Origin of the sequence: Peribacillus muralis, from assembly GCF_001645685.2 — a bacterium.
GTDB lineage: Bacteria > Bacillota > Bacilli > Bacillales > DSM-1321 > Peribacillus > Peribacillus muralis_A.
Map to the genome: position 1 here is coordinate 819,044 of NZ_CP017080.1, position 230,686 is coordinate 1,049,729.

The 230,686-nt window shown below is 40.4% G+C and carries 213 protein-coding genes, 1 tRNA gene, 6 pseudogenes and 2 riboswitches (1 of these 222 only partly in view); of the genes and pseudogenes, 156 read left to right on the plus strand and 64 right to left on the minus strand.

Going from position 1 to position 230,686, the window contains the following annotated elements:
• The 10 genes from ABE28_RS03950 to ABE28_RS03985 form a co-directional block, all read left to right on the plus strand.
• Positions 1-93, plus strand: the 3' end of a protein-coding gene (locus ABE28_RS03950; RefSeq protein WP_083232220.1) for a spore germination protein. 1,500 nt of this gene lie to the left of the window's left edge; the window shows 93 of its 1,593 coding nt (coding positions 1,501-1,593); the start codon falls outside the window, past its left edge; it ends in the stop codon at positions 91-93.
• On the plus strand, positions 90-1,325 hold the full coding sequence (locus ABE28_RS03955; protein ID WP_083231928.1) for a Ger(x)C family spore germination protein: 1,236 nt from the start codon (positions 90-92) through the stop codon (positions 1,323-1,325). The genes ABE28_RS03950 and ABE28_RS03955 overlap by 4 nt, the downstream gene beginning before the upstream one ends.
• The gene (locus ABE28_RS03960; RefSeq protein WP_064462024.1) at positions 1,322-1,543 is read left to right on the plus strand and encodes a hypothetical protein; all 222 of its coding nucleotides are present in this window, start codon (positions 1,322-1,324) and stop codon (positions 1,541-1,543) included. The genes ABE28_RS03955 and ABE28_RS03960 overlap by 4 nt, the downstream gene beginning before the upstream one ends.
• A gap of 45 nt (positions 1,544-1,588) precedes the next feature.
• Positions 1,589-2,695 carry a GerAB/ArcD/ProY family transporter gene (locus ABE28_RS03965; RefSeq protein WP_064462023.1) on the plus strand — a complete coding sequence of 369 codons (1,107 nt, stop codon included), beginning with the start codon at positions 1,589-1,591 and terminating at the stop codon, positions 2,693-2,695.
• 170 nt (positions 2,696-2,865) lie between these two features.
• Positions 2,866-3,021, plus strand: coding sequence for a GntT/GntP/DsdX family permease (locus ABE28_RS25590; RefSeq protein WP_257390796.1), 156 nt, complete (start codon positions 2,866-2,868; stop codon positions 3,019-3,021).
• 26 nt (positions 3,022-3,047) lie between these two features.
• Positions 3,048-3,299, plus strand: coding sequence for a GntT/GntP/DsdX family permease (locus ABE28_RS25595; RefSeq protein WP_064462022.1), 252 nt, complete (start codon positions 3,048-3,050; stop codon positions 3,297-3,299).
• A gap of 9 nt (positions 3,300-3,308) precedes the next feature.
• On the plus strand, positions 3,309-3,524 hold the full coding sequence (locus ABE28_RS25600) for a hypothetical protein (protein ID WP_064462021.1): 216 nt from the start codon (positions 3,309-3,311) through the stop codon (positions 3,522-3,524).
• Between the two features lie 339 nt (positions 3,525-3,863).
• On the plus strand, positions 3,864-4,043 hold the full coding sequence (locus ABE28_RS03980) for an IDEAL domain-containing protein (protein WP_064462020.1): 180 nt from the start codon (positions 3,864-3,866) through the stop codon (positions 4,041-4,043).
• A gap of 319 nt (positions 4,044-4,362) precedes the next feature.
• Positions 4,363-4,491, plus strand: coding sequence for a hypothetical protein (locus tag ABE28_RS25605; protein WP_257390695.1), 129 nt, complete (start codon positions 4,363-4,365; stop codon positions 4,489-4,491).
• 140 nt (positions 4,492-4,631) lie between these two features.
• Positions 4,632-4,952 carry an antibiotic biosynthesis monooxygenase gene (locus ABE28_RS03985; protein WP_064462019.1) on the plus strand — a complete coding sequence of 107 codons (321 nt, stop codon included), beginning with the start codon at positions 4,632-4,634 and terminating at the stop codon, positions 4,950-4,952.
• A 171-nt stretch (positions 4,953-5,123) separates the two neighbouring features.
• Here ABE28_RS03985 and ABE28_RS03990 read toward each other — a convergent pair whose 3' ends face one another.
• A complete protein-coding gene (locus ABE28_RS03990) occupies positions 5,124-6,527 on the minus strand; it encodes a sigma-54 interaction domain-containing protein (RefSeq protein WP_064462018.1) in 1,404 nt (467 codons plus the stop codon).
• Between the two features lie 216 nt (positions 6,528-6,743).
• On the opposite strand from ABE28_RS03990, the gene speB reads away from it, so the two are divergent.
• The 6 genes from speB to ABE28_RS04010 all read left to right on the plus strand — a co-directional run bounded on the left by speB (position 6,744) and on the right by ABE28_RS04010 (position 11,998).
• A complete protein-coding gene (gene speB, locus ABE28_RS03995) occupies positions 6,744-7,742 on the plus strand; it encodes an agmatinase (protein WP_064462017.1) in 999 nt (332 codons plus the stop codon).
• A 90-nt stretch (positions 7,743-7,832) separates the two neighbouring features.
• The gene (locus ABE28_RS04000; protein ID WP_064462016.1) at positions 7,833-9,266 is read left to right on the plus strand and encodes a sodium:solute symporter family protein; all 1,434 of its coding nucleotides are present in this window, start codon (positions 7,833-7,835) and stop codon (positions 9,264-9,266) included.
• Positions 9,267-9,302: 36 nt separating this feature from the next.
• Positions 9,303-9,422, plus strand: a complete 120-nt coding sequence (locus ABE28_RS24330) for a class II aldolase/adducin family protein (RefSeq protein ID WP_257390696.1) — start codon at positions 9,303-9,305, stop codon at positions 9,420-9,422.
• 198 nt (positions 9,423-9,620) lie between these two features.
• Entirely contained in the window at positions 9,621-9,713 is a 93-nt protein-coding gene (locus ABE28_RS25610) for a putative holin-like toxin (protein WP_220126990.1), read from the plus strand.
• Positions 9,714-9,937: 224 nt separating this feature from the next.
• Positions 9,938-10,510: a TetR/AcrR family transcriptional regulator gene (locus ABE28_RS04005; RefSeq protein ID WP_064462015.1), complete on the plus strand. Its 573-nt coding sequence runs from the start codon at positions 9,938-9,940 to the stop codon at positions 10,508-10,510.
• A gap of 57 nt (positions 10,511-10,567) precedes the next feature.
• Positions 10,568-11,998 carry an MDR family MFS transporter gene (locus ABE28_RS04010; RefSeq protein WP_064462014.1) on the plus strand — a complete coding sequence of 477 codons (1,431 nt, stop codon included), beginning with the start codon at positions 10,568-10,570 and terminating at the stop codon, positions 11,996-11,998.
• A 124-nt stretch (positions 11,999-12,122) separates the two neighbouring features.
• Here ABE28_RS04010 and ABE28_RS04015 read toward each other — a convergent pair whose 3' ends face one another.
• Positions 12,123-12,965, minus strand: a complete 843-nt coding sequence (locus ABE28_RS04015; protein ID WP_064462013.1) for an alpha/beta fold hydrolase — start codon at positions 12,963-12,965, stop codon at positions 12,123-12,125.
• Between the two features lie 248 nt (positions 12,966-13,213).
• Here ABE28_RS04015 and ABE28_RS04020 point away from each other — a divergent pair.
• The 9 genes and pseudogenes from ABE28_RS04020 to ABE28_RS04060 form a co-directional block, all read left to right on the plus strand.
• Positions 13,214-14,257, plus strand: a pseudogene (locus tag ABE28_RS04020) (alkene reductase); the annotation flags it as partial.
• A 143-nt stretch (positions 14,258-14,400) separates the two neighbouring features.
• Positions 14,401-14,922, plus strand: a complete 522-nt coding sequence (locus tag ABE28_RS04025; RefSeq protein ID WP_064462011.1) for a P-loop NTPase family protein — start codon at positions 14,401-14,403, stop codon at positions 14,920-14,922.
• A gap of 43 nt (positions 14,923-14,965) precedes the next feature.
• Positions 14,966-15,271, plus strand: a complete 306-nt coding sequence (locus tag ABE28_RS04030) for an NIPSNAP family protein (protein ID WP_064462010.1) — start codon at positions 14,966-14,968, stop codon at positions 15,269-15,271.
• A gap of 141 nt (positions 15,272-15,412) precedes the next feature.
• On the plus strand, positions 15,413-16,048 hold the full coding sequence (locus ABE28_RS04035; RefSeq protein WP_156775680.1) for a hypothetical protein: 636 nt from the start codon (positions 15,413-15,415) through the stop codon (positions 16,046-16,048).
• A 362-nt stretch (positions 16,049-16,410) separates the two neighbouring features.
• Complete coding sequence (locus ABE28_RS04040; RefSeq protein ID WP_064462008.1) at positions 16,411-16,836, plus strand: MarR family winged helix-turn-helix transcriptional regulator; 426 nt, start codon at positions 16,411-16,413, stop codon at positions 16,834-16,836.
• Positions 16,820-17,161, plus strand: coding sequence for a DUF3147 family protein (locus tag ABE28_RS04045; protein ID WP_064462083.1), 342 nt, complete (start codon positions 16,820-16,822; stop codon positions 17,159-17,161). The genes ABE28_RS04040 and ABE28_RS04045 overlap by 17 nt, the downstream gene beginning before the upstream one ends.
• A gap of 120 nt (positions 17,162-17,281) precedes the next feature.
• Positions 17,282-17,698, plus strand: a complete 417-nt coding sequence (locus ABE28_RS04050) for a BlaI/MecI/CopY family transcriptional regulator (protein ID WP_064462007.1) — start codon at positions 17,282-17,284, stop codon at positions 17,696-17,698.
• Positions 17,695-18,546: a M56 family metallopeptidase gene (locus ABE28_RS04055; protein ID WP_083231931.1), complete on the plus strand. Its 852-nt coding sequence runs from the start codon at positions 17,695-17,697 to the stop codon at positions 18,544-18,546. The genes ABE28_RS04050 and ABE28_RS04055 overlap by 4 nt, the downstream gene beginning before the upstream one ends.
• A gap of 73 nt (positions 18,547-18,619) precedes the next feature.
• Positions 18,620-19,048, plus strand: coding sequence for a DoxX family protein (locus ABE28_RS04060; RefSeq protein ID WP_064462005.1), 429 nt, complete (start codon positions 18,620-18,622; stop codon positions 19,046-19,048).
• A gap of 189 nt (positions 19,049-19,237) precedes the next feature.
• Here ABE28_RS04060 and ABE28_RS04065 read toward each other — a convergent pair whose 3' ends face one another.
• Entirely contained in the window at positions 19,238-19,462 is a 225-nt protein-coding gene (locus ABE28_RS04065; RefSeq protein WP_373921318.1) for a hypothetical protein, read from the minus strand.
• Positions 19,463-19,614: 152 nt separating this feature from the next.
• Here ABE28_RS04065 and ABE28_RS04070 point away from each other — a divergent pair, with 152 nt between their 5' ends.
• The 5 genes from ABE28_RS04070 to abc-f all read left to right on the plus strand — a co-directional run bounded on the left by ABE28_RS04070 (position 19,615) and on the right by abc-f (position 26,519).
• Complete coding sequence (locus tag ABE28_RS04070) at positions 19,615-20,142, plus strand: histidine phosphatase family protein (RefSeq protein ID WP_257390697.1); 528 nt, start codon at positions 19,615-19,617, stop codon at positions 20,140-20,142.
• Between the two features lie 722 nt (positions 20,143-20,864).
• Entirely contained in the window at positions 20,865-22,370 is a 1,506-nt protein-coding gene (locus ABE28_RS04075) for a malate:quinone oxidoreductase (protein WP_064462003.1), read from the plus strand.
• 301 nt (positions 22,371-22,671) lie between these two features.
• Positions 22,672-23,274 (plus strand): PadR family transcriptional regulator, encoded by a 603-nt coding sequence (locus ABE28_RS04080; protein WP_064462081.1) that lies wholly within the window; start codon positions 22,672-22,674, stop codon positions 23,272-23,274.
• Positions 23,275-23,277: 3 nt separating this feature from the next.
• On the plus strand, positions 23,278-24,543 hold the full coding sequence (locus ABE28_RS04085; protein WP_064462002.1) for an MFS transporter: 1,266 nt from the start codon (positions 23,278-23,280) through the stop codon (positions 24,541-24,543).
• 344 nt (positions 24,544-24,887) lie between these two features.
• A complete protein-coding gene (gene abc-f / locus ABE28_RS04090; protein ID WP_064462001.1) occupies positions 24,888-26,519 on the plus strand; it encodes a ribosomal protection-like ABC-F family protein in 1,632 nt (543 codons plus the stop codon).
• A gap of 53 nt (positions 26,520-26,572) precedes the next feature.
• Here the strand turns inward: abc-f and ABE28_RS04095 are convergent, their stop codons facing one another.
• Positions 26,573-27,487, minus strand: coding sequence for an iron-hydroxamate ABC transporter substrate-binding protein (locus ABE28_RS04095; RefSeq protein ID WP_064462000.1), 915 nt, complete (start codon positions 27,485-27,487; stop codon positions 26,573-26,575).
• 781 nt (positions 27,488-28,268) lie between these two features.
• Entirely contained in the window at positions 28,269-29,666 is a 1,398-nt protein-coding gene (locus tag ABE28_RS04105; protein ID WP_064461998.1) for a purine-cytosine permease family protein, read from the minus strand.
• A gap of 362 nt (positions 29,667-30,028) precedes the next feature.
• On the opposite strand from ABE28_RS04105, the gene ABE28_RS04110 reads away from it, so the two are divergent.
• The 11 genes from ABE28_RS04110 (at position 30,029) to ABE28_RS04160 (ending at position 39,936) form a co-directional block, all read left to right on the plus strand.
• Positions 30,029-30,748, plus strand: coding sequence for a GntR family transcriptional regulator (locus ABE28_RS04110; RefSeq protein WP_083231932.1), 720 nt, complete (start codon positions 30,029-30,031; stop codon positions 30,746-30,748).
• 18 nt (positions 30,749-30,766) lie between these two features.
• Positions 30,767-31,912, plus strand: a complete 1,146-nt coding sequence (locus tag ABE28_RS04115) for an LLM class flavin-dependent oxidoreductase (protein WP_064461997.1) — start codon at positions 30,767-30,769, stop codon at positions 31,910-31,912.
• Positions 31,913-32,491: an amino acid synthesis family protein gene (locus tag ABE28_RS04120; protein WP_064461996.1), complete on the plus strand. Its 579-nt coding sequence runs from the start codon at positions 31,913-31,915 to the stop codon at positions 32,489-32,491.
• Positions 32,491-33,303 carry an alpha/beta fold hydrolase gene (locus ABE28_RS04125; protein ID WP_064461995.1) on the plus strand — a complete coding sequence of 271 codons (813 nt, stop codon included), beginning with the start codon at positions 32,491-32,493 and terminating at the stop codon, positions 33,301-33,303. Before ABE28_RS04120 ends, ABE28_RS04125 begins: the two co-directional genes overlap by 1 nt.
• A 6-nt stretch (positions 33,304-33,309) precedes the next feature.
• Positions 33,310-34,794 carry an aldehyde dehydrogenase gene (locus ABE28_RS04130; RefSeq protein WP_257390698.1) on the plus strand — a complete coding sequence of 495 codons (1,485 nt, stop codon included), beginning with the start codon at positions 33,310-33,312 and terminating at the stop codon, positions 34,792-34,794.
• Positions 34,795-34,849: 55 nt separating this feature from the next.
• On the plus strand, positions 34,850-35,410 hold the full coding sequence (locus tag ABE28_RS04135; RefSeq protein WP_064461994.1) for an NADPH-dependent FMN reductase: 561 nt from the start codon (positions 34,850-34,852) through the stop codon (positions 35,408-35,410).
• A gap of 62 nt (positions 35,411-35,472) precedes the next feature.
• Complete coding sequence (locus ABE28_RS04140) at positions 35,473-35,778, plus strand: hypothetical protein (RefSeq protein WP_064461993.1); 306 nt, start codon at positions 35,473-35,475, stop codon at positions 35,776-35,778.
• Positions 35,779-35,815: 37 nt separating this feature from the next.
• A complete protein-coding gene (locus tag ABE28_RS04145; RefSeq protein WP_064461992.1) occupies positions 35,816-37,258 on the plus strand; it encodes an aldehyde dehydrogenase family protein in 1,443 nt (480 codons plus the stop codon).
• 13 nt (positions 37,259-37,271) lie between these two features.
• On the plus strand, positions 37,272-37,529 hold the full coding sequence (locus ABE28_RS04150) for a YciI family protein (RefSeq protein ID WP_064461991.1): 258 nt from the start codon (positions 37,272-37,274) through the stop codon (positions 37,527-37,529).
• Between the two features lie 144 nt (positions 37,530-37,673).
• Positions 37,674-38,342 (plus strand): cysteine hydrolase family protein, encoded by a 669-nt coding sequence (locus tag ABE28_RS04155; RefSeq protein ID WP_064461990.1) that lies wholly within the window; start codon positions 37,674-37,676, stop codon positions 38,340-38,342.
• A gap of 196 nt (positions 38,343-38,538) precedes the next feature.
• Complete coding sequence (locus tag ABE28_RS04160; protein WP_064461989.1) at positions 38,539-39,936, plus strand: purine-cytosine permease family protein; 1,398 nt, start codon at positions 38,539-38,541, stop codon at positions 39,934-39,936.
• Positions 39,937-40,104: 168 nt separating this feature from the next.
• On the opposite strand, the gene ABE28_RS04165 is transcribed toward ABE28_RS04160, so the two are convergent.
• Positions 40,105-40,977 (minus strand): LysR family transcriptional regulator, encoded by an 873-nt coding sequence (locus ABE28_RS04165; protein ID WP_064461988.1) that lies wholly within the window; start codon positions 40,975-40,977, stop codon positions 40,105-40,107.
• 512 nt (positions 40,978-41,489) lie between these two features.
• Between ABE28_RS04165 and ABE28_RS04170 the strand changes: the two genes are divergently transcribed.
• Positions 41,490-41,813 (plus strand): AbrB family transcriptional regulator, encoded by a 324-nt coding sequence (locus ABE28_RS04170; protein ID WP_064461987.1) that lies wholly within the window; start codon positions 41,490-41,492, stop codon positions 41,811-41,813.
• Positions 41,814-42,037: 224 nt separating this feature from the next.
• Complete coding sequence (gene yyaC / locus ABE28_RS04175; RefSeq protein ID WP_257390700.1) at positions 42,038-42,553, plus strand: spore protease YyaC; 516 nt, start codon at positions 42,038-42,040, stop codon at positions 42,551-42,553.
• Between the two features lie 70 nt (positions 42,554-42,623).
• Here yyaC and ABE28_RS04180 read toward each other — a convergent pair whose 3' ends face one another.
• Together ABE28_RS04180 and ABE28_RS04185 are read right to left on the minus strand one after the other, a co-directional pair.
• Entirely contained in the window at positions 42,624-43,934 is a 1,311-nt protein-coding gene (locus tag ABE28_RS04180; RefSeq protein WP_064461986.1) for a CitMHS family transporter, read from the minus strand.
• A 221-nt stretch (positions 43,935-44,155) separates the two neighbouring features.
• Positions 44,156-45,019: a LysR family transcriptional regulator gene (locus ABE28_RS04185; protein WP_064461985.1), complete on the minus strand. Its 864-nt coding sequence runs from the start codon at positions 45,017-45,019 to the stop codon at positions 44,156-44,158.
• Positions 45,020-45,162: 143 nt separating this feature from the next.
• On the opposite strand from ABE28_RS04185, the gene ABE28_RS04190 reads away from it, so the two are divergent.
• On the plus strand, positions 45,163-46,290 hold the full coding sequence (locus tag ABE28_RS04190) for a 2-methylaconitate cis-trans isomerase PrpF family protein (RefSeq protein ID WP_064461984.1): 1,128 nt from the start codon (positions 45,163-45,165) through the stop codon (positions 46,288-46,290).
• Between the two features lie 583 nt (positions 46,291-46,873).
• Here ABE28_RS04190 and poxB read toward each other — a convergent pair.
• Both poxB and ABE28_RS04200 read right to left on the minus strand, forming a co-directional pair.
• Positions 46,874-48,598 (minus strand): ubiquinone-dependent pyruvate dehydrogenase, encoded by a 1,725-nt coding sequence (gene poxB / locus ABE28_RS04195; protein ID WP_064461983.1) that lies wholly within the window; start codon positions 48,596-48,598, stop codon positions 46,874-46,876.
• A gap of 46 nt (positions 48,599-48,644) precedes the next feature.
• Positions 48,645-49,820 carry an L-lactate MFS transporter gene (locus ABE28_RS04200; protein WP_064461982.1) on the minus strand — a complete coding sequence of 392 codons (1,176 nt, stop codon included), beginning with the start codon at positions 49,818-49,820 and terminating at the stop codon, positions 48,645-48,647.
• A 267-nt stretch (positions 49,821-50,087) separates the two neighbouring features.
• Between ABE28_RS04200 and ABE28_RS04205 the strand changes: the two genes are divergently transcribed.
• Both ABE28_RS04205 and ABE28_RS04210 read left to right on the plus strand, forming a co-directional pair.
• Positions 50,088-50,573, plus strand: a complete 486-nt coding sequence (locus tag ABE28_RS04205; RefSeq protein ID WP_064461981.1) for a peptidoglycan-binding domain-containing protein — start codon at positions 50,088-50,090, stop codon at positions 50,571-50,573.
• A 562-nt stretch (positions 50,574-51,135) separates the two neighbouring features.
• On the plus strand, positions 51,136-51,699 hold the full coding sequence (locus tag ABE28_RS04210; protein ID WP_064461980.1) for a cysteine hydrolase family protein: 564 nt from the start codon (positions 51,136-51,138) through the stop codon (positions 51,697-51,699).
• Positions 51,700-52,002: 303 nt separating this feature from the next.
• Here ABE28_RS04210 and ABE28_RS04215 read toward each other — a convergent pair whose 3' ends face one another.
• The 7 genes from ABE28_RS04215 to ABE28_RS04245 form a co-directional block, all read right to left on the minus strand.
• Positions 52,003-52,527, minus strand: coding sequence for a hypothetical protein (locus tag ABE28_RS04215; RefSeq protein ID WP_064461979.1), 525 nt, complete (start codon positions 52,525-52,527; stop codon positions 52,003-52,005).
• 64 nt (positions 52,528-52,591) lie between these two features.
• Complete coding sequence (locus ABE28_RS04220) at positions 52,592-53,221, minus strand: hypothetical protein (protein WP_064461978.1); 630 nt, start codon at positions 53,219-53,221, stop codon at positions 52,592-52,594.
• Entirely contained in the window at positions 53,221-53,835 is a 615-nt protein-coding gene (locus tag ABE28_RS04225; protein WP_064461977.1) for a hypothetical protein, read from the minus strand. Before ABE28_RS04225 ends, ABE28_RS04220 begins: the two co-directional genes overlap by 1 nt.
• A gap of 12 nt (positions 53,836-53,847) precedes the next feature.
• The gene (locus tag ABE28_RS04230) at positions 53,848-54,576 is read right to left on the minus strand and encodes an ABC transporter ATP-binding protein (protein WP_064461976.1); all 729 of its coding nucleotides are present in this window, start codon (positions 54,574-54,576) and stop codon (positions 53,848-53,850) included.
• On the minus strand, positions 54,551-56,065 hold the full coding sequence (locus ABE28_RS04235) for an ATP-binding cassette domain-containing protein (RefSeq protein ID WP_064461975.1): 1,515 nt from the start codon (positions 56,063-56,065) through the stop codon (positions 54,551-54,553). The genes ABE28_RS04230 and ABE28_RS04235 overlap by 26 nt, the downstream gene beginning before the upstream one ends.
• Positions 56,058-57,038 carry an ABC transporter permease gene (locus ABE28_RS04240; protein ID WP_064461974.1) on the minus strand — a complete coding sequence of 327 codons (981 nt, stop codon included), beginning with the start codon at positions 57,036-57,038 and terminating at the stop codon, positions 56,058-56,060. The genes ABE28_RS04235 and ABE28_RS04240 overlap by 8 nt, the downstream gene beginning before the upstream one ends.
• Positions 57,035-58,618: an ABC transporter substrate-binding protein gene (locus ABE28_RS04245; protein ID WP_083231935.1), complete on the minus strand. Its 1,584-nt coding sequence runs from the start codon at positions 58,616-58,618 to the stop codon at positions 57,035-57,037. Before ABE28_RS04245 ends, ABE28_RS04240 begins: the two co-directional genes overlap by 4 nt.
• A 333-nt stretch (positions 58,619-58,951) precedes the next feature.
• Between ABE28_RS04245 and ABE28_RS04250 the strand changes: the two genes are divergently transcribed.
• From ABE28_RS04250 to ABE28_RS04295, 11 genes are all read left to right on the plus strand, one after another.
• Positions 58,952-59,161, plus strand: a complete 210-nt coding sequence (locus tag ABE28_RS04250; protein ID WP_063235826.1) for a hypothetical protein — start codon at positions 58,952-58,954, stop codon at positions 59,159-59,161.
• Positions 59,162-59,488: 327 nt separating this feature from the next.
• On the plus strand, positions 59,489-60,595 hold the full coding sequence (locus ABE28_RS04255) for a carbohydrate kinase (RefSeq protein WP_064461972.1): 1,107 nt from the start codon (positions 59,489-59,491) through the stop codon (positions 60,593-60,595).
• A 248-nt stretch (positions 60,596-60,843) separates the two neighbouring features.
• The gene (locus ABE28_RS25930) at positions 60,844-61,323 is read left to right on the plus strand and encodes an EamA family transporter (RefSeq protein WP_306807325.1); all 480 of its coding nucleotides are present in this window, start codon (positions 60,844-60,846) and stop codon (positions 61,321-61,323) included.
• Positions 61,324-61,342: 19 nt separating this feature from the next.
• Positions 61,343-61,726, plus strand: a complete 384-nt coding sequence (locus ABE28_RS25935) for an EamA family transporter (RefSeq protein ID WP_306807326.1) — start codon at positions 61,343-61,345, stop codon at positions 61,724-61,726.
• Between the two features lie 91 nt (positions 61,727-61,817).
• Positions 61,818-62,795 carry a carbohydrate kinase family protein gene (locus tag ABE28_RS04265; protein WP_257390703.1) on the plus strand — a complete coding sequence of 326 codons (978 nt, stop codon included), beginning with the start codon at positions 61,818-61,820 and terminating at the stop codon, positions 62,793-62,795.
• The gene (locus ABE28_RS04270) at positions 62,779-63,714 is read left to right on the plus strand and encodes a pseudouridine-5'-phosphate glycosidase (protein ID WP_064461970.1); all 936 of its coding nucleotides are present in this window, start codon (positions 62,779-62,781) and stop codon (positions 63,712-63,714) included. The genes ABE28_RS04265 and ABE28_RS04270 overlap by 17 nt, the downstream gene beginning before the upstream one ends.
• A 113-nt stretch (positions 63,715-63,827) precedes the next feature.
• A complete protein-coding gene (locus ABE28_RS04275) occupies positions 63,828-65,009 on the plus strand; it encodes a NupC/NupG family nucleoside CNT transporter (protein WP_064461969.1) in 1,182 nt (393 codons plus the stop codon).
• 22 nt (positions 65,010-65,031) lie between these two features.
• Positions 65,032-65,961 (plus strand): nucleoside hydrolase, encoded by a 930-nt coding sequence (locus ABE28_RS04280; protein WP_064461968.1) that lies wholly within the window; start codon positions 65,032-65,034, stop codon positions 65,959-65,961.
• A gap of 319 nt (positions 65,962-66,280) precedes the next feature.
• Positions 66,281-67,600: a spore germination protein gene (locus ABE28_RS04285; RefSeq protein ID WP_064461967.1), complete on the plus strand. Its 1,320-nt coding sequence runs from the start codon at positions 66,281-66,283 to the stop codon at positions 67,598-67,600.
• Positions 67,597-68,670 (plus strand): GerAB/ArcD/ProY family transporter, encoded by a 1,074-nt coding sequence (locus ABE28_RS04290; RefSeq protein WP_064461966.1) that lies wholly within the window; start codon positions 67,597-67,599, stop codon positions 68,668-68,670. The genes ABE28_RS04285 and ABE28_RS04290 overlap by 4 nt, the downstream gene beginning before the upstream one ends.
• Positions 68,657-69,709 (plus strand): Ger(x)C family spore germination protein, encoded by a 1,053-nt coding sequence (locus ABE28_RS04295; protein WP_064461965.1) that lies wholly within the window; start codon positions 68,657-68,659, stop codon positions 69,707-69,709. The genes ABE28_RS04290 and ABE28_RS04295 overlap by 14 nt, the downstream gene beginning before the upstream one ends.
• Before the next feature lie 109 nt (positions 69,710-69,818).
• Here the strand turns inward: ABE28_RS04295 and ABE28_RS04300 are convergent, their stop codons facing one another.
• The 3 genes from ABE28_RS04300 to ABE28_RS04310 all read right to left on the minus strand — a co-directional run bounded on the left by ABE28_RS04300 (position 69,819) and on the right by ABE28_RS04310 (position 72,398).
• Complete coding sequence (locus ABE28_RS04300) at positions 69,819-70,271, minus strand: helix-turn-helix domain-containing protein (protein ID WP_064461964.1); 453 nt, start codon at positions 70,269-70,271, stop codon at positions 69,819-69,821.
• A 635-nt stretch (positions 70,272-70,906) separates the two neighbouring features.
• Complete coding sequence (locus ABE28_RS04305; RefSeq protein ID WP_064461963.1) at positions 70,907-71,356, minus strand: nuclear transport factor 2 family protein; 450 nt, start codon at positions 71,354-71,356, stop codon at positions 70,907-70,909.
• Between the two features lie 76 nt (positions 71,357-71,432).
• Positions 71,433-72,398, minus strand: a complete 966-nt coding sequence (locus ABE28_RS04310; protein WP_064461962.1) for an aldo/keto reductase — start codon at positions 72,396-72,398, stop codon at positions 71,433-71,435.
• Positions 72,399-72,555: 157 nt separating this feature from the next.
• Between ABE28_RS04310 and ABE28_RS04315 the strand changes: the two genes are divergently transcribed.
• From ABE28_RS04315 to ABE28_RS04360, 10 genes and pseudogenes are all read left to right on the plus strand, one after another.
• The gene (locus tag ABE28_RS04315; RefSeq protein ID WP_167353380.1) at positions 72,556-73,233 is read left to right on the plus strand and encodes a TetR/AcrR family transcriptional regulator; all 678 of its coding nucleotides are present in this window, start codon (positions 72,556-72,558) and stop codon (positions 73,231-73,233) included.
• Between the two features lie 200 nt (positions 73,234-73,433).
• A complete protein-coding gene (uraH, locus tag ABE28_RS26180) occupies positions 73,434-73,961 on the plus strand; it encodes a hydroxyisourate hydrolase (RefSeq protein WP_083231938.1) in 528 nt (175 codons plus the stop codon).
• A gap of 187 nt (positions 73,962-74,148) precedes the next feature.
• Positions 74,149-74,862 (plus strand): response regulator transcription factor, encoded by a 714-nt coding sequence (locus ABE28_RS04325; RefSeq protein WP_064461961.1) that lies wholly within the window; start codon positions 74,149-74,151, stop codon positions 74,860-74,862.
• Complete coding sequence (locus ABE28_RS04330; protein WP_064461960.1) at positions 74,859-75,899, plus strand: sensor histidine kinase; 1,041 nt, start codon at positions 74,859-74,861, stop codon at positions 75,897-75,899. Before ABE28_RS04325 ends, ABE28_RS04330 begins: the two co-directional genes overlap by 4 nt.
• A 204-nt stretch (positions 75,900-76,103) precedes the next feature.
• Entirely contained in the window at positions 76,104-76,523 is a 420-nt protein-coding gene (locus ABE28_RS26020; RefSeq protein ID WP_064461959.1) for a UPF0715 family protein, read from the plus strand.
• A 722-nt stretch (positions 76,524-77,245) separates the two neighbouring features.
• Positions 77,246-77,632: pseudogene (locus ABE28_RS04340) on the plus strand (glutathionylspermidine synthase family protein); the annotation flags it as partial.
• A 367-nt stretch (positions 77,633-77,999) separates the two neighbouring features.
• A complete protein-coding gene (locus ABE28_RS04345) occupies positions 78,000-78,383 on the plus strand; it encodes a cupin domain-containing protein (RefSeq protein WP_064461957.1) in 384 nt (127 codons plus the stop codon).
• Between the two features lie 528 nt (positions 78,384-78,911).
• Positions 78,912-79,337: a cytidine deaminase gene (locus ABE28_RS04350; protein WP_064461956.1), complete on the plus strand. Its 426-nt coding sequence runs from the start codon at positions 78,912-78,914 to the stop codon at positions 79,335-79,337.
• A gap of 154 nt (positions 79,338-79,491) precedes the next feature.
• Positions 79,492-80,289 (plus strand): fumarylacetoacetate hydrolase family protein, encoded by a 798-nt coding sequence (locus ABE28_RS04355; protein WP_064461955.1) that lies wholly within the window; start codon positions 79,492-79,494, stop codon positions 80,287-80,289.
• A 299-nt stretch (positions 80,290-80,588) separates the two neighbouring features.
• Positions 80,589-80,771, plus strand: a complete 183-nt coding sequence (locus tag ABE28_RS04360; protein WP_064461954.1) for a DUF4083 family protein — start codon at positions 80,589-80,591, stop codon at positions 80,769-80,771.
• 185 nt (positions 80,772-80,956) lie between these two features.
• Here the strand turns inward: ABE28_RS04360 and ABE28_RS26025 are convergent, their stop codons facing one another.
• From ABE28_RS26025 to ABE28_RS26040, 4 genes are read right to left on the minus strand one after another with little or no spacing between them, the layout of a single operon-like run.
• Positions 80,957-81,184 (minus strand): transposase, encoded by a 228-nt coding sequence (locus ABE28_RS26025; protein WP_083231939.1) that lies wholly within the window; start codon positions 81,182-81,184, stop codon positions 80,957-80,959.
• On the minus strand, positions 81,111-81,491 hold the full coding sequence (locus ABE28_RS26030; RefSeq protein WP_373921332.1) for a transposase: 381 nt from the start codon (positions 81,489-81,491) through the stop codon (positions 81,111-81,113). The genes ABE28_RS26025 and ABE28_RS26030 overlap by 74 nt, the downstream gene beginning before the upstream one ends.
• Positions 81,451-81,705, minus strand: coding sequence for a transposase (locus ABE28_RS26035; RefSeq protein ID WP_083231940.1), 255 nt, complete (start codon positions 81,703-81,705; stop codon positions 81,451-81,453). The genes ABE28_RS26030 and ABE28_RS26035 overlap by 41 nt, the downstream gene beginning before the upstream one ends.
• A 9-nt stretch (positions 81,706-81,714) precedes the next feature.
• Positions 81,715-82,314: a transposase gene (locus ABE28_RS26040; protein ID WP_373921319.1), complete on the minus strand. Its 600-nt coding sequence runs from the start codon at positions 82,312-82,314 to the stop codon at positions 81,715-81,717.
• Between the two features lie 448 nt (positions 82,315-82,762).
• Here ABE28_RS26040 and ABE28_RS04370 point away from each other — a divergent pair, with 448 nt between their 5' ends.
• Genes ABE28_RS04370 through ABE28_RS04380 form a run of 3 tightly spaced genes read left to right on the plus strand, consistent with a single transcriptional unit; the run spans position 82,763 to position 86,430 of the window.
• Positions 82,763-84,238: a spore germination protein gene (locus ABE28_RS04370; RefSeq protein WP_064466880.1), complete on the plus strand. Its 1,476-nt coding sequence runs from the start codon at positions 82,763-82,765 to the stop codon at positions 84,236-84,238.
• Positions 84,239-84,259: 21 nt separating this feature from the next.
• Complete coding sequence (locus tag ABE28_RS04375) at positions 84,260-85,354, plus strand: GerAB/ArcD/ProY family transporter (protein ID WP_064466879.1); 1,095 nt, start codon at positions 84,260-84,262, stop codon at positions 85,352-85,354.
• Positions 85,351-86,430 carry a Ger(x)C family spore germination protein gene (locus ABE28_RS04380; protein ID WP_064466878.1) on the plus strand — a complete coding sequence of 360 codons (1,080 nt, stop codon included), beginning with the start codon at positions 85,351-85,353 and terminating at the stop codon, positions 86,428-86,430. Before ABE28_RS04375 ends, ABE28_RS04380 begins: the two co-directional genes overlap by 4 nt.
• A gap of 340 nt (positions 86,431-86,770) precedes the next feature.
• Here the strand turns inward: ABE28_RS04380 and ABE28_RS04385 are convergent, their stop codons facing one another.
• The 3 genes from ABE28_RS04385 to licT form a co-directional block, all read right to left on the minus strand.
• On the minus strand, positions 86,771-88,228 hold the full coding sequence (locus ABE28_RS04385) for a glycoside hydrolase family 1 protein (RefSeq protein ID WP_064466877.1): 1,458 nt from the start codon (positions 88,226-88,228) through the stop codon (positions 86,771-86,773).
• Positions 88,229-88,251: 23 nt separating this feature from the next.
• Positions 88,252-90,117 (minus strand): beta-glucoside-specific PTS transporter subunit IIABC, encoded by a 1,866-nt coding sequence (locus ABE28_RS04390; protein WP_064466944.1) that lies wholly within the window; start codon positions 90,115-90,117, stop codon positions 88,252-88,254.
• 118 nt (positions 90,118-90,235) lie between these two features.
• Positions 90,236-91,078: a BglG family transcription antiterminator LicT gene (gene licT / locus ABE28_RS04395; protein WP_064466876.1), complete on the minus strand. Its 843-nt coding sequence runs from the start codon at positions 91,076-91,078 to the stop codon at positions 90,236-90,238.
• 345 nt (positions 91,079-91,423) lie between these two features.
• Here licT and ABE28_RS04400 point away from each other — a divergent pair, with 345 nt between their 5' ends.
• Together ABE28_RS04400 and ABE28_RS04405 are read left to right on the plus strand one after the other, a co-directional pair.
• Positions 91,424-91,945 (plus strand): cupin domain-containing protein, encoded by a 522-nt coding sequence (locus ABE28_RS04400; protein ID WP_064466875.1) that lies wholly within the window; start codon positions 91,424-91,426, stop codon positions 91,943-91,945.
• A gap of 133 nt (positions 91,946-92,078) precedes the next feature.
• The gene (locus ABE28_RS04405; RefSeq protein ID WP_257390704.1) at positions 92,079-92,618 is read left to right on the plus strand and encodes a hypothetical protein; all 540 of its coding nucleotides are present in this window, start codon (positions 92,079-92,081) and stop codon (positions 92,616-92,618) included.
• 214 nt (positions 92,619-92,832) lie between these two features.
• Here ABE28_RS04405 and ABE28_RS04410 read toward each other — a convergent pair whose 3' ends face one another.
• Positions 92,833-94,662, minus strand: a complete 1,830-nt coding sequence (locus tag ABE28_RS04410; protein ID WP_064466874.1) for a sigma-54 interaction domain-containing protein — start codon at positions 94,660-94,662, stop codon at positions 92,833-92,835.
• Between the two features lie 191 nt (positions 94,663-94,853).
• Between ABE28_RS04410 and ABE28_RS04415 the strand changes: the two genes are divergently transcribed.
• From ABE28_RS04415 to ABE28_RS04480, 14 genes and pseudogenes are all read left to right on the plus strand, one after another.
• Positions 94,854-95,057 carry a hypothetical protein gene (locus ABE28_RS04415; RefSeq protein WP_064466873.1) on the plus strand — a complete coding sequence of 68 codons (204 nt, stop codon included), beginning with the start codon at positions 94,854-94,856 and terminating at the stop codon, positions 95,055-95,057.
• 58 nt (positions 95,058-95,115) lie between these two features.
• Positions 95,116-96,528 carry a purine-cytosine permease family protein gene (locus ABE28_RS04420; RefSeq protein WP_064466872.1) on the plus strand — a complete coding sequence of 471 codons (1,413 nt, stop codon included), beginning with the start codon at positions 95,116-95,118 and terminating at the stop codon, positions 96,526-96,528.
• A gap of 46 nt (positions 96,529-96,574) precedes the next feature.
• On the plus strand, positions 96,575-97,561 hold the full coding sequence (locus tag ABE28_RS04425; protein WP_064466871.1) for a heme-dependent oxidative N-demethylase family protein: 987 nt from the start codon (positions 96,575-96,577) through the stop codon (positions 97,559-97,561).
• Between the two features lie 14 nt (positions 97,562-97,575).
• Positions 97,576-98,097 (plus strand): hypothetical protein, encoded by a 522-nt coding sequence (locus ABE28_RS04430; RefSeq protein ID WP_064466870.1) that lies wholly within the window; start codon positions 97,576-97,578, stop codon positions 98,095-98,097.
• Between the two features lie 5 nt (positions 98,098-98,102).
• Positions 98,103-99,068: a PDR/VanB family oxidoreductase gene (locus tag ABE28_RS04435; RefSeq protein WP_064466869.1), complete on the plus strand. Its 966-nt coding sequence runs from the start codon at positions 98,103-98,105 to the stop codon at positions 99,066-99,068.
• Between the two features lie 40 nt (positions 99,069-99,108).
• Positions 99,109-100,602: an aldehyde dehydrogenase family protein gene (locus ABE28_RS04440; RefSeq protein WP_064466868.1), complete on the plus strand. Its 1,494-nt coding sequence runs from the start codon at positions 99,109-99,111 to the stop codon at positions 100,600-100,602.
• A 399-nt stretch (positions 100,603-101,001) separates the two neighbouring features.
• The gene (locus ABE28_RS04445) at positions 101,002-102,291 is read left to right on the plus strand and encodes a histidine--tRNA ligase (RefSeq protein ID WP_064466867.1); all 1,290 of its coding nucleotides are present in this window, start codon (positions 101,002-101,004) and stop codon (positions 102,289-102,291) included.
• A gap of 117 nt (positions 102,292-102,408) precedes the next feature.
• Positions 102,409-102,607, plus strand: a riboswitch (cobalamin riboswitch).
• Between the two features lie 284 nt (positions 102,608-102,891).
• The gene (locus ABE28_RS04450; protein ID WP_064466866.1) at positions 102,892-104,604 is read left to right on the plus strand and encodes an acyl-CoA dehydrogenase family protein; all 1,713 of its coding nucleotides are present in this window, start codon (positions 102,892-102,894) and stop codon (positions 104,602-104,604) included.
• Positions 104,605-104,619: 15 nt separating this feature from the next.
• Positions 104,620-105,507: an NAD(P)-dependent oxidoreductase gene (locus ABE28_RS04455; RefSeq protein WP_064466865.1), complete on the plus strand. Its 888-nt coding sequence runs from the start codon at positions 104,620-104,622 to the stop codon at positions 105,505-105,507.
• Positions 105,508-105,524: 17 nt separating this feature from the next.
• The gene (locus ABE28_RS04460; RefSeq protein WP_064466864.1) at positions 105,525-106,979 is read left to right on the plus strand and encodes a CoA-acylating methylmalonate-semialdehyde dehydrogenase; all 1,455 of its coding nucleotides are present in this window, start codon (positions 105,525-105,527) and stop codon (positions 106,977-106,979) included.
• A gap of 94 nt (positions 106,980-107,073) precedes the next feature.
• The gene (locus ABE28_RS04465) at positions 107,074-107,859 is read left to right on the plus strand and encodes an enoyl-CoA hydratase-related protein (protein ID WP_064466863.1); all 786 of its coding nucleotides are present in this window, start codon (positions 107,074-107,076) and stop codon (positions 107,857-107,859) included.
• Between the two features lie 15 nt (positions 107,860-107,874).
• Positions 107,875-108,939 (plus strand): enoyl-CoA hydratase/isomerase family protein, encoded by a 1,065-nt coding sequence (locus tag ABE28_RS04470; protein ID WP_064466862.1) that lies wholly within the window; start codon positions 107,875-107,877, stop codon positions 108,937-108,939.
• Between the two features lie 434 nt (positions 108,940-109,373).
• On the plus strand, positions 109,374-109,787 hold the full coding sequence (locus ABE28_RS04475) for a VOC family protein (RefSeq protein WP_064466861.1): 414 nt from the start codon (positions 109,374-109,376) through the stop codon (positions 109,785-109,787).
• Between the two features lie 139 nt (positions 109,788-109,926).
• Positions 109,927-110,883: pseudogene (locus tag ABE28_RS04480) on the plus strand (hypothetical protein).
• A 157-nt stretch (positions 110,884-111,040) separates the two neighbouring features.
• On the opposite strand, the gene ABE28_RS04485 reads toward ABE28_RS04480, so the two are convergent.
• The 4 genes from ABE28_RS04485 to ABE28_RS04500 form a co-directional block, all read right to left on the minus strand.
• Entirely contained in the window at positions 111,041-112,237 is a 1,197-nt protein-coding gene (locus tag ABE28_RS04485; protein ID WP_083231943.1) for a C40 family peptidase, read from the minus strand.
• A 118-nt stretch (positions 112,238-112,355) separates the two neighbouring features.
• Positions 112,356-113,456: a GerAB/ArcD/ProY family transporter gene (locus ABE28_RS04490; RefSeq protein WP_064466860.1), complete on the minus strand. Its 1,101-nt coding sequence runs from the start codon at positions 113,454-113,456 to the stop codon at positions 112,356-112,358.
• Between the two features lies 1 nt (position 113,457).
• Positions 113,458-114,627 carry a Ger(x)C family spore germination protein gene (locus tag ABE28_RS04495; protein ID WP_064466859.1) on the minus strand — a complete coding sequence of 390 codons (1,170 nt, stop codon included), beginning with the start codon at positions 114,625-114,627 and terminating at the stop codon, positions 113,458-113,460.
• Entirely contained in the window at positions 114,624-116,108 is a 1,485-nt protein-coding gene (locus ABE28_RS04500; RefSeq protein ID WP_064466858.1) for a spore germination protein, read from the minus strand. The genes ABE28_RS04495 and ABE28_RS04500 overlap by 4 nt, the downstream gene beginning before the upstream one ends.
• Positions 116,109-116,259: 151 nt before the next feature.
• Between ABE28_RS04500 and ABE28_RS04505 the strand changes: the two genes are divergently transcribed.
• Positions 116,260-117,000, plus strand: coding sequence for an alpha/beta fold hydrolase (locus ABE28_RS04505; protein ID WP_306807327.1), 741 nt, complete (start codon positions 116,260-116,262; stop codon positions 116,998-117,000).
• Between the two features lie 173 nt (positions 117,001-117,173).
• Here ABE28_RS04505 and ABE28_RS04510 read toward each other — a convergent pair whose 3' ends face one another.
• The 3 genes from ABE28_RS04510 to ABE28_RS04520 all read right to left on the minus strand — a co-directional run bounded on the left by ABE28_RS04510 (position 117,174) and on the right by ABE28_RS04520 (position 119,944).
• Positions 117,174-118,010 (minus strand): TIGR03943 family putative permease subunit, encoded by an 837-nt coding sequence (locus ABE28_RS04510; protein ID WP_064466856.1) that lies wholly within the window; start codon positions 118,008-118,010, stop codon positions 117,174-117,176.
• A gap of 15 nt (positions 118,011-118,025) precedes the next feature.
• Entirely contained in the window at positions 118,026-118,904 is an 879-nt protein-coding gene (locus ABE28_RS04515; protein WP_064466941.1) for a permease, read from the minus strand.
• A gap of 395 nt (positions 118,905-119,299) precedes the next feature.
• The gene (locus tag ABE28_RS04520; protein ID WP_064466940.1) at positions 119,300-119,944 is read right to left on the minus strand and encodes a TetR/AcrR family transcriptional regulator; all 645 of its coding nucleotides are present in this window, start codon (positions 119,942-119,944) and stop codon (positions 119,300-119,302) included.
• Positions 119,945-120,164: 220 nt separating this feature from the next.
• Between ABE28_RS04520 and ABE28_RS04525 the strand changes: the two genes are divergently transcribed.
• On the plus strand, positions 120,165-121,349 hold the full coding sequence (locus tag ABE28_RS04525) for a YhgE/Pip domain-containing protein (RefSeq protein WP_064466939.1): 1,185 nt from the start codon (positions 120,165-120,167) through the stop codon (positions 121,347-121,349).
• Between the two features lie 354 nt (positions 121,350-121,703).
• Here ABE28_RS04525 and ABE28_RS24360 read toward each other — a convergent pair.
• A pseudogene (locus tag ABE28_RS24360) lies at positions 121,704-121,955 on the minus strand (CotD family spore coat protein); the annotation flags it as partial.
• Between the two features lie 329 nt (positions 121,956-122,284).
• On the opposite strand from ABE28_RS24360, the gene ABE28_RS04530 reads away from it, so the two are divergent.
• The 3 genes from ABE28_RS04530 to ABE28_RS04540 all read left to right on the plus strand — a co-directional run bounded on the left by ABE28_RS04530 (position 122,285) and on the right by ABE28_RS04540 (position 124,133).
• Positions 122,285-123,313, plus strand: coding sequence for an NADP-dependent oxidoreductase (locus tag ABE28_RS04530; RefSeq protein ID WP_064466855.1), 1,029 nt, complete (start codon positions 122,285-122,287; stop codon positions 123,311-123,313).
• A gap of 147 nt (positions 123,314-123,460) precedes the next feature.
• The gene (locus tag ABE28_RS04535; protein WP_064466854.1) at positions 123,461-123,874 is read left to right on the plus strand and encodes a YbjN domain-containing protein; all 414 of its coding nucleotides are present in this window, start codon (positions 123,461-123,463) and stop codon (positions 123,872-123,874) included.
• A gap of 185 nt (positions 123,875-124,059) precedes the next feature.
• A tRNA-Gly gene (locus ABE28_RS04540) sits at positions 124,060-124,133 on the plus strand.
• Positions 124,134-124,316: 183 nt separating this feature from the next.
• Here ABE28_RS04540 and ABE28_RS04545 read toward each other — a convergent pair.
• Entirely contained in the window at positions 124,317-124,985 is a 669-nt protein-coding gene (locus ABE28_RS04545; RefSeq protein WP_064466853.1) for a B3/B4 domain-containing protein, read from the minus strand.
• Positions 124,986-125,091: 106 nt separating this feature from the next.
• On the opposite strand from ABE28_RS04545, the gene queG reads away from it, so the two are divergent.
• From queG to ABE28_RS04590, 9 genes are all read left to right on the plus strand, one after another.
• Positions 125,092-126,231 carry a tRNA epoxyqueuosine(34) reductase QueG gene (gene queG, locus ABE28_RS04550; protein ID WP_064466852.1) on the plus strand — a complete coding sequence of 380 codons (1,140 nt, stop codon included), beginning with the start codon at positions 125,092-125,094 and terminating at the stop codon, positions 126,229-126,231.
• 133 nt (positions 126,232-126,364) lie between these two features.
• Complete coding sequence (locus ABE28_RS04555; RefSeq protein ID WP_064466851.1) at positions 126,365-127,222, plus strand: amidase domain-containing protein; 858 nt, start codon at positions 126,365-126,367, stop codon at positions 127,220-127,222.
• Between the two features lie 67 nt (positions 127,223-127,289).
• On the plus strand, positions 127,290-127,778 hold the full coding sequence (gene trmL, locus ABE28_RS04560; protein ID WP_064466850.1) for a tRNA (uridine(34)/cytosine(34)/5-carboxymethylaminomethyluridine(34)-2'-O)-methyltransferase TrmL: 489 nt from the start codon (positions 127,290-127,292) through the stop codon (positions 127,776-127,778).
• Positions 127,779-127,860: 82 nt separating this feature from the next.
• A complete protein-coding gene (gene nfsA, locus ABE28_RS04565) occupies positions 127,861-128,610 on the plus strand; it encodes an oxygen-insensitive NADPH nitroreductase (protein ID WP_064466849.1) in 750 nt (249 codons plus the stop codon).
• Positions 128,611-128,914: 304 nt separating this feature from the next.
• Positions 128,915-129,763 carry an ABC transporter ATP-binding protein gene (locus ABE28_RS04570; protein WP_064466848.1) on the plus strand — a complete coding sequence of 283 codons (849 nt, stop codon included), beginning with the start codon at positions 128,915-128,917 and terminating at the stop codon, positions 129,761-129,763.
• A complete protein-coding gene (locus ABE28_RS04575) occupies positions 129,714-130,634 on the plus strand; it encodes an iron-hydroxamate ABC transporter substrate-binding protein (protein WP_064466847.1) in 921 nt (306 codons plus the stop codon). Before ABE28_RS04570 ends, ABE28_RS04575 begins: the two co-directional genes overlap by 50 nt.
• Positions 130,635-130,701: 67 nt before the next feature.
• Positions 130,702-131,712, plus strand: a complete 1,011-nt coding sequence (locus ABE28_RS04580; protein WP_064466846.1) for a FecCD family ABC transporter permease — start codon at positions 130,702-130,704, stop codon at positions 131,710-131,712.
• Positions 131,709-132,716 (plus strand): FecCD family ABC transporter permease, encoded by a 1,008-nt coding sequence (locus ABE28_RS04585; protein WP_064466845.1) that lies wholly within the window; start codon positions 131,709-131,711, stop codon positions 132,714-132,716. The genes ABE28_RS04580 and ABE28_RS04585 overlap by 4 nt, the downstream gene beginning before the upstream one ends.
• Before the next feature lie 563 nt (positions 132,717-133,279).
• Positions 133,280-135,175, plus strand: coding sequence for a PrkA family serine protein kinase (locus tag ABE28_RS04590; RefSeq protein ID WP_064466844.1), 1,896 nt, complete (start codon positions 133,280-133,282; stop codon positions 135,173-135,175).
• A gap of 110 nt (positions 135,176-135,285) precedes the next feature.
• Here the strand turns inward: ABE28_RS04590 and ABE28_RS04595 are convergent, their stop codons facing one another.
• The gene (locus ABE28_RS04595) at positions 135,286-135,495 is read right to left on the minus strand and encodes a hypothetical protein (protein ID WP_064466843.1); all 210 of its coding nucleotides are present in this window, start codon (positions 135,493-135,495) and stop codon (positions 135,286-135,288) included.
• Positions 135,496-135,613: 118 nt separating this feature from the next.
• Between ABE28_RS04595 and ABE28_RS04600 the strand changes: the two genes are divergently transcribed.
• From ABE28_RS04600 to ABE28_RS04680, 14 genes are all read left to right on the plus strand, one after another.
• Entirely contained in the window at positions 135,614-135,793 is a 180-nt protein-coding gene (locus tag ABE28_RS04600) for a hypothetical protein (protein ID WP_064466842.1), read from the plus strand.
• 449 nt (positions 135,794-136,242) lie between these two features.
• On the plus strand, positions 136,243-137,412 hold the full coding sequence (gene yhbH, locus ABE28_RS04605; RefSeq protein WP_064466841.1) for a sporulation protein YhbH: 1,170 nt from the start codon (positions 136,243-136,245) through the stop codon (positions 137,410-137,412).
• A gap of 1,221 nt (positions 137,413-138,633) precedes the next feature.
• Positions 138,634-142,815 carry a toxin Cry1Ac domain D-VI-related protein gene (locus ABE28_RS04620; protein ID WP_064466838.1) on the plus strand — a complete coding sequence of 1,394 codons (4,182 nt, stop codon included), beginning with the start codon at positions 138,634-138,636 and terminating at the stop codon, positions 142,813-142,815.
• 353 nt (positions 142,816-143,168) lie between these two features.
• Positions 143,169-143,906, plus strand: coding sequence for a WecB/TagA/CpsF family glycosyltransferase (locus ABE28_RS04625; protein WP_064466837.1), 738 nt, complete (start codon positions 143,169-143,171; stop codon positions 143,904-143,906).
• Between the two features lie 513 nt (positions 143,907-144,419).
• Positions 144,420-145,097, plus strand: coding sequence for a sugar transferase (locus ABE28_RS04630; RefSeq protein ID WP_064466836.1), 678 nt, complete (start codon positions 144,420-144,422; stop codon positions 145,095-145,097).
• Between the two features lie 40 nt (positions 145,098-145,137).
• Complete coding sequence (locus ABE28_RS04635) at positions 145,138-145,602, plus strand: DUF4352 domain-containing protein (RefSeq protein ID WP_167353381.1); 465 nt, start codon at positions 145,138-145,140, stop codon at positions 145,600-145,602.
• A 115-nt stretch (positions 145,603-145,717) separates the two neighbouring features.
• Positions 145,718-146,404 (plus strand): YveK family protein, encoded by a 687-nt coding sequence (locus ABE28_RS04640; protein ID WP_064466834.1) that lies wholly within the window; start codon positions 145,718-145,720, stop codon positions 146,402-146,404.
• Between the two features lie 24 nt (positions 146,405-146,428).
• Positions 146,429-147,115, plus strand: coding sequence for a CpsD/CapB family tyrosine-protein kinase (locus tag ABE28_RS04645; protein ID WP_064466833.1), 687 nt, complete (start codon positions 146,429-146,431; stop codon positions 147,113-147,115).
• Between the two features lie 975 nt (positions 147,116-148,090).
• Positions 148,091-149,143, plus strand: coding sequence for a glycosyltransferase family 4 protein (locus tag ABE28_RS04655; RefSeq protein WP_167353382.1), 1,053 nt, complete (start codon positions 148,091-148,093; stop codon positions 149,141-149,143).
• Positions 149,144-150,409 carry a hypothetical protein gene (locus ABE28_RS04660; RefSeq protein WP_064466830.1) on the plus strand — a complete coding sequence of 422 codons (1,266 nt, stop codon included), beginning with the start codon at positions 149,144-149,146 and terminating at the stop codon, positions 150,407-150,409.
• Positions 150,378-151,172, plus strand: coding sequence for an accessory Sec system protein Asp2 (locus ABE28_RS04665; RefSeq protein WP_064466829.1), 795 nt, complete (start codon positions 150,378-150,380; stop codon positions 151,170-151,172). Before ABE28_RS04660 ends, ABE28_RS04665 begins: the two co-directional genes overlap by 32 nt.
• A 1,165-nt stretch (positions 151,173-152,337) precedes the next feature.
• On the plus strand, positions 152,338-153,054 hold the full coding sequence (locus ABE28_RS04670) for a tyrosine-protein phosphatase (protein WP_064466828.1): 717 nt from the start codon (positions 152,338-152,340) through the stop codon (positions 153,052-153,054).
• Between the two features lie 420 nt (positions 153,055-153,474).
• Positions 153,475-153,648, plus strand: a complete 174-nt coding sequence (locus tag ABE28_RS24845) for a hypothetical protein (RefSeq protein WP_156775682.1) — start codon at positions 153,475-153,477, stop codon at positions 153,646-153,648.
• 952 nt (positions 153,649-154,600) lie between these two features.
• The gene (locus ABE28_RS04680; RefSeq protein ID WP_064466826.1) at positions 154,601-156,097 is read left to right on the plus strand and encodes a BglG family transcription antiterminator; all 1,497 of its coding nucleotides are present in this window, start codon (positions 154,601-154,603) and stop codon (positions 156,095-156,097) included.
• A gap of 531 nt (positions 156,098-156,628) precedes the next feature.
• Here ABE28_RS04680 and ABE28_RS04685 read toward each other — a convergent pair.
• The 5 genes from ABE28_RS04685 to ABE28_RS25425 form a co-directional block, all read right to left on the minus strand.
• Positions 156,629-157,855 (minus strand): CynX/NimT family MFS transporter, encoded by a 1,227-nt coding sequence (locus ABE28_RS04685; protein ID WP_064466825.1) that lies wholly within the window; start codon positions 157,853-157,855, stop codon positions 156,629-156,631.
• A 15-nt stretch (positions 157,856-157,870) separates the two neighbouring features.
• The gene (locus ABE28_RS04690; protein ID WP_064466824.1) at positions 157,871-158,548 is read right to left on the minus strand and encodes a FadR/GntR family transcriptional regulator; all 678 of its coding nucleotides are present in this window, start codon (positions 158,546-158,548) and stop codon (positions 157,871-157,873) included.
• Positions 158,549-159,314: 766 nt separating this feature from the next.
• Positions 159,315-159,539: a hypothetical protein gene (locus ABE28_RS25615; protein WP_306807336.1), complete on the minus strand. Its 225-nt coding sequence runs from the start codon at positions 159,537-159,539 to the stop codon at positions 159,315-159,317.
• 360 nt (positions 159,540-159,899) lie between these two features.
• Positions 159,900-160,070 carry a hypothetical protein gene (locus ABE28_RS24850; protein WP_156775683.1) on the minus strand — a complete coding sequence of 57 codons (171 nt, stop codon included), beginning with the start codon at positions 160,068-160,070 and terminating at the stop codon, positions 159,900-159,902.
• Positions 160,071-160,567: 497 nt separating this feature from the next.
• Positions 160,568-160,705: a hypothetical protein gene (locus ABE28_RS25425; RefSeq protein ID WP_167353383.1), complete on the minus strand. Its 138-nt coding sequence runs from the start codon at positions 160,703-160,705 to the stop codon at positions 160,568-160,570.
• Between the two features lie 157 nt (positions 160,706-160,862).
• A riboswitch (cyclic di-AMP (ydaO/yuaA leader) is annotated at positions 160,863-161,006 on the plus strand.
• A 141-nt stretch (positions 161,007-161,147) separates the two neighbouring features.
• Between ABE28_RS25425 and ABE28_RS04705 the strand changes: the two genes are divergently transcribed.
• The 4 genes from ABE28_RS04705 (at position 161,148) to ABE28_RS04720 (ending at position 166,310) form a co-directional block, all read left to right on the plus strand.
• Complete coding sequence (locus ABE28_RS04705) at positions 161,148-162,974, plus strand: APC family permease (RefSeq protein WP_064466821.1); 1,827 nt, start codon at positions 161,148-161,150, stop codon at positions 162,972-162,974.
• Positions 162,975-163,261: 287 nt separating this feature from the next.
• Positions 163,262-164,116, plus strand: coding sequence for a RhaT/GlcU family sugar-proton symporter (locus ABE28_RS04710; RefSeq protein WP_064466820.1), 855 nt, complete (start codon positions 163,262-163,264; stop codon positions 164,114-164,116).
• A 15-nt stretch (positions 164,117-164,131) separates the two neighbouring features.
• Positions 164,132-164,917 (plus strand): glucose 1-dehydrogenase, encoded by a 786-nt coding sequence (locus tag ABE28_RS04715; RefSeq protein WP_064466819.1) that lies wholly within the window; start codon positions 164,132-164,134, stop codon positions 164,915-164,917.
• 475 nt (positions 164,918-165,392) lie between these two features.
• On the plus strand, positions 165,393-166,310 hold the full coding sequence (locus ABE28_RS04720) for a hypothetical protein (RefSeq protein ID WP_064466818.1): 918 nt from the start codon (positions 165,393-165,395) through the stop codon (positions 166,308-166,310).
• A 283-nt stretch (positions 166,311-166,593) separates the two neighbouring features.
• Here ABE28_RS04720 and ABE28_RS04725 read toward each other — a convergent pair whose 3' ends face one another.
• Positions 166,594-167,139: an NADPH-dependent FMN reductase gene (locus ABE28_RS04725; protein ID WP_064466817.1), complete on the minus strand. Its 546-nt coding sequence runs from the start codon at positions 167,137-167,139 to the stop codon at positions 166,594-166,596.
• A 314-nt stretch (positions 167,140-167,453) separates the two neighbouring features.
• On the opposite strand from ABE28_RS04725, the gene lepB reads away from it, so the two are divergent.
• Positions 167,454-168,002, plus strand: a complete 549-nt coding sequence (gene lepB, locus ABE28_RS04730; protein WP_064466816.1) for a signal peptidase I — start codon at positions 167,454-167,456, stop codon at positions 168,000-168,002.
• Positions 168,003-168,100: 98 nt separating this feature from the next.
• On the opposite strand, the gene ABE28_RS04735 is transcribed toward lepB, so the two are convergent.
• Entirely contained in the window at positions 168,101-169,501 is a 1,401-nt protein-coding gene (locus ABE28_RS04735; RefSeq protein WP_064466815.1) for a sigma-54 interaction domain-containing protein, read from the minus strand.
• A gap of 259 nt (positions 169,502-169,760) precedes the next feature.
• Between ABE28_RS04735 and ABE28_RS04740 the strand changes: the two genes are divergently transcribed.
• From ABE28_RS04740 to ABE28_RS04765, 4 genes are all read left to right on the plus strand, one after another.
• Entirely contained in the window at positions 169,761-171,425 is a 1,665-nt protein-coding gene (locus ABE28_RS04740; RefSeq protein ID WP_064466814.1) for an alpha-keto acid decarboxylase family protein, read from the plus strand.
• A gap of 1,625 nt (positions 171,426-173,050) precedes the next feature.
• On the plus strand, positions 173,051-173,749 hold the full coding sequence (locus ABE28_RS04755; protein WP_064466811.1) for a polysaccharide deacetylase family protein: 699 nt from the start codon (positions 173,051-173,053) through the stop codon (positions 173,747-173,749).
• A 14-nt stretch (positions 173,750-173,763) separates the two neighbouring features.
• The gene (locus ABE28_RS04760) at positions 173,764-174,363 is read left to right on the plus strand and encodes a DedA family protein (RefSeq protein WP_064466810.1); all 600 of its coding nucleotides are present in this window, start codon (positions 173,764-173,766) and stop codon (positions 174,361-174,363) included.
• A gap of 223 nt (positions 174,364-174,586) precedes the next feature.
• The gene (locus ABE28_RS04765) at positions 174,587-175,747 is read left to right on the plus strand and encodes an MGDG synthase family glycosyltransferase (protein WP_064466809.1); all 1,161 of its coding nucleotides are present in this window, start codon (positions 174,587-174,589) and stop codon (positions 175,745-175,747) included.
• Between the two features lie 61 nt (positions 175,748-175,808).
• Here ABE28_RS04765 and ABE28_RS04770 read toward each other — a convergent pair whose 3' ends face one another.
• Positions 175,809-176,441 (minus strand): DNA-3-methyladenine glycosylase, encoded by a 633-nt coding sequence (locus ABE28_RS04770; protein ID WP_064466808.1) that lies wholly within the window; start codon positions 176,439-176,441, stop codon positions 175,809-175,811.
• Positions 176,442-176,558: 117 nt separating this feature from the next.
• On the minus strand, positions 176,559-178,124 hold the full coding sequence (locus ABE28_RS04775; protein ID WP_064466807.1) for an MDR family MFS transporter: 1,566 nt from the start codon (positions 178,122-178,124) through the stop codon (positions 176,559-176,561).
• Between the two features lie 240 nt (positions 178,125-178,364).
• Between ABE28_RS04775 and proC the strand changes: the two genes are divergently transcribed.
• Together proC and ABE28_RS04785 are read left to right on the plus strand one after the other, a co-directional pair.
• A complete protein-coding gene (gene proC / locus ABE28_RS04780; RefSeq protein ID WP_064466806.1) occupies positions 178,365-179,171 on the plus strand; it encodes a pyrroline-5-carboxylate reductase in 807 nt (268 codons plus the stop codon).
• Between the two features lie 81 nt (positions 179,172-179,252).
• Entirely contained in the window at positions 179,253-180,620 is a 1,368-nt protein-coding gene (locus tag ABE28_RS04785) for an FAD-binding oxidoreductase (protein WP_064466805.1), read from the plus strand.
• A 615-nt stretch (positions 180,621-181,235) separates the two neighbouring features.
• Here the strand turns inward: ABE28_RS04785 and ald are convergent.
• From ald to ABE28_RS04815, 6 genes are all read right to left on the minus strand, one after another.
• Entirely contained in the window at positions 181,236-182,369 is a 1,134-nt protein-coding gene (ald, locus tag ABE28_RS04790; RefSeq protein ID WP_064466804.1) for an alanine dehydrogenase, read from the minus strand.
• A gap of 197 nt (positions 182,370-182,566) precedes the next feature.
• Positions 182,567-183,388 carry an EcsC family protein gene (locus ABE28_RS04795; RefSeq protein ID WP_064466803.1) on the minus strand — a complete coding sequence of 274 codons (822 nt, stop codon included), beginning with the start codon at positions 183,386-183,388 and terminating at the stop codon, positions 182,567-182,569.
• Between the two features lie 47 nt (positions 183,389-183,435).
• Positions 183,436-184,695 (minus strand): helix-turn-helix domain-containing protein, encoded by a 1,260-nt coding sequence (locus ABE28_RS04800; protein ID WP_064466802.1) that lies wholly within the window; start codon positions 184,693-184,695, stop codon positions 183,436-183,438.
• Positions 184,696-184,850: 155 nt separating this feature from the next.
• Positions 184,851-185,849 carry an inorganic phosphate transporter gene (locus ABE28_RS04805; protein WP_064466801.1) on the minus strand — a complete coding sequence of 333 codons (999 nt, stop codon included), beginning with the start codon at positions 185,847-185,849 and terminating at the stop codon, positions 184,851-184,853.
• A 16-nt stretch (positions 185,850-185,865) separates the two neighbouring features.
• On the minus strand, positions 185,866-186,486 hold the full coding sequence (locus ABE28_RS04810; protein ID WP_064466800.1) for a DUF47 domain-containing protein: 621 nt from the start codon (positions 186,484-186,486) through the stop codon (positions 185,866-185,868).
• Between the two features lie 644 nt (positions 186,487-187,130).
• Positions 187,131-188,129, minus strand: a complete 999-nt coding sequence (locus tag ABE28_RS04815; RefSeq protein WP_064466799.1) for an inorganic phosphate transporter — start codon at positions 188,127-188,129, stop codon at positions 187,131-187,133.
• Between the two features lie 373 nt (positions 188,130-188,502).
• On the opposite strand from ABE28_RS04815, the gene ABE28_RS04820 reads away from it, so the two are divergent.
• The 3 genes from ABE28_RS04820 (at position 188,503) to ABE28_RS04830 (ending at position 191,916) form a co-directional block, all read left to right on the plus strand.
• A complete protein-coding gene (locus ABE28_RS04820) occupies positions 188,503-189,333 on the plus strand; it encodes an aldo/keto reductase (RefSeq protein ID WP_064466798.1) in 831 nt (276 codons plus the stop codon).
• A 670-nt stretch (positions 189,334-190,003) separates the two neighbouring features.
• Positions 190,004-190,258 carry a GlsB/YeaQ/YmgE family stress response membrane protein gene (locus ABE28_RS04825; protein ID WP_180319977.1) on the plus strand — a complete coding sequence of 85 codons (255 nt, stop codon included), beginning with the start codon at positions 190,004-190,006 and terminating at the stop codon, positions 190,256-190,258.
• Positions 190,259-190,572: 314 nt separating this feature from the next.
• Positions 190,573-191,916 (plus strand): FAD-binding oxidoreductase, encoded by a 1,344-nt coding sequence (locus ABE28_RS04830; protein ID WP_064466797.1) that lies wholly within the window; start codon positions 190,573-190,575, stop codon positions 191,914-191,916.
• 114 nt (positions 191,917-192,030) lie between these two features.
• Here ABE28_RS04830 and ABE28_RS04835 read toward each other — a convergent pair whose 3' ends face one another.
• Entirely contained in the window at positions 192,031-192,927 is an 897-nt protein-coding gene (locus ABE28_RS04835; RefSeq protein WP_064466938.1) for an RluA family pseudouridine synthase, read from the minus strand.
• A gap of 247 nt (positions 192,928-193,174) precedes the next feature.
• On the opposite strand from ABE28_RS04835, the gene ABE28_RS04840 reads away from it, so the two are divergent.
• Entirely contained in the window at positions 193,175-193,594 is a 420-nt protein-coding gene (locus tag ABE28_RS04840; RefSeq protein ID WP_064466796.1) for a DUF5365 family protein, read from the plus strand.
• A gap of 66 nt (positions 193,595-193,660) precedes the next feature.
• Here ABE28_RS04840 and ABE28_RS04845 read toward each other — a convergent pair whose 3' ends face one another.
• A complete protein-coding gene (locus ABE28_RS04845) occupies positions 193,661-194,131 on the minus strand; it encodes a thioredoxin family protein (RefSeq protein WP_064466795.1) in 471 nt (156 codons plus the stop codon).
• Between the two features lie 514 nt (positions 194,132-194,645).
• Here ABE28_RS04845 and ABE28_RS04850 point away from each other — a divergent pair.
• The 3 genes from ABE28_RS04850 (at position 194,646) to ABE28_RS04860 (ending at position 199,036) form a co-directional block, all read left to right on the plus strand.
• Complete coding sequence (locus ABE28_RS04850) at positions 194,646-196,193, plus strand: bifunctional GNAT family N-acetyltransferase/carbon-nitrogen hydrolase family protein (protein WP_064466794.1); 1,548 nt, start codon at positions 194,646-194,648, stop codon at positions 196,191-196,193.
• Between the two features lie 152 nt (positions 196,194-196,345).
• Positions 196,346-198,076, plus strand: coding sequence for a phospho-sugar mutase (locus ABE28_RS04855; protein ID WP_064466793.1), 1,731 nt, complete (start codon positions 196,346-196,348; stop codon positions 198,074-198,076).
• A gap of 432 nt (positions 198,077-198,508) precedes the next feature.
• The gene (locus ABE28_RS04860; RefSeq protein ID WP_064466792.1) at positions 198,509-199,036 is read left to right on the plus strand and encodes an NADPH-dependent FMN reductase; all 528 of its coding nucleotides are present in this window, start codon (positions 198,509-198,511) and stop codon (positions 199,034-199,036) included.
• 127 nt (positions 199,037-199,163) lie between these two features.
• On the opposite strand, the gene ABE28_RS04865 is transcribed toward ABE28_RS04860, so the two are convergent.
• Positions 199,164-199,406 carry a YhdB family protein gene (locus ABE28_RS04865; RefSeq protein WP_064466791.1) on the minus strand — a complete coding sequence of 81 codons (243 nt, stop codon included), beginning with the start codon at positions 199,404-199,406 and terminating at the stop codon, positions 199,164-199,166.
• Positions 199,407-199,538: 132 nt separating this feature from the next.
• Here ABE28_RS04865 and ABE28_RS04870 point away from each other — a divergent pair, with 132 nt between their 5' ends.
• The 9 genes from ABE28_RS04870 to ABE28_RS04900 all read left to right on the plus strand — a co-directional run bounded on the left by ABE28_RS04870 (position 199,539) and on the right by ABE28_RS04900 (position 206,034).
• A complete protein-coding gene (locus ABE28_RS04870; RefSeq protein WP_064466790.1) occupies positions 199,539-200,507 on the plus strand; it encodes a M14 family zinc carboxypeptidase in 969 nt (322 codons plus the stop codon).
• A gap of 50 nt (positions 200,508-200,557) precedes the next feature.
• The gene (locus tag ABE28_RS04875; RefSeq protein WP_064466789.1) at positions 200,558-200,881 is read left to right on the plus strand and encodes a DUF3889 domain-containing protein; all 324 of its coding nucleotides are present in this window, start codon (positions 200,558-200,560) and stop codon (positions 200,879-200,881) included.
• A 225-nt stretch (positions 200,882-201,106) separates the two neighbouring features.
• A complete protein-coding gene (locus tag ABE28_RS04880) occupies positions 201,107-201,988 on the plus strand; it encodes a radical SAM/SPASM domain-containing protein (RefSeq protein WP_064466788.1) in 882 nt (293 codons plus the stop codon).
• Positions 201,989-202,152: 164 nt separating this feature from the next.
• Positions 202,153-202,380, plus strand: a complete 228-nt coding sequence (locus ABE28_RS25620) for a MurR/RpiR family transcriptional regulator (protein ID WP_257390708.1) — start codon at positions 202,153-202,155, stop codon at positions 202,378-202,380.
• Between the two features lie 12 nt (positions 202,381-202,392).
• Positions 202,393-202,662, plus strand: a complete 270-nt coding sequence (locus ABE28_RS25625; RefSeq protein ID WP_257390709.1) for a phosphoheptose isomerase family protein — start codon at positions 202,393-202,395, stop codon at positions 202,660-202,662.
• An 18-nt stretch (positions 202,663-202,680) separates the two neighbouring features.
• Positions 202,681-202,995, plus strand: a complete 315-nt coding sequence (locus ABE28_RS25630; RefSeq protein WP_257390710.1) for a MurR/RpiR family transcriptional regulator — start codon at positions 202,681-202,683, stop codon at positions 202,993-202,995.
• A 29-nt stretch (positions 202,996-203,024) separates the two neighbouring features.
• Positions 203,025-204,182: a M20 peptidase aminoacylase family protein gene (locus tag ABE28_RS04890; RefSeq protein WP_180319978.1), complete on the plus strand. Its 1,158-nt coding sequence runs from the start codon at positions 203,025-203,027 to the stop codon at positions 204,180-204,182.
• On the plus strand, positions 204,172-204,435 hold the full coding sequence (locus ABE28_RS04895; protein ID WP_064466787.1) for a hypothetical protein: 264 nt from the start codon (positions 204,172-204,174) through the stop codon (positions 204,433-204,435). The genes ABE28_RS04890 and ABE28_RS04895 overlap by 11 nt, the downstream gene beginning before the upstream one ends.
• 183 nt (positions 204,436-204,618) lie before the next feature.
• Positions 204,619-206,034, plus strand: coding sequence for a SpoVR family protein (locus ABE28_RS04900; protein ID WP_064466786.1), 1,416 nt, complete (start codon positions 204,619-204,621; stop codon positions 206,032-206,034).
• A 351-nt stretch (positions 206,035-206,385) separates the two neighbouring features.
• Here the strand turns inward: ABE28_RS04900 and ABE28_RS25635 are convergent.
• Positions 206,386-206,475 (minus strand): annotated as a pseudogene (locus tag ABE28_RS25635) (cell wall hydrolase); the annotation flags it as partial.
• A gap of 161 nt (positions 206,476-206,636) precedes the next feature.
• Here ABE28_RS25635 and ABE28_RS04905 point away from each other — a divergent pair.
• Entirely contained in the window at positions 206,637-207,821 is a 1,185-nt protein-coding gene (locus ABE28_RS04905; protein ID WP_257390711.1) for an MFS transporter, read from the plus strand.
• 124 nt (positions 207,822-207,945) lie between these two features.
• On the opposite strand, the gene ABE28_RS04910 is transcribed toward ABE28_RS04905, so the two are convergent.
• A complete protein-coding gene (locus tag ABE28_RS04910) occupies positions 207,946-208,734 on the minus strand; it encodes a SurA N-terminal domain-containing protein (RefSeq protein ID WP_064466784.1) in 789 nt (262 codons plus the stop codon).
• 417 nt (positions 208,735-209,151) lie between these two features.
• On the opposite strand from ABE28_RS04910, the gene ABE28_RS04915 reads away from it, so the two are divergent.
• Positions 209,152-210,156: an HD domain-containing phosphohydrolase gene (locus ABE28_RS04915; RefSeq protein WP_257390712.1), complete on the plus strand. Its 1,005-nt coding sequence runs from the start codon at positions 209,152-209,154 to the stop codon at positions 210,154-210,156.
• A 37-nt stretch (positions 210,157-210,193) separates the two neighbouring features.
• Here ABE28_RS04915 and ABE28_RS04920 read toward each other — a convergent pair.
• The 4 genes and pseudogenes from ABE28_RS04920 to ABE28_RS04935 form a co-directional block, all read right to left on the minus strand.
• Positions 210,194-212,327: pseudogene (locus ABE28_RS04920) on the minus strand (cytoplasmic protein).
• A 446-nt stretch (positions 212,328-212,773) separates the two neighbouring features.
• On the minus strand, positions 212,774-213,331 hold the full coding sequence (locus tag ABE28_RS04925; RefSeq protein ID WP_083231949.1) for a TVP38/TMEM64 family protein: 558 nt from the start codon (positions 213,329-213,331) through the stop codon (positions 212,774-212,776).
• Positions 213,328-214,005, minus strand: coding sequence for a response regulator transcription factor (locus ABE28_RS04930; RefSeq protein WP_064466783.1), 678 nt, complete (start codon positions 214,003-214,005; stop codon positions 213,328-213,330). Before ABE28_RS04930 ends, ABE28_RS04925 begins: the two co-directional genes overlap by 4 nt.
• Positions 214,006-215,385 carry a HAMP domain-containing sensor histidine kinase gene (locus ABE28_RS04935; protein WP_257390713.1) on the minus strand — a complete coding sequence of 460 codons (1,380 nt, stop codon included), beginning with the start codon at positions 215,383-215,385 and terminating at the stop codon, positions 214,006-214,008.
• Between the two features lie 294 nt (positions 215,386-215,679).
• Here ABE28_RS04935 and ABE28_RS25640 point away from each other — a divergent pair, with 294 nt between their 5' ends.
• From ABE28_RS25640 to ABE28_RS04955, 4 genes are all read left to right on the plus strand, one after another.
• Positions 215,680-215,802, plus strand: coding sequence for a hypothetical protein (locus ABE28_RS25640; RefSeq protein WP_257390714.1), 123 nt, complete (start codon positions 215,680-215,682; stop codon positions 215,800-215,802).
• Positions 215,803-216,137: 335 nt separating this feature from the next.
• Positions 216,138-216,716 carry a hypothetical protein gene (locus tag ABE28_RS04945; protein ID WP_156775684.1) on the plus strand — a complete coding sequence of 193 codons (579 nt, stop codon included), beginning with the start codon at positions 216,138-216,140 and terminating at the stop codon, positions 216,714-216,716.
• Entirely contained in the window at positions 216,709-217,443 is a 735-nt protein-coding gene (locus ABE28_RS04950) for a hypothetical protein (protein ID WP_064466780.1), read from the plus strand. The genes ABE28_RS04945 and ABE28_RS04950 overlap by 8 nt, the downstream gene beginning before the upstream one ends.
• A 102-nt stretch (positions 217,444-217,545) precedes the next feature.
• The gene (locus ABE28_RS04955; protein ID WP_064466779.1) at positions 217,546-218,844 is read left to right on the plus strand and encodes an arsenic transporter; all 1,299 of its coding nucleotides are present in this window, start codon (positions 217,546-217,548) and stop codon (positions 218,842-218,844) included.
• Between the two features lie 309 nt (positions 218,845-219,153).
• Here the strand turns inward: ABE28_RS04955 and ABE28_RS04960 are convergent, their stop codons facing one another.
• A complete protein-coding gene (locus ABE28_RS04960) occupies positions 219,154-219,705 on the minus strand; it encodes a chromate efflux transporter ChrA (RefSeq protein WP_064466778.1) in 552 nt (183 codons plus the stop codon).
• Complete coding sequence (locus ABE28_RS04965; RefSeq protein ID WP_156775685.1) at positions 219,705-220,286, minus strand: chromate efflux transporter ChrB; 582 nt, start codon at positions 220,284-220,286, stop codon at positions 219,705-219,707. The genes ABE28_RS04960 and ABE28_RS04965 overlap by 1 nt, the downstream gene beginning before the upstream one ends.
• Positions 220,287-220,515: 229 nt before the next feature.
• Between ABE28_RS04965 and ABE28_RS04970 the strand changes: the two genes are divergently transcribed.
• The 9 genes from ABE28_RS04970 to ABE28_RS05005 all read left to right on the plus strand — a co-directional run bounded on the left by ABE28_RS04970 (position 220,516) and on the right by ABE28_RS05005 (position 230,507).
• The gene (locus ABE28_RS04970) at positions 220,516-220,989 is read left to right on the plus strand and encodes a nitrilase-related carbon-nitrogen hydrolase (protein WP_257390715.1); all 474 of its coding nucleotides are present in this window, start codon (positions 220,516-220,518) and stop codon (positions 220,987-220,989) included.
• A gap of 199 nt (positions 220,990-221,188) precedes the next feature.
• Positions 221,189-221,329, plus strand: a complete 141-nt coding sequence (locus ABE28_RS25430) for a hypothetical protein (RefSeq protein ID WP_167353384.1) — start codon at positions 221,189-221,191, stop codon at positions 221,327-221,329.
• An 838-nt stretch (positions 221,330-222,167) separates the two neighbouring features.
• Positions 222,168-223,472, plus strand: a complete 1,305-nt coding sequence (locus tag ABE28_RS04975; RefSeq protein ID WP_218971331.1) for an MFS transporter — start codon at positions 222,168-222,170, stop codon at positions 223,470-223,472.
• Between the two features lie 177 nt (positions 223,473-223,649).
• Entirely contained in the window at positions 223,650-224,567 is a 918-nt protein-coding gene (locus ABE28_RS04980) for a class II fructose-bisphosphate aldolase (protein WP_064466776.1), read from the plus strand.
• Positions 224,568-224,714: 147 nt separating this feature from the next.
• Positions 224,715-225,245 (plus strand): thiol peroxidase, encoded by a 531-nt coding sequence (tpx, locus tag ABE28_RS04985; protein ID WP_064466775.1) that lies wholly within the window; start codon positions 224,715-224,717, stop codon positions 225,243-225,245.
• 458 nt (positions 225,246-225,703) lie between these two features.
• Positions 225,704-226,372, plus strand: a complete 669-nt coding sequence (locus tag ABE28_RS04990; RefSeq protein ID WP_064466774.1) for a GntR family transcriptional regulator — start codon at positions 225,704-225,706, stop codon at positions 226,370-226,372.
• Positions 226,373-226,709: 337 nt separating this feature from the next.
• Positions 226,710-228,107, plus strand: a complete 1,398-nt coding sequence (locus ABE28_RS04995; RefSeq protein WP_064466773.1) for an NCS1 family transporter — start codon at positions 226,710-226,712, stop codon at positions 228,105-228,107.
• Between the two features lie 94 nt (positions 228,108-228,201).
• Positions 228,202-229,584 carry an allantoinase AllB gene (allB, locus tag ABE28_RS05000; protein WP_064466772.1) on the plus strand — a complete coding sequence of 461 codons (1,383 nt, stop codon included), beginning with the start codon at positions 228,202-228,204 and terminating at the stop codon, positions 229,582-229,584.
• Between the two features lie 167 nt (positions 229,585-229,751).
• Positions 229,752-230,507, plus strand: coding sequence for an IclR family transcriptional regulator (locus ABE28_RS05005; RefSeq protein WP_064466771.1), 756 nt, complete (start codon positions 229,752-229,754; stop codon positions 230,505-230,507).
• Positions 230,508-230,686: the final 179 nt, after the last annotated feature.

Here is a 230,686-nt window from a genome sequence, read left to right on the forward strand (position 1 = left end):
GATTCACGACCGCGGCTAACAGGCGAAGCAAATTCTTACCGCCAGTCACCTGAACAGGGACCAGAACCAAACAGGGGGAGTGAAGAAAAGTGAAAAAGGATAGGGGTCAAGTTAAGGTACAAGAGAAATTGAATAGACGAAAATCGATAAGTATCATTCTCCTCCTCTTGATGGCAATACCTTCCATTACCGGCTGCTGGGATCGAGTCGAAATCAATGATCTGGCGATTGTCACTGCTGCCTCGATCGATAAGAAGGATAACGGTTCCATTGAACTGTCGATCCAAGTCTTCATCCCTAAATCGATCAGTAGCGGAGGGGGGGGAGGGGGACCGGGTCAAGGAGCGGGAGGGGCAACTACCTTGGTGAAATCCGATGTAGGTTCCAATCTGTCGGAAGCCTTGTCCAAGCTTCAAGGCAAGGTCCCCCGCAAGGTATTCTGGGGCCATTGTAAAGTTTTTGTATTCGGCGAAAGGTTAGCGAAGGAAGGGATTCAAGAGCAACTGGATTTTTTATTGCGCCATCCCCAGCCGCGTGAACGAGCGAACGTGTATGTCAGCAAAGGGAAAGGGAAGGCCATCTTGGAATCTCTGCCGCCGCTGGAAGTCTATTCTGGAGAAGTGATCAAGGAATTATCGGATTTACATATGGGTTTGCATGTCACACTACATAATTTGGCTGAGATGTTAACAAGCAAATCTCAAGCGGTGGCCCTCCCGCTCATAAAAATTTTACCACCAGCGAAAGGGGAAGCGAAATTACAAGGCATTCCCTATATCTTTGGTACAGCTTTGTTCAAAAAAGATAAAATGACTGGGACGATGACCGAGAATGAAGCAAGGGGCTTATTGTGGTTAAAGGCTGAACTGGAATCGTATACCGTGACTTTAAAGCCTGAAGGCATGGAAGGGCTGATATCCATAAAGCCCATATCGTCCCATGTGCACATCATACCACAAATTGTGAATGGGAATTGGAAAGCGTTAGTGAAGATCGATACGGATGGAACGGTTATTCAAAATGGAACAAAACTAAACCTTTCCGTTCCGGAGTCACTGAAAATCGTGGAACACACTTACCAAAAAGATGTTGAAAAGCGAATCAGGCTAACCTTATTGCACCTGCAAGGTAATGGGGCTGACGTCATCGGGCTGGCGAAGGAATTTTATCGGAAATATCCAAACGAATTCAGTGAAGCAGAAAATGATTGGAAACGAATTTTCAAAGATATGGAAGTGGAAATGGATGTTACGGCCCATATCCGCAGGCAGGGCTATATTAACAAAACGGGTGGATTGCAAGAGGAAGAGGTGAAGGAAAGGTGAGATGGGCGGCTTTTTTTAGTACAGCTTTCATTGTTACAGTGATCATCTTATATGAATGGCCTAAAATAAAACGAAAACCTGCTAAAGATAAGATTGCCTTAATCTCACTGCTGCTTATCGGCTTGCTCCTATCCATGTTCAACCTTCAGGAGATGGCTGGGCCGACTTCTTGGATCGAAGCTTTGTTCAGGCCACTTGGAGAGTTTATGGAAAGATAAAGCACGGAAGATGGATTTGATTTCTTGAACGGAAAGGAGCAACCCATGGAAAAAGGTAAAATATCTTCTCTTCAAATGGCTTTCATGTTGTATCCTACCATAGTTGCAACGGCCATTCTAGGTATCCCCAGCGTAACGGCAAAATATGCGCAAACTGATTTTTGGATTTCCCCGATAATCGCCTCCTTCATTGGATATTTGACTGTATATCTTGCTGTAAAGCTTCACAAGCTTTATCCCGGTCAAACGATCATCCAATATAGCGAGCAAATCATTGGGCGGTGGATAGGAAAAATCGTCGGCTTTTTATTTCTGTCATTCTATATTCAAGTTACGGGACTTATTGTCAGGGAGTACGCAGAATTTGTCGTTGATTCCTTCCTGATCGATACACCGATCATCGTGGTCATGGCCTCGATGGTCCTGCTTTGTGGCTTTGTCGTACATGGTGGTTTAGAAGGTTTGGGGAGGGCCGCTCTATTATTCATACCTGTTTTTTTAATACCGCAAATAATCTTGTTCATTTTGGTGTTTCCAGATCTTGAATTCAAGAATATCTTCCCTGTGCTGGCCAAAGGGGTGATGCCTCCTCTTAAAGGTTCGATTGTTCCGGGCGGCTGGTACACTGAGTTTTTCCTCATCTCCTTTCTCCTGCCTTTTTTAGTGGATAAGAAAAAAGGGATGAGATATGGTATGATGACCGTTTTTGCAGTAATGGCGACATTAGTGATCGTAAACCTTGTTGTCCTCTTCGTTCTTGGACCGACCACATCGTCCAAGGTATATCCACTGATGAACGTGGCAAGATACATTAGCTTCGCTGATTTTTTCGAACATATGGAGTCGTTCATCATGGCCATTTGGGTAGTCGGTGCATTCGTGAAAATCTCCGTGTTTTTTTATGCTACTTCCCTAGGTACCGCTCAGTGGCTGAAACTTTCCGATTATCGCCCCATGGTCTGGCCATTGGGGATACTCATTGTGATTACGGGCTTCTGGTCCATATCCAACTCGATGGACTTGGAGCGTTATAATGTCAATGCATTCCCATTTTATGGAGCTATGATTCAAACGCTCATCCCGCTGCTATTATTTCTGATAGCCATGATTAGCAACAAAAATAAAAAGAGTAAGCAAAGCAACTCAAGATAACTTTCTGAATGCTTCCATGAAGGATATTATTTACCAGTGTCCTGCTGATTCCCACCGACTACTTCCACGAGTGTGAATAAAAAAGCTTGCGATCATTACGCAAGTTTTTTTATGTAAACAGACCATCGTTTTCACATCAGCGAATGCAATGCTTCTGCCCCATTCGGTTCATGCCGGTCATTTTGGTAACGGTCAAAGTGGCTGTAGAAATCTTCATGCCCGTTGTTGACTTCATAGGCATTCCAGCTATAGCATGTATGATTTCCGTCATTATTGCCATTTTTACCTTTAGGCTTAATCGGGGCAATAAAAGAATGAAATCATGAAATCCTTTTCCGACTAGGTCAGCGTAATGGCTATGATTCTATTAATCATAGCAAGGGGCGGGGCAGTCAAACAAGTTTTGATAGACAGTCACATTGATCAATATATTGCTGGCATCATGGCGGAATCAACGCTTTCACCATTGATCCCTACTTGTCTGATAGCAGCAATCCTAAGGGTGGCCATAAGGTCAGCTACAGTGGCGGGAATCACTGCGGCACCACTTGTTGCGGCCACTGGAGTAGGTCCGGAGCTTATGGTCTTGGCTGCGGGAGCATAACATTCTCCCATGTATATGATGCAGGTTTTTGGAATTCCAAGGAATACTTTAACCTATGCCGTGATGATCACGATCATTTCCTTGATGGGACTTGCCAGTGTACTCATCATCAATTTTTTTCATTTAATGAAAAAAAACCCGAACAACATGGGCGGGCTGGGGTTTCAATGCTGGCATGAAGGACATCACAAAAAAATTCAACGATATATGACAGCATATTCATGAACAAAATCGTCAGCGAGTGAATATAAGTAAAAAAATGGATGATTCAAATGTTTTAGTGAGCCACCCATCCTCATTGAAATAACTTAACTCCATTTATCTGCGTATGGATATAACTGAAGCAATGGGTAAGAAAAACGAATCAAAGGGCACTTGGACAATGGCCTGTCACAAAGTAAGGGGAATGAAATCTTTTAGTATTTTTAATGTATAGAAGAGTGGCAATGTGGGAATCATGTGGATAAGGAAATAAAAAAAGACGAAAGGGAAATATTTAAATAAATTATAATAATCTTCAAGTTATTTAGTATAATAGAAAAAAGGTTAAGGAGTTGGTTTCAAATGGAGAAGCAATTGCCTGGAACATCACTGGAGCCTGAAGAGATGGCAGAAATGGTATTAAAAAAGGCCTTAAGCGATTATAGGAAAGCACAAATCGTAAAAGCGATCGATAACTCATTGAAGGATCGGAATAAGGGTGAGTTCATCCGTTTAACTGAGCTTCTGAAGAGCATTTCATGAAATTTCGCACACTGGGAAAAAGACAAGTCATTCTTTTATGAGTGAAGCTTCCGTGCAAGGAAATCAATGGAGCTTGTTAATATAAGCAGGATGAAAGTGAAGCTTTATTTAGTCAAAACGCTAAGGAAATAGCAATCTATAGAAATATCAGACTTTTCATTGTAAGCGCTTTCTTATATATTCGTCATAATCATTCATGAAAACGGAAAAATCCTGATTGCCAGCCATGGATCATATAACGCTGATACTACCTGAGTTTACAGGTAGTAGAGGGTAAAGCGTTCATGGAAAAGGTCAAAAGCTATAAGGGGGAGAAGAAATGAAAAAGAATGGAGTGTCATTGGCTGAATTTGTTCAGGAGGATCGATTTGAACTCAACTCCTACATTACTTCTTTATTTAACAAACTGAATGACTATGTCCCAAAAAGCCTTAAGGATAAAAAATGAGTCAATGTATGAATGAATCAGAAAGTGCTTTCCGGCTTCCTGATTCATTTTTGTTATGTTTTGATTCACAATAATTGACAATGAGAATCGTTATCGACTAAAATGATTTAATATATGTTTATCGATTGGAGTTGTTCAGATTGTTCGTTCAAATGAGAAAAACAGTGGTTACAGAAGGTAATTCCGACCAAGTGGTGAAACGTTTCAGTGCGGAAGGGATCATAGAAAAGCAGGATGGATTCATTGATTTAAGCGTAATGGTGAAAAAGGTAAGACGCGGCGATGAAGAGGTAATCATCATGATCAATTGGGAATCGGAAGAGCATTGGAAGCAGTGGGAAAAAAGTGAAGTCCATATCGCGGGCCATAAGGCCAATCTCGGAAAGCCTAAGCCTGAATACATCGTCAGTTCAGAAGGGGCATTATATGAGGTGAAAGCAGTTAAAAAGGCAGTGAAATGATTTCTTGCCCTGCCCTTTTTATGTGCACGGCAGCAGCCAAAGTGCGTAATGTAATTTGTTTTATGGGAAGCGGAATGGCCGTCGTTTACATACAATAGCTTTACCTTCACTAAAATTCGGGCTCCCATTTATGGGCGCCCTTTTTTTCGTTCGGTCGGCAGTTTTTTTGCATTAAAAATATTTTTTGTATTTCTTTAATTTATAGATGACGGTTGGTTGACTGATGCCCAAGTGATCTGCCAGTTCATAAGTGGTTTTACATTGCTTAGATGCTTTAGTAAGCAGTTGGATTTCAACCTTTTCCAATGTCCGCTTTAAATCGAATTTCTCTTCCCATTTCTGCTCCATTTCCAGCAGTGAAGAATCTTCAGGCTGGTGAATCTGACCTGTGATGGATTGAGGCAAGTGTTCCGGGGATATATTGGTTTCCTCAATGGTCAGTATTAGTCGTTCGATTAGATTTTCCAATTCACGTATATTTCCGGGCCAATCATAATGCGTCAACACTTCATATGTCGATGGTTGGATTTTTTTCGATTTGTGGTATTTAGCATTGGTTTTCCGTAAGTAATGTTCTATTAAGAGAGGGATATCCTCTTTACGTTCATGTAAGGCCGGAATCTGGATGGGAATCACATTCAATCGATAAAATAAATCGAGCCTGAATCTCCCCTCACTCACCATCTTCTTTAAATCTTGATTCGTTGCGGCAACAAGGCGGAAATTAATATGGATTTCTTTTTTCCCTCCGAGACGCTTTAGCTTTTTTTCCTGTAACACTTTCAATAATTTAGCTTGCATGGCAAGTGGGAGTTCTCCGATTTCATCCAAGAAAAGAGTTCCGCTGTCGGCCTGTTCAATCAAGCCCTGGCTCCCCTGCTTGCTCGCCCCTGTAAAAGCTCCCGATTCATAGCCGAATATCTCTGATTCAAACAGACTATCAGGTATCGTGCTGCAATTCACTTCAATGAAGGGCTCTTTCTTCCGGTTGCTTTGATCATGGATTGCACGAGCGAATGTGCTTTTCCCTACCCCTGAAGGTCCCAATAAGAGGATCGTGGCATCGGTTTTCGCAACATTATGTAGCGTTTTTAAAATGTGCTTCGTTTCGTTACTCCTCGCAATCATATCCTGGTGATCCAGTTCCTTTTCCCTTAAATCCTCAACTTCCGTTTGATAGCCTTTAACTTTTCGTTGCAGGTGCTCAAATTGGTCCTGCAATTGGAGAATATCGGTTTGATCCTGACCATAACTGATTACCCTTGCGAGGATGCCTTCCTTATTGAATATAGGATAGCCTGTCGACATGACCACATGACCGGTTTTTGTTTGTTGCATGATCCGTTTCGCTTTCTTTTCTTTTAATACAAGCGCATTAATGGAAGGGGTGAGCAAGCCATCTTTTTCTAATTGATAAACGGACGTTCCAATATAAGAGTCACTTTTCATGCCGTATATCTCCCACAGCTTTGGGTTGGAATATAAAATGATTCCATCTTGATCCGTTATGAGGATATTATTATTCGAGGTTTCAATGATCTTTTGTAATTCTGCCTCCAGCATTTCGTCATTCATGATATCGACTCCTTTTAGTATCTGAATCCAGTTAATTAAAATATAAATCATAAAGTCTGAATAATCAAAAATTAAATCAAAAAATGGCGTGTTGATTAAACTATTAATCAATCAACACGAAAGAAAACGCTATGTATGCTACTGAAAAGTTGGCGTGAATCTTGCTTTAATAAAGGTGAGATGAAAAATGATAGTAAAAACTTAGGAGGATGTTACATGATGAAATATCAACCGAAGGATTCATTCCAATCACCCCGCTTTTGTGGAGTACGGACGTTCATGCGGCTCCCATTCGTTGAACGGATTGATGAACATATGGATTTTGTCATTACCGGAATTCCTTTTGATTCCGGGCAATCATTTAGGACGGGCGCGAGATTCGGACCAGGAGCGATTCGTGATTTTTCCATTTTATTGCGACCATATAATCCAGAACAAGATATTAATATTTTTGATTATATATCTGGAATTGATTATGGGGATATTACGGTTGTCCCTGGCTATATTTCTGAAACGTATACTAAAATCGAAGCCGAGCTTACGCCTGTCATCGAAAAAGGGATCATTCCGATTTCTTTGGGAGGCGACCATTCCATTACGCTAGGGGAGCTGCGTGCAATCGTAAAAAAACATGGACCTGTCGCCTTGCTGCAATTCGATGCCCACTCCGATACGTGGGATAGTTATTTCGATCAAAAGTATAATCACGGAACCGTTTTCCGCCGCGCGATAGAAGAGGGTCTGATCGATGTATCGCGATCTCTTCAAATTGGTATGAGGGGTGGTCTGTACGGACCTGAGGACTTGCAGGATGCCCGGGACTTGGGCTTGGGCGTTTATACAACGAATGAATATAAAAGGAACGGCGTTGAAAAGATGCTGGAGATCATTCATGAGCGGATAGCGGATGGACCGGTGTTTTTGTCATTTGATATTGATTTCTTAGATCCGGTATATGCACCTGGAACGGGGACGCCTGAGGTTTCAGGGGCAAGCATTGATGATGCATTAGCGTTAGTCAGGGGGTTGACGGGTATTGATTTCGTTGGCTTCGATCTTGTCGAAGTATTACCTGCGTATGATCATGGACAAGTCACCGCAGCTGCAGCGGCCAACATTGTCTATGAATTCATCACACTTATCGCACTTGCTAAAAAAAGGAAGCTGGATGAGATGAACATGGTGCAAGATTTAGAAAATCAGTATAACATCTAATGTCGAATGCGAGAAATCGGAGAAAAACGCTTTCCTTACTTTTGAAGGAAAGTGATATAAAACAAACCAACCCCTAAAGGAGATGTGTACATGCGAATTTTGGATATATCAATCATGATCCTATATTTTTCTGTTTTGATGATTGTAGGGGTAATCGGTTCGAAACGGGCAAAAACGTCGGATGAATTCATTGTAGCGGGGCGTAATCTAGGGCATTTCATGTATTTATCCTGTTTAGCGGCAGTGATATTAGGAGGAGCTTCTACTTTAGGAACGGCAAAGTTAGGTTATCAGTTTGGGATATCCGGCATTTGGCTGGTCGTGATGATCGGGCTTGGCATTATTGCCATTGGCATGTTTTTAACAAATAAGATTTTTGATTTAAAAGTGCTTACGATCAGTGAAATGCTTGAGAAGCGGTACAATTCCGAAACGCGCTTGATCAGTGCCTTGGTTTCAGTCATTTATACCTTCATGCTGACTGTAACGCAAGTGATCGGAATGGGGACAATATTGCATGTTTTGGCTGGCTGGAACTTAACGGTTTCCATGATAGTCGGGGGTGGAATCGTTTTATTTTATACAATATTAGGCGGAATGTGGTCAGTCACCATGACGGATGTCATCCAATTCGTCATCATGACAATCGGTATCTTCCTTATCATGCTCCCAATGAGCATCTTCAAGGCTGGAGGGTGGAGTACTCTTCAAGAGAATCTCCCTGCATCACATTTCGAATTAGGAAACATCGGCGGAGGCACGATCTTTCAATATTTTTTATTATTTACTTTAGGGGTAGTCGTGGGACAAGATATTTGGCAGCGCCTTTTTACGGCACGAACCAAAGCCATCTCTCGCAATGGAACGATTGGAGCGGGAATTTACAGCGTTTTTTATGCAATTGCAATCAGTATCATTGGAATGTGCGCTTTCATTATCCTTCCTGATTTAGACGATCCGCAAACTGCGTTTACAAGTATCGCGATGGAAACATTGCCTGCCGGGCTATTGGGAGTTGTCATTGCGAGTGTGGTCTCCGCCCTGATGTCGACTGCATCAGGAACATTGCTCGCTTCATCCACTTTAGTGGTCAATGACCTCATAAAAAAATATATCGGACCAGGAATGAGCGAACGGCAATTTGTAAAAACATCACGAATCACGACTTTAACGATCGGCGTTATGACCATCATCGTTTCAATTTGGATTCAGGATATTTTAGTAGCATTGGATGTGGCCTACGCCATCTTATCGGGCGCCGTGTTCTTTCCGATCATACTTGGCTTCTTTTGGAAGAGGGTCACGGCTAATGCTGCATTCTACTCCATTCTCGCCAGCATGATCGTTATTATTTTCGGATTGTTCATAAACGGTCCTTCCTCGACTGGACCGATTTTATATGGACTTGCCACAAGCTTTGTCGTCATCACTGCCCTTACTTTGCTAAGTCCCAAGAACGAAACCTTAACTGAAGGTGATGCGGCTAAAGATATAAAGGGGAAAGACGTGGATATGGCCAATTGATGGACTGCTTCAAAAAATATTGGGGAGAAAAAGTAAATGACCCTGCTGGCTGCTTCATTCCGCCTTTTTTCAAAGTTTGGTTTCGATGAAGGGATAGCAGGACACATTACGGTACGCGATCCGAAAAATACAGACCATTTTTGGGTTGCTCTTTAGCCAAGTTCGTTTCAGATCTTATATTGATGAATCATGATAGTGAAAATTAAACACAATACCTAGCTCATGTAAAACTTGGCTAGGTGTTGTGTTTTAGGCAGGTCATTTTACATTTTTTTCATGGCCATCGTTTCAGAGTTTTCTTGTATAGGACAATCTCCGTTCAGGAAAAGCTTGTTGTAAGGAGGCGATGTATGAATGGGTACTTTCGAAGTTATTTCCCTGATGCTAAGCTTTGGCATGTTTGTAATTGCTATTCTTGATTTTAAAAATCATGACAAGAATCCTTGACGATATTGTGAGATGTTCCTGTATGGCAGACGACTGTGCCAATATTTCGCAAGAAGACGGCAATTTCCTCCAATCATTTAAACCAGAAGAGGACACCAATGTGAGGTGTTCTTTTTGTTGTTGCCATACCAAACGCTTCCCGGGCCATCAGCTTTGACAAAAAGGTGATATATCCGTATATTCATATAGACCGGTTGATATAATTTTTTAGGAGTGATCCAGCTATGGCAGGCAAAAGAAACTCAAAAGACATTCTGATTGAGGTTGCTTCACGACTTTTTCGAATACGCGGATATTATGGTGTTGGGCTTAAGGACATCATAGAGGAAAGTGGGATTCCTAAAGGCTCTCTATATCATTATTTTCCGAAAGGTAAGGAACAATTGGCGATCGAAGCGGTCATTCATACGAAAGAAATCGTCATCAAGGAAATTGAACGGGGATTTGGGGAGTTTGAAGATCCGATTAAAGCGATTCAGGCTCATATCGTTCATTTATCCGAACTTTTTGGCGAAAGGGAAAGTCTATTGGGATTGCCGATCGGAACGATAGCGGCCGAAACATTTACGACAAGCGAGCCGATAAGAATAGCCTGTCAAGAGGCGATGGCGGATTGGCAAGCCATTTATGTGCAGAAATTACTCGAGGCGAATTACAGTGAGAAACGATCAAAGGAATTGAGTATCGTCATTAATGCCTTAATTGAAGGCGGCATCCTGCTATCTTTAACGGCCAAAAACGGGGAGCCGTTAAAAGCGATAGCCGAGCAAATCCCTTTATTGTTGGTAACTAATTAGATCAGGCGAAAAATATTCAGATTGGTAATACAGTAAGAAATTGGAGGAATTCATTTTATGTCTACAGATGCAACACAGCAGCAAAGTCCGTCCATAAGAACGACACCCATTTTGATTTCTTTTTTGATTGCAGGATTCATCGGGTTATTCAGTGAGACAGCTTTAAATATGGCTCTCGGGGACTTAATACAGGAGTTCACCATCAGCCCTTCCACCGTGCAATGGCTGACAACGGGTTACTTATTGACCTTGGGGATATTGGTTCCCGTTTCAGGGCTCTTGATTCAATGGTTCAGTACACGGCAGCTATTCATTGCATCCATGGTGTTTTCCATCATCGGGACGCTTATAGCAGCGATAGCGCCTGGCTTCGGCATCTTGATGCTTGCACGTGTCATTCAGGCAATCGGAACAGGGCTTTTATTGCCGCTCATGTTCAATACGATTTTGGTGATTTTCCCGATTCATAAACGGGGAGCAACGATGGGCTTGATGGGGCTAGTGATCATGTTTGCACCTGCAATCGGCCCCACGGTTTCAGGCTTGATCATCGAACATTTGAAATGGAACTATATATTCTGGGTATCTTTACCGTTTTTTGTGATTGCATTACTTTTTGGCCTCAAATATATGCAAAACGTTTCGTCCATCACCAAGCCGAAAATCGATGTTCCTTCCATTATCTTATCCACAATAGGTTTTGGGGGAATCGTTTATGGTTTTAGTATTGTAGGTGACCAAGGCTGGAGGGATGTTATCGTTCTTTCCTCGCTCATTGTAGGTCTTATAGCCTTATTCCTGTTTGCCGTAAGACAATTCAATATGGATAAACCGATGATCGACTTGCGCGTGTTTAAATATCCCATGTTCACATTAGGGTTATTGACCGTCTTCATTACGTTCATGATCATCATGTCTTCGATGATCCTTTTACCGCTTTACCTGCAAACGGGGCTGACATTAGCTGCATTTTCCGCCGGGCTTGTACTTTTACCAGGCGGTGTGCTTAATGGTATCATGTCACCGATTACAGGTCGCATTTTCGATAAGTTTGGCCCAAGGGGCTTAGTGATTCCAGGCTTCATTATCATGATAGCCATGCTATGGTTCTTGACGAACGTAACGACTGAAACGTCCATCATCATGGTGATCGCCATGCATACCTTCCTCATGATTGGTGTTTCGATGGTCATGATGCCTGCCCAGACTAACGGGCTGAATCAACTGCCGAAAAATCTTTATCCCGATGGCACAGCGCTCATGAATACATTGCAGCAAGTATCGGGTGCGATCGGTACGACGGTTGCCATTACCATCATGTCAGCCTCCCAAAAAAACTATATCGCCAATGCTAAAGATCCTTTCGACCCTTCAGCCATTAGCGGTTCTTTGACTGCGGGAGTCCAGGATGCCTTCATTTTTGGATTTGTCCTTGCCATCGCCGGTTTGATCATTTCCTTCTTTATAAAAACGGCACGCGAAAAATAACAACAAGCATGAAAAAATAAAGTCTATGACTGATGAATGATGTTTTATTAAAAAACTAGGCAAATTGAAGAAAAAGAAGATGCTGTCTGTATTTTGCAGGCGGCATCTTTTTTTTGGACTTAATTCAATTCCTTTTCATGAAGTCAGATACCATAGTCATAAAACCTTCTTTTTCTTCAAGATAAGGAAAGTGGTTACTTTCTTCAAAAATATAAAGTTTCGAATTCTTCAATCGGGCGTCAATGTCTTCAGAGAAAATGAAAGGGCATTGCGCATCATGACGTCCACAATAAACGATAGCAGGAATACTAACCCTAGCTAGTTCGTCTTGTATATCAAAACTAGGTAGATCATAAAACGAAAAGTAATTTAACCTTCTTTGAACGACTCTGCCGCTAGAAGGTTTTTGAAAATATCCGTCACGTTTTCGTTTATTGTATAGGGACATATCCGTCCACTCTCTATTGGCAGCTCTTTTTTTCTCAATTGTATGTTGTGAAGATTCCATGATATAAAATATCTCTTTCCACTTTTTATTGAGAGGGCTGCTTGGGCTGTACATACTTCCTTCATGTTCCATATATTTGTTTGTAGCGGTTGCCCCTCCGACCATTATCTTTGAGAGGGAATCAGGAAAGCATGTTGCATAGACCAAACCGAGCATGCCCCCAGTTGAATGCCCAGCAAAACCCCATTGCTCCAAACCCAATTCTTCCCTGATGGCTTCTAAGTCCCCAACTGATTCTTTCATGCTCATTTCCGCGCCTACGACTGGTTTTGAAGAGCGTCCTGCACCCTTTAAATTCACAAGGTACACTTTGAAAGCATGTACAAATGCATCGGCAAAATAGTAGCCAAGTTCATTGAATTCGCTATATAAATGAGTAATGCAAACTGCTTCACCTTCACCTTGAACAAAAACCTCGAATATACCACGTTTCGTTTCAATCATTTTACGCTTCCACATATTAATCCTCCTTATGTAGGTGATCGGTCAATAAAAAAATTGACGAATGTCCTCTTAGATATGCCGGAAAAGATAAAATCCCATTGGTCTTTTCTCCCATATTTTATCAAATGGTACTGAAAATGGAGTTAAATATTTGAATAATAACCATTTTTCGGATAATCTTACACAATGATAGGTACTTACCGTTAGTTTTTTTCCAAAAAATTAAGCGCTTAACAGGAGGAATTCAAATGAATCAATTGCTGACAAAAATTTTTGAGCCTGTAACGATTGGTGCTTGGAATTTAAGAACAAGAACAGCGATGGCCCCCATGACACGGTCGTTTGCCGACAATGAAACGGGTGTTGTGAACGACTCGATCGTCGAATATTACAGAAAGCGGGCCCAAGACGGTATCGGGCTCATCATTACAGAAGGTATAGTGATATCACCAAGAGCGAAGGGGAATCCTGGAGTTCCCGGTCTATATAGGCAAGAGCAAATCAATGGATGGAAAAAGGTGACGGAAGCCGTACACGCTGAAGGCGGAACGATCATTGCGCAAATCTGGCATGTCGGACGTGCAAGCCACCACGAAATTGCTGGGGGGCTTCCTCCGCAGGCACCATCGCCCATCGCTGCGGAAGGAAAGGTTTCACGATTCGGAAAGCCGTTCGATGTGCCTGAGGAAATGGCAGAAAAAGATATAGCACAAGTAGTGGATCAATATAAACAGGCGGCAAGAAATGCAATCGAAGCAGGCTTTGACGGCGTGGAGATTCATGGCGCACACGGATACTTGATTGACCAGTTTAATTCAGAAACGTCGAATAAAAGAACGGACCGGTATGGCGGTGATTTAAAGCAGCGCCTGACTTTCATGAAGGAAGTACTTAATGCGGTCATCGATGCAGTTGGAGCGGACCGGACCCTTATCCGTTTTTCCGCTTTTAAAATAGATCAGCCAACTTATATGTGGGAAGATCCAGAAAAAGCGATCGTAACATTCATTGAAGCATTTAAAGAAACGGGCGTCAAAATGATTCATCCGTCCACGATGGAATTCAGCAAACCGATTGCCGAAGGACAGACTTTGCATGAATTGGTTCGTAGACACTGGGATGGTGTGATAGTGGGTGTCGGCGGATTCGACCCTGAAACAGCAGAAGCAGCTTTGGAACAAGGCATCATTGATGTTGCGGCAATTGGACGTCCGCTCATCGCCAACCCTGATTACCTGACAAAAATCAAGCAAGCTGAAAAACTTGTTGAGTACGAAGCAAAGCAGCATTTAGGTCAATTGATTTAGTAGATGCGGAACATGGGCTCCACAAGTGCCAATCAGCAGTTGCGATTCTCGGCTCAAGAGAATCGCCTTTTTAAAGTGGCTGATGGGTAAGTGAGGTTACCTGCTTACCCGGATAATGATTGCTACATGCAAGGGGATAGGATATGAACCGGATCATGGTAATAGGTGTGTCCTCCGGTGTCGGAAAATCCACATTTGCCAGATTGCTTGGGGAGAGATTGGATATTGATGTCCATCACTTGGATACATTCTACTGGAGACCGGACTGGGTGGAGGCTCCTTTAGAGGATTTTTTAGCAGACCAGGAGGAAGTATTGGCCCTTGATCAGTGGATATTGGAAGGCAATTATAGTAATTCCATCGATTTACGTTTGAAGCAAGCCACCACGATTTTTTATTTAGAACTTCCCCTTCACGTATGCTTGTATCGTGTTGTAAAGCGTCGCCTTGTCTATAGGGGGAAAACAAGACCGGATATCGGTGAAGGGTGCGAAGAAAAATTGGACTGGCCATTTCTTAAATTCATCATTACAACGTACTATTCTCGTAAGGAAAACATGAAAAAAAGACTTGCAGAAATTCGAAGGAATGAGCCTGAAAAAGTCATCATCATTTTGGACAGCAGGAAAAAAATTTCAGCATATTTTCCAAATAGAAAGGGATGAGCGGACATGATGGGGAAGTAGATATCCAAAGGAGGAATGGATATTGGTTACATGCTATCTGAAATATGTTATTGACCCATATAAAGTAACTGAGTTCGAGGAATACGGTAAGATGTGGATTCGCTTGGTGAACAAATTAGGCGGTTCACATCAAGGGTATTTCCTTCCGCATGAGGGAGCCAATAATATTGCTTATGCATTATTCACCTTCCCGAGTCTAGCGGCATACGAAGAGTACCGGGTAAAAATGGGCTTGGATGAAGAATGTCAAGCGGCATATAAATATGCAGAGGAAACTAAGTGCATCATTAGCTATGAGAGAAGCTTCATGCGCCCTGTATTCGAATGAACCTAAACCTCTTTACTATTTTCGCCACATAGCTCTTCCGCTCAAAGCGGGGGAGTTATAATGATAAGGGGAAATATCGCACAGCACTCTTGCCAGTAATAAATGGGTACCATGACGCCATTGCAAAGGTGGATTAATACATTGAAATGGTTAAAACAATATGAAGAAAATGATCAATTTGAAGACATTCTTGGCGGTTCAGTGAATTTTAGGATAAAGAAATTCATTCCTGAATCAAATGTTACAAAGAAATATTCAATCCTAACCGAATTCTTTTTATTACTGGGCGGACAGCATGATGGTGGGGTTACATCGTTATATGTACATAATAAAGTGGATAAACCATTAATTGAAGAAATAATGATGCATTTTGATGATACGAAGGTAGTGTTTGAAAATGAATCACCAACAGAAATAATGTTAAGGAAGCCTAATCAAGAATCACTTTCTTTAATTAGGTCAACAAATATAAATCCAATAACAAAAGATCTATTTGGAACAAGTAACAAGGAATATGTCTGGAGACCTGTAAAATGGTATAAAGTATTACCTGAATTTATGGAAAAATACGAAGATACGGAGTTCGATAAGGTGCTGGATTGCTTAAAAAATACATCGCCTTCACCAACAACGGCACTCAGCTTATCGAGTTGGACTTTAAAAGAATCCTTAAAAGAAAATTTTGCGATTAGATATCTTGCCCATAAATGCAAAAACCTATGTTTATATATCGATGATGAAAATAATATTTCTACAATAAAATTAGAGTTTCATTAAAAAGTAAGGTTGTCTTTCCAGACTTCATTACAATAATGAGGCGTGGAGGATTCCTCCTGCAATTTTCACTTTTCGCGGCGAGAATGCCCGTGGTTTCTCAACCTGTCCCACTGCTCCCGCAAGAGTCTCGCAATCTGCTCCATTCAACCTTATATTTTTTGTTGTTAAGGCTTTTTACATCAGCTGCCGCCTGCAGGAATTTATATATATCCTGGATCTGTATATTTTTTTCTGGGAGAGTTGTTTTGACTGCTCTTTTTTCTATTGAAACTAGCGGAACAGTATACACAGGCCGTTGCTTTACGCGAATTTATATCGTAAAATAAGATACATTCGTTGATTACGATATATAGGGGGTCAGTATGAAAAAGGAAATCGTAAAGATCAATCAATTATGGACGGATATTTACTATCAGTTACGGTATACACACCAAGAAAAAATTACTCACCAAAGCATCAGGATCTTGCAGGTAATCGAAAAAGAAAATGAAGTGGGAATCAAGGAAATCGCAACAGCGATTCAAGTGTCCCACAATACAGCTTCTGAACATATTAAGCGCTTATTGGAAAAAAAATATGTATTCAAATCGCGCAGCGGCAAGGATGAGCGGAAGGTGATTTTAAGGCTCACAGAATTGGGCGGGCAGGTTTTACACCGTCATTCAAGCCTCGATGAAGAAAAGCTTGACCATCTTCTTTATGAAAACATGAGCAGTGAGGAGAGGCAACTCATCTTGAATGCCTTTGCATTAATGGGGGAGAGGGTGAATGATGTTTACACTCGTTAAAATTATCGCATCGGCGATCATCATTGGGGTCATTACCGAAATATCAAGAAGATATCCCCATTATGGAGGAATGCTTGCCGCTTTACCCATAATCAGTGTAATAAGTATCTTATGGCTTTATATACAAGGGGAGCAGCTGGAAACTCTAAGTAAATTTGCTTTAAGTGTGGTGTGGGGCATACCTGCCACAGTTGTGATGCTGGTGATCATTTGGTTGGCGCTTCAGCACTCTCTTCACTTGTTCTTTTCATTGGGGTTAGGACTGGCAGGGTGGCTGTTGTTTTTATTTGCCCAAAATTTGTTGATTAAACATGTAATCGGCTAAGAGAATATCTATCCCTGTTTCATGGATTGTGAAAGTCGATTCCGCAAATTTGAAAAAAAGCTTCTGAAATTTGATTTCATCAAATTTTTCCACTACTATTTGTAGTGGAGGAGGTGGAAGATGGATATTAAAAATTTTAAATACGATGAAGTTGGCCTGAATCGTTTTTTCGGGCCATTGGAAGCGAGTATCATGGAATGTTTGTGGGAGAAGGGTGAGCTTAGTATCAAAGCGGTTCAGCAGTACTTGGAAAAAGACAAGCCACTCAATTTTAATACGGTGATGACAGTCATGACCCGGCTGGTTGAAAAAGGTATCTTAAAAAAGAGGTCTGAAGGAAGGCTATCATTATTTATACCTGTGCAATCGAAGGAAGAGTTTTTAGAAGAACAGTCAAAGAAGCTGACTGAAAATTTACTTGATGAATTTGGGGGAGCGGTCATTAGCCATATGCTTGATGCCATGGAAGACGCTGATCCAAGTCTAATTGAAAAATTGGAACGGAAGATTCAATCTTTAAAAAAGGGTAAATTATGATGTGGAAGAAAAAGTCTTATTTCGTGGTAAGCCTGAGCCTATTAATCGCATGTGCAGTATGGAGCCAAATGGGTGCGTTTTTGGTGCATATCCTTTTTGGGGTGAATATTAAAGCAAATTTCTTTAAATTTTGCTTTAGTTTATTCAAGGAAGGTACAGTATACTATTTTGCAGTCACCACTTTGCTGAGTATCTTAATTGCCTACAGTGTTCTGAACACGATATTTAAAATTGCTGAGCAGTTTTTCCTATCGAGGAAGCTGAAACATAAGTTATTCATCGCCAAAAACGATCGTGGGACAAAAGTGTTGAATGAGAATTTCAACCACGTCAACAACATCTTGGTGGTGAACGCTGATGAACCACTTGCCTTTACGATTGGGTTCAGGAACCCTTTCATTGTTATCAGTACGGGATTGGTGGAATTATTGGACGTTGACGAGCTGGAAGCGGTGGTGGAACACGAATCCTTTCACCAGAAAAATTTTCACCCATTAGTAATCTTCACCATGCAGTTAATTTCTCAAGCATTATGGTTTATCCCACTCACAAAATGGTGTTATAAAAATTATAAAATAATGAGTGAATTATTAGCTGATGAATTTGCGATAAAGAAAACGGGGACTGAATTAGGCATTAGTGCTGCATTGTTGAAATTAATTAAATATTGCTGCGCTGATAATACTGCTCCTGTACTTGCTCACTTTTCAAATGAAGCGGTCGATTACAGGCTTCGGCAACTGGTCGATCCGCATGAAACCATTCCATTGAGAGCTGATTTCACCACGATTTTTGTATCTATATATGTTTTGCTTATACTGTTGGGAATGACGATAGTGATTGTCTGATGACTTTCACTTGATTTTTTTGGAATTTAACACTACACTTTGTAGTGTGAATGAAATAAAGGAGGAATGTCTCATGAATAAACAAGAAATCGGTACGTTTTTATTAAGGGTGATGCTAGGTGTTACGTTTTTTATGCATGGTTTGTCCAAATTCCAAGGCGGATTGGATAACATCTCCGGGTGGTTTCAAAGTATAGGCATTCCAGGATTTATGGCTTATGCAGTTGCAACAATCGAAGTGGCTGGTGGTATAGCTTTAATTGTGGGGCTTGGTACAAGAATTATCTCTGTTCTTTTTGCATGCATCCTGGCTGGTGCCATTATTTATGTGAAGCTTCCGGCAGGTTTCATGGGCAATGAGGAAGGGGCAGGATACGAAATGGACCTCATGCTGATGGTGCTTGCCCTGCACCTAGTTTTAAATGGAAGCCGATTCCTGTCATTAGACTCTAAATTACTCACCTATAAAAAAGGACAAGAATCTAAATCCATTGCTAGTTAAACATAGCAACACTATGACCTTTGTTTGAAGCCAGTCTTGCTGATCGAGCATTTAGGGAAGAGAGAGTGTATATGGAGAAGCGCGAGTTGTGTGCATACGATCTTAATCCAGAGAGGATGATGATCATATGCACACCTTTTTTTATGGGGTAAAGAAAATCTGAAAATGGATGCCTGCATATCATTGGTATCAATTCCATTGCATTTTTTTAAGATATTTCGGCGCTTTCTTGATTCCTTCCGTTCCGATGAAACTGCCAATGCTCGCGATCAATACGCTGGATGAAATGAACTTGACTGTGAAGTAAATTCCGGTCCCAACAATAAGGTCCAGTAGGAAAAACCTTTTTATTGTTGAGCCTGTTATTACATAAAAAACGATTCGATTATCCTTCCCCATATCCAGCAATGTCACATCCTACTCTTTTTCTAAAAGGTATGACAAAGGAAGGTTGTCATATTCCCCTGCATTTCTGATGTTTTAGTGAATTACAATTTTATTTTTTTGCAGGTTTTATTGATGGTAAATCGAATGATAAAAAGGGATGGATTAAAAAAATAAATGAGGTGGTCAGCTTGCAGCTATTATTAATTCGACATGGTGAGTCAGAGGATGATTTTCTTGAAGACAATTATCAAGGAACGACCGATTTACCCTTAACCTCCAATGGAATGGAACAAGTGAAAAAAATGTGCCGACGCGTTTCAGCTGAGTTCCCTCCCGAATTCATATGGTCAAGTACCTTGCTACGTGCCAGTGGGACTGCTGAAATGTTATCCGATACCATCCAATGTCCAATGTCCATTCTGGATGATTTAAAAGAAAGACAAGAGGATGAGAGTGAAGTGGATTTCATGTTGCGAGCTGAACATGTTCTTTCCTATATTAAGGCGAATAGTGCAAACTATAAAAGAATTGCTATCATTTCCCATGGAGGGTTGATTACAAAATTGATGGAAAGCTTCCTGCAAATACCGCACGAAGTGAATGATGTGTGGTTCGTTTCGAATAATACGGGTATCCACCTTCTTGAATATACGGAACATCGATATAAACTTATAAAATTCATAAACAGCACCAGTCATTTGGATTAAAGGATATGCTCTTTGATTTCATCCAATTTTTCTGAAGCTATAGCCAGTATGGAGGCTGATAACGTTGGTGATTGTTAATCAGGCTATCTCTGCAGTTCATAAGGTTATAAATTGTTAATAGCAAAGGGCCGCCAAGTGGCGGCTTTTTGAATGTACAAATCAATCTCGGTTCCGTTCATAAAAATGTTATAATAAAAAATGAATAAAAAGAAGCGAGATGTGTTTGTCTCATTTTTATACAGAAGGGCATGATAGCGCTTACAATTCAAACTTCAATTCCACAAGGAAGTTTTGCCGTAATATGGGATTAAATGTAAATATATTGGAAATAACTGAAATGTGCTTCGTAGGTTACATCATGAAAGTTTAAAATTGGTTCTTAATGGTAATATATAAATAGTGAATGAAATCTTCGTGAGGAGAATTCATTTGATTGATATCATTCACCAACTAGCGGTGCATTAGCTTTAAAGAGGGAAGCTATGTGTAAGGCCATTTTTTTCTTGCTTCAAAAATGGCTTACATTCATTACTTCATCCGAACTGAATTTGAACAATATATAATTGTAGATGTTTTATTCTATTAACAATTGTATTACACTATTATAGGGGTATAATGGAGACAGAAAAGGTGTGTGACTAAGTCACGCCTTGACTTGGTGCGACTCCTAAGCAGGAGCGCATGCATCCTTTCTGCAAATATAGGGAGTGAGGAAGGTTAAAATGAGCAACAGAGAAACTAAAACAGACGTCATCTTAATTGGCGCCGGAATCATGAGTGCCACTTTAGGGACACTTCTGAAAGAATTAGTACCGGCATGGGACATCAAAGTGTTTGAGAAGCTTGAAAGCGCAGGAGAAGAAAGCTCTAACGAGTGGAACAATGCGGGAACGGGGCATGCAGCCCTGTGTGAGCTGAACTACACAACTGAAAGACCGGACGGATCTATAGATATTAGCAAAGCCATTAAAATCAATGAACAGTTTCAGCTTTCAACCCAGTTTTGGTCTTATCTTGTCAACCGTAAGCTGATAAAAAATCCAGAAGACTTTATCATGCCATTGCCACATATGAGTATGGTGCAAGGAGATAAAGATATAACGTTCCTAAAGAAACGTTTTGAAGCTTTATCAAACAATCCATTGTTCAAAGGAATGGAATTTTCCGATGACCCAGCAAAGCTGATGGAATGGATTCCGCTTATCATGCAGGACCGTCAATCGAAAGAAGCCATAGCGGCAACAAAGATCGACACTGGAACGGATGTCAACTTTGGGGCTTTAACGAACATGTTGTTCAATCACTTAAAGGCGAAAAACGTCGATATTAAGTATAAACATAGTGTTGATAATATGAAGCGGACTGAAGATGGCTCATGGGAATTAAAAGTACGTAATGTCGATAACGGCAGCGTCGAACGCCATACGGCCAAGTTCGTCTTTATCGGAGGCGGGGGCGGCAGCCTGCATTTGCTGCAAAAATCCGGAATTCCTGAAGGGAAACACATCGGCGGATTCCCGGTAAGCGGTATTTTCATGGTGTGCAATAATCCAGAAGTTGTTGCACAGCATAATGCAAAAGTATACGGAAAAGCTAAGGTCGGTGCTCCGCCAATGTCTGTTCCGCATCTTGATACACGCTTTATCGACAATAAAAAATCATTGCTATTCGGACCATTTGCGGGCTTCTCACCGAAGTTCTTAAAAACCGGTTCAATGCTCGATTTAGTAACATCCGTCAAACCGAATAATCTCATGACCATGCTGGCGGCAGGCGCGAAAGAGATGTCGTTGACAAAATACCTGATCCAACAGGTTATGTTGTCGAAAGAACAACGCATGGAGGAGTTAAAAGAATTCATCCCGAATGCCAAAAGCGAGGATTGGGATTTAGTGGTGGCTGGCCAGCGTGTGCAGGTTATCAAAGACACTGCTGATGGCGGAAAAGGGACGCTCCAATTTGGTACGGAAGTCGTTAGTGCCGCTGATGGTTCGATCGCAGCATTATTAGGAGCTTCTCCAGGTGCTTCAACGGCTGTTCACGTCATGCTTGAAGTATTCAAAAAATGCTTCCCGCAACATATGGAAGAATGGGAACCAAAATTAAAAGAAATGATTCCTTCTTATGGAATGTCACTTATGGAAAATCCAGAGCTTCTGAATGAAGTTCATTCTTCAACAGCTGAGGCGCTTGGACTAAGCAAAAAAAAAGAGTTAGCCTATAGTTAATTATTGGAAAATAATAAAACCCATGAGATAGATGATGCGTTTCATGGTTAGATAAAAGAACCTTTAATCGATATTGGATTAAAGGTTCTTTTTTTTGCATTAACAGGCCGTCTTCAGGGCATATATACTGCAGATTGAGGTAACTAATCTTACCATGAGATAAGTCGGAAAGCCTCATCCGCTGAGTGTAGTGGTATATAAGTGAACTCGTTGAAATTTTTTAATTTTACGGTTGATTATTTCTTTAAATGAACATATCATATTGATATATCAAGGTGATATATGGAAAGGGTTGAATTATTTGTCAAATGAAAGATCAATACTTGCTGTATTAAGCTTTTGGCCGAGCACAGGATACGGAATTAAAGCAGAGTTCGAGCATAAAGCTGCCGGCTTATACTGGGGTATGAGTTATGGGAGTATTTATCCGAAGTTGAAGAAGCTGGAAGAAGAAGGGCTTGTTCAGCCCATTGAAAAAGAAGAAGGGGGACGAAAAAAGAAACTTTATGAACTTACCCCAAAAGGTTGGCAGGAATTTGAGAACTGGCTTCGGCTCCCACCTGCCTATCCCATTATAAAAGATGAATTATTAATGAAGATGTCCACTTGGCACGAGGATATGGAAAGCTCAGTATTAATCAGTCATCTCCTAAAAAGAAAAGAGACAACCGAAGATATGCTTGGATTTGTAAAAGATTGGCCCACTAATGGTATTTCTTATATCAGTGATGTTGGCATGCTGTCCATCCGCTATGCTGAATTACGGCTTGAGGCTGAGTTAAAGTGGATAGACGAATCCATACATGCATTGGAAAAGAATCAACTTCCAAAAGGCCAGGATTTAAATGGAAACACTGAAAAACTGCTAGCAAGACGAAGAGGCCAAAGGGAAAAGGAGAAATAACCTATGAAAGCTGGGGCATTTGAGCCTTTAAAATTCCGGCCATTTCGATCATTATTTGGAGCTCAGCTATTTTCAGATCTTGGTAATTGGCTTGATTTCATTGCTCTACAAGTTATTGTTGCTTATCATTGGAGGCTGGATGAAACAGCCATCGCCGCAGTGATCATTACACTGGGGCTTCCTTGGGTCATCATAGGTCCCTTTGCAAGTGTATTCGTCGATCGCCTTCCCAAAAAGCAGATGATGATCACTTGTTTGTTTTTAAGAATCGTGTTTGTCGTAGGGATGTTTCTTGCTCCTAACCTTTATATCCTTTTAATATTTGTATTTTTGAAAGGAACGGTCTCAGCCATTTACGATCCTGCAAGACAAAGTGCCATTAGGTTTACGGTCCCTGACGACTACCTTCCTGAGGCGGTCACACTTAGCCAGCTTTCCGTTAATTCGATGAAAATCATTGGTCCTGCATTAGGGGGAGCCCTCATATATTTGTTTGGAACAAGAAGTCCATTTTTATTTGAAGCTGCAGGTTTTTTCATCGCCATTTTGTTTTTATTAACTCTTCCCAACATAGGTGAAAAAGAATATATTGCTGAAAATAAAAAAACGGATGACGGACATTATTGGAAAGAACTATCGGAGGGCATTAAGCATATTTCACATACCCCATTATTAAAAAGCTCAGTCATCCTCTCCTCTGTAGCATTTTTTATCATTTTCCTGTACGACGGACTATTTGTATTCATTGCACAAAATCTTGGTTTCACGAAAGGGAATTTTGGATTGCTGATCAGTGCTGTAGGTATGGGAAGCGTGGCAGGCTCCCTGTTAATGGGGAGTTGGACTCGTTGGAAAAGAAAACCGATTCATTTGATGTCCGTTGCATTTCTTTTTAGCGGATCATTAATCATCATAATGGGCCTTGGCAGTATGGAAATTGTACAGCTTCCCGTTTTAGCCTGGGTTATGGGCGCATTTTTTCTTGGTTTCATGAGCTCAGGTGAGTCTGTTCCTTATGGGTTTATTTTGCAATCCGAGACACCTAAGCAGATTATGGGAAGAGTCTCAGCTGCGTCCGCCTCCATACAAACCTTCTCCATGCTTATTGCACCTGCTTTGGGTTCACTTCTCGCCAAGTGGCTCGGAGCTTCTTTTGTCTTGATAGGAGCAGGAGGGGCAACCTGCTTATTGGGAGCTTTTGTCCTCAGCTTTATTGTGAGAAGGATCAACGATCAAAAAGAAATTCACGAAAAACGATTCCAGGCTTAAAACGTTCCCTGATACTATGATCCGTTTTAGAGTTATATAAAAAAGGCTATGTCACGGTCAATGGTTCATTGCGGTATTTGTTCATAAGTGTTAGAATTTAATTAACTATTAATGGAAAGGGATGATGGGTGGACGATGGATAACTAATCTTATTTTTTAGATTTTGAAATTTTAAATTTCGAATGATAATAATATAGGATTAGTCTGCCCATTTTTCTATCATCTCTTGAGCTATTTAGAGCTGTAAAGCGAGATAGCTTATTTCAGTACGGTAAAATGAGACTAATCCTGCCAAAATATTGGGAGGATTTTTTTTATTCTCCCTATAAAAAGGGTGGATTTCAATGAAAGAATTACTGCGATTACAAAATATATCTTTTGAAATAAAGGAGCACAGGATTTTTGAAAAGGTGAATATTACAGTGCAGCAAGGTGATATCATCGGCATCATCGGAAAAAACGGTGCTGGAAAAACGACATTGCTGCGGTTGCTGAACAATGACTATTCACCGACTGATGGCCAAATGAAACAAATCGTGAAAGATCTTAAAGTCACCATGGTTGAACAAGAGACCGAGTCGCATTCCTTTGAAGCCGTCACTCCCAAAGAGGGGGAATTATTAGAAAAATGGCATGTTCCAAATGTTGACTTCTCAAAGTTAAGTGGCGGAGAAAAATTGAAAGCGAGACTTGCAAGAGGATTTGCACAAGATGCAGACCTATTATTATTGGATGAGCCGACAAACCATCTTGATGAGCAAAGCTTAGATCTCCTTACAAAACAGCTAAAAGCCCTAAAAGGTACGGTTATTCTTGTATCACATGACCGATATTTTCTGGATGCTGTTGCAACAAAAATCTGGTCCATCGAAAATAAAACGCTGATTGGTCACAAAGGCAATTATTCCAGTTATATGAAATTCCGTGAACAGAAAAGGCAAACACAGCAACGGGAATATGACAAACAGCAAAAAATGGTTGAACGCATTGAAGGGCAAATGAATGAGCTCACAAATTGGTCTAAAAAAGCGCACGCACAATCGACAAAAAAAGAATTCCCTAAAGAATTCTATCGTGTAAAGGCCAAGCGGATGGATGCACAAGTAAAGTCGAAACAAAAACGGCTTGAAAGAGAACTCGAAAAGATTAAAGTTGAACAGGTTGAATCAGAATATACCGTTCGCTTCTCAATGACGGCTAATAAAAAAGTAGGAAAACGCTTTTTGGAAGTGAAAAATTTAACGAAATCTTTTGACGGGCGAACTCTTTTTAAAGCCTCCAACTTTACTATTCAGCATGGAGATAAAGTTTCGATTTCAGGCGTGAATGGCAGTGGGAAAACGACTTTCTTGAAATTGATCGTTGGGGAGGAAATGGCACAAGGGGACATATGGATTTCACCAACAGCAAACATTGGTTATTTAACACAAGAGGTTTTCGACTTGCCGCTTGCTGAAACACCTGAACAATTATTTCATAAAGAAACATTTGAAGAGAGGGGGCATGTACAAAATTTAATGAAGCATTTAGGATTCATGGCATCCCAATGGACAGAGCCCATTATGAATATGAGCATGGGGGAACGTGTGAAGTGTAAGCTAATGAAATATATTCTAGAAGACAAGGATGTGCTTATTTTAGATGAACCAACGAATCATCTGGATCTAGCTTCACGTGAACAGCTTGAAGAGACTTTAGCGCAATACAATGGTACTTTACTGGTCGTATCGCATGACCGCTATTTTCTGGAAAAAATAACAACCTCAAAACTCATCATAGCGGATAATAAAATACGCAAACAATTGAATGAAGGGCAGGCACAAAAAGATAATAAGGAAGAAATATGCTTACGGCTTGAAACGGAAAGGCAGGAAGTTCTAGGGAAGCTAAGTTTCATGACCCCGAAAAATAAAGACTATGCAGAACTTGATCTCCGCTTCAAAGAGCTTACGAAACAAATAAAAGAGCTTTCGTAACGAAAATAACAATAAAGAAGGAATTCTTTTAATAAGAATTCCTTCTTTGCATATTAGCTGTTAAGAAAAGATTTTTCGAAAAACTCAAGCAGGTGGTCTAAAGTGATTGGATCACTGTAGGTGGACGCTTTACTATTGATTTCGAAGATATGACCGTTTTTAACTGCAGGTATGTTTTTCCATGTTTCTGTGCCCACAAATGAATTTTCAACATCAGGGTTTTTACTGAAGATAATATAATCACCGGTATACTCAGGAAGCACCTCGGATGAAAGGGTATAAACACCTGGTTTCAATGCTTTTTCTTTTACTTTTTCAGGCATTTTCAAATTCATGGCTTGATATATTATTTCCGTTCCACGTGCAAAATTATTTCCGAACACATAGAATTCCTTAGCATCGTTTTCAATGACAGAAACGGTTGCATCTTCACCGATTTTTGCACGTATCTTTTCTCCGGCAGAATTTGCACGTTCTTTGAAATCACTAACCCAGTCTTTGGCTTCCTTTTCTTTGTTTAAGAGTTTTCCAATCTCGACTTGCTGTGATAAATAATCCAATTTTCCCCACGTGAATACGACAGTAGGGGCAATTTCATTAAGTTTTTTAATATTTTTCATCTCGGATCCAGCAATGATCAGGTCCGGTTCAAGTTCAATGATTTTCTCCAGGTTATCCTCAGATACGACTTCCACTCCCTTTAACTTATCTTTAAAAAGGGGGTTCATATTAGTCCATTGATCAATCCCGACGATATTACCATCTAAAGCCAGAACATTAGGTCCATTGGAAAGAGCGATTATTCTTTTTGGATTTTCAGGAATCTTGACGGGACCTGTCTCTGATTGATATGTAACTGTTTTTGCCTTAGTCTTGTCTTCTTTATTTTCGTTACCTTTTTCGTTGTTCCCACAAGCACTAAGAATAAGTACGAACAAGAGTAAGAATGGTATGAAAAGCTTTTTCATATTGATTTTCTCCTTGCTGATTTTAGTATAGGTAAAAAAACATACAAATAATTGTGAATAATAATGATAGTCATTTTCAAAGACTACTTCAAATATTAATAGTAATGATAATCATTGTCAATAACTTTTGTTAGTCTGCTAAACTATTTAAAGTAAGGGCTCTCAAGCCGGTTCATCCGTACCTTCAATAAGGGGAGGTGGTCCAGGAGGGAAGCATTTTTCTCTATTATAGCGAAAGAATGTATTTTCTGTGAAAGGTGCTTTCTCTCATCTTTTACAGGGAGGGGGTGTTGGTTCAATAAAGCCAAATTGAACTAGCAAATCTAGTATTGGAAAACAGGGTGAGTAAAAAAGAGGTGGGCTGTCACCCTTCTTATCAATGAGGTTATTAGATCACCCTTTGGAAGAGGATATCCTTATATTAGGAAAATGTTAGGTGGGTTTTTGGCAAATAGTCCGTCAAGGGTAATGTGAATTTGCTCCTGGAGCATGCATTAGCAAAAAGGAAAAGTGGACAATGTGTAAAATATAGGTTCGATCATTATAGTAAACCTTTGGCTTTTAAACTCTTAGTGAAATGCCAAGATAGGAATATTAATAATAGGGTTGCGAGTGCAGTTCTTTTTAATGAAGAGAAAGTCTTTCCCAAACAAGAAATAACCTCAGAAGGGTGTGAATGATTTTATCCTGAGGCCATTTCTTCATGTTATTGATTTTTTGTTAAGAAGGGACGCGTTATCCGTTTGTTCAACCTCTGGTTGTGTTTAACATCCTGTATTTATTACTTAACATCTTTTTCTAAATGGTTTGTTGTGGAGGAATTCCTTACGATAATTGAGGAGGAATTCAATTTTTTTCTCATTGGAAAATAATATAAAGCAGCCGGAACAATTAAACCAATAACCCAAGCGATGTCTGCCCCATCAAAGAACTTGGCTACCGGCCCTACATAGAATGTTGTATTAATGAAAGGGATTTCGGCCAAGATTGATACAATGAAAGCTACACAAGCAATCCAATTTATCTTGCCATATTGCCCGTTTACATCAAAAATATCTTTTACATTATATTGGCCATGTCGGAGTAAATAATAGTCAACAAGATTGATAGATGTCCAAGGGATCAAAAAATAGCTGATGAAAAAGATGAAATTCAAGAAAAAGGCCAGGAAATTACTTTGCCCCAGTAAGCACAGAACGGTTCCGGCAACCGTTACACAAAATATCATCGCGATTCTTACTTTTGGTGTAACTTTTAATTTGATGAACGGTTCAATCGTGGTTATGGTTGCCATGAATGCTCCATATAGGTTAAAGACATTGATGGCAAGCTGTCCAAAGATGATGATGAGGAACATGATTATGGCGAAGTTCCCAAATAGACCTGCCAGATTTCCGCCAGAGTGATCAAGGAAGTTAGGGATCGCCACGGTTAAGGTTGCACCCAGTGTCATCATCCATATGGTTCCGATGACTGTGCCGGCATAGCTATACCAAAATGTATGTGACGTTGGTGTAGTGACGGGTAAGTAGCGGGAATAATCGGCAACATATGGTGCGTATGCCAGCTGCCATGTTGCTACCATGCTGACGGCCAGCAAAAAAACAGGTAAGTCCAACTGTCCCATTCCCCAACTGCCTGAAGGAACGTGCAATTGAAAAACGATGTACGTGGCTGCGATATAGATAAAGAGCGAAGCCCAGGATAATACTTTCTGCATTTTATGAATTAGGTTATAGCCATAAATGGTGGCAACAAAACAAAGAACATTTAATGCAAGTATGCTCCACGTCTGATCAATCTTTGTTAAGCTGCTTAAGGTTTGTGCTGCAAGTAAACCGCTGCTTGCGAAAAAACCTAAATAAACGAACATAACAAGGAACAACGGGAAAATCGCCCCGATTACACCAAATTGTGCTCGGCTTTGTATCATTTGCGGAATGCCGAGTTGGGGTCCTTGAGCTGAATGGGATGCCATGAAAATGGCGCCTAATAGGGTACCGATGACTATGGCTCCCAAACTCCAAAATAAGTTAAGGCCTAACGCAATCGGAAGTGCCCCGGTCACAAGAGTGGTAATATGCATGTTCGCCCCAAACCAAATGGGAAATAAATCACGGGCCTTACCGTGGCGTTCATCTGCCGGAATGTACTCAATACTGCGGGTTTCAACTTTCATCAATGTTCCCCCAATCAATTTTCGTTATTCTACCATGTACCATGCAAGCTAATTTATAAAATTCACTATAATTGTAAGCGTATACAGATGTCAATATTTTCTGAAAAAATATTTAATTCGGTCTTGCTGCATCTGCTTACTGAAGGAGAATGAAATTTTGTCGGATTTTCAAAAACATTCCCCGTCGTTCCGCGTGTTCATATTATCAGTTATTAAAAAGGCATTATTAGCTTTTTAACCATTTTGCCGGGCTATCTTTCTATATAGAGAAGTACGGCAATCGCAAAAAGAAAATGGAAATTTTTTATTTTTTTGAATTGACAGTCTATTTAACATGACCTATAATTGCACTTATCAAGAGCTTGCATGGTACATGGTACATACTTTTTCAAAAGGAGGGGCTTTTCATTACAGCCATTTTGACTTTAGGAATTACAGCTCAGGTTACGAATGCCATACGTGAATCCATTGTGAATGGAGAATATGAGCCAGGGCAAAAATTATCGGAAACCGTTTTATCAGAACATTACAAAGTTAGCAGGACTCCCATTAGGGAAGCATTCAAGCAGTTGGAAAGAGAAGGTTTAGTGGAGATCATCCCAAGAGTCGGCACATGTGTGACGAAACCGACCGAAGAGGAACTAAACGAATTATTTACTTTAAAGGAAGTCATGGAAGGGCTCGCAGCGGGCTTGCTGGCGGAAAGAGGAAATGTCGAAGCCGTTCAAGCACTGAAACAAGCGGTGTCCGACATGGAGAATGCTATACGAACGTCGGATAAAAAGCTTTATGTAGAGGCCAATGAAGTATTCCATTCCATCATTCAAGAGGGCGCCAATAACTCTAAATTGAGTTACATGCTAAACTTGCTGCTCAATCAAATCCCTTATCGGCAATACGTCTTTCTGACCATCGAAGATCCGAATAGACGTGAAAGATCATTGAAAGAGCATCAGGCAGTCTTGGCTGCTATAGAAAAAGGTGACCGGGAGGAAGCTGAGAAAGCGATGCGGGAGCACGTCAAAGCAAGTGGAATGCAACTTAAAATCGACATAGCAAAAAAACTTGGTCAGAAAAATTGAATGGAGGGGGAATGAGTTATGAAATTTGGGATTTTTGCAAACTTAGCCGGACAAGGCAGGCATGATGAATATTATAAAGTGTTGGATGAGGCCCGCGAGCAAGCGGTTTATTGTGATGAAAATGGATATGATTCGATTTGGTATACAGAGCACCACTTTGGACATGAAGGCAATGAATTAATTTCCAACCCGATCCTAATGGGTGCTGATATTGCTGCCCGGACAAAGAATATACGGATTGGACAGGCTGCGAATGTCGCTACATTCTGGCATCCATTACGTTTGGCCGAAGACATAGCGATGCTTGACCAATTAAGTAAGGGTCGTGTGGAGGTTGGCCTCGCAAGGGGATTATACGGAAGGGAAGCAGCAAATTTAAACACATTGGCAGATCCGGCAAACCAGGAACAAAACCGGGCATTGTTTGAAGAAACATTAGAGGTATTAAAGAAAGCTTGGTCAAACCGTTTCTTTTCACATCAAGGTGACATCTATCAATTTCCTCCAAAAGGACTAAAGTGGAGCCATCCAATGAGCCCGGCCACTTCGGAATTCATGGATATGGAACAAGGTGAAATCAATAAAATTTCCCTAATGCCTAGACCTTACCAGGATTCTCTTCCTTTATGGCAAGTAATTGATTCGCCACGTTCGATCGAATTGGCTGCAGAAAACGATATTAAAGGAATGTTCTGGATGCCTACGGTTAAAGAATTGAAAGGACGCTTTGAACTGTATCGTGAAAGGGCTTCCAAAGCGAAAGGCTATGAGGTGCCGCTAGGTCATGGAATTGCATTAGTACGAGATGTATATGTAGCTGAAACAATGGAACAGGCTCGTCAAGATGCGGCAGAAGCGGTATTGAACAATTATCGGTGGATTTGTCATTGGAGAGGGCTGGGCAATCTCATGGATCCGGGCGAAACAGTAAAAGAAGGGCAAGAGTTGAATTACGAATTCCTGCATCCGCGGAATTTATTGTTTGGTACACCTGATTATGTAGCGGGGAAGATTCAAGAATTGAAGGCCGAACTGAATTTGGAAACACTATTACTTTGGGTCAATCACAACGGACTGCCACATGACAAAATGATGAAAAGCTTAAGATTGTTTACGGAAGAAGTTATGCCAAGATTCACAGAAACTAAACTGGGGGTAATGTAAATGTTGAATATTCGCAAAGTGTATACAGCAGTTGAAGAAACACGTATTGAAGGCGGTAAAAAGGTAGAAAATCCAATCAAGATGATAACAACGATGGCGGTGATTAAAAACCCGTGGGCTGGGAGAGGGTATGTTGAAAATTTAAAACCGGAGATTGATGAATATGCACCGCAAATAGGCGAACTATTAGTCGCTGAACTATTTAAGCATATCGGCTCTGCAGATGAGGTAGAAGCATTCGGCAAAGCTGCGGTAGTGGGGGTCGATGGGGAAGTTGAACATGCATCTGCATTTATCCATACGTTAAAATTCGGTAACAAATTCCGCGATGCCGTAAAAGGCACGAGCATCTTAAGCTTCACTAACAAACGCGGCGGCGCAGGATCTCCAGTTCTCATCCCGATGGTGCATAAGACAGATGAGTCTGAGCGTTCTCATTTCATCACATTCGAAGCCTCCATTCCCGATGCACCGAGGGCCGATGAAATCGTTGTCGCCATTGGTGCCTCTACAGGAGGCCGACCGCACCCAAGAACAGGAAACAGGCATCAGGATATGGTTGAAATGGGGCTAGTTTAATGCCGACTGCGTGGAATGGGCAAGATTCGATCCATTATGAAGAGGAGGGAATCGGTGAAGCTCTTATCCTTATTCATGGAGTTGGTCTTGATCATACGATGTGGACAAGGCAAGTAGAGGATTTGTCCAAGCATTTCCGTGTCATCGTGTATGACATGGTAGGGCACGGAGGGTCATCGCACCCTCCAGGTCCCTATACGCTTCCCCAGTTTGTTGAACAATTAGCTGAGTTAATTAATTCTTTGAAAATTGACCGATGTCATATTGTCGGCTTTTCCATGGGTGGTATGGTCGCTTCGGCGTTTGCATTAAAATATTCAGAAAAAATTAAAACGCTTACAATCATGAATGCAGTGGCCACGCGGACGGAGGAGCAGCGAAAGGCCATTTTGAAAAGAGTTGAAGAAGTGAAAAGAACAGGGCCCATGGCAACGATCGAACCAGCCATTCAACGTTGGTTCAGTCCAAGTTTCCTGAATGGACAAAAACAATTGGTAGATCAAATCCGGAAAAGGCTCGAGACAAATGATCATGCTTCATATTCAGCTTCCTATACACTCTTTGCAACGGCGGACGAAGAACTATGGCCCCGGATTCAACAAATCAAGGTGCCCACCCAAATCATAACCGGTGAGCTTGATATAGGATCTAATCCCGAAATGGCTGAACAATTGCATGAAAAAATCGTCAATTCAGAAATGATGATTGTACCAAATATGAAGCATATGCTCCCGATTGAGGGTTCCCATATCGTGAATGAAGCCATTCGTTCCTTCATTGAAAAACAAACATTAATGAACGTAGAGGGGTGACAGGAAGTGAACGAGCTGAAGAAGTATCAGATGTATATAAACGGGGAATGGTCGGATTCATCAAGTGGTGAATATTTTGATAGCTACAACCCTGCAACTGAAGAAGCATGGTGCCAAGTTGCCAAAGGAAACGCTGAAGATGTGGATCGGGCCGTTCAAGCTGCACATAATGCGTTCTTGGGTTCAGGATGGTCTAATATGACCTTCACTGAAAGAGGACGTCTCGTTAGGCGGCTTGGTGAACTAATTGCGGAACACTCCGAAGAACTTGCCAAAGTGGAATCAATGGATAACGGGAAATTAATCCGGGAAATGCGCGGACAAGTAAGTTATTTGCCTGAATTTTTCTATTACTATGCTGGACTAGCGGATAAGATTCATGGCCGAACCTTACCAATTGACAAAAAAGATATGTTCGCTTTCACATCTAAAGAGCCATTAGGGGTAATAGCGGCCATCACCCCTTGGAACTCCCCTCTATATTTAACAACATTGAAGCTTGCTCCGGCTCTTATAGCTGGAAATACAATTGTCATAAAACCCTCGGAAATGTCTTCGGCATCTCTATTGGAACTAGTGAAACTGGTTGAAGAGGCCGGGTTTCCTCGGGGCATCGTCAATGTCGTTACCGGTTTTGGGATGCCTGTTGGAGATACATTGACTTCCCACCCTCTTGTAAGGCGTGTTGCATTTACGGGTGGTACGGAGTCAGCTCGGCATATCGTTCGAAATTCAGCACAAAACTTTGCCCAAGTAACGCTTGAACTCGGCGGAAAATCGCCTAATATCGTGTTTGAGGATGCCAATCCGGATAATGCTGCGATGGGAATCATTGCTGGAATCTTTGGTGCTTCCGGACAAAGCTGTGTCGCTGGTTCACGGGCATTTTTACATGTTGATATTTATGATGAGGTGATGCAGAGGCTTGTTGACCGTGTATCAAAAATTAAGATTGGCGATCCTTTTCTTGATGATACGGAAATGGGGCCGCTGGCTACGAGCTCTCAATTGGAGCGTGTCGAGAAATTCGTGGCCATCGGGTTAGATGAAGGTGGAAAACTCGTGTTTGGCGGGAAAAGGCCAAAGCATTTGGATAAGGGCTGGTATTTTGAACCTACGATCTTCGAACACTCAGATAATCGTTCGCAGATCACGAAAGAAGAAATATTTGGTCCCGTGTTAAGTGTCATCCCATTTAAAGATGAGCAAGAGGTCATTCAACTAGCAAATAGTACGGATTACGGACTAGCGGCAGGGATTTGGGTGAGTGATATTGGAAAAGCCCATCGAGTCGCGAAAGCTATCCGTGCTGGAATCGTATGGGTAAATACTTATCGAAGCATATCACCGATTGCTGCAATTGGAGGATCCGGCTTAAGCGGATACGGAAGAGAAGGCGGTTATGAGGCAATTCATGAGTATATGCAGGACAAGGTTGTTTGGGTCAATACATCATCCGAACCCATCCCTGATCCGTTCATTATGAGGTAAGTGAAGCCATGGTGGAAGTGAATTTCAAATCAAATCAAATGAGGAGGGAAATGACATGAAATTACTAGGTATTTCAGGGACGATTATAGGATCGAAAACAAAAGTCGTCGTGGAAAAGGTTTTAGAAGAGGTAAGGGCTAACCACCCTGATATAGAAGTTGAACTGCTTGATTTGAAAAAGTATGATGTTCAATTTTGTGATGGCCGTAATCCATCAACATATGAAGGAGATACAAAAAAAGTAATCGATATCGTGACCTCGGCGGACTTTTACATTATTGGGACCCCCATATTTCAAGGATCGATAACAGGGGCTCTGAAAAACTTGTTTGATTTAGTGCCGCCAAATGACTTCCGCAATAAAGTGATGGGTCTTGTAGCTACTGGTGGAACGTATCAGCATTATTTAGTGATGGAAAATCAGCTAAAGCCCATCGCCAGCTATTTCCGCGCATTTGTTGCACCTGGGTCTGTTTATGCTCATAACGATCATTTCAATCCGCAAAACGAGTTGATTGATGAGGAAGTATTGCAACGTATTTCCATGCTGAGTGAAGAAGTCGTTTTTATGCAAAAAGCATTGAAAAGCACTGAACAAGAGCCCCAATTAAATTAACGGGAAAGATTAGCTTTACAAAATGTAATATTTCAACATCAAGGTAGCAAGGAGGGAACAAATTGCTATTGGGTGCAGAAGAGACCGTTCATTTAACTGATCTATCCTTTATATCCGTTTGTAATGAAAAATACGGAATCAATAGAGGGGTTTATAATACCATCGATGCTTGGTTTTACAAGCAAGGATTGAATAACATTCTGGAAAGACGGAATAGTATCCTGGAATTCCTCGAATTCATTAAGGGAACTGCTGATATGAAACATAGCCAATGTAAATTCGGTCATGGCGGATTAACGGTAAAATTAGAAGAATTTTATTTTCCAGGTATGACATCGACTGTTTCAAAGATTGCCTCTAATCGTTAGATGAACCGCATACAAAGAGTGAAGGGTAGCTGTTGATATGACAATTATAGATAACGTTATAACAAAAAAATTACTCATCAATGGAAAATGGGTGAAAGCAAAAGAGCATCGTCCACTTCGCTCTCCCTATTCAGGGGAAGTAATCGCTGAAATCCCTATGGCTACAGATGAAGAAACCGGCTTGGCGATTGAAGCGGCGCAAAAGGCAACGAAGGTGATGGCAAAAATGCCGGCACATCGACGTGCGAAAATCCTGGAAACATTGGCCAGGCTTATTGAAGAGCGTGCGGATGAAGCGGCACAAATCATATCCAAAGAATCTTCCAAGCCGATAACATCCGCCAAGGGAGAGGTGGCCCGGACAATTGAAACCTATAAGTTTGCTGCAGAAGAAGCGAAACGAATTCATGGAGAAACGCTCTCATTGGATGCCGCACAGGGCGGTGAGAACCGTCTGGGCTACACCGTCCGTGAACCGATTGGCGTGGTTGGGGCTATAACGCCTTTCAATTTCCCTATGAATCTAGTCGCTCACAAAGTTGGTCCGGCGATTGCTGCAGGAAACACAATCGTCCTGAAGCCAGCAAGTCAAACGCCACTATCTTCATTGTTTCTAGCAGAATTATTGTTGGAAGCAGGGTTGCCTGAAGGAGCATTAAATGTGGTCACGGGTGGAGGAAGAGTGGTTGGAGATAAGCTGGTCACTGATTCCAGAGTGAATATGATCACGTTTACCGGAAGTCCCGGGGTTGGGATCGGCATTCGCAATAAAGCAGGATTGAAGCGCGTGACTCTTGAGCTCGGGTCCAATGCAGCCGTCATTATCGATCGTGATGTAGACATTGATAAGATTATTTCCCGTTGTGTGACAGGGGCCTTTTCAAACCAAGGGCAGGTTTGCATTTCGTTGCAAAGGATTTATGCCCATGAAGAAGTCTATGATTGCTTTGTCGATAAATTCATAGAAGCAACGAAACAATTGATCCTGGGTGATCCGCTTGATCCAGAGACTGACGTTTCCGCTTTGATTTCAGCACATGATGTGGAAAGGACCCTCAATTGGATCGAGGAGGCAAAATCATGCGGAGCCAAGATTGCAACTGGTGGAATAGCGGAGGGCAATATTCTTCATCCGACCGTCATATTAAATGCCGATACTCACTTAAAGGTTTCCTGTCAGGAAGTGTTTGCACCAATCGTTCTGATAAACAAGATCGCATCTATTGATGAAGCGATTGATTTGGTCAATGATTCCAACTACGGCCTTCAAGCAGGAATTTATACCGACAATGTGCATACAGCACTGGATGCAGCAGAAAATTTACATGTTGGTGGTGTATTGATAAACGATATTCCGACCTTCCGTGTCGATAATATGCCCTACGGTGGTGTGAAGGAAAGTGGCACAGGGCGTGAGGGATTAAAGTATGCAGTCGAAGAAATGACTGAAATGAAGCTGGTTATCTGGAATCGAAATTAGGGAGTGGGGAAGCATGGTTTATTATGCAGCGCTTTTGCATATGATTGATGCGGAGAAAAATATGGAAGTGCGCCCTCGACATATCAAATATTTAGACGAATTGGATGCTAAAGGGAAGATTTTTGCAAGAGGCCCGTTTGCGGATGGTACAGGTGGGTTAGTCGTATATATCGCAGATTCAATGGAAGAAGCCCTTACATTGGCGGAAAAGGATCCACATGTCGTTGAGAAGTCTCGTCGGTTGGAGCTTAAGGAATGGTCGTTACTATAAAAAGTCGAACAATAAATTTCTTTATACTTCATTCTTGCATGGTACATGGTAGATAAAATGATCGTGAATCATGCATGTAAGTATATATCAATGTTACTGAAACGATAGCAATTGAAAAGATAAGATACTTAGGAGTGGGCTATAGTGGAAAAGAAAAAAACGGCACTACTATTGATCGATCTCCAAAAGGAAGGCGGTACATCAAGTGTTGTTGGGATGAATGACATTATCGAAAATGCCAAACACCTTATTAGTGCTTGCCGTCATCAGGAGATACCCATCATTTACACTCGGCATATAAGCAGGGGTGATGGTATTGGACTCGCGAATAAAGAACCGGTCAATGAAGAAGGAGAACCTATCTATTATCATTCTGCTAAGGAGGCTATAGAAATTAGAGACGAGATAAAGCCTCAAAAAAATGACATCATCATTGATAAATACCGATACAGCGGCTTTCATGAATCCAGCCTCGATTTGATACTCAAAAGTCTGGACATTAAGCATTTGATAATTGGAGGGGTCCTTACGGATTGCTGTGTGTTCGCTACTATATTAGATGCCTATCATCGTAATTACCAAGTTAATCTCGCTAAAGATATGTGTGGAACGACAACTTTAGGCGCACATATGTCAGCAATATTGATGATGGCCAACTGGATATATGATCTGAAAATTTATGATTCTGATCAAATAGGAAAAATGTTGAGTGATCAAAAGCATCATGTCTGGGAGGCACAATCTCCAGATCAACTACAATTTTCCCCCGATAATCTTATCGAGATTTACGCAAAATTAAATGATTTTGTGTAAAGTGCTAAATATGATTATCTTCCCCAAAAAGGCTTCTGAAATAACGGATGGTTGAAAACCAAGCACCTTTTCATCTTTAATCGTGCTTGCCCATTTGGGGGCGGGAATCATTTCGGAGGATTAATCTAAAATAAATAAATCCGGCAACTGCTGCTTGAATGTGGATAGTTAATGTTCTAATCGAGGGGGAATCGATATGAAAGTTGAAGAGCGAAGTATTGAATATATTCCAGCGAATGAGCGACATGGGAAGGCGAAGGATTTATTTCCGATTTGGTTTGGTGCGAATATGAACATTACTACGCTTGTGTCAGGATCACTTCCTATTGTGCTGGGTCTGAACTTATTCTGGAGTGTGACTGCCATTATACTCGGTTCCCTAATAGGTGCCATATTCATGGCATCCCATTCAGTACAGGGGCCGAAGCTTGGAATCCCGCAGATGATCCAAAGCAGAGCCCAATTTGGAGTCATTGGCGCCATTATCCCTTTGTTCCTTGTCATGTTCATTTACTTGGGATTTTTCGCAAGCAATACACTTCTGGCGGCCCAAACGATAGCAAACATTTTTCCCATTAACCAATCGTGGAATATAATGATAATCGGTGCAATCTGTTTTGTCGTCGCCCTTTATGGTTATGACCTCATTCACAAGGTCCAAAAATGGTTTTCGGCTGCATCGTTGTTTCTTTTTTTAATCATGACCTTTATCGTCTTTCAATTACCGGTGCCTGCTGGACAATGGGTACCCGATGATTTTGCCTTGTCGGGTTTTTTCCTGTCTGTTAGTATTGCGGTTACTTGGCAATTATCCTATGCACCATACGTTGCCGATTATTCCCGCTATCTGCCCGTTCATACGCCACCTGCAAAAACCTTTTGGTACAGCTACACAGGTACAGTAATAGGTGCTGTGTGGATGATGGTTTTAGGTGCGGTTTTAACGGTTGCCATACCCGGTTTTCTCGACAACACCGGAGGCAATTTAGCACACTTATTCGGAAACTTTGCAATCCTCATGTTTGTATTGATCGTCTTTGGGCAACTTGCCATCAATGTCTTTAATCTATACGGTGCCTTCATGTCCTCGGTTACGACCATCGAGCCGTTTTTCAAATTCAGGGTTACACCGAAAGTTCGGATGGGGTTCCTGCTTTGCATTACGATCATAGCTACCACTTTATGCATTGTGGGACAAGGCAATTTCCTTGAGTTTTTCATGAATTTCATCTTTTTTATGAGTTATTTTTTGATCCCCTGGACGTCTATCAACCTTGTTGATTATTATATATTGCGCCAAGGAGAATATAGCGTTAAAGATATCTTTGATGTGAATGGTAAGTATGGGAAAATCAATTGGATTGCAACCATTGCATTTGTCGCATCAATTGTCGCGGAAATCCCTTTTATCAATACATCTTTTTATGTTGGACCAGCCGCAAGAGCGCTTCATGGGGCAGATTTAGCTTGGGCAATGGGGCTATTCTTACCGGCTGTTTTGTATTATTTTCCAATGAAACGAAGGATACGTAAGGACATGTTCCCTTCTGGGGTTGATTCCGTGCCAGTTGAACATGATGAATTCCTTTCTTAATCGGAAATAACAAAAGAACGCATAAGCTGATTTTCCTATGATAAGGAATGATCAGCTTTATTGTTGAGTGGAGGGGGAATGGGTATTTTTTTATATAGGCAAATAAATAGACAAGTAGCTGATCAACATTGAATATAGGCTTTATTTTGTGAACGTAACCGTATGAATTTATGAAATGCTTTGCAAGTCGATTCCATCTACGAATTCAACAAAAGCTTTTACAATATTCAACTCCAAAGATTGTTTGTGGTAAAACATCCACGTTTTACGGATGATTTTTTCCCCTTTTTTTGTTTTTATCTCAATTCTATGGATATTATCCAGGTCATTCAGAATCATGGTAGGCATGATTGCGTAACCTAACCCATTTGCAACCATCTTTTTGCATGTATCAGCTTTATCCACGTTAATGCTGACTAGTGGGGGCTGGGAGTAGTTTTCAGCCCACCAATTATCGACATCGTTCTTTAGCAAGGAATCAGTCTGATAATCTATTCTAGGCAAGGTGGGAAGGCGGCGGATATCGATCGCTTCTTTAGAAGCGATGCAAATACTTTCTTCAAAAAGCAATTTTTTTTGATCATTCCATCTGTGGTCTCCCTTTACAAAGGAGATATGAACTTCTTGATTATGCATTAAGTGGGTAATTTGGCTGCTTAATCCTGTTGTTACCTTGAATTCAATTTCTGGGTATTGGGCTTTAAAAAGCTTTAATAGCCCAGGGAGTTTATAATCCGTAAAGAAAGTTGAAACGCCTAACCTTAATATACCAGAATGCTTATCCTCCATATTCAAAACCGTTTCTTTTATCTTTTGGATATGCCATAACATCTCCTGAGCGCTTTTTACCAAATATTCTCCCTGTGGAGTAAATTGAATCCCGCGGCGGCCCCTGTTTACGATCCGAACTCCAAATTGCTTTTCCATCGCTTTCAATCGATTCGTTAAAGCAGGCTGTGAAATATATAATGCGTGAGCAGCGTTTGTTATATTTTTTTCCTTATAAAGAGTTTGGAGAACAGTCCAGTCTCTTTCATCCACAATACTTCACCTCTATTTATTAGGAATAACTTATGTTTATGGTTAAATATAATAATTCAATATTATATTTATTTCTAAAATTATACTATATTTGTAATATGAAACAGAACCAGCTGTGAAACACTTTATAATGGACGGAAGAAGGCTGTTTATAGTTTATGGTCTTAAGTAGTTTGGGAGGATTATTCCTTTCGTAGACCGGAATCTCCATCGGTTGGATGATTGGTACGTTTTTGGCGGCAGTCTTATTATCCTTGTTAAGGCCTTCATTACTGAATCATGCTGCAAATCGAAGGGGAGTCCCAAAATATTGGCTGTTAATGGGGCAGTGCATTATAGGAATTGAACTAGGTCAAAAAATACATATTTTCAGGGAGCATTGGATGACCATTATCCTCATGCTTCTACTATCTGTCTTTTTTTCTTTACTTCATGTTTTTCTTCTATGGAAATATAGTAAACGGATATGCTGACTAGTTTTTTTGGAACAGCACCAGGCGGGATTGTCCGCCATGCCTGGTATTGCGAAAGAAGTAAGGGCAAATATTGTGGTCTCTTCGTGGTCAAGCAGTCACTATCCTTTCCAAACTGCCTCATCTTTTGAAATTGGAAAGCTACTTTGGACTATGCTATTAATAGGGATAGCATGCGGCGGTCATCAATTGGCCAAATATCTAAAGATTCCAGCTCCATGGTTAATGGGAAGCATGGTCGGAGTTACCGTATTTCAATCATCCGCGTCATTTTATATGAATCATGATTTCGTTTCATGGTGGCCGGATGCAGTGATGATCGTATTACAGGTTCTTATTGCAGCTAGTATTGGAGGAAGATGATTGTGGCTTTATTAAGTACGAAAAGCCTTGTTATTTCGATGATCATGTGTGCTTTTATGGTTTAAAAAGTAACGGGCATCGCCATTACTACGACTGTTCTTGCGTGGCATTGCTGAAATGACAACCACGTCAATCTTGATGGGTGCAGATTCTACATTCATTTGATTTCTTTCATTTGAATAATTGTAGTGATAAGGCGATACCTAAAAAAGGAGCAGAAATCTGTGGAATTTCAAACTGGAAAATTAGATAGTTTGGCATTAAAAATGAAAGAGATTATCCGGAATCCAGATTATCAATACGAGAATATCATCTTTCTCTGCATAGGTTCAGACCGTTCAATTGGAGATTCTTTAGGCCCTTTAGTAGGAACGATGCTCAAAGAACATCAAGTGCCGTATCGTGTTTATGGCACCTTGGAAAAACCTGTACATGCATTTAATTTGGAGGAAACCTTAAAAGAAATCAATAAACAATATAAAAAGCCACTTATCTTTAGTGTGGATGCTTGTTTAGGTGAGCAAAACCAAGTGGGTGAAGTTCTCCTTAAAAAGGGACCGTTAGTACCTGGAAAAGCCCTAAAAAAAGTTTTGCCGGAAGTGGGGGATTTTCATATCGTTGGAATGGTCAATTATCTAGATCCGTTGCCGACAATGCAGTTTTTAAATGATACTCGTCTATACACGGTCATGAATCTTGCGAAAAGAATTGTGAAAATGATCATGCAAGCATCCGAATAGTATCCTGTAACCCATACGGGACTGTCGCATAAGGTTTAGCGGTAGTCCCGTTTTTCTTAAGGTTTGATGGTCAGGTGATAGCTCCCGTCAAAATAGCAACAATGATAAGGACTAATGAACAAATAAGGGCCCATTTAAATGCATGTCGCTGCAGTTCACCGATATCTGTTTTCACCATTCCGACTATTAGAAGTGTCGATGCTACGAGTGGACTTAAAAAATGTATCGGCTGGCCCAATACTGAAGCCCGGGCTACTTCCAACGGGTTCACTCCGTACGCAGCACCTGCTTCGGCAAGAATGGGCAAAACACCAAAGTAATAAGCATCATTGGATAAGACGAATGTGAATGGCATGCTGGTCAAGGCAACGACCAAAGGGAAGAAAGAGCCCAAAGAATCTGGAATGATGGCAACTAATGAATTTGCGATGGCATCGACCATTTTAGTGCCTGAAAAAATCCCCGTGAAAATACCAGCGGCAAATACTAAAGTTACAACCGTTATAGCGTTGCCAGCATGGGACACGATTCGTTCTCTTTGTTGCTCTAAATTCGGATAATTGATCATAGATGCAATCACAAACCCGATCAGGAACAAAACGGGTACCGGTATTAATCCCATTACTAGGACGACCATGACTGCGAGAGTTAAGAGAAGGTTGATCCATATTAATTTTGGGCGCTTTAAATCATCACGCATGACGGAAGCGACCGCTGCCTCATCAAGAGCTGCCTTCATTCCTGGAGCATGCTGGATTTGAACAATGCCAAGCTTCTTACGCTCCTGTTTTCCCAGTACATATGCAGTAAAAAGAATGGAAGCCATGCCTGCCAGCATGGTTGGGATAATCGGGATGAAGAATTCATTTGCATTTAAGCCTAAAGATGCAATTGCTCTTGTGGCAGGACCTCCCCAAGGCGTCATCCCACTCATGACACTTACGGAAAGTATGGAGATCGTAGCAAGAATGAGGGGATTCATGCCGAGCCGCAAGTAAAGCGGCAGCATGGCAGAAACCGTAATCATATGCGTCGTGGTGCCATCCCCATCCAACGCAACGGTCATGGCTATTACGGCAGTTCCGATTGCAATCTTCATTGGATCGCCCTTAACGATTTTTAACATGACATTGATAAGGGGATCGAATAGTCCTGCATCAATAAGGATTCCGAAAAACAAGATGGCGAACAATAGCAGGGCAGCTGAAGGGGCAACAACTTTTAACCCTTCGAGCGTCATATCCCCAAGTTTGGAGCCAAAACCGCCAATGAGGGCAAAAGCTATCGGGACGATCGTCAAGGCTGTAACCGGTGACAAACGCTTGGACATAATTAAATAAGTAAAGATGATAACCATTGAAACACCAAGAATAGTAAGAATGATAATCCCCTCCTATAAAGTAATCGCTTACAAAAAATCGAGTGCAATGCCAAATCAGTCCGATAATTTCCAACTACCTCTTTCTTTTTTTAGAATATTACAAATTTATAAATAAGTAAAATACATGATTTTTAATGTTTTTATAAAAAAAAACTTATAATCCAGTGAAAAATATAAAAAGCACAATGAAAATGGGCATTCATTTTCATTGTGCTTTATGATTATAGAGTTACATTTTTATTTAAAAACTCTATGAATTTTCTCACGGAAGATAGCTTTAATGATTCTTGGTTATACATTAACCATGTATTTCTTAATACAGGCTCTCCATTTTTGTATGATAAGCCGTATGTATGCAAGTTATCGGATGGCTGCATGCATATTTCCGGCAATATGGAAACGCCAAGATCGTTTTTAACCATTTCTTTGCACGTTTCCTGCCGATCTGTCTCCATGGTAACTAATGGAGGCTCCGAAAATCTGTCATGCCACCAGCCGTTAATTAAGTTTTTTAGCGAACTATCAGTTTTATAATTAATGAATGGAAGTTCCGGCAGATTATCCAGCTCCACTTGTTTTTTTGAAATTAAGCAAAGTCTTTCTTTATGCAGCAGCGTTTTGATGCCATACCATTCATAATTCCCCCGTAATATGCCCAATTGGACACTCGAAGAATCAAGAAGGTGCATAATTTCCGTACTCCATCCTGTATTGACGTTAAATTGGACATGAGGAAATTGTATTGAAAATCTCTTCAATAATTTAGGAAGCTTATATTGAGCGAAGTTGCTAGAAACCCCCAATCGCAATGTGCCTCTTACCTCATTTTGCATATTCAACATATAATCCTTGGTTTGTTGGAGCTTTTTGACCATTTCCCCTGCATAACCAGCTAAATGAATGCCTTCAGAAGTAAACTCAATTCCTCCCTTGATTTTAAAGAAAATACTCGTTCCGAACTCCTTTTCCAAGTTTTTAAGGCGGTATGTTAATGCTGGTTGAGAAATATATAAACGTTCTGCGGCACGAGTGATGCTTTTTTCTTCATATAGTACCCTTATCGCTATCCAATCTTTTTCATCCATCCTATACACCTCTTTTTTTGATTATAAGATTTTTTTTGGTTTTTTTTCAAAAAATATGTATTTTACTTATAATTAAATTTATCATACTATACTTTCAAAGGAACTGGTAGTGCTGGAAAAATTTAATGAAGGTGGTTTAAGCAATGAAAATACCAGTAGTATTGATGCGGGGCGGTACAAGTAAAGGGGTTTTTTTCAATTATGAACATATGCCTTCTGATCCTTCCCAGTGGGAAGCATTTTTACTTGATGTAATGGGTAGCCCAGATCACAGACAGATTGATGGTCTTGGTGGAGCTAATTCTTTGACTAGTAAAGCAGCGATCATCAAGAAGTCCGATTCCAAGGATTATGAGGTGGAGTACACATTCGCCCAAATAAGCATAGATAATCAAATGGTGGACTTTAAAGGGAATTGTGGAAATATCTCTTCCGGTGTAGGGCCATACGCCATCGAGCAGGGATTAGTTCCGGCGATCGAACCTGTAACAACGGTAAGGATTTTCAATAAAAATACACGGAAATTGATTACAGCAGAAGTTGAAGTTGAGAATGGACAAGTGAAAACAGAAGGAAGCTGCTCCATTCCAGGCGTTCCTGGGACAGGGTCGCCTGTATACCTTTCTTTTAATCGTGCAGAAGGAGCTGTAACCGGGAAGCTTTTCCCAACAGGAAACCCGATCGACATGATCAAAACTAAAGACCGGCTGATTCCTGTTTCAATAATTGACGTCGCCAACCCTCTTGTTTTTGTAAGGGCCCATGATATCGGCTTGATCGGAAGCGAATTGCCTGCAGACTTTTCACAGGAAAAACTAAAAGAACTGGAAGAAATTCGAGCAATCGCAGCTGAAATGTGTCAATTTTCCGATAGGAAAGCAGCAACGATCAAATCTCCTGCTGTGCCCAAAATGACCATCATTGCTCCTCCAATGAATTATGTAGATGTAACAGGAACGGAAAGGAAAGCGGAAGATATGGATTTAGTGATCAGGATGATGTCCATGCAAAAACCACATCAAGCGCTTGCTATAACAGGGGCTATCTGTACAACTGCAGGAGCGTACTTAGAGGATACGATCTTATCTGAAATGGTGAATATTAGGAACGAAATCCTTCGTCTGGCCCATCCGGCAGGAATAATGGAAACAAAGGTAGATTTCTTGGCAGGACACATACGTGCCATAAAAGTCGTACGGACAGCTAGAATCATTTTAGAGGGATACGTGTACACGAAAAGGAATTATGAACTTTTCCACCAATTGGCGTGATGGATATACCGAAAAAAACAAAAAAATGTTAGAATCGATTAACCTGCATTCCTGACTCTCATAAACTCCATTTTTTGAAAAAATATAACACCGGCTTTACTCCGCCAACTTGTAAAGACGCATCGAATCAATCGATGCGTTATACTTATGATGAATCCATGCTCCATAACAGAATTTAACCAAGCCTTGCCCCCTAGTATCATCAGTATTTTTACAATATAGCTGGAGACTGCTTCACCTTTTTACCAGTAACCAATCAAGGGGAGTAGCTCCATATTGTTGATTGCTACAGCTCTCATTCGTTCATCATAAACCACCTGCAAACCGTATTGGTACAACTACTCACGTACAGCAATCTGTTGTGAGGATAATGGTTTTAACGGCTGTCATACCTGATTTTTCTCGACGACACCGGAAGTGGACATCAACTTTTATATCAATAGAAATTTGAAAATTGGGCTATACAAAAGCTGTTGAATGATTTTTCAACATAATGAATAACAATTCTAGCTTCCTTTTTTGCCGTTCAAGCTTTCCTAAATGAAAAGGGATCCAGAGCGGATCCCTTTTCAAATCAACCTGACTATCGAAGTAGGTTTGTTTTGGCAAGCTCAATCAATTTATTACCATCACCATTCAGAACTGCCTTGACCATCCATAATGTGAAACCTTGCGCCTGGTCAAATTCGATTCTTGGTGGAAGGGATATTTCCTGACGATTCACAAGTACATCCAATAGTACAGGTCCATCGTGTTCAAAAGCCCGCTTCAGTGAATCCTGGAGGTCTGCCGGGTCCTCAACACGTATACCCATGATACCCATTGCTTCGGCAACGGCTGCCAGATTCGGGTTTTTAAGCTCTGTACCTGTTTCCAGATAGCCTGCTGCCTTCATTTCCAATTCGACAAAACTTAGCGCACTGTTATTGAATACGATGATCTTTACGGGGAGGTTATGCTGTTGTAGCGTCAGCATATCTCCCATTAACATGGAAAGTCCTCCGTCCCCGGAAAGGGCAATGACTTGCCTGCCTGAATCGAAGCATTGTGCCCCGATTGCTTGCGGTAAGGCATTTGCCATCGAACCGTGGTTAAAAGATCCCAATAATCTTCTTTTTCCATTCATTTCGAGGTATCTGGCTGCCCACAAGGTAGGTGTACCGACGTCACAGGTGAAGATGGCATCCTCGCTGGCAAGGTCACTGACCATTTTCGTTAAATATTGAGGGTGAATGGGTGTGTGGCCTGGTTTTCCTACCGCAAGTTCATCAAGTCCTTCGCGGACATTTTTATAATGATCGACAAATTTATCTAAGTGTCGCGAGCTATGTGTCTCGGTTAGGTAAGGAAGCAAGCCTTCTACCGTATTCTTGATATCACCGCATAGCCCTAACGTCAAATTTGCCCGGCGTCCAAGATGCTCAGCCCTAAGGTCAACCTGGAGGATATGAGCCTTCTTGGGAAAGAATTGTCGATAGGGAAAGTCGGTGCCGAGCATCAACAATACATTACAATCCATCATTGCGTGATAGCCGGAAGAGTACCCGATCAGGCCCGTAAGACCTACAGAGTAAGGATTATCATATTCAAGATGCTCCTTACCTCTAAGGGCGATGACCATCGGCGACTTCAACCGATCACAGAGTTCCATCAGCTGTGGGTGTGCGCCTTCACAGCCTGCACCGCATAATAATGTAATTCGCTTGCCGTGATTTAAATATTCTGCAAGTTTTTTCAATTCAGCATCGGATGGTCGGACATACGGTTCCGTTACATGAACTACTTTTTCCGGGACGGTTTCACTGTCAGGCATAGCAGCTACATCTCCCGGAAGAACCAAAACGGATACGCCCTTTCTTGAAACTGCATGCTGCATCGCAATTGTGACCATACGAGGCATATGTTCGGGCTTCGAAACCACCTCACTGAAGTGGCTGCATTCCTTGAAAATCTGTTCAGGATGCGTCTGCTGGAAATACTCGCTGCCTATTTCATTGCTTGGAATATGGGCCGCGATAGCCAAAACGGGAATCCGGCTACGATGGCAATCATACAAACCATTGATAAGATGAAGATTCCCAGGGCCGCTGCTGCCTGCGCAAACGGCGATGCTGCCACTCAAGAAGGAATCTGAACCTGCGGCAAATGCCGCTACTTCTTCATGACGGACCCCAATCCACTCAATTTTGCCGGAGCGCCTGATGGAATCGAGAACGGCATTCAAGGAATCTCCAACAATCCCATAAATCCTTTTCACACCTGCTTGTAATAATGATTCAATTAATAAGTCTGCGATTGTTTGCTTCATTCTTTTCCTCCTTAAGAGATAAAAATGTTAGTAACGGTTTCCCTTGCTAGCGTTTTGGCGGCTTCACTCTGAGAGCAATGATGAAAGACACGACGCATAATACCGCTATGATCATGAATGTCGGCCTAAATCCATTGATGATGGCAGCGATAAACGAGCCGGAAAGGGCACCAAGGCCAAAACCTTGATATACGATACTATAATTTTTGCTGTGGTTTTTTAAACCGAAAAAATCACCAACAATTGCAGGAAAGACGGTAATATTCCCTCCAAAGCAAAAGGCGATGCCCGCTACACAAGCGAAGAATAGACCGTAGCTGATATTCCCAAGGGTCAATACAAGAACTGCGGCAGCGGTGACCAGGAAACTGAAGGCAATCACCTTCATCCGGCTGATTTTATCAGAAAGGGCTCCCAATATCAGACGTCCGATCGTGTTGAAGATGGCAATCATGGCTACGGCATTCGCGGCAGTGACCGCATCCAATCCAGCCAATTGGACACCTACATCCTTCGCGATGCTAATTAAATAAAGTCCGCTCATGCAAGCGGTAAAAAACATGACAAACAATAGATATACCTCTTTAGTCCGCATCATTTCCTTGACTGTGTAATTATTCGAGTTTGAAAGTGAGGACGCATCAGTTCCAGCTGGCTCCGGCGCCTCCCGTACAAAACGCGAACCAATCAGCACCATGGCCATTACAATGATTCCCCAGTACATGAAGGTCTGTGAGACACCGACGTTATTTAATAACCATGTGTTGATATATTTAAATAACAAGCTCCCCATACCGTAAGCTGAAACGGAAATTCCTGAAATCAGTCCTTTGCGCTCAGGAAACCACTTTATAAGATTGGACAATGATGTTATGTAGGCCAAGCCGTCCGCGAATCCGACAACAACCCCTGCGGTGATGTATAAAACCAATAAGGATGAAACGAATGAACTGGCGATCAATCCAGTACCAAGCACGATTCCCGCTATAGCCACAAGGGAACGGAGCCCCCATTTTTCCTGCAATCTACCGGCAAAGAGGGTTGCCACTGCCAATGCAAAGCTTGTTATGGAGAAGGTGATGGCGACTGAACTGAGTTTCCAGCCGAACTTGTCAGCCAAGGGCTGATTGAATAAGCTCCACGTATAAATTGTGCCCAGGCCTATTTGGATGATGATCGTACCAAACACAATCAAACCTGTATTTACTCTTCGATCAGGAATATTTTTTCCTCCTTTCAGTGAAGCAATTGGAGAATAACTTCTAGAATGCTTTTATTATGACCATCATGAATGTAATACTATTCGTGGTTATCGAGGGAGCGTGAAAAGGGAAGGGCAGCATTGTCCCAACAATTTTGTGGTTATATACGAATTGTAAGGAAAGCTTGTCAAACGCTTTCAAAACAGGACAATGGTCGGAAGGGGATTATAAGGGCTGAGGGGAAGTAGTTTAGGTGGTTAAGATGCACAAAAAAAGGAGATGGTTCCATGAAGAAAATACTCACTAGTTTGGTAGTATTAACAATGGCCCTAGGGATATCTATTTCCACCGCATCCGCATCCGCCGGAGGATTCCACCATCCCGATAGCTGGGATAAAAATTCTATTTTGCGTAAGGACACTCATGGGGTGGAGGTCAGAAACATGCAGTATATCCTGAATGTCTTGGGGTTTTATACCGATTCAGCGGTCGTTGACGTGGATGGGATATTCGGACCGAAAACCGAAGCGGGTGTAAGGAAATATCAAAAACAAAACAACCTGAAAGCGGATGGTGTGGTTGGGCCCAGGACGTGGGACAGCTTTTCGCAATACATTAAGAAAAATGGCAAAAACACCTATGGAGCAGGTGGTAACATGGGACTGAGAATGAAATGGCAGTACGACGACTCATCCTATACATCCGGATCCAAAGCTTATATTTACGGTAATGGAGATACATTAAGCGACCAATACCGCTTGTATGCGAATTGATAAAATGTAAGGAAAAACGTGACCGCATAGGCACGTTTTTCCTTTTTCGTTCACGAATTGCTTGTACATGATAATCAAAAAATAACCGTATTAAATGGATATTTATGTTAAAATACATATGATTTGTAATGGGATGTACTTAAAGGAGCATAGAAGTTCAGTTTCTGAAAGTAGGGGGTGATATCATATTTAAAGAAAGCATCAGATTTCCGTTAATATATAATGTTGTATTATCCGTATGGCAATTCATTGCTTACAATGAGGTTGAATGGAAAGAAAATATATTGACCGGTTTTTTCATGTTCTTGATTATCTTGTTATTTAAATGGTCGGCAATTCCATATAAGTGGAATAAGGACAAACAATGAGTACGTATACATAATCATTTCCTGGCTCATTTTATGTGATTTTTTGTCAGATGATCACCGGTGCCCCAAGTTACGCTAAGCTGGGCATTTGTATTTCTTTCAGAACCCAAATCTTGCGCTCTGGCTTGTTCATGTGTATAAAAAGGCAAAGTTTTGTTATGATTAAAAGAATTGAAAATCGGAGGTGCTTACCGGTGGGAAAGAGTGCTTTAATGATCATTGATGTGCAAACGGCCGTCATGGAAGAAAGCTATAAACGCGATAAGGTAATTGATAATATCAACCATTTAATACATCGTGCAAGAGGGCAGCAAATACCGATCATCTATATTCAACACGAATCCGAAGAAGGGCCGATGAAAAAGGGAGAACCTGGGTGGAAGCTTCACCCAGGGCTTGAGACCCCACTTCATCAAGAGGTGACCATCTTCAAACGTGTACCGAATTCGTTTAGCCACACCGCATTAAAACAAACACTCGACAAGCAAGGCGTAACACAGCTTTATATTTGTGGCGCACAGACGGAATACTGTGTTGATTCCACATGTCGCGGAGCCTTTGATTTAGACTATGATGTCACCCTTGTCTCGGATGCCCACACAACGAATGATGCAGATCATCTGTCAGCTCCGCGCATCATCGAACATGTCCATGAGACGTTAAAGAACTTTTGGAGTCCAAATGCGAAGATCCGTTTGAAAAAATCGACAGAACTTGATTGGATGCAAAGCGAAATCAAAAGTGAACCATTGATCTGAATCAAATGCACAAATTCATGTTCGACGAAAAATAGAGGTGGGAATGTTCTTGGTCATATCAAAGGCAATAGGGCTTTTCACTTCGGAGCTAAGTCAATTTCCAGACGGAATTTGGGATTGTAGCTATGGCTCATAATCTAATGAAGGTAGCTGGATTACATCAGTTACTTTCAATGAATATTCATATAACTAGAAAAAAGGTGAAGAAAAACGAGCTGTTTTTCTTCACCTTTTTTCTAAGGACTAATGAGACCGCCCCATTTTTGATATTAAGGTAATGTGTAATTTGCTAACCTTTATAATCTATTTTAAGCGATTAATGATTAGTAAATCCTCAATAGGCATTTCGTATGCAAGATTACCAAGCTCTTGTTTTAAACGTTCATTATCTTCATACTCTTCGGGAGTGAAGTCATTTTTTCGGCCTTTTTTCAAGTAATCATAGAAAATCGGTGGCAAGAAGTCTTCTTTTAATAACACTTCTACTGATTCGCCATTTTCTTTTGTGAATACATAAGCATAACCTGTAGGACGGTAGGGGTCATATTGTGCTTTTGGATAGTTTGCATCAACAGTATATACCCCACGGGTTTTTACACGTGTTACAAATTCAAATACATCACGGAATCCTGGGCCACCATGACCGGAAAGAATCGAAATATCTTTGCGATTTGGAATTTCATCGCCATATAATGCTTCAAATGCGGCTTCAACCACACGGAAGCCTACACCCAGTGCCATATATGCTGCGTAGCCATGATATTTTTTAATGTCGTTGAAGGAAATCTCGATTAGATCATCACGATCATATATTTTTATTGTTCTCATTGATTATTGTCTCCTAATTGGGTTAATTATTTCTAATGATCAGTGAAGCAGTTTTATTAACATTCTAACAATGCTCCAGAATTTTCTTTGTAATATCCCCTTTACTAATCCATTGGAACATACCATCTAAAAATCGTTCTGTCGCTGGCATGAAATACGAACCAAAGTGATAGTCCGGGTCTAGAGTTGTAATGATCCAAGTACCTTTTGTTGATTGCTCATCAATGTATAATACGGACCCGCCATCTATTGTTGATACAAGTGTTGTTGCATGAGCTGGGGGCCAAAATACGCCGTGTTGGTGCCATGTGCAATCTTCTAGCGTTATATATTCAAAAAATGGCTGTTGGGCATTTTGAACACGTAAACCACTATCTGCATTTTCTTCAATCCACCACCAGAAATTGGTTGTGCGCTCCTCCCAATTCTGGTTCGGGAGCCATTGCCAAGGTTGTGGACCAAAGGCTATAACTGTTTTCCCTTCATCAGCAAAGTCACGAATTTTTTTCGCATTTTGAAGTAATAAGTTCGAATTTAGCTGTGATGGCACAATCAGTACGTCATACGGTGATAAATTCGTCTCGGCAAAGTCAGGGAAGTAAATTAATTTATCGATGAATTGTGCATACTTCGGCTCGTGGAATGTACGAAAGTGTGATGCATGCCCACTATAAATAACTGCAATTTTTCTCATCATACTACCTCCTGTGCAACTTCTTGCTCAAGAAGTGCCAACATTTGAATTCTGATTTTACCTGTTGTTTTCTTATCGCTGTTATAACCTAATAAACTGCGTCCGGAGTGAACGATGATCGTGCCATTCGATGTATGACGATCAATGTATGTAATGACCTTTCCATCTGTAAACGTTAAACAAACCTCTGTGTCTTTTGGAGCTCGGTAATAGCCACGTGCAAAGAATCCTGCAACGCCTTTGTTAAAAACCATATCTTCTACTTCAACACCTTCAAAAAGTGGAGCACCAGGGACTGGCTGTACGTAATAATCTTTATAATGATTAATCTTCTTTGGCATCATCAGGGAACAGCCGGGTAACCAGTCGCGGAATAAGTGTCCGCAAAAAACAACCACTTTTCCATTATTCAAGAATTCAGAAATAACCTCCTTATGATTCAATAAGTATTCTTGATCAACAAATTCTGTAATATATAAAACGTTATACGGAGATAATTCTGTCGTTTCCAGCTCATATTCATCAATTAGGGTTGTGTTCAATGAGTTATCCACGGGTTCTTTGATGCTAAATGCATGAGATGGGTTCAATTCTAAAATGTTTAGTTGACTCATTCATTCTTCCTCCTAGACTATAGATTTTTTTCTTTTTTCGAAGTACATGCAAGCTTCCAGAAGATTTTTTGTGTAAGGGTGCCGCGGATATTTCAATACCTCATCAGCCGTTCCACTTTCAACAATGCTGCCCTTATCCAATACTAAAACTCGGTCTGCTACACCTTCAATGGCTTGAATACGATGTGTAATGTATAAAACACTCATATGGTAAGAGCTTTGAAATTCTTTCAGCAATTCAATTATCGTTCTTTCTGTTTGCGGATCTAACGCAGATGTTATTTCATCAGCAATTAATAGGCGCGGGTTACATAGTAATGCGCGAATGATGGCCATACGCTGCTTTTGTCCGCCAGAGCATTGACTCGGCTTATTTTTTAGAAGCTCGACTGGCAATCCTGCATGGTCCATCATCGAAGTAATTTTCTTCAATGCTGCTTTCTTTGAATGTTTTTGTAATAAAAGCGGTTCCAACAAGCTTTGTTCCATTGACCAAAATGGATTGAAGGAGCGGTCTGGATTTTGATAAACATATTGTGTGCAGTTAATCGAGTCTTCTGCCCAGCGTATCTCGCCTTGACACGGTTCATGTAATCCAATTAATAGCTCAGCAATCGTAGACTTGCCAGAACCCGACTCACCAAGCAAACAAATAAATTCTTCTCTTCCTACACAAAAGCTCACATCATCTAACACAACATTATTTCCGAACTTTTTACTTAAATTGCGAACCTCGAGCATTGAATAATACCTCCTCTTCCACATGCCCTTCAACGATTGATAGCGTACGATCTGAAATGGCATAGGCTACGTCCATATCATGCGTTATAAATAATAAGCTAATATTATAAGCTCTCACTTTTTCCTCAAGCAAAAGAACTATTTCTTTCTTTAAAATCGGATCAAGTGCACTCGTACATTCATCAGCAATAATGAATTTCGGCTTATTGGCGAAAGCTAATGCAATTAACGACCGACTTAGCATCCCGCCCGAACATTCATGCGGATACTTTTCTAGAATATTTTTAGGCAACGATACTTCCTCCACAGCTGCAACCGACTGCTCCATCGATATCCCAATTTCCAAGAACTGATCCTTCAGTTTCAATAATGGGTTAAATGCTGAACGGGCATCTTGATAAATATAGGCACACGTTTTCCAGTAACAATCATTGGCGAATTGTGGATTTCTAACAGATTTCCCATCATATTGGATATCACCTGACCATACATCAGTTGGTAATAATCCGTACATCGCACGAGCTAAAGTAGTCTTGCCTGAACCAGAAGGACCAATCAAACTCACAATTTCCCCGCTTTTAATTTGGAAAGAAACATCCGAGACAACCTTTTTCTCCTCAAAGGCAATGTTGACATGATAGGCGGCCAAATCATCCAACCCATTCTGAATCGTATCAATTGCCACCTTTTTCAGTTTTGACGGTTTCTTCGTTTTTTCCTCAAGTAAAAACGCTAAGCTCATTGTTAAAATAGTGAGGAATAGCACTGGAGGGATAACAATCCAAGTCCAGCTTGAATTCAAGAAAGTGGATGGTTGTGAAAATGCTTCATTTAACATGCTTCCCCATGAAATGAAATTTGGGTCACCAAGCCCTAAAAATGCCAGTCCAGCTTCCGTCAATATCGCTGATTTACATGTTAATATAAATTTCGTCTTCACTATTGGCCGTAAATGCGGAAATATGTGTGCACGTAAAATATATAAGGAATGACCGCCGAACAATTGGGAGGATTTAACAAATTCCCGTTCCTTCAACGTAAGGACGGCCGAACGCACTATACGCATATACGAAGGCCATGACAGCAAGCTTAATATAATGACAAGCTGTGCCATTCCACCACCGGCGAACGACATGATGATCAAGATCAATAGCAAATTAGGCAGTACTAATAAAACGTTTGCAACGCCATTGATCACCTTATCCAATATAGGAAAATACCCTGCTAGTAAACCTAGTACTACCACTAAAATTGTCGAGCAGGCAGCAATGCATAACCCAATTAAAATACTAGTGCGTGTCCCATAGATTAATTGACTTAAGATATCCTGTCCTAATCTATTTGTTCCAAGCCAGTGATCGGCGGATGGACTTAATAGGGAAGCGGCATCATATGAAAAGGGATCATATGGAACAAAAATTGGACCAATAAAAGCTACTATAAATAATATTCCAATTACTATAATAGGTAGCTTATAGACCTTATTCATTTTTATTTCCCCCCTTAACACGTGGGTCTAGCTTCGGATAAAGGAAATCAGCTAAAGCATTGAAAAGCAGTATGATTGCTGAAAATACAAAAAACAGTCCATGCATTAGTGGATAGTCCCTTGATAACACTGCTTCTTTTAACAGCTTTCCAATACCGGGATAAGAAAACAACGTTTCTACAAAAATAGCTCCAGTAAATAGTGTACCTATACGGATCATCATTAGTGTGAAAATCGGCAGTAGAGCATTTTTTAAGATATGGCGATACACTAAGCGATTTCGTTTAATTCCTTTCATTTTTGCAAATTCAATAAATGGTGAAGAGATCACTTGAATCGTTTCATTTCTTACTAATAAGTAAGTACTTGAAATACTTACAATCGTTAATGTGATAATCGGTAGCGCAGCATGCTGAGCATAATCGGCAATGACCGTCCACCACGAATCCGAGCTTAAAAATGGTTCACTTGCACCGCTCATGGGCAGAAAACCCATATAAACAGCGAATACTAATAATAAAATCATTCCCACTAAAAATTCAGGCAATGCCCCAACTGCCATCATTGTTAGCATAAAGCGCCGATCACCACGTTTAAAATGGAACCAGCCTGACCATAAACCAAATAGTATTCCGAGGATTAATGAAAGCGTTGTTGAAATCCCTACAATCCATAAGGTGTACGGTAAATGATTTAATACTATATCAGTAACTGGCTCCTTATAAGAAAACGAATAACCGAATTCCAAATGCAGGAGCCCTCCTAGATAATCAATAAATTGTTCACCTAAAGAGGCATCGAGGTTGTAGTATTCAATCATGGAAGCCTTTTGCGCTTCGGTTAGCATCGGCCCGCTATCCTGGCCATCCAAATACTCAATTGGCCCCCCCGGCATAAGCCGAGGGAGAAAGAAATTGAGTAATAATAATATGACAAATACTGAGCCGTATAGCGTCAATATTTTTTTTATCATTTGTAATCCACAAATACTGCTTTGTTATCCGTTAAAGGAATACCATCCGAAATACCGCCATAGGTATTGAACCAACCAGAAAATACGCTTGAATCATACACGTAATAGAATGGACGGTGGTATAACACAAGTGTTGGTAATTCTTCAGCTAAAATATCCTGCATTTCATCAACTGTAGCTTTGCGCTCTGCTTCATTTCCTTGTTTCAATTGAAGACTTGCAAGCTTCTGGAACTCTTCGTTTTCGAATACGCCTTTACCGGCTAGGGAGTTACTAGCTTGCCCGCTAAACCATAAACGTAAGAAGTCTGGGTCACCGCTTAAACCGATATGCCCTGTAATTGACATGTCATAGTTCCCTTCAGCCATGGCCGTTGAGAATGTTGCTGAGTCGACTGTTTGTATATCAAGTTTAATCCCAACATTGGCAAGCATTGATTTCATTAATTCAGCTTCTTTAGAAGTTGAAGAAACAAGTACGCTTAAATCCAAATCTTCACGGATGCCTGCATCATTTTTCTCGTAACCTAGCTTATCGAGGATGGCATTTGCCTGTTCAACATTGTAATCATATTGTTTCACGTCTTTTTTATACCAAGTTGAATCTGGGGGAATGACACCTGCACTGCCAACCATTACTTCCGAGTTACCCGTTAATTTCTCAGCAATTGAAGAACGATCCAATGCATAAGCAATCGCTTGACGGAGATTTTTATCACTTAATTTTTCGTTTTTCAAGTTGAATACGACACGAACGGCGCTGCCAGTAGGTTCGCTTTTCAGAACGCCATATCCAGATTTTTCAAGCTGTTGCACTTCTGTATAGTTAAATGTCATACCGCCATCGATTTCTTTGTTTTGTAAAGATAACATACGGTTTTCAGTTGCTAAATATTGAACTTCATCCACTGTCACGTCACCTTTAAAGTAATTTTCGTTTTTGGCAAACTTATAATTACCTGTTGCTGAATCATAGCTATCAAGTGTAAATGGACCTGAGCCAATTAAAGCTTCATCCTCCTGATACTCTAATGGTTGTTCAACTTTTGACCAGATATGTTTTGGAATGATCGGTAACTTGCCAGCGATTTCAGAAATGAACGGAACATACGGCTCTGTTAGAGTAATTTTCACTTCATGGTCAGAAATTTTTTCTGCTGAAGCGACCTTTGTCATATCTGTATTCCATTGAAAAGTATTTTCTTTAAAATAGTTATAGGAGAATACTACATCATCCGCCGTTAATGATTCTCCGTCATGGAATGTTACATCTTTTTCTAATGTAAATGTATATTCCAGATTATCTTCTGACACTTCCCAAGACGGTGCTAACCAAGGAATAACACCAGTATCATCCTTCCAGGTTAACGTATCAAATAAAAATGAGTTCCGTAAAAATCCACCCGGACCATTTGTATCAAATGTAAATGGTGACGGGAATCCACTGTTTTGCCACCCGATTTTCACAATTTTCTTATCATCCAATCCAGATTTAGATGTACTTGAAGATGACTCATTTGATTTTGAGCATCCAGTTACAAATAGAAGTACGGCAACGAATAAAAATAATATTTTCTTCAAAATGTTAACTCCCCTTTTACTCTATTGAGATTGATAATTATTATCAACTAGGTACAAAACTAATTCTAATTCAAATAATTATTATTATCAAGGAAAATATATAAATATAGTAACGGGGAATCGAAAGTCAAATTCGAGATAGAGAGTCAAAGTAATTCCAATACAAAGTACACAGCATTTCGAGGGGTGTTCGATTATCGTTAAATAAGATAGCTCCAGCTATTAAAACGTCTCTCCGTTCATGTTATAATATATAACTCAGGACAATTATTTTTTATTGAACGGATGCAAAAGAAGCCTCCGCATAGCGATAAAATATGGAGGTGTAAGAGAATGAACAAACAATGGACGATTGGTAAAATTAAAGAATTTGTCGAGAACAATTCGGAAAGTAAGCTGCTTACTACGGAATATCATGGCTTTTCACAAAAGTTACTATTTAAATGTACATGTGGCAGTAACTTTGAAAAAACATTCAAGAAATTCAAGAATAATAACCAACGTAAATGCGACGTATGCCAACCGCCTAAAGCGGCAAGGTGACATCTAGCGAATAAACGGAGTGCCGGTTTCTATTAAAGGGAAATGGGCACTTTTTTTTTTGTTGTCGCTCCTTTTCTTATGGTGAGTTAGTAAAAAATCGTGAATGGCAGCGAGTCATATGCCCTTTACGAAAAAATTTGGTAAAATTGATAGAGATATAACTCGATTTCACTTTGACATCATCAATATCTTAACCATATAAGTGCTGAAAATAACCGGCTATTAAGATAGAGGATGGGGCAAGCATTATCTATGCATAAATACGCGAATAAGAGTATTGACCATACTCACTCTTACAAAGATTGTTAGAGAAGGAAGGGAAATTAGGTGAAAGATCAGTATATTTTGGAATTAATCAGAGAAAATCCTTTTATTTCACAACAAGAATTATCAGTGAAACTTGGACTATCAAGATCAGCGGTGGCAGGTTATATTTCAACTCTGACGAAAAAGGGAGAAATAATTGGGAGAGCCTACATTGTGCGGGAAGAATCACGAATTACTTGCATCGGTGGAGCCAATATAGATCGTATGTCACAAACGTTGAAGCCCATTCAGTATGGTACTTCCAACCCGGCAACGGTTAGACAGTCCTGTGGCGGTATCTCCCGCAATATTTCAGAGAACCTCGGAAGGTTAGGCTGCCAAGTATCATTGATTTCTTTGATCGGAGATGACCAAGAAGGAAAATGGCTAATGGAAGAAACAAAACGATACGGAGTGGATGTTAGCCAATGCTTAGCATTGAATATGGAAAAGACTGGTACGTATACATCCATTCTTGATGAGTCTGGTGAAATGGTTTTAGCGGTGGCTGATATGCAAATCTATGACCAGTTTAGCATTGAGTTCATCGAAGCACGTTGGTCACATCTTGCTTCTTCCAATATAATTTTTGCAGATTCCAATCTTCCGGAAGAAACCTTGACTTATCTTATTAAAAGGTGTGAAAAAGAAAAGTTGACCTTATGGATTAATCCCGTTTCAGCCCCTAAAGCATCGCGAATGCCGACTAATTTACAGGGCATAGATTTATTGATTGCCAATCGTGGTGAAATATCGATAATGTCCAATATGGAAGTCGTCACGATTGAAGATTGTAAGGAGGCTGCCGAGCAAATCATCCAAAGAGGAGTCAAACAGGTGATCATCACCTTAGACAGGCAGGGGATTTTTTGGGCAGCTAATGATGGAAGGAAAGAGCATTTGCTGCCATTACAAGACAATTTTCAATATAACAATGGAGTGGATGAAGCATTGATAGGGGGCATTTTATTCGGCATGAATCAAAACGAATCTTTTGAACGATCTTTACGATTTGGCATGGCGGCTTCCTCAATCAACTTGCAAACATCAAACACCAATGCAGATATTACAGATGAGCATCTTTACGCATTTGCTGAAAATGACTTTAAGAACTATGATACTGATTGATGGCACAGGATAACCATGACTTCAGTTGCTGGAACCTATAAAATAGAGCAATTTATGCGTACTTTTGGAAAAAAATATAAAAAAATCATGAAAAACCGGAAATTTTCTTGTTAAAGAAAACTTCCGGTTTTTTTTGAATTTAGATTATTCTGCATTTACTAAACAAATGTTTTTATGATAAACTCTTGTCTTAAAACTCGTTATTGCCTACATATTCGGCAGTGAGAATCTGAAAGGAGAAAAATCCAATGAGTAAAATGTACTATTATCCTTTGTTTGTGATTTTCGGGGCATGCAGCTACGGCGTAGTTTCAACAATCATAAAACTATCCATGCTTGATGGTTTTTCAGCCTCGGAAGCAGTTACAAGCCAATTCGTCATGGGCTTTATGCTTGCTGTTTGTATATTTGCCGTTCAAAGAAAAAAGTTGAATAGTAAGGGAATCAAAAATATCATCCCCATAGGGATCTTGACAGGAATGACCAATATTTCGTATGGTCTTTGCTTGAATTATATGCCTGCATCATTAGCTGTTGTTCTTTTATTTCAATTTACGTGGATCGGCATGCTCATTTCTTGCATTGCAAAACGGCAATTCCCTGGGCGAGCGGAATACTTCTCCATATTTTTATTATTTGTCGGAACCATTCCGGCAGCTGGCTTAATGGATGTCGACATAACGAGGGTTCCTCTTCAAGGTTTGCTATTCGCTATTTTTATTTTTTAATGGCAAAACAAATCCAGCCATGACAACATCTAATCGATTAGTCTTGGTTTCTTTCTTTGCTTTCATAACGACAGCTGTCTTTCAAACTCCACAAATAATTTGGGAGGGCACGCTATTTACTGAAGGTCTCTGGATATATGGTTTAGCGTTGGGGTTATTTGGGATGATCCTTCCGGTATATCTGTTCAGCATATCCATTCCCAAGATAGGATTAAGTAAATCGTCGATATTGAGTGCAGTTGAGTTGCCAGTCGCAATGATAATCTCGGTAATTTTGTTAAATGAAATGGTCACTTTGTTGCAAATTTTCGGAGTATTAATCATAATATTTGGTATTTTTTTATCGACTTTAAGTCGAGAAGAGATGGTTGAAAAAGAAAATAGGGAAAAAGTATTTAACTAAATTTTTAAAATTTATTGACAAGTTAAAATGTAAGCGTATACTAAACATATGTTTAAAGGATTAACAAATGTCCAGAAAGGGGGTGTTGATTTTGACTATTACTTTTAATGCGGGTAAACAAAAGTCCCCCATTATTTGTATAGGGGGAGCTAATATTGATAAGAAATTATATACAAAAAATGAAATTGTTAAAAAAACCTCCAATCCTGTCATAGGATCTTCTAGAACCGTTGGAGGTGTGGCAAGGAATATTGCCGAGAACTTAGGACGTTTAGGTGAAGAAGTTATACTGCTTTCAGCACGAGGAAATGATTCCGATTGGTTGGATATTTATCAAGCATCCTCGCCTTTTATGAATTTGGACCATGTCATTAAGATTGACGACTTATCAACGGGTTCCTACACGGCCGTTATTGACCAAAGCGGAGATTTATCTTTAGCCCTAGCCGATATGAAGGTTTTTGATTATATTTCACCTGCTTTGCTTTTAAAAAATATAAACATCCTTCTTATGGCCAAATGCATTATTGTGGACTTGAATTGTCCAAGTGAAACGATAGATTTTCTTGGAATATTTACTGCGGAACACCAAATTCCCTTAGTCATTATTCCTGTTTCATCTCAAAAAATGAGCGCCCTACCTAAAAAAATGAATGCAGTGAGTTGGCTGATTGTCAATAAAGATGAAACGGAGACTTATTTCAATGTCAAAATCAACGATAGGAAAGATTGGGAACATTCTGTAAAGATGTGGCTGGGGCTAGGAGTGAAAAATGTAATTGTGACTAACGGATCAAAAGGAATCATTACTGGTGTTGCTAATGGTGAGATACAGCATTTTCCATCTATTGAAACACCTATAGTGGCTGATGTCACAGGTGCAGGAGATTCATTTTGTTCAGGTGTCATTTATTCCTGGTTACAAAAGCGGGAATTTGAATGTGTCATCAAATCGGGCTTGGTCAATGCTCATAAAACGATCATGTCAAAATATACAGTTAGGCAAGAATTGTCACAAACACAATTTAAATTGGATATGGAGGAATTTTTAAATGAAAAAATATATTGAACTATCTTTAGAAGTGCAAGAAGCAAAAGCATCAGGCCAAGCAGTGGTTGCTTTAGAATCCACTATCATTTCTCATGGAATGCCTTATCCTCAAAATGTAAAAATGGCTCGTGAAGTTGAACAAATTGTACGTGATAACGGTGCGGTTCCAGCAACAATCGCAATCATTGATGGAAAAATCAAAATCGGATTGACAGATGAAGAGCTCGAGATTTTTGGGAAAAGCCCAAATGTTGCTAAGGTATCAAGACGTGATTTGGCACAAATCATCGCTACCAAACAACTAGGGGCAACAACTGTTGCTACGACGATGATTTGTGCGGAGTTAGCTGACATCAAAGTTTTTGTAACTGGAGGTATCGGCGGGGTTCATAAAGGAGCGGAAACGACTATGGATATATCAGCTGACCTGGAGGAATTGGCTCAAACCGATGTAGCTGTCATATGTGCAGGAGCTAAATCGATCCTGGACTTGGCCCTTACTCTTGAATACCTTGAAACAAAAGGAGTGCCAGTAATAGGATATGGAACGGAATGCCTTCCAGCTTTTTACACTAGGGAAAGTGAGCATAAATTAAACTTCTTTACGGATTCGGTAGATGTAATTGCTGAAACATTAAAAACTAAGTGGGAATTAAACCTTAAGGGCGGGGCAGTCATTACTAACCCGATTCCAGTAGAATATGCCATGGATCAAGATTACATTAATGGAATCATCGATCAAGCAATCCGTGAAGCAGAAGAAAATCATATTGTCGGTAAAGATAGTACGCCATTCCTACTAGGGAAAATCAAAGAATTAACAGGCGGTAAAAGCCTTGATGCCAACATCGAATTAGTAAAGCATAATGCTAAAGTGGGAACCCAAATTGCCGTAAGTTTCAATGAAAAACTAAGTGATAATAAACTGAGAGTGTAAGCGTCAAAAGCACAACTTCTATAAGTTCACCGTGTTGTTATACTAAACAACTAGACTTATAGAAGTTTTTTTTCACAAGATTGAAAGCGTTAACACTCTAGGGGGATGGTCTGATGAAGTTTATATTCTTGCTAACAGGGATCCTGTTTGTTTTTATCATCGCTTTTTTATTCAGTAATAACCGGAAAAAAATTAAATATAAACGAATTCTGGTCATGTTAGCCGTGCAAATCATTTTAGTGTACACGATGATGAATACTAGCCTTGGCCTCATTGCCATTACCAATGTAGGCGTTTTTTTTGAAAAACTGATGGCGGTCGCAGATTCCGGAATTCAATTCGTGTTCGGCGGTATGGTGAATGAAGGAAAAACGACTTTCTTCTTTATAGCTCTATTGCCCCTGGTTTTCATGTCGGTTTTAATTGGAATATTGAATTATATTAAAATTTTGCCATTCCTAATCAAATATTTAGGTTTGATATTAAGTAAAATAACTGGAATGGGGAAACTTGAAAGCTATTTTGCGGTATCTACAGCTGTCCTGGGTCAGCCAGAAGTATTTTTAACGATCATCAAACAGATTCCACATTTATCTTCCAAAAGGCTATACACGATCTGTACCTCGGCAATGAGTGCGGTAAGCATGGCTATGGTTGGAGCATACATGACGATGCTGGAGCCCAAATATGTGGTTACCGCCGTTGTTTTGAATATCTTCAGTGCTCTTATCATTGCTAATATCATCAATCCCTATGATCTGGACGATGATGAGGATCTGATTCAAATAGAAGAAAATCAAAGAGTTCCTTTCTTCCAGATGGTTGGGGATAGTGTTATGGATGGCTTTAAAATCGTTATAACGGTTGCGGCTATGTTATTGGGGTTCATTGCCTTAATGGAATTGATCAATGTAATCTTTTTAAACGTTTTTCATTTTTCTTTTCAAACGGTTATCGGGTATCTGTTTGCACCTATCGCTTTTTTAATGGGCATTCCGTGGTCAGAAGCTGTAAAAGCAGGCGGAATAATGGCTACAAAGCTTGTTACCAACGAATTCGTTGCGATGCTGAATTTTGGTGAAATATCAAAAAACCTTTCAGATAAAACCATTGCCATTGTATCGGTTTATTTAGTTAGCTTTGCGAATTTCGGAACGGTAGGCATTGTTTCAGGTTCAATCAAATCCATTAGTGAAAAACAAGGTAATCATGTATCCAAATTTGCTTTAAAACTTTTGCTTGGTGCTACATTAGCTTCCGTAATATCCGGAACGATAATGGGGATTGCCATGTAATCGCAATAAAGGAGAGAGTATGATGCAAACGAAAAAAATTATATTGGATTGTGATCCAGGGCATGATGACGCGATTTCGATTATTTTGGCCGCTTCACAGCCATCACTGGACATCTTGGGAATTACGACAGTTTCGGGGAATGCGGAAATTGAAAAAACGACAATGAATGCGTTGAAAATTTGTGATTTAGTATCTTTATCCGATGTTGTAGTTTCAAAAGGGGCTAGTGAACCGTTGATTCGTTTACGAGAAACGGCACCCGGCATTCATGGTGATTCAGGTCTGGATGGGCCGGAGTTGCCTGAACCTTCTCGAAGCTGGAGTGATGAACATGGCTGCGATACGATCATACGCCTTGTAAAAGAGTCGAAAGAACCTGTTACGATTCTTCCGACAGGACCTTTGACAAATATTGCTTTAGCTCTATTAAAAGCACCAGAGATTAAGGACAATATTGAAGAGGTTGTCCTTATGGGCGGCGGAACCTTCGGTAACTGGACGCCAACTGCAGAGTTTAATATTTGGGCAGATCCGGAGGCGGCGAAAAAAGTATTTGATAGCGGTATTCCAATAGTGGTCATGGGACTGGATATAACTCATCAAGCTCTCGCTACAAAAGAAGTTATCGATCAGGTGCAAAAAATTGATAATCATGTGGCCAAAATAGTTGGAGAATTACTAGTATTCTTTGCCTCGACATATAAAGAAATGTTCAACTTTGCAGGGGCACCGGTACACGATGTATTAACGGTCGCCTACTGTGTTGCACCCGAATTGTTTAAAACGAAAGAAGTGAATATAACGGTGGAAACGAAAGGAGAGTTTACAGCAGGAACGACTTTAATCGATCTGCATGGGATTACGGGAAGAAAAGTAAATGCCAAGTATGGATTGGAGCTGGACGTCGAAGGCTTTTGGCGTTTAATGATCGAAGCGTTGAAGAAATTCTAGAGAATGCACATGAGAAAAAAAATTAACGTAGGCGATCCTTCCATTGGAAGGATCGCCTTTTCCGAAGGAAAAGAAAAATTGAAAATGATACTGGAAAAGGATAAGAAATAAAGTGGATGGATCGTAAAAGACCTAGAAGATAAAATCTTATATTGCCATACGTTTTGGAGAGTTCTACTGAGCGCGTTACGATTCTTAGGTGTATAAGAGGTTTATACAACAGAGTATGGCTTTCTTTGAGTCCCTCTTTGTTTATCGAATAAAAATGTTCTTTATTACAAATAATCTTCCTAATTACTATTTGTTAAGGGGCAAATTGATGAGGAATAAAATAGTAAACGAAATTGAATCCAAGTTTTCCAATCAAGGCGATTTTTTCATTGAAGAAGAACTAATAAATAAAACAACAATTTTTCTAATAGGATTCAAAACGCTTGTCGATTTAACTAAGTCGAAATTATACGTTCAACAAATCGCAAATTCGAACACGTCAGTAAAAGCTTTGTTCATAAATCTTAATGACGAGATAAATGTTGATACAGAACAAATGATTAAAGGGATATTAGAAGGCAATTTAGTGATCGTGTCAGAAGATGGCAAACAAAATGCCGTCGTAAATCCCATCGTCCAAAATTTGAGGAGCAGTATTTCCGAGCCTAAAAATGAAAGTCCGATTCAATCATCCACGGATGCCTTTGGAGATGATATTAACACGAACATCGGGATGATCAGAAAAAGGCTTACAACAGCAAGTCTATGCCATTGTAACTATGAAGTAGGAGATCTGGAGAAGCGAAAGCTATCCATGCTCTATATTAAAGGGAGGACCCCCAAATCCCTAATAGACAAGGTCGACCGGCAGTTAAAAGGAATTCAAACGGATATTGATACGATTGATGACCTTAATTTGCAATTTGGCAAACGCAGGTTAAGTCCTGTCAGTCATCTTTTCGCCACTGAACTGCCGATTTCTGCCATACATTCATTAAAAGAGAACAAAATTGTCTTTTTTTTAGATAATTGTCCGTTCGCGCTGGTTTTTCCTAATCTCCTTTGGGATATGTTAGTTAGTATTGATGATCGCAATTTTCCTTCCATACTGTCATTCATGCTTCGGTTTTTCAGGGTGATAGGGCTAGTGGCCACGCTGATCCTTCCCGCATTATATGTTGCTTTGGTGTCAGTTAATCCGGAGGTTTTCAAGTTGGATCTTGCCTTGTTTGTCGCTAAGAGCAGGGAAGGCATTCCCTTAACGGCCTTTCTCGAAACCATTGCAATGGTAGTGTTAGTTGATTTAATACTAGAAGCGATTGTAAGACTGCCCAAAAGCGTCGGACCCGCCATTACGATGGTTGGAGGAATCATACTGGGACAGGCGATGGTGGAGGCCAAATTAGTCAGTAACTTGTTGGTCATCGTGATCACGGCTGTCGTGATTGCAAGTTCATCGGTCATTGGCATGCAGAATTCTTTGTACATTCGCTTGCTGAAATATCCGATTCTAATATTGGCCTCACTTTTCGGTATTTTAGGGGTATGCATCGGTTTTATTTTCACCATAATATACTTGGCGAGCTTAACCTCTTATGACATTCCTTATATGACGTTTCGAATAAAAAAAGAAGGAGAAATAAAGTGACGCAGCGGATACAAATTGCAGCAGTTTTCATTATCATACATTTAAGTTTTGGTTATGTTGTATATCCTAATCTCATTTATATGTTAACGGAAACAGCTCATTGGGAAGTGATCATTTGCCAATGTCTTCTGCAATTGATCTTGATTTGGGTTTACATGAAAGGGTTGAATTACTTTCCAGCACAGAATGTCATTGATATTTATTTAAAGATGGGAAGATGGGCGGCAATCATTTTTCTGACACCATTTGCAATCAACTTGATTGTACTGGCTTCCCTTAACAATCGTATTCATACGGAGGTCATCATTTCGATTTTCTTGCCTAGGACCCCTTATTGGGCAATATTGGTGCTGTTATTTTTCATTTCGGTATATACAGCTTTAAAAGGTTTAGGAACAATATTGCGTTCCGCGATTTTTATTTTCCTGTTTGTCATTCCTCTGGTCGTATTGAATATTTTTTCCTCTTCCGTCAATTTTAATATACATAATGTGACGCCTGGTTTGAATCTTCCTCCTAAGTTCTTGTTGGAGATGAAATTTTTTTATCTTTTAGGATTTTCCTCGTTTTTATTTTTGGGATTCATAGCTTCCAAAACAAAACTGTTATTTCGTCAACTTTTTGCAGCGTGGGTAATTGTAACGCTATTATCTCTATCAATCGTGTATATCCCGTTATTCATATTCGGGCAAGATACGGTCGTTACACTGAAAAACCCTTTCTTGGAATCAATGGACTCAATAGACATTAGCTGGTTTTCATTCAATCGACAAGCAATATTCTTTGGTGTGTTGCTTGTCGGCCTAGTGATACTGACAAATTCGGTTTTATTTTGGATGATAGGAACAATCATGCAAAAAGTATACAAATGGAATGCCTCATATTGGATAAGCGCTTTTTCTTTCATCGCGCTTATAATCGCACTGGTCGTTCCGAACAAAAATCTACTCGAAAAATACTTTTTGTGGAGTTCCGGTGCACAAGCTTTTTTCATGATCATTATTCCAATAACGATATTCATCTATGGTTTCTGGTCGAATGGAGGTGTAAGGGGGCATGGGAAAAAATAGCCTATATAAACTTTTCTTCGCATTTATGATGATAATGCTTCTATGCGGATGTTGGGATATCAAAGATATTAATAAGCGTACCATTCCATTAGTATTGGGCATTTCCAAGACCAAGGGAGGAGAATATAAAATAACGTTACAAATCCCTGTACTTAAAAATGAACGCCAAGTATCGAAAGTCGTAACAGGAACAGGCGAAACGATTACAAGTGCATTGGGGAAAATCAGGACAAATTCCGAAAATGCCGTTGATTACACACAAATAAGATTAATTGTCGTTCAAAACCATTTGGCGCATAATCAAAAGGAATTTACGAACATTGTAAAATTTTTAATGGGGTCAGAAGAGATTCCATCCAGATCGTTGATAGCCATAACTGATGAAAATGTGGAGGATGTTCTATCGAGCATTAACGATAAATTGGGTGTGCATGCTTCTTCTATCTATGATTTTTTCAATAAAGGAGCTGACTGGGCTCCAGAGGTTTTTAGTACCCCTGTTTGGGAAGTGTATCGAAGCCTGTTTTCTTCCACTAAAGATATCGCCGTTCCCCTCATCCGTTCCGGAAAGAATACTGTATTAATCTTTGAAGGCTCCGATATCTTGAGAAAAGGTGAAATAATGGATAGACTCAAACCGGAAGAAATCCAATTAATCCGTGTGCTGCAAAACAAAAATGAAAAAGGGAAAATAGAGAGCCTAGGTTTTGCCAGCATTATGGTGTCAAATAGCTCAATCCGACTAAAACCTTCATTGATCAATAATAAACCGTCATTGTCTAGCGACTTGAATATAAAAATAAACGTTTTAGAAAGAAATGATGGGGTAACAAATAAAAAAATCATGGAAGAGCTTGAAAGGATTATTGAAGAGAGGTTTTTTCAAATACTCAGGCGGATGCAGGAAAGCCATACAGATATATTTGGATTCGGGCAAGAATTTCAACAGCTGATTTCTTACAATGAACTAAAAAACTGGAGGGATGAATATTACCCCGACCTGAAAGTGAATTTCGAGGTCAAGGTTAATATGGAGTAAAAGCATGCAATCCCGATTCCCCGACGCGTATATAATTATTTAGGGGCCCGCTTTCAATAAGGCCTGCATTAGGCTCTTGTACAACAAGAGCCGTTCAACATGCGGCGCTTTAGGAGACATATTTATCTTTTAAATAATCCGAAGCAATACCACCGATGAGCATCAAAGCCAACGGGAGGAAATTCGACACAGCTGGCATACCTTCTAAGAATGTAATGTCCGTGCCGACAAATTTGTTCAGTCCCAAAATGATGAGTTTAAACACTAACAAAAACGAACCAATTAAAAACACACTATCAAAAAATACCTTCCTCTTTGGAAATGCCAATTTCTTACTATCTCGGATTATTTTTTCTTTCAATTCCTCGTCACTCCTTAATAATTCATCGATCGTAATTTGAAATAAGTCACTCAAATGAATGATCACTTCGATGCTCGGATAATTTTTTCCTGTTTCCCATTTCGACACGGATTGCCGACTCACATGAATCTTCTCTGCAAGATCATGTTGTGACCAATTTCTCTTTTCTCGTTCTTGTTTCAACCGTTCGCTAAGTATCATGAATAATTCCTTTCCTTTCTTATTTCCAATTATGGTGAGCTCGCAGCTTTAAAGTAAAGCTAGCATTGGGCGCATCACCGAGCAACCTATGGGTTACATCAAGGTAAACCCTGTTATATCAAGGTTTTTTTTTATTGTTTTTCAGAAATCGTCTAGTACAGTCAAACATGATTGAAACCCGGAGAGGGGTCGATGCACCATTTTTAACTCCGCACATATGAAGATTTTTTCAGGTACACAAATCGAACACATTAAAATGAGCGCCTTTTTAGATGCGGTAAAGGTCTCATCGATTCAATAAAGGTATTATTTTAGTGTATAGCATTCCTATAAAAATGAGTGCAAAAATATCATCATTCGGTTTTTACTCGAAGATGTAAATATTGGGGAGTGAGCCGTTTATTATTAATAGGCAACTCCGAGAATTGGAAGGGTGAACATCCTTGGAACGGTGGGTATCTGGGGTATAGTATTACGTTGCCATAGAGGATTTCGACTGGCTCACTTAATTATGGGGATTGTACATGAACCTTCCTAAACAAAGCCAATACATATAAATGAACAAGGCCTCCTGCATTCTATACAGTATGCAGGAGGCCTTGTTCTGAGTTAGAAGAAAGTTAACACTTATTGAGTTATGAGTTTAACATTTGAGCAAAATGGAGGTTAATAGAAGCAATTTTCCAGCCTTCAGCTGTACGTAGGTATTCAACATCCTCACTTTGATAAACAAGGTTTGTTACACCGGCACCTTTTACACCAACCCATAATAAGTATTTTCCTGTTGCTTCATCACCACTTACATTAATGATCGGGTTAGTGAAGCTATGCATGCCAAGCTCACCGTCAGCAGTCGCTTCTTTTAACATGTCGATAATAGTGTTGACTCCTTTGGAATCGACACCCATAGCTGCACATTTCCAAGTGGCGTCTTCAGTAAATAGAGCAGGGAGGCTTTCAAAGTCCACTTCTTTGCCATTCCACCCTTTATCTACATAATGTCCATATGTTGCTTGTAGCTTCTTGATGCTTTCAATATCCTCAAGGTATTGAATTCTTTCTTCTAAAGAACGTTCTTGTCTCATTCTGCTTACCCTCCTTGATACCTAGTGATTTTTTAATTTCGTAGATAAATGGTCTTACTTCTTCGGTACTTCCGTTTTATAAATTAGTTTGTTTCATTTGCTCGCTTTGCATCCGCTCGCCGTGTACCAAATTTTTGGGACTCACTGCTTCGATACGCTCCAGATCTTCAGGTGTTAACGTAATATTGACGGCTGCTGCATTTTCTTCTAAATAACTGATGCGTTTTGTTCCAGGAATCGGCAAGGCACCTTTTTCCATTGTCCATGCTAAAGCTAATTGAGAAGGTGTAGCATTTTTGTCCTCTGCGATTTTCTTTATTTCCTCTAGAACATCCAAATTCTTTTGGAAGTTCCCTCCTTGGTAGCGAGGCAACCATCTGCGAATATCGTCTTCAGCAAGATCTTCAAACTTACGTAATTCTCCAGAGATAATGCCACGACTAAGTGGACTGTAAGCAACATGAGTAATACCTAATTCATTGACGACAGGTAAGATTTCATCTTCAATATCCCGGCTCCAAAGGGAGTATTCGGTTTGTAAAGCGGAAATTGGATGAATGGCATGAGCGCGTTTAATCGTTTCAGCACCGGCTTCCGATAAACCAAGATAACGAACTTTACCCGCCGTTACTAAATCCGATAGTGCTCCTACTGTTTCTTCGATTGGGACATCAGGGTCTACGCGATGTTGATAATATAGGTCAATATAGTCTACATTCAATCGACGAAGACTCTCGTCTATTGACTGTTTTACGTAATCAGGGTGCCCGCTTACGGTGTAATCAGGTAAGAAACCAAACTTTGAAGCAAGGATGGCTTGATCCCGCCGTCCTTTTAATGCTTTTCCAAGAAGTTCTTCATTATGACCATTTCCATAAATATTGGCAGTATCCAACAGTGTCACACCTAACTCTAGTGCACGATGGATGGTACGAGTGGATTCAATGTCATTCGTCGCACCATATGTTCCAGACATCCCCATTAATCCAAGGCCCATTGCCGACACTTGTAAGTCACTATTTCCTAATTTTCTATTTCTCATATGACTAGCAACCCCTTAAGTTTATTTTTAACAAAATTAGAATAACACCAATATAAAACCAAGTAAACTAAAAAGGTTAAAAAAGTTTAATTAGTTCGCTATGTTTATTTCCCTGCTTTTTTATGTAATAATGAAAAAAGTGAAGGAGGAGAACGGCTTGACTGCGAATAACGAACAAAATCAAAGTTCTCAAAATGACACGAGAACAAGATTGCTCACAAAAATCATCCCTATAATAAGAAAGAATGGCTTTCAATCCATTCGGATGGATGATATGGCAAAATACATGGATGTTAGTAAAGCGACCATGTACAAATATTTCACTTCCAAAGAAGATGTCATTCAAGCGTCTGTTAATAGTTTTGTTGACTATATAAATGAACTTATCGTGGAATCGAATAATACGGTCAAATCATTTACCAAGGGTTTTCAACAATCCTTTGAACAATCGATTTTACTTGCGGCCTATATCTCTGATGTTTTCTTGAATGAGCTTCAAATCATGTATCCATATTTACATGATCAACTGAGGGATGCGATGCAAAGAAGAGAAGAAAAATTGATGGTTTTTTATGAAGAGGGAAAAGATAAAGGACTATTCAATTCGGTTAATGAAAAGCTTATTTTTCTACAAGATGATGTATTGGTCCGCTCCATGATAGATGCTAAATTTTTAATGCTGAACGGTCTGACCCTTCATCAATTATTGTGGGATTATTACCAGCTGAAGAAGCTTCAGCTCTTTAAAGCTGACCATGCAGAGCAAGTTGATGATCACCATATGGTGAATCAACTCGACTATATATCGAAAAAGCTAATGCGGGATTTATTTTAGGGCAGCCATACTTTTACGAAGATATAAGAGTTTTTATAAGGGAGGTTGCCGCGGCAGCCTTTTTCTTATTTTCAAAGGAATATTTCTGAGGGTGGCCGCAAAAAAAGTGGGCAGTTAAGAAAAAGTTAATAGTTTCGTTAGAGTTTAATAACATATGCAAGGTATTGTATACATATCGACAGAATAAGGAGGAGTTATGAATGAAAAAATACGTAGCAAGTATAGCGGGTGCCGCTGTCCTATCGTGTGCAGGATTTCTGGGATTTGGTCAATTAGAGCAGGTTGTACAGAACCAAGGGAAGGATCAGGTAGCACATGCAGCAAGTAACGAAGTTCCGGTCAAGGGTGCGAAGGAAGCGGAAACTCCAGCAAAACCGATGGGGGGGCTTTCTACTCACGTACTTGACGAAGTAAAAGGAAAACCTGCACCAAATGTAAAAGTTAAAGTATATCGTGTGAATGAAGAAGGAAAGACGAAATACTTACACACGGCCAAAACGGATAAAGAGGGACGCGTTGGTTCCCTGCTTACACCAAAGGAAATGAAAGAGGGAACGTATGAAATCCATTTCTTTATAGGCGATTACTTTGATAAACAAGGCACGGAGGGTGCAGATGAATTCCTGGACGAAGTTCCACTTCGTTTTAAAGTGACTGATCCGAAACAACATTACCATGTACCAATTGTAGCCGCACCTGGAGGGTACAGCACATATCACGGAAGCTAAACTAGTTGACAAGTTGTATGGGAGAAGATATTCCTCGAACTATAGACATGCTCGATCGCAATCGAGTTTGTCTATAGTTTTTTGAGGATTTCGCAGCACTCGCTGCAAGCACTTTTGTTTGAACAATATATCCTCCCCCTTGCGCAAAATTGCATGATGATTATTTTTAATAAGGACAGGTGAAATAATGACGAAAAAGATTTTGATTGTAGATGATGAAAGCAGCATAAGAGATGTTTGTAAAAGGTATTTACAAAGGGAGGGCTACCTCACCATTGAAGCGAGTGATGGCGAGGAGGCCATTGCCAAATGGAAAAAACAAAAACCAGATTTGATTATTCTGGATTTAATGATGCCTTATAAAACTGGATGGGAAGTGTGCCAGGAAATACGCGAGTTGGACGATGTCCCGATCATCATGTTAACGGCAAGAGGGGAAGAGCAGGATAGGCTGATGGGACTGACAAATGGAGCAGAAGACTATGTCACTAAACCGTTTAGTCCGAGGGAACTCGTATTGCGGGTCAAGTCGATCTTCCGGCTGCTGGGAAGAAATCCGTTGCTCACGCAAAATCGGGAAGCCCATGTGAACATGGTCCAATACGGGGAACTGGAGGTTAATGAAGCGACGCGAACGGTCTGTCTTCGTCATAATCCCATTGAATTGACGATGAAGGAATTTGACATCCTCTGGCTTTTGATCAATCATCCAAAACAAGTTTTCTCACGTTCCCAACTATTGGAAAAAGTTTGGGGTATGGAGTTTGAAGGAGATACAACAACGGTGACTGTCCATATGAGACGGTTACGTGAGAAGCTTGAGCGTGATCCATCCAACCCTCAAATGCTTAAGACCGTTTGGGGAGTGGGCTATAAGTTTGAAAGCGGGGATGAAGAATGAAAATAAGAACACAGCTGCTATTGGCTAACATCGCAAGCATTGGGGTGATAGTGATTTTCTTGATCTTTAGTTATATCGAAATGGTACTGCCTCCAGCCATCTTTAATTTGTTAGTCTTCATTACGTTAATTGCTACAGTTATATCCATCCTTGTGCATTTGTACCTGACTAAGCCCATTTTGAAATCCATTCGGGATATATCGGCCGGTGCCAAGAAAATTCGGGAGGGTGATTTTAATTGTAGGATTAATGGAAGTAATATTATTGAGTTAAATACAATGGCCTTGAATTTTAATGATATGAATGAGCAATTACTGAAAAGTTTCGAAAATCTGTCTAAATCCGAGGCATCAAGAAAACAATTGGTTGCAAATATTTCACACGACTTACGAACACCGATCGCATCCATCAAGGCCTTTTCCGAAGCGCTTGAAGACGGTGTTGTAGAAGATAAAGAAACCTTCCATCAATATTTACGGACATTAGGACTTGAAACCCAACGGCTTAGCGACTTGATTGATGAACTTTTTCAATTGTCCCAACTTGATGCAGATGGGATTACTCTCGTGAAACAACCATACCATATAGATCAGCTGATCCTTGAAACACTCCAGAATCAGTTGTTTCAAATTGAAGAAAAGAAACTCAATATTGAAGTGGATTTACCTGAACAATTGGAGCCAGTTTCAATTGCTCCTTCAAAAATGAAACAAGCTGTCATCAATCTGTTGGAAAACGCGATTCGTTACTCCCCTTTGAATGGAACCATCAAAATCATAGGAAAAAAGGACAAGTACGGATTTATAAAAATATCGATGGCGGATGAGGGACAGGGCATACCTGAAGCAGATATGCCCTATGTGTTCGAACGCTTATATCGTGTGGAGAAATCCAGAAATAGAGAAACAGGTGGATCAGGTCTAGGGCTCGCCATAGCCAAGTCCATTATTGAGTTGCATGATGGTGAAATAGGAGTGGAACGGAACGATAAGGCAGGATGTACATTTTGGTTCACGCTTAAAAGAAATGACCATTAAAGTAATCCAAGGCAAGCCTTGCTTTTGTTTTTGCAACTGTGAATCGAATTCACGTCAATCGTTTCTTTACGTTTCCTAAAGAAAGGTTTTACATCTTGAAAATAGATGATACAGTAAATAAAAGGGATTTTATTATCTCAGTAAGAGGCGGGATGAGAATTGATCAAGATATATACACGGTGCCACGTGAAGGGGTGAGGCAGCTTGGAAATTTGGAAAGTAAGCGAAAAGGTAGCGAAATTTAGCGATGTAATCCCTAAATACATTTTCAGCCTATTTTTTTCCTGCATCTCTTTAGCTGCTAGTATAATTCTCTTTAGTGGAGAGATCTCCTGGTTACTGCCTGGAATTATTGTATATCCATTTTATATCGTTGTCCCCTACGTGATTTTTGCGGTGCCCGTACAGGTATTTCTCAATAGGTATCCAAGGAAATTTAACTTGCTTTACTTATTCATATACATTTTTTTCTCGTTTATAGCTGTATTCATATTGTATATAGTACAAGATGTAAACGTTGCAATGAATGTTGTAAGAATGAAGCAGTTTTATGAATTAAGTTTTTCTGCTGCTGTAATCTTTTGGATATGGGACTCCATTTTTTTACATGAGAAACCGGAGTAGTTCTCGAGCTGTCTTTCAGGCAGCTTTTTATATTGGAACGAATGGTATACATTCCTATTCTCAAAGGGAAGTAGATAGGATAAATAGTGTTACCAAAAAAGTGGGGAACGTATACAACAAAATGTATCAAAAACTGCTGGACGGCTCTCAAGAAAGTAATCTTTGGAAGTCCCAACTGGGTTTGCCTGTCCAAACCTTGGATGCTGCCAATGTTTCCAGTGATTTTTAAAGCTACTTTACAAGAATGGACTTCATTATTAATGGAGATGAAATCAACTGGTTAAAGTGAATTCTGATACACCTACAGGATACATAGAATCATCCATCGCTAATCAGATCATATGTGAAGAATATGGATTCGTATCCCCAAATAAACTTGAAGATAATATCAAAAGAACGTGGGCAATCATCAGCCAATAATACAATCTATCAAATGATAATACGGTTCATTTTACTTCCTATGGCTGGCACGATGAAGATCGTAAAACTATTTCATTCAATTTAACAAATAGTGGTTTACAGAACACCAAATACATAGCTATTGAAATATCATCGTGTCGGATGAGGGGCTTTTCGACCAAGAAATTGATAGGATTAACTTCTTGTATCGACTATATCCGCTTGAGTACTTGGTTGATGATAAAGATTCTGCCAGAAGGGAAATAGGGCCCTCTTTGTTAGAACATATTACTGGTGTAAAGTGAATTTAATTAAATCCGCCCGGTACCTTCCTTATGCAGTCTAAAGCGATTTTAGCTCTGATTTGGTCTCGGCGGGATGACAGCGGGATTTTCAGCTTAGAAGAAAGAGAAAGCATCCGTCGTCACTTTTTGCCCACTTATTTAAGAGGTGATTTTCCTTTTGAGAATGAGGCGTATGTGGCAAAGCCAATTTACGGACGCGAGGGCGAAATTGTGGAAATCTTTGACAGCTTTTCTAACATAATAGAGAAAGATGAAGAAGATTATTACGCCGGATGGCAAAAGGTTTATCAACAATATGTTGAGATGCCCGATAAAATGGTAGAAACTTGGGACGGTGAATATACCGGGAAAATGCTTGTAGCTTCTTTCTATCAAGAAGACCTAGTTACTCATTCCAACGTGTAGGTGAGTTTTTAATTTGTTTAATTAACAAAAAAATCCTGGGCGCTAATGATATTAATTATTCAATTTAATTGCGCAACTAAAGGAAGATAGAATGATTTTTGCAATTATTGAAGATGAGCAGGAGGAATTGATCTGAGCCTAAAGACGGGTAGCAATTTAGTTACTTGTTTTATTAAATTGAACTAAAATTTAAATGGGTAACTTAAAAAAGCTAAACATTAATAGCTAACTAAATAAATACAACTTTTAGTAAACTCTATCTTATTTGTGTATAATTGAAATGAATCACATATATTTGTCTAATTAACTTTTTTTTCTTGTTTCGCAAATAAAAAAGCACTATTGGTGCAAACTAAGTGAGGTATATATGGAAAATCAAAAGAACTACAACTACAATCAACAAATGGACATTAAGTTTGATTATCTAGAAAAAATCACTATCAAGGATATTGTTCGTGATAATACGGATAAATGGTTCAATCAATCACTATGTGAGGTAAATTCATCCGTTTTGAGACTTGGTATCTTTGAGGGTGAATATCATATGCATAAACATGAGAATGATGATGAAGTCTTTTTTGTATTAGAGGGCGCACTCGTTTTGGAAACGGAAAATGGTAACTTTGAGCTGGGGCAATACGAAGGAGCCTGTGTGCCAAAAGGTACGATGCATAGACCGGTGGTACCAAAGGGCAAGGCAGTAGTTTTGATGATTGAAAACAAAGGGATCGATCCTATTGGTACAGTATAGTCCTCTTAAAGACTAATTAAAAAAGTCCTGTTTTCTCGGTGTAATAAATGAGGAATTTGGACTTTTTTTATATTTGGTTTAATCTTGTAATGTTGTTTTTTTTTGTTATTAAGCTTCCCCTTGTAACAGGGTAGAAGCTGGCAAGGGGATGTGGGGGAAGCCCCCGCATAGAGTAGCTAATTAAGAGTGAGAGAAATTTACCTGAATTCCTCGTTTTAAGTACGTCCACTTGGCGATAGTCCCGCACCGCCAAAATTTCGGAATACAAGGGGGTAAAGGTGGAGATTTTTGAGCGTTTCAATCCGTAGGACAAAAATACCACCCCAACTTGCCGTCGTGAAAAATCTTATAGGAGATATTTTTGATTTGTTCATTATATGATTTAAACACGATGAACTATGCTCCAAAATGGGTATAGTGCAGATTTAAAAGAACTTAATTAAATCACGAAAAGAATAAGTCGTATTTTCAGGAAGCACATACGGCCACTTTGACGCCTAAACATAAAAGGAAGGTGAAGGAACAGGAATGAAAGCATATCCTTTAACAGAAAGTGAATTTACATTAATAGATGAAGCTAAAAGGAAAATTACGGACCTCTATGAAGACGATAGACATCATGTGGGAGCTGCCATAAAAACGAAATCCGGAAATATTGTTTCGGCGGTACATATAGAAGCATATATTGGGCGGGTTTCGGTATGTGCTGAAGCCATTGCAATGGGAAAGGCCATTTCAGACGGAGAAAGATACTTTGAAACGATAGTGGCAGTAAGGCATCCGTATTCCGATGAAAAGAATAGGGAGTTGAGAGTCGTAAGTCCGTGTGGGATGTGCAGGGAATTAATCTCCGATTATTCACCAGACTGTTTTATTATTTTGGAGATAGATGGAAAACTACAGAAAACGAAAATTGGTGAACTGATTCCACTTAAATACAGTCGGGAATCATGAAAGAAAAATATTTTCGACTTTACTTGAAGATAGAGCTGCGATGACAGTTCTTTTTTTCACGTAAAAGAACAGGTGTGTTAATATAGTATAGCAAAGCCGAATTTTTTATTAACTGTAGTAGGCACATCTTATTCATCAAAGGAGTTCATTCATAATGCAAGTCTTACAAAAAACACAAAAAATAGTACGCTATCAGAATCAACAGGGCCATATACATTACGGAATTGTTGAGGATGAGTCAATATTACAACTATCGAGCAGTTTTGCTGAACTTGTCAACAAGGAAATAAAGTATGACGGGGTAACGGTGAAATATAGTGACGTGAAAATTTTGGAGCCGGTAAAACCATCCAAAGTGGTCAATTTCGGGTGGACATATGCAGGCCATGCAAAGGAAACAGGGGGAGAGGCGAACCTTGTTGAACCATTTCTATTCTTAAAGCCCTTATCTTCGCTTATTGCAGACAAGGAAACGATTGTACTTCCGCCTGCCGAATTAACCAACCAAGTGGAACTTGAAGGGGAAGTGGCTTTGATCATCGGGAAGCGCGGAAAAAACATAAAAGAAGAAGATGCGCTTGATTACGTGTTTGGCTGCACGATATTCAATGATGTCACGGCAAGAGATCTTACAAAAAAAGATCCACAGTTTACACGGGGTAAGGGATTTGATACGTTCGGGCCATTAGGACCGTGCATCGTTACCGGGGTGGACCCGACAAACTTACGGATTGTGACCACTCTAAACGGCCGTGTTGTCCAAGACGGCAATACGAATGAAATGTCTCTGAGCATACCTTATCTAATCAGCTGGCTATCGCAGGTAATGACACTGGAGCCCGGTGACATTTTGGCAACGGGATCACCATCTGGCAGCTGCCCGGTCAAATCAGGGGATGAAATCGTTGTCGAAGTCGAGAATATCGGTCAGTTGAGTAATAACGTTCAATAGGTGATACTAGTCTAGCATGCCTCCTTCATCAAGAGATATGCCCATTCAAATCAATGATGGAGTGGCAGCATCGAGATTTACTTGTCAAGAAGATTGCTATTCTTATGTGTCGAAGTCAGAGCTGCCTTTAAGGCAGCTTTATTTTATGGAGAAGAGCATTTGAGGCGATTCCACATAAAAACAGGATCTGGATGACGGCACGAATGGTGCTGATCTGAGTTTAATCAGTTCACCGCTTTTTAGCCTATTTGTTAGAAAAATATGGTATGATTAGTTAATCTGTAAAGGTGGGGACGACTATGTCAATCAATGGCGGCGATGCGCTATATTCAATATTTTTCCTTATATGTATATTTGGAATATTTTCTGGAGTGTTTTTTCTGGTATGGACACTCGTGACCAAACAGCCAAACAAGTCAAATAGAATTGAACAAAAACTGGATAAAATAATTGTGTTACTGGAAAAGGATAAGAAAGAGTAACCTTTTTTGACTGCTTTGGATATGACCATTAAGAACAGATTGGATAGAAAAAACTCTGGAGGGTAGCTCCAGAGTTCAGTTTGTAGACAAAAGGGGTTCGGAATTATAAATTCCGAACCCCTTTTTGAGATTCTCTTTGAATTGTGCCTATAGTGAAGAGATTCGGGCTCTACGAGCCTTCTATGTTAAACCATTTTGGGGATTTCCCATGCCCAATTGGCCATCTTCTTTACATTCATGGCAGCGAAAGTAAGCATCGCTTGCATCGACAATTTTTTAAGTCCCCTTAAAGTAGTCCAACGCATTCCATGCTTTTCTTTTGCATCTGCGAATACACGCTCAATCGTTTCCTTGCGTTTCGCATAGATAGGTTTTACATCTTGATGATGACGCAGATGATCTGCTTCTTCCATATTTTCTTGCCAGATATGGCGTGTCACCAACTTTTTGATGGTCTTTGCTTTCCGTACACTGTGATAAAAATGAGCATGTCTTACACTTGTGTTTGGGAGATTTATACTCGCGATATCCCTCTTTATTTGTTGTTGAGTACGTTAAAACCTCGCCCGATGGGCAAAGGTAACAGTCAAAATGTTCATCGTAAACATACTCATGTTTGCGGAAGAATCTTTCTTTTGTCCGTGGTCGTGTATAGGGTAAAGCTGGCGTGATTTCTTTGTTATAGGTAGCTTGTAATGGCCGGTGTTTCATAAGCGGCATCTGCCGCAACGGCTTCCGGTTTTCCAATATTCTCAATCACTTGATCAACAAGTGGCTCTAAAACTTGACTATCATGTGTATTTCCAGGCGATACAATCGTTCCTAATACGAACCCGTTGCGGTCTGCAGCTGCGTGGAATGAATAGGCAAACTGTTTTGTTCGTTCATCTTTCTCATAGTAGCCACTCTCGGAATCCGTTGTACTTTCTTTTATTTCTTTCGTTTAGTTCCTATCAAATTTATCCGGTGGAAAAGGTTTCTTTCCATGGTTTTCACGGTCTTGATTGATTTCATCTTGAAGTCGTTTTTGATACGCACGTGTTTCTTTGCGAACGATTTTCTTTTCAAATTTCTTCTTATTCGCACTGGCTTTCACATGGGTGGAATCCACGAAAACATGTTCAGCACGTATTAACTTTTTATTGGCAGCTGTCATTAAGATGTGATAGAAAATCTGTTCAAACAGGTCTGTATCTTTAAAGCGCCGCTCATAATTTTTGCCGAAGGTAGAGAAGTGAGGGACTTTATCATGGAAACCATAGCCTAAGAACCAACGGTAAGCCATATTGGTTTCGACCTCTTCAATCGTTTTACGCATGGAACGAATACCGAAGGTATATTGAATGAATGCCAGCTTGACTAAAACAACGGGATCAATACTAGGGCGTCCTATCTCAGAATACATCTCTTTCACCAAGTCATAAATGAAAGTGAAGTCAATGGCAGCCTCCATTTTACGTACCAAATGGTTCGGTGGCACCAATTGATCTAACGTAATCATTTCAAGTTGATCTCGCTGAATAGAATCATGTTTAGAAAGCATCCTCATCACCTCACGTTTTGATCCTTCTATTTTAAAACAAAAATCCTTCTCGGTAAAAGGGTTCTATCTAAAGGGACAAACAAAGTTGATTGGAACGGAAGGTACGAGACTCCTGCGGGAAGTGCGAGTCACGGGAGACCCCACAGGCTGTAAAGCCGAGGAGACTCCCGGACCGCCCGCGGAAAGCGAGTGCCTGGAGAGGAAATCAACGGCCACATTGTGCAACTCATAAAAATAGACAAACTCGATTTTCATCGAGTTTGTCTACAGTCTGAACTCTGGAGGGTAGCTCCAGAGTTTTTTTATTGGTTTTGAGAAATGCCGTTAACACAAGTCAAATGAAAATAATGGGTAATGGTGTATAAGTCTTGTCTGCGATACTCATATTAAAATTATTGAATTAGTCGTTCATCAAATGTGGCAATAACAAAGAGAGGTTGAATTTCCGATGCTGAAAAATGATTCAGCTTTTCAAAAAAGTGAGCTTGCCAAGCTTTTACAAGTATGTGAAGAGTCGGCTGACTTTCTTTCTTTTGAGCTTCAAGGCTCGCCCTTTTTCATTGCCTATTTCAAAACCTTGGTGAAGCCGGAAATCATTCATCATGATGTCCTGGCTTGCTTTAAAGCAGAAATCCCTTCTACTTTAGAAGAAATAAAAGGAGAACTGCCAATCGAGGATATTTCTATTACAGACGATATCACGGACATACAAAATAAGTTGATGACTGGAAACCTGATTTTTTTCAAAAAAGAAGGGTATCCGGTCTGCCTGGCTGTTCCTGTCCCATCCGTTGAAAAAAGGCAAGTAGCTACCCCGGAAACGGAATATACCGTTGCCGGGCCAAAGGAAGCTTTTGTGGAGTCACTTGATACAAATTTAAATCTCATTCGTAAACGCTTGCCTATTCCCGAGCTGCAGGTAAAGGAGCTTAAGGTTGGAAAGCTATCGAAAACCAGGGTCGCGGTTGTATATGTGATGGGGATCGCTGATCAGGAAAATGTTAATACGGTCATCCAGAGGATTCAAGGGATTGAATATGATGAAATTGCCGACACTTCATTTCTCAGCCAAATGATTGCTGATAATAAAAACTCGCCATTCCCGCAGTTAATTGATACAGAGAGGCCAGATCGACTGGCTGCCGTACTTGCTGAAGGGAAGATAGGCATTTTTTCGGATGGGTCGCCCACTGCCATTTCAGGTCCCGTCTCACTCATTACTTATTTCGCGGCATTTGAGGATTACCTCTCCATATGGAATGTCGCTTCCGCTTTCCGGCTGCTCAGGATCTTTGCGGTTCTTTTCTCTATTTTAGCCACTCCAGCATATGTAGCCATTTTAACTTTTCATTATGAAATGATTCCCCGTGATGTACTGAGCTTGCTGATTACCTCACGGGGAACCATTCCATTTCCGCCTTTTTTGGAAGCGGTCCTGCTAGAATTGGCGATTGAACTTTTGCGGGAAGCAGGCGCCCGGCTGCCGACAAAGATTGGTCAGACGATCGGTATTGTCGGCGGTATAGTGCTCGGAACAGCGGCTGTACAAGCAGGCTTGACGAGCAATGTTCTGCTTATTGTCGTGGCTACGGGTGCGCTTGCTTCCTTCACTACACCTATTTATCAGGTCAGCAGCGTGATCCGCCTCATTCGCTTTCCATTTATCTTGTTTGCTCATCTACTGGGCCTTGTCGGAGTCGCCGTCTGCTTTGCTTTTCTCATTTCTCATTTATTAAAGCTAACTTCCCTCGGTCGCCCATTTCTTGAGCCCATCTATCCATTGCGCGTGGAGGACTTAAAGGATTCTGTCATTCGGCTGCCGTTCGACAAGCAAGCGCTCCGTCCTTTGCAAATAAGAGCGCAAGATCGTCTAAGATTTCAGCAGGAGGCTTCTCCCAAAAAAGACTGGGATATTGACGACTAATTAACCTTTGGAGGTGCCATAATGCTGCCCTTACCGCCCGAGAACCGGAAAGTCTCTCCATTCTTTGTTTTCTATCTTATCGTCGCCGCGCAATTTGGTCTGGGGGTTTTCAGCTTTCAACGGGAAATTGTTAAAGTTGTGGGAAATGATGCATGGATTGCTGTTATTATCGCCGGTATCTCGATACATATAATCTTGTGGATGATCTATCAAATATTAAATAAAGGAACGAACGATATTACCGTCATTCACAAGGAACTTTTTGGAAAGTGGCTTGGTGGGCTGCTTAGTTTGGCTTTAATTGTTTATTTGCTTGCTTTGGCCATCTCCGTTGTTCGCAGTTATACCGAATTGATTCAAGTTTGGATCTTTCCGCAATTGGAAACATGGTATATGGCCTTGATTCTCTCTGTGCTCGTGTATGTGTATGTCATTGGAGGTTTTCGAATCATTGTTGGAATTTGCTTCCTTAGCTTCATTTTTACTACACCGATTTTTTTTATTATGGTAGGTTTTCCTTTGCGGCATATGCAAATTTCTCATCTTTTTCCCATTTTGGATCATTCCGCGGCTGAGTTGTTGTCCGCCTCCAAGACGATGGCATATAGTTTGACCGGGTTTGAAACGATATTTTTCTTTTATACGTTCATCAAAGATGCTCCACGATCGCAAAAATGGGGGCATTATGGAACGGCCTTCAGTACAGTCAGCTATTTAGTGATAATGATCGTGTCCCTTATGTACTTTTCCAAGAATCAATTGCTTGAGTCGATTTGGCCGACATTAACCATTTGGCAAATTGCTGATTTTCCTTTTCTTGAAAGGTTTGAGTTTATGGGGATCTCTTTCTGGCTGTTCAGTGTCGTGAATAGTGTTTGTCTATATATTTGGGCAGGCACCAGAGGGTTGAAGCAGCTGTTTAGCTTGAAGCAGAAACATAGTCTTATCGTAATGCTCACTTTAACAGCAGTGGCGGCCATATTATTAAAAACCCGCGAGCAGATCGATCAGCTAAATTCTTTAATGGGTACGGTGAGTCTTTACGTCATGTATGCGTATATTCCGTTTATCTTTTTTTATCAAATGATTAAAGGGAAATTGAGGAGAACGTCATGAAAAAATTCCTTCTTTGGTGCATTTTCACCTTCATCCTTCTGTTCTACAACTCAAATGAAACTATGATACTTGAAGATATCCAGCATGTGTCTGCCATTGGATATGACTATGTGGATGACGATCGGATGAAGGGAACGGCCGCTGCTCCTTTTTATCCTGCCGGCATAAATGTTGAGCCGCTCGATGCTTTTTTTACCGCGGAAGGCCATACCTTTCTGGACATCTTGCAAAAGCAGCAGCTGGAGTCCCAAAGAAAGCTCGTCACGGGACGTCTGCAAAATTTTTTAATTAGTAAAGAGCTGGCAAAACACGGAGTCGCGGAGCTAACCGATCCGCTCGGACGATCCACCGATATCGGCAGGGATGTATACATGGCGGTCGTCGACGGCAGCGTTGAAGATCTGTTAACTTTTAAGTATTCCAATGCACCGACATCTGCAGAATATCTTTCCGATTTCATGGAGAGAAATTTGAAAGACATTATTCCTAAACCGACTGTCCATATTTTCCTGGAACAGTATAACGGATTCGTTCAAGATCCCTTTCTGCCTATGATTGAAAAAAAACACGATCATATTCGATATAAGGGACTCGCTCTTTTTAAGGGCGATCATTACGTAGGGGCGTTGTCCGATAAGGAGAGTTATTTATTTACACTTCTTTACGAAAAGACTAAAACAGGTACGGATCAAATTAGCTTGAAGAATAAGAAGTACATAGCGATTCAAAATATCCGCTCCAAAGTGAAATATAAAGTGTCCGGCAGCCAAGATGATCCGCGCGTTGACGTTCATGTCTCGTTTTTAGGAGAGGTTAAAGATGCGCCAAGCATTTCGTTGGGGGAAGATACATTGAAAGAAATGGAACAGGAATGGAGTGAAGGAACCATGCAAAGGGCGAATAAGATGATGGATAAATTTAAGAAGCTAGAGGTTGATCCGCTCGGTATCACCGAAAAGGTAAGAAGCCATTTTCGGAACTTCGATAAAAAAGCCTGGGAGGAACGATACCCGACCGTTCCTGTTGAATTTCATATGAAGATTCGTATAACTAACACCGGGATCACGAATAAATAGTGCATTCAATAAAGGGCAAATAAGATAAAAACAAGCAAACCATTTCCAAGCTAATGGGTAGGGTGCTTGTTTTTTGTATAAGCTCCAACCAATAATTAGAAGCCGTTCGTGAATATCAGAAGCCATGACTATGAAACATGGCATACTCAGTGGAAAGGTAAGGTTTATGACTTTACATCATGTGATAATAAGACAAAAGGTGTTAGATGCTTTCCGAATGGATTTCGTCAAGCATCTAACACCCTTACATTCCTTTATTGTTTACCTCAGGCAGCGCGATCTTCAGTGTTGTAATGGAAAAACGGGGAGGGGGAGTGGCATTCGCCAAAGGATGCCGACATTATAATACTTCACCATTACTTTCAATCGCTTTTTTATACCAGTAGAAAGAATCTTTACGGCTTCTTTCCAAACTTCCATTGCCTTCGTCATCTTTATCGACATAAATGAAGCCGTACCGTTTCGACATTTCGCTTGTTGACATGGAAACTAAGTCGATAGGTCCCCAGGCCAGGTACCCCATCAATTCAACTCCATCACCGACAGCTTCTTTCATTTGTTCAATATGTTTCCTTAAGTAATCAATCCGATAGTGATCATGGATGGAGCCGTCTTCTTCGACCTTATCATAGGCACCCAATCCATTTTCAACCATGAAGATTGGCACTTGATAGCGATCATACATCTCATTCAATACGACACGCAGACCGATCGGATCAATTTGCCATCCCCATTCAGAAGCTTCTAAATAAGGATTCTTTAGTGAATTCATTAAGTTTCCTTCTGTTCGCTCTCCTTCTGGGGAAGCGGAGGATAACATGGACATGTAATAACTAATGGTGATGTAATCCACTGGATGCTGCATAAGGATCTCGTCATCCCCAGTGGCTTTGATGATTTCAATATTATTTTCAATGAAGAAACGATCCATATATTTAGGATACTCACCACGAACATGGACATCTGTAAAGAATAGATTTTCTTGATTATCCTTTTGCGCTTTTATGACATCTGCAGGATTTGGAGTGTTTGGATAATGGCTCATCCTTGCCAGCATGCAACCCATTTTTCCATCAGGGATAATTTCATGTAATTTTTTTGTGGCCAGTGAACTCGCGACAAATTGGTGGTGCAAACCTTGATATCTTGCCTGCATGGAGTTTGCTTCCTTATCCGATATGACGCCTCCGCCGGTAAAAGGACTGATGGTGATCATATTGATTTCATTAAATGAAATCCAATATTGCACCTTATCTTTGTAACGAGTAAAAACCGTTTCTGCATAGTGTACAAAATGATCGATTACTTCACGACCAACCCAGCCATTATATTTTTCCGTCAAGCCATAAGGTGTTTCATAATGAGATAATGTAACGATCGGCTCAATATTATATTTCTTTAATTCAGCAAATACATTGTCGTAAAATTGTAAACCTGCCTCATTTGGCTCTTCATCGTAGCCATTAGGGAATATCCTTGCCCAATGAATGGAAAGCCTGAATGCCGTAAAGCCCATCTCAGCAAGTAAAGCGATATCTTCTTTATAGTGGTGATAGAAATCAATGCCTTCACGTTTAGGATAACGTGCCGTCGATTCACCACTTAGTGCTTTTCTGATTTGTTCAGAGGTGATTTCCATTGCATTATCTTTTGTTCTTTGATCTTTAGGGATATATTCAACAAAGTCGGCAGCGGATAAACCTTTACCACCTTCATCAAATCCGCCTTCAATTTGGTTGGCGGCAGTTGCACCTCCCCAATAAAAGTTTTTTGGGAATTTGGCTTCGAATTGTGTCATAGTGAACGCTCCTTTTGGTTTGATTATTTTACAATAGTTAATATTGGTTCTTCTAAAGTGACGAATCTTGATTTTGTTTGTACAACATCTAAATACTCGGCAGTGTTAGTGACGATTACAGGTGTTGTAGCTTTATAGCCTGCCTTTTTAATACCTTCAATATCAAAGGTTACCAGTTTGTCTCCTTTTTTGACGGCTGAACCAGCTTCGACATGTGCATCAAAATACTTTCCGCCTAGTTGAACTGTATCTAGTCCGATATGGATCAATACTTCAACCCCATTCTCACTAATCAAGCCAATTGCATGTTTTGTTGGGAATAGTGTCACTACATTTCCATCAAACGGTGCTGAAACCATTCCCTCAGCCGGTTCGATGGCCACACCCTTACCCATTGCACCGCTGGAAAATACGGCATCATCCACGTTTTCCAAAGGCATCACCTCCCCTTTTAATGGTGCAGATAAATCATAGGTTTTGTCCAGGGCAGCCACTGTCTTAGAGGATTTGTCTTCTATTGCTTTTTCAGCTTTATCGGCAGCAACCTTTTTCTTCCCTTCTGTACCAAAGACGAACGCTAAAATGGTTGCTGAGAGAAATGAAGCGCCAATCCCGAGTATATAGCCGAGTGTCGGTGAATAAGCAGGGATGGTCAGAAGACTATTGAAAACAAACCCAAATACTCTTACATTGAATGTTGCGACAATGGCGCCGCCAATCGAACCAGCTACTAATAATAATGGTATTAACTTTTTATATCTTAATACGATCCCGTAAAGGATCGGTTCAGATACCCCTGCGAACAAGCCGGATAACGTAGCCGCAAATGAAAGGGAACGCAATTCTTTGTTTTTTCCGGCTCGTAAGAAGATACCGAAGGCGATCCCCATTTGTGCAAATGTAGAGGCAGCTGTAATGGGTCCAATTATATCTCCGCCACGTGAGTAATTATCGATCATGATCGGCACGACGCCCCAATGCACACCCAAGATGACCAAGATTGGCCAAATGGAGGCAATGATGACACCGGTCAAGATTGCGGATTTTGCTACCAAGTAAGTAACGGCAGCCCCAATTGCTAAACTAATGTATTGTGCAAACGGTCCGAACACTAAGGCCGTTAATGGAACCATGACCAAAATGCCCACCATTGGAATAAAGAATAGTTGAATCGTATCCGGTGTGCGTTTTTTTACGAAGCGTTCTAAAGGAGCATAGACAGCCATCGCAATTAACAAGGGAAAAACGGTTGATGAATAATCCGTCACGATCAGCGGAATATCCATGAAACTTACTTGCCCATCAGCTTTTAGAAGGGCCGTGAAATTGGGGTCAACTAAGCCTGCCGCAATGGCGCCGCCAACAAACGGGTTTGCATTCAATTTCTTAGCGGCGGAAATAGCTACAAAGATTGGCAAGAAATAAAAGAGGCCACTTGATGCTGCATTCAATACAGCATAGGTTGTTCCATTTATATCAATAAGATTTAAAATATCAAGGATCGCAAGCAGCGCTTTGATCATTCCCGCTCCTGCCAGTGCGGGAATCAATGGAGAAAATGTCCCCGAAATATATTCAAAGCTTTTAGCCATGACGCCTACTTTTTCAATGGTTTCCTTTTCGTTGGCTGAATCTTCATTATGAATATTGTGGTCATTCATGATCTCTGTATACACTTTCCCTACTTTATTCCCGATTACAACCTGGAATTGTCCTCCTTTTTCGACTACTGTAAGAACATCGGCGATTTTCCTTAATTCCTCTTTGTCAGCTTTTTGGCGATCATTAAGCTTGAATCTTAATCGTGTAGCACAATGGACGAGGGAATTGATATTTCCTTCGCCGCCCACCAACTGAACGATTCGATTGCCTAACTGTTTGTTATCCATTGTTTCCTCTCCTTTTATAAAATAAAAATAACCTGAAAAGAACACAAATGGATTTACATCCACTTTGTATTCTTCCCAGGTTTTGCCTGCCAAACAGTAACAATCCTTTAGTAATGTATTATTTTTTTTCCCGATTCGAAACCCGTTGGATATGAATGATAAAATAGGCTGACTCATCAGTGGTCATTTCCATTTTATATTGCTTTTTCAGATAAGCTTGCACTTTCTTCGTACATTCGTAGGCTTGTGGATATTGCAGCTGCACTTGCTGAAATAAGCCATCATTATTGTCGTCATTTAACTCACCGCGCAGCATCCTATAGGCAAAATAACGCAGATGGGTGATAAATCGGCTGTAATTCATCGAGTCTTCATTAAAGTCAAATCCATAATGATACTTAACGATACTGGTCACATCATTGACGATGTTCGTCATCGCCATTGTCTCTTCCATACCAGAGCCATCCTGCCGTGCATTGAAAAGATGCAAGGCAATGGATGCTGCTTCATCCTCAGGCATGCTTACTCCTGTTTTCGTTTTGATCATATTCAATGCTTTAAGAGAAGCCTGATATTCAGCCTTGTAGAACTTTTGCACTTCCCACATAAGCGCATTTCTTATCGGTATCCCGTTTTTTGTTCTTGTGACAGCAAAGTGAAGATGATCGGATAATGTTAAATAAAGTGAATCATTCAACTCTGTATGCAGATCCTCATTTACCATCTCAATAATTTCTTTTGAGAGTTCCATCATTTCATAAGGAATCTCATCAAGCAAATCAGATAATTTGTCAGCAAAACCTTTAGAAGGGGTGATAAAGGTTTTTTCGATTTTTTCAAGCTCAACCTGGTCGCCAACTTTTTTCTGGAAGGAGAGACCTCTTCCCATGACGACCATCTCAGTTTGATTTGAATCCTCTGTTAAAGCGACATTATTATTAAATATTTTTTTGAAGTCCATAAATTATCACTTTTCCTTCAATAATTTGAAATGAAAAAACCTGGATCAATACAAATTACAGACAGGTTTCCCTTCCATAACTTGAATTAATCCAGGTTTTGCCTGCCGAACAGTAACAATCCTCTGATAATATAATTATATATGATAACGGTTACTTTCGCAATAGAAGGGTGCTAAATAGCCAATTCAGAACTATTCATAGCCAACAAACTGATTATTCTTTCATGCAAAAAATATAACCCTGGTATAAAAAAGGATCTTAAAGGAAATGGTTATATACGTTAAAATTAGAAAAGAATTTAAGTAAGTTAAAAGAGATTATCTAAAAAAGAAAGGAATACTGACATGAATGAAAATAATGCACAATATTGGGTATCAAAGCTAGGGCTGCTGCCCCATCCAGAAGGAGGATATTTTAAAAGAACCTTTGAATCCGAGGAATGTACATCTGATCAAGCATTGACCGTCAATTATGAAGGTAGAAGAAAGCTTTATACAAGCATTTACTTTCTATTAACTTCAAAGGACGTCTCACATCTTCACCGCCTAAAATCGGATGAATTATGGTATTATCACGGTGGTAGTCCTTTAACCATACATATCATTAATGAAACTGGTGACTATGAAGAAATTAAATTAGGCATGAACTTAGACAATGGAGAAGTCCTCCAAGCACTAGTTCCAAAAAATTCAATCTTTGGATCGTCGGTTATGGCGGAAGATACATATTCGCTAGTAGGCTGCATGGTGTCGCCGGGTTTTGAATTCAAGGACTTTGAACTGTTCACACAAGCTGATCTTTTAGTAAAGTATCCCCAATACAAAGATCTTATTATGAAGCTAGCGTACGAAGTAATTCCTGAATAATTGAAATAATGGCATGATCCTTAAATGAATTAAGCAGGTTTATGGAACTGAAGGACTGAGAGGTAGTATGGCATATTTGTGTAATCGTAGCATGCACGGTCTGTTTTGATTGAATTCAAGCAGGCTTTTTTTCGTGAAAACCACTCTTGATTTGGAAAGTGTTGGTATAATGGAGGTGGTCATTTCAATAGGAAGGTTGCAGATCAGTGTGAAATTTAACAAGACTGTCGTGATCATTGCATTCGGTATAATATGTATAGCTATCCTCATGAATCTGTTAAAGAAGGATATATGGGACGTGAATGAAAAGCTGCTAAACGAAGAAGTGTCAGCAATTGGACATTCCGTTGAAACCATAAACTTGCAAGATGTAACACCGTTTGAATGGGATGAAGTGTATTCCTTTACTCCATATACTCTAAAAGAGGATATATATGAAACGGTCGGTTATAAATGGGATGCCATTAGCGAAACTGTAAATGAAGGTATGAATCAAATAGTTTTTCTGAAAGATGGAAAAGTAGTCTGCTATTTATATGGGTATCCTGAAAACAATGGATATGGGATATCTTTTGAATCCAACAATGATAAAGGAACAAATGTGCTTAATATTAAGGATGATCTGAATTTTCAAGTGGAAAAAAGTAACAGTGTGGTCTACTTGAATAATTAGGACTGTGTATGAATTTCTCAACCCTTGATATTACTCATGGAATGTATGAACCAACTATATTGTGTTATAGTGCCTTTCTTTTTTGGGGAAGCGGAATGCATGTACATTTAATAACAAAAAAGCTGATTGCAAAAGGCCTTCAAGGCACTGCTGTAATCGCTTTTCTTTGCTTGATTCCAGCAGCATCCAGGCGGCGGCTGGAATCAACTCAACATTAAATCCGGATTTTAAGTTGCTTGCTGAGACGCTGCATTTCCGAATTAATATAGGATTTGCTGTAATCACAGCCGACAATGGCGACAATATTGCCGTCATCATCCATAATTGGTGCAAGGCTAGTTTTCCACTCACCGTATCTGTCTTCATAAATGGGCGTAACTCCTGCTTGGCCGTTAAATGCCGCGTACGCTACATTCATCATTTCAGGGGGACCGATATATTCTTCTCCCGGTTCAATTACAAAACCTTTGTCTGCAATGAGGTGGATTAGGCGTCCATCCTCAGTCATGCTAAATATAAAGACCCATTCGATTACGCCTTCTTTTTCTTGAATCAGAGTAAGCTTTTGTTTCAATTTTTGAGAATGGGAACCCAGGCAGTTCATGTTTTTTTGTAGACTGATAACCTCCTCGGCAGGAATGATTGCTGCCGTCACAACGGCAATGGAGCGGAGCCGTTTATTTATTTGCTCTTCTAAAACGGTCCGTTTATTCACTGGCGAAAGGTGTGCATCTTCCATTTTATTACGCATCTTTTTATATTTTCTACTCATCGTTGGCTGGCTGATATCCAATACCTTTGCCGCTAATTTCAATGATTTATATTGTTCCATTGCCATGCTGATCAGTTGCTCCTCCACAAGGTCGACCGCTTCCTGCATGGGCATTAGAAAATCTATAACAGGTGTTAAAGTCTGTTTGGACTCTTTAAGGGGAAGGACTTCCTTGACCATGTCAACATCCACTTCCGTTGTTCTGCTAGTGATTGCAAGCCTTTCCACTATATTTTCAAGTTCGCGCACGTTACCTGGCCATTGATGGATACTTAGCATGTCCATTGCATTCGGGGTGAATGTCACTTGTCGATTGTACAGTGCATTATACTTTTGTAAAAAAAATTGGACCAGATGAGGGATCTCATCTATACGGTCCCTAAGCGGCGGAAGGTGGATCGGCACGACATGAAGCCGATAATATAAGTCTTCGCGAAATTCCCCTTTTTTCACCATGTTTTCAAGGGATTTATTGGTCGCGGCAATCACTTGAATATCAACGGGGTGGGAGGTGGAACTGCCAACTGGTGTGACGATGCGCTCTTGGAGGACACGAAGCAATTTCACCTGTACGTTAAGCGGTAACTCGCCGACCTCGTCCAAGAATAAGATACCCTTATCGGCAAGTGTGAATTTCCCCATTGCGCCGCCTTTCCTTGCGCTGGTGAATGCTCCCTCAACGTAGCCAAACAGTTCGCTTTCAATCAAGTTTTCAGGGATGGCGCCACAATTGACGGGTATGAACGGTCCTTTGTTTCTGTTGCCCATATTATGTATGGCCCGGGCAGCCATTTCCTTTCCAACCCCGGATTCCCCCAATAGAAGGACGGTTGCACTAAAATCACAAACCATTTGCATTTTATGAAGAACTTCGAGCATGGACTTACTGCGGATCACAAAGGGAAAGGATGGCTTTTTCGTTTCAGGCATTTTAATCAATTGATCTTCTGATGCATCGAGGTAAGAGTCTGTAATTACCTTATACGCAAACACCCATGCAGATCCAATCGGGTATGCCGTCACAAGCGTATCGAAGCCTTGCCATGAGGTCTGCATGAATGATTTTTTTTCTTGATTGGCCATTACCTCTTCTGCTGAGTTCGTAGAAAATAAATCTTGTTCCATATCTTTGAGGGAGCCGCCGACAGTAGCTGATTTGATTGTGTGGAACAAGGAATTTTCAATTCCAATCGATTCTAGTATGATTCCATTTTCATCTGTCACGATAAGCTGATCATAAATAGACAAGAGGGCAGAGGTGAAGTGATCCAATTGTATATACCTGCCTTTCGTTGAATTCCTTAGCCTAATATTACAGAAATTTCACAATTAATCAATAGTTTCAAAAATGAATATCTTTCCTGTTAATTCCACTTTTATGATAGCGTTTTCAATGCGGCATGGTTATTGCATTAAAGAAAAGTGAAGAACAAATAAGAGAGGCAAAGGAGGGAGTGGCCATTTTGAATAAAGTGAATCAGTTTCAAGAGAATATCAATTCAGAGGACCCCTTTATTAAAGGTCTATATTCAGATTTGAATGAGCGGATCAATGCGTATGAGCAGGAAGAAGCTGTGAAAATCGATAAAATGCACTGGAAGGATGCGATAGGGTCAATTTTTTTCATGCTTATGATCATCGTCTACGTGGTTTATGTACTTGTCTAAAGTGGTTTCTTTTCATACGGCAATCGATTCATTATACCTATAGTTGGGAGAGAAGCGTGTGAGTAAAGAGAATTCCTCCATATCGAAGGATGTGGCCTTTGGCTTTTTACCGGCAAGTAAGGGTGACCGGATTTTTAATCTTCGGGATTTAATTTTAGTTCAGGTTGTTATTGGTCTTTCATCCTTTGGACTGTTAACTGGCGGTTACACAGGTAACATGCTTGATGCTAAGCACTCACTTGCAGCCATTTTATTCGGGAACGCCTTCCCTATGTTGCTCATTGTTCCTATAACCCTGTACTTTGCACGCTATGGGATAGACACTTTTGTCGGGTTTCGAAGTTCACTGGGATATATTGGTTCAAACATCTTTTTCTTCATTTTCCTTATTTTGACTCTCGGCTATATTTCGATTGCGCTTTTTATGTCTGGACAGGCGTTAGCAGAGGCAGCTAATTGGGTGGGAACACCTGCTTTTTTATCCAGTCAAACGACAGGAGCCCCATTTTTCTCGATCTTACTCTTTATTTGTGCCTTTATGGTAACGGTGGGGGGACCGGTGGCCATTCAAAAATATACGGCAATAGCTGTTCCCGCTTTTTTTGTCCTCATGTTTGGCATTCTAGCAATAGTCATTTTCGGAAAGGGGTTCACGAATGTTGCCGATTTAGTACCTTCTGAACCGTTTGAAACGTCTTCACGTTCCTTCGCGACAGCCTTGGAATTAAACATCGGTCTTGGATTTTCATGGCTCCCTTACCTAGGTCAATACAGCCGTTTATCTAAAACGGAAGGAGGGGCATTCAAAGCGGGCTTCTACAGCTATGGGATCATTGTCTGTATTGCCGCTTTGGTCGGGGCTTTGGCTGCTTTAGTCGCTGGGTCGCTCAATCCTTCTGATTGGATGTTTTCTATCGCGGGCAGCTGGGGTGGTTTCATTGGTTTGATTCTGCTTTCGGTAGGGAATGTCGGTGCAGCTATTTTCCTGATGTACTCACAAGCTGTCAGCTTTAAAACTGTATTCCCGAAAAAGTCTTGGATGGTTGCAATGGGAACAACCGTACCAACTGTATTCTTACTCCTAAGCTCAACATTTTACGACGCATTTGGATCATTCATTGCTGTCATTTCCTTCATTATGGCGGTGATCGGAGGCATTGTCGTTTCAGATTACTTCTTTGTAAAGCGGCAACACATTTCATTGCGGGACTTGTATGACACACAAGGCTCATACACCTATTGGAAAGGAGTTAATCCATCCTCCATTCTTACGGTGATCATTGGAACGATTGTATACTGGGTTCTCTATAATCCAATGACTTTTGAATCGAGCAACCTATTCCTTTATACTGCTGCGGGCATTCCGACATATTTTGTCGCGTTAGTCACCTACTATTGTTCAAGTAAATACATTTTCCGTTATGAAGTTGACATGGGTCGCTCATCTATCCAATTAAAGGAAGCCAAATAGAAGTGGAAGACTATAAAGAATTTTGTTAACGAGAGGAGATTGTTCAATGTTTACACAAAGATTGGATTTCAAAACAACTGATTTAGATACATTCCCATTTCCATTCACTTCCGGTAACTATCGCTATTCCAACGACTTGAAAAGACTTTCCAATATTAACTGTATTGAAGTTACACCAGAATATAGGCTTCAAGTGGAAGCGAAGCGTCGACTTCTTCAGGAACAGCCGCATATAAGGTTTCAATCATTTCCACATACGTTGGAGATGCAATGGGAAGTGTTTGAGATGCTCATCGATATGGCAATTGACCGCTATCCGCAGCATTTCGAGGTCTTAAAAGATGGAGACAATTGGACCTTCAAGAACCATATTTTTGGGGATTCGGATTCTTTCGTATTTGGCGATGCTAGCACTCTTCCAAATGAGCCGTTAGATTATATTGGCCGTCATTTCCATAATGATTTTGTTTTGATGGTTCATCGTGATAGTAATTTTTATTTGGAAGTGGGGCAAGTTTCATATGCCGCCCTTTTCTCAGCTAACTGGAATAAAGGGATGTCCTTTGATGAAATTCATGCACCTGTGCCATTTGTTTCGCGGAAAGGTGATGAGCTGGCAGAGCGCGTCCGGAAGTTTTTATTATCAATCGAGCCCGGTAAGCCATGGACCCGCATCAACTGGAATCTCATGGCGAATCGTTGGGATGTCAACTACGAGACGATGGATGTTTGGGAGCCGCAACGTTCTGAGATTACACCAGAAAGTGCAGGGAAACTGGTTCGTTTGCGTGTTGAAGAACAAAAATTTTACCGCTTGCCTAGAAGTAACGCCATACTCTTCGTATTGAACACGCAGTTCCTGCCGCTTGAAGATTTGACATTGCGCCAAGAGTGGTTTGATCTAACATATAGCGTGCTCCAGGATATTCCGGAACCGATGGCCGAATACAAAGGGATCGCCCCGTTTCTTCCACAATCGGTCGAATATTTGAGGCGGATAGATGAAGAAAGGAAAAGCGAACACCTAAAATAAGGAGGAAGAGTGCCTTGTACAATAGTCCAGTATTGTTCGATAAATCTATTACAATCGTAAATCAATTTACGTCGCGGAATGGAAGAAGAAAGTTTGTCATCATTTCCGATCAAGCCGGATACGAAAAGGCGAAGGTTTTTACAACTGAAATTGCGGATACAATTGCTGTTGAATTCCTGGCCATAAGAGGAGTGGAAGATAGCGAGCGGATTAAGAAATTCATTTTATCACAAAGGATGGGTACCCAATTTTATATTGCAGCTGCCTGGAACAATGCCGTTATGGTATTTAAGCTCGGGGTAGAAGCTGGTTTATCCGAAGACGAGATTCAAGTGGTGATTATCGGCCCAAAACGACGTTACGTATATTGCATGAAATGTTTTGAAGTATCAGGAGTCGAAGAAAAAGCTGAAGTTACTGAATGTGGACAGTGCAAAGCCAGTCTTGAAATTGGACCCTTTTATTCAATTGTACGGGAAGGCTATATTGGTTACCCATTCATTCCGGCCGGCAAAGAAGAAGTAGTAGGGAGCTGACCATCATGCGATTAGTTGGAAATATTCAAATGAAAGTAAACAAAATCATCCAAGAAACAGAATTCGTGAAACAGTTCGAGTTGGTGCCTGTTGATGGTAATCCATTGCCTGCTTTTACAGGCGGATCGCATTTAACCACTTTCATTCAGGCAAGCGGAACGATTTTCGAGAGAGAATACTCCATTATTAGCCATCCAAGAGACCGCAAAAAATATGCCATTTCCATTCGTCGAGACGAAGAGACTCGTGGGGGATCTGCTTATTGGCATGATCATGTAAAGGAAAATACCATTTTGGAAGTCAGTTTCCCTAAAAATAACTTTCCTCTCAGCTTTCGAGCGAAGCATCATGCGTTTTATGCAGCTGGAATTGGCATCACTCCGTTTCTGGCAATGATGGAAGACATGGCTGCCGAGGGCCAAACCTTTGAACTGCATTATGCAGCACGTACACCGGAATTATGTGCGTATCATGAGAGGTTAAAAGTGAACTATCCGAATCAATGCACCTTTTATTTTTCTCAGTCAGAAGAAAAAAGCAGAATGACGCCTGCAACAATGATGGATCATCGTATCGGCACACATGTTTATTTTTGCGGCCCGCGCGAGATGGTACAAGAGTATCGTGAAGCAGCCAGTTCATATGGGTATCCGGAACATGCGATTCACTTCGAATTATTTGCGGCAAAAAATGATGGGCCCCTAAATCCATTCATTGTTGAGCTGACGGATAGCGATCGGTCCATCTCCGTTCATGAAGGGGAAACGTTGCTTGATGCTCTTTTAAGGGAAGGGGTCGATGCACCGTATTCATGTAAAGTGGGCGGGTGCGGAAGCTGTGAGGTAGTGGTCGATGAAGGGGAAGTCGACCATCGTGATTTTTTCCTTAGCGAAGAAAATCGCCAATCTCGCAACGCCATCCTGACATGTTGCTCACGGGCGAAGGGGGATAGGCTTGCTTTAAAACTTTAATGATCCATAGAATCTAAATAATGAATCGGAGGCAAATGATATGACAATATTAAAAACAGCTGTTTTAGATCTGAAAAATTACATTAATGGCAAATGGCAGACTTCCTCTTCAAATGAAGTGGTCCCGGTAATTAACCCTGCTACACAAGAAATCATCGCCAGGGCACCACGTGCGACCATGGAAGAAACGGAAACGGCCATTTCAGTTGCGAAAGCTACATTTGAAAGTGGAGTCTGGTCAGACCTTACGGCACAGGAGCGTGCGTCTTACTTATTTAAAATCGCGGATATAATTGATGAACGCGCGGAAGAATTGACGATTCTTGAGACAATGGACAACGGGAAACTTAAAGCAGAGGCAGCTTTCGATATAGCAGATGCGGCCTCGTGCTTTCGTTACTACGCTGGCCTGGTTCAACATCCGGATGGAGAAACGTATCAGGTTCCCGGTCCGGTGCAAGCGATGGTCGTTCGTGAGCCAGTAGGCGTAGCCGGCTTGATTGTTCCTTGGAACTTTCCACTCTTAATGAGCGTGTGGAAAATCGCACCTGCACTTGCTACAGGCAATACCATTGTGTTCAAACCAGCCGAGGTGACACCTGTTACAGCAACGAAATTATTTGAAATCATAGAGGAAGCAGGCATCCCAAAAGGTGTCGCCAACATGGTGATGGGCCGCGGAACTGTTGTTGGTCAAACTATTGCAGAAAGCAAGGATGTGGATATTGTTTCATTTACAGGAAGTACAGACGTTGGCCGCTCGATCATGAGAGCGGCAGCAGGCAACTTAAAGAAAATTTCGCTTGAGCTAGGCGGTAAATCACCTAATATCGTTTTTGCGGATGCGGATTTAGAAACTGCGGTTGATTACGGATTATTTGGCATCTTCTTCGGTGCAGGACAAGTATGTTCATCAGGCAGCCGCATTCTTGTAGAAGAAAGTATTCATGACGAATATGTAAAACGCTATGTGGAACGAGCGAAAAAAATAAAGGTAGGTCCTGGCCTTGCATCAGACAGCCATATGGGGGCCATTGTCAGTGAAGCCCAAATGAATGGCATTTTAAAGTATATTGAAATTGGCAAACAGGAAGGCGCGACACTGGCAGCAGGCGGTTACCGTCTTGTCGATGATGGTCTTGACAAAGGATTCTTCATTGCACCGACTGTCTTTACCGATGTAACGGCTGATATGCGAATCGTACAAGAGGAGATTTTTGGCCCAGTAGTTGTTATCCAAAAGTTTAAAAACGAAGAAGAAGCTATTAAGCTTGCAAATGACACAGACTATGGTCTTGCAGGTGGAGTCTTCTCCAACGATGGAGCAAGGGCACTGCGTGTGATCAAGAAAGTACGGGCAGGTATAACCTGGGTTAATGATTATCATCCAACATACGTCGAGGCGCCATGGGGCGGCTATAAACAAAGCGGGATAGGACGAAGCTTGGGGAAATATGGCTTAGACGAATACCAAGAAATCAAGCAAATCAACATCAATCTCGATGTAAAACCGATCGGCTGGTTCCCAAACTGACCTATAATGCAAGAAGTGGCGATCCATTCTCCTTTTTTAAAGCAAACAACCTAATCCGGTTACGGATTAGGTTGTTTTATGCTGCCAGGACATCTCCTAAATAACGCATTTCAACAGTGCAGGTCTGCTTCGTCATCATCCAACCGTGATGTAAAAAAACATTGAAATATCCCTTGCAGTATGATACATTAAATGGAAATTAGAGGTGAACAATATGCAGTCCGCTACGAAGAGCATTTCCCTGTCACAATTTCATCATCATATCAAGTAGTCTTGCTATTCGATTTTTTAAAATCGGCAAATAGGAAGGCTATTTATCAATAAACCGCATGGATTAAGTTATGAAAACTTAAATCTAGTGCGGTTTTTTTATTTTAATGAAAATTGGAGGAATGAACGATGCGAAAAATGGATTATCAAAATGTAAAGGGAACGCAAGATTATTTACCGGATACAGAGGTTTTACGAAGGGGGATCAGAAGGACAATAGAAGATGTGTTTATCCAATACGGGTGTAGGCCATTGGAAACACCGATATTGAATTACAAGGGATTGCTAGCTTCCAAGTACGGCGGGGGTGCGGAAATTTTAGAGGAAATGTATACCTTGACGGACAGGGGAGAAAGAGATTTGGCACTGCGATACGATCTCACTATTCCCTTTGCAAAAGTAGTTGCAATGAACCCAAGCATAAGGATGCCTTTTAAAAGATATGAGATAGGTAAAGTCTTCAGGGATGGTCCGATAAAAACGGGCAGGCTTCGTGAATTTACACAATGTGATGTGGATATTGTGGGAATTGAATCTCAAATTGCTGAAGCGGAATTAATGATGATGGCATTGGATGCATTTCGCAAGCTTGATTTAAAAGTAAGTATTCACTATAACAATCGAAAATTATTAACTGGAATGCTTGAATTTTTTGGAACGACAGATGAAAAGATCAATAAAGTGATATTGATACTTGATAAACTTGATAAGATTGGATTGGAGGCAGTTTCGGCGGAGCTGGCAGAACAAGGGCTGCAACCTGCAACCATCAAATACATTAATCGGTTTTTAACCGATGCTGATAATACAAGGTTAGGTTACTTTGCGCCATTAGCTGAACGAAATGAACAAGTTAAGCAGGGATTGGCAGAATTAAAAGAGCTGGAATCTTATTTGGAATTCCTTGGTGTCGATGATCGATGTACATTCAATCCATTTTTAGCAAGAGGGTTGGAGATATATACCGGTACGGTTTATGAGATTTTTTTATCTGATGAAAGCATTAAGTCAAGTATTGGCAGTGGCGGAAGATATGACAACGCCATTGGTGGATTGATCGGAACGAATGGGAGTTATTCGACAGTCGGGATCTCATTGGGACTGGATGTAATTTATACTGCCTTGCTCCCATTAAAGGGAAAAATCGTGGAAAACCCTGATGTGGATTTTTATGTGATCCCGATAAATACCGAAAAGCACGCATTATTGGTAGCAAGACAGCTAAGGAATAAAGGATATAAGGTGGAGTGTGAATTAGGAAAGAAAAGGCTCGGCAAAGCTTTAGATAAAGCAAATAAAGAGAAATTCCGTAACGTCATCATCGTTGGGGAGGACGAAGTGAAAAATGATCAAATAAAAATCAAAGATATGTTCTCTGGCGAAGAAAGAATGGATTCTTTTTCGTTTAATGAAAACTGAGGGATATCGAGTCCTATATTGAAGGGGCTTCAATTCTGAAAATCCTAAGAAAGCTTTTGGTATTAAATGAAATTATTTGTAAATTTTCAAATTATTTGATATGTTTGATTGGAAAATTAAATACGTGTAGAAGCAGGTGTAGATTGATAGTATTTTTTCATCTACATAATAGGGAAGTCGGTTGGAGCCCGACGCTGTCCCGCAACTGTATTTGGGAGCGATTCGAAAAAACCACTGTCTTCAGAAAATGAAGATGGGAAGGTTCGAAAGAGCGATGATCATAAGCCAGGAGACCTGCCTGCTTCAGCACACATCTATACCTACGAGGATAGGGGGTGTTAAGTGCGAGCGATTGATCAGCATGTTTTTGTTTTGTCGTGGAAAAACATGTTTATTTACGTATCAATTCAAACTTAACAACTTCTTCTTGAAGTTGTTTTTTTATTTGACATGATTATCTGAAGCTGGTGAACGCGGAAAGAAGTGCAGGAAATGAAAAGCCTTTGATTCTTTTTGAAAGGGCTTACAATGATGCGGGGAATCATTCAGGTATCGCCTTTGATTAAGTCCTATCGTGAAGTTGAAGTGAGGAGGAAAGAAATGGGTGAAGCGGAACTTCAATGTAATGAATCTTTATTTTCTCATGGTCCGGACATTGCAGTATTTACACCAGAAGATTTTAATGAGGAAGATCATCTTATCTCAAAGACTACAGAACTCTTTGTCAAAAACGAAGTGAAGCCCCTGCTTGAGTCGATTGATCGGCACGATAACGGCAAGGTGAAAAAACTGTTTCGGGAAGCCGGAGAGCTCGGCTTACTCAGTGTGGAGGTTCCAGAGTCATATGGAGGGCTGTCCCTGAATAAAAAGCTGTCAGGGCTTGTAGCCGAGAAGATGGGGTTTGGCGGTTCTTTCAGCGTTTCCTTTAATATACATGCAGGCGTAGGAACTCTCCCGTACGTCTATTACGGAACAGAAGCGCAAAAGCAAAAATACCTGCCAAAACTTGCATCAGGAGAATGGATTGGTGCTTATGCCTTAACGGAAAATAACGCAGGATCAGACGCGCTTAACGCTAAAACGACGGCGGTCTTGAACGAGCAGGGGACAGCATGGCTGCTGAATGGTGAAAAACAGTGGATCACGAACGCACAGGTGGCCGATGTATATGTTGTCTTCGCCAAAACAAGTAACGGCATGACTGCATTCATCGTGGATAGAACGTTCAAAGGGGTTTCCATCGGTCCCGAAGAGAAGAAGATGGGGATAAAAGGATCTTCGACAGCCACTTTAATCTTGGAAGATGTCAGTGTACCCGCAGGGAATGTTCTCGGAAAAGTCGGGCAAGGGCATCATGTAGCATTGAATATTCTGAACATGGCGCGATTGAAGCTTTCCTTCTCAAATATCGGAGCATCGAAGCAAGCATTGGAGCTTGCCGTTAACTATGCGAAACAGCGAAAACAATTTGATCGGCCAATCATTCGTTTTTCCATGATACAAGAAAAAATTGCAGATATGGCAATTGCGATATATGGGGCGGAAAGTGCAGCCTACAGAACGGCTGATAGCTTGGATAAAGTATTCGATAATGGAGAACCTCTCGATGAGCAATTGGTGAAACTGGCAAACTATGCAGCCGAATGTGCTATCAATAAAGTAAATTGCTCCGAAGTACTTGATCGAATAATAGACGAGGCCTTACAGATTCATGGCGGCTATGGTTATATGCAAGAGTATGAAGTGGAGCGATTATATCGTGATGCCCGAATTAGCCGGATTTTTGAAGGAACGAATGAAATAAATCGTCTGACGATTGCCAAACTATTGATGAAAAAAGGACTTCAATACGGCGACACCTGGTTGGCCCCTCTCCTTGATGAGGAGGGAACCAGAAATCAGCACTACATCCATTTGTCTAAAAGACTACTCAACAAATCTTTGAAAGCGCTGATACATGCCAAAATCAACATCCAACAGGAACAAGAATATTCCCGTCTGCTTGCAGACATGATGAAGGAAATTCATGTGATGGATTCTGCGTTCAGGCGTACGGAAAAAGCGATACAAAAGAACGGGATGGAAAAGGAACGGCTGAAAGAGAATATGACCAACGTTATCTGTGAAGAAGCGTACCGCAGAGTTGAAGGGATGGCAGTATTGATTTTAGCGGGAACGGAATCAGATGAAGCGGGCAGAAAAGTGCTGTTGGATGAAGTTCGCAGCCTTGCTGTTCCACTCTTCAGGAATCTGTTTATACAAAAACGGGAAATCGCAGAAAGAATGGCGGAGCAAGAAAAATATAATGTGTGAACGGAGTGAAGCCTTATGAAGAAGATTGGGTTTATCGGGTTGGGCAATATGGGTCTACCTATGTCACGAAGTTTACTTCTTTCTAATTATACCGTGTATGGGATGGATTTGAATGAAGAGGCTGAAATGTCCTTTCATCAATCAGGAGGAACGATTGGCGTATCGGTTGAAAATATGGTGAAACAATGTGATGTGATTCTTACAAGCCTTCCATCAGCTAACGCAGTGGAAGAAGTTTTCCTGGGAGAAAAAGGACTCGTTTATCTCGTTGAATCCGGTGTTATGCTGATCGATACGAGTACCGTAGCCCCTGACCTGAATGTCCGCATCGAAGTGGCTGCGAAGAAGAAGGATGTCGATTTCCTCGCGGCACCAGTCAGTGGCGGTGTGATAGGGGCGGTAAACCGGACGCTCACTTTCATGGTAGGCGGTGCAAAGCCTGTCTTCGATAAAGCACTTCCTTTATTTAATGCAATGGGCGAGAATATCTTTCATGTGAATGATCGAATCGACAGCGGAACGAATACAAAGCTGATCAACAATCTCTTGATCGGATTTTATACGGCAGGAGTGAGTGAGGCTCTTCACCTTGCAAAGAATAGCAATCTTGATCTTGAAAGATTGTTCGAGATGCTGAACGTAAGCTATGGTCAGAGTCGAATCTACGAGCGGAACTATAAGAGCTTTATCGCAAATGATAACTATGAACCTGGATTTTCTTTAGAGCTGCTACGAAAAGATCTTCGTTTCGCACTTGGGCTTGCTGAAAAGAATGGTGTGGAGCTGCCGCTAAGCAAAATCCTTTTTGACCTGTATGAAGAAGCGATAAAGGATGGATATGGAGAAAAGGACATGTCCATCCTTTACAAAAAAATTAGTGAGCATTCGACAAACCGGATATAAGGAGAGGTGGGGGAGTAATGATTACAACAAATATAAAAAGAATGAAGAACCATATCAACGGAGAATGGGTCGATTCCAATGGTACCGAGGTCGAAGAAGTAATTAATCCTGCAACCGGAAAAATAATTGCCTATGTACCTCTGTCGTTGAAATTGGATGTCGATCAAGCTGTACAGGCCGCTCACAATTCGTATCAAGCTTGGTCATTGGTACCTGTGCCGAGCAGGGCAAGACTTCTATATAAATACCTACTTCTGCTTCAAGAGCAGAAAGAACAATTGGCTGAAATCATAACGATGGAAAACGGGAAAACGTTAAAAGATGCCCGCGGAGAAGTACAGCGAGGAATCGAGGTTGTGGAGATTGCGACTGCGGCTCCCACTCTCATGATGGGTGAAGCCTTGCCTGGCATTGCTGACGGAATAGATGGATCGATCTGGCGCTATCCATTGGGAGTGGTTGCGGGCATTACGCCTTTTAACTTCCCGATGATGGTACCGCTTTGGATGTTTCCGCTCGCGATTGCCTGCGGAAACACGTTTGTCCTCAAAGCTTCGGAAAGAACACCGATCCTTGCCGAGAAGCTCGTGGAGCTATTCTATGAATCCGGTTTTCCGAAGGGTGTCCTCAACCTTGTACATGGTGCAAAAGATGTCGTGAATGGTTTACTGGAAAGCGACGACATCAAAGCGATTTCATTCGTAGGTTCCGAGCCTGTGGCAAAGCATGTATATCAAACGGGTACAGCTAGCGGAAAACGTGTTCAAGCGCTAGCTGGTGCCAAAAATCACGCTGTTGTCCTAGCGGATTGCCATCTTGAAAAATCGGTTCAAGGCATTATCGGAGCGGCTTTCGGCAGCAGCGGAGAGCGCTGCATGGCATGCTCCGTTGTAGCCGTTGCCGATGAAATCGCTGATGAATTCATGGATTTGCTCGTTAGTGAAACTCGTAAACTGAAAACGGGAGAAGGGAGATCGGAAGATAACTTTGTTGGTCCGCTGATCCGTGAAGTCCACAAAAACCGTGTGCTTGATTATATTGATAGCGGGGTCAAAGAAGGGGCTGCGTTACTAGTCGACGGGAGAAATCCGGGAGTGGAGGAAGGGTACTATGTCGGAGCTACCATTTTCGACCATGTGAAACCTGACATGAAAATATGGCAGGACGAAATTTTCGCTCCAGTATTGAGTGTTGTACGCGTCAAAGACCTTGATGAAGGAATCAAGCTCACCAATCAGTCGAGATTTGCCAACGGCGCTGTCATCTATACGGCAAGCGGCAAAAGCGTCCAGCAGTTTCGTGACAAAATTGATGCTGGCATGATCGGTGTGAATGTCAACGTACCAGCTCCAATGGCGTTCTTCTCTTTCGCTGGGAACAAAGCCTCCTTTTATGGAGATCTTGGAACGAACGGAAAAGATGGGGTCCAATTTTACACACGTAAAAAAGTGGTAACGGAACGCTGGTTCTAACGCTGGCTTTCTCAGAAAAGAGATCCTTTATTTGTGGCAAAAGCCTACTGGAGGATTCTCTTCTATTTAACAGCCATCATGGGAGGGATGAATTGTGAACTACAAATACAAAAAGGTCGAAAAAGAAAATTTCATCACGGTGGTTACATTGAACAATCCACCCGCAAATACACTTTCTTCTTCCTGTATCGCCGAATTGCGAATCCTTCTGCAGGAGCTTGGGCGGGATGAAGAAACAAGAGCCATCATCTTGACAGGAGCAGGTCGTTTCTTTATAGCAGGGGCGGATATAAAAGAATTCGTCTCAAAATTAGGCGATCAGGAACAAGGCTTGGCACTTGCTGAAGGAGGACAGGCGCTATGTGATGAAATCGAAGCCCTAAAAAAGCCTGTCATTGCTGCAATAAATGGTCCAGCACTTGGCGGAGGGCTGGAGCTGGCAATGAGCTGTCATTTCAGAATCGTATCAGAGCAAGCGACGGTAGGTCTGCCGGAATTAAAGCTTGGACTTATTCCGACGTTTGGCGGCACACAGCGGCTACGCAAGATAACGGATACGGCAACGGCATTGGAGCTTATCCTGACGGGCCGCACCCTTCTTGCAAGTGAAGCCGTGGAGCTAGGTATTGCCCAGTTAGCTGTAAAAGAAGCTGAATTGTTAAAAACGGTAACAGCTATTGCCGCCTCATTTGTGGAAGGAAAAAGCATGACTAGTGTGATGCGCGCTGTGGAATGTATCGTTCAAGGAAGCAACGAGAGCATGGAGCAAGGATTGGAAAGGGAGCGAAAAAGGTTTGCGGAACTGTTTCTGACAGCTGATGCCAAAGAGGGAATTCATGCATTCGTCGAGAAACGAAAACCAGACTTTAAACATATCTAAAAAGGAGTAGATGGAATGTCCGGTGAAGTTGTGTTTTCCGTTAATCAAAATGGTGTTGCCATAATGGTTTTGAACCGTCCGAAAGCGCTCAATTCATTATCACATGAGATGGTACGGGCCATCGGTGAACAAATGATGAAATGGAAGGCAGACCGTAACGTATCGATCGTTATCATAAAAGGGGCAGGTCCAAAAGGGCTTTGTGCAGGCGGTGATATCAAGACTCTCTATGAAGCTCGTTCGTCTGAAACAGCCATGCGAAAAGCCGAGGATTTTTTCGAGGTAGAATATGAGACCGATATGGCGATCCACCAATTTCCAAAGCCGATCATCGCTTACTTAGATGGAATCGTGATGGGTGGAGGCGTCGGACTGACATATGGGGCTAGTCACCGAATTGTAACGGAGCGGACGAAGTGGTCGATGCCTGAAATGAATATTGGCTTTTTTCCGGATGTAGGAGCAGCCTATTTTTTAAACAAAGCCCCAGGGCAATTAGGCCATTATCTCGCTCTAACTGCGTCTGTTATACAGGCTCCCGACGTACTCTATATGAACGGTGCAGATATATTTATGAAAAATGAGGCGATGGAGCTTTTTAATGAAAAAGTAGAGCATACGGATTGGTCCAAGGTAAAAGTTGATGAAAAGCTAAATCAGCTAATCGATGAATATCGAACACAGACATCTCATGTGAGCAAGCTTGCTTCTTTTCAAAAAGAAATCGATCAACATTTTGCGTTTGAAACAGTCGAAGGAATTCTTCAGTCTCTCGAACGGGGGGGAAGTGATTTTTGCACGAAAACTAAAGAGCAGCTTCTTGCCAAATCCCCTTTTTCATTGAAAATCACGTTAAAGCAATTGAACGACGGTAAAAATAAAACATTGAAAGAATGCTTTGCAACCGACCTTTTACTGGCAAAGAACTTTTTGAAGCATGGTGATTTCTATGAAGGCGTGCGATCCATCCTCATCGATCGAGACCAATCGCCGGACTATCAATACAAACATGTTTCAGAGGTAACGGCCGATATGGTGGATGATTTTTTTAAAACAACAGCTCCGTACAAGTGGGTGTGAGTGTTAAGTTTACTATTTGAATAGCATCGTCGTTTACTCAAGGACTGTTTCAGAATGAAGAGTCTTGAATAAAAAAGGCTGTCTGGGAAATTTCAGGCAGCCTCTTTATCTCAAGGCCCTAGTTGCTAAAAAATAGTCTGGGAAGAAGCAATCAATTTGAAGAAATATTATAGAGCTGAAGCGGAATTCCAATCCTTATTATCAATAACGATTTGCCGATGCATAATCATTTAGATGAAAATTTTTTATAATACCACGATTCCAACAATTTTTTTTCGTCGTTCTATAGTAAAACCTATCAACCAATTCCCCCTCCCAAACAACCCATTTTTTATGTGACTTTCTTCTTGTTTTACTCATTTGGTATAATGTGTTTATTATAAAATTACTTCATTAAGTTTTAAGTATGAAAGAATCCAGAAAGGGATGGGAAAATGGATACTGAATGGCCAAGTGAAATGAGAGTAGCCCAAATCCGTGTTGCACGTCCGACTGATCAACTGGAAAAGGTGACGAGTTTCTACTGTGAGGGGTTAGGTTTGCAAAAAATAGGTTCCTTCGAAGGGCACGATGGATATGACGGTATAATGATTGGACTTCCTGCTTCAAACTATCACTTAGAGTTTACCCAGCATAAAGATGGCAGTCCTTGTCCAGCTCCAACAAAGGATAATTTGCTTGTCTTATATATCCCTGAAAGCAAAACGATTGAAGAAATCACAAATAGATTGAAACGTTTGGGGTATGATTCAGTATCTCCAGAAAACCCATATTGGGAAAAATCAGGTGTTACGATTGAAGATCCAGATGGTTGGAGAGTTGTATTGATGAATTCGCCGGGTATTTGAATGAGAGGATACTGTAACTGGCAGATAAATAGTGTCATAATCAACACTCTTAATTGACAGATTATACCCATTAACATCTTCTTGGTAAACGGATTGGTGAATCATCCTATAAAGGAAGGGTGGAAGGGAAGCGGATCGGATGGATGATGTAATGTTGAAGGAAGGGCTATCAATCATATCCCGATGTAAAAAAGAAACGGGCGACATTTGGCAAGCACATTTTGGTGCGGCTGCCATTGCTGGTCACTTTTTTGTGAAGGATAATGAACTGACTGAAAATTTGGCTCAACTTGTTTTTTCGCAGCTGGAATCAATGATCGAGAGTCAGTGTATGGAGAGGAATCAGTATGATCCTGTAAGGGAATGGGATATGGAAAAGGCTGAAGGCAGCATTCTTCAAGCACTTGATAAAACGGTCGATCGACTCCACTGGGTGGGACATAACGTCATTTATGGCGCCATCAGTCTATTGGCCCTCCGGGAACTAAAAGAAGGTGGGGCAAAGGCATGCGGCGACCTTTCTGGAATAGGCGATCTTATCCTCTCATTCGAAAACTCGATTCCGGGACGTTCCTGGATCGGTTATTCGGCTGCTGAAGTCAAAAGGTTCGAAATTACAAAAGAAGATGACATGCCCATGATTGAAAATCCAAATGACCTCTCCCTTTTCGTGCTGGAGGAATTGGCGTATTTCCCAATCATATATCGAGCGGAATCACATCATGACTTGATAGGACATATGATCACTTTTTCTCACGCATTGAACATATTATTCGATGCCGGCCATGTTTCCTTGTTCCATAGAGGGCTCCTGCCTTTGCTCAAACTGGTTAAAGCCCTTCGAGGCAGCAGGGAAGTCAAATTAGGGGATGCGATAAAGTTATTTTCACCCGTTGATCAGTTGCCGCTGCAAAAAGCGGCGCGGTCGCAATGGCTGCCAACGGAGTGCGCGTATTGGACAAAGGTCCATGGCAGGAATGGTTGGGATTTTGGTCATACCTTTTAATTTCCTTTTAGTTTTTATGATCATGTAAGACGTGTGGGCAGGGTAAAGGCTCCATACATAGAAAATTTTCGCTATATTATAAATCAGTAGCTGTAGGAAAAATGTAAACGAAGGGCAAATGGCGGGAGCAGCCCCTGGAAGCGACAATCAGATTAGTTGCTAACATAATCGAAAAAGGAAAAGCGTCCCGGATTTAAATCGAGAACGCTTTTCCTTTTTCAGTTGAATGGAGGTAGTTAAAGCTAGATCAGTTCAGGACACGAACCGCTTTTACGAATCGGGGTCCCCAGTAAGAACTGTTGATGTTTGCATAAGAAACGCCGTTGGATGTGGCAGCATTAAGCATTTGTCCATTACCAGCATAAATGCCGACATGATTGATTACGCCATCATCATTCGTATCAAAAAATACTAAATCGCCTTTTTGAAGGTTGTTCGAAGATACGGATGCACCTGCCCGGGATTGAGCCAATGATGTTCGGGGCAGGGAGATGCCTGCAGCCTGGAATGCTTTTAAAGTGAATGAAGAACAATCAAAAACGTCAGTTCGTGATGTGCTCGCCCCATACATATATTTAGCTCCCATATATTTAGCACCAGCAGTCAAAACTGCATTCACTTTGGCAGATTTTGTCGTCGATATCGATGGTTTATTAGCTGCTGAGGATAGGGACTTTCCGGAAACAATGATGCTTTGGCCGATTTTTATGCGATTTGAATTGGTAATCGCAGGGTTTAATTTAAGCAAGGCATTTAGCGATAAGTTATATTTTTTTGCAATGGAAGATAAACTATCTCCCAGTTTGACCACATGTTTTTTTTCGGAAGTCTCCTTATTCACATTGCTGCCGTTGTTCATGGTGGTGATTGTGACCTTCAAGACTTGTCCAGGAAAAATCAATGATTCCGTCAAGCGATTTACAGATTTTAATTGTTGGAGAGTCATATTTTTAGCTTTGGCAATTTGACCGAGGGTATCCCCGGATTTGACTGTGTAAGTACCGGTTGAGCCGCTTTTGCTGGCATTCGAGTTAGTTGGGATGGCTTGTCCGGAAACACGGATGGTTTGGCCGATATAAATGCGATCTGAATTGGAAATCGTGGGGTTTAATTTAAGTAAGGCACTAAGGGAAAGATTATTTCTTTTAGCGATTGTAGATAAACTATCCCCCAGTTTAACTACGTATTTCGTCGTTGTATCGCTACTTTTATTCGTATTTTTGTTAGGGCCATTAATCTTTAAGACTTGCCCAGGATAAATGAGGCTGCCAGTCAAGTGGTTGGCGGCTTTTAGCTCCAGGACAGTTGTTTGATTGGCTCTGGAAATTTTATCAAGGGTATCCCCGGATTTAACTTGATATGTGCTGGCATAAGCTGAACTGCTAGCGAATAAGGTCCCTGCAATGGTACCTGCAAGAATGAAAGAGTTTTTCGAATTGTTCATTTAGGAAAGTTCCTCCTGATGTGGTAAATAAATATGCAACATTTATAATTATAAGGCTATAGGGAGGAAAAACCATGATATTTTTAATAAAATATTATTTTTCAATATTTTGATTGTTCTATTTTTTTAGCCCCTTCATGAATATAATGATGACGATTAATAAGGGCACAACTATTTGAAGAGGTACATGCAAAAGGACTGGTATAAGTTCAAGGCCAATTTTTACATGGAGGGAATTATTGTCCGAGTATAAATAAGATAAGGCGATAATGGCAATAAAGATCGAGGAAACAAGACCATTGTCATTCACTTTCCATTTATTCATGCAATCCTTGGCAACAAAAATGGCTGCAAAAGTGAATACGGTAATTTTAAAATAGCAGCCAATCATGAAAATGATGACAGCCATTATATCCAAGCGCTGGAAAAAACCAATCAAGCCAATATGTTCTATCGTCGTAACAAGTGGATAAGAATAAGATTTTGCCAAATCAGGGTGTAATACGCCAATCGTTAGGAAAGAGAAAATGGATAGTAAAAACATTGAAAGGATAATGACGATGCTGCCGCCTTTTGACAATGCCTTTTTCTCCTTCAAAAATGGGAGCAACGCTAAAAAAACAACCAATTCACCATAAGGAAACGTGACTAGTGTAGGGAAGACGGACTTTATGATCTTATTGACGTCCAATGAATGGAAGGGCAGTATATAATCAATGTGAAAATTGCTGCTTAATACAATGAAAAACGGGATGAGCAAGAGAAATAAAATGGTGACGAACCCGAAAATCACAGCTGACCGTACAAATGGCTCGAGTCCTTTTGAATACGTATAGATAATGATTAAGAGGATGGTGAATTTTATGAAGAAGGGATGCATATTGTGCAGCAATGTACTATTGATGAAATGGACGATATCATTTAACACCCTGGATGCGATGTATGCAAAATAGACGATATAGATAAAGGAAATGATGAATCCAAGATGCTTGCCGAATTGGGCAGTAAGTATATGGTTAAGACCTTGATGGCCATTTTCATTCCAGATATAAATGTATAGATTGAATAGAAACAAGCCCGTTATGCCTGCAAGCAAATTCGCCAGCCATGAATATTCACCTGCATCAAGCCCAAGTCCTAAAATGATGGCGCTCCCAAGGAGGAATAGCACCATTACAAACTGCATTTCTATGATTCCAACTAAGGGTTTTCCCCTCATATTAGTCACCTCTTGACTTGTAATTTCCTACATTCTGTATGGTGATATTAGAATGGACCTCCAATTGGGCATTCTTGATGCTTGTTGCCCACTCTTCTTTCAGGTTATTCCATAACTTGGGCTCATTATTTTCTATGGAATGACCTAATCCAAATGGATCTAGTCCATAGCTTTGGGCAATGGAAAGGATCTTGTTTTCCTTGCTCTGTATCGTTTTATTGATTTGCATTTCTAGCTGGCTGATCGTTTCAGGCTCTTTCAGGTTTCCATGGCAGTTGTACTGACGTATGTCTCCTGTTAGATTAAGGGTGTATTGAAAAATGTAATTATTTTCGACCCTCTTGTATTCTTTCTTCTTGACATGACCATTGAATAATTTGAAGGCGAATTTTTTTGAACCTTCTGGACAGGTGGATTCGATTATGAATCCTGAAGATTTTCCGTTAAGTAATTGAAGAAATAAAGAATCCCGGTAATCCAGGAATTTTTTCAGGTTCTCATTCTTAAATAATCCAAACCCGCCAAATACAATGTGGGCAGGGTTTGTTGTATTGAGATTGCCACGTTTCCTTCCTTTTTGAAGATCGCCTTTCAATTCGATATAAGGTAATGAAATATCTTTGCCGTCCTCCAATAAGTCCACTTTTATTTCGCTCGCATTGTTTAAGGCATGTCTTCCCAATTTATTCAATGTATTCGTAATCTCAAGGGCAGAATAGCCTTCAACAGGTGAAAATATTTCCAATAACTCACTTGCTTTGTTTCCTTTAGTGGTAATGATTAATGCATTAGCTGGAATATCGGGAGAATGCAGGATATATTCAACGATTTCTTTCGTTTTGCCCTTCCGTGCCAATTCTTCCCCCAACACAATGATTTGCTCTTGTTTTAAGTCCAGGTACCTCGATGTATTCATCGATATCTTTTCCAATGCCGTATCTATCGTTTTTCCTCTGGCCTTATACACGATGTAAGGGGAGTTGTTCAATAGCTTTTCACCGGAAATCTCTCCTGGATTGATAAGTTGCAAGGAGACGACGTAGCCTTCCTTTTCATAGTCAATTCCAAGTGCAAATGAAAAGGACGTTTGGTTCAATTCATGCTTATCCTCTTGAGAGAAGAAAATGGATGCAACGGATAAAATGATAAAAATTATATAGAGGTATTTCATTCATTTCCCTCATTTTTTTGATTATTGTTCAGGTCATCTTTGCTGTATTTTTTTGTTGTGCCGATAATTTTTTTTAATGGAAGCCGAACGAATGTGTCCTTTAAATCGACTGTTTTTACGGGAGCGATGGGGGATAGGTAGGGGACCCCGAAGCTTTTTAAACTGCATAAATGATTAACCAGGACAAATGTGCCGAGCATGATTCCATAAATGCCGAATATACTTGCTAAAAACACGAAAATAAACCGGATCATTTTAACGCTATTGGCAAAGGGGTGTATCGGTACGGCGAAATTCAATACATACGTAGCTGAAACGACGACTAATGAAGCAAGCTGGACCAATCCTGCATCAGCAGCGGATTGACCTAATATTAATGTTCCGATGATGGAAAATGCTAACGTGATTCCAGTGGGCAATCGTATCGAACTCTCTAAAACCACTTGAAATAATAACATGAACACGATCACTTCCAGTACTACAGGTAAAGGAACGATTTGGCGCTGGGCTGCCAAATTAATCAATAGTTCACTTGGGATCAATTCCTGGTGGAACAAGGTAAAGGCAATGTAAAATGGGATTAAATAAATGGATACGATGAAAGAAAAAATCCTTATCAATCGGGTCATTTCGAACAATGATTTTTCATAATAGTCTTCAGGTGATTGCAAGAATTGAATGAATAGAGCAGGAACGATCAGGACGTTTGGAGATCCGTCACAAACTATCGCAATCTTCCCCTCCAATACATGACCAGAGGTAACATCCGGACGCTCCGTGGTGAATACCAAGGGAAAGGATGTTATCTGATCGCCGCTGATGCTTTCTTCTATATAGGAAGAATCCAAGATGGATGAAAGCTCGATCGAGTGCAATCTGTCCCTGAGGGTTTCCAATATTTCATGATCGACCTTATCTGCTAGATACATAAGGGAAATACTTGTATTCGTTTCCTCTCCAATCGTTTGTTCTTCGATCACTAAGTTTTCATTTTTAAGGCATCTCTTTATTAGTGAAATATTATTTTTAGCAAGTTCCGTAAAACCGATTTGTGGCCCTTTCAATACGCGCTGGGACTGGGGAAAAGTAAACGCTCTGTCCTTCCAGTCTTCTGTATCAGCGGAAAGGCATTGATTGAATCCGTCAATCAGTACGATCGTCTTTCCGTTCGTCAGGTGACTGATGAGGTCATTCATCGCATAAATGACCTGGATATTGGCTATTTCAATCGTATTGGTAATATCATGGATTGGATGAACAGCAGACATTTCGTTCATTTGTAGCAATGGACGCAAAATATGCTCCTGAATGGCAGCCTTATCAGCGATGGTTTCTAAATAAATCATGCAAATTTCCTTCTTCACCTCTAATAACGGTGGGGAAATCATTCGGATGATCAATTCCTTATTCAGTTGGAAGGATTGCTTTATGGTAGCGATATTGGCTTTTAGGGAATCCGATAAATTTTCCATACTCTTCATGGTTTTTCCCCTTGTTTTCTTTTGAGGTTAATATAACCAATTTCCTGTTGAATATTCCCATCGGTCACGATCGGCTCATGACTTCCTTGATTTTTACTCACTGAAGGGTATGATTAGAATATAGTTGAAATGAATGGTTAAGGTGAGGTCGATGATGAAGAAAATACTAAAATATGGTTTTATAAGTGTGATAGCTGTCGTATTGATTGCTTTTGGCGGGTTCTATATTTGGTCTGAGCAAACCTATAAACCAACCGAGCAGTTGCATGCTTTAGTCAACGAGAAGGAATGGAAGGCTCAAGACGGCTTTGTCACCGTTGAACCTGACAAAAGCAATGGGACCGGGATCATCTTATATCCCGGAGCCAAAGTTGAGCCTGAAGCCTATGCATATTATGCAAAGCAATTGGCAGCGGAAGGGTACACGGTCATGGTTGCGGACGTTGCCTTTCATTTTGCCCTATTGGATATGAACAAGGCAGCAGATGCTAAAAAGCTATTCCCGCAAATGAAACATTGGTATATCGGAGGTCATTCCTTAGGGGGCGTGGCGGCCGCCTCTTACGCTTATAAGCATCAGGATGAGGTGGAAGGGATTATCTTCCTTGGATCTTACCCAAGTAACTCAAGTGACTTTGCCGAAACAGATATGCCGATCCTTTCCTTGTACGCTGAATACGATGGACTGTCAACTGTAGAAAAAATTAAAGGAACTAAGCACTTGCTATCAAAAGAAACGACCATGCATGAAATCAAAGGGGGAAATCATGCCCAATTTGGAATGTACGGTAAACAAAAAGGGGATAAAGAAGCCAAAATCTCCGCAAGCGAACAACAACGGGAAATGGCCATGACCACAAAGAAATGGCTTGATGAGCTTGAAAAGAAATAACGTGAGCGTTAAATGCGACAGGACCTTGATCAGGAAGGTCCGCCAAAGAAAAGGCTTCATAGGCATAGGCGGCACTCCTGTATAAAACAAATGACGTTCCGGGCGAATGTCATCGCAAAAACCAAAAAAACTGGAGGCAACTCGAATTGGGTTTGCCTCCAGTTTTTTTGGTTTTAGTATTGTCTATACACATAGGGGTCATCAGGTTCAGCCATTTTGCTTTTGGATGAAACCTTGAGTACTGGTATGGTTTTCTTGAATGGCTGATAATACATAGTTTCCACCTCACCTGTCACGGAATACCACTCATCATTTTTAGGATGCTTCCCTTCAGGAAATTCGATTAGCATGCCGAATACTCCGGAGTCAGCGACACAATGAATGACTCCAAAACGAAACAGGAAAATCTGGTTTTTAGCCAAATCGGCTGAATGGTACGAAAATCCTGTCATCGTAATTTTTTTACCGGTGAACTTTCCTGGAGAGTAATAGATAGCTTCCAAATCAGTAAGGTAGTTTTTATCGGTCAACTGAAGGCTATCGTGTTTACCTAGGCTTTTGAGCGATTGATCCATTAAAGTTAAATAGTCATCCTTGCCGTAATAAAGGCTAGTGTCCGGCTGCAGGAATTGATGCTGGCTATATTCATCCGAATCATCGTACACCGGAAAATGGAATCCTTTTTTTTCTACGATATTGGAATCCATTGTGGCAACAGGCAAAAAGAGACCAGTGAAGATAGGTAATGAAAAGAGTATATACGTAACTGGCTTTTTCCATTTCTTGTTATCTCTGGAGTGGTCATGGCCGCAATGGCAATCATCACACTCCTCCTGATCCTCTTCTTTGAAATATAAGTAGGCTCCCATTAACGTGAAAATGGCCAGTATATAGATGGCGATCTGCGAAACATAAGAGTACTCCATATTAATGTATTTTGATATATTCCCTGAGGCGTGTAAGTGCATGAATAAAAAAGTCAGTCCAAGTAAAATGAATAATCTTCCCATATAAAAACACCCTCTTTAAGAAATAAACAATAAAGTTAAACCAAGTACGGCGATGAAGATATAAGCCATCAAACATAATACGAATTTCGTTTTGAATGTACCTAACAGCATGATTGTATTTTTAATATCAAACATGGCCCCAAATACTAGGAAAGCAACCAGTGAAGAAGGGGAGAAGGTGCTTCTAAAGGAACTTGCCACAAAGGCATCCGCTTGAGAACATAGTGACATGACATAAGACAAAGCCATCATGACCACATTCCCTGAGAGGTTTCCGTGTCCAATTTCAAGCAAAACGGATGTTTTCAAAAAGGTCTGAATGGCAGCGGCCAGGAGTGCACCGATGATTAAATACTTTCCTACAGAGAAAAACTCTTCGATTGAATGCTTGAACATCCCTGTTATCTTGCCTTTAGCTGTAAGGGAATGCTGATGTGTATGCGCGATGTGTTCAAGTTTAAGCTGATTGGTCTTGAATTGGAAAGAAATGATGACAGAAATCAGTATGACGACCAAAAGTGCAATGCCGCCACGATAGAGAACCATGCTCCAATCATTCCCAAATGCAATATAAGTTGAAAAAAGAACAATAGGATTCAATATAGGTGCAGAGAGCATAAAGGCTATCGCCGCTGAAAGTGGAACGCCTTTAGCGATCAAGCGGCGGGTGATCGGGACGATCCCACACTCGCATGCAAGAAAGAAAATTCCTGCTCCTATTGCGGATAAGACAGATAAAATCGGATTCTTCGGTATGATCCTTGCAATCATCTCTTCCGACACAAAAATTTGGATGATTCCAGAAATAAGGACCCCCAAAAGGATGAAGGGAAGGGATTCTATTAAGATGCTGATAAATATCGTATTCATTTGCAAAAGGGTTTGAACGTTCATCATTGACCACCTCCCGTAAAGCTGACTTAACCATATTAGGTTCGTGATGAATGGAAGTCAATTTTTTATTACTGGAGAAATCGACTAAAAGTTGAATGAACATGAAGTTATAGACAAAACCGAATGGGGTTGGACATTTAATGAAAAAAAGGCATATTGGAAGGTAGGTTCAAATATATGAAAGTGTACTAAGGTTAATCCGTTATTGAATGACAAAGTCATTCGTGGAGCTGACGAGTTGGAGATAAGGGTGAACCGAATTTAAACTCAGGGGTTTGACGTTTCAATGTCGTGAGTGCGATGTGCCAGCCTTTCATACATTATTATTGAGAGCGTGTTTTAGTGGCTATTGAAACACGCTCTTTTGTTTGATTGAATTCAGACGATTAATCTGGTTAAGTTGCTTCGTCACTGTCCCCGTCAATCTGAGGTTTTAATTCCTCCTTAAGACCAGCCACATATACAGGACCAAAGTACGATATCTTTATTAAAGTTGAAGCCATTTCTTGAGGAGGCTGCTGCATGCCGTTTTCCAACCAGTATTGAATGACACCGAGATGGGCAGAAGTGACATATGCCATCAGGTGCTCAATTGGAACTAAGAGTGGCTCATGGTTCAGGTTTTTCATCGCTTTTTCAAGAAAGTTGGTTCTCATAAATTGTTTTATTCTCACTTGAAAAGCAGGATCTCCTTTTGGTCCTAGTATTAATTTCATGAATTGGGCATTTTCTTCTATATACTCAAATAACTTCACTAAAGGTATCGGTTCGTTTAGTAATTGAGAATCAACAAGCATTTTTGGTTTCAATTCTTTGAAGAATTCTTTCATTTCCTTAATGATCTCTTCTTCACTCTTTTTCAATAAATCGTATTTATCCTGATAATGTAAATAAAAAGTTCCTCGATTAATATCAGCCTTTTCCGTTAAATCTCTGACCGTAATTCGTTCAAATCCCTTTTCTTCCATTAAATGTGTGAGGGCGTCTCGTATCATTCTTTTAGTCCGGATTATGCGTCTATCCGTTTTTTGATCAGTCATGGGCAATCGACCAACTTTCTTTCTTTCTTTTTTTAATAATAATGAACAATACATGACTTTGTGTTAAGTAATGGACGTAACCTTCCATATTGTTTATTGCGTAAATCACTTATTTAATTATAATTTACATAGTGATAATAAAACAACACTGTGTGCATTTCTTATTAAGCCTGGAGTGCTGGATGTTAAAGAAAAGGAAAAAGGAGATAGATTGATGAAAATGGTAAAAAATAAAATGGTGTTTTTAGCACCGATAATTGCATTGGCAGTCGTTCTTATATTTAGCCTTACATTGATTCCGTCCGTGAATCCAACGCCAAAAAACCTGCCCATTGCTTTTGTCAATGAAGATCAAGGAGTGACACTGCCTAATCAAACAAAGGTAAATATGGGTGGGAAGATGGCTGAGATGATCAAAACTTCAGCTGAACCTAAATCAGGTGAAGAACCCATTGTGGATTGGGTTACCGTAAAAAGCTATAAAGAAGTTAAGCAAGGTTTAGACGAGCGGAAATATTACGCGGCCTTGGTCATTCCAAAAGACTTCAGTCAAAAGCAGGCATCCCTTCAGACTCCAAAGCCTTCATCACCTGAAGTTCAAATTTTCGTGAACCAAGGTATGAACACGATGGCATCTACTCTTGCGGGACAAATGCTAAATGGAATCGTAGACAATATGAATACGACTATCCGTAACCAGCTACTGACAGGACTTGAAAAACAAGGTGGTATGATAACGACTAAGCAAGCTGCTGCATTGGCATCACCGATTACGAAAAATGTAACCAATGTAAATGAAACGGGGACACATAGCGCCAATGGGAATGCTCCTGTGTCGCTATTCCAGCCGCTTTGGATGGCATGCATAGCTGGTGCCGCTTTTCTTACGATAATGCTCAATAAACTTCCCTTTGCAAGCCGGAGAGAAAAATTCGCCAATCAATCGGTACAGGTGCTTATAGGGGCTGTGATCGCCATTTTGGTAGGCTTTGGATTGACGTGGATGGCTGATGCAGTCGGGATGCATATTCCCGATTTCACTAGCATCGCTTGGTTCCTATCCATTGCTTATTTCAGCTTCTTCTTAATGATTTCGGCTGCTTTGTCTTGGTTGGGAATGAAGGGATTGCCCCTGTTCGTCATTATCTTATTCTTTGGAGCGCCGTTATTGTCGATGGCCCCAGAACTAATGTCTTCTTTTTACAATAATTGGGTCTATTCCTGGCTACCGATGCGATTCCTTGTTGATGGATTGCGTGAGTTATTTTTCTTTGACAAAGGGCTAAGCTGGAATCATCCTACAGCTGTATTAGTAGGAATAGGCATAGGTGGTCTTGCGGTTTTGTTGGCTTCTGCCCTAAAACCGGGAACAAAAAAAGAAGGAGAGTCGCAAACAGAAATGTAAGGCTGTTAAATGGGCATTATAAAAAGGTTTCGGAATGGTTTGCCTTCCGAAGCCTTTTAAATTTTTCATTGAGCCTGAAACAGGTGAGGAGACGTTGCACATAGCCATAATGCTGGCGAGAATGAGGGGGTGAGGCTTTCATAATCTCATGATTATCAGTAAAATCCTGACGTTCATTATGGGAAGAATAAAGAGAAATTAAAAAAACCCCTTATAGGGGCTTTTTAATGGTCAGAACCGATAGGGCATTGGAGAGTGCCAAGAGTTTGGGGGACAAGGATGTGGAGGGCAAGGATTATGCGGCACTCCACAAATGAGGTTTTGCGTACAGCACTCATTCACTACAGATTGAGTATGCGGAAAATAATGTTTATACGTGTTGATATGTTTGTTCACCGTTTTCGTATGCGATGGATGGATTACAGGTATTACCGTGTTGGAGACATTTGTATTAACGTACTGCTTCGTTGGTGAAACCTGCGGTGGGTCATATTGAGTAGGACTGACATTTGGCGGACAATATTGCGGTGGACAATTTTGTGGCGGGCATTGCCCCCAGCTTGCTGGCTGCCATGAGTTGTTATTTTTCATTTCTAAACCTCCCATTTATATTAAGTCAAGGTTATTTTATGCGACTTAATCGAAAATGAACTAATGTGGATGCCTATTTTCTATACAGAATCACTAGTATGTATTACTGGCACAGCAAAATAAAATAGTAAGGACCATGTGAGAGATATTAAAAGCGAAGGTAAGGGCTGCGGATGAATTCCCTATATTGTCCCAAAATGGACGTAAGACCAAAAAAAAACAGTAAGAGCTTACATGAAGTGGAATGGAAGCATTAGGAAGTCATATCCTTTGACTGTGGAACTTTATCAGTGATACGCTTATTTTTCGATAGTACGTATTTATAAATCAAGGAGGAACGAATGATGACACAATCCAAACAACAAAAAATCACCCTGGCCAACCGTCCAAAAGGTATGCCCACGAAAGAAGATTTTAAATTTGTGGAGAGTGAAGTTCCCACACCAAACGGTCAGGAGATTTTAGTACGGACGCTATACTTATCGGTAGATCCCTACATGCGGGGAAGAATGCAAGATACCAAATCATATATTGCTCCATTTGAATTGAATAAGCCGATCACTGGCGGGGTTGTGGCCGAAGTGGTAGAGTCTAAATCGGATTCCTTCAAAAAGGGCGATGTGGTTGTTGGCAATATCGATTGGGCGGAATACACAGTCGTCACAGAAAAGGAAATTCGCGTGATCGATCCAAAGGTTGCTCCCGTCACAACCCATTTGGGGATTCTTGGTATGACTGGGTTGACAGCTTACTTCGGTTTGCTGGATATCGGTAAACCAAAAGAAGGTGAAACAGTCGTGGTTTCCGGAGCGGCAGGGGCCGTTGGTTCAGCTGTTGGACAAATTGCCAAGATTAAAGGTGCAAAGGTTGTCGGTATCGCTGGATCAGATGAAAAACTAGAGTACTTAACGAAAGAGCTGGGCTTCGATGGAGCCGTTAACTATAAAAAAGATAGTTTTGTGGATGATTTGAAAAAGGCAGTTCCTGATGGAGTCGATGTTTATTTCGATAATGTGGGCGGAGACGTGACAGATGCCGTTTTCACGCTATTGAATACAAATGCCAGGATCCCTTTATGCGGGGCCATCTCCTCTTATAATGCAGAAGGAAAAGATGTAGGGCCTCGTCTGCAATCGGCCATGATCAAAACAAGTGCTACTATGAAGGGCTTCACGGTCGGAAATTATGCTTCGCGATTCAAAGAAGGTGCGACCGATCTAGGGAAATGGCTTCAAGAAGGAAAACTGAAGTATGAGGAAACGATTATTGAAGGGTTTGAAAACACACCTGACGCATTTCTAGGTTTGTTTAAAGGTACGAATCTCGGTAAGCAGCTTGTAAAAGTCGCGGAGCCCATGTTCGCTCAGCTTTAAATTTCCAATGAGGCAAGCCAAAACGGCCTTCTTTCGATATCCGTTCGAAAGAAGGCCGTTTTCTTTAACAGGCTTTAAATTAGAAAAGACTGTAAAAATGCCAATTTTCAGTATAAAATGTACATATATACAGAAAGGTGATGAAGCATGTCAAACGTTGCTAAGTTTCGTGATTTTTTAACTAGTGAGAAAATCTACATGAATGAATTGAATGAAGATGGCACGACCTTTTTTAGAGCGGAGCAAAAGCTGAAGGATGGGTGGAAGGTCCTGCTAGTATTTGCATTCAATCAAGATGAAAATGTGGCCGACTTATTTTGCTTCAATGTCGCCGAGTTGAAGAATCCGGATAAGAAACAGTATGTACATACTTTGTTAAATGAATATAATGCGAACTTCAGGTATTCAAAGCTGTATGAAGAAAAAGGGACCATCTCCATTCGTTATTCATATTCGATTGAAGGTGAGTTCATCCCAGACCTTGCATTCAGGAAATTAATCATGCTGCTTGAAACGGCGCAACAAGTATACCCGCGGTTAATGGAAGTGATTTGGTCTTAAGTTTAATGGAGATGGTTAAAAAAGTTCGCTGTTTCAGGGGACTTTTTATCATCTTTACTAGAGTCAATGAATATAGTATCGTAATCTACCATTAATTTTAATATTTTTTAAAAGAACTATTGCATTTGTTCGCATTACGCTATATAATTAATTTTGTTGGTGATTCGACAAAGTTCTACAAACATGCGGGTGTAGTTTAGTGGTAAAACCTCAGCCTTCCAAGCTGATGATGAGGGTTCGATTCCCTTCACCCGCTCCAATACATACTCATAACGTAGGGTTTCGTTACCTGGAGAACGAAGCTTTGCGTTTAAATAATTTCATGGGAATTCTACTGTTTACAGTGGGATTTTTTTATTGTCCCTGCAAGAATAGATTCCAGTGATGGTGACCCAAAAACCCCCTTCCGATAACGGCAGGGGTTATGTCTGTTGAATCTTGGTTATCCTTCTAAAATTGAGTAAGTTCCTTCACCACCATGAATTTCAAGGAACATGTCCATCAAGGATTTGGTAAGCTGCTGGGCTTCCTTGACCGGTGTCTTCGTTTGTAAATAAATGATTTGGATCGCACTTTTCGTTTCTTCGGTTACTTTCGTTCGTTCTGAATCGACGTAGGGGCTGCCGAATGGTCCGTCGTGGTCGGCTGAAACAATCATATTTTCCAATGAATTAAAGCGGCCGTTCAAACCGACATAGCCATCGGTATCCTTGCCAAGCTTAATCGCGATTTCACCTTTTAATTTATCCGCATCATAAATACCGATTGGAACCTCATATAAAAGGGAAAAAAAGTTATTTAAATCGGTGGCGGAGTGGATGGGCGCCAAATAATTCTGTTTTTTAATGCGACGGTATAGGGCTTCCACGGAAGGGCGATAACGTGAGGGGTTGGCTCCCGTCGCCTTGAAAATCGCTCGCCACTCTTTAATGCCGGAAAAATCGGTAAATTCCTTTTCTTCAAGGTCGAAGAAGAGAGCCTCCTGAAATAATTGCAGTCTCCCTTTCACCATTTGTGGCGAGGGTCCTACTTCGATGTTGTCATAAATGATGATCCCTACTTTGAGTCCAGGGATTTTATCGCTTAGATCAGTGGATATGTTAATTTCCAAGCGTTTCACCTCCAAAAATGATTGAAATTAGTTTATCATAGATAGCAATGGTTTGAAATGAATGCAAGCTTCGGCGGAAATACTGAAATGAACGTAGGTGATAATCATGGATATGAATACATTCAAGCAAGAAGTGATTATATATAGTAAAAAGATCGGCATCGATAAAATCGGTTTTGCATCGGCTACGACTTTTACCGAGTTGAGAAGTCGGCTTATTCGTCAACAAGAGCTGAATTATCAGTCCGGGTTTGAGGAACCGGACATTGAAAAAAGGGTCAGGCCGGAATTGATATTCGATAAGCCGCAATCCATCATTTCGATTGCATTGGCATATCCTTCGAAATTGAAAAATGCTCCGCAAAGCAAAAAAGGTGAACGGCGGGGGATTTTTTGCCGGGCTTCCTGGGGAACGGATTATCATGCCGTGCTTCGAAAAAAATTGCAGTTACTTGAGGATTTCATTACGGACAAAGCGCCAGGGGCGATTTCCAAGTCGATGGTTGATACGGGTGAATTATCCGATCGGGCAGTGGCGGAGCGGGCAGGGGTTGGCTGGAGTGCAAAAAATAGCATGATCATCACACCGGAATTCGGCTCTTATGTTTATCTAGGAGACTTGATTACCAATCTGCCCTTTGAGCCTGATCAACCGATGGAGGATCAATGCGGGACATGCAATAAATGTGTCGATGTTTGTCCAACAGGTGCGCTCGTTCAGGGCGGACAGCTTAATGCCAAGCGCTGCATTGCCTTTTTAACACAGACGAAGGGGTTCCTGCCGGACGAATTCAGGACGAAAATAGGCAATCGTTTGTATGGATGCGACACTTGCCAAACTGTCTGTCCAAAAAACAAAGGAATCGATTTTCATTTACATGAAGAGATGGAGCCTGACCCGGAATTGGCCAAGCCGCTGTTGAAACCGCTGCTTACCATTTCAAATCGGGATTTCAAAGAGACTTATGGACATGTATCTGGTTCTTGGCGTGGTAAAAAACCCATTCAAAGAAATGCGATTTTAGCACTGGCACACTTCAAGGATGTAACGGCATTGCCCTTATTGGTCAAGGTCATGAAGGAAGATCCGCGTCCAGTCATACGTGGAACGGCAGCATGGGCTGTGGGGAAAATTGGCCGCCATGAGGCTGTTTCCGTGCTGGAAGAAGCAAGAATGAAGGAAACGGATGAAGAGGTTCTGGAGGAAATCGAGAAGGGCCTGCAGTTTACCTTGGAAACGCAATGATATGTATGATGAAGCCGTCCTGCTCCTAGGGCGGCATTTTTTTTGCCTTAATGCTGAACGATTAGGAATTTGTGTTTTGTCCATGCCCTCATACATACACATTATCATAGACGGTAAGAAGGAGGGCATGAACTTGAGGGATCAATTGCAACGCCTTTTACAGGAAAGGATTGAGTTTTATACTTCCGATAACCAGGAACGGAGTGAACGGAAATCCCATCTGAAAAAGGAATTGATGAGGACCCGTGAGGCGGAAATTGTCAGGGTGAATGCTGCAGGTAAGGTTCAATCGAGCAAAAAGGAGGACACTGATACAGTGCTGACTTATCAAGTGCATCTGCAGTATTTATTGAAACAGGAGGATTCATTTTATATAGAAGAAGAAATGGAAGAAAGGGAGGCAAGGTTTCGAAATGGGTATCTAGTCGATGAGCGTGAACTGGTTCCGAATTTGGAAACGGAAGCGGAGCCCCAAACATGGGATGCTGGGGCAGAGCGTCTTGCTTATAAGTATGAGCGGATGAAAGCAGTTCAATATGCAGAACGTTGGTGGAATGAATTCAACCCCGAGTATTATAAATTCACTGACGACTGCACGAATTTCATTTCACAATGTTTACATGCGGGAGGAATTCCGATGTGGGGGACCCCGAACAAAAATAAGGGCTGGTGGATCAGAGGAAAAAGCTGGAGTTACACGTGGACGACGGCACATTCTTTATATCATCTGCTTAAAGCGGGTAATGGCATCAGGACGAAGCAAGTGGGGTCGGCGCAGGAACTGAATTTGGGTGATATCCTTTGCATCGATTTCGAAGGGGACGGCCGGTTCGATCATAACTTGATCGTGACGGCGAAGGATCAGGAGGGCATGCCGCTTGTTAACGCCCATACGATGAACAGCCGCCACAGGTATTGGACGTATGAGGACTCGACTAGATATACACCGAACATCGTGTATAAATTCTTTGTGATTTTGGATGGAAGCTGATTGATTTTTAGTCTTTTTTGTTTAATGGTATAATTAAGGCGAAGTTTAAACTAGAGGTGAAAATGAAGTGGCCATACATGTAGTTTTATATCAACCACAGATTCCAGCAAATACAGGCAATATCGCAAGAACTTGTGCAGGGACGGATACGTCCTTACATCTGATTCGCCCGCTTGGTTTTTCGACCGATGACAAGCAGCTCAAACGGGCGGGACTGGATTATTGGGAGAATGTGAAGATCCATTATTATGATTCTTTGGAAGAGTTCTTTGAAAAAAATGCCGGCGGCGAATTTTATTATTTGACGAAATTCGGGGAACAGCCGCACTCAAGCTTTGATTACAGTAACCTGGACAGTGAAATATTCTTCATTTTTGGCCGGGAAACGACAGGGCTTCCGAAAGATCTGATCCATGAGAATATGGACCGGTGCCTGCGGATTCCAATGACGGATAAAGTACGTTCCCTGAATTTATCGAATACAGCGGCCATCTTGGTCTATGAAGCATTGAGGCAGCAAAATTACCGTGAATTGGATTTGAAAACAAAAGGCTGAATGTCACCGCCATCCATCATCGGGGAATGGTAACTCCCATGGTGGATGTTTTTTTTACATATTGATAAAAGGGGTGGTAGCATTGAATACTATTATTGAGAAGATTCTGGATCATCGTTCCATTCGTTCTTTTGAGGACAGGCCATTGACGGAGGAGCAAATCCAGACGATTGTGGAGTGTGCCCAGGCTGCATCCACATCCAGTTATATTCAAGCGTATTCCATCATCGGAGTGACCGATCCGGAAAAGAAGACCAAGCTTGCTGAACTTGCAGGACCTCAATCTTATGTCGAGAAGAACGGACACCTTTTCGTCTTTTGCGCCGATTTATATCGGCAGGATATCGTTTCCGAGATGGAAGGGACGGATGTGACTGAATCGCTCGAAAGTACCGAAAAATTCATGGTTGCTTGCATCGATGCTGCCCTGGCTGCCCAAAATGCAGCATTGGCGGCCGAATCGATGGATCTTGGCATTTGCTATATCGGCGGCATCCGTAATGATCTTCAAGCAGTGTCGCGGATTTTGAATATACCGCATCGGATCATCCCTTTATTTGCACTTGTTGTCGGCCATCCAAAGAACAGATCTGATAAAAAGCCGCGTTTGCCGAAGTCCAATATCTATCACGAAAATGGCTATCAAGAGGATAAGCAGGAGTACATCGAACAGCTTGAAGCTTATAACGAAACGATTTCCGATTATTACGATCAAAGGACTAAAGGGAAGCGTAAAGATACCTGGACAGGGCAGATGGCGGATATGCTTGAAAAGAAAAGCCGATTATATATGAAAGATTACGTGGAGAAGCAAGGATTCAAAAAACATTAAGTGATCAATAAGTCCTGGACTGGTTAGTCTTGCCTGTTTAATAAGTTAGTGATCCATGTATATGAAAATCGCTTGATTCAATCCAGAAAGATCCCGGAATTTTCCTGGATCTTTCTGTTTTTGTGGGTTAATTGGTAAAAAAAGTTTCAGTATATATAGCCTCTTAAACTTTCTTCTTGAATACCCATGAAATGCTATTGACAATATATTTGGATAGAATTATAGTAATTAAGTAATGGATAATGATAATCATTTTCACTTGTATTTTTACTTACCTATTTTTCAGTAAATGGAGGTTGAAATAATGGTTCGCCTATATACAGAGGAATTGAACATTGGGTATGGTGAACGTTTAATTGTAAAAGATCTCAGTGTGGAAATTCCAGATAAAAAAATCACAACGATCATCGGTTCAAATGGGTGTGGAAAATCCACACTTTTGAAAGCGATCACCCGAATCATCCCCAAACAAGCGGGGACGGTTGTATTGGATGGTGTGAATATTTCCAAAGAAAGCACCAAGATTCTTGCAAAAAAAATGGCCATACTTCCGCAAACACCCGAAAGTGCAAGTGGATTGACAGTCGGCGAGCTCGTCTCATACGGCCGCTTTCCTTATCAAAAGGGATTCGGACGGCTGACCCAAAAAGACTATGATGTGATTGACTGGGCACTTGAAGTGACCGGTACGAAAGAATTCAAGTTCCGCCCGGTGGATGCTCTCTCGGGAGGTCAGCGCCAGCGTGTCTGGATTGCGATGGCATTGGCTCAGGAAACGGAAATCATCTTCCTTGATGAGCCGACCACCTATTTGGACATGGCACATCAACTGGAGGTTTTGGAGCTCTTACAGAAGCTGAATGTGGAACAGGGACGTACGATTGTCATGGTCCTTCATGACTTGAACCAAGCTGCGCGCTTTGCCGACTATATCATCGCCTTGAAGGACGGGGAAGTCGTGAAAGCGGGAGATTGTGAGGAAGTCATCACGCATGAAGTGCTTAGGGATGTATTCCATATTGATGCGGTAATCGGACGAGATCAACGAACGAACAAACCAATGTGCAGCACGTACAATTTATTAAAAGGAGATTCAACACCAAATGAAAAAGATATTGATCCCGTTTATACTGCTGTTAGTGTTAATTATTAGTGCTTGTGGTAACAATGAGTCAACGGAAAAAGAGAAAAGCTCGGATACGAAAAAGGAAAAATCGGGAACCATTACGTACCAATCTGAAAATGGACCTGTCGAAGTGCCTGCGAATCCTAAACGTGTAGTCGTGCTATCTTCTTTCGCAGGTAGCGTGCTGGCTTTGGATGTTAACCTTGTCGGGGTAGATTCCTGGTCTAAAATGAACCCGAATTTCAAGCTGGATGACGTCGAGGAAGTCACGGACGAAAACCTGGAAAAAATCATCGAATTGAATCCGGATCTGATCATTGGTTTATCCACGATTAAAAATGTCGATAAATTAAAGGAAATTGCTCCTACCGTAACATATACATACGGAAAAGTGGACTATTTAACACAGCATGTGGAAATCGGGAAGCTTTTGAATAAAGAAAAGGAAGCCCAAGCATGGGTGGATGATTTCAAAAAACGGGCAAAAACCACTGGTGATGAAATCAAGGCCAAAATTGGTGAAGATGCTACCGTTTCCGTATTTGAAAAGTTTGACAAGCAGTTCTACGTATACGGCGATAATTGGGGCCGCGGAACAGAAATCCTTTATCAGGAAATGAAATTGGGCATGCCTGAGAAGGTAAAAGAAACGGCATTGAAGGATGGTTATTTTGCCTTATCATTGGAAGTCCTGAAAGACTATGCCGGTGATTATGTCATTTTGAGCAACAACAAAGATCAAGATAACTCATTCCAACAAACTGATACGTTCAAAAACATACCTGCGGTTAAAAACAATAAACTATTTGAAGCTGATGCAAAAAGATTCTACTTCAATGATCCAATAACATTAGATTACCAATTAGACTTCTTTTCAAAAAGTTTTCTTGGAAAATGATACAGCGAGGGAGAGGGAGTCTGATTCCTCTCCTTTTATTCTATAAAAAAAGAGATGAGAGAGACAGATGACTAATGAGAATCAACGTTTCATCCCATTTACATATAAACTGATCATTGCGATCGTTGCTTTTATCGCTATGTTCATCATAGCGATGGTATTTGGTGCAGCCGATGCCACCATTAAGGATGTATGGAAAGCCTTGACATCGAATGCTACCGGCGAGAAGATTTCCATCATTAGGGAAATTCGTCTTCCTCGTGAAGTGGGAGCGATCTTCGTCGGTTCGGCCCTTGCCGTATCAGGAGCCATCATGCAAGGAATTACGAGGAATCCGCTTGCCGATCCAGGACTGCTAGGATTGACGGCAGGAGCAAATGCAGCCCTGGCGATAACACTGGCATTCGTTCCATCAGCCAATAACTTTGGCATCATGGGTGCATGCTTTATTGGTGCCGCTGTAGGGACTCTCATGGTTTTTGGCATTGCGGCGATGAAGAAGGGCGGCTTTTCTCCGATAAGGATCGTGTTAGCTGGTGCAGCGGTCTCGGCCTTCCTATTTGCCGTATCGGAAGGAGTCGGCATTTACTTCAAGATATCAAAAGATGTCTCGATGTGGACTGCCGGGGGTAATATCGGGACATCATGGGGACAGCTTCGAGTAATCGTTCCATTCATAATAATAGGCATCTTGATTTCCTTCATCTTTTCCAGGCAACTCACGATTCTTAGTCTCAGTGAAGAAGTGGCGGTGGGGTTAGGTCAAAAGACAGCGCAAATTAAGGCGGTTCTTTTCGTCGTCGTCATTTTGCTTGCCGGTGCTGCGGTTGCTTTAGTCGGAAATATGGTTTTCATTGGGTTGATGATTCCCCACATGGTCCGGGCCATCGTAGGTACGGATTATCGATTCATCCTGCCGATGTCCGCGGTTTTAGGGGCTGCTTTCATGCTCTTGGCCGATACGATCGGCCGTACAATCAATTCTCCGTATGAAACACCTGTGGTAGCGATTGTTGCGTTGATAGGTTTACCTTTCTTCCTCCTAATCGTACGTAAAGGAGGGAAAGCATTTTCATGATCTCTTCAGCTTTAATCAAAAAACAGCGTTGGCTTATCGGTGCCTTAACCGCACTCATCATCATAACCGTCATTATAGGTACGTGTTTAGGGTATTCCAATCTTTCAATAGGGCGACTGGTACCCACGCTTTTCGGACAAGGAACCTTTAAAGAGGAGTTCATATTATTTTCCGTCAGGTTGCCGCGGATCATCATCACCCTCCTGGCGGGAATGGCGCTCGCGCTGTCCGGAGCCATTTTACAGGGGATTACCCGTAATGATTTGGCTGACCCCGGGATTATCGGAATCAACTCCGGAGCGGGTGTTGCCATTGCTGTTTTCTTTCTGTTTTTCCCGATCGACGCAGGTTCATTCGTTTATATGGTTCCGATTGTCGGGTTTATCGGTGCGATGCTGACCGCCTGTATAATATATGTTCTTTCCTTTAAACGCAGGGTTGGTCTTGAACCAGTACGGCTAGTTTTGATCGGCGTCGGTTTTTCCATGGCCCTTTCCGGCTTGATGATCGTCCTCATTTCCTCGGCGGAACGAGCCAAAGTGGATTTCATTGCAAAGTGGTTGGCAGGAAATATTTGGGGGGCGGACTGGCCGTTCATTTGGGCAGTCCTTCCATGGCTGATCATACTCATACCGTTCACTTTATATAAAGCAAATCGTTTGAATCTGCTTGGTTTAAGTGAACCGGTCGCTATCGGAGTGGGGGTTTCGATTGAAAAGGAACGGATCGTCTTGCTGATAACAGCTGTCGCACTTGCAGCTGCCGCCGTATCCGTAACGGGAGGAATAGCCTTCATCGGACTTATGGCCCCACATATAGCGAAGTCCTTGGTCGGACCTCGAAATCAATTATTCATTCCCATAGCCATACTAATCGGCGGGTGGCTTCTGTTGCTTGCCGACACGGTAGGCCGTAATATAGTCGAACCCGAGGGAATTCCGGCAGGTATCATGGTCGCCTTGATCGGTGCTCCTTATTTCATGTATTTATTGTTGAAAAAATAATGGCTGTTTAAAATCCCTTGAATTTTTCAGGGGATTTTTTCTATGCCAATCCATGTTAATGTATAAAAAATGAAGCTATCGGAAACTCTCCGAATCGCATCAGTCTTATCCCGAACATTAATAGAGGAAAGGCAACTAGCTTATCTCCTGCAATCATAAAAAAGGCCTGATCATCAATGATCAGGTCACTTATTTGGGAATTTGAAAATAGGGTGTTCTTTATTTCACACCTGGTTTATCGTCATACCCAGCAGTGAAAATGGCGGCTAAAAATGTAAGAGCTACTGCAACGATAATAACTGTGCCCATGCTTTGACCTCCCTTTACCCAGATTGTCCCACTTTAGTATAGTCTTAGTATACCCTGAATTTTAGCAGCAGTGCACAAAATTTTTCTTGTCTGAGGATTTTTCATCCATTTTTCACGGTTTTAGCCTTTTCCATTCCTTCAATGCAAGTGGAATCGGAAACAATGCCTGGTGACTTTTTAAAGTCTGACATGTTTGTCAGACTTGGAGCATAGATTTAAGTATTCTCTGAAAGTGACAGGGGGAGGTTCCTTAAATGGATATATTAAAGAAAATCGAAAAATTTAGAGAAGATGAACAGAAGCTCAAGTGGGAAGGCACCTTCGCAGAGTACTTAGACATATTGAAAGAAACGCCATTAGTTGCTCAATCTGCTCATTCACGTGTATACAACATGATCAGAGATGCAGGGATAGAGGAAGTAAATGGATCAAAGAAATACAATTTTTTCAGCGGTCAGTTATTTGGGCTCGAAGATTCATTGGAAAGGCTAATCGAGGAATATTTTCATCCGGCAGCAAAGCGGCTGGATGTCCGAAAGCGGATATTGCTTCTCATGGGTCCAGTTTCAGGAGGAAAATCTACACTCGTTTCTTTACTGAAGCGTGGGCTTGAAAATTATTCATCAAAAGAAACAGGTGCGATATATGCAATAAAAGGATGCCCGATGCACGAAGATCCGCTGCATCTCATTCCACAGTATTTACGGAATGATTTCTTTGAGGAATATGGCATTAGGGTAGAAGGAAACCTATCGCCGTTGAATGTCATGAGATTAGAGCAGGAATATGGAAGCAGGATTGAAGATGTGATGGTCGAACGCATTTTCCTTTCAGAGGATAAGCGTGTCGGGATCGGCACATTCAGTCCATCTGATCCCAAGTCACAGGATATTGCTGATTTGACAGGCTCGATCGACTTTTCAACCATTGCAGAATATGGATCTGAATCCGATCCGCGAGCCTATCGCTTTGATGGCGAGCTGAACAAAGCGAATCGAGGAATGATGGAGTTTCAGGAAATGCTGAAATGTGATGAGAAGTTTTTATGGCATTTACTTTCATTGACTCAAGAAGGAAATTTCAAGGCTGGACGATTTGCTTTGATCAGTGCAGATGAGCTCATCGTGGCTCATACGAATGAAACCGAGTATAAAGCGTTCATCTCCAACAAGAAAAATGAAGCCTTGCACTCCCGAATCATCGTCATGCCGATTCCTTATAATCTAAAGGTTACCGAGGAAGAAAAGATTTATGAAAAAATGATACATGAAAGTGATGTTTCAGATGTTCATATTGCCCCGCATACATTAAGGGTGGCGGCGATCTTTAGCATCATGACCCGACTGAAGGATCCGAAAAAAGGCGACATCGATCTGGTGAAAAAGATGAGGCTATATGATGGGGAAAATGTGGAGGGCTTTAATTCCGCTGACATAAATGAGCTGAAAAAGGAATATCAGGATGAGGGCATGAGCGGAATCGATCCTCGATATGTGATCAACCGGATTTCGTCTACGATCATCCGTAAGGAAAATCCGTCCATTAATGCCTTGGATGTACTTATGTCATTAAAAGCCGGACTTGACCAGCATCCTTCCATTTCGAACGAACTTCGTGAGCGTTATTTGAACTTCATTTCACTCGCCCGTAAGGAATATGATGCAATCGCCAAAAATGAAGTGCAAAAAGCTTTCGTCTATTCCTATGAAGAGTCGGCTAAGATCCTCATGGATAATTACCTGGACAACGTCGAAGCATACTGCAATAAATCAAGGCTGCGTGATCCATTGACTGGGGAAGAAATTAATCCGGATGAAAAATTGATGCGCTCGATCGAAGAACAAATCGGTATCTCCGAGAATGCAAAAAAAGCATTTCGTGAAGAAATATTGATCCGCATCTCTGCCTATGCGCGTAAAGGGAAACGATTCGATTATAATTCACATGATCGCTTACGAGAAGCCATTCAGAAAAAGCTATTCGCGGATCTGAAGGATGTCGTTAAAATCACGACTTCAACGAAGACACCGGATGAAAGGCAATTGAAGAAAGTGAACGAAGTCATTTCGAGACTTATCGACGAGCATGGTTATAACTCCACTTCTGCCAATGAATTACTGCGCTATGTGGGAAGTCTGTTAAATCGGTAATTAATCTTGACCCCTACCCTCAATTGGGTAGGGGTCAATCATGTTTTGGAGAAAAACTTGCTTGAAACATACCGGGTGCCGGTATCTTTGAAATTTTTCCATGGAAATATTCATTTGGTTACATTCAAACCATATTGTTCGATAAGAGTAACAAGCTGGTCTGATGTAAGTGTGTCTTCACTATGATCGACTTTTATTTCGCCATCATCGACATCAATGATCGCACGCTCCACACCCTCCGTTTTCAAAAGGATCGACTCCAGATTCAAAATGGGGCCTTCGGATGTAGCTTCTTTTACATAAAGTGTAGTTGTTTGCATATATCTTGCACCTCCTTGGATTTGATCATCTGTTTTATCTATACCCCATCTTCATAGTAGATATGTTCAGTTTTGTTTTTGGGAAAATTGGGTATCAATAAAGTAGAGGTGATGTCAAATGAGTAAAGAAGAACTGAAAAAAGACCATGTTCCGGAAAACAGCTCAATGGCCAAGGATTTTGAAGAGATGAAAGAGCTTGGTAAGCAGATGGAAAATCAAAGGACGAACGAAGAATTGAAAAAATGGGATAAACGCCCAGGCACGGTCCAGCATGAAGTGGAGGAAGGTAAAGATTGACACATGGCACTGCGAAAATGATTTTTTCTATGGTAAAGGGTGGTCCAGGATGTTAGTGGAGCATCCTTTTGTTGTGTAGACTTATTGGCGGTTTCAGTGGATATCATGAAGCACCTATCCTTTTATGTACAATTGCACTTGAATTCCTCATTCATATAACTTTCTACGATGAAATTAACCTCGATGTTCCCACTACTAGCAGATTTACGTAAAGTGCCTAAAAAGCAGGACGTGACTTGTCCGTTTCGTAGGCAAACGTCCATTATTGAATTTTGTTGTAAATTTTCCTGCAACGCTGCATAAGATAGAGTAATACACTTCTTTTAGTATGTATTTGTGGACTGTTATTTCTTATAAAAGAAAATGGGAATGCTTTGGGTTTTCTCACACTAATTTAGTATATGAAGGAATGATGAAAAGCGTGCAAACATTTTTAAGGGGGGAAGAGAATGTCGGAAGAGAATAATCAACAATATGTTATCTCACAGGAAAACTGGTCCCTCCATCGAAAAGGCTATGATGATCAACAACGTCATCAGGAAAAGGTACAGGAAGCGATCAAGAATAATTTACCGGATTTAATTTCCGAAGAAAGCATTGTCATGTCAAACGGCCGGGATGTCATCAAGATTCCCATTCGCTCCTTGGATGAATATAAAATCCGTTATAATTATGATAAGAACAAACATGTAGGTCAAGGTGATGGTGACAGTAAGGTAGGAGACGTGGTTGCAAGAGATGGTTCGCCATCCGATGCCGGAGCAGGTAAAGGTCAAGGAGCGGGTGACAAGGCAGGCGAGGATTATTATGAAGCAGAGGTATCGATGATGGAGTTGGAGGAAGCGCTGTTCAGTCAGCTGGAACTGCCTAATCTCCAGAAGAAAGAACACGCGGAGCATACACTTGAACAAATCGAATTCAACGACATCCGCAAGACAGGCTTAATGGGGAATATCGACAAAAAGAAAACGATGATATCCGCTTTTAAAAGGAATGCGTTAAGCGGCACTCCAGGTTTTCATCCGATTTATAAGGAAGATTTTAAATTCAAGACGTGGAATGAAATCGAAAAGCCGGATTCCAAAGCTGTTGTGCTGGCAATGATGGATACTTCCGGAAGTATGGGATTATGGGAAAAGTATATGGCAAGGAGCTTTTTCTTTTGGATGAACCGATTCCTCCGAACGAAATATGAAACGGTTGAAATCGAATTCATCGCGCATCATACGGAAGCGAAAGTCGTTCCGGAAGAGGATTTCTTTTCAAAAGGGGAAAGCGGGGGAACGATTTGTTCGTCTGTATATCGAAAAGCATTAGAACTTATTGATCATAAATATGACCCGGCAAAATTCAATATCTATCCATTTCATTTTTCCGACGGTGACAACCTCACATCAGATAACGTTAGATGCGTCAAGCTTGTGGAGGAACTCATGAAGCTTTCCAATATGTTCGGGTATGGCGAGGTCAATCAATATAATCGCCATTCGACATTGATGACGGCCTATAAAAATATCGATAATGAAAAATTCAGGTATTTCATATTAAAGCAAAAGGCGGATGTTTTCCACGCAATGAAGAGCTTCTTTAAGGAAGAAGAACAGAAGAAATTTGCTTAAAGAGTGGCTGCTCACAGTTTTTCATCACAGATTGTAGGGATGTTCCTCTACAATCTTTTTTTATTGCATTTTCATTCAGTGATTTACCTATTTGTGGGTAAATCAGCTGACAGTTCGTTCAACCCCATTCCCCACCATTTATTTAAGGTTATACGATCTCCAATTTCCACCAGAAATTCATCGCCGGAAAACAAGGCAAGTTTGAAATGTAAATCACCTCGTTTCATTTTTGGAACGATGGCTTTGGAAAAATATAATAGAATAAAATAGAAGTGCGGAAACACTTCCCCTAACCCATTGTTAAAAGAAGAAACCCCAATCCAAGCACTGAACGAATCCAAGATATAAAGTCTTGGATTCAGGCTTAAACTGCCTGTTCCTTTTCATGGGGGCAGGCAGTTTAAGTTATTTTTCAATTTCTGCATGTGAAAGTTAGCCAAGCAGTGTTGGAGGGAAAGCTGTGCTTTTATGATAATGTATATAGTTTCCATAATATTAAAGGAGCAAGATTATGACGAAGCCAATTTTCTTTTCCTTGTGGGTTTCACAAGCATGGACATTCCTATTAAAAAATCGGATATATTTCATCCAAGCCTTTTTAGTCCTATTTTTAATGTATCTCCTATTAAATAAACAAGAAATAAATATGTTGAAAATCACACTCATAATCATTACGGCTCTTTCCTTCCTTAAGAGTGCACATAGAAAATGATGCCATATATGAGTGCAGGGAGAATATCCAATATAAAAACAAGCATGTAAAAGAATAAGACGAGAGATTCAATCGATGGAGATTCCTAGTAGCTAAGCATTTTAAAAACATTTGGCAAACTCCTTGAAGCAGTAAAAATGAGTTTACTAATCTTTTGGAGGACTTAAAGAGTAACAGGTTGGATGAATAGTTACCGGAAGCTTTACCGCTTGATCAAAGTTCAAGATACGAATGTCAGTACGTAAAAATTCAATAAGATTAGAGATGATCGAAGAGCACAGTTCATGTAGCAACTGTGCTTTTTTACTTGCTTAATGGTTTTTATTTTCACTCTTTGATCATTTTTCTTCACCTTTATCTAAAAAAACAGTAAAAATGAAATTTCATGCATTAACTAGTGTTTCAAAAATGATTTTTGAAACATCATTATTGGAACGATGTGTTTGTCGAGAAATAGTACTATTAATTTGTTATCTACCATAAATACTATTTTAGGAGGCAAAATCCATATGAAAAAAAATAAAGTGTTAAAACCGATTAACGTCATGACCACATCATTTCTGTTAGCAAGCTCTCTAATGATGCCAACTGCAGGATTTGCGGAGGAATCCTCCACACCAGAAAAAGGTGTTGCGAACGCACAGGAGCCTGAAGCCAAAGGTCAAGAAGAATCGCGTACACAAACAAAGGACACTCAATCGCGAAGTATGGCAACAACAGCTAGAGCATCAAATGAAGCGATTGTATATAATTTCGCAGAAATGAAGGCTGTCTTAGAAGCTGATAATGGAATTACGACAATCAAACTTGGACAAAACATCGATATAAGCGGTTCGATTAACATTCAAGCAAAAAAAACAAACATATTGATCGATGGGAATAACAAAACAGTTTCGGAAACAGGATCGAATGGATCATCAGGAGGGCTCTATTATGGCAGTGGTAATATATTGCGGAATGTCACTGTAAAGGACCTTAACATTAGAGGGAAAAACTATTATGGATTCATTACGATAAACGATGCGTCAAAAAATGTAGAACAAGTATTTGAAAATGTTACGTATAGTGGGCCACAAATGATTTGGAACCGTTATGGGAAAGCAATTTTTAGAGGAGTTAATACCATTAATATCAATAATACGACAATGCCAGGATCATCATCCGCCCAAGAGGTTGCGGAAGTTGGAAGTGTTGAAATTGAAGGTGATATTAAGATTTTCCATAATAATGACAATGCCGTCATTTGGTCAATTTCAAAATCTCCCCAATTCAAGATTGCATCTGATGCTAAAGTTGAAATTAATACTATGCGAAGTGGGTATGGAATCTTTTATCCATCAGGTGGTAATGGAGAGTTCTCCATTGGAAAAAATGCAAGTGTGAACTTTGATGGACAAAAGGGAATTACAGGAAAAGGGATTTTGAAATCATTTATTATCGAATCTGGGGCAGAAGCTGTGATGAATAGAACGGGTAAAGATTCGGCCCCAATGATTTTAGTCTATGGAGAAACAGAGATTAATCAAAACTCAAAGCTTCAAGTAAGTACAGAAAATGGTCATGCTATACAACTGGTGGACAAAGCAACTATGAATTTTAAGAAGCCGGATAGCGTCATTTTATCAACACTTAAAGGTCAAGCGATTGATAATAAGTCTACCTCGCTAACGATGAACATTGATACAGGTATAGTCAAGCTATGGACGAACCAATCTCCAACGCCTAGCAGCTATGTGAGTAAGGATGGTAAGGATTTCACTTGGAACGCTGATTATCGTTATGATGAAGCCACTTGGATTAAAGGTTCAATGAACTTGGGCTCCCCATTCAATATTGAATTTGGTAAAACAAATAAGATTGAACTAGGCACTGATGTAGAAGGTCAATTAAAAAGAGAGCTAGCTGAAGCGAAGAAAAAAGTGGAAGATTTGTTCACGAATGATAAGTTCGACACATTGAAAGAGTCAACGAATAAAGCCGCGGTTGATGAAGCTCAAGCAGCCGTCAACAAATTGCCAGCCGGTCCGGAAAAAAATCGGCTACAAGATTTAGTGAACAAAGCGAACGATTTATTGAAGAAAAAAGAACAAGCCGAAAAAGACTTGAACGATGCAAAGAACAAAGTGGAAGATCTGTTCACGAATGATAAGTTCGACACATTGAAAGAGTCAACGAATAAAGCCGCGGTTGATGAAGCTCAAAACGCAGTCAATAAATTACCAGCCGGTCCGGAAAAAAATCGGCTACAAGATTTAGTGAACAAAGCGAACGATTTATTGAAGAAAAAAGAACAAGCCGAAAAAGACTTGAACGATGCAAAGAACAAAGTGGAAGATCTGTTCACGAATGATAAGTTCGACACATTGAAAGAGTCAACGAATAAAGCCGCGGTTGATGAAGCTCAAGCAGCCGTCAACAAATTGCCAGCCGGTCCGGAAAAAAATCGGCTACAAGATTTAGTGAACAAAGCGAACGAGTTATTGAAGAAAAAAGAACAAGCCGAAAAAGACTTGAACGATGCAAAGAACAAAGTGGAAGATCTATTCACGAATGATAAGTTCGATACATTGAGGGGAATTACCGATCAAGGGGCAATCGATGAAGCCAAAAAAGCGGTTGATAAGCTTCCGGAAGGTGCAGAGAAAAATCGCTTGGACGATTTAGTAAACAAAGCACAAGATCTATTAAATGAAAAAATACAAGCCGAAAAAGACTTGAACGATGCAAAGAACAAAGTGGAAGATCTGTTCACGAATGATAAGTTTGACACATTGAAGGGAAGTACCAATCAAGGAGCGATAGATGAAGCCCAAAAAGCGGTTGATAAGCTTCCGGAAGGTGCAGAGAAAAATCGCTTGGACGATTTAGTGAACAAAGCACAAGATCTATTAAATAAAAAAATACAAGCCGAAAAAGAACTGAACGATGCAAAGAACAAAGTGGAAGATCTGTTCACGAATGATAAGTTCGACACATTGAAGGGAAGTACCGATCAAGGAGCGATTGATGAAGCCAAAAAAGCAGTTGATAAGCTTCCGGAAGGTGCAGAGAAAAATCGCTTGAATGATTTAGTAAACAAAGCACAAGATCTATTAAATGAAAAAATACAAGCCGAAAAAGACTTGAACGATGCAAAGAACAAAGTGGAAGATCTGTTCACGGATGATAAATTCGACACATTGAAAGGAAGTACCGATCAAAGAGCGATTGATGCAGCGGAAGAAGCAGTCAATAAATTACCGGCAGGCCCGGAAAAAGAGCGCCTTGAAGAGCTTCTGAATAATGCCCAGGATTTATTGAACAAGAACGAACAAGCCGAAAAAGACTTGAACGATGCAAAGAACAAAGTGGAAGATCTGTTCACGAATGATAAGTTCGACACATTGAAGGGAAGTACAAATCAAGGGGCAATCGATGAAGCTAAAAAAGCGGTCGATAAACTTCCGGAAGGTGCAGAGAAAAATCGCTTGAATGATTTAGTAAACAAAGCACAAGATCTATTAAATAAAAAAATACAAGCCGAAAAAGAACTGAACGATGCAAAAAACAAAGTGGAAGATCTGTTCACGGATGATAAGTTCGACACATTGAAGGGAAGTACCAATCAAGGAGCGATTGATGTAGCGGAAGAAGCAGTCAATAAATTACCGGCAGGTCCGGAAAAAGAGCGCCTTGAAGAGCTCCTGAATAATGCCCAGGATTTATTGAACAAGAACGAACAAGCCGAAAAAGAACTGAACGATGCGAAGAATAAAGTCGAAGGATTGTTCACGGACAATAAGTTCGACACATTGAAAGGAAGTACCAATCAAGCAGCTGTTGACGAAGCTCAAGCAGCGGTCAAAAAATTGCCAGCAGGTGCGGAAAAAGATCGCCTGCAAGGTTTAGTGGACAAAGCTCAAGAGTTGTTAAATCAGTTATCAGTTGAACTGACAACAAATGAATTTGATCCGAAAAAAGATAGGTATATTACTGGGAAATTCACAGGCAATATTGACAGTATAGGCTATAGCATCAATGGAGTAGAGTTTAAAGGCGGAACATTGAATCCAGACGGCACTTTCAGCATTTATGCATTTAATAGATTAACAGCAACAGATACAGTGATTGTATATGCGTACGACAGGAGTGGAAACAAAATCAAACAAAGCACCGTCAAGCTAAAAACGGAGGTTATAGGGTCAGGTACGATTAAAGCAGATGAATATACCTACAACCAATCCTTTATAACTGGACAATTTACGGGTGATGTGAAGAGCATAGGCTATAGCATAAATGGGACTGAATCTAGAGGTGGAACATTGAATGCCAATGGAACATTCAGTATCTATGTGTTCGGTAATGTCAGATCAGCAACGGATACAGTGATTGTGTACGGTTATGATCAAAATGGAAACAGGATCGCCCAAAGTACTGTGACGGTTAAGGCTCCTCCAACTAAGACCGGAACGTTAACACCAGATAACTTTGGATTAAGAGATACGAATATACGGGGTACATTCACAGGTGATATTAAGAGTATCGGATATAGTATAAATGGCACGGAATCTAGAGGCGGAACATTGAATGCCGACGGTACATTCAGTATCTATGTGTACGGAAAAATCAGATCAGCAACAGATACGGTGATTGTGTATGGCTATGACCAAGATGGTAACAGAATCGCCCAAAGCCCAGTTACAATCAAATAAATATTATATGAAATGTATATAAAAGTGGCATTTTAGAACATTTTTTAGTCATGGGCATTTAGACCGGTGCCTATGAGTGGATACATGCAGATAACATGAGCTTCATCCCCTTAACCTATCATGGAAAGGGATAAAAAGAGAGATATGAATAAGGCATTTATAGATAGAACACTTGAAAGAGAGTGTTCTATCTAATACTCTCTTTTTTTATATTCTTTATAGAATTCATCGTTTGTTAGTAATCCTTTTCTGCTTTCAAAGACGAAGATTTGCGATAGAAATCTCCATTCAATAGAAGTAGTTTTAAACATATCTTATAGATCTTGACAATAATAATTTAAGGTGAATTAAATTTGAGAATTAACATATTGGGAAGTGAACTCGATTGTTTGTCTTTTGACCAAACAATCGAATCAATAAATGAAATTATACAGAATCGTACTCCGACACAACATGTAGTCCTAAATGCAAATAAAATTAATCTAATGCGGAAAGATAAAAAATTAAGTCACATAATAAACGAATGTAGTTTGATAAATGCAGATGGGATTTCTATTGTATTAGCGGCCAAAATACTAGGTTATTCAAAAGTAGAACGCGTTACAGGTGTGGATCTATTTGTGAAATTATTAGAGGTTTGCAATGAAAAGGGGTATCGAGTTTATTTTTTAGGTGGGAAGGAAGAAGTTGTTCAAAAAGTGGTTGAAATGGTTGAACATAAACATGCTGACCTAATGGTGGCAGGATACCGTAATGGTTATTTTAAAGATGAAGAATCCAGTGGAATCGCTGATGAAATAAGGGAATCATGTGCGGATGTCCTGTTTGTGGCATTTCCAAGCCCCCAAAAAGAATTTTGGATAAAACGACATCTAAAACAAATGGATGTCCCTTTTGTTATGGGAGTCGGTGGAAGCTTCGATGTGCTAAGTGGCCATGTAAAAAGAGCACCCAAGTGGGTTCAAAAAATAGGTATGGAGTGGTTTGTTCGCTTTATGCAAGAGCCCAAGCGTATGTTTAGGCGATATTTTATAGGTAATTTTACATTTTTATGGCTTGTTTATAAAGAGCGTTTTTTTAAACAAAGATAAACTATAGAAAAAAGATAGGCAATGTGATGTCACAGGCTTTTGTAATTTTGTTTCACACAGATGTCCATCGAGTAATTGTTATTTCTAAATCACTATATACAAACCATTGCACATTCCAATTACATGTCTGATTATTGTGAGTTCCTAAGTCTGTCATGTAAGGACCATGTATTGTTTTTGTAGTTACTTAGTGTTTATTTCAGAATATTATAACTATTTATATAAAACCGTTATATCGGCTGCAAGTTTAGGAACAAGGTTTTTGCTTATTACTAATGTCGATGCCAAAGGAAATGCTACCAATCATTCATATATTGCTGGAGTGCAATTAAGCCAGGAAATGAAGAAATTATGATAATACCTGGCAGAGGATCACGTGTAGTCAAAGGTTATATGTTTTGAAGAAAAAAGAACTCAAAAAAAAATTGACGATATATCTAGATAGGAAAGAGAGTTGTTGATAAATATGAATGACCATTGGGCATTTTGAGTCACAAGCAGGAGGAAAAAAGAATGGAATCGGTAAGGCTATTAGGTGGAGAAGATAAGGATTTACACCCCATACTAGAACAGGTTAATGAAAATAAAGTGTATTTGAATGTAAAAAGGTTCATTGATGTGTTTGGCGCATTAGTAGGGATGATCATTTTTTTGCCAATTATTATTTTAGTAGTGCTATTGGTGAAGCTTGAAAATCCAAAAGGATCGATCTTTTTTAAGCAGGTAAGGATAGGGAAAGATGGAAAAGAGTTTAATATGTACAAATTTCGCTCTATGGTAGTAGATGCCGAGAAACGCCTGCCAGATTTAGTGCGACATAACGAAATTGCCGGACCTATGTTTAAAATGAAGGATGATCCACGTATTACGAGAATCGGGAAATTCATTCGTAAAACAAGCATTGATGAACTGCCCCAATTTTGGAATGTATTAGTAGGAGAGATGAGCTTAGTTGGCCCACGCCCTCCTCTTCTGAGGGAAGTTAAAGAGTATTCTGCTTATGATAAACAACGACTGCTTGTAACACCAGGATGTACAGGGTTGTGGCAAGTGAGTGGTAGAAACGCTCTCAGTTTTCAGGAGATGGTCGAATTAGATCTACAGTATATTAAACAAAGAACAATAATAACTGATATTACGATAATCTTAAGGACTGTAAAGGTGATGATCTTGCCAAATGATTCACATTAAGAATTTGGCAAGATACAGTATAGATAAACTGGGAGGTACCATGAAATCAATAAAAAATAATTTATTCATAGTATTTATAATTGCTCTAATGGTTATGGTTAGTGCTTGCACGACAGAAAAAAATGACGAAAAAACTGATTTAAATAAAACAATCAGAAGCAATAAAATAGATATGGTCGTAACTGATCTGGTTGTTTCAAATAGTCAATCAGAAAAAAAAGATACGATCATGTTAGAAGTCGAAATGGAGTTTAAAAATAATTCTAAATCAGACTATGGAATTGGAGCCCATGATTTTAAAGTAAAAGATCAAGATGGGAAAATCCACGATGTCTATGGAATGGAACCAGACAATTTTGGAGATGTTCTTCCCCCTGGCAAATCAATGAAGGGAACAGGATATTATGAAGTTCCAAAGAATACTAAAAATGTTTCATTTATATACCAACCTAAAGAAGAGTCGCTAGCAGAATGGAAATTAACTGTACCTGAACGAAAGCGATAATTGGTAAATATATATCTATTTTCAATAAATAATGTTTTACAGGTTTTTAATTAATTTCCAGTATGACAATTCTCGAAAATAATAAATTTGGGTGAGTTACTGATGGTGGAAAAAAATGAGTAATGAGATAAGTGTTAGAGACATCTTGCAAATTTGGAGAAAACACAAATTTTTCCTAATAGTATTTTGTATTGCTGGTATTTCAATTGCTTCCTTTTGGGTGTATGTAGTTACCACTCCTAAGTATGAAATGAGCAATCAGATATTAGTTACTCAATCTGAAAGTGTAGATAAGGGACTTCAGACCCCGGAAATAGATGCAGCCATACGATTAGTTAATACTTATAGTGTTCTTATCAAGAGCCAACGAGTCCTGAATGACGTTAATGAGGCCTTGGATAATGATTATAGTTATAATGAACTTGCAAATAAGATATCTGTAGACAATGTGGCTAATTCACAAATAATAAATATTCGCGTGGTAGATGATGATCCTCAAAAAGCTGCATTAATTGTGAACGAAGTGGCCAAATCATTTAAAGAAATAACATCGAAAGTAATGAAGGTTGATAATGTTAATATCTTATCAAAAGCAGAAGTTCCAAAAAATCCAATTCCGGTTACACCGAATAAATCATTAGCCATATTCATTGGAGGAATAACTGCACTTGTTGTTGGATTGATTTCAACCTGTGCATACGAGTTACTGAATAATAAAATAAAAGACGAAGAAGATATTCATAATCTAATTGATATACCCGTATTTGGGGTAGTCGGAAAAATCAATAATCCTGATGGATGATAATCCTACTTTGGAGAGAGCAGAATGAAACCAAGAACAGCAACGAAAAAAATAAACAAAAATAATTTAATCACGAAAATCGATCCCAAATCACTCATATCCGAAGATTTTAGAGTAATAAGGACAAATATCGATTATTCTCGTATTGATTCACAATACAAGTCGATCATGATCACTTCTCCAGAACCGAATTCCGGAAAATCAGTTGTTTCTGCAAACCTAGCTGTTGTATTTGCACAACAAGGTAAGTCGACACTATTGATTGACGGTGATTTAAGGAAATCCTCTGTTCAATATTTTTTCCCCGAAGTAAGATCGGCTGGATTGACAGCGTTACTTACAGGGAGAATCTCACTTGAAGAGGCGATTGAAGAAACTGAAGTGAAAAATTTATTTGTCCTGCCAGCAGGGTTCATATCAACAAACCCTGCTGAACTACTAAGCTCAAAAAAAATGAAAGAACTCTTTAAGAGGCTCTTAACGATGTATGAACAAATAATCATTGACACACCGCCAATTTTAGCAGTTGCAGATGCGCAAATTATTTCCTCTTTAGTCGATGGTACTATATTGGTTTTTAGAAGTGGATATACAAGTAAAACTAACGCTAAAAAATCTGTACATGTATTGCAACAAGTGCATGGAAAAATAATTTGCTCTATTTTAAATGATCATAAAAATAAAAAGGATGCTTATTACTATGGGAAGTAAGAAAAGCTGTCAGATCGTCGACGTTCATGAGTTCGTGACCATGTCCTATCGATTTTCGAAATGATTCTTATTAAAATTAGATGTGAGATTGGGGACATAAACGTCATTGTTCCATTTAAACAGTATAATATCAAAAAAAAATGGATGCTGTTGTTCGATAAATAAAAAGAGCCGCAGCAAGATTACATAGGTCAAGAGTTACCGGTGTGATGAAGAAAGGTGTGTACTGAATCAATTTCAAAAGCTGGTGGTATGAAAGCATTGATGATGCCATTTACACCTTCTTCTTATCTTCATCGGAATTTGGTAAACTGACTTGTATTTTATCGAGAAGCTGTTTCCATGATACATAGTGTCCGCTCATTGATTTCCGGAATCTCAGGCAAGCATGGCATCTTTCTGCCAGTGAAATGCCGGAAGTAAGGGGAAAGGTTTCATGCACAGATTTTTTATATCCATTTGTATTGTTAGATACCATTTTAAGTCTACTAATCATCATTATAGAGTCAATGACGTATCTGAAATATCAACTGCTGCTTTTGCTTTCGATACTATTGCTTAGACTATCAAGTTTTCAAAAGGCTTATTATGTTGTGGAAAAGAAGACTGTCCGTTTAATGGGAGCAACGTTTATAGGTGCCTTTATAAATATCATTTTGACTGTATGGATGGTTCCATTTATAGGTATTGAAGGTGTTGTAGGGCCTACTTTTGTAATTATCTTCATTATAGGGTTGGTTCAATCTAGAAAAACAAGACTCTTTGATTTTTTACGTCATAAAGCAATTATTGTCAGTAATATTTTAATTCTAATCTCACAATCCGTTGTCAAGATCATATTCGTCAGGTTATTTTATGTATTTAAAATAATTTTTATTAGTATCAATATAGTTCCAATCGCGGTTATAGAAAAAACAAGAAGGTTTTATAGTCCAATTTCAATGAAAAAAGGTGTAGTATATGGCGAACATCGTAATGATCGGACCAGATTCTGAAGCAAAAGGCGGCATTGCAACAGTTATAAAAAATTTTTCCATTCATTTTGAAAGTGAGGAGCATCAAATTAGCTACCTTAGTTCATGGGATGGGGGAGGGATGTGGAATGTATGTAAAGTGTTCATTAGGACACTTAAACGACTTTCAAAGCTGATTGATAAAGAAAGCGTTGATATTGTTCACATTCACGTTGCCCAAAAAGGAAGTTTTTTCCGTAAGGCGTTACTGGCACGATATGCACGAAAAAAAGGTGTAAAGGTTATTTTACATATTCATGGTTCACAATTTGACGTCTTTTATAAAAATGCTTCCTCTCTTTTAAAAAAAATAATAAGAAGTTCACTTCATCATGTAGATGCCATAGTTGTTCTAAGTGAGGAGTGGGAGATGGTTTTTAAGGAATTGACCATTACTCCCATTACTGTTATTGAGAATGCAGTAATGATCCCGGCCGAAAACCGTTATAATGTCGATGCTAAAAATATAGTGACCTTTGGTAGGATTGGTAATAGGAAAGGAAGTTACGATATTCTAGATGTCGCAGAAATGGTTTTTAAAAGAAACCCAGAAATAAACTTTAGCTTATATGGGGATGGGGATATAAAGGAAGTTAGCCAATTAATAAAAAAACGAAATTTGAGTAATGTTATCATTGGCGGGTGGATCGGGCCGGAAGAGAAGGTGAAAATCTATTCAGAAACGGGGCTTCATTTATTACCCTCTTATCATGAAGGGCTGCCTATGGCGATACTTGAAACGATGGCAAACGGAATTCCTAACATTAGTACGAATGTAGGTGGCATTCCTCAAGTGATTCATAATGAAAAAAATGGATTTTTAGTTAAACCAGGCGATACAAAACAAATAACCTTATATATATTGGATTTTTTTGGTAATGAAACGTATCGTAATGATTTAAGTGAAGAAGCCTATTCAATGATAAAAACGAAATTCTCGATGAGTATTTATCTAAAAAAATGGGAATGTCTGTATGGTGAATTAGCCGGTATGAATAGAGGGGAATTTCGTTAGATGAATTTGTTTATTTACTTATTTTTCATGGTTGCCTTTGTTAATTTTCTTAAAGTGAAAATATCGATTTTTGATTATTTAGATGAATTTTTACTCTTTTTCTTATTGTGCTGGGCGTTATTAAGCACTCTAGTGAATGAGCTTTATGGCAAAAAGACTATTAAAAACGTCGATTTAGGTTTAATTGCTTTAACACTTATTCTAGCTGTTTGGTCCCTCATCCCCAATATGTTTGCTGTACTTCGCTCAACAGTTTTTCTGCAGTTGTATACGTTAATGGTTTTATTGAAGTTCGTTATTATATATCTTTCTTCCCGAACAGTTTTTATGAAAAGAAATTATGCTAAAGACTTCAGATTTATTAAGGGGATCTGTTACAGTTATTCATTGATATGCTTGACGGTTTATGTATTGAATATGATCCACCCATTTATGCATTCATTTGATAAAAGGCTTGGAGTACCTAGTTTAAGTTATGGTTTTTCCCATCCAGCGCAGTTTGCTACTACGATTATCGTTTTTACAGTAGTAATATCTTATTTTGACTATTTGTACAAGAAGCGGCTGCCAATTACTTATTTATTAATTAATTTTCTTCTTATAGTAACTGCAGGAAGAACAACTTCCATTGGTTTTTATTTATTTGCACTTATCGTCCTTATTTTATTAGTGTATTACAAGAGAATACCATTTTATATGTATATTTTTACAGGAATCCCTTTTTATATCATTGCTAAAGATCGTACCATGAATCAGTTTTTTATAGATAATGATGAGGCTCGGGGGGTGCTGCTGCGCACTTCCGTTAAAATTGCTACTGATTACTTTCCATTCGGGTCTGGTCTAGGGTTATTTGGTTCCCATGCATCGAGATTAAATTATTCGCCTTTATATCAGAAGTATAATATATCCGGAGTATGGGGACTTTCTAAAACAAATCCAGCGTTCATTACGGATTCATATTGGGCAATGACCATTGCCGAACTTGGATTCATTGGCGTCATCTTGTTACTAGCTTTAATTGTAATGCTATTTTTAAATATTATTAATTATAGCAAAGGGACGAGAATAGACAAGTTTTTTATATTATTACCTCTGTTATATGCTTTGTTAACAAGTCCAATAGATTCCGTATTTGTTTCTAACGGCATTGTTTTGTTATTGTTTGCCGTTATTTTTATGCTGAATCTAAATCTACATTATTATAAAAAAATCGAATTCAAAGGAGAGCAGAATGAAAAAATATATAAAAAGGCTAATTATTAAGTGTTATATGTTTTCTGTACTATTTCATGAAAAAGTATTTCAAACGGCAAAATGTAATCTTAGATACCTTTTGGTAAAAAAGAAAAAAAGCAAAAAGTTATTGGTTATTTTTTCAGGTTATCCTGGGGAAGGTCAACAAGCTAGGTACAATTATATTTTAAAGTTTTCTCGATTGCGATGTCATCGGCTTTATATTTTGGACAATTTCGGCCCTCATAATAAAGGTGCCTGGTACCTAGGAGAAAACATGGATTTCTATATTGAAGATGCAGTAGTGCAATTAATTGATAATACTTTAAAAGAACTTGGTCTAACGAGGCAAGACGTTATAACATGTGGCAGCAGTAAAGGTGGATATGCAGCACTATATTTTGAAAATAAACATCATTATTATGCTTCCATTTCAGGGGCGCCTCAACCATTACTTGGTGATTACTTAGATAGAGACGTACACAGGAATATTTTTGAGTATATTGCTGGAAAAGAAGGGGAAACGAGGCATGAAGATCTGAACAACCTCATTTATAAGGCAATAAAACAGAAAAGAGGTCAAAATAGAATTTTTGTACATGTTAGTAAAAATGAACATACTTACGAAGGGCATGTACTACCTTTACTCAATTTTTTGGAGCAAAATAATATCGAGGTACGAATGGATTATGGAGAGTATAAAAAACATGATCAAGTTGGATTTTATTTTCCGCCATTTGCATTGAGAATAATGGAAGAAATTTTAAATGAAGATATTGACGTAGTTAGGTGAAAATTCGTCTATGAATACTGATTAACAAGTTAGATGGAGGAAAATGAAAGCATAAATTACTTTTTGAAAAGCGAAAGCCTGTAATAGATGTTAATACTTGATAGGAATAGGATAATTCAATTACTAGTAAGAGCATGTTTTGCTTAATTTTACAAACATGCTTTTTCTTTTTATTTCGGATTTCAAGGTTACTAGAAGCGCAAATAACGTCCAAAGCACAGCCGGATACATCGCAACTTTAAATTTGCTCCTAAATACTCATGTTCCCTATTTTACTTGAGATGTTGCATTGTACATCTCTTGTTCACCTATTAACATTGTTTGATATAACAGGTTATTTCTGATGCGATAAAATACCCTCTTCAAAATATGAACTTCCGTTTAACTTCGTATTTTACCTACTTCATCACTCGGTCACAAATTATAGATTACAAGTTTTTTGATTTAATCTTGTTTTGACTAAGGCATTAATCGTAATGAATAGGGAATAAAGTTTATGTGTATAACCATGAGAATATCCAGTATAGGTAATTTACATATAGCTTGTTTACTTGGAATTTCAAATTTGAAAAGGAAAGTTTCAATTATGAGACATACAAGGGCGGTGCTCTAAGCTAAAATGGATTGTAGTAAGGAATCAATGTCATCTTTGAACATTATCCTTTAATCGGATAATCAAAGAATGCTTTTCTTTTTCAGACACGTGCTAGTCCACTTTATCAATTGAAACACTATTATCACATACTAAAATAATGCGCTATCCTCAAAATTTATATCAATGAGACCGCCCTGTGTATCTACTCACTATTTATTAATGTACCTATACAATCTCTATCCGACATGGATTTCGTCCTATAAAACTAAAAAAAGTCTATTAAACAAATAGGGGAAGACTGTTCCAGTCTTCTCTTCGATTGTAGGGTGCTCTCTACGGTCTTTTTTTATTTATGGAGAATTGAATAGGCAGTGTAATTCATAAAGGCAGGTCAACAATGTGAGAAGAATGGAAAAATAAGTGGAGTATGAAAATGAGTCATGGCGTTTCATTAATGGAACGAAAGAATCAACTAAGTACTATAAAATAAAGAGGGAAAAAATAATAAAACGGCTAAAGTTGGAGTGGAATGAGAAGTTCATCTTATTGTTGAGGTGAAGGGGGATAACGATGATTGATATTCATAGTCATATATTACCAGGTGTGGATGATGGGGCGGATAATATTGGCGAAAGTATAGTAATGGCGAGAAAAGCGGTGGAACAAGGAATCACCAATATCATTGCAACTCCCCATTACCATAAGGGGAAATATGATAATGATAAAGAAAAAGTCGAGGGGGAAACCAGGAAATTGAATCAAGTGCTATATGATTTGGAAATTCCGCTAAAAGTATGGCCAGGGCAGGAAATAAGGATAACGGACGAACTTTTAGAGGATTTTGATCATAATCAAATCATCACTTTGAATGGTTTGCAATATATCCTTCTCGAACTTCCTTCAAACCATGTGCCAAGATATACAGAGCGATTAATCCATGATCTTCAAATAAAAAGGATCACACCAATCATTGCTCATCCAGAGAGAAATTTAGAAATAATAAGAAATCCCGACCTTTTAGAATATCTGGTCTGGAATGGGGCGTATTCACAAATAACAGCTGGGAGCATCACAGGTAAATTTGGGTGGAAAACAAAAAGATTTTCCAACTATCTAATTGGTTCAGATCTTGCTCATTTCATTGCATCAGATGCTCATAATACAGGCAACAGAGGTTTTCAACTTAAGGAAGCATATAAAATGGTTCAAAAGAACTTTGGACAAAAAGTGGTAGAAGAGTTCAATGAAAATGCCAAGAGTGTTTTGTACGGGATTAAAGTCAAATAACTCATGCCTGGTCAAACATATATTGGTGAATGTCGGATTTGACATATTATATACAGCCTATCACATTAGATGTCATGCTTATTAATGTGTTGAAGCAGAAAATCATAAAATAAAGCCCCGTTAGGAAACGATTACCCTCTACAGCCTATGTTCAAATGGGAAGCCATTTTTATCGGAACGGGTAGTAGTGGCAATAGTAATGGAAAAAGTTGCACCATTTAAAAAAATTAAATGAGGGTTCGTGCCATTTCATCCAGTCAAGAAATATGACCCATGCCAGGTAAAAATGTTACCTGTGGCCTTAGAAGGTTCTACAGGGTCATCGAAAATGAATGAATCGGTTCCAAGCCGCTTAAGTGCTTGAGTCACGGGATAAACAGTAATGAACCTTCCTTATAAAGAAAAGGAGGCAGCCGGTATATGAGAATGACATTTAAGAAGATATATCGAGATATAGACAAGTTGGTGTATCTTTCAAATAAACGGAATGGTTTGTATGGAAAAGAGATTGAGAGCACAAGAAAAAGGTTAGTTGAAAACATTAAAGCGATAGAACTGCATACGATTGTATCCAAGAATGAAGATTCTGCATAAATATTTTTTAACCTTCCAAAATGGATTTGAGTTTCATTTCAATTTGGAAGGCTGTTTTATTCACTTGATTGTAAGCATGAGAAATTCGAATTAGCCCATTTAACTCATTTGAAAAAGAACCCAATGGAGTCTAATGAGATTCTCAATATGGAGAAGATGAATTGCAATAACGCAGAAGGGCTCTTTAATTTCTAACGATAAAGGCATTTGGACTGACTGTACGGAAAAAATAGTCCGAGGTCTTTTTTTTCTGCTAATTTTAATGAATTTTCCGGATTGAGGCTGAAACTCCACATCAAGAATTAGCTGAACTGTCATGATAAAGCTGTTTTTCTTACGATAAACCATAATTGATTCCTCATCTGTTTTTTTTGTATAGAAGGAATTTTAAAAATCAGCCATTTTTTATGGTGTATTCTGCAAACCATCCACAAATGAATGGGGTGTTTTCGATTGTTCAAAATGCTAAATGAAAACAGAAAACATCAAAGTGATGATGAAAAAGTAATAAGTTTATGTCTAAAATGAAATCCTGTGTTCTAAATTTGGAATATTCATACTCATTTGGTGCATATTTTATTTGCCAAAAGATAGGGTCATTTTTTATTGACTACCTGCTTCTTTAGGTGGCTTATGGGGTAGTGTGTCCAGTTCATGCTTGATGTGTCAGGAATTTCATAACCCATGACAGGGGGGCGGGTTCGGGAAGGTCTCAACTAGAAACGTGTATTATTGTCAATCTAAATGCATAGGTAAAACCTATTCTTGTTTCAAAAGTTGATTTTCGTGTACCGCATATGAAACGACATCAGGAAGGAAGTGTGATAAATTTGGGTAGTAAGTAGTGTGTATTTTAATGTTTGTTTTAATGGGGATAGACAATGGTACTTAAGTTCCTATTTCCATAGCTTGTTTAGTAGATATGAAAATCAGTAAAGTTAAAGGTGATAGGATGAATCGATTTAATGATCGTTATTCAGAACTCGTGTATCATTTATTTTATGAAGATAACTGGTGCAGTTTAAACGAACTTTCAAAAAAAACGGGCTATTCAAAAAGCACATTATGGAGGGATTTATTACATACTGATTCAACACTTCCGCCCGAATGGAAAATTGAAAAAAACGAAGCTCAAGGCGTAAGGCTAATTAAACCGAAAAATGGTACGATAGAAGAACTTTGGTTTCATCTTAGAAGTGAAAATACCTATTTTCAAACTTTGGAGTTAATTCTCCTTAATAATGGAGTAACCATAAATTACATTACACAACATGTACATATCAGCCGTTCCACAGTGTATAGGCAGCTAGAGAAAATAGAAGAAGTAGTGAAAAGTGCCGGTGTTCAATTAACACATAGTCCGTATAAAATCGTTGGTGATGAAAAAAAAATCAGGCGCTTCATTATGCAGTATGTTGAGTATATGTCCGGGAATCTAAATGATTTTATTACATCATTCGATATTAAGGAGTTTCAAGAACATGTTTTGAAGCTATTAAAGGAGCATAAGACATCCTTACATATGGGAGCGATCCAAAGATTGGCGATCATCCTTCATATCTCTAACATTCGCATAACCCATAGTTGCTTTGTAACCATCCCGCAGGCGGTTATTGATGAAAACGAACATTCAACAGTGTTTGAGATATCCAAGAAATTATTTAAATTCATGGAAAAAATATCGAATAGGGAGAAGCAAATTCAAGAAATATTCTTTTTTTCTTTATATTTAATGAGTGAAGAAATGTCTTTAAATCGTACCCAGGAACTCCGCTACATACGTTCCAAACTTAATTCGGACAGTGGTATGCCTTTAAATCATTTTCTGATTAATTTATCAAGAGAAATTGGCTTGGATGTCTCTCAGGATGATATCTTCATGTACGAGTTTGCGCAAACCCTGCGGGGAATCACCTTTGATTTGAAATTAAAAACAGATACGAGAATAAATAATATATTGCAATTCGTCCCTTATTTCGAAAAGAACCCTTTATTTGGGATGATTCAAGAAATAGCTAAAAATATTTCGCGTGAGTTCTCTATATCTTTTGAAGATATAGAGATTTTAGAAATCTTCATGTTGGTTCAGGCTTCTATATTAAGGAAAAAAAATCAGATGGTCATAGAAACGGCTTTAGTCTGTCGTTCATATGTTGAGAAAGATTATATTCGTGAAGTCTTAAAGCATCATTTCGGAAATCAGCTAAATATCTATGTAATGGATTTTTCTGATATAGACTCACTTTATAGAAAAAATGGCTTCGATTTATTAATAACTACTGATTTAGGTCAATTGATTAATATTGAGCACATCCCTATATACAAAGTGTCTTCATTTCCAACACCTTCCGAGATAAAAGAAATCAAGATATTCACAAGAGAGAATTTTATTGATAGGTATGGTTTAAACCACAATATCTTATACCCATTTGAAGATGACATTGATTGACCCTAGTGACATTTTTTTAATGGTTGAATCGGCCTGTTCGTAAATGTGATTCGATACAGGAATGCAAGATGTCTTACCTCGTTAAAGCAATGAGCAATGTTCTTCTATTTACTGCCTCTAATAATGATCATTTTTAAAATAGCATTATGCTGCGAATAGACAACTTCGTCAGATAATGCAGATCAATTCCTTGATCACTCAAGATGGTTTATGAGTCATGATGCTTTACTGACAGAAGTCTTAAGGCGGGATACTATCCACAACAAATTAAAGCTGAGAGGATGCATACAGATGATTTCCAATTTACATCACAAAGCATTCACTTTATTAAATGAAAAACAAAATTCGCCGATGTATTGATAATTCTTTCAGTTTACTCTTGCAAACTTTTGGTAGCAGTGAAAAATTGGTTTATTTAAGAATGTGAGTGCATATGAAAGCCTTATCCTTATGCTGTAATCATTTATCCGTTTAGTTTTGGTTACTAGAGAAAATGATCCCAATATTATACTGGGATCATTTTTCATGTAATTAATGAGCAGTTACGTATTCATTCTTACCTGCACGCATTCCAACGATGAAAATAAGGGCAGATACAGCGACTAACATTAATAAGGGAACTGTCCAACTATGTGTAAGGTCGTGCAGCCAGCCGAATAATACTGGTCCAATGGCAGCTAGTAGGTATCCGAAAGATTGAGCCATTCCTGATAATTCCGTCGCTTCATGGGTACTTCGGGTGCGCAGGCTAAAAAACATCATCGATAAGCTGAATATGGTACCGACTCCAATTCCAATCAACATCATGCAAACCGGGATGAATAGCTCGCTTCCATATAAGATGCCGAAAATTCCTGCAACAAGGAAAACGGCAGGCGGGACTACCAATATACGCTGGCTCTGTAAGCGTCCTGCTAAAATTGGCACAATGAATGTTATCGGAATGACGGCGAGCTGCATGATGGATAGCATCCAGCCGGCTTCATCAGCGTTCAGGCCCTTTTGCTCTAGGATTTCAGGCATCCAGGTTATGACGGTATAGAAGATGAAGGATTGTAATCCCATGAAAAACGTGATTTGCCATGCTAAACCAGAGCGCCACAGATTCATGTTTTTTTGTTTTTGAGCTGTTTGTACGTTTTTATCCCCGTTGGCAGGCCGTCTTAATTGCGGCATCCAGAAGAAAACGGTGATAAGCGATAAGATTCCCCAGCATCCGAGGGCACCAGTCCATCCCATACCCGATGAAAATGCAATAGGGATGCTGATCCCGGATGCCATCGCGCCACATAGGTTCATGGAAACAGCATAAACGCCTGTCATCAAACCGATATTTCTTGCAAAGTTATGCTTGATCAGGCTAGGCAACAATACATTGCCGATGGCTATGGCGAGTCCAATCAAGATCGTTCCCATGAACAATGTCGGGACTCCGCCAATGGAGCGTATTGCGATTCCGATCGTTAATAATATCAAAGAGGCGAATAAGGTGAGCTCCATCCCAAAACGCCGGGCTATCCTAGGTGCAAATGGCGACAATAAGGCGAAAGAGAGTAAAGGCAGTGTCGTTAAGGAACCTGAAAGTGCATTCGTGATTCCCAAAGCGTCCCGGATTGATGTTACAAGGGGCCCTACGGATGTAAGAGGCGCCCGTAGATTGGCTCCAATTAGAATGACCCCGATAATGAGCAGTCCGATTCTGGAGTTATTATTTATTTTCTTTTGTTCTAGTTGATTAACCGTTTGTTGGATGGCCATGATTTTCCTCCGTACTTATTTTAGAGATTTTTTGAATTGTGCAATGTACTCATTTACAGCTTCAGTAGCTCGCTTTACATCTCGTTCAATAATGGCTTCCACTAGAGTGCAATGAATGCTTAAATGAAAGTTCGCCTCAGAACTCATCCGGACGATCTGATGGATGGACTCATGCAAGGAATCTTCCATATGTTCGTACAAATCAATTAATAAGGCATTATGTGATGAACCCATGATCGATTTATGCAACTGAATATCAGATTGCTCATAAGCCTTGATGTCCTTCTCTTCTGCCGCTATACGGCAGGCTGTGATGTGAAACCGCAACTTTTTTATATCTTCTTGATCACGTCTTAGTGCGGCCAATTGGGCTCCTTCTCTTTCCAGGGCATGACGGACTTCTAACGTTTCAAATAAACTTGATCTTTGGATCCTTCTTTGAAACGCAACCCCTAAGGAGCTTGTTGACTTGACGAAGGTTCCTTTTCCTTGTTTCGTAACTAGAAGTCCTGCGTAAACAAGCGATCGTATCGCTTCTCTTAATGTATTTCTGCTTACATCGAAATGTTTGATCAAATCCATTTCAGGCGGAATCTGATTTCCAATTTCCCATTCACCAGATTCGATTAATGTTTCGATTTGAGAAACGACTTGCTCAACAAGTGATAATCGGTTTGCTTTGGATATGGCCAATATATACACCTCAAATTTGTAGGATGATTGGTTCATAGGATATTTTAACATATGTATGCTAAAAATATAACATAATGAAATCGCTAAAATGATTGGGTCTTAAGTTTTTTATGGAATGTAAAAAGCAAGCGTTACGGTGAATGAAGTTCACTCTAATTTAAGGATACACTGAGGAAATTGCCCACAATCATAAGGGGGAACTTTGACCGTTTTTTTCTACTTCATTCCACGGTAGTCTTCGTGCCTTCCGTTACATTTCACTTTGCTTGTAAACAAGGTGAAACTTCAGCGCTCTTATTTTGGAGAGGTTTCTCCTTTGGAGGTCTTCTTTCGCTTACAAAATGAAGAAGCCCTGATTGAAATTCAGAGCTTCATTTTGGTTCATATACAAAATCCAATAATTCTAATTTAGAACTGTTTTCTTTGTTCAATGATGAAAGAAAGCAGGATAAATACAGATAGAGTCACAAGGCATAAAACGGATCCAACGATATTTTCTTTATTAAAGAAAAGCCAAAAGGATAGCACTTAAAGCTGTAATGGCAATTAATGTTGTGTATGGGTGCCATTTAACCTGGAAATCGTGCTTGGCAGTATAATATTTACATAGTTTCAATTGAGCTGAACAATAATAATAAAAAGGTGAAGCCGTACATCCGAACCACCATTAAGGACATCCCCATCAATGGAATGTTGTTAACTACATTATGTATATTAACTGGTGTATTTCTATCTTGTTTGTTTCCAGATCTTATATTGAGCTATCTTATGGCATCCCAGTTTCTCCATTTTGGGAAGTACTGAACAATGTCCTTGAGGGAGCGTATATACCGGAATTGGCCACTGATAAAACAGCCGTCAAAAGTACAAAATTGATTATAGCGGCTGCTCCGGCAAGTCCTGATATACTGAAAACCTGAACGAAAGGACTCACTTCATTGCTTAATTGGTTCCAAGGAATAATTCTGCAGATAATAAGTATTGGCAGGATGTAGCAATAGCATTACCCTACTACGGTTCCTTTGAGGATTTTTGGTATGACCCGCTGGCTCTCTTTTGTTTCCGTTACGGCAATACAAATTGTTATTTCAGTAAAACTATCGAAGCTTCTTCAATTAAACGCTTTTAAGTGCTCAAGTCCTATGTAAATATATCATGAAAAAAATCAATTTATGCTGTTGAGTGAATCATTGCGATCCGGCCACTTTATTATTTTGGATATTAGTCTGAAATTAACGATAAATAAATTTTGCTTCCGTGTAAATATGAAGGAGCATAAAAAGAACCGTCCTTTAATAGGACGGTTTTAATTTGTTGATACGAAAAAGGATGGAGCAGGCAATGTCAGTGATCATTCAAACTCATCTAAAGGGGCAGATAGTGACTGACGGTTTTCGGTTTCTGATACAGCCTCAAAATTCTTTTGGAATTCTAAATAGCCTGTGTACACTTGCGAAGCCATTCCTAGATACGGCAACTCGGTGTGTATGATTCCCGTTCTTGGTGAATGATGCATATACATGTTTCATCCCTCCTTTTGAATGTAAGATAACCATGAAATTAAGGCCGTCAAAGAAGTGAATGAAGTGAATGGATGAGGTCTTTCCCTTGCTAGCATTAATTTAAAGCCACCGAGACCGAATGTGAAAAAAGTGGGATAATAGTAGGTCGAATGGGGAATCAGGAGACGTTGGCTTGTCCTATAAGGCTAACGGATCTAAAAGGGCCATGAAATGGAAAAATATCATTCCCTTATCCAGTATTTGAATCATGTAATATCATCATTGTTGTTATATGACGTATTTTCTTGCTTCTTTTTATGATGACTACTTTATCATTCTATGAGGATAAGCTAGAACGGTTTGGACAAGTCGCCAAAAAATTTGTGAGGAATTAAGAAAATCTGCCCAAAAACCTCTGGTTGAGATAAAACCAGAGGTGCTATTGAACGTGCTATCGGGAGCAATTGATAAGTTTCGTAAAGGGCTGGCACGTCCCGTTCGGACAGGGAATGAGTCATCACCTTGTTTCTTCCCCGTCCAGTTGGTTACGGTGATCGTTTTCATTGAGTGGACCGCCGAATTGTTCATTGATTTCTTTAACCACTTCATCTAAAAATTCATCTGAGATGATTGGTTTTACTGTATGTTTAGGCATGGGAATCATGGCCATCCTTTCTGGTTTTGAAGGGTTTTGGTTCCGTATGGAGCATAGGTTATCAACATAACCGTAGTTACTAAAAAATATTCTTTTTACATGAAAAATTTTCATTTACTTTTCCAGTTCACGGGAGTATGATAATCAACAGTTTCATATTTCTAAATCGCTTAAACCATTTGGTGCGGGGGACCCGTTATTGGGATTATTTTATAATCCAAGGGGTGAATCCTTCCAAGGTAGGGCTACTCTTAGGTCCGAATCCGACAGCTAACCTCGTAAGCGTTATATGAGAAGGAAGGTGGAGCTTGTTAGACAAAAAAATTGATGTCTGCAGGTCTATTTAGTTATGACTTGCAGGCATTTTTATTTTTTCTTCTGGGTTTTTGCTTTAGCAGGGTAACCTAAACTTATTACTTAAAACATGGTGGGGGAATTTTTGATGTTATCATCAATTAAGAGGTTCTTGATAGGAAGACCCTTAAAATCAAATGCGCTTGGTGATCAAAAGCTTAACAAAACAAAAGCGTTGGCCATTCTATCTTCTGATGCTTTGTCTTCAGTTGCATATGGTCCGGAACAAATATTGATCGTTTTGATCACGGTTGGTGCTGCGGCATTTTGGTATTCCATACCGATTGCCATCGGGGTCTTGATCCTGTTAACAGCTCTTATTTTGTCCTATAGGCAGATCATTTTTGCTTACCCGCATGGCGGAGGGGCCTATGTCGTCTCAAAAAACAATTTAGGGATAAATCCAGGGCTGATCGCTGGTGGATCTTTATTGGTGGATTATATATTGACTGTCGCTGTAAGCGTATCAGCAGGTACGGATGCCATCACGTCCGCATTTCCCAGCCTGCATGCGTATAATGTCGTTATCGCTATCATTTTTGTGATCCTGCTTACCATCCTTAATCTTAGAGGGGTAACGGAGTCGGCTTCGGTATTGGCCTATCCCGTCTATCTGTTCGTTTTAGCATTATTCATCCTGATCGGGGTGGGACTATACAAAATCTTGACTGGCGATGTCTCACCTGAATTGCATGCGTCGATTGGGACACCAGTCGCCGGCATCAGTTTATTCATCTTGCTGAGGGCATTTGCATCCGGCAGCTCCGCCTTGACCGGCGTAGAAGCAATCTCCAATGCGATTCCTAACTTTAAAGATCCAGCACCGAATAATGCTGCTAAAACTTTAATCGCGATGGGCTCATTGCTTGCTGTATTATTTACGGGAATTGTTTTCCTAGCCTACTATTTAAGCATAGTTCCCAGCGCAGAAGTAACGGTGGTTTCGCAAATCGCCGAACAGATATTTGGAAGGAACTTCATGTATTTCTTTATACAAGGCACGACGGCATTAATCTTGATTCTTGCTGCCAATACTGGGTATTCTGCTTTCCCGCTGCTCGCGGTCAATTTGGCCAAGGATAAGTTCATTCCAAGGATGTTTACGATAAGAGGCGACCGCTTGGGATATTCCAATGGAATCATCATTCTTGGGCTTGCATCGATTATCCTGATAGTCGCTTTTGGGGGGCATACCGAGAATCTCATTCCCCTTTATGCAGTAGGTGTTTTCATTCCATTCACCTTGTCACAGTCGGGTATGATGGTTAAATGGATTCGAGAAAAGCCTAAAGGCTGGATCGTGAAATTAACGATTAATTCAATTGGGGCGATCATTAGCTTTATTGTCACGCTCATTTTCTTTTTAACCAAATTCGTGCATGTATGGCCTGTTTTAGTCTTCCTGCCAATCATCATTTTGATGTTTCATCGCATAAGGAGACATTATGATGCGGTAGGCGATCAATTGCGAATCACTACGTGTGAGCCGACTCTTCCCATCCAAGGAAATGTCATCATCGTTCCTGTTGCCGGTATCACGCATGTAGTCGAGAACTCCTTGAATTATGCCAAATCTCTTTCTGCAGATCAAATCATTGCCGTATATATCTCCTTTGAAAGGGAGGATGAAAAGAAATTCGAAGAAAAATGGAAGAATTGGCAGCCGGATATCAGGCTCGTCACACTTCATTCGTACTACCGCAGCATCATTCAGCCATTGACTAAATTTGTAGATACGGTTGAGCATAAGGCAAGGGAATCCAACTATCAAGTTACAGTCATCATCCCGCAATTCATTCCGAAGAAGGGCTGGCACAACATTCTCCATAACCAATCCAGTTTACTGATTCGTGCCTACTTACTTTATAGAAGGAATGTAGTGGTTACGACCGTTCCATATCATTTGAAGAAGTAAACCGCTTATAATATGGAAGCAACCCTGCTCAGGGTTGCTTCTTGCTGTAGGCAAACTCGATGAAAATTTGGGTTTGCCTGCAGTTTTTTTTTTGCCCTTTATGCAGTAAAGTGAAAAACTGCCCTTATTAGATATATCGAAGAAAGCTGCAGTCAATATTCGAGTACATAATGATTAACGCCAAACTAAAAATTACCAAGGCTCAATTCGATGCGTGAGAACATATTAAGTAAAGACTATATAAGTTTCCTGCTTTAGTTTGAACATACATATAATGGGGGTTGAAGATGGATATAGTATTAGCGCTCTTGCCTGCGGTGTTCTGGGGAAGCATCGTATTATTTAATGTGAAGCTGGGGGGCGGACCTTACAGTCAGACACTGGGAACAACGATCGGTGCCTTGATCTTTTCAATTGGCGTTTATATTTTTGCCGATATCAAGCTATCTCTTTTGGTATTTGGCGTCGGCATCGTGTCTGGATTGTTTTGGGCTGTTGGACAAGCCAATCAGCTAAAGAGCATCGACTTAATGGGCGTTTCCAAAACGATGCCGATATCAACGGGGCTGCAGCTCATTTCGACGACGTTATTCGGGGTCATCGTTTTCCATGAGTGGTCAACGATGAAGGCGGTCATTTTAGGCGTCTTGGCATTGGTTTTCATCATTATAGGAATTGTCCTGACCTCATTGGAAGATAAAGAATCAAAAGAGGGAAAATCGGGAAACTTGAAAAAAGGAATCATCATTCTTCTCATCTCTACTTTCGGTTATTTGGTTTATGTGGTCGTTGCCCGGCTTTTTGATGTAGATGGCTGGTCAGCGTTATTCCCTCAAGCGATAGGAATGGTGATAGGCGGACTTTTATTGACATTTAAACATAAACCGTTTAACAAATATGCAATTCGAAATATCATTCCCGGATTGATATGGGCTGCAGGAAACATGTTTTTATTCATTTCCCAGCCTCGAGTGGGAGTAGCTACAAGTTTTTCGTTGTCACAAATGGGGATTGTCATCTCGACACTCGGCGGAATCATCATATTACGAGAGAAAAAAACGAAACACCAACTAATTGGAATCGTCATCGGAATAATCTTGATCATCATAGCAGGGGTAATGCTAGGACTTGCAAAAAGTTAATTGGAGGATGATGAAATGTATAAAGATTTAGAAGGCAAGGTCGTTGTGATAACAGGGTCATCAACTGGTTTGGGGAAAGCGATGGCGATTCGCTTTGCTCAGGAAAAGGCAAAGGTTGTAGTTAATTATCGCTCCAAGCCGGAGGAGGCGGATAGTGTATTGGAGGAAATAAAAGCTGCTAGCGGGGAAGCGATAGCAGTGAAAGGCGATGTCACCGTCGAAGGCGATGTAATGAACCTTGTTGATACAGCAGTAAAGAAGTTTGGGAAACTTGATGTATTCATCAATAATGCAGGGATAGAAAACCCCGTTCCATCTCATGAGATGCCGTTAAGCGATTGGAATAGGGTGATAAACACCAATTTGACTGGCAACTTCCTCGGCTGCCGTGAAGCAATCAAATATTATGTCGAGAACGATATAAAAGGCAATGTGATAAACATGTCCAGTGTGCATGAAATGATTCCATGGCCATTATTCGTCCATTATGCGGCAAGCAAGGGCGGGGTAAAATTGCTTACGGAAACATTGGCTCTTGAATATGCGCCAAAAGGAATCCGCGTCAACAGCATCGGTCCGGGTGCCATCGCTACCCCAATAAATGCCGATAAGCTTGAAGATCCCAAGAAGAAAAAGGACCTTGAAAGCATGATACCAATGGGGTACATCGGCAAGCCAGAGGAAATTGCCGCTGTAGCTGTATGGCTGGCTTCCTCCGAATCCAGTTATGTAACGGGCATCACTTTGTTCGCCGATGGAGGGATGACAAAATATCCTTCGTTCCAAGCTGGACGAGGATAAAGAAGACGACAAAACCAATATAACACTTATGGTTTCGGAATTATGTTCATTCCGGAGCCTTTTCATCCTTCACTGAAAGGTCTTTGACTTTCCACGAATTTCAATGGAGTTGAATCTAAAAAACCCCATTATAAACAGTCAAAGTACAGAAATACCATACTGAAAGGTACGAGTGTACGAGGATTGCTTGTTAATTGTGAAAAATGGATGGTTTAAGTACCAATCCTTAAAATGATAGATTGAGAGTGGTCATGACTAACATCGGCAAAAACAAATTGGACGTGGCCATCATCGAATTCTTTCACTCCTTCCATAGTCGTATGGATTAACCTTGCATGCCATCAACTTTTCTGAACTCTTTTGTACTTGTTAAATAAAGTTAATAATGAATTATGAATTTATTAATCTTTCATTAATAATTTTCTAATGATTACCAGTTAAACTAAATATTGAATTCACTTAGGGAGGCATTAAAATGAAAAAAATAATTGTATCTATACCAGTAATGACTATGTTAATATCGGGTTTTTCTTACAGCACCGCAGATGCAAGAAGTGCAGTTGGTTATCTGCCAAATGATCCAGAATCCAATCTCACTTCGGAAGTAAAACCAGAAGAGGAACCAAGAAAGGAAGAAGCAGCTGAAAACAATAATGGAAGTGCAGTAGGGCAACTGCCAAGTAATCCAGAATCCAATCTCACTCCGGAAGTAAAACCGGAAGAGGAACCAAAAAAGGAAGAAGCAGCTGAAAACAATAATGGGAGTGCAGTAGGGCATCTGCCAAGTAATCCAGAATCCAATCTCACTTCGGAAGTAAAACCGGAAGAGGAACCAGTATCCGGTCCTTCAATCCATAGTAAAATGACTATTCTAGAAGCATATGCAGGTGAAAATACAATAAAAGTTGAACGTCCAGCTATAGATGTTACTCTCAAATTTTACCGTAATAACAAATATGAGGGTTCAGGTAATATCTATTCTTTATTTTATGAAACGCTCGGTAATAGAGCCAGTTTCCATTATCCAGGTGAAGCATTAAAACTAGGTGACAATTTACGAGTGGATACAGTAGATCCGTCCGGCCTAGTAACTAAAGGAAAAAGATTTAAGGTAAGTGATATGAGAACACCTGAAGATAAAGTAACTGTTAATAACCTTAAAGCTGGAAAAACCGTCACTATTGAAGGTGAAACAATGGAGCTGGCCACTTATTATGAAATATATGTGAATGGTAAGCCGGTTAAATTCACTGTGAAAAATAAGGTGAACCCTGATGTATATTCAGTACAAGTTTCAGATTTAAATAAAGGAGATATTGTAACAGTTTTTGCTAGTGATATGAATGCAACTGGAAGGTACATTCATGGCTCTGTTACAACAACAGTGGAATAAGCTACCAAAATAACTTGAAACATAGATTTTTTTTAACGGAAAAAAACACAGAAATGTGAGTGTAAGACTGTAGAAAAACTTGAACTGCCCCGTAAAATTTACGGGGTGTTTTTTTGATAAAAATATATATCCTGCCATACCTAAAGTTCGATTCTAGAGGAGTGCAAATGGCTACCCACTCTATGTACCGATATATGCTTTCAGGCAAAGGTAAACTACCGGTCCCTATATAGGGACCGGTAGTTTGGGTATCTTTTTACATATAGACCTTATTGAAAATTCCTCAACGAGTATGATGATTATACCAGTCTATGAAGTTATCTACGACGGTATCGATGAACTGCACAGTAGATTCGTGTGTAAGGCTTCCGTCATTGTCGATCTTATCATGAACGGCTCCTACATAGACTTCATTCCCCGGAAGAAGCGGTGAGGATATGCCTAATGCGAATAAGATATCCCGTAGATGCAGTTGGGCTTTAACCGTTCCGAGCTGCCCCATGGACGCACCCATGATCCATGATGGTTTGCCAATCAAGACTTTGTCCACACGTGATAACCAATCAATGGCATTACCCAAAACGCCAGGAATGGTCCCATTGTATTCAGGCGTCACCCAAAGAACTGCGTCTGCATCGGCCACTTTGCCTTTGAATTCTTTCACGACGGCAGGAGGATCGTTTTCAATATCTTGATCATAGAAAGGTAACTCACGAATATTTAAGATTTCCAGTTCGAAACGGTCTTGATACCTAGTTTGAATATATTTGGCAAGCTTTAGGTTATAAGACTCTTTACGAATGCTTCCCACTATTGCGACGACTTTCATCTTCATTACCTCCGGATGTTTATTTGTAATGGATAACCATGTTAATATGTTCCACTTACTCATTATAATTGGATTTACAATGAAAAGGAAAAAGGATGCTTGGAAAATAGTCAATTGTTGAAAAAGCCTTGGAACATCGTCAGTTCCTTAATCGCTACGATTTGAGTTCTATGTCCTTCTTGTGTTACAGCTGTGAATGATGGTTAATTCTCGAAAGCAATAAGCGGATATGTTACAATTTTTCCATATATTTCATTGGGTTGCTTATATTAAATATATATATGCAATTCCCAATAAGTAAGGTGGGAGAAAATTTGAAGAATGATAGGAAAAGGGAAGTGTACTCATGGTCAAAATCGATCTTATTCGCAGTAATGATTGTGTTTATTTGCCAACAGTTTTTATTTACGCCAATCACTGTCAAAGGCAAATCCATGGAGCCTACCTATGAAAACGATGACCGTATCGTGGTAACAAAAGTCGGAAAGCCGGAACGTTTCGATATGATCGTATTTTATGCACCAGATGCCGATGAGAAGTACATAAAAAGGGTGATCGGTTTACCAGGTGACCGTATTGAAATGAATGACGATGTACTTTATATCAATGGGAAAAACTATTCGGAACCATATTTGAAAACAAAAAAAGCAGGAATTCCCCCTGGTGAAAAGCTGACGGAGAATTTCACTTTGAAAGGCTTACACGGGATAGATAAGGTACCTGCTGGGCATTTGTTCGTCATGGGAGATAATCGAAGGAACAGTTGGGACGGAAGAAGGTTTGGTTTTATTCCGGAGCAATCGCTTGTCGGTAAAGTTGAATTTCGTATCTATCCATTAAATGAAATGGGTGTGCCTAAGTAACCACAGGCTAGGGTGAATCTATAATGATGGTGAAAATGGGGACCTTCAATAAGAAAGTCCCTTATTTTTATAGATGCAAGTCGTATTGTTCTCACTGACTATAATGGCACTTGACCTTTATATTTTTTCATTTTCCTAACGACCGAAGGCTGACTGATGCCTAAGGATTTTGCCATTTCATATGTGGATTTACATTGTTTGCTCGCTTTCATCAACATCCACTTTTCCACTTGTTCAAGAGCTGTCTTAAGGTCACTGTCGTCCACCTTCATATGATCGATCTTGAAGGGAGCATCGTTACTCTCCGGAAATTCTTGTCCATGCAAATGGGCGGGGAGGAAGCTTGGGATAATGATGGAGTCTTCCGATGTCAAAATGAGCCGTTCGATAAGGTTTTCCAATTCTCGCACATTCCCGGACCATTTATGCCCGATCAGAATTTCATATGTGGAAGGATGTAATTTCTTATTTGTGTTGTATTTCTTATTGATGATTTCGAGATTATGATTGATTAAGATGGCAATATCTTCTTTTCTTTCTCGTAAAGGCGGTATTTGGATGGGAATCACATGTAAGCGGTAATATAAATCGAGTCTGAATTTGCCCTTTTCGACCATTTCCTCAAGGTTTTGATTGGTTGCCGTTACAAGTCGAAAATCAATCTTATGCTCTTTTTTTCCGCCCACCCTTTTAAACCGCTTCTCTTGCAGGACATTCAATAATTTCACTTGCATATCCAAGGGGAGCTCGCCAATTTCATCCAAAAAAAGCGTTCCGTTATCAGCTTGTTCAACCAAGCCTTGCTTTCCGTGCTTTTGTGCCCCTGTAAAGGACCCTGCTTCATACCCAAACATTTCGGATTCGAAGAGGCTTTCAGGAATGGTACTGCAATTGACTTCGATGAATGGATCTTTGCTGCGGTAGCTTTGGGTATGGAGCCTTCGGGCAAATACGCTCTTTCCAACTCCCGATTCTCCAAGTAGCATGACTGTGGCATCCGTTTTGGAAACACGGTGGATCGTTTTGGCAATTTGCCGCATCTCCTTGCTTCGGTAAATCAGCTCCTCTTGTTCTCTAAGCTCTTCGACCTCGTGTTGATATTCTTGGATCTTTTTCTCCAATTGGCCGTATTGATCTTGGAGCTTCCTGATTTCCGTTTGATCTTGGGTATAACTGACAACTCGAATCAGTTCACCATCATCATCAAAGACGGGGTAAGCCGTCGACATGACGATTTTTCCCGTTTTTGTATGCTGCATGATTTGGACAGGCGTTTTTTCTTTTAAAACCATCGCGGAAATCGAAGGTGAGAGGATTCCTTCCGTTTCAAGCTGGTAAACGGACTTCCCAAGGTAATGGTCCGGTTCAATACCGTAAATCCACCAGTGGTTTGGATTTGTAAATAAAATGAACCCCTTTTCATCCGTCACGGTAATATTATTATTGGAAGTGCTGATGATGCTGTCCAGAATTCTTTTTACATTGTTATCACTCATCATGTTCCTCCTTGCTTTTCTTCCCATTAATTCAAATATAAATTAAAAAAGCGAGTTAAATCAAGAATTTTCAGTTATTTTGATTTAAAAATGAATCATTTTCCCGCTTTGTTCACTGATTAGAAACGTTGGCATGGGTGTTTCCATGGAGTTGTAGAGTGGCCAGGGGCAGGTCTTCATTACCTGGGCACTTACACGGTTAACCTACTTAGGTTTGGGTATAGATATAGTAGACACAATAATTCGGAGGAGTGATGAAATCATGGAAAACAGAACACTGGGACAGTATTTATACGATTGTTTAAGAGAAGAAGGAATTACAGAGATATTTGGTGTGCCTGGAGATTATAATTTTTCATTGCTGGATACCCTGGAAGATTATGAGGGGATTGAATTCATTAATGGAAGAAATGAGCTCAATGCTGGATACGCTGCGGACGCCTATGCCAGGGTGAAGGGCATTTCGGCGCTCATTACCACTTTTGGTGTTGGTGAAATGAGCGCAAGTAATGCAATTGCAGGAGCCTACAGTGAAAACGTGCCGCTCATTCATATCGTTGGGTCGCCAAAGTCCGTTATGCAAAAAGAGAAGGCAATTGCCCATCATACGTTAATGGATGGGGATTTTGATGTTTTTCGTAAAGTGTACGAGCATATCACAGGCTATACAGTCATTCTTACACCCGAGAACGCCGCTAGGGAGATACCGGCTGCCATCATGCTCGCGAAGTCAAAGAAAAAGCCTGTTTATATGGTAGTGGCAATCGACCTTGTAACAAAGCCGTTGATTTTCCACAGTGAGCCATTGGAAAACGAGGCCAAAACGAATCAGGAAACGCTGCAGGCAGCGGTCGAGCATATAAGGAAGATGCTAGAGCCCGTAAAGAAAGCAGCACTGCTTGTCGATATGAAGACACTTCGTTATAACCTTGGGGGATCCGTGCAGCAGCTTGCTGAACGGTTGAATGTTCCAGTCGCTTCGCTAATGCAGGGGAAAAGCGGTTTCGATGAGAGCCACCCTCAGTATATTGGTGTGTATGGCGGAGCCTTTGGAAGGCAGGAAGTGACGAAGATCGTTGAAGAAGCGGATTGCCTCATTGCCGTTGGGCCGGTTTGGTCCGACACGAATACATCAAAAGAGACAGCAAAGCTCGATCCGCTGAAAATGGTCGAGATTCAACCGGACTCTTTGAAAGTGGGAGCAGCCAGTTATATGGACGTCAAGGCGGAGGATGTCCTGCATGCACTCAAAGATATCGGCTTCAAAATGGAGGAATCCGTTGCAGCCATGGCGTTTCCCTATGACACAATGGCCGATGATCCATCGGCTCCAATTGAGGCAGCTTCTTATTATCCGCGAATTCAGCAAATGTTAAAGGAAGATGACATTGTTGTAACGGAAACAGGGACATTCTCTTACGGGATGTCACAGGTAAGGTTACCAAAAGGTGTGACTTATATAGCGCAAGGCGGCTGGCAAAGCATTGGGTATGCCACACCTGCTGCTTTCGGCGCTTGTATTGCGGATAAAAACCGCCGTGTACTTTTGTTTACCGGTGACGGCTCTTTACAGCTAACTGCACAGGAAATAAGCTCGATGCTGGAAAATGGCTGTAAACCTATCATTTTCATTCTCAACAATGACGGTTATACGATCGAAAAATTCTTGAACGTCAAGGTCGATATTGATAAACAGACATACAACGAGATACCGGCGTGGAATTATACAAAATTGCCTGAAGCATTTGGGAAGGATGCCTTCACTGCCAGGGTCGAGACAAACAGGGAACTTGATGAGGCCATCACAAATGCTCAGGATTTGAACGGTGAAAAACTGTGCGTGATCGAACTGATCGTGAAGGACCCTATGGATGGACCGGAGTATATGCAAAAAATGAGGCAGTACCTTGAAAAGCAAGAAAACTAAAGGGATAATATCCTCACCCTAGACCATGATTTTTCCTGTATAACGAACCCCTTACCGCATCCAAGAAACTGCGAGGTCCCGCTGGATTTTTGCGGCGAGGTGGCTTGGCACTCATTCGCGGAAAGGGTGGATGTTTATGGAAATAGCAGGAGAAGAAAGGCCTTCAGAATGAACTGCATCCCGATTGTTAGATATATCTAACAATCGGAGGTGCAGTTTTTTAAAGTGAATCAGCATGTTCGGAGTGCTTAGAAGGAAAAAATCGCATAAATCCATTGCTCAAGAACGATATAAGTCAGGTAAGGTAAACAGTAAACAGGATATATCCAGCAAGATAATACCATTTTTGGTCTCTGGCATTTCAAAATTGGAATCTAGTATTTTGAAATTAAGAGTATTATGGAAATATAACGAAAATATTATTATAAGTTTGGCTGTGCCTATGGGTTTAGAGGGAAAATAAAGGTCTTTATAGAGCTTGTCGAATCTAATGACGTTTATCTCAGCAGGCAGGTGATAAACATGATAGTAAGAAACGCCTTGTTAATATAACAAACGCTGGTTCATCATCGAAATAAAGATGAAATAGCCCAACGGAAGAAATCATTAAGTGTGGAAGGGGCACGCACCAGTAATCACCTCAATTATACGATGGGGCAAAGGCTAATGCGCCGACTATGGCTAAATTAGAAATTAGGTTTACTAGTAAAGGTTTAGTTATTTTTCAAATTGTAAATAACGAATTATCTCGTCTTGATGAGGTTAGATGGTAGAAACCTTTCCATCTGATGTGAATATTATTTTTCAAAAATGGAACTCATCATTCCCGTTTTGGAATACTGATAAATCAAACATGTTATTTATGAAAACGGAAGATGGGCTTAAGGGTGCCATTCTGCTTCAACTCCCTCTTGGTTTGGCTGCAGGAGACCTCTGTAAAACTCTTGAGAGCTATCCCAGATCAATAGTCTTATCCTCTATACAAAAAGCTCATCACTTGAACACAATCCTCCGGGAGGATATTTCCCTGAAAGCAAATCTCTCCTTAAATCAATTCATATAATTACTGTGGCATGACTTTTTCTCCTTTCTTAAATTTCTTCACGATGCTAGAGGAGTCGTACACAAGCCTCGTCATTCCTGACTTGAGCAGGGACGATGTGTGTTAGGCACTAGGAGGATGCATAAAAATTGACCTACAGCAGTGATAGGTAGCTACACCCCCCTTGATGGTTCTCACTTTCCCATTTGGAACCGTTTTATTAAGCGCCTGGATATGTAAGGTCCGGTACTACCCTTTTGCTCTTTCCAAATGCGCCCTGCCGTATCCAAGGCTTAAGAATGGAATGTCGTATTTAATTAAAGAAAACCGCTTTTCCATGCATTCATTAAAGGCTTCATTCGTCCCCCATATAAAAGAATGCTGTTAATAAAGGAGTAAAATAGGGAAGTTGAAAGAGGTTGGAAATGTGAAAGGAATCGGCAGTGCCCTTTCGAAAAAGTAAATCGTTTCACTGTTTAATTGAATTTCCCTTGCAATCCCTTTATATTGAAAAGGTGGCAGTTTATTAGGTATTAAATTCTTGCCAGAATAATGATAATGAGAGGGTCGGTTTTTTTACGTGATGGTTATATGGATGGTCGGTTTTACTATTTTATTGGCTTTATTTCTACTATATACGATAATCCCTACGTTGCTTATCCGTGTATTCGGATGGGGAATAATCAAGAATACAAAAAAGAATAGTGGGGTAGCGCTAACCTTTGATGATGGACCAAACCCCGAATATACAATCCGATTGCTTGATCTTTTGGAAAAGTATGAAGTAAAAGCTTCGTTCTTTGTGGTGGGTAGTAAGGTGAGGCACAATCCTGAAATCGTTAAACGAATGCATGAGGATGGGCATGTGATTGGAATCCATCATTTTGATCATGTTTCAAGTTGGATCCTTTCACCATTTCAATTAAAGAAGCAGCTGGGCATGACCGAAAAGGCAATAACTGAATGTACCAAGGAAAAGGTCATTTTTTATAGACCTCCATGGGGACACTTCAATATTTTCACACCTATTCTTAGCAAGAACTATAAAGTGATCATGTGGTCGGCCATTTTCGGTGATTGGAAAGTGGATACATGCAAAAATAATCTCCTTGGGCAATTACGTACAACCTCCAATGAAGGTGAGATTTTACTGCTTCATGACTGTGGTGAAACACTGGGGGCGGATAAGGAAGCACCGAGGCATATGATTGAAAAATTGGAAATTTATTTACGTGAAAGTAAAGAAAAGGGAACGGAATTCGTCACTTTAAGAGACTTATAAATTCTGGGGGTACCATGAATATCGATACGATTTTACATTTCATTAACATATATGGATACCTGATCATTTTTTTGTTTTTGTTCCTTGGCATCGTTGGTATTCCTGCTCCAGAGGAATCACTCCTTTTTTTAATTGGAGTGTTGATCGCCCAACATAAACTCTCCTTCGGGCCATCGTTATCATCCGCTTTTCTTGGTGCTTTTACAGGGATGCTCGCAGCTTATGTTTGTGGGAAATATGTGGGGTACCCATTTATCGATAAATATGGAAAGTACGTAGGAATTACCAACGAGCGTTGGGAAAAGACAAAAATAAATTATATGGAAAATATCCAAAAGACGGTCATTTTTGGATTTTATATACCGGGTATGCGGCAAATCAGCCCTTATTTTGCAGGGATATCCAGAATCCCTTTCCGTAAATTTTTCCTGCTGTCCTTATTGGGCACTTTTCTCTGGACTGTCCCCTTTATAGTGGCTGGATATTATTTGGGTAATGCATTTAATATAAACCCGCAATATGTTCCGTATCTGGGTGTTCTTTTCTTATTTATTTTTGTATTTTATGTCACTTTCAAATATATTAAAAGAAAGAAACAAAAGTCCAATAATTGAGAGTCACTTCTTTTCCATGAAACTTTAGCATGGATTTCCTATAGGAAAAACTGCTTATCAATGGAGATTTATATTACTTTGAAATATCATTGGATTTCTCGACCACAACAATGTTTACAACAAAGATGAAGAGTAATTGTTGCAGGATCAGTTCGTGAAACTGCTAGTATCTGTCTATATGAAATATGGTATTCAAAGTATGAATTCTTAGGAGATGACGCGAATGAAAAAGGTTCTGTTTTTACCTCTCTTTCGAATGCAGTCAGGACATCATCAAGTAGCTGAGGCATTAATGGATATGTTGGAGAAGCATTCAAACGGTATCGTTTTAAAAAAAGTGGATTTGATAAGCTATACAAACAATTCTTTAGAAAAAATGCTGACAAACGGTTACTTAAAATGGATCAGGTATGCACCAGAAACCTATGATCTCGCCTATAAAAACCTTTTTTATGTCCCTTCATCCAGGGAGTGGGCATTAAAATGGTATCAACCTATATTCCTGAGAAAAATGGAACAATTGATTGCCGAGGAAAACCCGGATTTAATCGTGTGTACGCATGGTTTCCCTTCATATCTTTTGAGCCAGTTAAAGATGAAAGGGAAATGCGACATTCCCATCATTAACGTTTACACAGACTACTTCATTAATAATGTGTGGGGGACACAAGGAATAGATGCCCACTTTCTCCCAAGCCAAGAAGTGAAAGAAAAGTTAATGAACATGCGTCACATTCCGAAACAACGGATGATGGTCACAGGAATTCCCGTCCATGAGGAAATTACAAAAATCGCCAGTGAACAAAAAAATTCGAATCGGCCAAAAATTTTAATATCGGGGGGAAATAGCGGTCTAGGCGGGATTTTAAATGTAGCAGCTGAGTTAAAGAGTTCGATCGAGTTTGATTACGTGGTGCTTTGTGGCAATAATATTAAATTGTATGATGAAATCGATTCATGGAATTTAGCTCATATCAAGCCTTTAACCTATATAACATCAAGAGTTGAAATGAATAAGCTTTATGAAGAGGTAAACGCAATCGTTACAAAGCCGGGCGGTGTCACCATAAGCGAAGCATTACGTAAAAGGCTGCCGATTTTCGTTCATTCCATGCTGCCGGGCCAGGAAGCGATAAATCTAAAATATCTAAAAGAACAAAAGCTTGTATTCGAGCTCAATCAGAAATGGCCATTTGAACAGCAAATGAAGGAAACGTTGAAGAACCAGGAAATAATGGAGAAATGGAACACTTCGATCGAGTCCTATCATAAGGAAATTGAACTTGATAAGCCTGAGGGGATAGTGGAAGTGATGAAGTTGATCATTGATCTTGAAAAAGCCAGTGAATTTCCGTATATGACCAGTCAAACCAAAGTCATTTAAGGCAATGACTGCGTTACAGAAGGGACGAGCCCCATCCCCTCCAAGATCATGTGCATCAATATTACTTGGAAGGGGATGGCATCATCCTTTTTTTTATGGTGCGGGATATGTACGGGCTCCCAGTCACCCAAAAACGCCACGGATAATCCTTGGCTTCCCCAGTGTTGTCAATACCGATGCGGGGGCCGCTGGAGATGTGTTCAGGCTGCTTTCCAGCAGCAAGATAAAGAGGGGGAGCCGTAAAGGATTGGCCATAATCCTCCATGGTGATGCCCAGTGCTTTTGTCAGCTTCCCAGGTCCATCAGTCCATTTGCGAATGTCGGCAATTCCGCGCCTTTCCTGCATTAATTCAAGACCTGAGTAAGGCTCAACCGCCCGGATCAAAACGGCTTCCGGATTATCAATCCCGCCGCTTACGACATTGACCAGTGTATGAGTGTGCATGACGTATGTATAAATCAATCCGGACATGCCATACATCACTTCCGTCCGTTTTGTCCTCCTATTTCCAAAACTATGTGCGGCCCTGTCAAGAGGACCCATATAGGCTTCGGTTTCAACGATGAATCCAGAAGCGGTGCCATCCGCAGTCTTTTTTACAAGCAGGCACCCGAGAAGGGATTTGGCCAGCTCAAGAGTGGGTTGTTCATAAAAATCGACTGGTAAGATTGAATGGTTCGTTTTATTCGTCATAGGATCACTCCATTTTATTGATTACAGGTAAATTTCCCTTAACTACGAAAAAAGAAACATCGACTTGCAGGGATGAAACAAGGCCGGCTGAACGATTCAGCCGGCCTTGTTTCATGTTCAACTTAGGTCTTTTTCCGTTTCTTGATCTTTTTTGATTCTTCCGGAACCCACGGAAAGTGCCACTAATATGCCTGCGGCAACAAAAAAGATACCTGTGACGAAAACACTGGAAAAAGCATCAATCCAAGCATTTTCGATCGTTTTTATCAGGACGCTGCTAACTTCCGCAGGCACTTTAAGATTTTCGGGATAAAGCATGATGTTGAATAATTTATCCGTTTTATCCGCCAGTGCCGTCAGTGCCTCGTGCAAGAGTGGGTTCTTTTCACTACCTGCAGCATCATCCATATTTTGCTGAAGATTATGATTCATGACTGCGTTCAGAATCGTGATGCCCATCGTTCCTCCTATTGATCGGAAGAAGGTGGAGGCCGCTGTGACCGAGCCAAGCTGTGATTTCGGAAATTCATTTTGAACGGCAATCATCAATGTCGGCATGACTAGCCCCATTCCAATTCCCAAAACGGCCATGAAGGAATAAGCAGTGAAAATGGTCGTACTGCCGTCCATCGTGCTCATGAGGAAAAAGCCTAGGGTAGCAAAGGCCATTCCAAAGGTAAGTACTGTGCGAAAACGGAATTTCAGTAACAACCTTCCGCCTACGATACTGGAAAGAATTAAGCCGACCATCATGGGGGTCATGGTCGATCCTGCTTTTGTAGGTGATACGCCCAGCACTCCTTGCATGAACAGCGGAACGAACATGATCGCACCGAACATACCGAGTCCCAACAAGAATCCTAAAATATTGGTAGTGGCAAAAACCCGATTTTTAAAAAGAGATAAATCAAGGATCGGTTCAACTGCTTTTCTTTCAAATATGATGAATAGAGCGATGAAGATGAGAGTAAAGCCGAAAATCAAGAGAGATTCAAGTGATACCCATTCGAACTTATCACCACCGAATGTCAACCCCAATAATAATAGGACGATACCAGGTATCAAGGTGAAGATGCCAAGATAATCAATATTCACTTTCTCCGTTTTACTGATCGACTCATGCTTCAACCCGACATAAATCAGGATGGCGGATAATAACCCTGTCGGGACATTGATGAGAAAAATCCAGTGCCAACTGATATGGTCTACGATCAAGCCGCCAAGAAAAGGTCCAATGACGGAACTTAACCCAAAAAGGCCACCGAATACTCCTTGCCATTTGGCTCTTTGTTCAGCTGAGAAGATATCGCCGATGATCGTCTGGGATAAGGGCATGATCATCCCGCCGCCTATGCCTTGCAGCCCCCTGTAAATGATCAATTGCTCCATGGAAGTGGCAGTGGCACATAGGAATGAACCAATCGTGAAGATGATCGTACCAAGAAGGTAGAGTGAACGCCTGCCATATAGATCAGAGAGCTTCCCAACAATCGGTACAACAGTCGTTGAAGCTATTAAATAGGCAGTCGTTACCCAAGCAAAAATGGTAAAGCCATTCAATTCCCCGATAATTGTCGGCATGGCCGTACCGACTATCGTTTGTTCCAATGAACTGAAAAACATTCCAATGATCAACCCTGCCAAGACAAGCCTGGTATTGACTGCTTTTTTCTCCATTTGCATACCATTTCCCCATTCCTGAACTGTATTCCTTATGACTGATAGGTCAAAATTATATAGCTGAAATGACCATTAAGTCAATGGTTTTTTTTCGCTAAAAAACAAGTTTTTCTCCCTGTACCTATAGTAATTCGGCTGGAAATGGTTAAATCCTTCCTATTGAATATCTCCGACGTGTTTCCGTGTACCAAATCCGATATAATAAGAGGGAATATAGATGGATCTGGATTGGAAGTGTAAGATATGAATAAAAGAATAGGTTTTATTGGCTGCGGTAAAATGGGTGAGGCCATACTGGAGGGCATTTTACTGGCTGAAGTCATTTCGCCCGATCGAATCATGGTAAGTACAGCAAGCATGGGTTCCATGACGAAGATCACGACGAAACATAAGGTTAAAGGCACCATCGATAATGCAGAAGTTGCCGCTTTTGCCGACATTCTCTTTTTAGGAATTCAGCCTGCCATGCATAAGCAAGTGCTTGAAGAGGTGAAGGATCATATGAAAGGAAGCACCGTAATCATTACCATGGCGGCGGGGATCAATATTTCCCTGATAGAAAACAGCTTCGAAAGGAAAGTGAAGGTCGTAAGGACGATGCCAAATACTCCTTCCCTTGTGGGTGAGGGCTTGACAGCCATAAGCCTTAACGATGAGATTACGGATGATGATATAGCAGCTGTAACGGCACTTTTGAATAGCTTTGGGAAAACGGAGATCCTCCATGAGGATATGATGGATGCAGTTCCAGCCATCAGCGGCTCATCACCTGCATATGTATACATGTTCATCGAAGCGCTGGCTGATGGAGGGGTTCGTGATGGCATTCCACGAAAACAAGCATACCGTATGGCAGCACAAGCTGTAATGGGGGCTGCTAAAATGGTGCTTGAAACGGAAAAACATCCAGCCGCATTAAAAGATGATGTCTGCACTCCTGGTGGTTCAACGATAGCTGCAGTAGCTGCCTTGGAAGAGGCTCAGCTTAGATCTGGCATATTACGAGCGATGAAGGCCTGTACAGATAAAACGAAAGGGATCGGCCAATAAGGGGAGCGATTGCCTGTAATGAGGCAATCTCCTTTTTGGATATAATTTTCAGAATGTTTAGTTAAAAGAGGGGGATGCAGGATGAACCAGTACATAGAGCAACTAAAGAAGATTTTGACGGATGAGCAAGTAACGGTTAATGCAACTTTATTGGAACAGCACAGTCATGATGAATCGTACCATACTCCACAATTACCAGACATGGTCATATATCCTAAAGATACGGCAGAAGTTAGTGCAGTTATGAGGTATGCGAATGAACATGATATACCGGTGATTCCTTTTGGGCTAGGATCAAGCTTGGAGGGGCATGTCGTTCCAGTCAAAGGAGGGATTTCCCTAGATATGTCCTTGATGAATCAAGTGTTGGAAATCAGGGAAAATGATTTCCTCGTGAAGGTACAGCCAGGCGTGACAAGGACACAGCTCAACAAAGAATTGAAAAGGTATGGACTGTTCTTTTCCGTTGATCCAGGCGCCGATGCGACACTGGGGGGGATGGCTGCAACGAATGCAAGTGGTACGACCTCGGTCAAATATGGGATAATGCGTGATCAAGTCAGAGATCTGGAAGTTGTCCTGGCAAATGGTGAAGTGATCCATACCGGCAGCTTAGCGACAAAATCATCCTCAGGCATACATTTGAGTGGATTGTTTGTAGGATCGGAAGGGACGTTAGGTGTATTTACTGAGCTGACACTCAAGGTATATGGAATCCCTGAGGTCACCATGGCAGGAAGAGCAACCTTTCCGACCGTCGAACAAGCAGTATCTGCGGTTAATGGCATCATGCTTGCTGGAATCCCGATTGCCCGAATTGAATTGGTTGATGCCGAGTCGATAAAAAAGGTTAATCAATTCATGGATAAAGCCTATGACGTCAAACCTACCTTGTTTCTGGAGTTTCACGGCAATTTTGCCGGTTTGGAACAGGATGTCCAATTCGCTAAGGAAATCGTAGGTGATTTTGGCTGTGGGGATATCCAGTTTGAAATGGATTCTAAAGCACGGAATGCATTGTGGGAAGCCCGCCACAATCTCGCATATGCATTCATTCATAGTGCTCCGGGCAAGAAGCTGATGGTGACCGATGTAAGCGTGCCCCTTCATGAATTGTCGAATGCCATCCTCGAAACGAGGAAGAAGGTCGAATGGTCCAAAGTGGAGGGAGCGATCGTAGGCCATGTTGGGGATGGCAATTATCATGTTTTGTTCATGATTGATTTAAACAACCCAGAGGAAGTGAAAGAGGCGCAGAGGTTAAATGGAGAAATCGTTGAATATGCCTTATCGAAAGGCGGCACTTGTACGGGCGAGCATGGTGTCGGTCTTGGAAAATCGAAGTATCAGAAAAGGGAGCACGGAGCCGCCTACGAAGTGATGAAAACGATTAAATATTCACTAGATCCGAAAGGAATAATGAACCCAGGTAAAATTTTCGTAGATTAAGAGAATTTCAATGACTAGTAACTCCTACAATGAATAAGCATTAACTTGTGAAAGAGATGACTTGCTCTTCTCTAACTCTGTGCAGCCAACTATATCCTATAATTTAACCATATAACCGTTCTAAAAAGTTAAAACTCGTGTCATATTTAATAAAAACGCCTGATGTGTGAGATAATCCGACCAATATCGGAAGGAATCCGTCCGAATGAGGAGATAATTCGACCTAAATCGTAGGGTTCCGTCCGTCTGAGGGTATAATCCGACCTAAATCGTAGGGTTCCGCCCGTCTGAGGAGAGAATTCGACCAACATCGGAAGGAATCCGTCCGTCCGAGGAGAAAATCCGACCAACATCGGAGGAATTCGACCGAATGAGGAGAGAATCCGACCAACATCGGAAGGAATCCGTCCGTCTGAGGAGAAAATTCGACCAACATCGGAAGGAATCCGTCCGTCTGAGGAGATAATTCGTCCAACATGGAAGGAATCCGTCCGAATGAGGAGAGAATCCGACCAACATGGAAAAAATCCGTCCTTCAGCCGAAAAAGTCATGAGTTATCCGATAAAAAGACTCCAGACACGATTTGTGTCTGGAGTCTTCATTTTTATATTATATTAAGCGTTAATGTTGTTTGGGTTTAAGGCGTTTTCCACACTTACGTAATTGTAGCCTAGGTCTGTTGCAACTGCTTCGAAGGTAATCTCTCCATTCGCCACATTGACGCCTTTTGCAAGGGCATCATTTTCAAGGATTGCTTTCAGGGCTCCTTTGTTTGCGATTTGCAGCGCGAATGGAACCGTTACGTTCGTTAAAGCGACAGTGGATGTTTGGGGCACCGCTCCTGGCATGTTTGCCACTGCGTAATGGACAACTCCATGTTTTACATAAGTAGGGTTATCATGTGTTGTTATGTGGTCAACCGTTTCAAAGATCCCGCCTTGGTCGATTGCGACATCGACGATTACTGAACCTGGAGACATTGATTTAACCATTTCTTCAGTTACGAGCTTTGGAGCTTTGGCACCTGGAATCAGTACAGCACCGATGACTAAATCAGCATCCTTGACCGCTTCAGCGATGTTATAAGGATTTGAGATAAGTGTAGTCAGTTCGTTTCCGAAAATATCATCCAACTGACGAAGACGATCAGGGCTTAAGTCAAGAATTGTAACGTCTGCGCCTAAGCCAATGGCAATCTTAGCTGCGTTCGTTCCAACCATTCCTCCACCGACTACAACGACTTTGCCGCGTTTCACTCCGGGAACTCCACTTAATAGGATTCCTTTGCCGCCATTATTCTTTTCGAGGAATTGAGCACCGATTTGCGCAGCCATACGTCCTGCCACTTCACTCATTGGAGTCAATAATGGAAGTGTACGGTTTACTGCAACCGTCTCATAAGCGATGGCCAAGACATCGCTTTCTTTTAAGGCCTGTGCAAGGGCTGGCTCGGCAGCAAGATGTAAATATGTGAAGAGAATTAAGTCTTTACGGAAATATTTATATTCAGATGAGATAGGTTCTTTTACTTTCATGATCATGTCTGTACTTGACCAAACACTAGCAGCGTCCTCGACTATTACAGCACCAGCTTCTTGGTATGACTCATTTGTAAAACTGCTTCCTAGACCAGCGTTCATTTCGATTAATACTTCATGTCCCGCATTCACTAATGCTACAACGCCTGCTGGAGTGATAGCTACACGGTTTTCATTGTTTTTAATCTCTTTTGGAATTCCTATTCTCATCTTAATCCCTCCAATAATATGTTTTGCTATTTGTATCACAAGTATAGTAGGAAAAAGAAACAGTTAGTATGTGGAAATCAGAAAAGTGAAAAAGGTGTATTTGTGAAATTCCACAAACGCAAATCCAATAAGCATGGACTTGCTAGTTTTGAGCCCTTCATTGATGTCAAAAACGTGACATGGTAGGACAAAGGGGCTTAATTTTTAAGTGTCGTTTCTTGAATGCGTTCTAAAATCCGTCTTTTCCTATACAGCATGATACCTGTATCAGCCATATCGGCAATCATGGAGCGATTGGTGATGGCGCCAAAAATCATTCCCGCAATCGGAACGATTTGCAAAAGCTTTTTCCAGCCAAACTGATCACGATATGTATATACAACTTCCCGCCAGCCTTGCAGCTCCGAGGCCATTTTCCTGTTTGACTCGGATTCAGGGAGGTCCATTTTTGACAATTCCTCTAATATGGCCCTTTTTCCAACAACATCAGACGTTGTGAATTGGAGGCATTTGACGATGAAAATCCGTTCTTGACGGATACGGGGATCGAAGCCATAAGTGATGGCGATATCCTGAAGGATTTTGATCGACATGCCCAGAAGAAGGGGAATATCGATGGCTAAGGTGAAAATTCCTCCTATACCGGTAGTGGCGCCTTGAACCGTTGCCAATTTGCTGCCGGAGTTTTTGATATCGTGACTCACGCTATCCATGACATCGAGCGGCAAGCTTGAAACATCATTTAAGTCCTTAATGTTCATTTCAGGACTTTTGGCTTGCAACTTACCGATAATATTGGTCTCTTTCGTTAAATATTTTCCGCCAGTCTGAATGTAGCTGCCGATTTCATCGAGCATGATACCCAATTTATTCTGGATGAAGCTGGGTGTCAATTTATCCAATAGCTTGAAGGGAAGTCGTCCGATTCTTTCCCAAAACCAAAGCCCCTTTTGATCCTTCTCCCATTTTTCAATGGTTTGTAGTTCTTTCTCAAGCGCTTCTGTTGTTTCGAGGTTCATAAGACCAACCTTTCCATGCTTCTAGTATCTCCATATCAGGGAATATTTCATGAATTTTTCTTGAAATATTCATCATATTGATCTAATTTAATATTAAGGAATAGTGACATTTTTTGTATTGGGTCTTTTAATCGAATGGTTCCCACTTCGGAAATTCGCTTTAAACGGTAATTCAATGTATTCACATGAATATGAAGGTTCCTCGAAGCCTCGTTTGGGTTACAGTCTTTCTCCAAGTAAACGGTAAGTGTTTGCAGCAGCTCGGTCTGGTTCTTCCTATCATATGCTTTTAATCTTAAAATGGCTGGATGGGCATGACGCTGTTTATTCCCTGCGAGCGCTTCAATCATTTGGAACATTCCAAGCTCTTCATGATGGACGATGAGCTTCATATCATCAGGGAAAATATTCTTCATTCTTAAGGTGTATTTTGACTCCTCGTAGCTTGATTTAACATCCAAAAAGTTTTTATACGTATTGCCAGCTGTACCTAGGATATGCTCTACACCGAATCGCTGTTTCATTTCCAGGATGAAAAAGGGAATGAAATCATACAAAGATGCAGTAAAGAAAGAACTGTTTTCCTCGTTGGCACCTGCGAAAAGAATGAGCTTATTTTGGTCGATGGCAAAAAGGGAACTGTTTATCTTTTGCGTAGTCGTTAGCATGTAAGATATGTATCGTTCCACTTCACGATTGATCTCCTTAGGAAATTCAAATACCAATATTGAAAAAACAACAGGAACATGTAGCGAAAATTTCGTGAAGTTTTCAATTACTTCCGATTCGTCTTGGTAGTGTCCGGTCAATAGCCGCCATAGGAATTCCTGATGACCCGCTTCTTTCCTTTTCTTTTTCAGCTGCAATTGCTGTAATTGATTCTTTGCCTCCTTCGCCGCAATTTGAAGAAATTCCATATCTTCATCGGAGAACGGTGCATGGACCTCTAGGGCCCAGATGAAACCAAGGACTTCATTGTTTTTTCGAATGGAAACCGCTGCCCTATTACCTAAGCCAACATCATTAATGGCCCCGATTTTGATGGGGGCATCCTCTTTCAATAAAGCAGGGATGATGCCGTCTTTCCATAAACTATTGATGACCTTTTCAGGGACGCGTCTACCGATGATGGTCATGATGCGCGCCTGATCGGTGGTATCATCGTGTGTGCTATATGCAATTAAACGGTGGTTACCGTCCTCGATTGTAATGGGACAACCTAAAACCGAACTGATTCTATCGGCAAACTCCATCATATCTCCATAAAGGTCTTTAAAAATATCTCTATTTTTTTCGAATTCCTTCATATCTATTTTTGCCCCTCGCTAAAAAAATTCCTTCTCCTTGAATTTTAAACGATTTTTTCTGAATAAGCATGGATTATTTCCTTAACGCAACGGTGCTTTGGTGTGAAAAACATAAAATCCCTACCGATTTAAACCGGAAGGGATTTTATGTTTTTTTAGAATAGAAAATTAATTAAGTAATAAATCAAACCTGCCAAAGTGGCAGAGATGGGAATGGTAATGAACCATGTAACAATCATTCTTCTTGCCGTTCCCCATTTTACACCTTTGACACGATGCGCTGATCCAACACCAAGGATTGAAGATGAAATAACATGGGTTGTACTGACGGGCATGTGTATCACGGTCGCACCGAATATGATGAAGGCTCCAGTTAAATCCGCTGCAACACCATTAACAGGGCGGATTTTCATGATCTTGCCGCCAACCGTTTTAATGATTTTCCATCCGCCGACGGAAGTTCCAAGTCCCATTGCTAGCGCACAGGAAAATTGAACCCAGAAGGGGATATCGGTACTTGATGCATAACCATTTGCAATTAGGGCCATCGTGATGATACCCATCGCTTTTTGAGCGTCATTCGTTCCGTGGGTATACGATTGAAGGGCTGCTGTAGCAATCTGTATAGTACGGAATTTTTGGTTTGTTTTTGTCAAGTTATTATTTTTAAAGACGACTTTAAAGATGCTGTATACGATAAACCCGATTGCAAAAGCAATTAGCGGGGAGAAAATCAAAGCTTGAAGAATTTTTAAGAAACCTTCCCATTTTATGCCGGAGAAACCAGCTGCAGCAATGGCCGCACCTGCAATTGAACCGATCAATGCGTGGGAGGAGCTGCTTGGTATCCCGTAATACCAAGTAAGTAGGTTCCATATAATAGCGGCAAGCAAAGCTGCCAGGATTACATAAGAACCATTCGGAAGTGTGAACGGATCGACGATATCCTTCGTAATCGTCTTTGCTACGCCAGTGAATGTCATGGCTCCGACGAAATTCATGATGGCTGCCATGATAATGGCATGCCTAGGCTTCATAGCCTTAGTTGAAACGGCAGTCGCTATAGCATTGGCTGTATCATGAAATCCATTGATGAAGTCAAATGCTAAGGCGAAGAAAACGATTAATATTGTCAGAATTAATAAAGTATCCATTTATAGGGGGTACTCCTTAGGCGTTTTTCATTATGATGGTTTCAAGTGTATTGGCCACTGCTTGACAGTGATCGGCGATTTCTTCTAGGCTTTCGTAAATTTCTTTATATTGGATGATTCTGATTGGATCTTTTTCAACCGTAAACAGGTTTTTGATCGATTGACGTTGAATTCCATCACAAACAGATTCAAGATCTTTAATTTTAATTGCATTTTCACGAATCATTGGTAATTTTTTTGTGGAAAGAGTATCTACAGCTATTTCAATTTCATACGTACATTCCTTGATTGCATCGACAAACTTAAGCATATACTCGTCAGCATTGACGATCGAGTACATTTCGAATAATGCGGAGCAGTGCTCCAAACCGTCTATGACATCATCCATTCTCATGGTTAGTTCAAGGATATCTTCGCGTTCGATAGGCGTGATGAAGGCGTTGTTAAGCTCTTTGATTACGTTATGAACCATTGAATCGCCTTTATGCTCATAGTCTTTCATCTTATCTGAAAATACTTTTAGATCGGAGATGTTTTTCAGCTTATAATCCGCGAAATAGTCAGCACCTTCTTTAAGGTTTTGAGCGATGTTAAAAAGCATTACTGCGAATTTGTCTTTTTTTGATTTAAAAGCCATGTTGAAGCCTCCCAATTATTCATGCAATTTACGCACCTAAGTCGTACGCTTAGTATTAACAAGTTGATTGTAACGAATTCATATACATTCAGGGAAGGTTTTTCGACGAAAATTTACAAAATCTTAATAAAACTTTACATATGAAAACAAGGATAAGTGAAATATGGGAATAAGTTGAAAATGTTGAGTGGGATTTAATGATAAAAACATCTTGGTAAGAATGGCTAACGAGGCAGGGAGCTTGCTCCTCTGGTTTAACCATGGACATGCTCCAGTAGTTTGTAGAATCATGGAAAGAAGCTTTACCACCGGAATTTACGATTACTACATAATAGATCATGCAAGGAAAAGGTACCAAAAAATATTGATCTATAGGAATGCGAAAGATGCCTTTTTTGTCCGGGAATGATATAGGGTAAACCAGGTATATTTCTTTATAGCTGCATCTGCGGTCGTGTGGAAGGGGTAGACAATGTGTTTTGTCGGGAGGATTGCCAAGCGGATAAGAAAATAAAGATCGTAAAGCCAAGCTTTGAACTAAAGGCTAAAATGCAAAGTGGATTCTAAAAGGGGTTCGAAATTTTTTTTTTCGAACCCCTTTAGAATGAAATTTAAAGCCTCTCCATATGGAAAGACAGACGATGCTATAAAAACAAGGCGATTATATAATAAATCATTCCGGCTAATGAAGCGGAAATCGGCAAGGTTATGAACCAGGTGATTAACATGCTTTTAGCCGTACCCCATTTTACCCCTTTGATCCGGTGCGCAGAACCGACCCCAAGGATGGATGAAGAAATGACATGAGTTGTACTGACGGGCATGTGCAGGAAGGTAGCACCGAAAATGATCGCCGCACCCGTCATATCGGCAGCAACTCCATTTACCGGTCGGATCTTCATGATTTTTCCGCCGACGGTTTTAATGATTTTCCAGCCTCCTATGGATGTTCCGAGCGCCATAGCTATTGCACAGGACAATTGGACCCAGAATGGGACTTCGGAATTTGTGGCATATCCGTTAGCGATTAAGGCCATGGTGATGATACCCATGGATTTTTGGGCATCGTTCGTTCCGTGTGTGTAGGATTGGACGGCAGCCGTGAGAATTTGTATTCTCCTGAAACGTTTATTGGTTTTTCCTAGGTTGTTGTTTTTGAAAATCACCTTGAAGATGCTGTACACAATGAACCCAAGCGTAAATGCAAGGATGGGTGAAAGAATCAAGGCTTGAACAATTTTAGTGAATCCACTCCATTTTATCGCATCGAACCCACTGGCGACAATGGCCGCCCCAGCTATCGAACCGATAATCGCATGGGAAGAACTGCTTGGAATGCCAAAATACCAGGTAACCAAGTTCCAAGTTATCGCTGAAAGAAGTGCAGCCAAAATTACATAAGAACCATTATTTAATGTGAATGGATCCACGATATCCTTCGTAATCGTATGTGCTACACCTGTAAAGGTCAGTGCCCCTAATAAATTCATGGCTGCAGCCATGATGATGGCATGGCGTGGCTTAAGCGCCTTGGTTGATACGGCTGTTGCGATGGCATTCGCCGTATCATGGAACCCATTGATAAAGTCAAAGACCAAAGCAAAAACGATAATTAACGCGGTTAAGATGAAAATGCTACTCATACATGGAAGACTCCCTTAATATTCAAATATGTAAAAAATGAATTTTGATTGTAAACAATAAAAGGACGTTGATTCGTTCTGCAACTCCTCATTATTTAGAATGGGGGTTTTACGTTTGATTATTCTTTAAAGATCGCACCTTCTTTGACTTGTTTTTAAACAACTATTCAATTGTAACGAATTTCTTATCTATAAGGATAGATGTTTCGTCATTTTTTTACAAAATATTTAATTTAGTGAAGGGTCAAATGGTTAATGTTACCTTTATTCAGACGTATTTTCATTTTAATTGAATCGAAAAGGCAAGGCTTATGGTTAGAAATAGGTGAAAGGGAGATGTATAATTGGTAAATAAAAGGTTGGGGGAATGAAAATGATTTCAAGCATTGGCGAAACGATCACTCTACAAAATGGGGTTGAAATGCCGCAATTGGGTTTTGGTGTTTTCAAGGTGAAGAACGGTAACGAAACGGTTGAATCCGTCAAGAAAGCAATCGAAGTAGGATATCGTGCGATTGATACTGCAGCCATTTATGAAAATGAAGAAGGCGTTGGACAGGCAATCTCCGAGTGTGGAGTGCCTCGTGAAGATTTGTTCATTACATCTAAAGTGTGGAATACGGAGCAAGGATACGAAACGACTCTTCAAGCATTTGATGATAGCTTGAAACGGCTTGGCTTAGATTACTTGGATTTATATTTGATTCACTGGCCGGGCAAAGATAAATACTTGGATACATGGAGGGCTTTGGAAAAGCTTTATAAGGATGGAAAAGTGAGATCGATTGGCGTAAGTAATTTCCATATTCATCATTTGGAAGATTTACTTGCGAACTGTGAAGTGAAACCAGTCGTCAACCAAATTGAATTGCATCCCCTTTTGACTCAAGGTGAAATCCGTGATTACTGTGAAAAAAATGAAATCAAGGTGGAAGCATGGAGCCCGCTAGGCAGGGGAAATCTATTGGAAGAGCCGACAATTAATCATATTGCGAAAAAGCATGGGAAAAGCTCAGCGCAAGTGTTAATAAGATGGCATCTGCAGCATGATATCGTCGTTATACCTAAATCCATCACACCGGCTCGAATTGAGGAGAATGCCCAGGTGTTTGACTTTTCATTGAGCCTTAACGAAATGAATCAAATCGATTCCTTGAACAAAAATGAACGATTCGGAAGCAATCCGGATGAGGTTTTGTTTTAAAGACGATTCGGTAATAAATGGGAGGATGACCCATTAAGTGGGCATCCTCATATACTGTAGACAACAACTCGAAAGTAATGGAGTTTGTCTGCAGTTTTTTTAGGTTTTAATAGTAACGTTCACTACATGTTGCATTAGTAAGAATACTGACCTTCCAATGCAGGCCCTCGCTTAATCAAGGTGCCCATGAGGGAACACCTCCCAAGAACGCCATAGACTGAAGTGAGGGGATGTCCAGCTTAGGGACATGCCCTTTCTTTTAACATAAGGACATATTTGAGGAAGTTCCTGCTTATACTAATTATGTAACGAAAATAAGCGTATTATATACCCGTTCACCCCATCTAATAACCTTGTTTTAATTGCCAAATATATTTTTAAGAAATGAGGTTTTAGATTATAGAAACGGGGAAAATAATGAGTACAACGGCAAACAAAAAGAAAACACACTAACACATCGAGGAGTGCCAATCAGTTACTCAGGGGCTATGGCTAGCTAACTTTACCCACTAACTAAAACATTCACATTCATTAGATATTGTGCATAACCGGCATCATACCATTTGAATGTAAAGTTAAAGAACTGAATAGGCAGGACTTAGTAACGTAAAGAGATTTCTTGGAGTTTTGCTGTAGATTAAAAACAATAATTTGAAGGAGGAAATATATTATGGGATTTTTATGGTCATTAATTATCGGAGGTATCATTGGTTGGTTAGCAGGTATGATCGTTGGACGTGACGTACCATTTGGAATTATCGGTAACATTATTGCAGGTTTCGTCGGTGCATGGTTAGGTTCATTGATTCTAGGAACTTGGGGCCCTTCAGTAGCAGACTTCGCTATCATTCCGGCATTGATTGGAGCAATCGTATTTGTCTTCATCTTAAGCCTTATCTTAAAAGGCATGAGAAAAGCATCATAATAACTAAATGAAGCGACAACCAAGATTGTAGAGTAACTTTCTCTACAATCTTTTTTTGTGCCTCAACATCCAGACCGGGATGTTGTTCGGTTTTTTTATGCCCCACAAGTTGAAGATGAATAATCTTACAAGGCAGCAAACCATTATTTGCATCGAAGAAACGATTAAGGGCCAAACTCCACAGGTGTTTGGCTTTTTATTGATGGCTGGCTGGTTCATCAATGTAAAACAGGGGGGCATTTTAACATATATATCACATATCATATACAGTTGCATTTTTAAAATCATTAACTTCGTAAGAAGGAGTGTGGTATATGGGATCGACACAATTAACAGGGCGGATAATCTTTAAAGGGGACCCGGGTTATAAAAAAGCAATTAAGAATTGGAACCCTTATGTTGATGCCCTTCCTCTTGTATTTGTTTTTGCACAAAATTCCTTCGATGTAAGTAATGCTATTAAATGGGCTCGTGAGAATAAAGTGCCCTTGCGTGTCAGAAGCGGACGCCATGCTCTAGATAAGGACCTCTCAGTGGTAAACGGAGGTATCGTCATTGATGTGAGTGATATGAAAAAAGTTCGTTTGAATAAATTAAAGGAGATTGCAACCGTTCAAACAGGAGTTAACGTCGGTCCGCTTGTAAAGGGATTAGCTCGGGAAGGCTTTATGGCTCCGTTTGGAGATAGCCCAACAGTAGGAATCGGAGGTATTACGATGGGCGGCGGATTTGGAGTACTCTCACGATCGATTGGCCTTATAAGTGATAACCTTCTTGCACTGGAAACGGTGGACGCCAAAGGCAGGATCATTCAGGCGAATGAAGACTGCAATGAGGATCTACTATGGGCTTCAAGAGGTGGCGGAGGCGGTAATTTTGGCTATAATACCGAATACACTTTTAAAGTTCGCCGTGCCCCGAAAACTGCAACCGTCTTCAATATTATTTGGCCGTGGGAACAATTGGAAACAGTGTTTAGAGCTTGGCAAGGTTGGGCACCGTTTGTAGATGAACGATTAGGATGCATACTCGAAATATTCAGCAAAGTAAATGGTCTTTGTCATGCAGAAGGTATTTTCTTAGGTTCAAAAGCTGAGCTGATAAAATTATTAAAACCCTTAACAAATACTGGAACCCCAACTAAAATAGATATAGAAACATTACTTTATCCAGATGCTATCGATTTCTTGGATCCTGATGAACCAATCCCTGGTAGATCTGATCAGAATGTTAAATTCTCATCGGCTTGGGGACTTAATCTTTGGCCGGATGAACCCATTTCCATAATGAAGGAATTTTTGGAAAAGGCGACAGGGACAGAATCGAATTTCTTTTTTCTGAATTGGGGTGGAGCTATAAGCAAAGTACCTAGCACCCATACCGCTTTTTTTTGGCGCAGCCCTTTGTTTTATACGGAATGGAATGCTAGCTGGGAAAAAAGATCACAAGAAGCCCTGAATCTTGCATCAGTTGAAAAAGTACGTAAGTTGATGAAGCCCTATGTAAAAGGTTCATATGTTAATGTTCCAGACCAAAATATTAAAAAATTTGGAAAAGCCTATTACGGCTCAAACTTTGCCAGACTTCAAAAAGTAAAGGCTAAATATGATCGTAAAAATTTATTTCATTTTCCTCAAAGCATACCACCTAAAACATAATACCAATATTTGTATGTATCATACATTTTTTTTTAGGAAAGCGCGGGCGGAACCTATTTTCAATGAAGAAATTCAATTCACACCGTTCCGTAATGGAACGGTGTTTTCTGTAGATTAGATGTTACCATCAAATATTTCAGGTTTATCCAAGAATGGAGCTTCAATAACCAATTTTTCTTCGGTAATGGGGTGGGTGAATTCAATTTTCCGTGCATGCAGTGCTTGACGCGGAAAAATTTCTTTGCCGCCATACAAGGTATCTCCTGCCAAAGGATGGTTCAAATGGCTAAAATGCACCCTGATTTGGTGGGTTCGGCCGCTTTCCAAGGTACAGCTGACAAGCGACAAGTTTCTTTTGGGATCGTGATTAATCACCCGGTAATGCGTGACTGCAGTCTGTCCTGTCGGAGAAACCCTGCGTCTCGTAGCATGATGCCGATCGCGGCCAATTTTTTCTTTGATTTCCCCTTCCTTCTTATGGAGGGTTCCTTCGACCAATGCTACATACGTCCGTTTGATCTCCCTTTCTTCCAACATTCTATCGAGCATCGAACCAATTAGGCGGTTCTTGGCAAAAAGCACCGCTCCGGTCGTGTCTTTATCAAGCCTATGAATATGCTTGATCATACAGCTTTGGCCGGTTTCTTGAAGATGGTGGGCGACTCCATTTATGAGGGAATGATTATCTCCTGGTCGGGAAGGATGCGTATCGATGCCAGCGGGTTTATTGGCTACAAGCAGCCACTCGTCCTCATATAAAATCGGGATCTCTAAGTTAGTCGCTTGAACGGCTTCATTTTCAACTGCCTCCATTAAAGGGATGCTGAGCAGATCTCCTTGTTGCAGGGTAGCGGACCATATAACAGCTTGACCATTGAGCTTCACTTCTTTACTCATTCTCCATTCATGTACCAGCTTCTTCGGTGCTCTCCACCGTTCCCTGAAGAGTTTTTCCAGAGAAAGTCCATTCCAATTTGGCAGTACTTTAATTAACATATTTTGATTATTCATATCGAAATTTCCCAATATCATTCCTACTTTCGACTTATTTGGTTGAGTTTAAACGAAAAATATATATAATGATTACAGGTTATCCATGAAAAAAGTGATAATCGTCCTATTGTTAAGGTTAGTGTGGTGGAAATTACCACATATTTTTTACAATTTTTATGTTATTCTATTTGGAAAGAAATCGCTTGTCCTAGAATATACATATATTAGATAGGTCTAACGGATCTGAAAAAAGGTGGTTTTTTTAGTGAAGACGGTCTTTTCTTCAACGGAAGAACAAGAACAAGAAATAGCGAGACTCGTTTCGCGTTTCTACGAAACTGTATTTCCAAAATACTTTCCTGAAAGTGAAATCCTTCATTTTCGGAAGATAGGCGTTTTAGAGCCCAATCGCAGCACACCTACCTACTTGGGTACTTTAAGGGATGCTTATCAAGTGATGACTTGTCTGCATGTACTCCATTCCATCTTAGGTAAACTCCAGGAAGAAGATTCCATAATGATGGATTCCAGCTTGGCGGAATTGTTTAAACATAATATTACTTTATTAAATGAATACGGAATCTTTTTCCCTTTTTATTATGACCATTTTTCACGTGTAAATCATGAAGTGAGTAATGATATGCAGATGATGGATATCCAAGTGGCGAATCAATATCTAGTATAAGCCATAAAAAATGAGCAGGCTATAACGGGAGAAACAATTCCGTCAGGGCCGGCTCATTTTTCATCATTAATTAATGTCGTTGTCCTCGAACCATTTTTTAAAGGTTTCCTCTTCTTTAAGTCCAACGATCCGTTCTTGTTCTTTTCCATTTTTATAGTGAACGATGGTTGGGGTATCCTTGATGCCATAATCGCTCCACCCTTGCTCAAATTCCAATAGATTGTATTGAACAAGATCTATTCCCAGTTTTTCTGCCAATGGCGCTACGACCGGCGTGGTTTTTTCACTATAAGCATTTTTAGGACTATAGTAATAAACAGTCACGTCTTTATTATCCTTAAGGTCTTGCTCCAATTCCTGGGGCAATATCAAGTTTTGATAATTGGGGTCATCCAGCTGATTGACGGTGGCTGGGTCAAGTTTATCTTTGCCATACGGATTTCCCTTTGATTTTTCTTCTTTTTTCATCGTTGTCAAAACGCCCATCAGGACTAATAAAGCGACGATTATCACTAATAAAATAGCCATTTTCTTCATTAAGCTGCAACCTCCTTGAATCTTGTCCGTACGATGAAACTGCAAATGCATATGACGATGAATGCAGTCAAGGCTAGGAACGGGTTGGAAATGAAACCTACCCCGTAATTTATAGTCCTGTACATGGAATTCTTCCGCACGCATAGGTATGGTCGGGAATTGATGATACATGGAAACTCACGTATCGATTTGGATAATATAATGGTAAAAAGCTAATTCACTTTACTAATGATTGCTATTTTTAAAAAAGGATATAGGATGATTCGCGGGAAGCAGCTCAGGCTAAAAACAAAATGTTTTCGTCACTGGGCTTTGTTCATTCCTGGTTCCTCTTCCCCATCTCTTTTTCCCCTAAAGAAAAGTATAGTATGTATGGATGGGGTCTGTAAAATATATATTCTTTTTCGGGGTATATTAGCCAAGCAATTGCGAAAAACATGGATAGGAACAGTTGTTTTAATTTTTGAATAAGGGGTATAATTCTTATGGAAGAGATTAAAGGAGTCTGAGGAAAATGCCAAATTTGGACCTGCAAAAGTATGAAAAAATAATGGAAATTCGTAACATGAGACTAGAAGATATAGATGAAATAATCACCCTGCAATCGAGTTGCTTTCCGGGAATGGTCCCATGGAAGCGTGAACAGCTAGAGAGCCATCTGGAAATTTTTCCTGAAGGGCAATTTGTAGCGGAATATGATGGAAAAGTGATTGGCTCATGCTCGAGCCTAATTATTAATTTTGACGAATATGATGATCGCCATACATGGGACGATGTAACCGATAATGGTTATATCACGAACCATAATCCGGACGGGTATAACCTATATGGAATTGAGGTCATGGTCCATCCTAATTTTCGCAGGATGAAAATTGGACAAAGGCTGTATGATTCAAGAAAAGAACTCGTTGCACAGCTGAATTTGAAGAGCATCATCATCGGCGGCAGGATCCCTAATTACCATAAACATGCTGAGGAGCTTATGCCAAGGGAATATGTGAAAGAAGTGCAGTTACATAAAATATATGACCCAGTGCTTTCATTCCAGCTGCTAAATGGATTCACGCTCATGAGGATCAATCCGAATTACTTGCCGGATGATCTGCAATCGAATAAGTATGCCACGCTCATGGAGTGGAATAATGTCGATTACCAGGCGAAATCCAAACGTTATTACAAAACCTCAGAACCTGTTAGGATCTGTGTGGTGCAATACATGCTGCGCAAGATCGATTCATTCGATGACTTCGCAAACCAAGTCGAGTATTTCACTGATGTTGCATCGGATGCTAATGCTGATTTCGCGGTATTCCCGGAATTGTTCACGACCCAGCTGATGTCATTCTTAAATGAAAGATCGCCTAGCTTGGCTGTAAGGAAGCTTTCTGATTTCACGGAGCAGTATATCGAATTGTTCACCACATTAGCTGTAAGGTATAATATTAATATCATCGGCGGTTCCCATTTCGTAAAAGAGGACGATGATAACATTTACAATATCGCGTATTTATTCCGTCGTGACGGTACGATTGAAAAGCAATATAAGATTCATATCACACCGAATGAAAAGAAATGGTGGGGGATCAACGCAGGCGACCGCGTTCGTGTCTTCGATACGGATTGTGGGAAAATTGCGATCCAAATTTGTTATGATATTGAGTTTCCGGAGCTTGCCCGGATTGCTACCGACATGGGAGCCAAAATCATATTCACTCCATTTTGCACTGAAGACAGGCAAGGTTATTTGCGCGTTCGTTATTGTGCGCAGGCACGTGCTGTGGAAAATCAAATTTATACCGTCATTTCCGGAACGGTCGGTAATTTGCCGCAAACGGAAAATATGGATATCCAATATGCCCAATCGGGAATTTTTGCTCCATCCGATTTCGAATTTGCTCGTGACGGCATAGTCGGGGAAACGAGCCCGAACTTGGAGATGGTCATGATTGGCGATGTTGACCTGGAAATATTGCGTCGAGAAAGACAATCAGGGACAGTAAGGCAATTAAAAGATCGCCGTCATGATTTATACAAGATACAATATCAAAAAGGTGGAAAATAAAGCAGTTAAAGAGCTCGTGATGAGAAGTGACGCTTCGTGTGTTTCCTCTCATTTCGAGCCTTTACTTCATTTATTGGAAATAATGTGATAATTTTGTATATGTAAGCTAGATACATAAAACATAGTGAAGCGTTTGGGAGGAGATGTTGGATATGGACTGGAAAACGTTATATACCAAATGGGCCGGGTACCAGAATTTAAATGGGGAGTTACGTGTCCTCCTTGAGAAAATGGAGCGGGATGAAGCAAAGCTGGAAGATGCTTTTTATAAGAACCTGGAGTTTGGGACAGGCGGCATGCGCGGGGAAATCGGAGCAGGAACAAACCGGATGAATCTCTATACGGTGAGGAAGGCTACGGCGGGGCTGGCCCAATTCATCACTTCGTTTGGCGAAAAGGCAAAAGAAAGAGGCGCCGTGATCGCGTATGATTCAAGACATAAGTCTCCCGAATTTGCACTTGAAGCAGCTAAAACATTAGGGACATTTGGGGTGAAGGCTTATTTATTCGATGAATTGCGCCCGACTCCCGAATTATCTTTTGCTGTGCGGGAGCTGAATGCTTTTGCTGGAATCGTCATAACCGCAAGCCACAACCCACCCGAGTATAATGGATATAAGGTTTATGGCGAAGATGGGGCCCAACTGACGCCAAATGCTGCAGATCAAGTGATCGGCTATGTGAATGGCATTGAAAGTGAGCTTGATATTCAGATTGAAGAAGTTGAAGCTCTAAAAGAGAAGGGGCTTATCGAAATTGTCGGTGAGGAGTTGGATGCAGCTTATAACCGGGAATTACTGACAGTTCCCGAGAATGCTGAGCTGGCAGAGGAAATCGATGTGTCGATCGTTTTTACGCCGCTTCATGGAACGGCTAATAAATCAGTCAGGAGGGCACTGAAAAGCCTAGGTTATCAAAATTTACATATTGTTAAGGAGCAGGAACTGCCAGATCCTGATTTTTCGACAGTGAAGTCACCAAACCCCGAAGAACCAGCGGCATTTGAAATGGCCATCGAGCTCGGAAACAAAGTTGAGGCCGATTTATTAATCGCAACAGATCCGGATGCCGATAGGTTGGGGATTGCGGTGAAAAACGAATCAGGGCAGTACGTCGTGCTGACGGGAAATCAAACGGGCGCCCTTTTCCTTGATTATTTACTTGCACAGAAAAAGGAAAAAGATGAAATTCCAACAAATGGAGTCGTCTTAAAAACGATCGTCACTTCAGAAATAGGCAGGGCAATTGCCAGATCCTATGGATTGCCTACGGTAGATGTACTTACCGGTTTTAAATTCATCGCCGAGAAAATCCGGCAATATAATGAAACTGGGCAACATAGCTTTTTGTTCGGATATGAAGAGTCATATGGTTATTTGATTAAAGACTTTGCCCGTGATAAAGATGCGATTCAAGCGGCAGTGCTCGCTGTAGAGGTTTGTGCTTATTATAAAAAACAGGGACTGACTCTTTATGAAGGGTTATTGAACGTTTTCGAAAAATATGGCTTCTACTTGGAAGGGTTGCGCTCGTTGACGCTGAAGGGAATTGAGGGTGCAAAGCAGATTTCTGGAATACTGAATCAATTCAGGGAAAATCCTCCTGCTCAAATTGCAGGCAGTCGAGTAACCATAGTGGAAGATTATCAGAGCAGCAAGAAACGTACGCTGCCCTCAAACGCAGAAGAACTGATTGAGCTTCCTAAATCGAACGTTTTAAAGTATTTCCTGGAAGATGGCACATGGGTATGTCTTCGTCCATCCGGCACGGAACCGAAAATTAAATTCTACTTCGGTGTTCAAGGTAAAACAATGTCTAAAGCTGAATCCAAGTTATCGGCAGTGATGACGAATTTTATGGACCAGATTGAAGCATTGGTTTAAGGAATTAATATGTAAAGAAAAGGTTTCGGTCATCCTTACAAACTGTAGATAAACTCGAGCATGATGGAGTTTGTCTACAGTTTTTTTGAGTGTTTTGTACATTGACCATTCATTCCAATGCACTTTGAATGGAACCGGAGTTAGATCGCGATTGCCTAGAAGTTGGACAATCAATACTTCGGTCACTTCACTTCAGGTGCTCCCTTACCAATGTCCATGCGGTGGCCTTTGAGTACTCGAATTCAATATTATCAAAAGGGTTTCGTTTTTGTTGTCAATAGAGGGATATCGCATATAAATATTCAGGAACCGATCATGTAATTTTTCAAGGTATTTCTGCTTTAATTTTGTTATACTGAATTGGCGAGTGATGGAAGTCAATCGATTATCATCTAAACTAAGAGAGAGTTGACAATGGGAGGGGACTAATACATGAAGTTAGTGATTATTAATGGTTCACCACGTAAACAAGGGCGTACAGGGATTGCATCACGTTACATATCCAAGAAATACGGAGCGGAACTTATCGACCTAAGCAATAGTGAGATTCCTTTATATTCAGGTGAAGGTGAACAATATCAATTAGAAGTGATTCAAGGTCTTCGTAAAAGCATCGAGGAAGCGGATGGGGTGATTCTTACGACTCCTGAATATCATGGTTCGATGAGTGGTGCTTTGAAGAATGCTTTGGATTTTCTTAGCAGTGAGCAATTCGCACATAAACCAGTGGCATTACTTGCTGTTTCCGGCGGAGGGAAAGGCGGGATCAACGCCTTGAATTCCGTGAGGACGGTAGGGCGCAGCCTCTACGCCAATGTGATCCCAAAACAATTGGTTCTTGATCCACATTGCTTCGATTATGAAAAAGATGGTTTATTTGAAGAGTCAGCCGTACTTGTAGAAGGTTTACTCGAGGAACTTAAATTGTATGCAACAGCATATGCAACGATAAAAAAATAATGGAATGAGGGTCAGGTATTTGCATACCTGACCCTTCCTTGTTTTAAAGGATTTCACCAGCCAAAGTTTATCCCGAATCCGAATCTTCTTGTATATATTTTCCCGTATTGCAAAAGCTATAGTTGATTTATCCTGGAAGTTCACTTAAATAAGCATTTGTTTTTTCGGCAGCATGATCCAAATACCGAAGCAGGGCATACAGCTCAGATTGAACGATTTGATAATCATGCTCAAACCTGTACGCGTGTAAAAAATGTTCGATTTTTTTCGAAAGAATGTGGTCTTTCGTTCGTACCATTAGTATTAACAAGCTGTCCCAATCAGAACGATGTGTGTGAAACAATGCTTGATCATAGTCCGCGATCCTCATGTAGTTCTCCCCCTTATTAAGGAGCTATTTGTATTTTGTTCAGTTCGGGTCAGAACCTCTCCTTACAATAAGTGGCGATGTATTTGGACCGCGGTTGTTGCTTTTTACCTGAATAAAAACAAAGGTGAGTACATGAGAAAAATAATGCTGATCGTAATAATGGCCTTGATTTTTTTTCCGGAAACAAAAAGGGCAGAAGCCGTGTATTCCCCTGAACGTATGGAGGTCGACCTGAAACAAATCCAGGAGCAATATCAATTGGACGTACAAATAATCGGCCAAACGGAAAAAGGAAAAGATATTAAAGCAGTCAAGTTAGGAAATGGGAAAAAAGCGATTTTGCTTGTCGGATCACATCATGGCCGCGAATGGCTAAGCTCGAAACTCCTGATGGCGATGCTTGGAGAATATGCAGCCGCATATCGTGCAGGAAAGCCCGTTGAAGGTTACCCTGCGGGATTACTGGATCAAGTCAGCATATGGTTTATTCCGATGCTGAATCCGGATGGCGTCAGCATTCAGCAAGGCGATTTATCAAGCTTGAATGTTCTTGAAAAAATATCCGTCTGGAAGATGAACAGGTATAGTGCGAATTGGTCACGTTGGAAGGCAAATGCCAAAGGGATTGACTTGAATAGGCAATATCCGGCCGGATGGAAAGAAGTCATGAGCGATGAAACGAAACCAGCTTACCGGTTTTTTAAAGGGAGACAGCCCCTTCAGGCAGCCGAGGCTAAGGCGCTCGTGAAATTCACTAAGGAAATTGATCCTCTTGTTGCGGTTTCCTACCATACGTCGGGAAGGGAAATCTTTTGGCATTATCACAATAAACGCGAAAATATGGCGAGGGATTATGGAATTGCCAAAAAAACGGCGGAATTGACTGGCTATGAACTGACCTTTCCCGAAAAAGAAGCGGTAGGCAGCGGATTTACCGATTGGTTCATCACTAAATTCAATCGTCCAGGTATGACAATCGAGCTAAGTTATTTAGTGGATGAAACAAATCCGCCAATGTCTGTATTTCCCGAGGAATGGGAAAGGAACCGGGCCATTGGAATCATGCTTGTAAAAGAAGCGAACGAGATGCATAACAATTGAACGATATTACATAATAATACGTAAGAGTAACTTATAAGGAGGAAAACTGTTTGAAGAAAGTCATCATGATATTTATGGGAGTTTTTTTGCTTTTCCAGTCAGGGTCGATTTTAGTTGAAGCCGCCGAAAAGCCCGATTATGAAAAATATGGAAAGATAGCGATTGCTGTCGTCCAAGCGGATTATCCCGGAAATGAAGTTACTGATTATGAATATAAGGGGAGAAAAACGGTAGCGAAGAATTTTGTCGAAGACGATTTTAAATTTTTGGTCTCAGCCAATGGAGTGGAGTTCAATGTCATCGTGACTGTGCAACATGATTTACGGAACAAAAAATTACTTAGTTTAAAGGTTGCCGAGCAAAAAGGAAAGTGATTTCAGTATACGAAAAGAAGGGATTGCACCTTGCCGAACATCTTCGCCTTCAGAAGATGTTTTTTCTGCATTCTTTGGAAAACGGCGGAAAAATGCACGGCTTAAGTTGTTATAATGATTGTCCATATGATGTTACCAAGAATTTTTGATTGCTTTTATGAGCTGCAAACCAGTATAGTTAGTATTGATTGAAACAATATAGCTTGATATTAGGGGTAGCAAAACATGAGAAAGTTCAAGAAAGTTTATGTGGAAATAACTAATATATGTAACCTGAAGTGTAATTTCTGTCCTAGCTCCAGTTTGCAAAGGACTCTGAAATTCATGGATCCGGAAGGTTTCTCGCACGTCATTGAAAAAATCAAACCACACACCGATCATATATACTTCCATCTAATGGGTGAACCATTTTTAAATAAAAATTTGGGCACATTCCTTGATATAAGTGCTGAAAATGATCTAAAAGTGAACATTACAACAAATGGTACTTTAATTCAAAAGGTAAAGGAAAAACTCCTTTCGAAAAAAGCCCTTCGTCAAATCAATATATCCCTTCATAGCTTCGAAGCGAATGACACAACCAATAGTCTTGATTCATATGTCAGCAATATTGCCGATTTCATAAATGAGGCCCATGAAACAAGTGAAGTGATTTGTGCCATCCGATTATGGAATATGGATACAGCTGAATTAAAAGCGAGCAATGGCCTGAACGACGATATTCTTAGCATGTTGGAGAGTAAGCTATCATTGGACATTCGTCTTAGTGAAGCACTTCAGCAAAAGAATAATATCAAGTTGAAGAATCGAGTATATATAAATATGGCTGAAAAATTTGAATGGCCAGAATTGGACCGTGACATTATTGATGAGAATATATTCTGTTATGCACTAAGAGATCAGTTGGGAATCTTGGTGGATGGCACGGTTGTGCCTTGTTGCTTGGATAGTGAAGGGAAAATCCCCCTTGGCAATATTTTTGACACGTCACTTGAAGAAATTCTTAATGGTGAACGTGCGAGAAATATGTATGATGGCTTTTCCAGGAGATGCGCCGTTGAAGAGTTGTGTAAACGCTGCGGTTATGCGAAGCGTCATAAAAAATAAATTAAAGTAACCCACTTAGCCAAGCTTCGTGGGTTACTTTAATTTTAATTGATAATTCTGAATATTGTTGTTTTTCTTAAAGAAGCCATGTTAAAATGTTTTTTATTGTTGGGTGAAGCTTTGACTTCATATCGTCATATAAAAAGTATACGAAAGGATGTTTTATGGATTTACAGCAAAAAGTCAAGGAAGTGTTCCCTGATTTATCAACTGGTCAAAAAAAAGTAGCAAAATATTTGTTAGTGCAATCACATACATGTGCTGTCACCTCAGCCCAAAAGCTTGGGGAGGAAATTGGCGTCAGTGAAACCGCGATCATACGTTTTTGCTATTCATTAGGTTTAAGTGGATTTGCGGAACTTCAAAAACTTATCCGTAATCAATTAATATAAGAAAACAGCAGCTTGCAGGAATACCATGCTTCCAAACTAGAAGCTGCCAATCAGCCAAACTTCATGGCTCAAGTGATGGATCAGGATATACGCAGCATCGAGAAAACGATACAACAACTATCCGATGATGATTTCTCAAAAGCGGTCGATAAGTTGGCCGAAGCTGAAAATATATTGATAGCGGGACATCGTTTATCATACTCGGCAGCACATTGGTTAACTTTTACGCTTAGGCTTGTTCGGGAGGAAGTCGATTTATATAGACCGGATACGGATGAGTAATTTTTACAACTAAGTAAAATGACTGAAAATTCCGTTTTCCTGGCCATTTCGTTTCATCGATACGTAAAAGAGACCGTGAAGATAACGGAAATGGCTAAACGCGCCGGTGCTATTGTCATCGGCTTGACTGATTCCGAGCTGGCTCCAATTGCCGAGTTCACGGACATTTTATTGCCGATTTCAACACCGAGGACATCCACCATCGATACGGCGCCTGTTTTATTCTCTGTATTGAATAGTTTAGTAGCGGGAGTATCGATTAAAGATGAACAACGTTTCAAAGAAAGAAAAGCCATGTATGATGCGTTCAATCAAGATGACTATTTCTTTTGACGTTCCAAACCGCTGAGGGGGAAAAAGACATGGATATTAAACAAGCGATCCAAGCATTAAGGCCGCGCATCTTCGAGATATTCGATCATCTGCATGCCCATCCTGAAACGAGCTGGAATGAAGTGAATACGACAGCCTTCATTTCCGATATCTTAAGGGAAAACCTTTGTACGCCACAAACCCTCGAAAGCTGCACAGGAGTAATCGGGGAAATCGGCGCCGGTGTTTTCACGGTCGGTCTGCGATCCGATATCGATGCTCTTTGGCAGGAGGTGCGTGGGACGTTTCAGGCTAATCATTCCTGTGGTCATGACGGACATATGACCTTGGCACTTGGAGTGTTCCTTGTATTGACTGAGCTGGACTATAGGCCGGCAGGAAAGCTGAGGTTCATTTTTCAGCCCGCTGAGGAAAAAGGGACTGGTGCTTTGAAGATGATTGAAGAAAATGTATTGGAAGGTGTCGATTTCCTTTATGGCGTGCATGTAAGGCCGATGGAGGAAGTGAAGGACGGGCAGGCTGCACCAGCCATTTTCCATGGTGCCGCACAGTTCATGAAAGGCGAAATAGTCGGGACGGACGCCCATGGGGCAAGACCGCATCAAGGGCAAAATGCGATTGAAATAGGAGCGGCATTCGTCACATTGTTAAATGGCATTCACCTCAATCCATCGATACCGTATTCAGTGAAGATGACGCAATTTGCTGCTGGAGGTGAAAGTGCCAATATCATTCCTGGAAAAGCCACTTTCTCATTGGATTTACGTGCCCAAGATAATGAAGTGATGAAGATGCTCACCAAAAAGGTAGGAAAAGTTGCAGAGGCGTTGGCGACTGCTAACGATGTTGAAATGACTCTTCAGCCCGTATCTAATGTAGCTGCAGCAGTTGTGAACGAACAAGCACAGGAAATCATGGCTGAAGCGATAGCCGATACACTCGGAAAAGAAAATTTGGTAGCGCCTGTCGTAACAACGGGAGGGGAAGATTTTCATTTTTATACGCTAAAAAAACCAGAGATCAAAGCGACGATGCTTGGGTTGGGGTGTGATTTGGCACCGGGGCTCCATCATCCTGACATGACCTTCAACAAAGATGCTTTGTTGTCAGGGATTGAAATCCTGACGAAGGCCATCATTCTTACTTTTGAGAAGTATGGGGAGGGGGAGTCTCGGCATGGCAGATGAATTAATCATTAAGTCGCTATCATCACTAGAAGATCTACAGGAGGTGCAGCGGCTTGAAATCCTTGTATGGGGCATGGATTGCATACCTACCCATCAGACACTTACCGCAGTCAAAAATGGGGGTCTTGTATTAGGCGGCTATATCAATGATGAGTTAGTCGGTTTTCAATATAGCTTCCCAGGATTTAAAGAGGGAAGGGTATTTCTTTGTTCACATCCTGGCTCCGTTCAAGGGCGAATAAAAGGCCAATGAATGCGGAATGGGCAAAATTGTGAGAGTCGAGCTAAACAAAATCATTACAGCAGATTAGAGCTGACATCTTCTTTAAAGTGAAGATGTTTTTTCTGTTATCGGTGACCTTTACACATGATCACGGCATTTTTCCTCCTTTTTTTCATACATTAGTGTAAAGGCGGAAGACAAGGGGGATATCGGATGAATGGAGCGGAGCAAAAGGCTCTGGAATATGCCATTAGTGAGATTACTGAAATAGCAACAGGGTTCGGGTTGGATTTTTACCCGATGCGTTATGAGATTTGCCCTTCGGAAATCATTTATACATTTGGTGCTTATGGGATGCCAACCCGTTTTTCCCACTGGAGCTTCGGGAAGCAATTCCACAAGATGAAACTGCAGTATGACTTTGGGTTAAGCAAAATCTATGAACTTGTCATTAACTCTGATCCTTGTTACGCTTTCCTGCTGGACTCCAATTCACTTGTACAGAATAAATTGATTGTTGCCCATGTATTGGCGCATTGTGATTTCTTCAAAAATAATATTCGTTTCAATAATACGAAGAGGGATATGGTGGAAAGCATGTCAGCCACCGCAGAAAGAATCCGGGATTATGAAATCCTGCATGGAAAAAAGGAAGTGGAAACGTTCCTTGATGCACTTTTAGCCATCGAAGAACACATCGATCCTTCACTAATGAGACCGAAGCTAGCTTGGACAATGGAAGACGAGGAAGAGGAAGAGGAAATAAAACCGGCAGCTACGCAATACGATGATCTATGGAATCTGGATAGTAAAGATAAACCGAAAAAATCGAGCATGAAAAAAAGAAAAAAATTCCCACCGCGGCCTGAAAAGGATATTATGCTTTTCATTGAACAGTACAGCCGGGATTTAGCCGATTGGCAGCGGGATATCATGACGATGATCCGGGAAGAGATGCTGTATTTCTGGCCTCAGCTGGAAACGAAAATCATGAACGAAGGCTGGGCTTCTTACTGGCATCAACGCATCATCCGTGAATTGGATTTATCCTCAGGGGAGGCAATCGAGTTCGCTAAGCTGAATGCTGGAGTCGTCCAACCATCACGGACCAGCATCAATCCTTATTATCTTGGATTGAAGGTGATTGAGGATATTGAGGATCGCTATGATAATCCAACGGAAGAAATGATCAGGCTGGGCGTCAAGCCTGGATCTGGTCGGGAAAAAATGTTCGAGGTCAGGGAAATCGAATCGGATATTTCCTTTCTCCGCAATTATTTGACGAAGGACCTGGTCATGCGGGAGGATATGTATTTATTCCAAAAGCAGGGAAAAGATTATAAAATCGTCGATAAGGCATGGGAGCAGGTCCGCGATCAGCTTGTCAGCATGAGGGTGAACGGCGGTTTCCCTTATATCACCGTGAATGATGGCGACTATATGCGTAATGGTGAGCTATATCTAAAGCATTGGTTCGAAGATATTGAACTGGACCTGAAATACCTCGAAAAAGTCATGCCCTATATCCATCAGCTCTGGGGACGGTCCGTGCATATGGAATCGGTGATGGAAGGAAAAGAAGTCTTGTTTTCCTATGATGGAAAAGGGATTCATCGAAAATATTTATAAAGGTATTATAAACTATGAATTAGACATATAGTTTAAGCCGCTTCGTAATCCTGAGTCCGATATTTATCGGACTCAGGTTTTTCCATTTGTGGTAATGGAAATGAATAGATTCAATGTGCTCTACGTAGAACCTCTTAAATCGATCCGCTCACCTTTTTGAAGTTTCCTCTTTGTTAATAAAATGAACCGTAAAACCGCGCCGTAATCATTACGGGGCGGTTTAGGTGCTATGAATCAAAGCTTGAACCACTTATGAGGGCACACCCGCTGCCTTTACCAGGGTTAAATCGGCAACCATTATGCCTCATAAACCAAAAATATTCTAGAAATCGTGGATGGCACCAAGAAAGTCTAACCAGTATAAACACTTTTACATGTTCCAGGCTTTGGTTCATAAAAACAATGATTTTTAAATTGACCGGCAAAAGGTTGATCGTACCATTGCAGAAGGATAGATATTGACATTTGGCCTTAGTCAATTGATAATGAAAATTGTTATCAATTAACTCTGCTGGAATAGACGGCCATAAGAAAGATTTTTGGAGTTGTCAGTCAGGATTATAGCCATGTGTCGAGAATAGTCCAGCCAAAGGATGTGTATCTTGAAAAAAGAAGGAGTATGGACGAAAGATTTTATTTCCATATCGATGGTTAACTTTGGCTTAATGCTATCGATGTATTTACTGTTGGTAACGATGGCCCCTTATGCAATTGAAAAATATGATGTTTCCGTCAGTACTGCAGGATTGGCGGCCAGTATCTTCATCATTGGAGCTCTTGTGAGTCGGTTATTTGCAGGGCGGTACATAGAAAGTATAGGGAATAAAAGAATGCTGGTGATGGGCATTGCCATTAATATCATAATGACCTTTTTTTACTTTCTGCCTGCCAATATAGTAGCCCTCATGGTAATTCGCTTTTTACAGGGAATCGGTGTGGGAATGGCCACTACAGCAACCGGAACAATCGTAGGAAAGGTCATCCCGGCCAATAAATATGGAGAGGGAATCGGTTATTTCAGTTTGAGTGCAGTTTTGGCGGCGGCAATCGGTCCTTTGATTGGTGTCGCGCTGATAGAATATAGTAATTACACGAGTATTTTCTTCTTTTCATTAGTGATGGGAGTGATAAGCTTGATCATTTCCGTTCTTGTGAATCCCCCAGTAAAGGAGATCATGACATCAGCGAGTAGCCGATTTGCATTTTCCAGCTTCATTGAACCTAAGGCGTTGCCGATTTCAATTTCGATATTCGTGATAGCTCTTGGATATTCAAGCATCCTTTCATTCATCACCGCTTATACTGCCGAAATCGATTTAGTGGAGGCGGGCAGTTTTTACTTTCTTGTCTATGCAATCGCCATTTTGGTTTCAAGACCATTTACAGGGAAGCTGGTTGATTTGAAAGGCGGCAATAGTGTAGCCTATCCCGGCTTGGTATTATTTGCGATTGGCATGTTCTTAATTAGCCAGGCGCAAACAAGTTTCGTCTTTTTGGTGGCATCGGCATTTGTCGGATTAGGATATGGGAACTTTCAATCTTGTACGCAGTCTCTTGCCATCAAGATGACTCCTAGGGAAAGAATTGGATTGGCAACATCGACATATCTCGTTTTTCTTGAATTGGGTATCGGTTTTGGTCCCTTCATATTAGGCTGTTTTGTACCTTTAATCGGATATAGAGGTATGTATTTATCGCTGGCAGGCCTAATCATGTTGGGCATCCCTCTCTACCACGTACTTCACGGGAGGAAAGATAAGGAAGCTCTTTTCTCGAAAATGACATGAAAACCAAAAAGGTGTGCTGCCATTAGAAGCAGAGGTCCGTAATTTGTGAATTTTTTCAAAAAACAAAGAGGTTTCGGAAGGGGGTGCCCTCCGAAACCTCTTTTATAATCCTGTATGTTCTCGGTTAGATTTTAATATCGACCTTCGCCTTTTTCTGAAGTTCTTCCACATGTTTCACAAGCTTTTCTTGTTTCTTTTGCTGTTCTAGTTGTTCCTTGATCTGTGGCTTCATTTCATCCAATTTCTTTACCTCTTGCCCGCTTGCCTTTGATTGTTCGGCAATTTGGTCATAATATTTTTGGATTTCTTCATCCGTTGGTTCTTCTACTTTAATCTCTTTGTCTACGTACTTCGTATAGGGGATATTCTCGGCGATTTGCGTGTTGAGCATTTTAGAATTCAAGCCTGCTTGCTTCATCGCTTCCTGGAATTTTTCTTCAGTTTCATATTGCTCTTTGATTTTGGCAAGTTGCTTTTCGATTTCAGCCTTGGAGGCTGTGTAGCCTTTTTCGTCAGCAGCTTGAAGCAATAATGTTTGTCCCACTAAAGAATTGATGGTTTGCTCTTTAATTTGCTTGGCACCTTCCTTGGATGTTGGGTCTTGTCCAAATTGCTGCATTTGCATTTGTGTCGTCGATAACACAGTGTTATATTCCGCTCCGGTAATTTTTTCGTCATTGACGATGGCTACCGTTTTCTTTTCATCCACTTTTTGCTTGTCCAATTTCTTTTGCATTTCTTCCATCTTCTTTTGTTGTTCCTCAGTTGCTTTAGCCGTTTCTTTGCTTTTCTGAGCCTCGGTTGTTTTAGTTTCTTTTTCGTCATTTTTTTTATCCGCTTCATCGTTCGAACCACAAGCGGTCAGGCCGACAGCCAATAATCCGATAACGATAGGATACAATAGTTTTTTCATGTTCAGTCTCCTTTCGTATTCAGTACTAAAAAAAATCATCTAATGCGCATTATATAGGAATTGCCCTTTAAAACACAATAAAATCATTCTTTTTTTCCAGAAAACAGGAATATAGTAGAGTCATCTCCAAAGATATAAGCATTACGTTCTTGGAACTGAATCGATTTACCCTCGTCCTGTCATGATTAAGTGAGCTAAAGAATGATGTAACATCCCATCTAACTCATGAAATATTCATGACGAAAGTAACCACTGCTTTCGTCATTTTATGGTATTATATACCTTATTATTCAAATGTAGTTCATTTAACCTAGGGAAATGCTGCGGGAATATGGGTCGAGTGAAGAATGGCAATTTCATTGAAACGACTCAGATATAATCCATCGGAAAAGAAGGAGTTTGCAGGGGGGATGGAAATTGAAAGATAAAGCTGTGCTGCCGATAGTATTGTCGGGGTATTTAAAGCTGGGGGATGCTGTCATCATTACTGATCAAGATCATCGTATACTTGATATTAATCGTTATTATGAACAGACGACAGGGTATTCCAGGGACAGCATCATCGGATTCAAAGCTGGGTTTTTAAAGTCAGGGTTAACACCAGCAGCTACCTATACATCTTTAAAAAGCGAAATGAAGAGGGGAAATCCTTGGTCTGGGGTTTTCACCAATCGGAAGAAATCAGGTGAAATTTGGCATTCCTCAATAACGATTACACCTATTCAATTGGAAAATAAGTTGTATTTTGTCGGGATTTTTCGAGAATTGGAACAATTGAAGGAAGGGATTTATCTCTCGGAAAAGAAAAGGGCAGAGACGCAGAGGGAATTATTGAAGGTTCTAGCCATTTCATGCGAAATTCGCGATCCAGGCATAGAGGAGCATTTATTGAGAGTGCAAACATTAAGCGAAAAGCTGGTATACATGCATGATCGGCGAATGCAGCTGAAGCTGTCTGAAAGCTATAAGAGCCATATTGCTCACGCCAGTATTTTACATGATATCGGAAAGGCCGAGATTCCTGAAGGGATATTATACAAGCCAGGTCCATTATCTCCTTATGAACGAAAAATCATCGAGATGCATCCACTAATGGGTGCCGATATTTTGAATAAGATTTCTAGGGAAATAAACAATGAGGTCATCAGTAGTCTCGAAGTGGCGGAAAATATTATCCTCTATCACCATGAAAAATGGGATGGAACGGGATATCCCCATCGTCTAAAAGGAGAGGAAATCCCATTGGAAGCAAGGATAACTGCGATTGTGGATGTGTTTGATGCCTTGACCAGCAGAAGGGCGTATAAAGACTCTTGGTCAGTGGCGAGGGCATTATCTTTCTTGAACGAACAAAAAGGAAAGCATTTCGATCCAGACATGGTAGAGTCTTTCTTCAATTATTTTGATGAAAGGGGAGAGTAGGAAAAAAGCTGCGAATCGCTTCGCAGCCTAGAAATCATTAAATAAGGAACTCGGCCAATATCTTTTCTTGATCAAAGGGGGTGAGGCCATCGTGAAGTGAAAAGATGACATCGGCCTTTTTGGGATCGTCTGCCAGTTCGCCCCTGGATTGGGCATGAAGGGTGAATAAGTCATATAAGTTCGGTTTGATGAGGGAAGTTAAGGCTTTACCGATGGCTATCAAGCCATCTTGATTGTTTTCCACCGTATTGCTGACATGGGGGAATGCCTTCAAAGCAACATCAGCCCAAATCACCTTTCTTTCGAATAGGTCAAGAATGACAGGGATACTGATTAATGTGTCTGCCGTCAAATCCACTTTGTCTTGCACAGTCGACGGCTCGAATACTTCTCCAGAGTTGGGTTCTTCTCTCGACATCCAGCCGGCAAAACATTCAGGCATTGAAACGAACGATTGGTCAGTATAAGATTGAAGGCTCATCGTGACATAGCGCCCACCGTTTTCCTCTATTGAGGAAATATGCATGTCGATGAATTCACATGCGCCATGTGGAGCGGATGTGATGTCCCCGCTATGAACGGATTGAAACTTGGTTGACTTCAGGTTCGTGAACGAAATATGATCGAGAACTCCCATTCCTCACTGTAAATCACGGCGGATAAATCTATATCAATCCGGTCCGAGTGTCCTCCATTCAGCAAGGGTCCTTCCTTCCACCAAGTGAAAAAGCGAATCGTGTCACCCTCTGGAAGATTTAGTTTACTTCCTCTAACCAGAGATCGAAGCGATTTGCTCGCAGAACGTTGCGCAAATGGAACAAGCTGCTCTTTCAGGCGTTCATCGATGTATGCATGGCCAAGTGGGGGGAGCTTTGAAAAACGTCTTTGCAATGCTTCTTCACATAAACGGGAAGCTGACAATGATAGCTGACGGTCCAGCGGCACCAATGCATTCTCCACCAATTGGACTTTACCGACATTCCCTTTTGGAAAGAATGTGCGAGTCGGTTGAAATAGGTGGCGATGTTTAAAGTGCGTAGCTAACTGAAGCAGCACAGGGGTTGTGACAGAATCCGCCACATCGGAAAACGCTGATATCACTTCTTCCGGGCAATGGGAGAGGCGAATCAAATGATCCAGTCGACGGGCGAACTCCCCTGGGCGGGAACGAAGTAGTGCCACACATAGATTTATATCCTTACGTTCAATCGCTTTTTCCAGCTTACTTGAGAACGTTTCGAAATCGAGGCTGTTCCGTAGGACATCGAATGCCTTTTTGGTGTGGGGATAATTATGTGCATATTCACCAGGATGCAGGATTTCCCCTAGTCGGATCCATTCTTTCTTGTAGCGCAGCATATCTTCTGTAAGCGATGGACATGCTTCCAACAATCCAAGAATGAACCGTCGTTCTCGTCGTTTGAACTTACGGAACTTGGTCACGGCCGCCAAACTCACATCCCCGCCGGAGAAGAAGACGGCCAAGCGAAGAACGTCAGTCGATGTGTTAAAGAAGCGGGATAGTTGTTCAATTTCTGCTTTTTGATGATTCAATAAGCTCCGGCTACAAAAGCAATGGTTTCTTTCATCGGTATGCATTCAGGTAAGATGGAAGAAGCGATTTGTTCGGGGCTATAGGTTTTGATAACCCACTCGACTTCTTCTTGGTCTGCCACGGAAAGAGAACGGTTCGATGCAATGATTTGGTGAATCATCGTATCAAAGGAGGAGGCAGGTGCAAGATTTATGACTTCTAAATCCACTCTGTCCAGAAGTGGGAACCGTTCGTCTTTCGTATAGGCAGGAAGTGATCCATCAGTTTTGAGCCCCGTTACATCATGAACAAAGGAATCCAAGTAGTGAATGAGGGCATTCCAATACAATTCTGCCTCATCCGCTTCCATGACTTGGGAAGGGAAATTGGGATACATCGGCCGAAATACAGCATGCGCACCAATCATATTTTTGACATCAAGGATCGTTTGTTGAAAAAACGAAACGAATTCCTCAATGGAAAGGGTCGTTAGAACATCGATAAGCGGTTTAGAAAATGTGAAGCCTAAGCTTTCCAAGTTTTTCAAAGCAGTTGCCATGTACTTCACTGGAAGCATATCGGTCCCTTTTTCCATCCATACCATCCTTCTTCTTCTCAATAAAATGGTTTGTTTCATAAACAGCACCAGAACTAAAGGAGAGTAACCCTCTATCCTCCTGTTCCGATTGCCTCCTTTCAAATTATCAAATTGAATATCTGCCATTTTTCTAATAAGGATCCTTACACTAATTAAGGCATAAAAAAGAGCAAACATGCCATTGCGACCGTTTTTTCGTTTGCGAACAAATAATGAATGTCTTAGTAATGGAAATGTATAGGTGGGGGAAGAAGGGACATGTCCAAAAAAAGGACCAGCATTCGGATATGTAAATAAGAAGGGTGAAACCAGGAAAGCGAGGCCCCTGTATTGGATAGTCGGCCACCCTTGGAAACCAAGGGTGGCCGACTCTTGAATAAAACTTAAGAGAAGGAAGGAGCCTCATAGCCTGAAAGAAAGAAACCGGGAATCCGATTTCTTCCAAGACTTGTATTTTATCAAAAATTAGTTAAAGACAAAAGCTTTTAGTTCTTTATTCTTATTTTTCTAACGTAATAAAGAACTGCGATAATGCTGATCAACAGCACTAAACCGATCTTTACCTTGCCTGAAGCCTGTAAAACTTGTGTCACCGAGTACGCCTCGATGAGGAGGGCGGGCAGTTTTCCTATTAATGTGGCGATGAGGAAAATCATGAGGCTCGACCTGCTTAATGCAGCGGCAAGGTTAATCACGGCGGAAGGGATGAAAGGAAGGAGCCTTAGCAATAAGATCATCCAAAATGCAGGATATCCTTGTGACTCATGCAGCCGCATGATCCAGCGGTTTTTCATGAACTTTGGTGGGAGTGCTTGAATGCCTCTCCGGTATAACCAAAAGCTCACTGCCGCTCCTGTAATTTCCCCTATGTAAGAAACGATCAATCCCTTATGAAATCCAAATACGGTGATATTGGCTGCAGTGATGAATACGCTCGGAATAAAACCAAGCACGCTAATCAATATGTTCAAGATTATACTGACAACAATGGACAGAGGTCCGCTTGATGCCAAAGCCTCTGAAATGAAATGCATATCGATCATGAAGAACTCCATTTATATCCCACGCCCCAAATCGTTTTCAAATGCACATCTGCTGGAAAGCCGGCGTGACGCAATTTTTCCCTAATATTTCGGATGTGTGAATCGATTGTCCGATCTTCCGTGTTCGTCCCATAACCCCAGATGGTCGAGAGCAGATGATCCCTGGAGTACACTTGATCAGGTGATTTTAAAAACAAGGACAACATGGAAAATTCTTTTGGGGTTAGTGAAATGGCTTTGGTTTGATAATGAGCTTCATAAGCGGATTCATTTAATTTTAACCCTTTAAAGAACACCCCATCGACTTCGTGTTGGAGCACCCGTCTTGTCACAGCTTCAATCCTGGCCAGTAAAACATCTTCATTAAAGGGCTTCGTTATATAATCATCGGCGCCATATTTCAACCCTTTCACCATTTCTTCGGCTGCATTCCTGGCGGTGAGCATGATAATGGGGATGGCGGAAAACGACCGGATCCTTTTGCATGCTTCCCAACCATCCATGTTGGGCATCATTACATCGAGAATGACGATGTCAGCATGATTATGCTTCAAGAACAGTACCGCATCATGCGCGGAGTCCTTCTTTATGCACGTATATCCGTGAGGTTCAAGATATAGCTCTAACAAATCCAACATTCTTTGTTCATCATCTACCAGAACTGCTGTCTTCATTTAATTATCTCCTTTAAATATGATCGTGAAGCACGTCCCTTGGTCCAGGCTGCTTGTAACTGAAATCGTCCCTCCTTGAATCTCCACTAACTGTTTGACGATGGATAGCCCCAATCCGAATCCGCCGGTATCTCTAGCGCGTGATTTCTCGACACGGTATAAACGATCAAAGATATGCGGGATGTCTTCATCGGGGATGCCCATCCCTTGATCGATGATGGAGATGGAGATAGTGCCAGGTGCCCGGTTTGCTTTGATGGTGGTGACCGTATTTTCGTTCGAGTATTTTAATGCATTATCCAGCAGGTTAAGCATGATTTGTTCAAACCTTGCGGGGTCTAAATTCATTAATAAATCCTCCGTGCATTCGAGGTGCAATTGCATTCTTTTATTCGTGAAGGCCGGCAGCACTTTTTCATGAATGGATTGCAGCAATGTTGTAAGCCTGACGGTTTCTTTTGAAACGGTGAAGGTGGGCAGATCCATTTTAGCCATATAGAATAGTTCGTCCAACAATCTATTTAAACGTTGCGATTCATCATGGATGATTGCTACATAGGATGATCGTTCAAATTCATCCAAGTCTTTCCGGCGGGCAATATCAGCATAGCCCTTGATATAAGTGAGAGGCGTGCGCAGTTCATGGGAGATGCTCGCCAAGAATTCATTACGTTCCTTCTTTAAATAATTCAGTTCGTTAGCCAGGCTCTGTATCGATTGGGCGAGTTCGCCAAGTTCATCATGTGATCGCACTGGTACAGTCACGGAGAAATTGCCTTCACTTAATTTAGTGGTCGCTTCCTTCATGCCAATAAGCGGTCTAGTCAATGCTTTTGAAAGGAAATAAATGATGATAAGCATGAATAAAAGTAGCAAAACCGTTGCAAAAAGAAAGTGCTTGTTTAATTGGGAAATTAATAGTTCTACTTCTCTTGTCTTTTTGAACATGTAGACATAGCCTTCTTTTGAATGTTCACTGGTAAATGATGTGACTGTGGCGATATACCGTTCATCCTTCCAGCTTGATTGGACGATCAGACCTTTTCGAGGTACTTGAGGGAGCACCTTATGCAAGATTTTCTTCATTCCCGGATTTACATTTTCTGAAGAAACAATAATATCGCCTGCTTTATTCGTTATTACGACATCTGTATCTGTATGGGATTCCATCAGGGCGATATGCTCAAGGGTTGCCTCGGAATATGTAAGCTCTAAAACATCACGATGACTGTTGCCACGGGATTTCAATGAATCCAATTCTTGATCGATCCTGGAGTTGATGACGTGGTTATGTAAATAGAGCATGGAAACCGTTTCCAACAAAAAAATACTTACGAATATATAGAGTCCTAGCTTCATGGAGATTTTCAAGATGTTCACCCTCTTATCTATTAAAGTCATTATAGCGAAAAAATAGGCAGGAATTATGCAGATTTGTTTCTTTCCTTCCTATTAGATAAAACATAATCTGAATCTTTGTCTGCCGGTTCTTCGGTTAACGAGGAGAATGTTCGTTTTTCTTAGTTTAATGGAGTTGAAAACGATTGGCCACTTGGATTCTTTAGCTGTCGGGAAAAATGGCCCGTTTTCAATATTTTAGCGATGTTAATTTTGTTGCGTAAAGGAAACATTTTGTCATCAAGTGAATATGATGTAAAAAAGGAGCTGAACCATATGAATTGTACAAACCGTACCCAAAAGAAAATACTTGCATATTCGGCTTTATTCAAGAAAATCGGCATTATCAATGAAGAAGAGTACAAAACGATTGCTAAGACCTTTCAAGCGAAGGATTGAGGAAGGGAACCTTGAATAATCATAAGCGTTTGTCCCATCTTAAGCAGGCTGTAAAACCTCCGCCTTCGATTTATTGATGAGGGGGGGACAGCCTGCAATCACTTACAACTTAGGATATATATGGTATTGTATAACTCAGGATCATAAGTGGAGTGAAATGTCCAATAAAGGGGAATTTCAGAAGATATGTTTGATTTAGAAAAATATATGCATGCACCCTCTTTAATTGCTACAGCGGCCAGTTACATACTGATCGGAACCTTATTTGCCATCTTTATAGAAAAAAACCAGCCTCTCCTAAACTCTGGAAGGCTATTCTCGTATTGGTGATAGGAATGTTCGCTTTTCATTTCACGTTTAATCTAGCAGGAGAAATCATAAGCATACCCATTCTCCCAATCGGTGTGGCTCTTCTCTCTTGGCTCTTGGGAAGGCGAGGGAATGCGCTGAGATGGCAGCGATTTCGCCGGTTTGCCTGGCTCGGGTTTTTATCGAATTTCATCGTTTTCGCTTTAGCCCTTTTAGCCATACCGCTTGATGGAATGATGTATCCGAAGGATGCACCATCGACATATATGATGGATGTTAAAAAGGCTTCATTGATTGCGAGCCACCCCCACTCGAAAGAAGGAACATTAAATAAAGCAAAGCTGGAAAAATTGATGGGACAGATGACACAAAAAAAGATCGAGAGTGAATCTTGGTATAACCGAATCCGTGAAGATGGCGATCACAAAGAGAAATTCCCTTATATCCTGAATGGGACAATTCCTGCCAAGGGGAGTGGACTTAAAGCCATCATTTTCATTGAAGAAGATGGCAGGGGAATCCTGATTACACCTAATAAAGGGCGTCAAGTCTACTTCAGGCTCAAGGAATCGATTTTGATTGGAGGTGTTGGGAAGGATGGCTAAAAAAACAAAAAAGATTATTTTACTAGTTGCGATATTATTGATAATCGGTGTTCTTTCATTTACTCAAATCCCTAAAGACCCTGACCTTTTCTTATCGGATAAGCAAGTCATCAAACGGATCAACTCATTTTTTTCTGAAGCCCAGCCAAAGATCATTCAAGACCGTATCTTTTTGGATGATACACATGTATTTGTTCCTTTTATTAGCGAAGATGATGGGTATGGGATGAGCTTTTGGATTTGGAAGAATAATAAATGGAGAGCAGCTTCCGTGAATGAAGGAGGTGAGCCTCAAGTTTGGAATGGAGAAAAGAAATCAAAAATCATCTGGAATATCAATCCTAAAGATGACGTTGGCGAAATCAGGTTTTTTCTAAAGAAAGAAAGGGAATTCATGGTGGCGGATGGGGTGGATACTTATCAACATAGAATGGAAATGATGCACCGGATTTCGCTTCAAGGAAAAATGTACGGAGTAGAGGAGTATCCTGATCATTGGCAGGAGCTGTTGACACAGTATGTGGAAATACAGGCCAAAGATGGACAGAATGAATTCCTGGCTTTAGAGGACGGGTTGCAAGTGTTCACTAGTTTTTATGATGCCAAAGGAAAGGAGACATTTCCTCACACCTCCTTTACCGGGAATGGCTATTCGACAGGAAATGATTTCGTCGATGTCCCATTCCTTGTCCAGGTGCATGAGAATGAGCTGGAAGGGGAGTATTGAATTGTCAGGACTTTGTTGAAGCGTCCGGATTGTGTCTAAACTATTATTCTTATATAGTTAAAAGATAGTTTCGTAGAAGGAGTTGCGAGTGGTGCAGATATCATGAGTTCGATAGTATTGGCAATAATTATTTTTGTTGTCACGTTAATTTTGGTTATTTGGCAGCCTAAGGGTCTTGGGATAGGCTGGAGTGCTTGCGGCGGGGCAATCATTGCGTTGATGTTCGGTGTCGTTTCTTTTCAGGATGTGAGTGATGTGACTCAAATCGTCTGGAATGCGACATTGACGTTTGTCGCGTTGATCATCATTTCGTTAATATTGGATGAAGTGGGTTTCTTTGAGTGGGCAGCGCTGCATATGGCCCGGGCTGCTGACGGCCGCGGTTTTCGTTTATTTGTATTGGTATTGATTTTGGGAGCCATAACCGCTGCGTTTTTTGCCAATGACGGAGCAGCCTTGATTTTGACTCCAATCGTGCTTGCGATGGTACGGGCACTGGATTTTGAAGATAAGATGGTGCTGCCATTCATCATGGCAAGCGGATTTATCGCAGATACGACGTCCTTGCCCTTTGTCATCAGCAATCTAGTGAATATTGTTTCCGCAGATTTTTTTGGGATCGGTTTTGGCGAGTATGCCAGCAGGATGATCGTTCCTACCCTGATCAGTCTAGGCGCAAGCATTTTGGTCCTGTACTTATTCTTTAAGCAACAGATACCTGTTACATATGCTTCAAAACATGTAAAGAAACCTGCAGAGGCGGTCAGGGATGCAAAGATGTTCAAGATTTCCTGGCTGATCCTTGTTATTTTGCTTGTTGGATATTTCGTTAGTGAATTCATCGGCATTCCTGTATCTTTCATTGCAGCTGCGATTGCGCTGTTCCTCTTAATGCTGGCAAGGAAAAGTCCTGCGGTGGACGTAAAGGGTGTAATGAAGGGGGCACCGTGGAATATCGTTTTCTTTTCGATCGGGATGTATGTAGTCGTTTACGGCTTGAAGAATGTTGGGTTGACCAGCTTGTTAGCTGATGTCATTCAAGCGACTGCCAATCAGGGATTATTTTCGGCTGCGATCATCATGGGGTTCATCGCCGCGGTTCTTTCTTCCTTCATGAACAATCTGCCAACAGTCATGATTGACGCTTTGGCCATCGCGGAAGTACAAACAACAGCACCAATTAAAGAAGCGCTGATTTATGCAAATGTGATCGGCTCTGATTTAGGGCCGAAAATCACCCCGATAGGGTCTTTAGCCACGTTGCTGTGGCTTCATGTTTTAAAGGGAAAAGGTGTCAAGATAACTTGGGGGTATTATTTCAAGGTCGGAATCATCCTAACCGTCCCCACCTTATTGATTACCTTGATTGGGCTTTATTTTTGGCTCCTGATCATTCATTAAAGACACGACCGAGGTATAGGCCGTACAGCTTGCAGACAAAAAGGGTTTGGAATTTATAAAATCCCAAACCTTTGCCTTTAGGTAAGAAATGAGTTCTGCGATTACTGAATAGAAAGATGTTAAGAGACCTATACAACTTCGACGTTCAGGCACTCCCTTATCCAGGCGCTCGGTAGCCTCCTCGGCATCGCCTTCATGGTTCCCTTAGGAGTCACGTACCTTCCGTTCCAATTCAAGTTGATTTAACTTTTAGATGAAACCCTAGCTTTTACAGTCTGGAATCCCACTTTAATGGTGGGGTTTTTCCATTTAAATGAGCGGGATGATAAAGCCGCCGTAAGCAAAGGCAAGGATGATCACGAATGCTGGATGTATCTTGAATTTCCCTAAGGCCAAGAAGGCCAATCCGGCCAGGATGATTGAATGGAAGTACCCGATTGAATCGACGGCATCTGCAGCCATGTTCCAGGTAAGCAACAGCATCATGATCGCGATCACGGGCTGTACCAGCAAGGACATGCCTTTTACGATCGGTGATTGCTTGTATTTGCGCAGGATTTTCAATAAGTAGATCAAAGCTACTGCTGAAGGGATGACGGTGCCTGCCAATGCAGCCAAAAACCCTGGCCAGCCATACACATCATATCCGACATATGCGGCAATTTTGGTGGCAATCGGGCCTGGAAGGGAATTTCCTAGCGCAAGCATCTGTGAAAATTCGGTATTACCAAGCCAGCCGTAACGGTTTACGATTTGATCGTACATAAGTGGGATGGAGGCTGGTCCTCCCCCATATCCAAGAAGATTGGCAATGAAGAACGCAAGAAAAACAGCAATCCCAAGCGGGATGATAAGGCCCATCAAGGCAATTCCTCCTTCTCATCCACCCTTTTAAATCTTTCTTTTAATTTAAAGTGGAATGCTCCGTATAATAAGAAAATCATGATGACGATACCTGGGTGAAGGGAGATTGTCTGGAGCAATATAAAGGAAATCACAAAAAAGGTGATACCGAGAACTTTTCCTAGCCCTCTAATCGCCTTTTCGCCAAACTCATAAGCCATTTGACCAAGCATGACGGCAACAACTGGCATGACAGCAGCGATCATATTACCGATCATTGCTGAATTGCTTAGTACATTAATGAAACCAATCAGGAAAACCATTGCAAGGCAAGAAGGCAAGATGTGAGCGGTCACGCTCAATAGAGCTCCCGGCCAGCCCTTTAATTGGTAGCCAAGGTATGCCGCCATCTTAGTGGCAATCGGTCCAGGAAGAGTATTGGCAATCGCCAGGGTGTCCCCGAATTCATCATCATCGAGCCAATGATATCGGGAAACAGCTTCATGACGGATGAGCGGGATGACGGACGGGCCGCCGCCAAAACCTAAAATCCCGGTCCTCAACATCCCGGTGGCTAATTCCGAGTACGGATTTTTCAAAACGGTTCCCCCTAAAAATTCAGCATCCATTTCCAAGTTCATGAACTAATGATAACAAAAATACCTCTCGCATTGTACATGAAATCATGATAATCATTACGTATGAATGCATATAGGCGACCATTAAATAAAATAGGAAGGCAAAAGTAAAAATAAATACTTTTTGCCTAAAGAAAATGACATTAGAACCCGTATCAAAAGCAAACGTGTCATCTTGCAATAGTATTATGTGAATCGACTTCATGAAATGGGGGAGTTGACAGGCCTTCTGTTTGAACAGGGAATTGGGTATGCATCAGAATATGCCTATAAGATACTGAAAGAAAAACGGTTCAGAGCCGGATCATCCTGGGAAAAGGCGATTTCAGCTCATGGTATTTCTAATGGTGTATTTGTTGCCGCGACAAAGCGGGTGGGTCAAGAAAAGGACATGAATTTTTACGGTGGGTCATTCATTAGCGAGTCATTTGGGAATATCTTGGCTTCACTTGATGATGAGGAAGGTAACATTGTACAGGATATTAATTTGAAAGATATAGAAAGAACGAGAAATATACGCAATTTTTCAGAGACAGCCGTGTCGACACCTACGCCCTATATTACAAAAAGAAATCCTCCCAACCCCATCACTCAAAAGCAAGAACCTAAAAGTCAAACACACTTAATAGTTCTAAGGAATCAGGTCGGTATTGCACCCGCTTAGTCCTTTTAATTTAGCTTGAGGTACAGATCAAGCATCTGTGCTTTTTTTATAAGGTGTGGTTAGCCAAGGACAATGTTGGAAATACTATAAGAATGATATTTAAGTGAATTTTCAGAAAAGTAATTGACGCAAAAACATAGTTGTTATATATTATTGATAATTATAAAAGTTGTTATATAACAGAAGAGGAGGAGTCAAAATGTTGAATATCCAGGATAAAGCTTATGAAAGTTATGTAAAGGTTTGTGAAAGGTATGAAATCGAATCGATAAACTTCGACCACTTCATCAAAAATTTAACTAAAGATCAGTTGGATGAATTCAGCAAATTAGCCGTTTAAATGAAAGGACGCGATTGCAAAAGATGGACCTCCCGGTTGATGTAGATGTAGAAGCCAGTTAAAACCCCACCAGTTGCTGTCTAGACGAGGTGGGGTTTCATTATGTGTTATAAGGAGCTAATTTTTGGATAACCGGCAGTATCCTTGTAAATTGATAGCGTAAATTATCATTCACCATTACATCACGAGTAAGAGAGAAGATGTGAATTGAATTTTATTGGTTAGAACATTAAATTCAGAATTTTCTTGAAACATAAACGTGCACGTGTTAAAATTCTTTTCAGGTAAGAATATTAAAGAAACAAAGTTCCTTAATAAGCAACGTTGGCGAGTGGAGAGGGCTGCAGCAAATCTACCTAGGAAAAAAATTTACGGGAATTGGTAAAACTAAGCGATTCCATATTTAAAAGCAAAAAAATTTCCTCTATATATCATCCGTGCAACCAGTCACATTCTTATTAAAACGAATAACTAAGGTGTTTTTTTAAAACGTCGCATTCTTACCTATTATCTGCTTCAAAACATCAAGAATAAGGATAATGATTATTTTGCATAATGATATATTCCATAATATTTTCTCGGAATTTTTTTTGAGAATATAAGGGAACGGTGTTGCTTGTTGAGAAACCCTATGAATCTATTTAGGAAGGGGGGGACATAATTTAAAAGCGTTTCATTTATATCAACTCAGCTTAACAGCAATTTAAGAGTTATGTCACATGTAAATATGCTGATGATTAGTTTTTTAATGGTAAAATTGTAAGCGCTTTATATGTGATGAGTGGTAATGTCCAGTGCATGTGGCCTTAAAATGAAATCAATCGGGGGGTTTATGATAATGAATAAACAACTGCAGATGAATAAGAAAGGTAAATGGAAAGTTCGTTATACAGTCTTATTTGTATTATGGCTATGTTGGCTGTTTTCTTTCCTTGATCGAATGGTTATAACTATTGCATTGCCTTTTATTGGTGAAGATCTAAATCTAACGGCGACAGCTCAAGGGTTACTGTTAAGTATTTTCTTTGCAGGTTATGCACTGTTCCAAATACCGGGCGGGATGTTATCGGATAAATATGGCTTTCGTCGTGTGATGAGCATTGCGATTGTCTGGTGGTCCATTTTTACATCATTGACTGGCTTAATATTTTCTTATCCACTTATGTTAATCGTCCGATTCGTATTCGGCTTAGGGGAGGCCTGTTTACCAGGTGCGGCTTACAAAGGAATAGCTAATTACTTTCCCAGTAAGCAACGCGGGACTGCCACAGGAATTCAATCAACAGTTAATACGTTAGGACCCGCTCTGGCTGCTATTGCTGCGGCAGCAATCATTGCGGCATTTGGATGGCGAACAGTGTTTATCGTGATGGGTATTCCAGGTATTATTATCGGTCTGTATATCTGGTTTAATTTCAAAGATAATCCGAAAGATCATCCTAAAATGACGAGAGAAGAGCTTGCAGAATTAGAAGAAGACAGTGAGATAGAAAAATCGGACGAAGAAAAGAAATCCGGAGTCTCCTTCAAGGAGCTATTAAGAAAACCTATTTTATGGCAAATGGCGCTAATTTGGTTCTTCTTTGATATTACTTTCTGGGGATTTACTTCTTGGCTTCCATCTTATCTCATAAACGTAAGGGGACTTTCTTTAATGAATACTGGCATCTTCAGTGCCTTACCGTTTCTAGTTGGTACAGTCTCGATTATTTTTGGTGGATACTTGTCAGATAAGGTAAAAGGAAAAAGAAAATGGGTGTTTATTCCTAATGCTGTAATTGGCGGGTTAGCTTTATTATTGATGCTTCAAGCATCTTCCACGGCAATGGTCATCACGTATCAATGTGTTGCAGCATTCTTCATGTTCTTGGCACAAGGAGCATTCTGGGGCCTGGTTGTTGACACACTTCCCGCGCAAATAATGGCTGCAGGCTCATCCACTGTTAATTGTTTTGGATCGATTGCAGGCTTCATCGCCCCTTTTTTAATGGGATATATGATTGAACGGAGCGGTGGTTCTTACAATTCATCTTTCATATTAATGGTAGCAGCAATAATAATCGCAGCAATTATTGCCCTAACGATTAACAATAATATCAAAAAAGAAAATTCATTGAACTCAGAAACGATAGTAGAAGCTTAATTCATTATTTTCATGAAAACCCTCGTGCTAGACATATATTTTTCGAATATTGGGTAACAAAGAGGGGGTGAAGTATTGTAATTTTCAGAAAAGTGATTAAAATAAAAGAAACATCGTTGCTTATTAGGTAACGAATGGGGATGACAAACGAAATCATTTAAAAGGGAGTTTGAATGAATGAAAGTGGATTTAAAACCAAGCAATGTTAGTTCATTATCAAAGGTACTTGCAGTAGCTACGCAAAATCAATTTGCTGTCGGGGCGTTTACTCCTAGAGCTACAAAGATGATAACTCCTATACTTAGAGCGGCCCAAGAAAAGAAGTCGGCAATTATTGTTCAAACTTCAGAGAGGGAGCAGGAACGGTATGGAATTAACTTAGCCGAGTTTAGCCGAGAGTTTTATCGTGTGATCCAAGAGGAGAATATTAAGATCCCTGCCGTGTTACATTTAGATCATACGAAGGATTTCAATGTAATTGCCGAAGCCATCGAAGTTGGTTTTACATCCGTAATGATTGATGCATCAGAGCAACCATTCAAGAAAAATATTGAGATAACCAAAAAGGTTGTCAACTATGCACATTCAAGAGGCGTATCTGTTGAAGCTGAATTAGGTAAGATAGGGACAACCGATTTTATAGAAACCGATGTTGATGAAGAGCTATTTACAGAGCCTGAAGAAGCAAAACGGTTTGTTGAAGAAACGGGCATTGATGCATTGGCGGTTTCTGTCGGAACTTCACATGGAGTTTATCTTGTTAAAAATCCAAAAATTGATATTGAACGTTTAATGGAAATTCGTGCATGGACTTCTGTACCTTTAGTGTTACATGGCGGTTCAGGCACTCCTTCTGAGATGATCAGGAATGCAATTCAAATTCCCGATGGGGGGATCAGTAAAGTGAACATTGCAACAGATTTAGAGCATGTGATGATAAAAACCCTTAATCGAGAAACTTATGTTACAGAAAAAGAGTGGTCGGAACTACCAGCTGAAACAATAGCCTTAGTCCAAAACGCAGTTAAGAACGTGGTAAAAGAAAAAATTGAAAACTTTCTAATAAGCAGCGATAGCGCCTCTTACTATATTTAAGAAGGAATATCATACTAACTTTGTACTATACCCTTTTTAAAAATTCACATAAGGTGAACCCTGTAACCACATAATAGATGGCTATGCTCATAACCTTTAAGAAAATGTTTTTGGAAGAATTGCTAAGGAAATAGGAGGAAAAATAATATGTCCATAGAAAGATCTAGTATAGTAACCTTTGCTGGTAATCCAGTTACGTTGATTGGGAGTGAAATTCGTGTTGGTGAGAATGCGCCAAATTTTGAAGTATTAGCAAATGATCTCACAAAGGTTACTCTTGAAGATTCAAAAGGGAAAGTCCGCATCATTTCATGTGTTCCCTCTCTTGATACAGGAGTATGTGATGCACAAACACGGGAATTTAACCAAATGGCTAGCAATCTAGGAAATGATGTAGAAGTGTTAACTATTAGTGTAGATCTTCCGTTTGCGCAAAAAAGATGGTGTGGAGCCGCAGGTATAGAACAGGCCCAAACCCTTTCAGATCATTTTAAGATGTCATTTGGCACAGCATATGGCACATATATAAAGGAACATCGCTTAGAATGCCGAGCAGTATTCGTTGTAGATGAAAAAGATGTCGTACAGTATGCTGAATACGTTCCTGAAATCACGGAACATCCGAACTATGAAGCAGCCATGGAAGCCGTTAAATCAGTAAAAAAAGTTAAAAATTGATATAAGTTAGCAATATACATTATGTTTAAAGGACGTATATCATTTTTCATCACTCATAAGAAGGAAAGTGTTTATTTGATTAAAATCTTTTTTTCTCATAGAAAGGCTGTCCACAAAAGGTCAGCCTCTTCTACTAATGGTTTTATATCGGCTGAGGTGTAAGCATTGAGAGAAAAAAATCATTAGTAGCTTAAAGGGATAGAGTTAAAGTTGATGTTATTGAAAAGGAGTGGATAATATTCTGAATATTTATATTTTTTGTTGAGTAACCAAGGTAGCGGTGATAGTATAAAAATGTGAAGAATTCATTTAATAATGAGATTGTATACTTCACGCATATGATGAAACATTGTTGCTTATTAAAGGACAAAAATGAGGGCTATACTTTGAATTTTTTTTACCCAGTATTGTATACAATGCGGCATTCAATTTTGAATTCCTGATTGAGAGGGGCATGAATGTTGAATAGTTTAGAAATGGATATCCATAAAAAAATCAAGCAGGCTATCATCCAGCAGAAGCTTCGGCCAAATATGCAACTGATAGAAAAGGATCTTGCTGAATCGTTTGGTGTAAGCCGTACCCCTGTTCGAACTGTTCTGCGAAGATTGGAATACGAAAAATTAGTGAAAATTAAAGAGCATAAAGGTACCTTTGTCTCTTGTTCAACAATTGAAGAAGCAAAAGAAGTGTTCGAAATGAGGAGAATTTTAGAAGGAGAGGCAGTGCGAAGAGCATGCAGACTCTTTATTGAGGAACAATTACAAGAGCTAGAGACTCTGGTTGAAGAAGAGCTACAAATTAATGAGAGCCCGGATTTTTATGAATCTTTGAAAATATCCGGGGATTTTCATTTGAAAATAGCTGAAATTGCGGGAAACTCCTATTTTTATCAATATCTAGAAGATTTAATTTCCTTAACTTATGTGATTATAGCAATCTATGGAAGAGGTGAAATGGAAACATGTGGTTCTCACGATCATATGCAAATCTTTAATGCCATTAAGCAAAGGGATGGCGATCTTGCAGAACGCTTATCACTCAATCACCTTAGTGAAATAGAGTCTAATCTTCATTTCAATGAGGAATTACAGTTCTCGCCTTCATTGACAGATATCTTTCAATGATTCCGAGTTGAAAGCGCTTACTGACAGGATCTTTAAGGAGGTGATACAGTCCATGTAATGTATTTGCCTTGTTATTTTTTTTTTTGATAATTCAAAGAAACTATGTTGCTTAATGCGCGACTAATCTGGAGTGTAACACAATAAATGGTGGAGGATCGATGGGAAGCAGTACATTGAACAAAACAAGGTCGCATTTTTTTCTATAGGAAAAACAGAAGAGAACACTGAAAAGGAAGATTGGATCTTATCATAGCCTCGGTAAACATCAAAGACCTAACTTGTTAACCATTGCAAATATCGGAAATGCGAAAAACAACAAAAAGGGGTTGGATGTATCATGTCTACAAATATAAATAGTTACGTTTCAGAAGAAACGCAAATTCAACATGATACGGGTGTGGATGAATCACTTAATCCGAAAACAGAGGATGGTAGGACGGTAAGACCGTTAGACTATATTTTCATGTGGGTTGGAGACGGTGTCAATCTTGGTAACATGACACTAGGAGCTAGTATAATTGTAGCGGGAATAGCTACCTTGAACATCTTTCAGACATTTGCCGCCGCTATCATGGCAATTGGTATCATTTCAACTGTTTTTGCTTTAAATGACAGGCTCGGATACAGAACGGGAATACCGTATGTTGTTCAGCTTAGAATGTCCTTTGGGCTGAAAGGTTCCGTAATATCATCACTAATGCGCGGTGTTCCCGCCATCGTTTGGTACGGTTTTCAAAGCTGGATTGGCGGTACGGCCTTGAATGAAATTGTGAAGATAATTACGGGCGGCGCCTTTGATCATGTTGCCATTTGCTTTGTAGTGCTGCAATTGGTGCAAATAGGGCTATCACTGTATGGATTCCATGCCATTAAGTGGGTTGAAACGCTTGCGTCCATTGTTATCGTCTTGGCGCTTCTCTATGTGTTTGGCGTTTTACTAACTTCCTATAGCGATGTTATTGCAGTGAAATGGGTACATGCAGAAGGATCATGGGGCTTACCTTTCTTTGCATTGATCATGATGTTTATGGGAAATTATGCGGCAATCTTTTTAAGTGCAGCGGACTATTCAAGAGAGCTCAAATCTGGTATTAGCGACGCAAAACGCGGGTTTTTGTACTTTCTGCCTATATTAATAGCGTACGGCTTGACACTTGCAATCGGCGGAATGCTTGCTTCCGCAACCGGTATCAACAATCCTGTGAAAGCGTTTGCGATAGTTGTTGATAACTCTTATATTACACTCTTTGTATCGGCATTTATCGTTTTGGGTGCGGTTGCCGTAAACATGGTTGCCAATATCATACCGCCAACCTATGTTATTACCCTGCTTACAAAAATGAAATATAAACCAGCAGTAACCATAACCGGCTTGCTTGCATTTTGTTCCTTCCCTTGGGTTCTTGTACAGGATTCTTCGGCAAAGGGTCTTGGTATATTCATTCTTATTTATTCCGCATTTTTAGGTCCTATCGTTTCTATATTATTAGTCGAATATTATATATTAAGAAAGCAAAAAGTGAATGTTGCAGATTTGTATAAGGAAGACGGCCCATTTGCCGGGTATAATCCAGCAGCAGTGCTTGCATTGATTATCGGTGCCGGAGCAGCCTTCATCAAAGTGGAACTTGCTTGGATTATCGGGGTATTTGTGGGAGGTATTGCCTACTTCCTTTTAATGAAGTTTGCATTTAAAGATTCAAAATTCAAAAAGGGTACTATTTTTGAAAAATAAGGCGTTATTCCTGGTGGTTGATGCAATCTGAGGGAAATCAAGGCTGTTGAATATAGTGAATATACACAAATTTTAGAAAAAAGGGGCTGGGATAATGAAATATGATTTAGTGATAAAGAATGGAAACGTAGTCATTGAACATTCAGTAGAAAAACTGGATATCGGTATACTTGATGGTAAAATTGCGGAAATATCAAAAGAAATTGACGGTAATTCTGCTGAAATCATTGATGCATCCCATCAATATGTCATGCCTGGGATGATAGATGCCCATGTCCATATTTGTGAGCCAGGAAGAACGGAGTGGGAAGGGTTTGTAACAGGAACTCAAGCATTGGCTGCAGGGGGGACGACATCTTTTGTTGATATGCCATTAAACGCTTTGCCGGCAACGACTACAAAGAGTTCACTGCATTTAAAATTAAAATCTGCTGAAAATAAGGCGTATGTTGATTATGCTTTGTATGGTGGATTAGTTCCTGATAATCTCGAGGATTTAGAGGAGCTTTCCAACGAAGGTGTCGTGGCCTTCAAATGTTTTATGGCAACATGTGGTAGTGCGGAAATTGGAGATTTTAAAAATGTTGATGATTTTACTTTATATCAAGGTATGAAAAAACTCTCGGAATTGGGGCATATTTTATCTATACATGCTGAGAATGCAGAGCTTACAGATAAACTGGCAATTGATAAGAAAAAACAAGGTAAGACAACAGCAAGGGATTATGTAGAGTCCCGCCCGATTTTCACTGAGGTTGATGCTGTAAAACGTGCATTGTTATTTGGTAAAGAGACTGGATGTAAATTACATTTCGTTCATATTAGCAGTGGGGAGGCTGTTGAAGAAATCCTTATAGCACGTGAACAAGGCCAAGAGGTTACGATAGAATCATGTCCTCATTATTTCATGCTGGATACGGAAGACTTCGAAAATATGGGGCCAGTTGCAAAATGCGCTCCGCCGCTTCGTTCCAAAACAGAACAGGATAAATTATGGGAAGCTCTTAAGGAGGGGAAAATCGATATCCTGACATCCGACCATTCCCCATGTCCTCCAGTTATGAAGCAGAGCGACACCAATAATATGTTTGATGTTTGGGGAGGGATTAGTGGCTGCCAGAATAATGTTGATTTAATGTTTGATGAGGCTGTTAGGAATCGAGGGGTTTCGGTAAGTGAATTTTCAAAAATGATAGCGACAAAGCCTGCAGAAATATTTAACTTAAGAAATAAAGGAAGCATTAAAGTTTCCTATGATGCCGATATCATCATCCTTGATCCAAATAAATCGTACACAGTTAAGCCCGAAGATTTGTATTACCGTCATCAACAAAGCCCTTATGTTGGAAGAACGATTAACTGTCGAGTGACGCAAACATTTGTTAGGGGACAACTGGTGTTTGATCTAGAGAAGGGGATCGTAGGTCAGCCAATTGGGAAGTTCATTTCGACAAAAAGTAGCTTCGTAAAAGCATAAAATTCTCTAAAGAAGGTTGACCTAAAAGGGCACTTAAGTAGCTCTTGATTGCGTCATACCTTCTTTTTGTTTTATTTTTTGAATGCTGTTATGTTTGGGGATTGCTATTGTGGTAAGATAAAGAAAACAGGATCAGTAATATAGGATTTAATCGGAGGGTATTGCAAATGGTTAAGTCAGTGGATAGGGCGTTAACGATTATTTCATTAGTAAGCAAGCGTAAAGAGGGGATTGGGGTTACTGAGCTTGCCTCCAACCTTGATTTAAATAAAAGCTCCATATTCAGATTATTAAGTACTCTTGTAAATCATGGTTTCATCGAACAAAATCCTGAAACTAAAAAATATAGATTAGGCTATAAATACTTAGAATTAAGTTCGATGCTACTTGAATCTATTGACTTGAGAACTCAAGCTAAACCTTTTCTGGAAGAGTTGGAATCACATATCAATGAAGTGATCCACTTGACCGTATATGATCAAGGAGAGGTAATCTATATTGAAAAACTTGAGGGAAGTGAAACCCTTAGAACTCATTCACAAGTAGGGAGACGGGCCCCCATGCATTGTACGGCAGTCGGGAAGGTAATTTTGGCCCATCTGCCATTAAATGAAATCGTAGATATAATTGACAAGCATGGTTTGCCGAAGCATACTGAACAAACGATTACAGATAAAGACTCTTTTTTTAAAGAATTGGGGAAAATAAGGAACGAAGGCATTGGTAGGGAAATTGAAGAAAATGAACAAGGAATCACCTGTATTGCAGCTCCAATTTTTGATAACCGGAAGAAAATCACTGCTGCCGTTAGCATTTCAGGACCAAGCATCCGAATGACTGAAGAGAGATTAACTGAAATTAAACCAATTATAATGGATATTGGTAAAAAGATTTCCCAAAGGCTTGGCTACACAGACAATTAAATAAAGTGTGAAAAGAATTGGTGTCAGACCAATTCTTTTTTTTGTGGAGATTTATTGATTCAAGTTTATCTTCAATCAGGCAGTCTGATTATTTGGGCTTTAAGTTTTAATAAAAAATTGACAGAAATACTTGAAATATTCAAAAAATGGTGATAACATCAAAATAAGAAACAGCGTTA

What these genes read in the sequence shown, in the direction of transcription:
- ABE28_RS03965 (WP_064462023.1), top strand. Translation starts at nt 1,589, where the DNA reads ATGGAAAAAGGTAAAATATCTTCTCTTCAAATGGCTTTCATGTTGTAT.
- ABE28_RS25590 (WP_257390796.1), top strand. Translation starts at nt 2,866, where the DNA reads ATGCCGGTCATTTTGGTAACGGTCAAAGTGGCTGTAGAAATCTTCATG.
- ABE28_RS25595 (WP_064462022.1), top strand. Translation starts at nt 3,048, where the DNA reads ATGGCTATGATTCTATTAATCATAGCAAGGGGCGGGGCAGTCAAACAA.
- ABE28_RS25600 (WP_064462021.1), top strand. Translation starts at nt 3,309, where the DNA reads ATGTATATGATGCAGGTTTTTGGAATTCCAAGGAATACTTTAACCTAT.
- ABE28_RS03980 (WP_064462020.1), top strand. Translation starts at nt 3,864, where the DNA reads ATGGAGAAGCAATTGCCTGGAACATCACTGGAGCCTGAAGAGATGGCA.
- ABE28_RS25605 (WP_257390695.1), top strand. Translation starts at nt 4,363, where the DNA reads ATGAAAAAGAATGGAGTGTCATTGGCTGAATTTGTTCAGGAGGATCGA.
- ABE28_RS03990 (WP_064462018.1), bottom strand. Translation starts at nt 6,527, where the DNA reads ATGAATGACGAAATGCTGGAGGCAGAATTACAAAAGATCATTGAAACC.
- speB (WP_064462017.1), top strand. Translation starts at nt 6,744, where the DNA reads ATGATGAAATATCAACCGAAGGATTCATTCCAATCACCCCGCTTTTGT.
- ABE28_RS04000 (WP_064462016.1), top strand. Translation starts at nt 7,833, where the DNA reads ATGCGAATTTTGGATATATCAATCATGATCCTATATTTTTCTGTTTTG.
- ABE28_RS24330 (WP_257390696.1), top strand. Translation starts at nt 9,303, where the DNA reads ATGACCCTGCTGGCTGCTTCATTCCGCCTTTTTTCAAAGTTTGGTTTC.
- ABE28_RS25610 (WP_220126990.1), top strand. Translation starts at nt 9,621, where the DNA reads ATGGGTACTTTCGAAGTTATTTCCCTGATGCTAAGCTTTGGCATGTTT.
- ABE28_RS04005 (WP_064462015.1), top strand. Translation starts at nt 9,938, where the DNA reads ATGGCAGGCAAAAGAAACTCAAAAGACATTCTGATTGAGGTTGCTTCA.
- ABE28_RS04010 (WP_064462014.1), top strand. Translation starts at nt 10,568, where the DNA reads ATGTCTACAGATGCAACACAGCAGCAAAGTCCGTCCATAAGAACGACA.
- ABE28_RS04015 (WP_064462013.1), bottom strand. Translation starts at nt 12,965, where the DNA reads ATGTGGAAGCGTAAAATGATTGAAACGAAACGTGGTATATTCGAGGTT.
- ABE28_RS04025 (WP_064462011.1), top strand. Translation starts at nt 14,401, where the DNA reads ATGAACCGGATCATGGTAATAGGTGTGTCCTCCGGTGTCGGAAAATCC.
- ABE28_RS04040 (WP_064462008.1), top strand. Translation starts at nt 16,411, where the DNA reads ATGAAAAAGGAAATCGTAAAGATCAATCAATTATGGACGGATATTTAC.
- ABE28_RS04045 (WP_064462083.1), top strand. Translation starts at nt 16,820, where the DNA reads ATGTTTACACTCGTTAAAATTATCGCATCGGCGATCATCATTGGGGTC.
- ABE28_RS04050 (WP_064462007.1), top strand. Translation starts at nt 17,282, where the DNA reads ATGGATATTAAAAATTTTAAATACGATGAAGTTGGCCTGAATCGTTTT.
- ABE28_RS04055 (WP_083231931.1), top strand. Translation starts at nt 17,695, where the DNA reads ATGATGTGGAAGAAAAAGTCTTATTTCGTGGTAAGCCTGAGCCTATTA.
- ABE28_RS04060 (WP_064462005.1), top strand. Translation starts at nt 18,620, where the DNA reads ATGAATAAACAAGAAATCGGTACGTTTTTATTAAGGGTGATGCTAGGT.
- ABE28_RS04075 (WP_064462003.1), top strand. Translation starts at nt 20,865, where the DNA reads ATGAGCAACAGAGAAACTAAAACAGACGTCATCTTAATTGGCGCCGGA.
- ABE28_RS04085 (WP_064462002.1), top strand. Translation starts at nt 23,278, where the DNA reads ATGAAAGCTGGGGCATTTGAGCCTTTAAAATTCCGGCCATTTCGATCA.
- abc-f (WP_064462001.1), top strand. Translation starts at nt 24,888, where the DNA reads ATGAAAGAATTACTGCGATTACAAAATATATCTTTTGAAATAAAGGAG.
- ABE28_RS04095 (WP_064462000.1), bottom strand. Translation starts at nt 27,487, where the DNA reads ATGAAAAAGCTTTTCATACCATTCTTACTCTTGTTCGTACTTATTCTT.
- ABE28_RS04105 (WP_064461998.1), bottom strand. Translation starts at nt 29,666, where the DNA reads ATGAAAGTTGAAACCCGCAGTATTGAGTACATTCCGGCAGATGAACGC.
- ABE28_RS04115 (WP_064461997.1), top strand. Translation starts at nt 30,767, where the DNA reads ATGAAATTTGGGATTTTTGCAAACTTAGCCGGACAAGGCAGGCATGAT.
- ABE28_RS04120 (WP_064461996.1), top strand. Translation starts at nt 31,913, where the DNA reads ATGTTGAATATTCGCAAAGTGTATACAGCAGTTGAAGAAACACGTATT.
- ABE28_RS04125 (WP_064461995.1), top strand. Translation starts at nt 32,491, where the DNA reads ATGCCGACTGCGTGGAATGGGCAAGATTCGATCCATTATGAAGAGGAG.
- ABE28_RS04135 (WP_064461994.1), top strand. Translation starts at nt 34,850, where the DNA reads ATGAAATTACTAGGTATTTCAGGGACGATTATAGGATCGAAAACAAAA.
- ABE28_RS04145 (WP_064461992.1), top strand. Translation starts at nt 35,816, where the DNA reads ATGACAATTATAGATAACGTTATAACAAAAAAATTACTCATCAATGGA.
- ABE28_RS04150 (WP_064461991.1), top strand. Translation starts at nt 37,272, where the DNA reads ATGGTTTATTATGCAGCGCTTTTGCATATGATTGATGCGGAGAAAAAT.
- ABE28_RS04160 (WP_064461989.1), top strand. Translation starts at nt 38,539, where the DNA reads ATGAAAGTTGAAGAGCGAAGTATTGAATATATTCCAGCGAATGAGCGA.
- ABE28_RS04170 (WP_064461987.1), top strand. Translation starts at nt 41,490, where the DNA reads ATGCCTGGTATTGCGAAAGAAGTAAGGGCAAATATTGTGGTCTCTTCG.
- ABE28_RS04185 (WP_064461985.1), bottom strand. Translation starts at nt 45,019, where the DNA reads ATGGATGAAAAAGATTGGATAGCGATAAGGGTACTATATGAAGAAAAA.
- ABE28_RS04190 (WP_064461984.1), top strand. Translation starts at nt 45,163, where the DNA reads ATGAAAATACCAGTAGTATTGATGCGGGGCGGTACAAGTAAAGGGGTT.
- poxB (WP_064461983.1), bottom strand. Translation starts at nt 48,598, where the DNA reads ATGAAGCAAACAATCGCAGACTTATTAATTGAATCATTATTACAAGCA.
- ABE28_RS04205 (WP_064461981.1), top strand. Translation starts at nt 50,088, where the DNA reads ATGAAGAAAATACTCACTAGTTTGGTAGTATTAACAATGGCCCTAGGG.
- ABE28_RS04215 (WP_064461979.1), bottom strand. Translation starts at nt 52,527, where the DNA reads ATGAGAACAATAAAAATATATGATCGTGATGATCTAATCGAGATTTCC.
- ABE28_RS04220 (WP_064461978.1), bottom strand. Translation starts at nt 53,221, where the DNA reads ATGAGAAAAATTGCAGTTATTTATAGTGGGCATGCATCACACTTTCGT.
- ABE28_RS04225 (WP_064461977.1), bottom strand. Translation starts at nt 53,835, where the DNA reads ATGAGTCAACTAAACATTTTAGAATTGAACCCATCTCATGCATTTAGC.
- ABE28_RS04230 (WP_064461976.1), bottom strand. Translation starts at nt 54,576, where the DNA reads ATGCTCGAGGTTCGCAATTTAAGTAAAAAGTTCGGAAATAATGTTGTG.
- ABE28_RS04235 (WP_064461975.1), bottom strand. Translation starts at nt 56,065, where the DNA reads ATGAATAAGGTCTATAAGCTACCTATTATAGTAATTGGAATATTATTT.
- ABE28_RS04240 (WP_064461974.1), bottom strand. Translation starts at nt 57,038, where the DNA reads ATGATAAAAAAAATATTGACGCTATACGGCTCAGTATTTGTCATATTA.
- ABE28_RS04250 (WP_063235826.1), top strand. Translation starts at nt 58,952, where the DNA reads ATGAACAAACAATGGACGATTGGTAAAATTAAAGAATTTGTCGAGAAC.
- ABE28_RS25930 (WP_306807325.1), top strand. Translation starts at nt 60,844, where the DNA reads ATGAGTAAAATGTACTATTATCCTTTGTTTGTGATTTTCGGGGCATGC.
- ABE28_RS25935 (WP_306807326.1), top strand. Translation starts at nt 61,343, where the DNA reads ATGACAACATCTAATCGATTAGTCTTGGTTTCTTTCTTTGCTTTCATA.
- ABE28_RS04270 (WP_064461970.1), top strand. Translation starts at nt 62,779, where the DNA reads ATGAAAAAATATATTGAACTATCTTTAGAAGTGCAAGAAGCAAAAGCA.
- ABE28_RS04275 (WP_064461969.1), top strand. Translation starts at nt 63,828, where the DNA reads ATGAAGTTTATATTCTTGCTAACAGGGATCCTGTTTGTTTTTATCATC.
- ABE28_RS04280 (WP_064461968.1), top strand. Translation starts at nt 65,032, where the DNA reads ATGCAAACGAAAAAAATTATATTGGATTGTGATCCAGGGCATGATGAC.
- ABE28_RS04285 (WP_064461967.1), top strand. Translation starts at nt 66,281, where the DNA reads ATGAGGAATAAAATAGTAAACGAAATTGAATCCAAGTTTTCCAATCAA.
- ABE28_RS04295 (WP_064461965.1), top strand. Translation starts at nt 68,657, where the DNA reads ATGGGAAAAAATAGCCTATATAAACTTTTCTTCGCATTTATGATGATA.
- ABE28_RS04300 (WP_064461964.1), bottom strand. Translation starts at nt 70,271, where the DNA reads ATGATACTTAGCGAACGGTTGAAACAAGAACGAGAAAAGAGAAATTGG.
- ABE28_RS04305 (WP_064461963.1), bottom strand. Translation starts at nt 71,356, where the DNA reads ATGAGACAAGAACGTTCTTTAGAAGAAAGAATTCAATACCTTGAGGAT.
- ABE28_RS04310 (WP_064461962.1), bottom strand. Translation starts at nt 72,398, where the DNA reads ATGAGAAATAGAAAATTAGGAAATAGTGACTTACAAGTGTCGGCAATG.
- uraH (WP_083231938.1), top strand. Translation starts at nt 73,434, where the DNA reads ATGAAAAAATACGTAGCAAGTATAGCGGGTGCCGCTGTCCTATCGTGT.
- ABE28_RS04325 (WP_064461961.1), top strand. Translation starts at nt 74,149, where the DNA reads ATGACGAAAAAGATTTTGATTGTAGATGATGAAAGCAGCATAAGAGAT.
- ABE28_RS04330 (WP_064461960.1), top strand. Translation starts at nt 74,859, where the DNA reads ATGAAAATAAGAACACAGCTGCTATTGGCTAACATCGCAAGCATTGGG.
- ABE28_RS04345 (WP_064461957.1), top strand. Translation starts at nt 78,000, where the DNA reads ATGGAAAATCAAAAGAACTACAACTACAATCAACAAATGGACATTAAG.
- ABE28_RS04350 (WP_064461956.1), top strand. Translation starts at nt 78,912, where the DNA reads ATGAAAGCATATCCTTTAACAGAAAGTGAATTTACATTAATAGATGAA.
- ABE28_RS04355 (WP_064461955.1), top strand. Translation starts at nt 79,492, where the DNA reads ATGCAAGTCTTACAAAAAACACAAAAAATAGTACGCTATCAGAATCAA.
- ABE28_RS04360 (WP_064461954.1), top strand. Translation starts at nt 80,589, where the DNA reads ATGTCAATCAATGGCGGCGATGCGCTATATTCAATATTTTTCCTTATA.
- ABE28_RS26025 (WP_083231939.1), bottom strand. Translation starts at nt 81,184, where the DNA reads ATGGAAGAAGCAGATCATCTGCGTCATCATCAAGATGTAAAACCTATC.
- ABE28_RS26030 (WP_373921332.1), bottom strand. Translation starts at nt 81,491, where the DNA reads ATGCCGCTTATGAAACACCGGCCATTACAAGCTACCTATAACAAAGAA.
- ABE28_RS26040 (WP_373921319.1), bottom strand. Translation starts at nt 82,314, where the DNA reads ATGCTTTCTAAACATGATTCTATTCAGCGAGATCAACTTGAAATGATT.
- ABE28_RS04370 (WP_064466880.1), top strand. Translation starts at nt 82,763, where the DNA reads ATGCTGAAAAATGATTCAGCTTTTCAAAAAAGTGAGCTTGCCAAGCTT.
- ABE28_RS04375 (WP_064466879.1), top strand. Translation starts at nt 84,260, where the DNA reads ATGCTGCCCTTACCGCCCGAGAACCGGAAAGTCTCTCCATTCTTTGTT.
- ABE28_RS04380 (WP_064466878.1), top strand. Translation starts at nt 85,351, where the DNA reads ATGAAAAAATTCCTTCTTTGGTGCATTTTCACCTTCATCCTTCTGTTC.
- ABE28_RS04385 (WP_064466877.1), bottom strand. Translation starts at nt 88,228, where the DNA reads ATGACACAATTCGAAGCCAAATTCCCAAAAAACTTTTATTGGGGAGGT.
- ABE28_RS04390 (WP_064466944.1), bottom strand. Translation starts at nt 90,117, where the DNA reads ATGGATAACAAACAGTTAGGCAATCGAATCGTTCAGTTGGTGGGCGGC.
- licT (WP_064466876.1), bottom strand. Translation starts at nt 91,078, where the DNA reads ATGGACTTCAAAAAAATATTTAATAATAATGTCGCTTTAACAGAGGAT.
- ABE28_RS04400 (WP_064466875.1), top strand. Translation starts at nt 91,424, where the DNA reads ATGAATGAAAATAATGCACAATATTGGGTATCAAAGCTAGGGCTGCTG.
- ABE28_RS04425 (WP_064466871.1), top strand. Translation starts at nt 96,575, where the DNA reads ATGTTTACACAAAGATTGGATTTCAAAACAACTGATTTAGATACATTC.
- ABE28_RS04435 (WP_064466869.1), top strand. Translation starts at nt 98,103, where the DNA reads ATGCGATTAGTTGGAAATATTCAAATGAAAGTAAACAAAATCATCCAA.
- ABE28_RS04440 (WP_064466868.1), top strand. Translation starts at nt 99,109, where the DNA reads ATGACAATATTAAAAACAGCTGTTTTAGATCTGAAAAATTACATTAAT.
- ABE28_RS04445 (WP_064466867.1), top strand. Translation starts at nt 101,002, where the DNA reads ATGCGAAAAATGGATTATCAAAATGTAAAGGGAACGCAAGATTATTTA.
- ABE28_RS04450 (WP_064466866.1), top strand. Translation starts at nt 102,892, where the DNA reads ATGGGTGAAGCGGAACTTCAATGTAATGAATCTTTATTTTCTCATGGT.
- ABE28_RS04455 (WP_064466865.1), top strand. Translation starts at nt 104,620, where the DNA reads ATGAAGAAGATTGGGTTTATCGGGTTGGGCAATATGGGTCTACCTATG.
- ABE28_RS04460 (WP_064466864.1), top strand. Translation starts at nt 105,525, where the DNA reads ATGATTACAACAAATATAAAAAGAATGAAGAACCATATCAACGGAGAA.
- ABE28_RS04470 (WP_064466862.1), top strand. Translation starts at nt 107,875, where the DNA reads ATGTCCGGTGAAGTTGTGTTTTCCGTTAATCAAAATGGTGTTGCCATA.
- ABE28_RS04475 (WP_064466861.1), top strand. Translation starts at nt 109,374, where the DNA reads ATGGATACTGAATGGCCAAGTGAAATGAGAGTAGCCCAAATCCGTGTT.
- ABE28_RS04485 (WP_083231943.1), bottom strand. Translation starts at nt 112,237, where the DNA reads ATGAACAATTCGAAAAACTCTTTCATTCTTGCAGGTACCATTGCAGGG.
- ABE28_RS04490 (WP_064466860.1), bottom strand. Translation starts at nt 113,456, where the DNA reads ATGAGGGGAAAACCCTTAGTTGGAATCATAGAAATGCAGTTTGTAATG.
- ABE28_RS04495 (WP_064466859.1), bottom strand. Translation starts at nt 114,627, where the DNA reads ATGAAATACCTCTATATAATTTTTATCATTTTATCCGTTGCATCCATT.
- ABE28_RS04500 (WP_064466858.1), bottom strand. Translation starts at nt 116,108, where the DNA reads ATGAAGAGTATGGAAAATTTATCGGATTCCCTAAAAGCCAATATCGCT.
- ABE28_RS04505 (WP_306807327.1), top strand. Translation starts at nt 116,260, where the DNA reads ATGATGAAGAAAATACTAAAATATGGTTTTATAAGTGTGATAGCTGTC.
- ABE28_RS04510 (WP_064466856.1), bottom strand. Translation starts at nt 118,010, where the DNA reads ATGGGAAGATTATTCATTTTACTTGGACTGACTTTTTTATTCATGCAC.
- ABE28_RS04515 (WP_064466941.1), bottom strand. Translation starts at nt 118,904, where the DNA reads ATGAACGTTCAAACCCTTTTGCAAATGAATACGATATTTATCAGCATC.
- ABE28_RS04520 (WP_064466940.1), bottom strand. Translation starts at nt 119,944, where the DNA reads ATGACTGATCAAAAAACGGATAGACGCATAATCCGGACTAAAAGAATG.
- ABE28_RS04525 (WP_064466939.1), top strand. Translation starts at nt 120,165, where the DNA reads ATGGTAAAAAATAAAATGGTGTTTTTAGCACCGATAATTGCATTGGCA.
- ABE28_RS04530 (WP_064466855.1), top strand. Translation starts at nt 122,285, where the DNA reads ATGACACAATCCAAACAACAAAAAATCACCCTGGCCAACCGTCCAAAA.
- ABE28_RS04535 (WP_064466854.1), top strand. Translation starts at nt 123,461, where the DNA reads ATGTCAAACGTTGCTAAGTTTCGTGATTTTTTAACTAGTGAGAAAATC.
- queG (WP_064466852.1), top strand. Translation starts at nt 125,092, where the DNA reads ATGGATATGAATACATTCAAGCAAGAAGTGATTATATATAGTAAAAAG.
- ABE28_RS04570 (WP_064466848.1), top strand. Translation starts at nt 128,915, where the DNA reads ATGGTTCGCCTATATACAGAGGAATTGAACATTGGGTATGGTGAACGT.
- ABE28_RS04575 (WP_064466847.1), top strand. Translation starts at nt 129,714, where the DNA reads ATGAAAAAGATATTGATCCCGTTTATACTGCTGTTAGTGTTAATTATT.
- ABE28_RS04580 (WP_064466846.1), top strand. Translation starts at nt 130,702, where the DNA reads ATGACTAATGAGAATCAACGTTTCATCCCATTTACATATAAACTGATC.
- ABE28_RS04585 (WP_064466845.1), top strand. Translation starts at nt 131,709, where the DNA reads ATGATCTCTTCAGCTTTAATCAAAAAACAGCGTTGGCTTATCGGTGCC.
- ABE28_RS04590 (WP_064466844.1), top strand. Translation starts at nt 133,280, where the DNA reads ATGGATATATTAAAGAAAATCGAAAAATTTAGAGAAGATGAACAGAAG.
- ABE28_RS04595 (WP_064466843.1), bottom strand. Translation starts at nt 135,495, where the DNA reads ATGCAAACAACTACACTTTATGTAAAAGAAGCTACATCCGAAGGCCCC.
- ABE28_RS04600 (WP_064466842.1), top strand. Translation starts at nt 135,614, where the DNA reads ATGAGTAAAGAAGAACTGAAAAAAGACCATGTTCCGGAAAACAGCTCA.
- yhbH (WP_064466841.1), top strand. Translation starts at nt 136,243, where the DNA reads ATGTCGGAAGAGAATAATCAACAATATGTTATCTCACAGGAAAACTGG.
- ABE28_RS04620 (WP_064466838.1), top strand. Translation starts at nt 138,634, where the DNA reads ATGAAAAAAAATAAAGTGTTAAAACCGATTAACGTCATGACCACATCA.
- ABE28_RS04630 (WP_064466836.1), top strand. Translation starts at nt 144,420, where the DNA reads ATGGAATCGGTAAGGCTATTAGGTGGAGAAGATAAGGATTTACACCCC.
- ABE28_RS04635 (WP_167353381.1), top strand. Translation starts at nt 145,138, where the DNA reads ATGAAATCAATAAAAAATAATTTATTCATAGTATTTATAATTGCTCTA.
- ABE28_RS04640 (WP_064466834.1), top strand. Translation starts at nt 145,718, where the DNA reads ATGAGTAATGAGATAAGTGTTAGAGACATCTTGCAAATTTGGAGAAAA.
- ABE28_RS04645 (WP_064466833.1), top strand. Translation starts at nt 146,429, where the DNA reads ATGAAACCAAGAACAGCAACGAAAAAAATAAACAAAAATAATTTAATC.
- ABE28_RS04655 (WP_167353382.1), top strand. Translation starts at nt 148,091, where the DNA reads ATGATCGGACCAGATTCTGAAGCAAAAGGCGGCATTGCAACAGTTATA.
- ABE28_RS04660 (WP_064466830.1), top strand. Translation starts at nt 149,144, where the DNA reads ATGAATTTGTTTATTTACTTATTTTTCATGGTTGCCTTTGTTAATTTT.
- ABE28_RS04665 (WP_064466829.1), top strand. Translation starts at nt 150,378, where the DNA reads ATGAAAAAATATATAAAAAGGCTAATTATTAAGTGTTATATGTTTTCT.
- ABE28_RS04670 (WP_064466828.1), top strand. Translation starts at nt 152,338, where the DNA reads ATGATTGATATTCATAGTCATATATTACCAGGTGTGGATGATGGGGCG.
- ABE28_RS24845 (WP_156775682.1), top strand. Translation starts at nt 153,475, where the DNA reads ATGAGAATGACATTTAAGAAGATATATCGAGATATAGACAAGTTGGTG.
- ABE28_RS04680 (WP_064466826.1), top strand. Translation starts at nt 154,601, where the DNA reads ATGAATCGATTTAATGATCGTTATTCAGAACTCGTGTATCATTTATTT.
- ABE28_RS04685 (WP_064466825.1), bottom strand. Translation starts at nt 157,855, where the DNA reads ATGGCCATCCAACAAACGGTTAATCAACTAGAACAAAAGAAAATAAAT.
- ABE28_RS24850 (WP_156775683.1), bottom strand. Translation starts at nt 160,070, where the DNA reads ATGTATATGCATCATTCACCAAGAACGGGAATCATACACACCGAGTTG.
- ABE28_RS25425 (WP_167353383.1), bottom strand. Translation starts at nt 160,705, where the DNA reads ATGCCTAAACATACAGTAAAACCAATCATCTCAGATGAATTTTTAGAT.
- ABE28_RS04705 (WP_064466821.1), top strand. Translation starts at nt 161,148, where the DNA reads ATGTTATCATCAATTAAGAGGTTCTTGATAGGAAGACCCTTAAAATCA.
- ABE28_RS04710 (WP_064466820.1), top strand. Translation starts at nt 163,262, where the DNA reads ATGGATATAGTATTAGCGCTCTTGCCTGCGGTGTTCTGGGGAAGCATC.
- ABE28_RS04715 (WP_064466819.1), top strand. Translation starts at nt 164,132, where the DNA reads ATGTATAAAGATTTAGAAGGCAAGGTCGTTGTGATAACAGGGTCATCA.
- ABE28_RS04720 (WP_064466818.1), top strand. Translation starts at nt 165,393, where the DNA reads ATGAAAAAAATAATTGTATCTATACCAGTAATGACTATGTTAATATCG.
- ABE28_RS04725 (WP_064466817.1), bottom strand. Translation starts at nt 167,139, where the DNA reads ATGAAAGTCGTCGCAATAGTGGGAAGCATTCGTAAAGAGTCTTATAAC.
- ABE28_RS04735 (WP_064466815.1), bottom strand. Translation starts at nt 169,501, where the DNA reads ATGATGAGTGATAACAATGTAAAAAGAATTCTGGACAGCATCATCAGC.
- ABE28_RS04740 (WP_064466814.1), top strand. Translation starts at nt 169,761, where the DNA reads ATGGAAAACAGAACACTGGGACAGTATTTATACGATTGTTTAAGAGAA.
- ABE28_RS04755 (WP_064466811.1), top strand. Translation starts at nt 173,051, where the DNA reads ATGGTTATATGGATGGTCGGTTTTACTATTTTATTGGCTTTATTTCTA.
- ABE28_RS04760 (WP_064466810.1), top strand. Translation starts at nt 173,764, where the DNA reads ATGAATATCGATACGATTTTACATTTCATTAACATATATGGATACCTG.
- ABE28_RS04765 (WP_064466809.1), top strand. Translation starts at nt 174,587, where the DNA reads ATGAAAAAGGTTCTGTTTTTACCTCTCTTTCGAATGCAGTCAGGACAT.
- ABE28_RS04770 (WP_064466808.1), bottom strand. Translation starts at nt 176,441, where the DNA reads ATGACGAATAAAACGAACCATTCAATCTTACCAGTCGATTTTTATGAA.
- ABE28_RS04775 (WP_064466807.1), bottom strand. Translation starts at nt 178,124, where the DNA reads ATGCAAATGGAGAAAAAAGCAGTCAATACCAGGCTTGTCTTGGCAGGG.
- proC (WP_064466806.1), top strand. Translation starts at nt 178,365, where the DNA reads ATGAATAAAAGAATAGGTTTTATTGGCTGCGGTAAAATGGGTGAGGCC.
- ABE28_RS04785 (WP_064466805.1), top strand. Translation starts at nt 179,253, where the DNA reads ATGAACCAGTACATAGAGCAACTAAAGAAGATTTTGACGGATGAGCAA.
- ald (WP_064466804.1), bottom strand. Translation starts at nt 182,369, where the DNA reads ATGAGAATAGGAATTCCAAAAGAGATTAAAAACAATGAAAACCGTGTA.
- ABE28_RS04795 (WP_064466803.1), bottom strand. Translation starts at nt 183,388, where the DNA reads ATGAACCTCGAAACAACAGAAGCGCTTGAGAAAGAACTACAAACCATT.
- ABE28_RS04800 (WP_064466802.1), bottom strand. Translation starts at nt 184,695, where the DNA reads ATGAAGGAATTCGAAAAAAATAGAGATATTTTTAAAGACCTTTATGGA.
- ABE28_RS04805 (WP_064466801.1), bottom strand. Translation starts at nt 185,849, where the DNA reads ATGGATACTTTATTAATTCTGACAATATTAATCGTTTTCTTCGCCTTA.
- ABE28_RS04810 (WP_064466800.1), bottom strand. Translation starts at nt 186,486, where the DNA reads ATGGCTTTTAAATCAAAAAAAGACAAATTCGCAGTAATGCTTTTTAAC.
- ABE28_RS04815 (WP_064466799.1), bottom strand. Translation starts at nt 188,129, where the DNA reads ATGAGTAGCATTTTCATCTTAACCGCGTTAATTATCGTTTTTGCTTTG.
- ABE28_RS04820 (WP_064466798.1), top strand. Translation starts at nt 188,503, where the DNA reads ATGATTTCAAGCATTGGCGAAACGATCACTCTACAAAATGGGGTTGAA.
- ABE28_RS04825 (WP_180319977.1), top strand. Translation starts at nt 190,004, where the DNA reads ATGGGATTTTTATGGTCATTAATTATCGGAGGTATCATTGGTTGGTTA.
- ABE28_RS04830 (WP_064466797.1), top strand. Translation starts at nt 190,573, where the DNA reads ATGGGATCGACACAATTAACAGGGCGGATAATCTTTAAAGGGGACCCG.
- ABE28_RS04835 (WP_064466938.1), bottom strand. Translation starts at nt 192,927, where the DNA reads ATGAATAATCAAAATATGTTAATTAAAGTACTGCCAAATTGGAATGGA.
- ABE28_RS04845 (WP_064466795.1), bottom strand. Translation starts at nt 194,131, where the DNA reads ATGAAGAAAATGGCTATTTTATTAGTGATAATCGTCGCTTTATTAGTC.
- ABE28_RS04850 (WP_064466794.1), top strand. Translation starts at nt 194,646, where the DNA reads ATGCCAAATTTGGACCTGCAAAAGTATGAAAAAATAATGGAAATTCGT.
- ABE28_RS04855 (WP_064466793.1), top strand. Translation starts at nt 196,346, where the DNA reads ATGGACTGGAAAACGTTATATACCAAATGGGCCGGGTACCAGAATTTA.
- ABE28_RS04860 (WP_064466792.1), top strand. Translation starts at nt 198,509, where the DNA reads ATGAAGTTAGTGATTATTAATGGTTCACCACGTAAACAAGGGCGTACA.
- ABE28_RS04865 (WP_064466791.1), bottom strand. Translation starts at nt 199,406, where the DNA reads ATGAGGATCGCGGACTATGATCAAGCATTGTTTCACACACATCGTTCT.
- ABE28_RS04870 (WP_064466790.1), top strand. Translation starts at nt 199,539, where the DNA reads ATGAGAAAAATAATGCTGATCGTAATAATGGCCTTGATTTTTTTTCCG.
- ABE28_RS04880 (WP_064466788.1), top strand. Translation starts at nt 201,107, where the DNA reads ATGAGAAAGTTCAAGAAAGTTTATGTGGAAATAACTAATATATGTAAC.
- ABE28_RS25620 (WP_257390708.1), top strand. Translation starts at nt 202,153, where the DNA reads ATGGATTTACAGCAAAAAGTCAAGGAAGTGTTCCCTGATTTATCAACT.
- ABE28_RS25630 (WP_257390710.1), top strand. Translation starts at nt 202,681, where the DNA reads ATGACTGAAAATTCCGTTTTCCTGGCCATTTCGTTTCATCGATACGTA.
- ABE28_RS04890 (WP_180319978.1), top strand. Translation starts at nt 203,025, where the DNA reads ATGGATATTAAACAAGCGATCCAAGCATTAAGGCCGCGCATCTTCGAG.
- ABE28_RS04895 (WP_064466787.1), top strand. Translation starts at nt 204,172, where the DNA reads ATGGCAGATGAATTAATCATTAAGTCGCTATCATCACTAGAAGATCTA.
- ABE28_RS04900 (WP_064466786.1), top strand. Translation starts at nt 204,619, where the DNA reads ATGAATGGAGCGGAGCAAAAGGCTCTGGAATATGCCATTAGTGAGATT.
- ABE28_RS04910 (WP_064466784.1), bottom strand. Translation starts at nt 208,734, where the DNA reads ATGAAAAAACTATTGTATCCTATCGTTATCGGATTATTGGCTGTCGGC.
- ABE28_RS04925 (WP_083231949.1), bottom strand. Translation starts at nt 213,331, where the DNA reads ATGATCGATATGCATTTCATTTCAGAGGCTTTGGCATCAAGCGGACCT.
- ABE28_RS04930 (WP_064466783.1), bottom strand. Translation starts at nt 214,005, where the DNA reads ATGAAGACAGCAGTTCTGGTAGATGATGAACAAAGAATGTTGGATTTG.
- ABE28_RS25640 (WP_257390714.1), top strand. Translation starts at nt 215,680, where the DNA reads ATGAATTGTACAAACCGTACCCAAAAGAAAATACTTGCATATTCGGCT.
- ABE28_RS04945 (WP_156775684.1), top strand. Translation starts at nt 216,138, where the DNA reads ATGTTCGCTTTTCATTTCACGTTTAATCTAGCAGGAGAAATCATAAGC.
- ABE28_RS04950 (WP_064466780.1), top strand. Translation starts at nt 216,709, where the DNA reads ATGGCTAAAAAAACAAAAAAGATTATTTTACTAGTTGCGATATTATTG.
- ABE28_RS04955 (WP_064466779.1), top strand. Translation starts at nt 217,546, where the DNA reads ATGAGTTCGATAGTATTGGCAATAATTATTTTTGTTGTCACGTTAATT.
- ABE28_RS04960 (WP_064466778.1), bottom strand. Translation starts at nt 219,705, where the DNA reads ATGGGCCTTATCATCCCGCTTGGGATTGCTGTTTTTCTTGCGTTCTTC.
- ABE28_RS25430 (WP_167353384.1), top strand. Translation starts at nt 221,189, where the DNA reads ATGTTGAATATCCAGGATAAAGCTTATGAAAGTTATGTAAAGGTTTGT.
- ABE28_RS04975 (WP_218971331.1), top strand. Translation starts at nt 222,168, where the DNA reads ATGAATAAACAACTGCAGATGAATAAGAAAGGTAAATGGAAAGTTCGT.
- ABE28_RS04980 (WP_064466776.1), top strand. Translation starts at nt 223,650, where the DNA reads ATGAAAGTGGATTTAAAACCAAGCAATGTTAGTTCATTATCAAAGGTA.
- tpx (WP_064466775.1), top strand. Translation starts at nt 224,715, where the DNA reads ATGTCCATAGAAAGATCTAGTATAGTAACCTTTGCTGGTAATCCAGTT.
- ABE28_RS04990 (WP_064466774.1), top strand. Translation starts at nt 225,704, where the DNA reads ATGTTGAATAGTTTAGAAATGGATATCCATAAAAAAATCAAGCAGGCT.
- ABE28_RS04995 (WP_064466773.1), top strand. Translation starts at nt 226,710, where the DNA reads ATGTCTACAAATATAAATAGTTACGTTTCAGAAGAAACGCAAATTCAA.
- allB (WP_064466772.1), top strand. Translation starts at nt 228,202, where the DNA reads ATGAAATATGATTTAGTGATAAAGAATGGAAACGTAGTCATTGAACAT.
- ABE28_RS05005 (WP_064466771.1), top strand. Translation starts at nt 229,752, where the DNA reads ATGGTTAAGTCAGTGGATAGGGCGTTAACGATTATTTCATTAGTAAGC.